The 230,686-nt window shown below is 62.2% G+C and carries 210 protein-coding genes, 2 tRNA genes, 4 pseudogenes and 1 riboswitch (2 of these 217 cut by a window edge); of the genes and pseudogenes, 112 read left to right on the top strand and 104 right to left on the bottom strand.

The features are described from left to right. The 5 genes in view from bioB to bioD are tightly spaced (at most 52 nt apart) and all read left to right on the top strand, a layout consistent with a single transcriptional unit that may run on beyond the window. Positions 1-713, top strand: partial view of a biotin synthase BioB gene (bioB, locus tag IFT44_RS12275; RefSeq protein ID WP_122480412.1) — the 3' portion only. 346 nt of this gene lie to the left of the window's left edge; only the last 713 of its 1,059 coding nucleotides appear in the window; the start codon falls outside the window, past its left edge; its stop codon occupies positions 711-713. 52 nt (positions 714-765) lie between these two features. Further along, on the top strand, positions 766-1,938 hold the full coding sequence (bioF, locus tag IFT44_RS12270; protein WP_192102854.1) for an 8-amino-7-oxononanoate synthase: 1,173 nt from the start codon (positions 766-768) through the stop codon (positions 1,936-1,938). After that, positions 1,931-2,662 carry an alpha/beta fold hydrolase gene (locus tag IFT44_RS12265; protein ID WP_192102853.1) on the top strand — a complete coding sequence of 244 codons (732 nt, stop codon included), beginning with the start codon at positions 1,931-1,933 and terminating at the stop codon, positions 2,660-2,662. The genes bioF and IFT44_RS12265 overlap by 8 nt, the downstream gene beginning before the upstream one ends. A 34-nt stretch (positions 2,663-2,696) precedes the next feature. Then, positions 2,697-3,542, top strand: a complete 846-nt coding sequence (bioC, locus tag IFT44_RS12260; RefSeq protein ID WP_192102969.1) for a malonyl-ACP O-methyltransferase BioC — start codon at positions 2,697-2,699, stop codon at positions 3,540-3,542. Beyond that, positions 3,539-4,219, top strand: coding sequence for a dethiobiotin synthase (gene bioD / locus IFT44_RS12255; protein ID WP_192102968.1), 681 nt, complete (start codon positions 3,539-3,541; stop codon positions 4,217-4,219). The genes bioC and bioD overlap by 4 nt, the downstream gene beginning before the upstream one ends. Before the next feature lie 6 nt (positions 4,220-4,225). On the opposite strand, the gene IFT44_RS12250 is transcribed toward bioD, so the two are convergent. Together IFT44_RS12250 and IFT44_RS12245 are read right to left on the bottom strand one after the other, a co-directional pair. Further along, complete coding sequence (locus IFT44_RS12250) at positions 4,226-4,612, bottom strand: PIN domain-containing protein (RefSeq protein ID WP_192102852.1); 387 nt, start codon at positions 4,610-4,612, stop codon at positions 4,226-4,228. Continuing rightward, the gene (locus IFT44_RS12245) at positions 4,609-4,848 is read right to left on the bottom strand and encodes a type II toxin-antitoxin system Phd/YefM family antitoxin (protein ID WP_122480418.1); all 240 of its coding nucleotides are present in this window, start codon (positions 4,846-4,848) and stop codon (positions 4,609-4,611) included. Before IFT44_RS12245 ends, IFT44_RS12250 begins: the two co-directional genes overlap by 4 nt. Positions 4,849-5,066: 218 nt before the next feature. Here IFT44_RS12245 and IFT44_RS12240 point away from each other — a divergent pair, with 218 nt between their 5' ends. From IFT44_RS12240 to rarD, 3 genes are all read left to right on the top strand, one after another. Further along, the gene (locus IFT44_RS12240; RefSeq protein ID WP_192102851.1) at positions 5,067-6,968 is read left to right on the top strand and encodes a PhoX family protein; all 1,902 of its coding nucleotides are present in this window, start codon (positions 5,067-5,069) and stop codon (positions 6,966-6,968) included. A gap of 75 nt (positions 6,969-7,043) precedes the next feature. After that, complete coding sequence (locus IFT44_RS12235) at positions 7,044-8,018, top strand: serine/threonine protein kinase (protein ID WP_192175962.1); 975 nt, start codon at positions 7,044-7,046, stop codon at positions 8,016-8,018. 109 nt (positions 8,019-8,127) lie between these two features. Further along, positions 8,128-9,015, top strand: a complete 888-nt coding sequence (gene rarD / locus IFT44_RS12230) for an EamA family transporter RarD (protein WP_122480420.1) — start codon at positions 8,128-8,130, stop codon at positions 9,013-9,015. 224 nt (positions 9,016-9,239) lie between these two features. Here the strand turns inward: rarD and IFT44_RS12225 are convergent, their stop codons facing one another. Next, entirely contained in the window at positions 9,240-9,686 is a 447-nt protein-coding gene (locus tag IFT44_RS12225) for a response regulator (protein ID WP_192055805.1), read from the bottom strand. A gap of 162 nt (positions 9,687-9,848) precedes the next feature. Between IFT44_RS12225 and IFT44_RS12220 the strand changes: the two genes are divergently transcribed. The 6 genes from IFT44_RS12220 (at position 9,849) to IFT44_RS12195 (ending at position 16,741) form a co-directional block, all read left to right on the top strand. After that, positions 9,849-11,792, top strand: a complete 1,944-nt coding sequence (locus IFT44_RS12220; RefSeq protein WP_192059015.1) for a putative nucleotidyltransferase substrate binding domain-containing protein — start codon at positions 9,849-9,851, stop codon at positions 11,790-11,792. Then, complete coding sequence (locus IFT44_RS12215; RefSeq protein ID WP_192175961.1) at positions 11,789-12,496, top strand: exonuclease domain-containing protein; 708 nt, start codon at positions 11,789-11,791, stop codon at positions 12,494-12,496. The genes IFT44_RS12220 and IFT44_RS12215 overlap by 4 nt, the downstream gene beginning before the upstream one ends. Positions 12,497-12,639: 143 nt before the next feature. Beyond that, complete coding sequence (locus IFT44_RS12210) at positions 12,640-13,764, top strand: PepSY-associated TM helix domain-containing protein (RefSeq protein ID WP_192137572.1); 1,125 nt, start codon at positions 12,640-12,642, stop codon at positions 13,762-13,764. Next, on the top strand, positions 13,761-13,943 hold the full coding sequence (locus tag IFT44_RS12205; RefSeq protein ID WP_192102987.1) for a hypothetical protein: 183 nt from the start codon (positions 13,761-13,763) through the stop codon (positions 13,941-13,943). Before IFT44_RS12210 ends, IFT44_RS12205 begins: the two co-directional genes overlap by 4 nt. 329 nt (positions 13,944-14,272) lie before the next feature. After that, on the top strand, positions 14,273-15,967 hold the full coding sequence (locus IFT44_RS12200) for an ATP-binding cassette domain-containing protein (RefSeq protein WP_192175960.1): 1,695 nt from the start codon (positions 14,273-14,275) through the stop codon (positions 15,965-15,967). Between the two features lie 150 nt (positions 15,968-16,117). Continuing rightward, positions 16,118-16,741 (top strand): glutathione S-transferase, encoded by a 624-nt coding sequence (locus tag IFT44_RS12195; protein ID WP_192175959.1) that lies wholly within the window; start codon positions 16,118-16,120, stop codon positions 16,739-16,741. Positions 16,742-16,878: 137 nt separating this feature from the next. On the opposite strand, the gene rloA2 is transcribed toward IFT44_RS12195, so the two are convergent. After that, positions 16,879-17,382 carry a retropepsin-like aspartic peptidase RloA2 gene (gene rloA2, locus IFT44_RS12190; protein WP_192055815.1) on the bottom strand — a complete coding sequence of 168 codons (504 nt, stop codon included), beginning with the start codon at positions 17,380-17,382 and terminating at the stop codon, positions 16,879-16,881. 143 nt (positions 17,383-17,525) lie between these two features. Here rloA2 and IFT44_RS12185 point away from each other — a divergent pair, with 143 nt between their 5' ends. Beyond that, a complete protein-coding gene (locus tag IFT44_RS12185) occupies positions 17,526-18,416 on the top strand; it encodes an acyltransferase (RefSeq protein ID WP_192102848.1) in 891 nt (296 codons plus the stop codon). Here IFT44_RS12185 and IFT44_RS12180 read toward each other — a convergent pair whose 3' ends face one another. The 9 genes from IFT44_RS12180 to IFT44_RS12140 form a co-directional block, all read right to left on the bottom strand. After that, the gene (locus IFT44_RS12180; RefSeq protein WP_122480429.1) at positions 18,417-18,989 is read right to left on the bottom strand and encodes a DUF2780 domain-containing protein; all 573 of its coding nucleotides are present in this window, start codon (positions 18,987-18,989) and stop codon (positions 18,417-18,419) included. Between the two features lie 229 nt (positions 18,990-19,218). Then, positions 19,219-20,418: a formaldehyde dehydrogenase, glutathione-independent gene (fdhA, locus tag IFT44_RS12175; RefSeq protein ID WP_122480430.1), complete on the bottom strand. Its 1,200-nt coding sequence runs from the start codon at positions 20,416-20,418 to the stop codon at positions 19,219-19,221. A 200-nt stretch (positions 20,419-20,618) separates the two neighbouring features. Then, the gene (purU, locus tag IFT44_RS12170; protein ID WP_192102846.1) at positions 20,619-21,476 is read right to left on the bottom strand and encodes a formyltetrahydrofolate deformylase; all 858 of its coding nucleotides are present in this window, start codon (positions 21,474-21,476) and stop codon (positions 20,619-20,621) included. A 142-nt stretch (positions 21,477-21,618) separates the two neighbouring features. Continuing rightward, positions 21,619-22,251, bottom strand: coding sequence for a sarcosine oxidase subunit gamma (locus IFT44_RS12165; protein ID WP_185794945.1), 633 nt, complete (start codon positions 22,249-22,251; stop codon positions 21,619-21,621). 155 nt (positions 22,252-22,406) lie between these two features. Beyond that, entirely contained in the window at positions 22,407-25,424 is a 3,018-nt protein-coding gene (locus IFT44_RS12160) for a sarcosine oxidase subunit alpha (protein ID WP_122480433.1), read from the bottom strand. Next, a complete protein-coding gene (locus IFT44_RS12155) occupies positions 25,421-25,747 on the bottom strand; it encodes a sarcosine oxidase subunit delta (RefSeq protein ID WP_122480434.1) in 327 nt (108 codons plus the stop codon). The genes IFT44_RS12160 and IFT44_RS12155 overlap by 4 nt, the downstream gene beginning before the upstream one ends. Before the next feature lie 14 nt (positions 25,748-25,761). Further along, positions 25,762-27,012 carry a sarcosine oxidase subunit beta family protein gene (locus tag IFT44_RS12150; RefSeq protein ID WP_192055818.1) on the bottom strand — a complete coding sequence of 417 codons (1,251 nt, stop codon included), beginning with the start codon at positions 27,010-27,012 and terminating at the stop codon, positions 25,762-25,764. 16 nt (positions 27,013-27,028) lie between these two features. Next, positions 27,029-28,282 (bottom strand): serine hydroxymethyltransferase, encoded by a 1,254-nt coding sequence (gene glyA, locus IFT44_RS12145; RefSeq protein ID WP_122480436.1) that lies wholly within the window; start codon positions 28,280-28,282, stop codon positions 27,029-27,031. Positions 28,283-28,443: 161 nt separating this feature from the next. After that, positions 28,444-29,154: a TraX family protein gene (locus IFT44_RS12140; protein WP_192175958.1), complete on the bottom strand. Its 711-nt coding sequence runs from the start codon at positions 29,152-29,154 to the stop codon at positions 28,444-28,446. A 211-nt stretch (positions 29,155-29,365) separates the two neighbouring features. Here IFT44_RS12140 and IFT44_RS12135 point away from each other — a divergent pair, with 211 nt between their 5' ends. Then, a complete protein-coding gene (locus IFT44_RS12135; RefSeq protein WP_122480438.1) occupies positions 29,366-30,406 on the top strand; it encodes a threonine aldolase family protein in 1,041 nt (346 codons plus the stop codon). A 177-nt stretch (positions 30,407-30,583) separates the two neighbouring features. On the opposite strand, the gene IFT44_RS12130 is transcribed toward IFT44_RS12135, so the two are convergent. From IFT44_RS12130 to IFT44_RS12085, 10 genes are all read right to left on the bottom strand, one after another. Next, on the bottom strand, positions 30,584-32,002 hold the full coding sequence (locus tag IFT44_RS12130; protein WP_043191325.1) for an FAD-dependent oxidoreductase: 1,419 nt from the start codon (positions 32,000-32,002) through the stop codon (positions 30,584-30,586). Positions 32,003-32,035: 33 nt separating this feature from the next. Continuing rightward, positions 32,036-36,484, bottom strand: a complete 4,449-nt coding sequence (gltB, locus tag IFT44_RS12125) for a glutamate synthase large subunit (protein ID WP_185794942.1) — start codon at positions 36,482-36,484, stop codon at positions 32,036-32,038. 394 nt (positions 36,485-36,878) lie between these two features. Then, complete coding sequence (locus IFT44_RS12120) at positions 36,879-38,453, bottom strand: SPOR domain-containing protein (protein WP_192175957.1); 1,575 nt, start codon at positions 38,451-38,453, stop codon at positions 36,879-36,881. 70 nt (positions 38,454-38,523) lie between these two features. Further along, positions 38,524-39,627, bottom strand: a complete 1,104-nt coding sequence (gene aroB, locus IFT44_RS12115) for a 3-dehydroquinate synthase (RefSeq protein ID WP_192175956.1) — start codon at positions 39,625-39,627, stop codon at positions 38,524-38,526. Positions 39,628-39,710: 83 nt separating this feature from the next. Then, complete coding sequence (gene aroK, locus IFT44_RS12110; protein ID WP_043191342.1) at positions 39,711-40,229, bottom strand: shikimate kinase AroK; 519 nt, start codon at positions 40,227-40,229, stop codon at positions 39,711-39,713. Positions 40,230-40,233: 4 nt separating this feature from the next. Continuing rightward, the gene (gene pilQ / locus IFT44_RS12105; protein WP_192175955.1) at positions 40,234-42,336 is read right to left on the bottom strand and encodes a type IV pilus secretin PilQ; all 2,103 of its coding nucleotides are present in this window, start codon (positions 42,334-42,336) and stop codon (positions 40,234-40,236) included. Between the two features lie 36 nt (positions 42,337-42,372). After that, entirely contained in the window at positions 42,373-42,900 is a 528-nt protein-coding gene (gene pilP / locus IFT44_RS12100; RefSeq protein WP_122480443.1) for a type 4a pilus biogenesis lipoprotein PilP, read from the bottom strand. Beyond that, positions 42,897-43,556 (bottom strand): type 4a pilus biogenesis protein PilO, encoded by a 660-nt coding sequence (gene pilO, locus IFT44_RS12095; RefSeq protein ID WP_122480444.1) that lies wholly within the window; start codon positions 43,554-43,556, stop codon positions 42,897-42,899. The genes pilP and pilO overlap by 4 nt, the downstream gene beginning before the upstream one ends. After that, on the bottom strand, positions 43,553-44,122 hold the full coding sequence (locus IFT44_RS12090) for a PilN domain-containing protein (RefSeq protein WP_122480445.1): 570 nt from the start codon (positions 44,120-44,122) through the stop codon (positions 43,553-43,555). Before IFT44_RS12090 ends, pilO begins: the two co-directional genes overlap by 4 nt. Beyond that, positions 44,123-45,187, bottom strand: coding sequence for a pilus assembly protein PilM (locus tag IFT44_RS12085; protein WP_122480446.1), 1,065 nt, complete (start codon positions 45,185-45,187; stop codon positions 44,123-44,125). It lies immediately after the preceding gene. Between the two features lie 183 nt (positions 45,188-45,370). Here IFT44_RS12085 and IFT44_RS12080 point away from each other — a divergent pair, with 183 nt between their 5' ends. After that, on the top strand, positions 45,371-47,815 hold the full coding sequence (locus IFT44_RS12080) for a penicillin-binding protein 1A (protein WP_425312023.1): 2,445 nt from the start codon (positions 45,371-45,373) through the stop codon (positions 47,813-47,815). A 205-nt stretch (positions 47,816-48,020) separates the two neighbouring features. Here IFT44_RS12080 and IFT44_RS12075 read toward each other — a convergent pair whose 3' ends face one another. The 3 genes from IFT44_RS12075 to rpmE form a co-directional block, all read right to left on the bottom strand. After that, positions 48,021-49,289 (bottom strand): malic enzyme-like NAD(P)-binding protein, encoded by a 1,269-nt coding sequence (locus IFT44_RS12075; protein ID WP_122714552.1) that lies wholly within the window; start codon positions 49,287-49,289, stop codon positions 48,021-48,023. Between the two features lie 179 nt (positions 49,290-49,468). Further along, on the bottom strand, positions 49,469-50,224 hold the full coding sequence (locus tag IFT44_RS12070; protein WP_446730948.1) for a thermonuclease family protein: 756 nt from the start codon (positions 50,222-50,224) through the stop codon (positions 49,469-49,471). Between the two features lie 50 nt (positions 50,225-50,274). Further along, entirely contained in the window at positions 50,275-50,493 is a 219-nt protein-coding gene (gene rpmE / locus IFT44_RS12065) for a 50S ribosomal protein L31 (RefSeq protein WP_043193699.1), read from the bottom strand. 303 nt (positions 50,494-50,796) lie between these two features. Here rpmE and IFT44_RS12060 point away from each other — a divergent pair, with 303 nt between their 5' ends. From IFT44_RS12060 to IFT44_RS12035, 6 genes are all read left to right on the top strand, one after another. Continuing rightward, complete coding sequence (locus IFT44_RS12060) at positions 50,797-53,016, top strand: primosomal protein N' (RefSeq protein ID WP_192058999.1); 2,220 nt, start codon at positions 50,797-50,799, stop codon at positions 53,014-53,016. Between the two features lie 181 nt (positions 53,017-53,197). After that, positions 53,198-54,934 carry an arginine--tRNA ligase gene (argS, locus tag IFT44_RS12055; protein ID WP_192175954.1) on the top strand — a complete coding sequence of 579 codons (1,737 nt, stop codon included), beginning with the start codon at positions 53,198-53,200 and terminating at the stop codon, positions 54,932-54,934. A 1-nt stretch (position 54,935) separates the two neighbouring features. Beyond that, a complete protein-coding gene (locus IFT44_RS12050) occupies positions 54,936-55,625 on the top strand; it encodes an SPOR domain-containing protein (protein ID WP_122480451.1) in 690 nt (229 codons plus the stop codon). A 204-nt stretch (positions 55,626-55,829) separates the two neighbouring features. Then, positions 55,830-56,360 carry an ATP-dependent protease subunit HslV gene (gene hslV, locus IFT44_RS12045; protein ID WP_043191380.1) on the top strand — a complete coding sequence of 177 codons (531 nt, stop codon included), beginning with the start codon at positions 55,830-55,832 and terminating at the stop codon, positions 56,358-56,360. Between the two features lie 87 nt (positions 56,361-56,447). Beyond that, positions 56,448-57,785, top strand: a complete 1,338-nt coding sequence (gene hslU, locus IFT44_RS12040) for an ATP-dependent protease ATPase subunit HslU (protein ID WP_122480452.1) — start codon at positions 56,448-56,450, stop codon at positions 57,783-57,785. Between the two features lie 153 nt (positions 57,786-57,938). Further along, positions 57,939-58,316 (top strand): gamma-butyrobetaine hydroxylase-like domain-containing protein, encoded by a 378-nt coding sequence (locus IFT44_RS12035; RefSeq protein WP_122480453.1) that lies wholly within the window; start codon positions 57,939-57,941, stop codon positions 58,314-58,316. Here IFT44_RS12035 and IFT44_RS12030 read toward each other — a convergent pair. Next, complete coding sequence (locus IFT44_RS12030) at positions 58,313-58,591, bottom strand: polyhydroxyalkanoic acid system family protein (RefSeq protein ID WP_043191383.1); 279 nt, start codon at positions 58,589-58,591, stop codon at positions 58,313-58,315. The genes IFT44_RS12035 and IFT44_RS12030 overlap by 4 nt on opposite strands. A 129-nt stretch (positions 58,592-58,720) precedes the next feature. On the opposite strand from IFT44_RS12030, the gene ubiE reads away from it, so the two are divergent. From ubiE to IFT44_RS21360, 11 genes and pseudogenes are all read left to right on the top strand, one after another. After that, positions 58,721-59,491, top strand: coding sequence for a bifunctional demethylmenaquinone methyltransferase/2-methoxy-6-polyprenyl-1,4-benzoquinol methylase UbiE (gene ubiE, locus IFT44_RS12025; RefSeq protein WP_043191385.1), 771 nt, complete (start codon positions 58,721-58,723; stop codon positions 59,489-59,491). Then, entirely contained in the window at positions 59,491-60,114 is a 624-nt protein-coding gene (locus IFT44_RS12020; protein ID WP_192175953.1) for a ubiquinone biosynthesis accessory factor UbiJ, read from the top strand. Before ubiE ends, IFT44_RS12020 begins: the two co-directional genes overlap by 1 nt. Then, a complete protein-coding gene (gene ubiB, locus IFT44_RS12015; RefSeq protein ID WP_122480456.1) occupies positions 60,111-61,718 on the top strand; it encodes a ubiquinone biosynthesis regulatory protein kinase UbiB in 1,608 nt (535 codons plus the stop codon). The genes IFT44_RS12020 and ubiB overlap by 4 nt, the downstream gene beginning before the upstream one ends. Before the next feature lie 52 nt (positions 61,719-61,770). Next, positions 61,771-62,172: a phosphoribosyl-AMP cyclohydrolase gene (gene hisI / locus IFT44_RS12010; protein WP_122480457.1), complete on the top strand. Its 402-nt coding sequence runs from the start codon at positions 61,771-61,773 to the stop codon at positions 62,170-62,172. Further along, positions 62,165-62,500, top strand: a complete 336-nt coding sequence (locus tag IFT44_RS12005) for a phosphoribosyl-ATP diphosphatase (protein WP_122480666.1) — start codon at positions 62,165-62,167, stop codon at positions 62,498-62,500. The genes hisI and IFT44_RS12005 overlap by 8 nt, the downstream gene beginning before the upstream one ends. 25 nt (positions 62,501-62,525) lie before the next feature. Continuing rightward, positions 62,526-62,786: a twin-arginine translocase TatA/TatE family subunit gene (locus IFT44_RS12000; RefSeq protein WP_122480458.1), complete on the top strand. Its 261-nt coding sequence runs from the start codon at positions 62,526-62,528 to the stop codon at positions 62,784-62,786. 3 nt (positions 62,787-62,789) lie between these two features. Next, positions 62,790-63,266 (top strand): Sec-independent protein translocase protein TatB, encoded by a 477-nt coding sequence (gene tatB / locus IFT44_RS11995; RefSeq protein WP_185794932.1) that lies wholly within the window; start codon positions 62,790-62,792, stop codon positions 63,264-63,266. Beyond that, positions 63,263-64,051, top strand: a complete 789-nt coding sequence (gene tatC, locus IFT44_RS11990) for a twin-arginine translocase subunit TatC (RefSeq protein ID WP_122480460.1) — start codon at positions 63,263-63,265, stop codon at positions 64,049-64,051. The genes tatB and tatC overlap by 4 nt, the downstream gene beginning before the upstream one ends. Further along, on the top strand, positions 64,048-64,755 hold the full coding sequence (locus tag IFT44_RS11985) for a 16S rRNA (uracil(1498)-N(3))-methyltransferase (RefSeq protein ID WP_192175952.1): 708 nt from the start codon (positions 64,048-64,050) through the stop codon (positions 64,753-64,755). The genes tatC and IFT44_RS11985 overlap by 4 nt, the downstream gene beginning before the upstream one ends. Before the next feature lie 129 nt (positions 64,756-64,884). Continuing rightward, positions 64,885-65,946, top strand: a pseudogene (locus IFT44_RS21365) (methyl-accepting chemotaxis protein); the annotation flags it as partial. Continuing rightward, a complete protein-coding gene (locus IFT44_RS21360; RefSeq protein ID WP_425312022.1) occupies positions 65,938-66,801 on the top strand; it encodes a methyl-accepting chemotaxis protein in 864 nt (287 codons plus the stop codon). The pseudogene IFT44_RS21365 and the gene IFT44_RS21360, both read left to right, overlap by 9 nt. Before the next feature lie 127 nt (positions 66,802-66,928). On the opposite strand, the gene IFT44_RS11975 is transcribed toward IFT44_RS21360, so the two are convergent. The 15 genes from IFT44_RS11975 to IFT44_RS11905 all read right to left on the bottom strand — a co-directional run bounded on the left by IFT44_RS11975 (position 66,929) and on the right by IFT44_RS11905 (position 85,515). Next, positions 66,929-67,663: an ATP-binding cassette domain-containing protein gene (locus IFT44_RS11975; protein WP_192176008.1), complete on the bottom strand. Its 735-nt coding sequence runs from the start codon at positions 67,661-67,663 to the stop codon at positions 66,929-66,931. Then, positions 67,656-68,618, bottom strand: a complete 963-nt coding sequence (locus IFT44_RS11970) for an amino acid ABC transporter permease (protein WP_185794929.1) — start codon at positions 68,616-68,618, stop codon at positions 67,656-67,658. Before IFT44_RS11970 ends, IFT44_RS11975 begins: the two co-directional genes overlap by 8 nt. Positions 68,619-68,693: 75 nt before the next feature. Next, positions 68,694-69,491, bottom strand: a complete 798-nt coding sequence (locus IFT44_RS11965) for a transporter substrate-binding domain-containing protein (protein WP_122480464.1) — start codon at positions 69,489-69,491, stop codon at positions 68,694-68,696. A gap of 350 nt (positions 69,492-69,841) precedes the next feature. Beyond that, positions 69,842-72,418: a glucans biosynthesis glucosyltransferase MdoH gene (gene mdoH / locus IFT44_RS11960; protein ID WP_192058990.1), complete on the bottom strand. Its 2,577-nt coding sequence runs from the start codon at positions 72,416-72,418 to the stop codon at positions 69,842-69,844. Then, positions 72,411-74,156 (bottom strand): glucan biosynthesis protein G, encoded by a 1,746-nt coding sequence (locus tag IFT44_RS11955; protein ID WP_342214285.1) that lies wholly within the window; start codon positions 74,154-74,156, stop codon positions 72,411-72,413. Before IFT44_RS11955 ends, mdoH begins: the two co-directional genes overlap by 8 nt. Before the next feature lie 262 nt (positions 74,157-74,418). After that, positions 74,419-74,856, bottom strand: coding sequence for a D-aminoacyl-tRNA deacylase (dtd, locus tag IFT44_RS11950; protein WP_122480466.1), 438 nt, complete (start codon positions 74,854-74,856; stop codon positions 74,419-74,421). Beyond that, the gene (pip, locus tag IFT44_RS11945) at positions 74,853-75,824 is read right to left on the bottom strand and encodes a prolyl aminopeptidase (RefSeq protein WP_122480467.1); all 972 of its coding nucleotides are present in this window, start codon (positions 75,822-75,824) and stop codon (positions 74,853-74,855) included. Before pip ends, dtd begins: the two co-directional genes overlap by 4 nt. A 104-nt stretch (positions 75,825-75,928) precedes the next feature. Next, entirely contained in the window at positions 75,929-77,074 is a 1,146-nt protein-coding gene (gene srmL / locus IFT44_RS11940) for a PheS-related mystery ligase SrmL (RefSeq protein ID WP_192102835.1), read from the bottom strand. Between the two features lie 134 nt (positions 77,075-77,208). Beyond that, on the bottom strand, positions 77,209-78,030 hold the full coding sequence (locus IFT44_RS11935; RefSeq protein ID WP_192058986.1) for a quaternary amine ABC transporter ATP-binding protein: 822 nt from the start codon (positions 78,028-78,030) through the stop codon (positions 77,209-77,211). Continuing rightward, on the bottom strand, positions 78,027-78,878 hold the full coding sequence (locus IFT44_RS11930; RefSeq protein ID WP_122480470.1) for an ABC transporter permease: 852 nt from the start codon (positions 78,876-78,878) through the stop codon (positions 78,027-78,029). The genes IFT44_RS11935 and IFT44_RS11930 overlap by 4 nt, the downstream gene beginning before the upstream one ends. Positions 78,879-78,923: 45 nt before the next feature. Further along, the gene (locus tag IFT44_RS11925; protein WP_122480471.1) at positions 78,924-79,892 is read right to left on the bottom strand and encodes an ABC transporter substrate-binding protein; all 969 of its coding nucleotides are present in this window, start codon (positions 79,890-79,892) and stop codon (positions 78,924-78,926) included. Between the two features lie 114 nt (positions 79,893-80,006). Further along, entirely contained in the window at positions 80,007-80,717 is a 711-nt protein-coding gene (gene hutC / locus IFT44_RS11920) for a histidine utilization repressor (protein ID WP_192048256.1), read from the bottom strand. Positions 80,718-80,863: 146 nt separating this feature from the next. Then, entirely contained in the window at positions 80,864-81,352 is a 489-nt protein-coding gene (locus tag IFT44_RS11915) for a lipocalin family protein (RefSeq protein ID WP_446730953.1), read from the bottom strand. A 371-nt stretch (positions 81,353-81,723) separates the two neighbouring features. Then, entirely contained in the window at positions 81,724-82,734 is a 1,011-nt protein-coding gene (locus tag IFT44_RS11910) for a class 1 fructose-bisphosphatase (protein WP_122480474.1), read from the bottom strand. Positions 82,735-83,064: 330 nt separating this feature from the next. Continuing rightward, complete coding sequence (locus tag IFT44_RS11905) at positions 83,065-85,515, bottom strand: glycogen/starch/alpha-glucan phosphorylase (RefSeq protein WP_122480475.1); 2,451 nt, start codon at positions 85,513-85,515, stop codon at positions 83,065-83,067. Between the two features lie 187 nt (positions 85,516-85,702). Between IFT44_RS11905 and IFT44_RS11900 the strand changes: the two genes are divergently transcribed. After that, complete coding sequence (locus tag IFT44_RS11900; RefSeq protein WP_122480476.1) at positions 85,703-86,113, top strand: YkgJ family cysteine cluster protein; 411 nt, start codon at positions 85,703-85,705, stop codon at positions 86,111-86,113. A gap of 181 nt (positions 86,114-86,294) precedes the next feature. Here IFT44_RS11900 and IFT44_RS11895 read toward each other — a convergent pair whose 3' ends face one another. The 3 genes from IFT44_RS11895 to thiI form a co-directional block, all read right to left on the bottom strand. Then, positions 86,295-88,292, bottom strand: a complete 1,998-nt coding sequence (locus tag IFT44_RS11895; RefSeq protein WP_192175949.1) for a methyl-accepting chemotaxis protein — start codon at positions 88,290-88,292, stop codon at positions 86,295-86,297. Positions 88,293-88,486: 194 nt separating this feature from the next. Further along, entirely contained in the window at positions 88,487-90,307 is a 1,821-nt protein-coding gene (gene typA, locus IFT44_RS11890; protein ID WP_122480478.1) for a translational GTPase TypA, read from the bottom strand. A 263-nt stretch (positions 90,308-90,570) separates the two neighbouring features. Beyond that, complete coding sequence (gene thiI / locus IFT44_RS11885) at positions 90,571-92,025, bottom strand: tRNA uracil 4-sulfurtransferase ThiI (protein WP_122480479.1); 1,455 nt, start codon at positions 92,023-92,025, stop codon at positions 90,571-90,573. A 422-nt stretch (positions 92,026-92,447) separates the two neighbouring features. Between thiI and glnA the strand changes: the two genes are divergently transcribed. The 5 genes from glnA to ntrC all read left to right on the top strand — a co-directional run bounded on the left by glnA (position 92,448) and on the right by ntrC (position 97,894). Further along, entirely contained in the window at positions 92,448-93,854 is a 1,407-nt protein-coding gene (glnA, locus tag IFT44_RS11880) for a glutamate--ammonia ligase (RefSeq protein ID WP_122480480.1), read from the top strand. Positions 93,855-93,986: 132 nt separating this feature from the next. Beyond that, complete coding sequence (locus IFT44_RS11875; RefSeq protein WP_192175948.1) at positions 93,987-94,502, top strand: DUF4124 domain-containing protein; 516 nt, start codon at positions 93,987-93,989, stop codon at positions 94,500-94,502. Continuing rightward, positions 94,502-95,098: a DUF4124 domain-containing protein gene (locus tag IFT44_RS11870; protein ID WP_192176007.1), complete on the top strand. Its 597-nt coding sequence runs from the start codon at positions 94,502-94,504 to the stop codon at positions 95,096-95,098. Before IFT44_RS11875 ends, IFT44_RS11870 begins: the two co-directional genes overlap by 1 nt. A gap of 277 nt (positions 95,099-95,375) precedes the next feature. Next, positions 95,376-96,461 carry a nitrogen regulation protein NR(II) gene (gene glnL, locus IFT44_RS11865; protein ID WP_122480483.1) on the top strand — a complete coding sequence of 362 codons (1,086 nt, stop codon included), beginning with the start codon at positions 95,376-95,378 and terminating at the stop codon, positions 96,459-96,461. Then, the gene (gene ntrC, locus IFT44_RS11860) at positions 96,458-97,894 is read left to right on the top strand and encodes a nitrogen regulation protein NR(I) (protein ID WP_122480484.1); all 1,437 of its coding nucleotides are present in this window, start codon (positions 96,458-96,460) and stop codon (positions 97,892-97,894) included. Before glnL ends, ntrC begins: the two co-directional genes overlap by 4 nt. An 856-nt stretch (positions 97,895-98,750) precedes the next feature. Here ntrC and IFT44_RS11855 read toward each other — a convergent pair. After that, positions 98,751-99,191, bottom strand: a complete 441-nt coding sequence (locus IFT44_RS11855; RefSeq protein WP_192175947.1) for a hypothetical protein — start codon at positions 99,189-99,191, stop codon at positions 98,751-98,753. On the opposite strand from IFT44_RS11855, the gene trmL reads away from it, so the two are divergent. Further along, positions 99,190-99,645 (top strand): tRNA (uridine(34)/cytosine(34)/5-carboxymethylaminomethyluridine(34)-2'-O)-methyltransferase TrmL, encoded by a 456-nt coding sequence (trmL, locus tag IFT44_RS11850; protein WP_122480486.1) that lies wholly within the window; start codon positions 99,190-99,192, stop codon positions 99,643-99,645. The two genes, IFT44_RS11855 and trmL, sit on opposite strands and share 2 nt — an antisense overlap. Before the next feature lie 102 nt (positions 99,646-99,747). On the opposite strand, the gene secB is transcribed toward trmL, so the two are convergent. Genes secB through IFT44_RS11835 form a run of 3 tightly spaced genes read right to left on the bottom strand, consistent with a single transcriptional unit; the run spans position 99,748 to position 100,948 of the window. Continuing rightward, complete coding sequence (gene secB / locus IFT44_RS11845) at positions 99,748-100,233, bottom strand: protein-export chaperone SecB (RefSeq protein WP_122480487.1); 486 nt, start codon at positions 100,231-100,233, stop codon at positions 99,748-99,750. 45 nt (positions 100,234-100,278) lie between these two features. Continuing rightward, positions 100,279-100,533 (bottom strand): glutaredoxin 3, encoded by a 255-nt coding sequence (grxC, locus tag IFT44_RS11840; RefSeq protein WP_122480488.1) that lies wholly within the window; start codon positions 100,531-100,533, stop codon positions 100,279-100,281. Between the two features lies 1 nt (position 100,534). Then, the gene (locus IFT44_RS11835; RefSeq protein WP_122480489.1) at positions 100,535-100,948 is read right to left on the bottom strand and encodes a rhodanese-like domain-containing protein; all 414 of its coding nucleotides are present in this window, start codon (positions 100,946-100,948) and stop codon (positions 100,535-100,537) included. A gap of 217 nt (positions 100,949-101,165) precedes the next feature. Here IFT44_RS11835 and gpmI point away from each other — a divergent pair, with 217 nt between their 5' ends. The 4 genes from gpmI to IFT44_RS11815 all read left to right on the top strand — a co-directional run bounded on the left by gpmI (position 101,166) and on the right by IFT44_RS11815 (position 106,142). Continuing rightward, a complete protein-coding gene (gene gpmI / locus IFT44_RS11830) occupies positions 101,166-102,701 on the top strand; it encodes a 2,3-bisphosphoglycerate-independent phosphoglycerate mutase (RefSeq protein WP_122480490.1) in 1,536 nt (511 codons plus the stop codon). Between the two features lie 3 nt (positions 102,702-102,704). Beyond that, positions 102,705-103,997: a murein hydrolase activator EnvC family protein gene (locus tag IFT44_RS11825; protein WP_122480491.1), complete on the top strand. Its 1,293-nt coding sequence runs from the start codon at positions 102,705-102,707 to the stop codon at positions 103,995-103,997. A gap of 62 nt (positions 103,998-104,059) precedes the next feature. After that, positions 104,060-105,385, top strand: coding sequence for a S41 family peptidase (locus IFT44_RS11820; RefSeq protein WP_192175946.1), 1,326 nt, complete (start codon positions 104,060-104,062; stop codon positions 105,383-105,385). A gap of 1 nt (position 105,386) precedes the next feature. Then, complete coding sequence (locus IFT44_RS11815) at positions 105,387-106,142, top strand: divergent polysaccharide deacetylase family protein (RefSeq protein ID WP_185794917.1); 756 nt, start codon at positions 105,387-105,389, stop codon at positions 106,140-106,142. Positions 106,143-106,176: 34 nt separating this feature from the next. Here IFT44_RS11815 and IFT44_RS11810 read toward each other — a convergent pair whose 3' ends face one another. From IFT44_RS11810 to IFT44_RS11780, 7 genes are all read right to left on the bottom strand, one after another. Continuing rightward, positions 106,177-106,935 carry a substrate-binding periplasmic protein gene (locus IFT44_RS11810; RefSeq protein ID WP_192175945.1) on the bottom strand — a complete coding sequence of 253 codons (759 nt, stop codon included), beginning with the start codon at positions 106,933-106,935 and terminating at the stop codon, positions 106,177-106,179. Between the two features lie 86 nt (positions 106,936-107,021). Further along, positions 107,022-107,477, bottom strand: a complete 456-nt coding sequence (locus tag IFT44_RS11805; RefSeq protein WP_122714520.1) for a chemotaxis protein CheW — start codon at positions 107,475-107,477, stop codon at positions 107,022-107,024. After that, a complete protein-coding gene (locus IFT44_RS11800) occupies positions 107,470-111,543 on the bottom strand; it encodes a hybrid sensor histidine kinase/response regulator (RefSeq protein WP_192175944.1) in 4,074 nt (1,357 codons plus the stop codon). Before IFT44_RS11800 ends, IFT44_RS11805 begins: the two co-directional genes overlap by 8 nt. Positions 111,544-111,545: 2 nt before the next feature. Then, positions 111,546-113,603 carry a methyl-accepting chemotaxis protein gene (locus tag IFT44_RS11795; protein WP_192102827.1) on the bottom strand — a complete coding sequence of 686 codons (2,058 nt, stop codon included), beginning with the start codon at positions 113,601-113,603 and terminating at the stop codon, positions 111,546-111,548. 58 nt (positions 113,604-113,661) lie between these two features. Continuing rightward, a complete protein-coding gene (locus IFT44_RS11790; protein ID WP_185794914.1) occupies positions 113,662-114,201 on the bottom strand; it encodes a chemotaxis protein CheW in 540 nt (179 codons plus the stop codon). 9 nt (positions 114,202-114,210) lie between these two features. Continuing rightward, entirely contained in the window at positions 114,211-114,576 is a 366-nt protein-coding gene (gene pilH, locus IFT44_RS11785) for a twitching motility response regulator PilH (RefSeq protein ID WP_122480669.1), read from the bottom strand. A 54-nt stretch (positions 114,577-114,630) separates the two neighbouring features. Next, a complete protein-coding gene (locus IFT44_RS11780; protein ID WP_122714517.1) occupies positions 114,631-115,020 on the bottom strand; it encodes a response regulator in 390 nt (129 codons plus the stop codon). Positions 115,021-115,212: 192 nt separating this feature from the next. On the opposite strand from IFT44_RS11780, the gene gshB reads away from it, so the two are divergent. The 7 genes from gshB (at position 115,213) to IFT44_RS11745 (ending at position 121,385) form a co-directional block, all read left to right on the top strand. Beyond that, a complete protein-coding gene (gshB, locus tag IFT44_RS11775) occupies positions 115,213-116,166 on the top strand; it encodes a glutathione synthase (RefSeq protein ID WP_192137551.1) in 954 nt (317 codons plus the stop codon). A gap of 89 nt (positions 116,167-116,255) precedes the next feature. After that, positions 116,256-117,161 carry an energy transducer TonB gene (locus IFT44_RS11770; protein ID WP_122480501.1) on the top strand — a complete coding sequence of 302 codons (906 nt, stop codon included), beginning with the start codon at positions 116,256-116,258 and terminating at the stop codon, positions 117,159-117,161. A 61-nt stretch (positions 117,162-117,222) separates the two neighbouring features. Further along, a complete protein-coding gene (locus tag IFT44_RS11765) occupies positions 117,223-117,792 on the top strand; it encodes a YqgE/AlgH family protein (protein WP_122480502.1) in 570 nt (189 codons plus the stop codon). Beyond that, complete coding sequence (gene ruvX, locus IFT44_RS11760; RefSeq protein ID WP_122480503.1) at positions 117,792-118,232, top strand: Holliday junction resolvase RuvX; 441 nt, start codon at positions 117,792-117,794, stop codon at positions 118,230-118,232. Before IFT44_RS11765 ends, ruvX begins: the two co-directional genes overlap by 1 nt. A gap of 350 nt (positions 118,233-118,582) precedes the next feature. Next, complete coding sequence (pyrR, locus tag IFT44_RS11755) at positions 118,583-119,101, top strand: bifunctional pyr operon transcriptional regulator/uracil phosphoribosyltransferase PyrR (RefSeq protein WP_122480504.1); 519 nt, start codon at positions 118,583-118,585, stop codon at positions 119,099-119,101. Between the two features lie 11 nt (positions 119,102-119,112). Beyond that, positions 119,113-120,117, top strand: coding sequence for an aspartate carbamoyltransferase catalytic subunit (locus IFT44_RS11750; RefSeq protein ID WP_122480505.1), 1,005 nt, complete (start codon positions 119,113-119,115; stop codon positions 120,115-120,117). Beyond that, the gene (locus IFT44_RS11745) at positions 120,114-121,385 is read left to right on the top strand and encodes a dihydroorotase (RefSeq protein ID WP_192175943.1); all 1,272 of its coding nucleotides are present in this window, start codon (positions 120,114-120,116) and stop codon (positions 121,383-121,385) included. Before IFT44_RS11750 ends, IFT44_RS11745 begins: the two co-directional genes overlap by 4 nt. 209 nt (positions 121,386-121,594) lie before the next feature. Here IFT44_RS11745 and IFT44_RS11740 read toward each other — a convergent pair whose 3' ends face one another. Continuing rightward, entirely contained in the window at positions 121,595-122,002 is a 408-nt protein-coding gene (locus IFT44_RS11740) for an NINE protein (RefSeq protein WP_122480507.1), read from the bottom strand. 249 nt (positions 122,003-122,251) lie between these two features. On the opposite strand from IFT44_RS11740, the gene IFT44_RS11735 reads away from it, so the two are divergent. Further along, entirely contained in the window at positions 122,252-122,887 is a 636-nt protein-coding gene (locus IFT44_RS11735; protein ID WP_122480508.1) for a C40 family peptidase, read from the top strand. 226 nt (positions 122,888-123,113) lie between these two features. Here the strand turns inward: IFT44_RS11735 and IFT44_RS11730 are convergent, their stop codons facing one another. Next, positions 123,114-124,148 (bottom strand): type IV pilus twitching motility protein PilT, encoded by a 1,035-nt coding sequence (locus IFT44_RS11730; RefSeq protein ID WP_122480509.1) that lies wholly within the window; start codon positions 124,146-124,148, stop codon positions 123,114-123,116. Between the two features lie 66 nt (positions 124,149-124,214). Here IFT44_RS11730 and IFT44_RS11725 point away from each other — a divergent pair, with 66 nt between their 5' ends. The 8 genes from IFT44_RS11725 (at position 124,215) to IFT44_RS11690 (ending at position 130,533) form a co-directional block, all read left to right on the top strand. Further along, positions 124,215-124,955 carry a YggS family pyridoxal phosphate-dependent enzyme gene (locus tag IFT44_RS11725; RefSeq protein ID WP_192175942.1) on the top strand — a complete coding sequence of 247 codons (741 nt, stop codon included), beginning with the start codon at positions 124,215-124,217 and terminating at the stop codon, positions 124,953-124,955. After that, positions 124,952-125,773, top strand: coding sequence for a pyrroline-5-carboxylate reductase (proC, locus tag IFT44_RS11720; RefSeq protein WP_185794909.1), 822 nt, complete (start codon positions 124,952-124,954; stop codon positions 125,771-125,773). The genes IFT44_RS11725 and proC overlap by 4 nt, the downstream gene beginning before the upstream one ends. Positions 125,774-125,794: 21 nt before the next feature. Then, entirely contained in the window at positions 125,795-126,385 is a 591-nt protein-coding gene (locus IFT44_RS11715) for a YggT family protein (RefSeq protein WP_122480512.1), read from the top strand. A gap of 152 nt (positions 126,386-126,537) precedes the next feature. Next, entirely contained in the window at positions 126,538-127,677 is a 1,140-nt protein-coding gene (gene metX, locus IFT44_RS11710) for a homoserine O-succinyltransferase MetX (RefSeq protein WP_122480513.1), read from the top strand. Between the two features lie 7 nt (positions 127,678-127,684). Further along, the gene (metW, locus tag IFT44_RS11705) at positions 127,685-128,305 is read left to right on the top strand and encodes a methionine biosynthesis protein MetW (protein WP_043191520.1); all 621 of its coding nucleotides are present in this window, start codon (positions 127,685-127,687) and stop codon (positions 128,303-128,305) included. Positions 128,306-128,417: 112 nt separating this feature from the next. Beyond that, a complete protein-coding gene (rdgB, locus tag IFT44_RS11700) occupies positions 128,418-129,014 on the top strand; it encodes an RdgB/HAM1 family non-canonical purine NTP pyrophosphatase (RefSeq protein WP_163007697.1) in 597 nt (198 codons plus the stop codon). Continuing rightward, positions 129,011-130,198 (top strand): radical SAM family heme chaperone HemW, encoded by a 1,188-nt coding sequence (gene hemW / locus IFT44_RS11695; protein WP_192055874.1) that lies wholly within the window; start codon positions 129,011-129,013, stop codon positions 130,196-130,198. Before rdgB ends, hemW begins: the two co-directional genes overlap by 4 nt. An 11-nt stretch (positions 130,199-130,209) precedes the next feature. Further along, entirely contained in the window at positions 130,210-130,533 is a 324-nt protein-coding gene (locus tag IFT44_RS11690; RefSeq protein ID WP_122480515.1) for a DUF3392 domain-containing protein, read from the top strand. 10 nt (positions 130,534-130,543) lie between these two features. Here IFT44_RS11690 and trmB read toward each other — a convergent pair whose 3' ends face one another. The 4 genes from trmB to IFT44_RS11670 all read right to left on the bottom strand — a co-directional run bounded on the left by trmB (position 130,544) and on the right by IFT44_RS11670 (position 132,782). Next, positions 130,544-131,266 carry a tRNA (guanosine(46)-N7)-methyltransferase TrmB gene (trmB, locus tag IFT44_RS11685; RefSeq protein ID WP_122480516.1) on the bottom strand — a complete coding sequence of 241 codons (723 nt, stop codon included), beginning with the start codon at positions 131,264-131,266 and terminating at the stop codon, positions 130,544-130,546. Positions 131,267-131,275: 9 nt separating this feature from the next. Continuing rightward, the gene (locus IFT44_RS11680) at positions 131,276-132,070 is read right to left on the bottom strand and encodes a thiazole synthase (RefSeq protein WP_122480517.1); all 795 of its coding nucleotides are present in this window, start codon (positions 132,068-132,070) and stop codon (positions 131,276-131,278) included. 54 nt (positions 132,071-132,124) lie between these two features. Next, positions 132,125-132,340: a sulfur carrier protein ThiS gene (gene thiS, locus IFT44_RS11675; protein ID WP_342030363.1), complete on the bottom strand. Its 216-nt coding sequence runs from the start codon at positions 132,338-132,340 to the stop codon at positions 132,125-132,127. A 70-nt stretch (positions 132,341-132,410) separates the two neighbouring features. Beyond that, positions 132,411-132,782 carry a DUF423 domain-containing protein gene (locus tag IFT44_RS11670; protein ID WP_122480518.1) on the bottom strand — a complete coding sequence of 124 codons (372 nt, stop codon included), beginning with the start codon at positions 132,780-132,782 and terminating at the stop codon, positions 132,411-132,413. 79 nt (positions 132,783-132,861) lie between these two features. On the opposite strand from IFT44_RS11670, the gene mtgA reads away from it, so the two are divergent. Then, positions 132,862-133,584: a monofunctional biosynthetic peptidoglycan transglycosylase gene (gene mtgA, locus IFT44_RS11665; protein WP_122480672.1), complete on the top strand. Its 723-nt coding sequence runs from the start codon at positions 132,862-132,864 to the stop codon at positions 133,582-133,584. Positions 133,585-133,688: 104 nt separating this feature from the next. Here the strand turns inward: mtgA and rpoH are convergent, their stop codons facing one another. The 4 genes from rpoH to ftsY all read right to left on the bottom strand — a co-directional run bounded on the left by rpoH (position 133,689) and on the right by ftsY (position 137,866). Next, positions 133,689-134,543, bottom strand: a complete 855-nt coding sequence (gene rpoH, locus IFT44_RS11660; RefSeq protein WP_043191535.1) for an RNA polymerase sigma factor RpoH — start codon at positions 134,541-134,543, stop codon at positions 133,689-133,691. A gap of 154 nt (positions 134,544-134,697) precedes the next feature. Beyond that, positions 134,698-135,729, bottom strand: coding sequence for a permease-like cell division protein FtsX (gene ftsX, locus IFT44_RS11655; RefSeq protein WP_122714503.1), 1,032 nt, complete (start codon positions 135,727-135,729; stop codon positions 134,698-134,700). Further along, positions 135,726-136,397 carry a cell division ATP-binding protein FtsE gene (ftsE, locus tag IFT44_RS11650; protein ID WP_122480520.1) on the bottom strand — a complete coding sequence of 224 codons (672 nt, stop codon included), beginning with the start codon at positions 136,395-136,397 and terminating at the stop codon, positions 135,726-135,728. The genes ftsX and ftsE overlap by 4 nt, the downstream gene beginning before the upstream one ends. Continuing rightward, a complete protein-coding gene (ftsY, locus tag IFT44_RS11645) occupies positions 136,394-137,866 on the bottom strand; it encodes a signal recognition particle-docking protein FtsY (protein ID WP_192175941.1) in 1,473 nt (490 codons plus the stop codon). Before ftsY ends, ftsE begins: the two co-directional genes overlap by 4 nt. A gap of 232 nt (positions 137,867-138,098) precedes the next feature. On the opposite strand from ftsY, the gene IFT44_RS11640 reads away from it, so the two are divergent. From IFT44_RS11640 to IFT44_RS11625, 4 genes are read left to right on the top strand one after another with little or no spacing between them, the layout of a single operon-like run. Continuing rightward, positions 138,099-139,454 (top strand): M16 family metallopeptidase, encoded by a 1,356-nt coding sequence (locus IFT44_RS11640; RefSeq protein ID WP_192055877.1) that lies wholly within the window; start codon positions 138,099-138,101, stop codon positions 139,452-139,454. Further along, positions 139,447-140,922: a M16 family metallopeptidase gene (locus IFT44_RS11635; RefSeq protein ID WP_192175940.1), complete on the top strand. Its 1,476-nt coding sequence runs from the start codon at positions 139,447-139,449 to the stop codon at positions 140,920-140,922. The genes IFT44_RS11640 and IFT44_RS11635 overlap by 8 nt, the downstream gene beginning before the upstream one ends. After that, positions 140,922-141,509 (top strand): 16S rRNA (guanine(966)-N(2))-methyltransferase RsmD, encoded by a 588-nt coding sequence (rsmD, locus tag IFT44_RS11630; protein ID WP_192055881.1) that lies wholly within the window; start codon positions 140,922-140,924, stop codon positions 141,507-141,509. The genes IFT44_RS11635 and rsmD overlap by 1 nt, the downstream gene beginning before the upstream one ends. Before the next feature lie 24 nt (positions 141,510-141,533). Next, on the top strand, positions 141,534-142,565 hold the full coding sequence (locus IFT44_RS11625; protein WP_192175939.1) for a hydrolase: 1,032 nt from the start codon (positions 141,534-141,536) through the stop codon (positions 142,563-142,565). Here the strand turns inward: IFT44_RS11625 and IFT44_RS11620 are convergent. Then, positions 142,528-143,382: a sulfurtransferase gene (locus IFT44_RS11620; protein WP_192175938.1), complete on the bottom strand. Its 855-nt coding sequence runs from the start codon at positions 143,380-143,382 to the stop codon at positions 142,528-142,530. The two genes, IFT44_RS11625 and IFT44_RS11620, sit on opposite strands and share 38 nt — an antisense overlap. A gap of 268 nt (positions 143,383-143,650) precedes the next feature. On the opposite strand from IFT44_RS11620, the gene coaD reads away from it, so the two are divergent. Then, positions 143,651-144,133: a pantetheine-phosphate adenylyltransferase gene (gene coaD / locus IFT44_RS11615; protein ID WP_122480527.1), complete on the top strand. Its 483-nt coding sequence runs from the start codon at positions 143,651-143,653 to the stop codon at positions 144,131-144,133. Positions 144,134-144,234: 101 nt separating this feature from the next. Continuing rightward, positions 144,235-144,486, top strand: a complete 252-nt coding sequence (locus tag IFT44_RS11610) for a YfhL family 4Fe-4S dicluster ferredoxin (protein WP_043191560.1) — start codon at positions 144,235-144,237, stop codon at positions 144,484-144,486. A gap of 34 nt (positions 144,487-144,520) precedes the next feature. Here IFT44_RS11610 and IFT44_RS11605 read toward each other — a convergent pair whose 3' ends face one another. Further along, positions 144,521-144,865 (bottom strand): multidrug transporter, encoded by a 345-nt coding sequence (locus tag IFT44_RS11605; protein ID WP_192175937.1) that lies wholly within the window; start codon positions 144,863-144,865, stop codon positions 144,521-144,523. 109 nt (positions 144,866-144,974) lie between these two features. Further along, positions 144,975-145,787, bottom strand: coding sequence for a bifunctional DNA-formamidopyrimidine glycosylase/DNA-(apurinic or apyrimidinic site) lyase (gene mutM / locus IFT44_RS11600; RefSeq protein WP_122480529.1), 813 nt, complete (start codon positions 145,785-145,787; stop codon positions 144,975-144,977). A 186-nt stretch (positions 145,788-145,973) separates the two neighbouring features. On the opposite strand from mutM, the gene IFT44_RS11595 reads away from it, so the two are divergent. The 3 genes from IFT44_RS11595 to IFT44_RS11585 all read left to right on the top strand — a co-directional run bounded on the left by IFT44_RS11595 (position 145,974) and on the right by IFT44_RS11585 (position 151,018). Next, a complete protein-coding gene (locus tag IFT44_RS11595) occupies positions 145,974-147,170 on the top strand; it encodes a class I SAM-dependent rRNA methyltransferase (RefSeq protein ID WP_122480530.1) in 1,197 nt (398 codons plus the stop codon). A gap of 408 nt (positions 147,171-147,578) precedes the next feature. Then, positions 147,579-149,420, top strand: coding sequence for a dihydroxy-acid dehydratase (gene ilvD / locus IFT44_RS11590; protein WP_122480534.1), 1,842 nt, complete (start codon positions 147,579-147,581; stop codon positions 149,418-149,420). Positions 149,421-149,626: 206 nt separating this feature from the next. After that, positions 149,627-151,018, top strand: a complete 1,392-nt coding sequence (locus IFT44_RS11585) for an L-cystine transporter (RefSeq protein ID WP_192175936.1) — start codon at positions 149,627-149,629, stop codon at positions 151,016-151,018. Between the two features lie 58 nt (positions 151,019-151,076). Here the strand turns inward: IFT44_RS11585 and IFT44_RS11580 are convergent, their stop codons facing one another. Then, the gene (locus IFT44_RS11580) at positions 151,077-151,589 is read right to left on the bottom strand and encodes a dihydrofolate reductase (RefSeq protein WP_122480536.1); all 513 of its coding nucleotides are present in this window, start codon (positions 151,587-151,589) and stop codon (positions 151,077-151,079) included. A gap of 65 nt (positions 151,590-151,654) precedes the next feature. Between IFT44_RS11580 and IFT44_RS11575 the strand changes: the two genes are divergently transcribed. Together IFT44_RS11575 and IFT44_RS11570 are read left to right on the top strand one after the other, a co-directional pair. Continuing rightward, positions 151,655-153,034, top strand: a complete 1,380-nt coding sequence (locus IFT44_RS11575; protein ID WP_192175935.1) for a DUF2868 domain-containing protein — start codon at positions 151,655-151,657, stop codon at positions 153,032-153,034. Beyond that, positions 153,027-154,385 carry a DUF3482 domain-containing protein gene (locus tag IFT44_RS11570; protein WP_122480538.1) on the top strand — a complete coding sequence of 453 codons (1,359 nt, stop codon included), beginning with the start codon at positions 153,027-153,029 and terminating at the stop codon, positions 154,383-154,385. The genes IFT44_RS11575 and IFT44_RS11570 overlap by 8 nt, the downstream gene beginning before the upstream one ends. Before the next feature lie 287 nt (positions 154,386-154,672). Here the strand turns inward: IFT44_RS11570 and IFT44_RS11565 are convergent, their stop codons facing one another. After that, complete coding sequence (locus IFT44_RS11565) at positions 154,673-156,937, bottom strand: heavy metal translocating P-type ATPase (RefSeq protein ID WP_192175934.1); 2,265 nt, start codon at positions 156,935-156,937, stop codon at positions 154,673-154,675. Positions 156,938-157,022: 85 nt separating this feature from the next. On the opposite strand from IFT44_RS11565, the gene cadR reads away from it, so the two are divergent. From cadR to IFT44_RS11530, 7 genes are all read left to right on the top strand, one after another. Then, positions 157,023-157,472, top strand: a complete 450-nt coding sequence (cadR, locus tag IFT44_RS11560; protein WP_192175933.1) for a Cd(II)/Pb(II)-responsive transcriptional regulator — start codon at positions 157,023-157,025, stop codon at positions 157,470-157,472. A gap of 294 nt (positions 157,473-157,766) precedes the next feature. Then, the gene (locus IFT44_RS11555) at positions 157,767-158,066 is read left to right on the top strand and encodes a helix-turn-helix domain-containing protein (protein ID WP_090355550.1); all 300 of its coding nucleotides are present in this window, start codon (positions 157,767-157,769) and stop codon (positions 158,064-158,066) included. Next, positions 158,063-159,328: a type II toxin-antitoxin system HipA family toxin gene (locus IFT44_RS11550; protein ID WP_192175932.1), complete on the top strand. Its 1,266-nt coding sequence runs from the start codon at positions 158,063-158,065 to the stop codon at positions 159,326-159,328. Before IFT44_RS11555 ends, IFT44_RS11550 begins: the two co-directional genes overlap by 4 nt. Before the next feature lie 96 nt (positions 159,329-159,424). Continuing rightward, on the top strand, positions 159,425-159,901 hold the full coding sequence (locus IFT44_RS11545; RefSeq protein ID WP_185794893.1) for a GNAT family N-acetyltransferase: 477 nt from the start codon (positions 159,425-159,427) through the stop codon (positions 159,899-159,901). 287 nt (positions 159,902-160,188) lie between these two features. Further along, positions 160,189-162,114, top strand: a complete 1,926-nt coding sequence (locus IFT44_RS11540; protein ID WP_192175931.1) for an IucA/IucC family protein — start codon at positions 160,189-160,191, stop codon at positions 162,112-162,114. Next, positions 162,104-163,294, top strand: a complete 1,191-nt coding sequence (locus tag IFT44_RS11535) for an MFS transporter (protein WP_122480544.1) — start codon at positions 162,104-162,106, stop codon at positions 163,292-163,294. Before IFT44_RS11540 ends, IFT44_RS11535 begins: the two co-directional genes overlap by 11 nt. 22 nt (positions 163,295-163,316) lie before the next feature. Further along, a complete protein-coding gene (locus IFT44_RS11530; protein ID WP_122480545.1) occupies positions 163,317-165,425 on the top strand; it encodes a TonB-dependent receptor in 2,109 nt (702 codons plus the stop codon). A 120-nt stretch (positions 165,426-165,545) separates the two neighbouring features. Here IFT44_RS11530 and IFT44_RS11525 read toward each other — a convergent pair whose 3' ends face one another. The 3 genes from IFT44_RS11525 to IFT44_RS11515 are packed head-to-tail and all read right to left on the bottom strand — an operon-like array spanning position 165,546 to position 168,178. Further along, positions 165,546-166,517 (bottom strand): thymidylate synthase, encoded by a 972-nt coding sequence (locus IFT44_RS11525; protein WP_185794890.1) that lies wholly within the window; start codon positions 166,515-166,517, stop codon positions 165,546-165,548. A 53-nt stretch (positions 166,518-166,570) separates the two neighbouring features. Then, positions 166,571-167,383: a prolipoprotein diacylglyceryl transferase gene (gene lgt, locus IFT44_RS11520; protein WP_192175930.1), complete on the bottom strand. Its 813-nt coding sequence runs from the start codon at positions 167,381-167,383 to the stop codon at positions 166,571-166,573. A 9-nt stretch (positions 167,384-167,392) separates the two neighbouring features. Continuing rightward, complete coding sequence (locus IFT44_RS11515; protein ID WP_122480548.1) at positions 167,393-168,178, bottom strand: sulfite exporter TauE/SafE family protein; 786 nt, start codon at positions 168,176-168,178, stop codon at positions 167,393-167,395. Positions 168,179-168,299: 121 nt separating this feature from the next. Between IFT44_RS11515 and IFT44_RS11510 the strand changes: the two genes are divergently transcribed. Further along, the gene (locus IFT44_RS11510) at positions 168,300-169,043 is read left to right on the top strand and encodes an NRDE family protein (protein ID WP_192175929.1); all 744 of its coding nucleotides are present in this window, start codon (positions 168,300-168,302) and stop codon (positions 169,041-169,043) included. An 11-nt stretch (positions 169,044-169,054) separates the two neighbouring features. On the opposite strand, the gene IFT44_RS11505 is transcribed toward IFT44_RS11510, so the two are convergent. From IFT44_RS11505 to IFT44_RS11495, 3 genes are all read right to left on the bottom strand, one after another. Next, a complete protein-coding gene (locus tag IFT44_RS11505; RefSeq protein WP_192175928.1) occupies positions 169,055-169,882 on the bottom strand; it encodes a TIGR03915 family putative DNA repair protein in 828 nt (275 codons plus the stop codon). After that, on the bottom strand, positions 169,879-171,099 hold the full coding sequence (locus IFT44_RS11500; RefSeq protein WP_122480551.1) for a putative DNA modification/repair radical SAM protein: 1,221 nt from the start codon (positions 171,097-171,099) through the stop codon (positions 169,879-169,881). Before IFT44_RS11500 ends, IFT44_RS11505 begins: the two co-directional genes overlap by 4 nt. A gap of 123 nt (positions 171,100-171,222) precedes the next feature. Then, a complete protein-coding gene (locus IFT44_RS11495) occupies positions 171,223-171,618 on the bottom strand; it encodes an acyl-CoA thioesterase (RefSeq protein ID WP_122480552.1) in 396 nt (131 codons plus the stop codon). Positions 171,619-171,814: 196 nt separating this feature from the next. Next, positions 171,815-171,922, top strand: a riboswitch (S-adenosyl-L-homocysteine riboswitch). A gap of 21 nt (positions 171,923-171,943) precedes the next feature. Here IFT44_RS11495 and ahcY point away from each other — a divergent pair. From ahcY to IFT44_RS11470, 5 genes are all read left to right on the top strand, one after another. Continuing rightward, on the top strand, positions 171,944-173,353 hold the full coding sequence (gene ahcY / locus IFT44_RS11490) for an adenosylhomocysteinase (protein WP_192058916.1): 1,410 nt from the start codon (positions 171,944-171,946) through the stop codon (positions 173,351-173,353). A 69-nt stretch (positions 173,354-173,422) separates the two neighbouring features. Then, the gene (gene metF / locus IFT44_RS11485; RefSeq protein WP_122480554.1) at positions 173,423-174,268 is read left to right on the top strand and encodes a methylenetetrahydrofolate reductase [NAD(P)H]; all 846 of its coding nucleotides are present in this window, start codon (positions 173,423-173,425) and stop codon (positions 174,266-174,268) included. Positions 174,269-174,346: 78 nt separating this feature from the next. Further along, a complete protein-coding gene (locus tag IFT44_RS11480; RefSeq protein ID WP_192137531.1) occupies positions 174,347-175,429 on the top strand; it encodes a hypothetical protein in 1,083 nt (360 codons plus the stop codon). Between the two features lie 52 nt (positions 175,430-175,481). Next, positions 175,482-176,312, top strand: a complete 831-nt coding sequence (locus IFT44_RS11475) for a substrate-binding periplasmic protein (RefSeq protein ID WP_192058915.1) — start codon at positions 175,482-175,484, stop codon at positions 176,310-176,312. A 221-nt stretch (positions 176,313-176,533) separates the two neighbouring features. Beyond that, positions 176,534-178,414: a DEAD/DEAH box helicase gene (locus IFT44_RS11470; RefSeq protein ID WP_122480557.1), complete on the top strand. Its 1,881-nt coding sequence runs from the start codon at positions 176,534-176,536 to the stop codon at positions 178,412-178,414. 63 nt (positions 178,415-178,477) lie between these two features. Here IFT44_RS11470 and IFT44_RS11465 read toward each other — a convergent pair. From IFT44_RS11465 to IFT44_RS11455, 3 genes are all read right to left on the bottom strand, one after another. Next, positions 178,478-179,071: YceI family protein (locus IFT44_RS11465; RefSeq protein ID WP_192176006.1), on the bottom strand; the 594-nt coding region annotated here is incomplete at its 3' end. 37 nt (positions 179,072-179,108) lie between these two features. Beyond that, the gene (locus tag IFT44_RS11460; protein WP_122480559.1) at positions 179,109-179,660 is read right to left on the bottom strand and encodes a cytochrome b; all 552 of its coding nucleotides are present in this window, start codon (positions 179,658-179,660) and stop codon (positions 179,109-179,111) included. A 198-nt stretch (positions 179,661-179,858) separates the two neighbouring features. After that, complete coding sequence (locus IFT44_RS11455) at positions 179,859-181,637, bottom strand: FAD-dependent oxidoreductase (RefSeq protein WP_192175927.1); 1,779 nt, start codon at positions 181,635-181,637, stop codon at positions 179,859-179,861. Positions 181,638-181,826: 189 nt separating this feature from the next. Here IFT44_RS11455 and IFT44_RS11450 point away from each other — a divergent pair, with 189 nt between their 5' ends. After that, positions 181,827-183,233, top strand: a complete 1,407-nt coding sequence (locus IFT44_RS11450) for an adenosylmethionine--8-amino-7-oxononanoate transaminase (RefSeq protein WP_185794880.1) — start codon at positions 181,827-181,829, stop codon at positions 183,231-183,233. Between the two features lie 133 nt (positions 183,234-183,366). Then, a complete protein-coding gene (locus tag IFT44_RS11445; protein ID WP_192175926.1) occupies positions 183,367-184,086 on the top strand; it encodes a 16S rRNA (uracil(1498)-N(3))-methyltransferase in 720 nt (239 codons plus the stop codon). A 3-nt stretch (positions 184,087-184,089) separates the two neighbouring features. Here the strand turns inward: IFT44_RS11445 and trhA are convergent, their stop codons facing one another. The 8 genes from trhA to IFT44_RS11405 all read right to left on the bottom strand — a co-directional run bounded on the left by trhA (position 184,090) and on the right by IFT44_RS11405 (position 190,082). Continuing rightward, the gene (gene trhA, locus IFT44_RS11440; RefSeq protein ID WP_122480563.1) at positions 184,090-184,707 is read right to left on the bottom strand and encodes a PAQR family membrane homeostasis protein TrhA; all 618 of its coding nucleotides are present in this window, start codon (positions 184,705-184,707) and stop codon (positions 184,090-184,092) included. Positions 184,708-184,806: 99 nt separating this feature from the next. Then, complete coding sequence (locus IFT44_RS11435) at positions 184,807-185,076, bottom strand: hypothetical protein (protein WP_192102804.1); 270 nt, start codon at positions 185,074-185,076, stop codon at positions 184,807-184,809. 40 nt (positions 185,077-185,116) lie between these two features. Continuing rightward, complete coding sequence (gene hisF / locus IFT44_RS11430; protein WP_043191638.1) at positions 185,117-185,887, bottom strand: imidazole glycerol phosphate synthase subunit HisF; 771 nt, start codon at positions 185,885-185,887, stop codon at positions 185,117-185,119. Positions 185,888-185,967: 80 nt separating this feature from the next. Further along, complete coding sequence (gene hisA / locus IFT44_RS11425) at positions 185,968-186,705, bottom strand: 1-(5-phosphoribosyl)-5-[(5-phosphoribosylamino)methylideneamino]imidazole-4-carboxamide isomerase (protein ID WP_122480564.1); 738 nt, start codon at positions 186,703-186,705, stop codon at positions 185,968-185,970. A gap of 42 nt (positions 186,706-186,747) precedes the next feature. Further along, positions 186,748-187,005 (bottom strand): DUF2164 domain-containing protein, encoded by a 258-nt coding sequence (locus IFT44_RS11420; protein WP_122480565.1) that lies wholly within the window; start codon positions 187,003-187,005, stop codon positions 186,748-186,750. Beyond that, complete coding sequence (gene hisH / locus IFT44_RS11415; RefSeq protein WP_122795890.1) at positions 187,005-187,643, bottom strand: imidazole glycerol phosphate synthase subunit HisH; 639 nt, start codon at positions 187,641-187,643, stop codon at positions 187,005-187,007. Before hisH ends, IFT44_RS11420 begins: the two co-directional genes overlap by 1 nt. Further along, complete coding sequence (hisB, locus tag IFT44_RS11410) at positions 187,643-188,236, bottom strand: imidazoleglycerol-phosphate dehydratase HisB (RefSeq protein WP_043191647.1); 594 nt, start codon at positions 188,234-188,236, stop codon at positions 187,643-187,645. Before hisB ends, hisH begins: the two co-directional genes overlap by 1 nt. A 187-nt stretch (positions 188,237-188,423) precedes the next feature. Then, entirely contained in the window at positions 188,424-190,082 is a 1,659-nt protein-coding gene (locus tag IFT44_RS11405) for an OFA family MFS transporter (protein WP_122480567.1), read from the bottom strand. 407 nt (positions 190,083-190,489) lie between these two features. On the opposite strand from IFT44_RS11405, the gene IFT44_RS11400 reads away from it, so the two are divergent. From IFT44_RS11400 to IFT44_RS11380, 5 genes are all read left to right on the top strand, one after another. Then, a complete protein-coding gene (locus tag IFT44_RS11400) occupies positions 190,490-192,718 on the top strand; it encodes an AsmA family protein (RefSeq protein WP_192175925.1) in 2,229 nt (742 codons plus the stop codon). Beyond that, a complete protein-coding gene (mutY, locus tag IFT44_RS11395; RefSeq protein WP_192137525.1) occupies positions 192,715-193,779 on the top strand; it encodes an A/G-specific adenine glycosylase in 1,065 nt (354 codons plus the stop codon). Before IFT44_RS11400 ends, mutY begins: the two co-directional genes overlap by 4 nt. Beyond that, the gene (locus tag IFT44_RS11390; protein WP_043191657.1) at positions 193,779-194,051 is read left to right on the top strand and encodes an oxidative damage protection protein; all 273 of its coding nucleotides are present in this window, start codon (positions 193,779-193,781) and stop codon (positions 194,049-194,051) included. The genes mutY and IFT44_RS11390 overlap by 1 nt, the downstream gene beginning before the upstream one ends. Before the next feature lie 92 nt (positions 194,052-194,143). Next, positions 194,144-194,219, top strand: a tRNA-Phe gene (locus IFT44_RS11385). 243 nt (positions 194,220-194,462) lie between these two features. Then, positions 194,463-194,684, top strand: a complete 222-nt coding sequence (locus IFT44_RS11380) for a hypothetical protein (protein ID WP_192175924.1) — start codon at positions 194,463-194,465, stop codon at positions 194,682-194,684. 103 nt (positions 194,685-194,787) lie between these two features. On the opposite strand, the gene gabP is transcribed toward IFT44_RS11380, so the two are convergent. Then, positions 194,788-196,176, bottom strand: a complete 1,389-nt coding sequence (gene gabP / locus IFT44_RS11375; RefSeq protein WP_192151884.1) for a GABA permease — start codon at positions 196,174-196,176, stop codon at positions 194,788-194,790. Positions 196,177-196,766: 590 nt separating this feature from the next. Between gabP and IFT44_RS11370 the strand changes: the two genes are divergently transcribed. From IFT44_RS11370 to IFT44_RS11340, 7 genes and pseudogenes are all read left to right on the top strand, one after another. Then, a complete protein-coding gene (locus tag IFT44_RS11370; protein WP_122714459.1) occupies positions 196,767-197,540 on the top strand; it encodes an ABC transporter ATP-binding protein in 774 nt (257 codons plus the stop codon). A 15-nt stretch (positions 197,541-197,555) separates the two neighbouring features. Then, positions 197,556-198,305 (top strand): ABC transporter substrate-binding protein, encoded by a 750-nt coding sequence (locus IFT44_RS11365; protein ID WP_185794871.1) that lies wholly within the window; start codon positions 197,556-197,558, stop codon positions 198,303-198,305. Positions 198,306-198,361: 56 nt separating this feature from the next. After that, positions 198,362-199,057, top strand: coding sequence for an ABC transporter permease (locus IFT44_RS11360; protein ID WP_122714457.1), 696 nt, complete (start codon positions 198,362-198,364; stop codon positions 199,055-199,057). After that, positions 199,054-199,743 carry an ABC transporter permease gene (locus IFT44_RS11355; RefSeq protein ID WP_192175923.1) on the top strand — a complete coding sequence of 230 codons (690 nt, stop codon included), beginning with the start codon at positions 199,054-199,056 and terminating at the stop codon, positions 199,741-199,743. The genes IFT44_RS11360 and IFT44_RS11355 overlap by 4 nt, the downstream gene beginning before the upstream one ends. Further along, complete coding sequence (locus IFT44_RS11350; RefSeq protein WP_342214283.1) at positions 199,728-200,930, top strand: methyltransferase; 1,203 nt, start codon at positions 199,728-199,730, stop codon at positions 200,928-200,930. Before IFT44_RS11355 ends, IFT44_RS11350 begins: the two co-directional genes overlap by 16 nt. 290 nt (positions 200,931-201,220) lie before the next feature. Continuing rightward, positions 201,221-201,296, top strand: a tRNA-Thr gene (locus IFT44_RS11345). A gap of 308 nt (positions 201,297-201,604) precedes the next feature. After that, a pseudogene (locus IFT44_RS11340) lies at positions 201,605-201,754 on the top strand (tyrosine-type recombinase/integrase); the annotation flags it as partial. Between the two features lie 517 nt (positions 201,755-202,271). Here the strand turns inward: IFT44_RS11340 and IFT44_RS11335 are convergent. After that, a complete protein-coding gene (locus IFT44_RS11335; protein ID WP_192175922.1) occupies positions 202,272-203,414 on the bottom strand; it encodes an IS481 family transposase in 1,143 nt (380 codons plus the stop codon). A 531-nt stretch (positions 203,415-203,945) separates the two neighbouring features. Here IFT44_RS11335 and IFT44_RS11330 point away from each other — a divergent pair. The 3 genes and pseudogenes from IFT44_RS11330 (at position 203,946) to IFT44_RS11320 (ending at position 208,523) form a co-directional block, all read left to right on the top strand. Further along, a pseudogene (locus IFT44_RS11330) lies at positions 203,946-204,967 on the top strand (integrase domain-containing protein). Continuing rightward, complete coding sequence (locus IFT44_RS11325) at positions 204,922-205,233, top strand: hypothetical protein (protein ID WP_192137632.1); 312 nt, start codon at positions 204,922-204,924, stop codon at positions 205,231-205,233. Before IFT44_RS11330 ends, IFT44_RS11325 begins: the two are co-directional and overlap by 46 nt. A gap of 143 nt (positions 205,234-205,376) precedes the next feature. After that, the gene (locus IFT44_RS11320; RefSeq protein ID WP_192137522.1) at positions 205,377-208,523 is read left to right on the top strand and encodes a phosphoribosyltransferase-like protein; all 3,147 of its coding nucleotides are present in this window, start codon (positions 205,377-205,379) and stop codon (positions 208,521-208,523) included. A gap of 286 nt (positions 208,524-208,809) precedes the next feature. On the opposite strand, the gene IFT44_RS11315 is transcribed toward IFT44_RS11320, so the two are convergent. The 10 genes from IFT44_RS11315 to IFT44_RS11270 all read right to left on the bottom strand — a co-directional run bounded on the left by IFT44_RS11315 (position 208,810) and on the right by IFT44_RS11270 (position 218,409). Then, on the bottom strand, positions 208,810-209,226 hold the full coding sequence (locus IFT44_RS11315; protein ID WP_192137521.1) for a hypothetical protein: 417 nt from the start codon (positions 209,224-209,226) through the stop codon (positions 208,810-208,812). Between the two features lie 57 nt (positions 209,227-209,283). Beyond that, a complete protein-coding gene (locus IFT44_RS11310) occupies positions 209,284-210,165 on the bottom strand; it encodes a hypothetical protein (protein WP_192175921.1) in 882 nt (293 codons plus the stop codon). Between the two features lie 1,030 nt (positions 210,166-211,195). Continuing rightward, positions 211,196-211,405, bottom strand: coding sequence for a type II toxin-antitoxin system RelE family toxin (locus IFT44_RS11305; RefSeq protein WP_342214282.1), 210 nt, complete (start codon positions 211,403-211,405; stop codon positions 211,196-211,198). Between the two features lie 87 nt (positions 211,406-211,492). Further along, positions 211,493-211,726, bottom strand: a complete 234-nt coding sequence (locus IFT44_RS11300) for a type II toxin-antitoxin system Phd/YefM family antitoxin (protein WP_192137630.1) — start codon at positions 211,724-211,726, stop codon at positions 211,493-211,495. Between the two features lie 271 nt (positions 211,727-211,997). Continuing rightward, positions 211,998-212,912 (bottom strand): alpha/beta hydrolase, encoded by a 915-nt coding sequence (locus tag IFT44_RS11295; protein WP_192137519.1) that lies wholly within the window; start codon positions 212,910-212,912, stop codon positions 211,998-212,000. Between the two features lie 184 nt (positions 212,913-213,096). Beyond that, positions 213,097-215,517: a TonB-dependent siderophore receptor gene (locus IFT44_RS11290; protein ID WP_192175920.1), complete on the bottom strand. Its 2,421-nt coding sequence runs from the start codon at positions 215,515-215,517 to the stop codon at positions 213,097-213,099. Between the two features lie 109 nt (positions 215,518-215,626). Beyond that, on the bottom strand, positions 215,627-216,589 hold the full coding sequence (locus IFT44_RS11285) for a FecR family protein (protein WP_192175919.1): 963 nt from the start codon (positions 216,587-216,589) through the stop codon (positions 215,627-215,629). Then, entirely contained in the window at positions 216,586-217,185 is a 600-nt protein-coding gene (locus tag IFT44_RS11280) for an RNA polymerase sigma factor (RefSeq protein WP_192175918.1), read from the bottom strand. The genes IFT44_RS11285 and IFT44_RS11280 overlap by 4 nt, the downstream gene beginning before the upstream one ends. Then, entirely contained in the window at positions 217,182-218,021 is an 840-nt protein-coding gene (locus tag IFT44_RS11275) for an alpha/beta hydrolase (RefSeq protein ID WP_192175917.1), read from the bottom strand. Before IFT44_RS11275 ends, IFT44_RS11280 begins: the two co-directional genes overlap by 4 nt. Positions 218,022-218,175: 154 nt before the next feature. After that, positions 218,176-218,409, bottom strand: a complete 234-nt coding sequence (locus tag IFT44_RS11270; RefSeq protein ID WP_192175916.1) for a DUF1127 domain-containing protein — start codon at positions 218,407-218,409, stop codon at positions 218,176-218,178. Positions 218,410-218,504: 95 nt separating this feature from the next. Between IFT44_RS11270 and IFT44_RS11265 the strand changes: the two genes are divergently transcribed. Beyond that, on the top strand, positions 218,505-219,359 hold the full coding sequence (locus tag IFT44_RS11265; protein ID WP_192058880.1) for a LysR substrate-binding domain-containing protein: 855 nt from the start codon (positions 218,505-218,507) through the stop codon (positions 219,357-219,359). A gap of 53 nt (positions 219,360-219,412) precedes the next feature. On the opposite strand, the gene IFT44_RS21355 is transcribed toward IFT44_RS11265, so the two are convergent. The 3 genes and pseudogenes from IFT44_RS21355 to IFT44_RS11255 form a co-directional block, all read right to left on the bottom strand. Then, positions 219,413-219,907, bottom strand: a complete 495-nt coding sequence (locus IFT44_RS21355; protein ID WP_446730952.1) for a methyl-accepting chemotaxis protein — start codon at positions 219,905-219,907, stop codon at positions 219,413-219,415. A 372-nt stretch (positions 219,908-220,279) separates the two neighbouring features. Then, positions 220,280-221,434: pseudogene (locus tag IFT44_RS21350) on the bottom strand (FIST signal transduction protein); the annotation flags it as partial. 194 nt (positions 221,435-221,628) lie between these two features. Next, positions 221,629-223,584 (bottom strand): hypothetical protein, encoded by a 1,956-nt coding sequence (locus IFT44_RS11255; RefSeq protein ID WP_192175914.1) that lies wholly within the window; start codon positions 223,582-223,584, stop codon positions 221,629-221,631. Positions 223,585-224,205: 621 nt separating this feature from the next. On the opposite strand from IFT44_RS11255, the gene IFT44_RS11250 reads away from it, so the two are divergent. After that, the gene (locus IFT44_RS11250; protein ID WP_192137512.1) at positions 224,206-225,336 is read left to right on the top strand and encodes a Fic family protein; all 1,131 of its coding nucleotides are present in this window, start codon (positions 224,206-224,208) and stop codon (positions 225,334-225,336) included. A 28-nt stretch (positions 225,337-225,364) separates the two neighbouring features. Here the strand turns inward: IFT44_RS11250 and IFT44_RS11245 are convergent, their stop codons facing one another. Next, entirely contained in the window at positions 225,365-226,144 is a 780-nt protein-coding gene (locus IFT44_RS11245) for an IclR family transcriptional regulator (protein WP_122480588.1), read from the bottom strand. Positions 226,145-226,359: 215 nt separating this feature from the next. On the opposite strand from IFT44_RS11245, the gene IFT44_RS11240 reads away from it, so the two are divergent. The 7 genes from IFT44_RS11240 to IFT44_RS11210 all read left to right on the top strand — a co-directional run. Beyond that, complete coding sequence (locus tag IFT44_RS11240) at positions 226,360-227,124, top strand: ABC transporter substrate-binding protein (protein ID WP_122480589.1); 765 nt, start codon at positions 226,360-226,362, stop codon at positions 227,122-227,124. A gap of 14 nt (positions 227,125-227,138) precedes the next feature. Further along, the gene (gene ehuD, locus IFT44_RS11235) at positions 227,139-227,807 is read left to right on the top strand and encodes an ectoine/hydroxyectoine ABC transporter permease subunit EhuD (RefSeq protein WP_122480590.1); all 669 of its coding nucleotides are present in this window, start codon (positions 227,139-227,141) and stop codon (positions 227,805-227,807) included. Continuing rightward, positions 227,804-228,556 (top strand): amino acid ABC transporter ATP-binding protein, encoded by a 753-nt coding sequence (locus tag IFT44_RS11230; protein WP_122480591.1) that lies wholly within the window; start codon positions 227,804-227,806, stop codon positions 228,554-228,556. Before ehuD ends, IFT44_RS11230 begins: the two co-directional genes overlap by 4 nt. A gap of 5 nt (positions 228,557-228,561) precedes the next feature. Beyond that, positions 228,562-229,830 carry an NAD(P)/FAD-dependent oxidoreductase gene (locus tag IFT44_RS11225; RefSeq protein WP_342214287.1) on the top strand — a complete coding sequence of 423 codons (1,269 nt, stop codon included), beginning with the start codon at positions 228,562-228,564 and terminating at the stop codon, positions 229,828-229,830. 96 nt (positions 229,831-229,926) lie between these two features. Next, complete coding sequence (locus tag IFT44_RS11220) at positions 229,927-230,202, top strand: hypothetical protein (RefSeq protein ID WP_122480593.1); 276 nt, start codon at positions 229,927-229,929, stop codon at positions 230,200-230,202. Between the two features lie 173 nt (positions 230,203-230,375). Next, the gene (locus tag IFT44_RS11215; RefSeq protein ID WP_122480594.1) at positions 230,376-230,654 is read left to right on the top strand and encodes a type II toxin-antitoxin system RelE/ParE family toxin; all 279 of its coding nucleotides are present in this window, start codon (positions 230,376-230,378) and stop codon (positions 230,652-230,654) included. Between the two features lie 13 nt (positions 230,655-230,667). Continuing rightward, on the top strand, positions 230,668-230,686 hold the 5' portion of the coding sequence (locus IFT44_RS11210) for a HigA family addiction module antitoxin (RefSeq protein WP_192137510.1). The gene runs 272 nt beyond the window's last position; only the first 19 of its 291 coding nucleotides appear in the window; the start codon lies at positions 230,668-230,670; its stop codon lies beyond the right edge, outside the window.

Below are 230,686 nucleotides of genomic sequence, written 5' to 3'. Positions count from 1 at the left end.
TGCCCTACGTGTTGCAAATGGTTGCCGGGGTCAAGGCGCTGGGCCTGGAAACCTGCATGACCCTGGGGCGCCTGGACGAAGACCAGACCAAGGCGCTGGCCCAGGCCGGCCTCGACTACTACAACCACAACCTGGACACCTCGCCGGAGTTCTACGCCAGCATCATCACCACCCGCACCTACAGCGAACGCCTGCAGACCCTGGCCCACGTGCGCGACGCCGGCATGAAGATCTGCTCCGGCGGCATCCTGGGCATGGGCGAGTCGCTGGACGACCGCGCCGGGCTGCTGATCCAGTTGGCCAACCTGCCCGAGCATCCCGAGTCGGTGCCGATCAACATGCTGGTGAAAGTGGCCGGTACACCGCTGGAAAACGCCGAGGATATCGACCCGTTCGATTTCATCCGCATGCTCGCCGTGGCGCGCATTCTCATGCCGCAGTCCCATGTGCGCCTTTCCGCCGGGCGCGAAGCGATGAACGAACAGATGCAGGCACTGGCTTTCCTGGCCGGGGCCAACTCGATCTTCTATGGCGACAAGCTGTTGACCACGGCCAACCCGCAGGCAGACAAGGACATGCAGTTGTTCGCCCGCCTGGGGATCGCTCCCGAAGCTCGTGAAGAACACGCCGACGAGGTCCATCAAGCGGCCATCGAACAGGCCCTGGTCGAGCAGAAGAGCAGCGACCTGTTCTACGACGCCGCGTCCGCCTGACCCTGCGCCGGCCCCAGCGGCCGGCGTTCACCCCCTGCCATTCGAGGCCTGCATGCCCTTCGACCTCAGCGCGCGCCTGGCCGAGCGCCACGCCGCCGACCTCTATCGTCAGCGTCCATTGCTGCAAAGCCCGCAGGGGCCATGCGTGGTGGTCGATGGCCAACCGCTGCTGGCTTTCTGCAGCAACGACTACCTGGGCCTGGCCAACCACCCCGAAGTGATCAAGGCCTGGCGCGAGGGCGCCGAGCGCTGGGGCGTGGGCGGTGGAGCATCGCATCTGGTGGTCGGTCACAGCAGCCCTCACCACGCGCTGGAAGAGGCCTTGGCCGAATTGACCGGGCGTCCGCGGGCGTTGCTGTTTTCCACCGGCTACATGGCTAACCTGGGGGCGGTCACCGCCCTGGTGGGGCAAGGCGATACCGTGCTGCAGGACCGGCTCAACCACGCCTCGCTGCTAGACGCCGGGCTGCTCAGCGGCGCGCGCTTCAGCCGTTACCTGCACAACGATGCCGCCAGCCTGGAAACGCGCCTCGACAAAGCCACCGGCAATACGCTGGTGGTGACCGATGGCGTCTTCAGCATGGACGGTGACCTTGCCGAGCTGCCGCAACTGGCCGCTTCGGCCCGCGCCAAGGGTGCCTGGCTGATGGTCGACGATGCCCACGGGTTCGGTGCGCTAGGCGCCACCGGTGGCGGTATCGTCGAACACTTCGGGTTGGGGTTGGACGATGTGCAGGTGCTGGTCGGGACCTTGGGCAAGGGCTTCGGCACTGCGGGCGCCTTCGTAGCCGGCAGCGAGGAACTGATCGAGACGCTGGTGCAGTTCGCCCGGCCCTACATCTACACCACCAGCCAGCCACCGGCGCTGGCCTGCGCCACGTTGCGCAGCCTGCAGCTGCTGCGCAGCGAGCACTGGCGGCGCGAGCACCTGGCGACCCTGATCGCGCAGTTCAGACAGGGCGCTGCCCGGTTGGGCCTGACCTTGATGGACAGCTTCACGCCCATTCAACCCATTCTCATCGGCGACGCCGGGCGAGCCCTGCATTTGTCGCGGCTGTTGCGCGAGCGCGGAGTGCTGGTGACGGCCATTCGCCCGCCAACAGTGCCTGTCGGCAGTGCGCGATTGCGGGTCACGCTTTCGGCCGCTCACAGCAGTGCCCAAGTGCAGCGACTGCTCGATGCGCTGGCTGAGTGCTACCCGTTGCTGGGAGCTGAACATGCTTGATCGCTTGATCCTGCTACCTGGCTGGGGCCTGGGCAACGGTGCTTTGGATCCCCTGGTCGCCGCCTTGCGAGGGCTCGCTGAACCCGTGCAGGCGCGGATCGAAGCCTTGCCCGAGCCCGGTTCCATCCAGCTTTCCGACTGGCTCGACGCGCTCGACGAACGCCTGCCGGACGGTGTCTGGCTGGGCGGCTGGTCGCTGGGAGGCATGCTTGCTGCCGAACTGGCGGCGCGCCGTGGCGAGCGCTGTCGTGGCTTGCTGACGCTGGCCAGCAACCCCTGTTTCGTGGCCCGCGCCGACTGGCCGGAGGCGATGCCCGCTAAGACGTTCGAAGCGTTTCTGGCCGCTTGCGAGGCGGATCCGAAAAACCTGCTGAAGCGCTTCGCGTCGCTTTGTGCGCAAGGCGCTGCTGATCCGCGCGGGCTTTCTCGGCGACTGGCGGTTGCTGAGCCGACTTCGACACAGACGTTGGTGGAGGGCCTGCATGTGCTGGCGGAGCTGGATACCCGGGCCGCGTTGCAGGCGTTTGCCGGGCCGCAACTGCACCTGTTTGCCGGGAACGATTCGCTGGTGCCTGTTGGTGCCGTAAGCGCGTTGCGGGAGCTGCTGCCAGAGGCGGAGATCGGCCTGGTCGAGCAGACCAGCCATGCGTTCATGCTGGAGGACTCGCAAAGGGTCGCCGGTGCAATTCAGGCCTTCCTGCGTGAGCGAGGTTTTGATGAATAACGGCAAGGGTGTTGCGTTTGGCGCACGTTTGGCGATGGTAGATGACGCGGCTTGCGCCGCTGCTACAGGGGCCGAGGCGGGGTCTGCGTTGCCGGACAAGCGGCGGGTGGCGGCTTCCTTTTCCAAGGCAGCGGCGAGTTACGACAGCGTCGCGCAGTTGCAACGCGACGTTGGGCACGCGCTGCTCGCACGCCTGCCGACCGGTCTGCAACCCTCGCAATGGCTCGACTTGGGCAGCGGCACGGGCTATTTCAGCCGCGCCCTGGCGCAGCGTTTTCCCGAGGTCGCCGGCGTGGCGCTGGACATTGCCGAAGGCATGCTGACCCACGCCCGCGCCCAGGGCGGCACCTCTTGGCATGTGGCCGGAGATGCCGAGCAACTGCCGTTGCGCAATGGCAGCTGTGGCCTGATCTATTCCAGCCTGGCGGTGCAATGGTGCAGCGACTTCGCCGCGGTGCTTGCCGAGGCCCACCGAACACTGCAGCCCGGTGGCGTGCTGGCATTCGCCAGCCTGTGCGCGGGCACGCTGCACGAGCTGCGCCAGAGCTGGCGCGCAGTGGATGGCCGGGTGCACGTCAACCGCTTCCGTGAGTTCGCCGACTACCAGCGCCTGTGCGCCAACAGCGGTCTGGAGGTACTGAGCCTGGATAACGTGCCCCATGTGCTGCACTACGCGGACGTGCGCGGCCTGACCCATGAACTCAAGGCGCTGGGCGCGCACAATCTCAACCCCGGCCGACCCGACGGCCTGACCGGCCGCGCGCGCATGCTTGGTCTGCTGCAAGCCTATGAAGCCTTTCGTGCACCCCAGGGGCTGCCAGCCACTTACCAGGTGGTCTACGCTGTGCTGCGCAAACCCGTCGAGCAAGGACAATTCTGATGAGCGCCTATTTCATCGCCGGTACCGACACGGACATCGGCAAGACCACGGTGGCGGCCGGCCTGCTGCACGCCGCCCGGCTCAAGGGCCTCAGTACGCTGGGTGCCAAACCCGTCGCCTCGGGCTGCGATGTCACACCCAAGGGCCTGCGCAACAGTGATGCGCTGGCCTTGATGGCGCAGAGTTCGATCAGCCTGGAATATGCGCAGGTCAATCCAGTGGCCTTCGAACCGGCGATCGCTCCACACATTGCCGCTCGCGAGGCTGGCGTGGCGCTGACGGTTGGATCGTTGCTGGCGCCCATGCGCCACGTGCTGGCCCAGCAGGCAGACTTCACCCTGATCGAAGGCGCCGGCGGCTGGCGCGTGCCGCTGTCCGACCAGGCCAACCTGTCGGACTTGGCCATTGCCCTGAAACTGCCGGTGATTCTGGTGGTGGGCGTGCGCCTGGGCGCCATCAGCCATGCGCTGCTCAGTGCGGAAGCGATCGCCCGCGACGGCCTGCAGCTGGCCGGCTGGGTGGCCAACATCATCGAACCGAAAACCTCACGCCTGGAAGATAACCTCGCCACCCTGGCCGAACGCATGCCAGCGCCCTGCCTGGGTCGCGTGCCCTACCTGAAGGACGCCAGTGCCCAAAGCGTTGCCGAGCATCTGCATCTGGAGCTTATTGGGTAGGACGATTCAAACGTGCAATGCGGGTGTGCCGTATTGGCTCAACAATGCGTCGGCCGTCAGTAACTGCATGCTCTCGAGGGTAGCCTGGGCGAATAGCAGGCGATCGAACGGATCGCGATGAATGGGCGGCAGTTTTTCCACGGCCATGCCATGGGCTGCAGTGATGGGTAGCTCGCTGTAGCCATTGAGCAATAGCTGCCGGCGCAGACGCGCCGTATCGATGACCGTGGCGCTGCGGCTCAGACCGTTCTTGATGGCCACTTCCCACAGGCTCGCTGCGCTGAAGTACACCTCGTGATCCATATTGCCGATCAACGATCGAGCACTTGCTGAAAGCATCGGGCTGTCCTTGGCAACCCAGATCAGGATATGCGTGTCGAGCAGTAACTTCACACCTTGCCCTCGAAGAGATTGGCGACCTCAATGTCCAGCTCATCAAAGTCTTCGGGTACCTCCAGGTCAAGCATGAAACCGATACGCTTTGCTTCACCCGCTAGTGGCGTGTCATAAGCCACCAGCCGGGCAACCGGCTTGCCGGCTTTGGCAATGACGACCACTTCACCGGCCGCAGCTTGATCCAGTAGCCGGGACAGATTGCTTTTGGCATCGTGAACATTGTGAATGGCCATCGGTGGCGACTCCTTTGTACAGGTGACTACAGTGTATCTTAGCCCATCTGGTTAGCTAATTCTCTTGTGCGCATTCATGCTGGCTTTGCACCGTGGTTCCCCCCCGTATTGCTGTATTCGGAAACATTTCTGCACGCACGCATCGGCACACCCCCTGCCTGCAACCTGTTCGTCATAATCCCTCCTTAAGGTACTCGCTGACCTGAAGGGAGATGATCATGAGCCTATTAGAAGAACATCAAGCCACCGACCTGGAAAAGATCACCGGCCTGAGCCGTCGTCGCTTCATCGGTGCTGGCGCATTGTGCGGTGCCGCAATGTTCATGGGCGGTAACCTGCTGACCCGCACGGCCATGGCCAGCGCCGTGAGCGCCGGTAACAGCGGCCTGCTCGGTTTCACCGGCATTGCGGCTGCCACCAGCGACACCATCAGCCTGCCGCCAGGCTATCGGGCCAGCGTGCTGATCAGCTGGGGGCAACCCCTGCAAGCCGGCGGCCCTGCGTTCGACCCCAGCGGCAACGGCAGCGCCGAAGCCCAGGAAGTGCAGTTCGGCGACAACAACGATGGCATGAGTCTGTTCCCCTTCCCCAACGACGCCAATCGCGCGTTGATGGCCATCAACAACGAATACACCAACTACCGCTACCTCTACGCCCACGGCGGCAGCCCGCAGTCGGCTGAAGAGGTGCGCAAGGCCCTGGCCTGCGAAGGCCTGTCGGTGATCGAGATCCAGCGCAAGGCCGGCCACTGGCACTTCGTCCAGGGCTCGCAGTACAACCGCCGCGTTCACGGCAACACGCCGATCCGCGTCAGCGGGCCAGCCGCAGGCGACGCTCTGCTCAAGACCGCCGCCGACAGCACCGGGCAACTGGTGCATGGCACGTTCCAGAACTGTGCCAATGGCAAGACGCCCTGGGGCACCTACCTCACGTGCGAAGAAAACTTTACCGACTGCTTCGGCAGCACCGACGCAACGCTGGCGTTCACCCCGGCGCAGAAACGCTACGGCGTGGTCGCGGCCAGCAAGGAAATCAATTGGCACCCCCACGATCCGCGCTTCGACATGGCGCGCAACCCCAACGAACTCAACCGTCATGGCTGGGTCGTGGAAGTGGACCCGTTCGACCCCACCGCCATGCCGGTCAAGCGCACCGCACTAGGTCGCTTCAAGCATGAGAACGCAGCCCTGGCCGAAACCCGCGACGGGCATGCCGTGGTGTACATGGGCGACGACGAGCGCGGCGAATTCATCTACAAATTCATCAGCCGCGATCGCATCGACCACCACAACCCCAAGGCCAATCGTGACCTGCTCGACCACGGCACACTGTACGTTGCGCGTTTCGACGACGGCGACGGCAACCCCGACCACCCCAAGGGCCGTGGCCAATGGCTGGAGCTGACCCATGGCAAGCACGGCCTGGATGCCAGCAAAGGCTTTGCCAGCCAGGCCGAGGTACTGATCCACGCGCGACTGGCTGCCACCGTCATGCAGGCCACGCGCATGGACCGTCCCGAGTGGATCGTGGTCAGCCCGAAAGATGGCCAGGTCTATTGCACCCTGACCAACAACGTCAAACGCGGTGACGACGGCCAACCGGTCGGCGGCCCCAACCCGCGCGCGAAGAACGTCTACGGTCAGATCCTGCGCTGGCGCGAAAGCGGCGACGAGCACGGCGCCATGGAATTCGAGTGGGACCTGTTCCTGGTGGCCGGCAACCCCAGCGTGCACCCTGGCCAGGCCAAGGGCGGCTCGTCCAACATCAATCCGCAGAACATGTTCAACAGCCCCGATGGCCTGGCGTTCGACGATGCCGGTCGACTGTGGGTACAGACCGATGGCGACACCAGCAACGCGGGTGACTTCGCCGGCATGGGCAACAACCAGATGCTCTGCGCGGACCCGGCCAGCGGCGAGATCCGTCGCTTCATGGTCGGCCCGGTCGGCTGCGAAGTCACCGGCGTCAGCTTCGCCCCCGATCAACGCACCCTGTTCATCGGCATCCAGCATCCGGGTGAAAACGGTGGTTCGACCTTCCCCGAGCACCTGCCCAACGGCAAGCCGCGCTCCTCGGTGATTGCCATCAGCCGCGAGGATGGCGGGGTGATCGGCGCGTAACGCGCCACCGCTGCCGCCGCGTCTGCGCTACCATGGCGAGCCGGACGCGGCAGCCTGCCGCGCGCAGGAGTACGCATGGCCCACCCTTTTGAAACACTGACCCCAGACCTGGTGCTCGACGCCGTGGAAAGCATCGGCTTTCTCAGCGATGCCCGGGTGCTGGCGCTCAACAGCTACGAGAACCGCGTCTACCAGGTGGGCATCGAAGATGGCCAACCGCTGATTGCCAAGTTCTACCGTCCCGATCGCTGGACCAACGCGGCCATCCTCGAAGAACACGCCTTCACCGCCGAGCTGGCCGATTGCGAAGTGCCCGTGGTCGCCCCCATGGTGCATGAAGGCGAAACGCTGTTCGAGCACGCCGGTTTCCGCTTCACCCTGTTTCCTCGCCGCGGCGGCCGGGCGCCGGAGCCGGGCAATCTCGATCAGCTCTATCGCCTGGGCCAGCTGCTGGGCCGCCTGCATGCCGTGGGCGCCACACGCCCGTTCGAGCACCGCGAAGCGTTGGGGGTGCAGAATTTCGGCCACGATTCGCTGCAGACCTTGCTCGAAGGCAACCATGTACCGCGCAGCCTGCTGCCCGCCTACGAGTCGGTCGCCCGAGACCTGCTCAAGCGCGTGGAAGAGGTGTACAAGGCCACACCGCACCAGAACATCCGCATGCACGGCGACTGCCACCCGGGCAACATGATGTGCCGCGACGAAGTGTTTCATATCGTCGACCTCGACGATTGCCGCATGGGCCCGGCGGTTCAGGATCTGTGGATGATGCTCGCCGGCGACCGCCAGGAATGCCTCGGCCAGTTGTCCGAGCTGATGGACGGCTACCGCGAATTCCACGACTTCGATCCGCGTGAGCTGGCGCTGATCGAACCCCTGCGGGCGCTGCGCCTGATGCACTACAGCGCCTGGCTGGCGCGGCGCTGGGAAGATCCAGCCTTTCCGCGCAGCTTTCCCTGGTTCGGCACCGAGCGGTATTGGAGTGACCAGGTGCTGGCGCTGCGCGAGCAGCTGGCCGCACTCAATGAAGAGCCGCTGAAGCTGTTCTAGCCTGAAGCTGTGCCTGAAAGCAGTGCTCGCCTTTTTGTTTCCAATGGTTTGATGTGTAACAGTTACCGACCAGCGATTCGATATCGAAACCGTGCCAGCAGGGAGCTCCATGCAAGTCGCCAATCCCCGTCGGGGGTACATCCTGGGCCTGAGCGCCTACATCTGTTGGGGGTTCATCCCTCTCTACTTCAAGACCCTTGCGCACTACCCGGCCGTGGAGATCATCGCCCAGCGGGTGCTCTGGTCGGCGCTGCTGGGGTCGTTGCTGCTGCTGGTGTGGAAACACCCCGGCTGGCTGCGCGAATTGCGCGAGAACCCCGTACGCCTGGCGATACTGGTGGGCAGCGGTTGCCTGATCGCCGCCAACTGGCTGGTCTATGTGTGGGCGGTGAACAACGGTCGACTGCTCGAGGCCAGCCTGGGCTACTACATCAACCCGCTGCTCAACGTATTGCTCGGGCTGCTGATCCTGCGTGAGCGGCTGCGCCCGCTGCAATGGATCGCCGTGGCACTGGCGGCGACGGGGGTGGCGCAGCAGGTCTGGCAGGTGGGCAGCCTGCCATGGGTCTCATTGGCACTGGCCTTGACGTTCAGTTTCTACGGACTGATTCGCAAGCGGGCACCGGTGGCGGCGTTGCCGGGGTTGGTGATCGAAACCTGGTTGCTGGTACCGCTGGCCGCGGGCTGGCTGCTTTGGCACGGCGATGCCGTCAGTATCCAACCGGCCTTCTGGACCACCAGCGACGCGCTCTGGTTGATGGCTGCAGGGCCGATCACACTGGTGCCGCTGCTGTGCTTCAATGCCGCGGCGCGTCATTTGCCGTATACCACGCTGGGCTTCTTGCAGTACATCGCGCCAACGCTTGTGTTGCTGCTGGCCGTTCAGGTGTTCGGCGAACACCTGGCTCCCGCGACCTTGATGACGTTCATCTTCATCTGGGCGGGGCTGGCTATCTACAGTGTGGATATCTGGTGGAATCGACGCAAACGCGACTGATCAGAAAACGATCAACTGGCTGCAGGCCGCGCCGAGCTTGGTGTACAGCGATCTACGCCGAGGTTATCCACAGTCTGGTCCCCGTGGATTGTGCACAACATGCCGTAAATTGGCTGTTTTTTGAACGATTGCCTGTGGGCCTTGCAGGACGCGGCCTGCAGAGGGGTCGACACAGGTTATCCACAGGCAGGCGCAGGATAACCTTGGATAACCTGGGAGAGGCTTCAGATCAAGCCGAGCTCTTCGCGCGCCAGTTTTACCAGCAGGTCCAGGTCGATCGGCTTGAGGAGAAAATCCACCACGCTCAGGTGCATGGCAGTAATCGCATCCTTCACGCTGGCATCGCCTGAAATGATGATGATCGGCAGCGCCGCACGCTCCGACTCGCGTACTTCACGGATGAGGTCCAGGCCCGACTCGGGCCCCATGCGCAGGTCGGTGATCAACAGCCCGATGCCCCTGTTGGCGCGCAACTGCAGCATTGCGCCCATGGCGCTGTCGGCCTGCAGGCACTCGATGCCATGCAGCGCCAGAATCTGCGCGAGGACATCCCGCGTGTCGTCGTCATCATCCACTACCAGCACCAGCTGCGGCGGCAGCGCCTGCACCTGGCCCAGTTCGCTGAGCGCTTCACGCTCGGCATCGCTCAACAACAATTCGTGATCGGACATACGCTTCCCGTCATCCAGAACCTATCCATCTGGCCATTGCGCTCGATCCCGCCTTTTAGACTTACGTCCAATGGGCACCTTCGCCCATGCAGTCGACCATGGCCGAACGATAAAGACAAATCTCCCATAACAACAACTTCCGATTCGACCTATCGAGCGGTAATGGCCATGAGCAAAACCGACGCCTTCACCCAGGCGGGCAAGACCGCGGTGCTGCAGAACATCCACGGCACCGTGCAGTTCCTGCAACGCTTCCCACCGTTCAACCAGATGGAAAACGCCCACCTGGCGTACCTGGTCGAGCAGTGCCAGCTGCGCTTCTATGCCGGCGGTGAAAGCATCATCAAACCGGCCGATGGCGCTGTCGAGCATTTCTATATCGTCAAGCAGGGGCAGGTGGTGGGCGAGCGGCCGCACAGTGCGCGTCGCGGCACCGAAACCACGTTCGAGATCACTGCCGGCGAGTGCTTTCCGCTGGCCGCCCTGCTCGGCGAACGGGCCACGCGCACCGAGCATCTGGCAGCCGAAGACACCTTCTGCCTGCAATTGAACAAGCCGGCCTTCATCAAGCTGTTCGCGCTGTCGACGGTGTTCCGCGACTTCGCCCTGCGCGGGGTGAGCAGCCTGCTCGACCAGGTCAACCAGCAAGTGCAGCGCCAGGCCGTGGAAACCCTGGGCACCCAGTATTCGCTGAACACCCGACTGGGGGACCTTGCCATGCGCCACCCGGTGACCTGCTCAGGCTCTCTGCCGCTGCGCGACGCCGTGCGGCTGATGCACGAGCAGCAAGTGGGCAGCATCGTCATCGTCGATGACTTGAAGGCCCCCCAGGGCATTTTCACCCTGCGCGACCTGCGCCAGGCCGTGGCCGACGCGGCCACCGATTTCGGTGCGGGCATCGAGCGCTACATGATCCCGCGGCCCTTCCATCTCAGCCCTGAAGCCAGCGCCTTCGATGCTGCCGTGGCCATGACCGAACGGCACATCGCCCATGTCTGTCTGGTGAAAGACCAGCGCCTGTGCGGCGTGGTCTCCGAGCGCGACCTGTTTTCCCTGCAGCGGGTGGATCTGGTGCACCTGGCACGCACCATTCGCCATGCCTCGCGCCTGGAACAACTGATTGCCTTGCGTGGGGAGATCAGCGCTCTGGTCGAGCGCATGCTGGCCCATGGCGCATCGTCGACGCAGATCACCCAGCTCATTACCTTACTCAACGATCACACCGTCTGCCGGGTGATCGAGCTGGTGCTGGAAGAGCGCGGTGATCCGGGCGTGCCTTTCAGTTGGCTGTGTTTCGGCAGTGAGGGCCGCCGCGAGCAGACCCTGCACACCGATCAGGACAACGGCATCGTCTTCGAAGCCCGCGACGCTGCCCACGCTGCCGAAATCCGCGGCAAGCTGCTGCCACTGGCGCACCAGATCAACCTGGCCCTGGCACAGTGTGGCTTCAGCCTGTGCTCGGGCAACGTCATGGCCAGCAACCCCGAGCTGTGCCTGTCGCGTCTGGAATGGGCACGGCGTTTCGCCGGTTTCATTCGCGAAGCGAGCCCAGAGAACCTGCTCAATTCGAGCATCTACTTCGACCTGCGCACGGTATGGGGCGATGATTCGGCGTGTGCGCAGTTGCGCCGCAGCGTGCTGGAGCAGGTGGCCGACAATCGACTGTTCCAGCGCATGCTGGCGCAGAACGCCTTGCGCCAACGCCCGCCGGTGGGGCGCTTTCGCGACTTCGTGCTCACCCGTCAAGGCAGCGACAAGGCAGCCACCCTGGACCTCAAGGTGCAAGGCCTGACGCCCTTCGTCGACGGCGCCCGCCTGCTGGCCCTGGCCAACGGCATCGACACCGGCAATACCCTGGAGCGCCTGCGCCAACTGGTGGCCAAGGAGGTCATCGACGCGCAGGACGGCGCCGCGTACGAAGAGGCGTACCATTTCATCCAGCAGACGCGCATGCAGCAGCATCAGGCCCAGGCTCGGCAGCACTTGCCCTACTCCAATCGCATCGACCCCGCCGAACTCAACCACCTGGACCGGCGCATCCTGCGCGAGTCGCTGCGCCAGGCCCAACGTCTGCAGGCCAGCCTGAGCCTGAGGTATCAACTGTGAATTTGTTCCGGTGGCGGCGGCCACGCCCCACCCCGCTGGCAGTCGAGCTGCAGCAGCGCCTGCAAGGGTTGCCAGGCCCGCAGCCTTTGGCTGACTGCAGCCTGCGCGAACAGCGCTGGGTGGTGCTGGACCTGGAAACCAGTGGCTTGAACCTGAACAAGGACCAGGTGCTGTCGATCGGCGCGGTGGTCATCGAAGACGGCGCGGTGGACTTCTCCCAGCAGTTCGAACGCACATTGCTGCGTGAGCAACCGCGGCTGGGCGCCAGTGTGTTGATCCATGGCCTGGGGCCGGAAGCGATCGCCGCCGGCCAGGCGCCGGCAGACGCCCTGCTCGATTTCATGACCTTCGTCGGCGACAGCCCGCTGCTGGCGTTCCATGCACCGTTCGACGAGCACATGCTGGGCCGCGCGCTCAAGGACAGTCTGGGCTACACGTTGCAACACCCCTTCATCGATGTCGCCGAGCTGGCGCCGATGCTCTGCCCCGATGCGCTGCTGCGCGCAGCTGGACTGGACGACTGGACCATGCATTTCGGCCTGCAGGTCGGCGAGCGCCATCACGCCAGTGCCGATGCGCTGGTCACCGCGGAATTGGCCATGCTGCTGTTCAGCCGTGCGCGCCGCCAAGGTCTGGATAGCCCCCGCGTCCTGGCCGAGAAAGTGAGCCAGTGGCGGCGCAGGCAGCAGAACCAGGTGTTCTGACCAGCGCAAAGGCGTGTATGCACCCGACCGCTACCCGACAGCGGTCGCCAGTATCGACTACAGGTGATAACGTCCTGGCACTCAACGCGCCATGACCCAGCCATCCCTGTGTGGACGGCTGGGTTCTTTTTGCAGGCCCTGAAATGAAAAGCACCACCATCCGCCGCTGGTCCTTCATCCACACCTGGACCAGCCTGATCTGCACCCTTTTCCTGCTGATGCTTGCCATCACTGGCCTGCCCCTGGTGTTCCATCACGAGATCGAACACCTGCTGGGCGATGCGCCACAGTTCCGCGAAATGCCTGCCAATACGCCGCAACTGGATCTGCAACAACTGGTGGAAGCCGCCCAGGCCCATCGTGCGGGTGAAGTGGTGCAATACTTCAGCTGGGACGAGGACGAGCCTCACGGCGTGCTGGCGATTACCGCTGCCACCGCCAACACCGAGCCCAATTCGTCGCACACCTTCATGCTCGATGCGCGTACCGGCGAAGCCGTGGAAACGCCCTCGGCCAACGGTGGCTTCATGATGGTCATGCTGCGCCTGCATGTGGACATGTATGCCGGCCTGCCCGGCAAGCTGTTGCTGGCATTCATGGGTCTGCTGTTCGTGCTGGCGATCGTTTCCGGGGTGGTGCTGTATGCGCCGTTCATGCGCAAACTCACGTTTGGCACCGTGCGCAATCAGAAATCCACCCGCACCCGCTGGCTCGACCTGCACAACCTGATCGGCGTGGTCACCTTGACCTGGGCGCTGGTGGTGGGCGTGACGGGGGTGATCAGCGCCTGCGCCGACCTGCTGATCGGTGCCTGGCGGGCAGAAACCCTCAGCGCCTTGATCGAACCCTACCGCGACGCGCCACCGCTCAAACAACTGGCGCCCGCCACCCGCCTGTTGGACATCGCCCATGGCGCTGCGCCAGGCATGACACCCGACTTCATCGCCTTCCCCGGGACGCGCTTTTCCAGCGAACATCATTACGCGGTGTTCATGCAAGGCGGTACCCACCTGACCTCGCACCTGCTGACGCCAGTGCTGATCGACGCCACCACGCTGGACGTCACTGCCGTGGTCGAACGGCCTTGGTACATGGACGCCATGGGCCTGTCGCAGCCGCTGCACTTCGGCGATTACGGCGGCATGCCGATGCAGATCCTGTGGGCGGCGCTGGATGTATTGACCATCATCGTGCTGGGCAGTGGCGTGTACCTGTGGTGGGTCCGCCGCCGCGCCGCCAAGGCCTCTGGCGCAGAGGCCACGGCGTGACGAAAAGGAAGAAGTCGATGTTCTGGCCGGTGTTCCGCATTCCGCTGTTGGTCAGCGTGCTCGGCACCACCGGATTGTTCGCCGCCCTGTTGGGGGATGGCGGGTGGGATGCCCTGGCGTGGGTGGGGTTGGGGGTTCCTGCGGTGCTGGGGGTGTGGGGATTGGTGAGGAAGGGCTGAGCTGGGAGGAAGGAAGTTACCCCTGGTTAACTAGGCGGTAATGTTTTGTTTAACTTTATCATCCGAGCAACCGAAGTTTCCAAATCCTACACATCAAACCGTTCTACATCAAACAATCGAAGATCACGCCCTACTTTGAAGCTAATTACTCTGATAGCTCACTGTTAAATATCCTACAATTTTTCAGGACGCAGCACTGTGCGTTAACGTTGTATCGAATCAAACATAATGATATCTCTATCTGCCTCGCACTACGCCCACTGGTTTGCTCGGGCTAATTGTGCATTCAGCTCGTGAACAAACCAACATTGAAATGAGGCCCCATCGGTATGAGGCGTTTCCTGGCGCATGCAGTAACGCAAAGGCCAGCCCTGTTCGGGGCTACCTTGATCACGATATTCATCCTCAAGCTTTCGTTGTTTGCGCCTCCACTCTTGCTGGGTTCCATTATTGACAACCTGTCACTCGACAACAGCGCTGAAAACCTGACGATACCTTATCTGCTCGGTGGTTATGCGTTGGTCATACTGGTGACAGCTGCGGTTGCACCCATCCAGACGTATGTCCTGACTCGACTGGTGCAGCAGACGGTCAAGGATCGATCCATCAGCTGGATGGCGGAGATATTCAGAAAAGAATTCAGCATCTTCAATAATCTGAGAATCGGCCATTTGATCAAAGCGACGGATCGAGGCATTACCGCTCATGAGCAGATACTGAATTTCTTTGTCACCGTTGGGCTGCCCCTGATCATCGAAATCCTTGTCGTCAGCGTTCTGTTTGTGCACTTTGGCGGCGCGCAACTCTTTGCAGCGCTGTTGACGGCGTCATGCATCTATTTATATGTGTGCCACAGAATCATCCAGTGGCGGACTCGACATATCAACGACGTCAACGACAGCGAAGACGAAGTCTCTGAACGTCTGTTCAGCACGCTGCGCGCCGCACGGTCGATCAAGCTGGAAGGCGCGGCAGAACAAACGCTATCCCCGCTCAACCTCGCATTCGAGCGCTACGCGCGTTGCGCTACCACCGTCGCCAGTTCTGCCGCAGCGCTGGGGTCCGCGAAAATGCTCTTCATCGGGCTCGCCACCTGTGGACTTCTGGTGTGGGGCGTTCGAAACCAGGGGATGACAAACCCGACATTGACCATCGGCGAGTTGGTTGCCCTGTGCTCGATTGCGGGTGGATTTCTCACCAACATATCGGGCATTGCCGAAGCCTATCGTTCGGCCCACCAGTTCATGGCTGACAGAGTGAAACTGCAGCAGACCCTCAGCCTTCCGCGATTCGATGGACCGGACCGATCCCTGGAACCTGGGACACCCCTCTTCTCCTCGTTGGAGTTGGCAGCATGCGAGGTGTCAGGCCGACATTTGACGCTCGACGCTTCCCTGCGATTCAAGTCCGATGAGAGCGTGGCCATCACGGGCCCCAGTGGTGCAGGCAAGTCAACACTGCTCGAGTTGCTGGCGGGTATGGATGCGGCGTATCGACAATATCTCTCTTTGAATGGTATCTGCGTCCAGCGTATCTGCGGCGCCTTGCAGCTGCGCGCGCTGCGCTACTGCCCGCAAAGTGCGGTATTTCTGCCGGGCGATCTGGAATCGGGCGTGATGTATGGCCATGCCGCTGAACCTGAACTGCTGGAGCACGCCCGAGAGTTGTCATTGGACGCACTCCTGAGCCAACTAAATCTCAACGATACCGCGTCCAACCTCTCCGGCGGACAGGCCAAGCGCCTTAGCCTGCTTCGGCTGCTCAACAGACCTGGGCGCTTCAATCTTTTTGACGAGCCAACCGCTTCACTCGATCAGGAGCTGGCCATGGCTACGTGGGACACCTTGATGCATGCATTCAAAGGTAAAGGGTTGATCTGCGTTACTCACGATATCGAAGCATTGGCGCGTTTCGACCGGGTTCTGGTTATTCAGCAGGGCAGAATCGTTGCCGATGGGCCATGGCATCTGTTGAGAAAGAAGGCAGGTCTGCTCGAAGGCATAGCGGAAGTGCCAGAACGCTGAGCGATAGCCCTGTGTACAAGTTGAGCTGTGAACCTGCATTCCTGGCCAACGCACCCAATGTCGGAGAGCGTAGGCCACGATCAAGTTGAGACGGCTTGACCCCATCTCACAGCTGATACAGGGTGTTTCCTTATCCAAGGAGAACACCTCATGCCCGCCATGACGCTCTACCACAACCCCGCCTCCCCCTTTGCTCGCAAGGTCATGGTGCTGCTGCATGAGACCGGTCAGTCGGAGCGGGTCGCGCTGAAGACGGTGGCGTTGAGCCCTGTCAGTCCGGATGCGTCAGTGAACCAGGAGAACCCGGCCGGGAAGATCCCGGCGTTGGTGCTCGAAGACGGCACCACGCTGCATGACAGTCGGGTGATCCTGGAGTATCTGGATCACCAGCATGTGGGCAACCCGCTGATCCCTCGGGAAGGGGCGTCGCGTTGGCGGCGGTTGACGGTGGCGTCATTGGCGGATGCGATGCTCGACGCGGCCGTGCTGATTCGCTACGAGAAGGCCCTGCGGCCGCCTGAGCTGCACTGGCCGTTGTGGCTGGATCATCAGGCGGAAAAGATCGAACGGGGACTGGCGTATCTGGAGGCCACGGCGGTCGCGGAGTTGAGCGCAGCGTTCGATATCGCGGCGATCGGTGTGGCCTGTGCGCTGGGGTATGTTGATTTTCGCATGCCGGAGTCTGGCTGGCGGCAGCGCTATCCGGAATTGGCAGGGTGGTATGCCGAGGTGAGTGAGCGCGAGTCGCTGCGCTCGACTGTGCCGTCGGCCTGACAGGCCGGGGTGCTCACGCGACCTCGCACCAGTCCTGTACCTCGAGTCCCTCGACAAAACGAAACGCCTTGTCACTGGCGACCAGTGTCATCCCGGTGGCAAGACTATGGGATGTGCCTCGCAAGCCACGCCCCGAATCAGCAGTCGGGCTTGTCGGCGACGAAGCGGCGGGCAGGGTTTACCGCGGCCTTGAATTCACGCAGGCCTTTGGCGCCGATCAGCAGGGGGTAGTTGAAGCTGCTGCGGTCTACCAGGTTGACCTCGATGGTGCGCTTGACGTCGCCCAGGCACAGCTCCAGGTCGACCACGGGGCGTTGCGAGACTTCGGTACCTTCACCATCGTCGTCTTCTTCGGCGCGGTTCTTGATCTTGCTCATGCGCGAGATCTTGTGCTCGTAAATCTTGTTGTCGGCATCCTTGGTGGCCAGGCGAAAGCGTACCCAGTCGTCGCCGTCGCGGGTGAACGTCTGGATGTCCTTGGCCGACAGCGACGCTGTCAGTGCGCCGGTGTCCATCTTGGCCTTGAGCGTCTGCCCGCCAATTTCGGGCAGCTTGATGTATTCATAGCGACCATACAGGGTCGGCTCTGCTGCCAGCGCGGGCAGGGCCAGTATGGACAACAGGGCGAGTACGTTCTTCACCTGGGATTCCTTCGGGGCAGTGTGCAATGCGCGCAGCATACCGAGATAAAAGTGAAACATTTGTTGACGAAACCCTCGGGCAGAATTGGTTACAGGCGCGCTTGTGCTTATCATTGCCTGCTTCATGAAGCCAGAGTAGCCCTATGCGCCGCCTTCTCACCGGCTGTCTTGCGACCGCCCTTCTGCTGCTCAATACGCTGGTGTTGATCGGCCCCTTGCTGGTGTTCGCCTTGGTCAAGCTGGTGGTGCGTGGTCGCTGGCGCGACCATGCCTCGGCGGCGGTCATGTGGATTGCCGAGACCTGGTCGGAGATCGACAAACTGATCTTCAAGGTCTGCACCCGTACCGAGTGGGATATTCGCGGAGCACGCGACTTGCGCAAGGGCACGTCCTACCTGGTGGTAAGCAATCACCAGTCGTGGATCGACATTGCCGCGTTGATCCAGGCACTCAATGGTCGCGCGCCGTTCTTCAAGTTCTTTCTGAAGAAGGAGCTGATCTGGGTACCGTTCCTGGGGCTGGCCTGGTGGGCGCTGGACTATCCGTTCATGAAGCGCTACAGCAAGGCGTTTCTGGACAAGCACCCACACCTCAAGGGCCAGGACCTGGAAATCACCAAGGCGGCGTGCGAGCTGTACAAGCGTCAGCCGGTGACCATCGTCAATTATCTGGAAGGGACTCGCTTCACCCAGGCCAAGCGCGAGCAGCAGGCCTCCCCTTTCCGCTATCTGCTCAAGCCCAAGGCAGGCGGCGTGGCCTTCGTACTGGCCGCGATGGGGCCGCAACTGGATCGCTTGCTGGACGTCACGGTGGTGTATCCGCGCGGGCGTACCCCTGGCTTCTGGAACCTGTTGTGCGGGGATGTGCGCAAGGTGATCGTGGATATCAAGTCGCGCAGCATCGATCCGGGCCTGATCGATGGCGATTATGAAAACGATGCGGTATTTCGGCTCAAGGTCCAGAACTGGGTCAACCAGCTATGGACCGAGAAAGACCAATTGATCGGCACATTGCGCACCGAATCGGGACGTTGATCAGCTGCCGGTGGCGCCCCAGATGCTGCCCAGGCTTTGCAGCAACGGGCCGCCGACACCCTGCTGGCCCAGGTACTGAAGAATGACTGGCGCGAACTGACCGACCATGCCGCTGTTCATGCCCAGCGCGCTGAAGGCGCTGTTCATGTCGCTGGTGGTTTTCACGTCGCCAAGGGCGTTGTTCAGTGCGCTGATGTTTTTCTGGTCGGACTTGCCGAGCAGGCCGCTCAGGCCTCCCAATCCACCCAAGGCGTTGTTGCCCGAAAGCTTGTCGATGCCGGGAACGGATTTGCTCAGTTGCGAATAGTCGGCGGTGCTGAGTTGATTCTTGGCCAGGCCCAGCATGGCGCCGGTGCCGCCGATGGCCTGGGTCGGAGTGATGTTCAGGGTCGAACCCAAGGTGTTCAGCAGGCCTGCGGCTTCCGGGGCTGCAGCGACGGCAGCGTTGTTGCCTTGCTTGCCGTTCTGCAGGGTGGAGGCGGCATTGACCGCGTCGTTCAGGTTGAAGGCGAAGGCGGGACTGGTGGCAACGGCCATCAGGGAAGCCAGGGCCATGGCGCGAGTGATGTTCATTGTGCAGCAACCTCGGGGACAGATAGACGGACCGTCGTCAAACGGCAGTTCGGTCCCATTATGTTCCTCGGGGGTGAAAATTGTGTAATGGCAAAGATGAAGCCACGTAGGAGCGGTCCGTGGCCGCGAAAGGCGCGCTGCGGTCGTGCAGATACACCGCGGTGGCCTCTTCGCGGCCGATGGCCGCTCCTACAGGGGAGTTGTATGCTCGTTGCAGGAGCGGGTCTGGTCAGGCGGCGCTGAACAGCTTGTGCGGGTCGATGACGAATTTCTTCGGTACGCCCGCGTCGAATTCGCCGTAGCCGCGTGGGGCCTCGTCCAGCGAGATGACTTCCACGCCGACGATATCGGCGATCTTGATGCGGTCCCACATGATGGCCTGCATCAGCTGCCGGTTGTACTTCATCACCGGAGTCTGGCCGGTATGGAAGCTGTGTGACTTGGCCCAACCCAGTCCGAAGCGAATGCTCAGGCTGCCCATCTTCGCCGCCGCGTCCACCGCGCCCGGATCTTCGGTAACGTACAGGCCGGGAATGCCGATCTTGCCTGCCACACGCACCACGCCCATCAATGAGTTGAGCACGGTAGCCGGTGCTTCTGCCTTGGCCCCGCTGTGACCGTGACCGCGTGCTTCGAAGCCTACCGCATCGACTGCGCAATCCACTTCCGGCTCGCCCAGCAAGGCGGCGATCTGCTCGTGCAACGGTGTGTCCTGGGACAGGTCGGCAATCTCGAAGCCCTGGGCCTTGGCATGCGCCAGACGTACCGGGTTGACGTCACCGATGATCACCACTGCCGCACCCAGCAGGCGCGCGGAAGCCGCGGCAGCGAGCCCGACAGGGCCTGCACCGGCCACGTAGACGGTACTGCCAGGGCCAACGCCTGCGGTCACGGCACCGTGATAGCCGGTCGGCAGAATGTCGGAGAGGCACGTCAGGTCGCGGATCTTCTCCATGGCGGCATCGCGGTCCGGCAGCTTCAGCAGGTTGAAGTCCGCATAGGGCACCAGCACGAACTCGGCCTGGCCACCGACCCAGTCGCCCATGTCGACGTAACCATAGGCGCCGCCGGGGCGCGCCGGGTTGACGGTCAGGCAGACGCCGGTGTTCTGCTCCTTGCAGGAGCGGCAGCGGCCGCAGGCGACGTTGAACGGTACCGAAACCAGATCGCCGACTTTCAGGTGTTCCACGTCGCGGCCGGCTTCGATGACTTCGCCCGTGATCTCATGGCCCAGCACCAGGCCGACCTGAGCGGTGGTACGGCCACGGACCATGTGCTGGTCGGAGCCGCAGATGTTGGTCGAGACCACGCGCAGGATCACGCCATGCTCGATGCGTTTGCCCCTGGGGTCCTGCAATTTGGGGAAATCGATATTCTGCACTTCGACTTTGCCGGAGCCCAGATACACCACTCCACGATTACCAGACATGCTTTCACCTCGCTGTTTGTTGTTTTTGAGCTTGGGTTTTGCGTGCTGCGGTCATGCGTTTGTTCGTGCGATGCCCTGACGCGGCTCGCGCCGCTGCTACAGGAATGCGCGGTCGTCCGTAGCAGCGGCGCGAGCCGCATCAATGACGGCGCGGTACATCTGACACATCACATCAGGGCCGAACGCGGCTCGCGCCGCTGCTACAGAACTACCGTGCGGTTGGCGTTGAGGAACACGCGGCGCTCGATGTGGTAGCCGATGGCTCGGGCCAGGGTCAGGCATTCGATGTCGCGGCCCTTGGCGATGAGGTCTTCGGGGTAGTGACTGTGATCGACCACCTCTACACCCTGGGTGATGATCGGACCTTCGTCCAGATCGTTGTTGATGTAGTGCGCGGTTGCCCCGACCAGTTTGACGCCTTTGTTGTAGGCCTGATGATAGGGTTTGGCGCCCTTGAAACCAGGCAGCAACGAGTGATGGATGTTGATCGCCCACCCGTCCAGACGCCGACACAGCTCTGGCGACAACACCTGCATGTAGCGGGCGAGGATCACCAGTTCGGCGCCGGCCTGCTCGATCACCTGCAACACCTTGCGCTCCTGGGAGGGTTTGTCCTTGGGGTCGAGCGGAAAATGGTAATAGGGAATGTCGTGCCAGCGCGCCAGCGGCTCGAGGTCCGGGTGGTTGGAGATCACCGCGACCACGTCCATCGGCAACTGGCCGATGCGCTGGCGGTAGAGCAAGTCGTTGAGGCAGTGATCGGCCTTGGAAACCATGATCACCACCTTGAGCCGGTATTGCGGCGCGGTCAACTCGAAGATCATGCCGAAGCTGGCTCCGCGCTCGGCGAGGCCTTCGCGAAAGGCAACTTCATCGAAGCCGTCGGGCTGACGAAACTCGACCCTGATGAAGAAGCGCGACGACAGTCGGTCATCGAACGAGTGGTGCTCGGTAACATAGCAGCCCTGCTCGAACAGGTAGCGCGTAACCGCATCCACCGTGCCCAATACGCTGGGGCAATCGGCGGTGAGGATCCAGGTGTCAGGGGCGCGGCTCATGGGTAGTCCTTGGTGTCGAGGTCGAAACAACTGTAGGAGCGGTCATCGGCCGCGAACGGCGCACGGTGATATGTCCGATGCACCGCGGCGCCTGGTTCGCGGTCGATGACCACTCCCACAGGGCTGTGCAATCCCTGCACTGTCAGGCCTGGATGCTCAGCCCATACTCGGCCGAGGCATCCTGCAACCACAGCCACCAGTAATCGGCGAAGCTGCGGCGGATCAACAGCTCCCAGGTGTCCTCTTCGGTGCGGCGGATCACCAGCTGAGACTTGGCGAACACCGTACCCACCGCCTTGCCTACCGGAAAATTGTTCGGGTGCACATCGTAGCTCGTGGACTTCATCAGCACGTCGCGCACATTCGGCCCGCTCAGTTCGATCAGCGACTGGCCGCCGCTGACGTTGACCACCGCGACATGCAGCCCGGCCAGCGCTTCGCGCAGGCGTTGCTCGGTGGCCAGTTCCTCGCCACCGGGAACGATCAGCAGCCACTCGTCCGGGCCCAGCCACTGCAGCGACGTGTCGCCGCTGCTGACCAGGCTCAAGGCGCCGGGCAATTCCAGGCCGGTTGCCTTGTGCACGGCGCCGGCAAAGATCGGGTCATGGCCGTCGCCGCGCAGGGTCAGGTGACCCAGCAGCTTTTTCTCGCGCAGGGTCACACCGGCGCCCTGGCGACCCTTGCCCACCAGGCTGGCGAGGTCGGCATGGTGGAGCGGGTCTTCGGCCTTGGCGCCCGAAGCGGGGCGTTGCTGGTATACGTTGACTGTGGTCATTTTGCTGCACCTGTCAGTGAATGCTGTTCAAGCCTGGAAGAAGGTGGTGAGCTCCCGCAGGAGCGGTCATCGGCCGCGAAGGGCTTGCTGCGGTAGGCCTGGCACGCCGCAGCGTGCCTTTCGCGGCCACTGGCCGCTCCTACAGGCGCCTTGTGCTAGATGTTCTGCCGCTCGCCCTTCGGATCGAAGAACACCGAGGAGACGATTTCGGCTTCGATCACGCTGCCATCGGCCTGCGGCGAGAACACCCGTTCGCCCATGCGCTTGAGACCGCCCTTGACCACACCCATCGCGAACGAATAACCCAGCGAGTTGCTGGCATAGCTCGACGTTACGTGGCCGACCATGCTCATGGGGATCGCCTGCTTGGGGTCGAACACCAGCTGGGCACCCTCGGGCAACCACTTGTTCGGATCGACCGGCTTGAGGCCGACCAGTTGTTTGCGCTCGTGGCGCACGGTGTCTTCGCGGTTCATGCCGCGCCAGCCGATCCACGAGAAGGGCTTGGTCCGCCCGACACACCAGCCCATGTTCAGGTCGTCGGGGGTCATTGACCCGTCGGTGTCCTGGCCGACGATGATGAAGCCCTTCTCGGCACGCAGCACGTGCATGGTTTCTGTGCCGTAGGGGGTCAGGTTGTACTGCTTGCCGGCCTCGATGATCTTCTCCAGCACGCCCATGGCGTAGTCGGCCTGGACGTTGACCTCGTACGACAGCTCGCCGGTGAAGGAGATGCGGAACACGCGCGCCGGCACACCCCCCACCTGCCCTTCTTTCCAGGTCATGAAGCCGAAAGCGTCCTTGTCCAGGTCGATGTCGGTCACTTCACTGAGCAGCTTGCGGCTGTTGGGGCCGGACAGGGTCAGGGTCGCCCAATGGTCGGTGACCGAAGTGAAGTAGACCTTCAGGTCTGGCCATTCGGTCTGCTGGTAGATTTCCAGCCATTGCAGGACCCGCGCGGCACCGCCGGTGGTGGTGGTCATCAGGAAGTGGTTGTCGGCCAGACAGGCGGTGACACCGTCGTCGAAGACCATCCCGTCTTCCTTGCACATCAGGCCGTAGCGTGCCTTGCCCACGTCCAGCTTGGTCCAGGCGTTGGTGTAGATGCGGTTGAGGAATTCGCGGGCGTCCGGGCCCTGGATGTCGATCTTGCCCAGGGTCGAGGCGTCCAGCAGACCGACGCTGTCGCGCACTGCCTTGCACTCGCGGGCGACGGCAGCATGGATGTCCTCGCCACGCTTGGGGAAGTACCAGGGGCGCTTCCATTGGCCGACGTCTTCGAACTCGGCACCGTTCTTCACATGCCAGGCATGCAGCGCGGTGAAACGCACCGGCTCGAACAGGTGGCCACAGTGACGCCCGGCCACCGCACCGAAGGTGATCGGCGTGTAATTGGGGCGGAACATGGTCGTGCCCATTTCCGGAATGGTGACGTTCAGCGAACGGGCGGCGATAGCCAGGCCGTTGACGTTGCCCAGCTTGCCCTGGTCGGTGCCGAAGCCCAGCGCGGTGTAGCGCTTGACGTGCTCGACCGACTCGAAACCCTCGCGGGTAGCCAGTTCGATGGCGGCCGCAGTGACGTCGTTCTGCAGGTCGACGAATTGCTTCGGCGCGCGCGCCGTGTCTTTGTCGTGGGGCACCTGGAACAGCGCCAGGGTCGGCTCTTCGACGCGGGTCAAGACATTGGGCAAGGTGCCTTCGACGACGCCGAAGCCTGTTTCCGAGGCCGCTCGGGCACCGCCTTCGAAACCGTCGGCCATGGCATCGGCCAAGGCATACACGCCGTTCACGCCGCCGACGCACAGGCGTTTCTGCGGTGCTTCGCCCGGCACGAAGCCGAGGATGTCCTCACGCCAGACGGGCTTGCCGCCCAGGTGCGAGGCCAGATGCACCACCGGGCTGTAACCGCCCGAGCTGCCGACCAGGTCGCAATCGAGCCATTCGCCGGGGCTGACTACCCTGTGCGCCTTGACGTCGATGGCAGCGACGCGGGCAGCGGTGACATGCTTGCTGCCGCGAGCTTCGATCACCGCGCTCGCGGTGAGGATGCGAATACCCTTGGCCCGTGCTTCCTCGACCAGCGCGCCGCGCGGGTTGTGGCGGGCATCGGCCACGGCGACCACCTTGAGGCCGGCGTCGTGCCAGTCCAGGGCTACGCGGTAGGCGTGGTCGTTGTTGGTCGACAGCACCAGTTTCTTGCCCGGTGCCACGCCGTAGCGACGTACATAGGTAGAGATGGCGCCGGCCAGCATGTTACCCGGCACGTCGTTGTTGCCGTACACCAGGGGCCGCTCGTGGGTACCGGTTGCCAGCACCACGCGCCCGGCGCGAACCCGGTGCATGCGTTGGCGGACCTGGCCCATCGGCGCACGGTCGCCAAGGTGATCGGTGAGGCGCTGGTGAATGGTCAGGAAATTATGGTCGTGGTAGCCGTTGACCGTGGCGCGGGGCAACAGCACCACTTCAGGCATGCCTGCAAGCTCGCTGATCACTGCGGCGACCCATTCGCCGGCAGGCTTGCCATCGAGGCTTTCACGGGTGTCGAGCAGCGAGCCGCCGAACTCTTCCTGCTCGTCGGCCAGGATCACCCGGGCGCCACTGCGTGCGGCGGCCAGGGCAGCGGCAAGGCCGGCAGGGCCGGCGCCGACCACCAGCACGTCGCAGGTGCGGCTCATGTAGTCGTAGGAATCCGGGTCCACTTCGGTCGGCGAACGACCCAGGCCGGCAGCCTTGCGGATGTACTTCTCGTAGGTCATCCAGAAGGACTGCGGGTACATGAAGGTCTTGTAGTAGAACCCCGGCGGCATCAGCTTGCCGCCGACCTTGCCGAGGATACCCATCATGTCGGTATTGACGTTCGGCCAGCCGTTGGTGCTGGTGGCAACCAGGCCCTGGTACAGCGCCTGCTGGGTCGCCCGCACGTTGGGGATCTGAGTGGCTTCGGTGGCGCCGATCTGCAGCACCGCGTTGGGCTCCTCGGCACCGGCTGCGACGATGCCGCGCGGACGCGAATACTTGAAGCTGCGGCCGATCACGTCGACGCCATTGGCCAGCAGGGCCGAGGCCAGGGTGTCGCCTTCATAGCCGATGTAGGTCGTGCCATTGAAGGTGAAGGTCAGCTTCTTGCTGCGCTCCAGACGTCCGCCGGTGGAGAGGCGATTGACCTGGCTCATGGCTTGTCTCCCGAGGCGATCTGCGGCGCCTCATCAATGGTCTTTTCGACGAACTGCGGCTGGCTGCCGATGCGATAGGTTTCCAGGATCTCGTAGGTCACCGTGTTGCGGGTCGCATTGAAATACTGGCGGCAACCGGCGGCATGGATCCACAGCTCGTGCTGCAGGCCGCGCGGGTTGTTGCGGAAGAACATGTACTCGCCCCATTGCGCGTCGGTGCACGCACCCGGGTCGAGCGGGCGGGCAATGTGCGCCTGGCCCGAGCAGTGGAATTCTTCTTCGCTGCGCAGCTCGCCACAGTGTGGACAGAAGATGTTGAGCATGGTGGTTTCTCCTGTCAGTGGGCGACGGCGGCGGCGCCGTGTTCGTCGATCAACGCGCCGTTGTGGAAGCGCTCGATGGAAAACGGCTTGGCCAGCGGGTGCATCTCGCCCGTGGCCAGGCTGGCCGCGAACACATGGCCCGAGCCCGGCGTGGCCTTGAAGCCACCGGTGCCCCAGCCGCAATTGAAGAACATGTTCGGCACCGGGGTCTTGGAGATGATCGGGCAGGCGTCCGGCGTGGTGTCGACGATGCCGCCCCACTGGCGGTTCATGCGCACCCGCGAGAGCACCGGGAACATCTCGACGATGGCCTGCAGGGTGTGTTCGATGATCGGGTACGAACCGCGCTGGCCGTAGCCGACCCAGCTGTCGATACCGGCACCGATCACCAGGTCGCCCTTGTCCGACTGGCTGATGTAACCATGGACGGCGTTGGACATGATCACGCTGTCGATGATGGGCTTGATCGGCTCGGACACCAGCGCCTGCAGCGGATGGGATTCGACCGGCAGGCGGAAACCGGCCAGCTTGGCCATGTGCCCGGAGTTGCCGGCGGTAACCACACCGACGCGCTTGGCACCGATGAAACCCTTGTTGGTTTCGACACCGATGCACACGCCGTTTTCCTTGCGAAAGCCGGTCACTTCGGTCTGCTGGATCAGGTCCACGCCCAGGGCATCGGCGGCGCGGGCATAGCCCCAGGCCACGGCGTCGTGACGGGCCACGCCGCCACGGCGCTGGACGGTGGCGCCGATGATCGGGTAACGGGTGTTCCTGGTGCAGTCCAGGTAGGGGATCTCTTCGGCCACCTGCTTGTTGTTCAACAGCTCGCCGTCCACGCCGTTGAGGCGGTTGGCGCTGACGCGGCGTTCGGAGTCGCGCATGTCCTGCAGGGTGTGGCACAGGTTGTACACCCCGCGCTGGGAAAACATCACGTTGTAGTTGATGTCCTGTGACAAGCCTTCCCACAGTTTCATGGCATGTTCGTACAGGTGGGCCGACTCATCCCACAGGTAGTTGGAGCGCACGATGGTGGTGTTGCGCGCGGTATTGCCGCCACCCAGCCAGCCCTTCTCGACCACGGCCACATTGGTGATGCCGTGGACCTTGGCCAGGTAATAGGCGGTCGCCAGGCCGTGCCCGCCGCCGCCGACGATGACGACGTCGTAGACCTTCTTGGGGGTCGGTGTGCGCCACATGCGCTGCCAGTTTTCGTGGTGGCTGAGCGAGTGCTTGAAAAGGCCGAAGCCAGAATAACGTTGCATGGTGTTCACTCCACTCTCAGCGGTAGACCGGGAAGTCGCTGCACAGGGCCGTCACGTGACGGGCCACGTTGGCCTCGACGTCGGCATCGCCCAAATTGTCGAGGATGTCGCAGATCCAGCCGGCCAGATCAAGGCACTGAGCCACTTTGAAACCACGGCTGGTGACCGCTGGGGTACCGATGCGCAGGCCCGAGGTCACGAACGGTGACTGCGGGTCATTCGGCACGGCGTTCTTGTTCACGGTGATGTGCGCACGGCCCAGGGCGGCGTCGGCGTCTTTGCCGGTGAGGCCCTGGCGAATCAGGCTGACCAGGAACAGGTGGTTGTCGGTACCGCCGGAAACCACGTCGAAGCCACGCTCGATGAACACGCCGGCCATGGCCTGGGCGTTGTCGATGACCTGCTGCTGGTAGGTCTTGAACTCGGGCTCCAGCGCTTCCTTGAAGCACACCGCCTTGGCAGCGATCACATGCATCAGCGGGCCGCCCTGGCCGCCGGGGAATACCGCGGCGTTGAATTTCTTTTCCAGGGCTTCGTTGGCACGGGCCAGGATCAGCCCGCCACGCGGACCGCGCAGGGTCTTGTGGGTGGTGGTGGTGACCACGTCGGCGAACGGGATCGGGTTGGGGTACAGGCCAGCGGCAACCAGCCCGGCAACGTGGGCCATGTCGACGAACAGGTAGGCTCCGACCTTGTCGGCGATTTCACGGAAGCGAGGGAAGTCGAGGGTCTTGGAGTAGGCCGAAAAGCCCGCAATGATCATCTTCGGCTGGTGCTCGACCGCCAGGCGCTCGACTTCGTCGTAGTCGATCAGGCCGGTGTCTGTGTCGATGCCGTACTGCACGGCGTTGTAGAGCTTGCCGGAGAAGCTGACCTTGGCACCGTGGGTCAGGTGACCGCCATGGGCCAGGCTCATGCCCAAGACCGTATCGCCGGCCTGCAACAGTGCCAGGTAGACCGCGGCGTTGGCCTGGGAACCCGAGTGCGGCTGGACGTTGGCATAGTCGGCACCGAACAGTTGCTTGGCGCGATCGATGGCCAGTTGCTCGACCTTGTCCACGTGCTCGCAGCCACCGTAGTAGCGCTTGCCCGGATAGCCTTCGGCGTACTTGTTGGTGAGGCCGCTGCCCTGGGCTTCCATCACGCGCTTGCTGGTGTAGTTTTCCGAGGCGATCAGTTCGATGTGGTCTTCCTGACGCTGGTCCTCGGCGTTCATGGCAGCCAGCAGGACGTCGTCATAACCTTGGATCTGATCTTGTTTGCTGAACATCGCGGTCTCCCCAGCGGCGGCGTGGCGCCTGGCATGTTGGACGAAGGCGACCGGCAACGGCTGCCCCCTTTGATTGCGATGGTAGGGCCGGCGCGATCCGACCAAATGCCTGCGCGCGCCTTGCAGAGGTTCGTTTACGACATGGCGCGATCAGGCCAGCGTCAGAGTGTCCGCAACAGCAGGCGCAGGCCCAGCAGGGCGAGGAAATGCAGGGGGTAGATGGCGTACGCCCAACGGCGCATGGGGACAACTGCCTGGTGTATCCCGACGCGCAGCACCAGCAGGCCCAGCCCTGGTGCCAGCAGACAGGCAACGATGCCGCCGATTGCCGGCCAGTAGAAGTGCCGCGCGGATTCGAACAGGTTGGCCCAGGCGTTGGCGGCCAGGCACAGCACGCCCAGGGGCAACGCCCAGTACAGCGGGCGCTGCCAGGCCAGGACAAACCCCAATGGCAGCAACACGCCCGCCAGACCGAACATCAGCTGGTGGTCGAACAACGCCGCCACGGCACCCACCGCGCAGCCAAGTGCGGCCATGGCGGGTTGTCGACGTTGCTGCCAGGCCTTGGCCACGATCAAGCCCAGAGCGAGGGTGGGCAGCACGTTGAGAGTGTCGGCCGGGTAGACGAACAGGCGGTAGGGAATTTCAGACAGAGCGGCGAAGCTCAGCAACCAGGCCAGGTAGCGGCCGCCCAGGGGAGCCTCAGGGCGGCGCGTCAGGTTGGCGGCAATCGCCAGGCAGAACCAGGGGAAAGCCAGGCGGCCCGGCACGTAGAGGAAGTCCAGCGACCAGCCGACATAGCGCAGGTGGTCGAGGACCATGCACAGCATGGCCAGCCATTTGAGCAGATCCAGTGCATGATTTCGGGTCATCCGAGAAAAAGCTCCAGTTTTTGGGTTGTCATACCGGCCTCTTCGCGGCGACAGACCGCTTCCACGCGAGCCTCACACAGCGCAGGAGCTGTCCGCATGGACGACACGTTTCCCGTAGGAGCGGCCAGTGGCCGCGAAGAGGCCCGCCTAGACGACACATCTTTCACAGTTGGTTTACAGTGCCCCCATACCTAACACCAAGGACCCGCCCATGAACGACCAAACCCAACAGTTCGCCAGCGACAATTATTCGGGCATCTGCTCCGAGGCCTGGGCGGCCATGGAGCAGGCCAACCAGGGCCATCAGCGCGCCTATGGCGACGATCAATGGACCGCACGCGCCGCCGATGAATTCCGCCGCCTGTTCGAAACCGACTGCGAAGTGTTTTTCGCCTTCAACGGCACTGCGGCCAACTCCCTGGCCCTGTCGTCGCTGTGCCAGAGCTACCACAGCGTCATCTGCTCGGAAACCGCGCACGTCGAAACCGATGAGTGCGGTGCTCCGGAATTCTTCTCCAACGGTTCCAAACTGCTGACAGCGCGCACCGAGCTGGGCAAGCTGACCCCTCAGGCCATTCGCGAAGTCGCGCTCAAGCGCCAGGACATCCACTACCCCAAGCCTCGCGTGGTCACCCTGACCCAGGCCACCGAAGTCGGCAGCGTGTACCGCCCCGAAGAACTCAAGGCCATCAGCGCCACCTGCAAGGAACTGAACCTGAACCTGCACATGGACGGCGCGCGCTTTGCCAACGCCTGTGCGTTTCTGGGCTGTACACCGGCCGAGCTGACCTGGAAAGCGGGAGTGGATGTGTTGTGCTTCGGCGGCACCAAGAACGGCATGGCCGTTGGCGAGGCCATTCTGTTCTTCAACCACCGGCTGGCCGAAGATTTCGACTATCGCTGCAAGCAGGCGGGGCAGCTGGCGTCGAAGATGCGTTTCCTGTCGGCGCCTTGGGTGGGGTTGCTGGAGAACGATGCCTGGCTCAAGCATGCCGGACACGCCAACCATTGCGCGCAACTGCTCAAAGCGTTGGTCGAGGGTATACCGGGGGTGGAGTTGATGTTTCCAGTAGAGGCCAACGGGGTGTTTCTGCAGATGCCGGAACCGGCCCTGGAAGCCCTGCGCGCCAAGGGCTGGCGCTTCTACACCTTCATCGGCAGCGGCGGCGCTCGCTTCATGTGCTCATGGGACACCGAGGAAGCCCGCGTGCGCGAGCTGGCCCGCGACATTCAGGCCGTAATGGCCGCCTGAGCACCGGGTCGTCCCGTTCGCGGCCACGGACCGCTCCTACATCTCGCTCATGCCACCGCAGTTCCACCGTAGGAGCGGTCATCGGCCGCGAAGGGTGCGCCGCGGTATGGCTGAACACCCCGCGGTGCGCTTTTCGCGGCCGATGACCGCTCCTAGCTCACCACCGCCCAGCCTGACTCAGACTTCCAGGTAATCCAGGATCCCTTCGGCGGCGTTGCGGCCTTCGAAGATGGCGGTTACCACCAGGTCCGAACCGCGGACCATGTCGCCGCCGGCGAAGATCTTCGGGTTGCTGGTCTGGTGCTTGAACTGACCTTGCTCCGGCGCCACCACGCGGCCCTGGCTGTCGGTCTGGATGCTGTGGTCCTGGAACCACGCCGCCGGGCTTGGGCGGAAACCGAAAGCGATGACCACGGCATCGGCCGGGATGATCTCCTCGGAACCCGGAATCGGCTCGGGGCTGCGACGGCCACGGGCATCGGGTTCGCCCAGACGGGTTTCGACCACCTTCACCCCTTCGACCTTGTCTTCACCGACGATGGCGATCGGCTGGCGGTTGTAGAGGAATCTGACCCCCTCTTCCTTGGCGTTCTTCACCTCTTTGCGCGAGCCCGGCATGTTCGCCTCGTCACGCCGATAGGCACAGGTCACCGCCTTGGCACCCTGGCGAATGGAGGTACGGTTGCAGTCCATGGCCGTATCGCCACCGCCCAGTACCACGACCTTCTTGCCCTTCATGTCGACGAAATCTTCCGGCGACTTTTCGAAACCCAGGTTGCGGTTGACGTTGGCGATCAGGAAATCCAGGGCATCGTGCACGCCAGGCAGGTCTTCACCGGGGAAGCCGCCCTTCATGTAGGTGTAGGTGCCCATGCCCATGAACACCGCATCGTATTCTTCCAGCAACTGCTCGACACTGATGTCCTTGCCCACCTCGGTGTTCAGGCGGAATTCGATGCCCATGCCGGTGAAGACTTCGCGTCGATTGCTCAACACGCTCTTCTCCAGCTTGAACTCGGGGATACCGAAGGTCAGCAGACCGCCGATTTCCGGGTTCTTGTCGAACACCACCGGAGTCACGCCACCGCGCACCAGCACATCGGCGCAGCCCAGACCGGCCGGGCCGGCGCCGATGATGGCGACGCGCTTGCCGGTCGGCTTGACCTTGGACATGTCCGGGCGCCAGCCCATGGCAAACGCGGTGTCGGTGATGTACTTCTCCACCGAACCGATGGTCACCGCGCCGAAGCCGTCATTGAGGGTGCAGGCACCCTCGCACAGACGATCCTGCGGGCACACCCGGCCGCACACTTCAGGCAGGGTGTTGGTCTGGTGCGACAGCTCGGCGGCGGCGAGGATGTTGCCCTCGGCCACCAGTTTCAACCAGTTGGGAATGAAGTTGTGCACCGGGCACTTCCACTCGCAGTACGGGTTGCCACAGCCCAGGCAGCGGTGGGCCTGGTCGGCCGACTGCGCGGGTTTGAAGGGCTCGTAGATCTCCACGAACTCTTTCTTGCGTTGACGCAACAGTTTCTTCTTCGGATCTTTGCGCCCGACCTCGATGAACTGGAAGTCATTACTCAGACGTTCAGCCATTGTTAAAACCTCATCAAACTGTTCAGGCGCATATCACTGCGGGTTGGCACGGGTGCTGGACAGCAGCGATTTCAGGTTGGCGGCCTTGGGCTTGACCAACCAGAAGCGACGCAGATAGTCGTCCAGGTTTTCCCAAAGGTTGCGGCCCCATTCGCTGTCGGTTTCGGCGACGTATTCGGCCAGCACGCGCTCCAGGTGAGTACGGTAGGCCTCCATGGCTTCGCCACTGATGCGCTGGATTTCCACCAGCTCGTGGTTGACCCGGTCGACGAAGCTGTTGTCCTGGTCGAGCACGTAGGCGAAACCGCCGGTCATGCCCGAGCCGAAGTTGTAGCCGGTCTTGCCGAGCACGCAGACGAAACCGCCGGTCATGTATTCGCAGCAGTGATCACCCGTGCCTTCCACGACCGTGTGGGCACCGGAGTTGCGCACCGCGAAACGCTCGCCTGCGGTACCGGCGGCGAACAGCTTGCCACCGGTGGCGCCGTACAGACAGGTATTGCCGATGATGGCACTGTCCTGGGTCTTGAACGGGCTGCCCTTGGGCGGCACGATCACCAGCTTGCCAGCGGTCATGCCCTTGCCGACGTAGTCGTTGGCATCACCCTCCAGGTACATGTTCAAGCCACCGGCATTCCAGACGCCGAAGCTCTGGCCCGCAGTGCCCTTGAAACGGAAGGTCAGCGGATTGGCGTTCATGCCCTGGTTGCCATGCAGCTTGGCGATTTCCCCGGAGATGCGCGCGCCGATGGAGCGGTCGCAGTTGCAGATGTCCATCGCGTATTCGCCACCGGTCTTGCCCTGAATCGCCGGCAAGGCCATTTCCACCATCTTCTCGGCCAGCAGGCCCTTGTCGAACGGCGGGTTGCGCTCCACCTGGCAGAACTGCGGCTTGTCGGCTGGAATATGGTCGCTGCCCAACAAAGGGGTCAGGTCCAGGTGCTGCTGCTTGGCGGTTTCACCCGGCAGCATTTCCAGCAGATCGGTGCGCCCGATCAGCTCGCCCAGGCTGCGCACGCCCAGCTTGGCCAGCCACTCGCGGGTTTCCTCGGCCACGTAGGTGAAGAAGTTGATCACCATGTCGACCGTGCCGATGTAGTGATCCTTGCGCAGCTTCTCGTTCTGCGTGGCCACGCCGGTGGCGCAGTTGTTCAGGTGGCAGATGCGCAGGTATTTGCAGCCCAGGGCAATCATTGGCGCGGTGCCGAAGCCGAAGCTCTCGGCACCCAGGATCGCCGCCTTGATCACGTCCAGGCCGGTCTTCAGGCCGCCGTCGGTCTGTACCCGCACCTTGCCGCGCAGGTCGTTGCCGCGCAGGGTCTGGTGGGTTTCGGCCAGGCCCAGTTCCCACGGTGCACCGGCATACTTGATCGAGCTCAGCGGCGATGCACCGGTGCCACCGTCGTAGCCGGAAATGGTGATCAGGTCGGCATAGGCCTTGGCCACGCCGGCGGCGATGGTGCCCACACCTGCCTCGGCCACCAGTTTGACCGACACCAGCGCGGCCGGGTTGACCTGCTTGAGGTCGAAGATCAGCTGCGACAAGTCCTCGATGGAGTAGATGTCGTGGTGCGGCGGCGGCGAGATCAGCGTCACGCCAGGCACGGCATAGCGCAGCTTGGCGATCAGGCCGTTGACCTTGCCGCCGGGCAGCTGGCCGCCCTCGCCGGGCTTGGCGCCCTGGGCCACCTTGATCTGCAGCACTTCGGCGTTGACCAGGTATTCGGGAGTGACACCGAAGCGGCCGGTTGCGATCTGCTTGATCTTCGAACTGCGCACGGTGCCGTAGCGCGAAGGGTCTTCGCCGCCTTCACCGGAGTTGGAACGCGCACCCAGGCGGTTCATTGCCTCGGCCAGCGCTTCGTGGGCTTCGGGCGACAATGCACCCAGGGAAATGCCCGCCGAGTCGAAACGCTTGAGAATCGCTTCCAGCGGTTCGATCTGGTCCATGCCCAGCGGCTCGTCGAGCGTCTTGACCTTGAGCAGGTCGCGGATCATCGACACCGGACGGTTGTCGACGATCGCGGTGTATTCCTTGAACTTGCTGTAGTCGCCCTGCTGCACGGCGGCCTGCAGGGTGTTGACCACGTCCGGGTTGTAGGCGTGGTACTCGCCGCCGTACACGAACTTCAGCAGACCGCCTTGCTGGATCGGCTTGCGCGGGCTCCAGGCCTCGGCGGCAAGGGCTTTCTGCTCGGCTTCCAGGTCGACGAAGCGCGCGCCCTTGATGCGACTCGGCACACCACGGAAGCTCAGCTCGCAGACTTCCTCGGACAGACCGATGGCCTCGAACAGCTGGGCGCCGCGGTACGACGCCACGGTGGAGATGCCCATCTTCGAGAGAATCTTGAGCAAACCCTTGGTGATGCCCTTGCGGTAGTTCTTGAACACCTCGTAGAGGTCGCCCAACACTTCACCGGTACGGATCAGGTCGCCCAGCACTTCATAGGCCAGGAACGGATAGACCGCCGAAGCGCCAAAGCCGATCAGCACGGCGAAGTGATGCGGATCGCGGGCGGTAGCGGTTTCCACGAGGATGTTGCTGTCGCAGCGCAGGCCCTTCTCGGTCAGGCGATGGTGCACCGCACCGGTGGCCAGCGACGCATGCACCGGCAGCTTGCCCGCAGCGATGTTGCGGTCACTGAGCACCAGCAAGGTACGTCCGGCGCGCACCGCTTCTTCGGCCTGATCGGCGATGTTGCGCACGGCGGCTTCAAGGCCCATGGCTTCATCGTAGTTCAGTTCGATGACCTGCCGATCGAAGCCCGGCCGATCCAGGTTCATCAGCGAGCGCCACTTGGCGGGCGAGATGACCGGCGAGCTGAGGATCACCCGCGAAGCATGCTCCGGGGATTCCTGGAAGATGTTGCGCTCGGCACCCAGGCAGATTTCCAGGGACATCACGATCGCTTCGCGCAGCGGGTCGATCGGCGGGTTGGTCACCTGCGCGAACTGCTGGCGGAAATAGTCGTAAGGCGTGCGCACGCGACGCGACAGCACGGCCATCGGCGTGTCGTCGCCCATCGAACCCACGGCTTCCTGGCCTTGTTCACCCAGTGGGCGCAACACCTGGTCGCGCTCTTCGAAGGTCACCTGGTACATCTTCATGTACTGCTTGAGCTGGTCGCTGCTGTAGAAGGCCGAACCGTGGTCGTTGTCTTCCATGGTCGACTGGATACGCAGCGCACTCTTGCGCAGCCACTGCTTGTAAGGGTGGCGCGACTTCAGGCGGTTGTCGATGTCATCGGTGTGCAGCACCTGGCCGGTTTCGGTGTCGACGGCCAGGATCTGGCCCGGGCCCACACGCCCCTTGGCGATGACGTCCTCGGGCTGGTAGTTCCACACGCCGATTTCCGAGGCCAGGGTGATGTAGCCATTCTTGGTGGTGACCCAGCGCGCCGGACGCAGGCCGTTGCGGTCGAGCAGGCACACGGCATGGCGGCCGTCGGTCATGACCACGCCGGCCGGCCCATCCCAGGGCTCCATGTGCATCGAGTTGTATTCGTAGAACGCCCGCAGGTCCGGGTCCATGGTCTCGACGTTCTGCCAGGCCGGCGGAATCAGCATGCGCACGCCACGGAACAGATCGATACCACCGGTGACCATCAGTTCGAGCATGTTGTCCATGCTCGAAGAGTCGGAACCCACGCGGTTGACCAGCGGGCCGAGCTCTTCCAAATCCGGGATCAGATCGTTGGCGAACTTGGCGCGACGGGCCAGCGCCCAGTTGCGGTTGCCGGTGATGGTGTTGATCTCGCCGTTGTGGGCGAGAAAGCGGAATGGCTGGGCCAGCGGCCATTTCGGCAGGGTATTGGTGGAGAAGCGCTGGTGGAACACGCAGATGGCGGTCTGCAGGCGCTCGTCGGACAGGTCTGGATAGAAGGCCGTGAGGTCGGCCGGCATCATCAGGCCTTTGTAGATGATGGTCTTGTGCGAAAAACTGCAGATGTAGTGATCGGTGTCGGCGGCATTGGCCACGGAGGACCGGCGGCGGGCACTGAACAACTTGATCGCGAACTGCTGGTCGCTCAGGCCTTCGCCCCCGACGAACACTTGCTGGATTTTTGGCAGGCGCTCGAGGGCCAGGCGGCCGAGCACGCTGGTGTCGATGGGCACGTCGCGCCAGCCGACCAACTGCAGGCCGGCAGCCTCGATTTCGCGGTTCATGTTTTCGCGGGCCGCTTGGGCGCGTACCGGGTCTTGATTGAAGAAGACCATGCCCACGGCATATTGCTTGGGCAGTTCGTTGCCGAAGTGCTGTTGGGCGATGGCACGCAGAAACAGGTCGGGCTTCTGGATCAGCAAGCCGCACCCGTCGCCGGTCTTGCCATCGGCGTTGATCCCACCGCGGTGGGTCATGCAGGTCAGGGCCTCGATGGCCGTTTGCAACAGGTTATGGCTGGGCTCACCCGACATATGGGCAATCAGGCCAAAACCGCAGTTATCCTTGAATTCATCCGGACGATACAGACCTGTTTTCATAGACACATTCTCACCAGGCTGCCTCTTGTTCGAGGCAATTTCTTTTCGATTCAACTAGTTACCACACGCGCCGAACGTTCGCCGGCTTTGCGGGGGCAAAAGGGAGGTCATTGTACACAGCGCTACGGGTGGTCACAAATTCAGCGACGAAATCAATAACTCATTTGTCGCAAATGTGAACGTTTCCAGCAGGCTATTGTGATAGCGACTTGAGCTGGATTCTGAATCCCGCAGCCTGACAGTGCAAGCCCGCATGCCTGCAGAGCCCGTGCTTGAGCCTTTCAGAGCAAACCAGGGGACAGGGACGGCGAAGCCTGCCTCGCAGTGCGGGGCAGGCTCGGGATTCAGATAACGCCGGAGGGTGGGGCGGCGGGGATAGGGTGCCGCCCGACAATCAGCGAGCTGTCGCGAGGTCCTGTTGGACGCTGGCGACAGTGCGTGGCCAAGGTTTACCAGCCTGGACCTTGGCTGGCAAGTTCTTGATGGCGGCAACGGCGGCATCACGGCTGGCGAAACTGCCATAGGTGATCACGTAGAGCGGTTTGCCTTGCAGGGTTTTCTTGAAGTAGCGGAACTCGCCACCCTGTTCCTTGACGTAGGCCTGCGCAGCGCCTTCGTTGCTGGTCCCCAGAATCTGCACCACATAATTGCTTGGCGACTGCCCGGCATACCAGCTGCCGCCGGCGGCAGCTTTGCCGGCCGCTGCAGGGGCCGCCGGAGCTGGCTTGGCCGCCACGGTGGGCGCAGGCGCAGGCTTGACGGCTGTGGTCGGCGCAGATTTGGTGGTTGCTGCCGGAGCTGTCTGACGCGCAGGCGCTGGGCTCGGCGCGACCGCTGCAGGCGAACCTGCAGGCACACCGGCTGGCGGTGCGATGGTGGTCACGGTAGGCGGCTGCGGCGACGTATTCACCGCGTCGCCCGTCTCTTCTCCGTCGCCCATGCCGGTGGACTCGGCCAGCGGGCCACGCATGACCGGCTGCTGTCCATTCATCGGCAACGACTGGGAGCTGCCATTGAATTCGACCGATGGATTGCCGTTGTTGGACTGAGCTGCACTTGGCTGCCCCTGCCCCATTGGCAACTGGGCCTGTTCTGTCGTGCTCGGTGCCTTGCCGTCGCGGCTGGGGATCAGCCAGGCGGCAGCCACAGCGACGACGACAACGGCGGAAATCGCCAATACGTGTTTCTTAGGCATCTTAAACCCCATAGCAGGACGCTTCACCGACGAGCGGCTAGCGATCATGGCCTCGATCAGCGCGTCACGAGCAACCTGGTTGATGGCTCCTGGCCAACCATCCGAGTTCTCGTGAATGTCGGCGATCTGATCATTGGTGAGCAACTGGATTCCCTTACCGGCACCCTCCAGACGCAGGGCCAGGTATTCGCGGGTTTCCTCGAGGCTGTACGGTTGCAGCTCGATCACGTGGAACAATTCCTGCCCGGCGCTGAACTGCTCCAGGCCCGCGATCAATGAAGGCTCGCCGAACAGGAACACATGTGGGCGCCCGTCCGCGGTGCCCGCCGCCAACGCCAGCAGGGCTTCGAGTGCGGATTCGTCGAGTTGTTCCGCGTCGTCCACCAGCAGGTAGACTTCCTGCCCGGTCAGCCCCAGCTGGACGATCTGCGCCAGCAGGGCCGGCACTTCCAGAGTATTGAGGTTGAGCGATTGGGCGACCTGGGTCAGCACGCTGGCGGCATCGCCGGCCCCGCGCGCCGACACCACGATGCTTTGCACCGACTGCTTGTTGGTACTGGCGACCAGGGCCTGGCGCAGCAGGGTCTTGCCACTGCCATGGGGGCCGGTAACCACCAGCAACAGCTGGCTATAGCGCGCCAGATGGTGCAATTGGCCCAGTACCGGCTTGCGCTGGGCCGGGAAGAATTTGAAGCCAGGCACCCTTGCGGCGAAGGGGTCATGATCCAATTGGTAGTGGCCGAGAAAGGCCTCATCGGCATGCAGACTTGTCATCGAACTCTCGTAGAACAAAGGTGGATCGTTGATGGGTTGCTGGAAACACGTCCTGCTGGAACAGGCTCCACTAGGCTTCCAGCCCGGCGACGATGGCGCGGTAATCCGCTTCCAGGGTCGCCTGAAGCACATCGTGCGGGTAGTCGGCGGTGATCACTGCTTCGCCGATGCTGCGCAGCAGCACCAGGCGCAGACTGCCATCCAGCACTTTCTTGTCGATTGCCATGTGCTCGAGGAAATCGGTCGGCGTCATTTCCGCCGGCGGCACCACCGGCAGGCCGGCGCGCTGCAGCAGACGAATGCCGCGATCCCGCTCGGCCTGGGTGATCCAGCCAAGGCGCATGGACATCTCCAGCGCCATCACCGTACCGGCCCCCACGGCCTCACCGTGAAGCCACACACCATACCCCATATGGGTCTCGATGGCGTGGCCGAAAGTATGCCCCAGGTTCAGCGTGGCGCGCACACCGGACTCGCGTTCGTCCGCACCCACCACTCGTGCCTTGGCCTCGCAGGAACGGGCAATGGCCAGCGTGAGGGCCGGCTGATCGAGCGCCCGGAGGGCATCGACGTTATCTTCCAGCCAGCCCAGGAACGGTTCGTCGCAGATGAATCCGTACTTGATCACCTCCGCCAGCCCCGCCGACAGCTCGCGCGGCGGCAAGGTGGCCAGGGTGGTGGTGTCGATCACCACCGCCTGCGGCTGATAGAACGCACCGACCATGTTCTTGCCCAGCGGATGGTTGATGCCGGTCTTGCCGCCCACCGACGAGTCGACCTGGGACAGCAGCGTGGTCGGCACCTGGATGAAATCGACACCGCGCTGGTAGCAGGCAGCAGCGAACCCGGCCATGTCACCAATGACACCGCCGCCCAAGGCAATGACCGTAACGCGCCGATCCAGCCGTGCCGTGAGCATGGCATCGAAAATGGTCTGCAGGGTTTCCCAGTTCTTGAACGCTTCGCCGTCCGGAAGCACCACGGGCACCACCGAATAGGCGCCCAGGGTCTGGGTCAGGCGATCCAGATAGAGCGGCGCCACCGTGGCGTTGGAGATGACCGCCACCTTTCGCCCGGCAATGTGCGGGGCCAGCAGCCCAGCCTGATCTAGCAGCCCTTCGCCAATGTAGATCGGATAGCTGCGTTCGCCGAGGTCAACCTTGAGTGTCTGCATGTGTCCCCACTATTGTTCTGTGAATCGAATGCCGTCAAACGGCGCCCTGCGCCGGTAGCGGATGGCCGCGCGTACGGCCGCCTTCAGCGCGGCGGCAGGCGTTGCAGGCGTTCGAGGATATCGAGGACCACCATGCGCGGTGGGCGCTCGTCGGTCTGCACCACCAGGTCGGCGATCTCGCGGTACAGCGGATCGCGGATTGCCAGCAGGGCCCGCAGCGTGGCCTCCGGGTTGGCGGTGCGCAATAGAGGCCGATTGCGATCGCGTGCCGTGCGACCGACTTGCTGTTCGACCGAGGCGTGCAGGTAGACCACGCGCCCGCCGGCGTGCAGCGCCTGGCGGTTTTCATCACGCATGACCGCGCCACCGCCGGTGGCCAGCACCAGGCCGTCGAATTCGCACAGCTCGGCCAGCATGGCCTGCTCGCGGTCGCGAAAGCCGGCCTCGCCTTCCTGATCGAAGATCCACGGGATATTCGCTCCGGTACGGGTCTCGATTTCCTTGTCGGAATCCTTGAACGGCAACCGAAGCTCTTTGGCCAGCAAACGGCCAATGGTGCTCTTGCCTGCACCCATTGGCCCAACAAGTATCAAATTTCGCACAGAATCAACGACTCACAGCAATCGCCTGGTTATTCATGATACGCGGTGTCAAGAATACCAGCAGCTCGGATTTGGCTTCCGACACGACATCCCGACGGAAAAGGCGCCCAACATACGGCACGTCGCCCAAAAAGGGCACCTTGTCCACGGTTTTACTTTGCGTGTTGGAGAAAACCCCACCGATGACGATGGTCTCGCCGTCGTTGACCAGCACCTTGGCGTTGACCTCGTTCTTGCTGATCGGCGGTACACCCAGCACCGCGTTCAGGTAGTCGGGCTCATCCTTGGTGACCTTCACTTCCATGATGATACGGCTGTCCGGGGTGATCTGCGGCGTCACCTCGAGTGACAGCGAAGCCTCCTTGAACGACACCGTGGTGGCGCCGCTGGAGCTGGCCTCCTGGTAGGGCACCTCGGTGCCCTTGAGGATCTTCGCGGTTTCCTTGTCCGAGGTCACCACCTTGGGCTGGGAGACGATCTCGCCATTGCCGGTGCTTTCCATGGCACTGAGCTCGAGGTCCAGCAGAACGTTGTTGGTCACGAAGCCCAGGCCGATGCCGGAGGTTGCATCGGCGGCCCCCAGGTCGATGAAGGGCGTGTTGCTGCCGACGTCGGCGCCGGTGTTGCCGGCTTCGTCGCCATTGTTGTCCAGCCCGTAGGCCGTCCAGTTGTTCTTGCCCCTCAGGTTGGTCGAACCGCCCCAACGCACGCCCAGCGCCTTGTTGTAGCCGACGTTGGCTTCGACGATGCGCGCCTCGATCATCACCTGACGCACCGGAATATCCAGTTGGGTAACGATACGACGCAGTTCGTCGAGGCGATCCTGGGTCTGGTAGGCAATGATGTTGTTGGTGCGCTCGTCGACAGTGATCGAGCCACGCTCGGTCTCGACGTTCTCGCCGCGGGTCACCGACTGGAACAGCTTGGCGATGTCGGCAGCCTTGGCATAGTTGACCTGCATCAACTCGCGGCGCAGCGGCGCCAGCTCCTGAATCTGCCGCTGCGACTCCAGCTCCTGGCGCTCGCGGGCGGCAATCTCGTCGGCCGGGGCCACCAGCAGCACGTTGCCGACCTTGCGTTTGTCCAGGCCCTTGGTCTTGAGCACCAGGTCCAGCGCCTGATCCCAGGGAACGTTCTGCAGGCGCAGGGTGATGCCACCCTGCACCGTGTCACTGGCCACCAGGTTGAGGTTGGTGAAATCGGCGATCAGCTGTAGCACCGAACGCACGTCGATGTCCTGGAAGTTCAGCGAGAGCTTCTCGCCGGTATAGACATTGCGCTCGACATTGCGCCGCGCGACGTCCTCGTTGGTCAGCGGCCGCACACTCATGGTCAGGCGGTTTTCGGTCTGGTACGAGGAGTAGTCGAAGCTGCCGCTGGGCTCGATGGTCACGGTCGCGCCAGTGGCGCCGACCGAGGAGTTGACGAACTGCACCGGGGTCGCGAAATCCTTCACGTCCAAACGCACGCGCAACGGATCGGGCAGCTGGGTCTTGGCGAAAGTGAGCAGGATCTTGCCGCCCTGCTCCTGGATATCGGGGCTGATGGTCGGGTCGCTGAGGTCGATGATGACATTGCCCTCACCCAGCTCGCCGCGCTGGAAATCGACGTTGCGAATGGCCCGGCCGGCGGGCACTGCCGCGCGCGCAGGCGCAGGCACGGCTGCGGGTCGCGGGGCGGGCCGGGCTGCCGTCGGAGCCGGTATCGCCGTGCCCTGCAGGGCCGCGGCACCCTCGCCCACCAACACGAACAGGTCGTTGCCCTGCACGCGAGTGCTGTAGGGCGCGAGCTTTGTCAGGTTGACGATGATCCGTGTGCGGTCGGTGGCCTCGACCACCACCACACTGCGGGCATTGCCCACGCCCAGGTCGCGACTGCGGGCGCCCAGTTGACTGGTCACACCCGGCAGGTCGAGGGCGATCCGGGCCGGTTGCTCGGTGGTATAGCCGCGTGGCGCCGTGACCGGGCCGTCGAACGAAAGCTTGAGCTCGACGCGATCACCGGGCAGGGAGGCAACGTCGAGCGTCTTCAAGTTCGCGGCCATGACGATCGGTGAAAGCATCGCTATCCCTAGCGAAATACCGAAGGCTGAGAGAATCCTGTTCATTTTCGAGTTCCACTAGACATGCTTGACCCAAGCCCTTTACGAGCGCTCTTTGAGCGGGATGGTGCGAGGCCGCTCCAACCAACCACCATCCCCATCGGGAACGATTTCAACGACATCGACCTGGGCATCGCTGATGGCGATGATCCGCCCGTCGTTGCGACCCAGGTAATCGCCTACCTTCAGGCGGTGCACGCCACCGGCGCCGCGCATCAGGGCAAAGCGCCCACCGGCATTGCCCAGGGTGCCGACCATTTCGAAATCCTCGATGTTGAAACCCTCCAGGAATTGCTTGACCCGCGTCGTGTCGGGCTTGATGAGCCGGGAGCCCTTCTGCCTGTTCACCAGTTCGATCTTGATCGGTGGCTGGAACGGACTGCGCAACGACGCAGCCTCGTAACTGAACGCCTGATAGGGCGCAAAGCGCGGTATCGGTTCGATCTTGCCCTTGGGCCTGGCCTTGACCTCGGCCATGAATGCGTCGAGGTCGGCGAAATCGCCGTTGCCACCGCAACCTGCCAGCACCAGCATGCACGCGGCCAGGCCTGCAACGAATACTGCTTTCATTTCGCTTGCCCCTGTGTCGGTGCCGCGTCCGCGCCAGGCAGGCCTTGATCGTTGTAGCGGTAGGTCTTGGCCAGGATACTCATGCGCAGCTGGCTGTTGCTGGCCTTCGGATCCACGGGTTTCACTTCGAAATCGTGCAGGGTGACGATCCGTGGCAGGCTGGCCACGCCACTGACGAAGGTGGCCAGGTCGTGGTAGGTGCCGGTCACGCTGATCTGTATCGGCAGCTCGATATAAAACTGCTGGGTCACCTCAGGCAACAATTTTATTTCTTCGAACTCCAACCCCGAACCCAGACCGGTGCGCGTGATGTCCTCGAGCAGGCCCGGCACTTCGGTGTCGCTGGGCAACTGGCGCAGCATCGCGCCGAACGACGTTTCCATTTCCTGCATCTGCTCGGTGTAGGTTTCCAGGTTCGCCGCCTGGAAGGCCTTGGTGGAGAACTGCTCCTTGAGCGCAGTTTCCTGATCGGCCTGCTGCTGCAATTGCGCTTCGAGGTCCGAGATGTGGAAGTTGTAGCCCAGGCCGAGAATGAGCGCCATCAGCAACACGCCGGCAATCACCTTGACCGCAGTCGGCCACGAACCGATGTTGTTCAGGTCAAGCTCGCTGAGCTCGACCTTGCGCAGGCTGTCCATCCAGCTCGAAGGGTTCATTTGTCGTCCCCTTCGGCCTGGACCGGAGCGGTCTGGCGCACGGTCAGCTGGAAACTGTTGGCGCCGTTGACGTCGGCACTGGTGTTGGCCTTGACTTCGTTGAGGGCGGGCGCTTCCAGCCAGGGCGAAGCGTCGAGGTTGCGCAACAGGTCGGACACGCGGTTGTTGGTCTCGGCGGCGCCGGCAATGGCAATGCTCTTGTCGGTCATTTTCACGTCGGTGAAGTACACGCCGTCGGGCAGCGTGCGCGCCATCTGGTCGAAGATGCGCCCGATGATCGGGCGGTTGCCCTGCAGGTCCTGGATGGTTTTCATGCGCTCGAGCAATTGCTTGCGCCGCGCCTTGAGCTCACTGATCGACTTGATGCGCTGATCGAGCAGGACGATCTCGGACTGCAGGTGGGCATTACGCGCCGTCTGGGTGTCGATGGCATTGCCGATGAATCGGTCCGCCAGAAAAATGACCGCGATGGCGCCGACCAGCACGCCGGCCATGGCAATCAGGAATTGTCGCTTGCGCTCTTCTCGCAGCTGCTCGCGCCACGGCAGCAGGTTGATCCTTGCCATCTAGTCGAAGCTCCTCAGCGCCAGGCCACAGGCGATCATCAAGGCCGGTGCATCGCTGGCCAGCGCACCGGCATTGACCTTGCTGCTCAGGGCCATGTCGGCGAACGGGTTGGCCACCAGGGTCGGGGTGCCCAGGCGTTGCTGGATCAGTCGATCCAGGCCGGAAATCGAAGCAGTGCCACCGGCGAGCATGATGTAGTCGACATCGTTGAACTGGCCGGCGGCAAAGAAGAACTGCAGCGAGCGCGACACCTGCTGTACCACGGCATCCTTGAACGGTTGCAGCACTTCGGCCACATAGTCGTCGGGCAGCCCGCCCTGCTTCTTGGCCAGGCCGGCTTCCTCGTTGGAAAGGCCGTAGCGGCGCTGGATTTCCTCGGTCAGCTGGCGCCCACCGAACAACTGCTCGCGGGTATAGATGATGCGGCCGTTGTGCAGCACGCTGAGGGTGGTCATGGTCGCGCCGATGTCCACCACGGCCACGGTCAGGGCCTGGTTGCCACCGGCCAGCTGCGCGGTGAGCAGGCCAAAGGCACGCTCCAGCGCATACGCCTCGACATCCACCACCTTGGCGCTCAGCCCGGCCAGGGCCAGGGCAGCCTCGCGGACCTCGACGTTTTCCTTGCGGCAGGCAGCCAGCAATACCTCGACCCGCTCGGGGTTGCGCGCCGAATAGCCCTGCACTTCGAAGTCGATGGCGACTTCTTCGAGGGGGTAGGGAATGTACTGGTCGGCCTCGACCTTGAGCTGGGTTTCCAGCTCGTCGTCCGACAGGCCGGCGTCCATCTCGATGGTCTTGGTGATCACCGCCGAACCGGCCACGGCCACCGCGACGATGCGGGTACCGGTGCGCGCCTTGACCAGCACGCGGCTCAGGGCATGCCCGACGCCTTCGAGTTCGGCAATGTTCTTCTCGACCACGGCATTGGCCGGCAACGGTTCCACGGCATACGACTCGACCCGGAAACGGTTGCCCGTGCGGCTCAGCTCGAGCAATTTGACCGACGTGGAGCTGATGTCGATGCCCAATAGCGAATGTGCTTTCTTGCTGAAGAGTCCACGCACAACCGATTCCCTATTACTATCCGCGACTTACGGACCCTTTGTCGTACGAGGCATTTAATAGCAGTCTTGACAGAAGCGCAAATGACGCTCCGGGTCGAAAAATGCTTATAATGCCCAGCGTTTTTTCCACGTACCGCGTGCTGCGCTTAACCCATTCTTTTATCTGGAAATCCAAAAGCCTTGATACGCCTGCTGAAGTTTTTCTGGTGGTCTTTCCTCGCCGTCGTCTGCGGGCTGTTGCTCGTACTCAGCGGGGCATTTCTGTATCTCAGCCCCAGCTTGCCGTCTGTCGACGCCCTGCGCAGCGTCGAGCTGCAGATCCCCCTGCGGGTCTTCAGCAGCGACGGAAAACTGATCGCCGAGTTCGGCGAGATGCGCCGCTCGCCGATCAAGTTCGCCGAGATTCCGCCACATTTCATCCAAGCCCTGTTGTCCGCAGAAGACGACAATTTCGAAAACCATTACGGCGTCGACCCCAGCAGCCTCATGCGCGCCGCCTCGCAGCTGGTGCGCAGCGGTCATATCCAGACCGGCGGCAGTACCATCACCATGCAGGTCGCCAAGAACTATTTCTTGACGTCCGAACGCAGTTTTTCACGCAAAATCACTGAAATCCTCCTTGCCTTGCAAATCGAGCGCCAACTTACCAAGGATGAGATTCTCGAGCTGTACGTGAACAAGATCTACCTGGGCAACCGGGCCTACGGGATCGAAGCCGCCGCACAGGTGTATTACGGCAAGTCGATCCGCGACGTAAGCCTGGCGCAGATGGCGATGATCGCCGGCCTGCCCAAGGCGCCTTCCCGCTTCAACCCGCTGGCCAACCCGGTACGCAGCAAGGAGCGTCGCGACTGGATCCTGGGGCGCATGTTCCGCCTGGGCAAGATCGACGAAGCCAGCTACAACGCTGCCGTCGGCGAGCCGCTCAACGCCAGCTATCACGTGCCCACGCCGGAAGTCAGCGCGCCGTGGATCGCCGAAATGGCCCGTGCCGAAATGGTCGGGCGCTACGGCAGCGAGGCCTATACACAGGGCTTCAACGTCACCACCACGGTGCCGAGCAATCTGCAGGAAGACGCCAACCACGCCATCAGCTCCGGGCTGATCGCCTACGATCAACGCCATGGCTATCGCGGTCCGGAAGCTCGCCTGCCCGGCAAGACGCCGCGCGAGTGGGCCCAGGAACTGACTCGCCAGCGTCCGCTGAACGGCCTGGAGCCTGCCATCGTCACCAAGGTCGACAAGACGGGCATCGTCGTGCTCACCCGCGACGACAAGCAGGAGTCGATTGCCTGGGACAGCATGAAATGGGCGCGCCCCTTCATGAACACCAACAGTGTCGGGCGCACGCCTGCGCAGCCGTCGGACGTTGCGCAGGTAGGCGATCTGATCCGCGTGCAGCGTCAAGACGATGACACCTTGAAGTTCAGCCAGGTACCGACGGTGCAGAGCGCGCTGGTGTCGCTGGACCCGCGCACCGGCGCCATCCGTGCCTTGGTCGGTGGTTTCTCGTTCGAACAGAGCAACTACAATCGTGCGATGCAGGCCAAGCGGCAGCCGGGCTCCAGCTTCAAGCCGTTCATCTATAGCGCGGCACTGGACAAGGGCTACACGCCCGCCAGCCTGGTCAACGACGCCCCCATCGTGTTCGTCGACGAGTCGGTGGACAAGGTCTGGCGCCCCAAGAACGACACCAATACCTTTCTGGGCCCGATCCGGCTGCGTGAAGCGCTGTACAAGTCGCGCAACCTGGTCTCGATCCGCGTGCTGCAGAGCCTGGGTGTAGACAGCACCATCGACTACATCAGCAAGTTCGGCTTCAACAAGCAGGACCTGCCCCGCAACCTGTCGCTGGCACTGGGCACCGCCACCCTGACACCAATGGAAATTGCCACGGGCTGGAGCGTGTTCGCCAATGGCGGCTACAAGGTTTCGCCGTACTTGATCGAACGTATCGACAGCCGCAACGGCGAGACCCTGTTCCGCGCCAATCCGCCGACGGTACCGGCCGACGACATCGCCGCCGCCACGCCCCAGGCGGCACCGGCCAGCGCGACCACGGTATCGGCCCCCATCGCGGTGGACGCCACCTTGACGCCAGGCGCCGCCCCGGCCCCGGTGATTGCCGAGCGGATCATCGACGGGCGCACCGCGTTCATCCTCACCAGCATGCTCGAGGACGTCATCAAGAAGGGCACCGGGCGCCGCGCCATGGCCCTGGGTCGCACCGACCTGGCCGGCAAGACGGGCACTACCAACGACTCGAAGGATGCCTGGTTCTCGGGCTACAACGCCGACTACATGACCACTGTCTGGTCGGGCTTCGACCAGCCTGAAACCCTGGGCCGGCACGAGTTTGGCGGCACCGTTTCACTGCCGATCTGGATGACCTACATGGCCGCCGCGCTCAAGGACAAGCCGGCTCATGTGCAGCCCGAGCCCGACGGCATCCTCAGCCTGCGGGTAGACCCGATCAGCGGCCGCGCGGCCGCACCGGGCACGCCGGGCGCCTACTTCGAGCTGTTCAAGAGCGAAGACACACCGCCTTCCAACAGCGAGTTCGGTGGCGGCAGCGCACCGGGCAGCCCGCTCCCGGCAGACGAATCGGCGCCGATCGACCTGTTCTGATACCAGACCGCGTCGAGCCCTTCGCGGCCACTGGCCGCTCCTACACGGTTTGTGGACATCCGTAGGAGCGGCCAGTGGCCGCGAAAGCGCCAGATCGTGCACACCTGTAGGAGCGGTCAGTGGCCGCGAAAGCGCCAGCACCGCCACCACAAAAAAAGCCCCGACTCTCGCGAGCCGGGGCTTTTTTCATGGCGCGTCCAAAGGCTTAGCCGTTGAACACGTCATCCACGCTCTGCAGCGGGTAATGCTTGGGGTACGGCAGGGTGGCCACACCGGTCTCGATCGCAGCCTTGGCCACGGCGTCGGAGATCAGGGTGATCAGCCGTGGGTCCATCGGCTTGGGAATGATGTACTCGCGACCGAATTCCAGCGAAATACCGCCGTAGGCGTCGCAGACTTCCTGGGGCACGGGCAGCTTGGCCAGTTCACGCAGGGCGTTGGCGGCGGCGATCTTCATTTCTTCGTTGATGCGCTTGGCGCGAACGTCCAGGGCACCACGGAAGATGAACGGGAAGCCCAGCACGTTGTTGACCTGGTTCGGGTAGTCGGAACGACCGGTGGCCATGATCACGTCGTCGCGGGTGGCGTGCGCCAGTTCCGGGGAGATCTCCGGATCGGGGTTGGAGCAGGCGAACACGATCGGATTGGCGGCCATCGACTTCAGGCCTTCGGCGCTCAGCAGGTTGGGGCCCGACAGACCGACGAACACATCGGCGCCCTGCAGGGCATCGGCCAGGGTGCGCTTCTCGGTGGTGTGGGCGAAGACCGCCTTGTACTGGTTCAGGTCGTCGCGGCCGGCGTGGATCACGCCCGTGCGGTCGATCATGAAGATGTTCTCGATGCGAGCGCCCATGCTGACCAGCAGCTTCATGCACGAGATAGCGGCGGCGCCAGCGCCCAGGCAGACGATCTTGGCGTCTTCCAGAGTCTTGCCGGCGATTTCCAAGGCGTTGATCATGCCGGCTGCGGTGACGATCGCGGTACCGTGCTGGTCATCGTGGAATACCGGAATGTCGCACTGCTCGATCAGCGCGCGTTCGATTTCAAAGCACTCGGGCGCCTTGATGTCTTCCAGGTTGATGCCACCGAAGGTGATCGAGATACGCTTGACCGTGTCGATGAAGGCCTGCGGGCTTTCCGAGTCGACTTCGATGTCGAAGACGTCGATGCCGGCGAAACGCTTGAACAGAACGCCCTTGCCTTCCATGACCGGCTTGGAAGCCAGCGGGCCGAGGTTGCCCAGGCCCAAAATGGCGGTGCCGTCGGAGATGACCGCTACCAGGTTACCCTTGCCGGTGTACTTGTAGGCCAGCTCGGGATCGCGACCGATTTCGCGAACGGGCTCGGCTACACCGGGGCTGTAGGCCAGCGACAGGTCGCGGGCGGTTGCAGTGGGCTTGGTGAGTTCGACGCTCAGTTTGCCTGGGCGTGGATGGGCATGGTACTCGAGAGCGGCAGTTTTCAAATCTGACATTGGGGGCGTTCCGCTTTTACGTTGGTCTGACGAGACCCGCGAGGATACGCAAGATGCCTACACCCGACAAGACTACCCGGTCACATGCGTCAAGGCCCCTGGCCTACGACTTTCGGCGGGTACCGACAGGGCCGTCGAGGGCCTGCGAGGCAGCCCATGCACAGGCGCCTCTGGCCGGTTCACGGCTGTATCTGCACCATCTGCGGGGTGCTCACCGGCAACATCCAGCGCAACTGCCCGGCAGCCCGATTGCCGCGCCGATTGCGATCCAGCACCCAGCCGCGGGCCTCGACCTTTTGGCCTTTCAGGGCATCGAGCCAGCCTTCGGGGAACAGCGCGAACACCTTGGGCGCGACGTGCAGGACCACCGAGTCGTCCAGTTCGATCCAGGCCCCGGCGCGGTTGCGTTCGACCTTGCTGACCCGCCCGCCGAGCAGGGCGAAGCCGGCACGCTCCACCTGCGCGGCGGCGATGGCCGGCGATTGACGCCACAGCCCCAGCCCGGCCATTCGTGCGGCGTGCTCGGCCTGCTGCTGGCAGGCCACCTGCTCGACATTGGGCGCCACCGCGACCTGCAGGGCCAGTCCTTCGGCCAGCAATTGCGCCTCGAAGTTCAGCCCACCGCGGCCATAGACATGGGCCAGGGTGCGCTGGTAGCGATCCTGGCTCTCGCGGCCCAACTGCAGGCCGACCAGGCCGTCGCTGTCATCGACCAGCGCCTGCAACCGGCGCCGCGCGGCCACGGCGTAGGGCTCGTCGCCGCGCCCCTGGCGACCGATCTCAGGCGCATTGATACCGATCAGGCGGACGCTGCGGCCATCCTGCAGGCGCAGGGTATCGCCGTCGATGACCTGGCGGACCTGGGCGGTGCCCAGCCCGCTCGGAGCCGGGCAGAAGGCCTCGGCCTGAGCGGCGCCAAGCCAGAAAACGCCCACAAAAAAGGCGCCCGCAAGGGGCGCCTTCTTCAACAGCGAGAGCAAACCAATCAAGCTTTCTTGGCGCCGAAGCCGCCGAAACGCTGCTTGAAACGGTCAACACGACCGCCAACGTCCAGGGTCTTCTGCTTGCCAGTGTAGAACGGGTGGCATTCGGAGCAGACGTCGAGGCTCAGTGGCTTGGCCAGAGTCGAACGGGTCTTGATGACGTTACCGCAGCTGCAGGTAGCGTCGATGGCTTCGTATACTGGATGGATATCGGCTTTCATGGTGACTTCCTCAGGCTGCGTGCCGCCACCCGACACCATTGTCGAGTACCGCACGTAATTAGGCCGCGTATATTAACAGAACAGGGCGAACACGCAAGGTGTCGCTCGCACCGGCCGTCGTCTGCTAGTCTGCGCACCTCGAACCCCGTGCGAGCGGCAACCAGCCGCGACCCGTAAATCACGTAGGAGCGGTCTCCGGCCGCGAATGGCGTACCGCGTCATTTCGGTAACACCGCGGCGCAGCCCTCGCGGCCGATGACCGCTCCTGCGACTGCAGTTGCTCCCACTCAAGAGAACTCCCGCGTGCCCGACGTCATCCTGCGCCTCGCCCTGCCCTCGCCGCTGCGACGCCTGTTCGACTACAAGGCGCCCGCCAACACTGCGCACACCGTGTTCATGCCCGGCATGCGCCTGCGGGTACCATTCGGGCGGCGGGAAATGATCGGCATCCTGATCGAAGTGGTCAGCCACAGCAACGTACCGGCCGACAAGCTCAGGCCCGCCATTGCCCTGCTCGATGCGGTAAGCCCCCTGCCACCTGCGCTGTTCAAGTTGTGCCTGTGGACTTCGCAGTACTACCAGCACGGCCTGGGGGACACCCTCAGCTGGGCGTTGCCGGTGCTGCTGCGTCAGGGCGAACCGGCCGAAGCGCGCCAGGAGCGCTTCTGGCACGCCGCCGCCGATGCACGCCTGGACGACCCGCGCATCGCCCGCGCACCCAAGCAGCGCGATGCCCTCAAGACCCTGGCCCAGCACCCCCATGGCGTCGCCCATCAGCTGTTGAGCAAGCTGCAACTGAACAAGGACAGCCTCGACCTGCTGCTGGCCAAGCAACTGGTCAGCGTGGAAGTTCGCCGCCACGGCCCCGGGCCGCGGGCCGAACACTGGCTGGCGCAACCGGAACTGCCGCTCAACGAAGAGCAACGCGCGGCTTTCGAGGCGATTCGCGCCAGCCTCGGCGGCTTCCATGCGTTTCTCCTGGCGGGCGTGACCGGCAGCGGCAAGACCGAGGTGTACCTGCAACTGATCCACGAATGCCTGGAAGCCGGCAAACAGGCGTTGGTGCTGATCCCGGAAATCAACCTCGGCCCGCAAACCCTGGCGCGCTTCGAGCAGCGCTTCAACGCACGCATCGCGCTGGTGCACTCGGCGGTCAATGACCGCGACCGCCTCGACGCCTGGCTGGCGGCACGCGATGGCGAGGCCGACATCATCATCGGCACCCGCTCGGCGCTGTTCACGCCGATGAAGAACCCTGGGCTGATCATCATCGACGAAGAACATGACGGCTCCTATAAACAGCAGGAAGGCCTGCGTTACCACGCACGCGACCTGGCGCTGGTGCGCGCCAGCCAAGAGAACATTCCCATTGTGCTGGGCTCGGCCACGCCTTCCCTGGAGAGCCTGCACAACGCCCATACCGGCCGCTACGGCCTGCTGCGCATCGACCATCGCGCCGGTGGCGCCCAGCAACCCAAGTTCATGCGCCTGGATGTAAAGAGCCGGCCGCTGGACAGCGGCATCAGCGGACCGATGCAGCAGGCCATCGGCCAGACCCTGGCCAATGGCCAACAGGTGCTGGTGTTTCTCAATCGCCGCGGCTTCGCGCCCACCCTGCTGTGCCACGACTGCGGCTGGTTATCCGAGTGCCCACGCTGCGATGCCCGTACCACGGTCCACCAACGCTCGGGCGAGTTGCGCTGCCATCATTGCGGGCATGTCGAACGCGTGCCGCGCCAGTGCCCCAAGTGCGGCACGGTAGACCTGCGTCCGGTCGGCGCAGGCACCGAGCGCGCCGAGGAACGCCTGGCGATCCTCTTTCCCGATTACCCGGTGCTGCGCGTCGACCGCGACAGCACCTCGCGCAAGGACGCGATGAACCAGCTGTTCGCAACCATCCAGAAAGGCCATCCGTGCATCCTCGTCGGCACCCAGATGCTTGCCAAGGGGCATCACTTTCCACGGGTCACCCTGGTGTCGATTCTGGATGCCGACGGCGGGCTGTTCTCCGGCGACTTCCGCGCCAGCGAGCGCATGGCACAGTTGATCGTTCAGGTGGCAGGCCGCGCCGGTCGCGCGGAGGAACCGGGCAAGGTGATCATTCAGACCCACCTGGCCGACCACCCGCTGCTGGTGCAACTGACCGAGCAGGGCTACTTCGCTTTCGCCGAGCAGGCCCTGGCCGAGCGACGAGGCGCAGGCCTGCCGCCCTTCGCGCACCTGGCACTGCTGCGTGCCGAAGCGCACAAGCCGGGCCAGGCCGAAGCCTTTCTGGATGAGGCCTGTGCGGCAGCCGAAGTGCTGGTGGCGCAACTGGCCCTGGGCGGCCTGGAGCTGCTGGGGCCGGTCCCGGCACCCATGGAACGGCGCGCCGGACGCTATCGCGCACAGTTGCTGGTCCAGGCAACGCTGCGCGCCCCGCTGCACCGCCTGCTCAATGCCTGGATGCTGCAACTGGAGCAACTGCCGAGCGGGCGACAGGTGCGTTGGTCGCTGGATGTGGACCCGGTGGATTTGTATTGAGATAGGCGCACCTGAGGCAGGGATCGGCGGCGTCCGCCGTCGCGGCTGGCGCCGCTGCTACAGGGGTGGTGGTTTGCAGGGGGGATTTGCGGGTTGGCAACCCCGGCCAACAACCGGATAATGCCCAGTTTTTCCACCCGCGCATCCAGCACCGCCGTACCTGCGGTCGACCGAGAACCCCATGAAAGACACCATTCGCCAGCTGATTCAACAAGCCCTGACCCACCTTGTCGCCGAAGGTGTGCTGCCAGAAGGTCTGACGCCGGCAATCCAGGTGGAAAACTCGCGCGACAAGAAGAACGGCGATTTCGCCAGCAACATCGCCATGATGCTGGCCAAGCCTGCCGGCATGAAGCCGCGCGACCTGGCAGAAAAGCTGATTGCCGCACTGCCGACCGACGAGCAGGTGAGCAAGGTGGAAATCGCCGGCCCCGGCTTCCTCAATTTCTTCCAGAACGGTGCGGCCCTCGCCGCGCGCCTGGACGCCGCCCTGGCCGATGCCCGCATCGGCGTGCGCAAGGCCGGCCCCGCGCAGCGTGTGGTGGTCGATCTGTCTGCACCCAACCTCGCCAAGGAAATGCACGTAGGCCACCTGCGCTCGACCATCATTGGCGACGGCGTGGCCAATGTGCTGGAGTTTCTTGGCGATACCGTGATCCGCCAGAACCATGTCGGCGACTGGGGCACGCAGTTCGGCATGTTGCTGGCCTATCTCCAGGAAAAGCCCGCCACCAGCGACGAGCTCTCCGACCTCGAGAATTTCTACCGCGCGGCCAAGCAGCGCTTCGATGAATCCGCAGAGTTCGCCGAGCGTGCCCGCGGCCTGGTGGTCAAATTGCAGGCCGGCGATGCCGAATGCCTGGCCTTGTGGAAGCGCTTCAACGAAATTTCCCTGTCGCACTGCCAAAGCACCTACGAGCGCCTGAACGTCAAACTGACGCCGGCCGACGTGATGGGCGAAAGCGCCTACAACGACGACCTCGCCAACGTGGTCGCGGACCTACGCGCCAAGGGTCTGCTGGTGGAAAGCAACGGCGCGCAGTGCGTGTTCCTCGAAGAATTCAAGACGGCCGAAGGCACGCCCCTGCCGGTGATCGTGCAGAAGGCCGGTGGCGGTTATCTGTACGCCACCACCGACCTGGCAGCGGTGCGCTATCGCAGCAACGTGCTCAAGGCCGACCGCGCGCTGTACTTCGTCGACCAGCGCCAGGCCCTGCACTTTCAGCAGGTGTTCGAGGTCGCGCGCCGTGCCGGTTTCATCACCAACGGCATGCAGCCGGAGCACATGGGTTTCGGCACCATGAACGGCGCCGACGGACGTCCGTTCAAGACCCGTGACGGTGGCACCGTGAAACTGGTCGACCTGCTCGATGAAGCCGAGCAACGCGCCTACACCCTGGTCAAGGAAAAGAACCCCGAGACCGCCGAGGCCGACCTGCGCGTGATCGCCCGAGCCGTGGGCATCGGGGCGGTGAAATATGCCGACCTGTCCAAGCACCGCACCAGCGACTACAGCTTCAACTTCGACCTGATGCTCAATTTCGAAGGCAACACCGCGCCCTACCTGCTCTACGCCTATACCCGCGTGGCCGGTGTGTTCCGCAAGCTGGGCAAGAACTTCGCGGACGTCGAAGGGCAGATCGTGCTGGAAGCCGAGCACGAGAAGGAACTGGCTGCCAAGCTGGCGCAGTTCACCGAAGTACTGAACAACGTCGGCGAGAAAGGCACGCCCCATGTGCTGTGCACTTACCTGTACGATGTGGCCGGGCTGTTCTCCAGCTTCTACGAGAACTGCCCGATTCTGGCGGCCGAACACCCCGCTCAGCAACACAGCCGCCTGCGCCTGGCGGCGCTGACCGGTCGCACCCTCAAGCAAGGATTGGCTCTGTTGGGCCTGGAAACACTGGAGCGTATGTAAGTTGGCTGCCAAGAAAAAACCCGCACCCAAACGCGGCGCCAGCCGCAATTCCGCACCTGCGAAGAAGCCCATCCCAGGCTGGCTGTGGCTGGCGATCGGCCTGAGCGTGGGGGCCTTCGTGGTGTTCCTGATGAAGCTCGAGCCGGGCAACAGCGACGTCAAGCGGGTCAAGGCCGAGCAACTGAAAGCGGAAAAGATCGCCGAGGCGAACAAGACGCCGCCCAGCCCGCAGGCCCCGGTCAAACCCAAGTACGACTTCTATACGCTGCTGCCTGAATCCGAAGTGATCGTGCCACCCGAAGCGGTGCCCGAGAAAACCCCACCGATTCCGGCCCAGGCGCCGGTAACCCCGGCCGAGGCAGCCAAGATCGACACTGCCCGGGCTCAGGCCGCGCTCAGTGGCGCGACCCCGCCGCCGGCCCCGCCGGTGATCAAGCCTGCCGCAACCACGCAGTTCTACCTGCAGGCCGGTTCGTTCCGCAAGCAGGCGGATGCCGACCGGGTGCGGGCGCAGATCATCCTGCTGGGGCAGTCGGTGAACGTGGAGTCCGGGACGGTCAAGGAAGACACCTGGTACCGGGTACTGGTGGGTCCGTTCAGCAACCGCGAGCAGCTGACCGTGGCGCAGAAACAGCTGGCCGGCAGTGGCTTTAGTAACCTGCTGTTGCAGCAAAGGCAGATCCGGCAGTAAACCGCGGCGCGCCCTTCGCGGCCGCTGACCGCTCCTGCAGACCGTAGGAGCGGTCAGCGGCCGCGAAAGCCGTGACACGGACCTCCCGATACCCGCAAGCTGTCCCACCACCACGCACAACCGAAAAAGGTTGAAATCTCCTCACCCACCCCCATATTCGTTTCCATCAGGGCATTTTCGCCCCGCTGCGTGGAGACTCTCCCCTTGACCACCATCGTTTCAGTCCGCCGTCATGGCAAAGTCGTCATGGGCGGCGACGGCCAGGTTTCTCTCGGCAATACCGTGATGAAAGGCAACGCCAAGAAAGTCCGTCGCCTGTACCACGGCCAGGTCATCGCCGGCTTTGCCGGTGCCACCGCCGACGCCTTCACGCTCTTCGAGCGTTTCGAAGGCCAGTTGGAGAAACATCAGGGCCATCTGGTCCGTGCCGCCGTGGAACTGGCCAAGGAATGGCGCACCGACCGCTCGCTCAGCCGTCTCGAGGCGATGCTGGCGGTGGCCAACAAGGACGCTTCCTTGATCATCACCGGCAACGGTGACGTGGTCGAACCCGAAGACGGCCTGATCGCCATGGGCTCCGGCGGCGCGTTCGCGCAGGCCGCGGCCAGTGCGCTGCTGAAGAAGACCGAGCTGGGCGCACGGGAAATCGTCGAGACCGCCCTGGGCATCGCTGGCGACATCTGCGTGTTCACCAATCACAACATGACCATCGAGGAGCAGGATCTCGCCGAGTGATCAGACGGTTGTGGGGCCAGGCCTGCACGCAATGCGTCGCAAGCCTTCACCCCTTCCCTGCCTGAACCTCCGAGTCCGGAACACACCATGTCCATGACCCCCCGCGAAATCGTCCACGAACTCAATCGCCACATCATCGGCCAGGACGATGCCAAGCGCGCTGTCGCCATTGCCCTGCGCAACCGCTGGCGGCGCATGCAGCTGCCCGAAGAACTGCGCGTCGAAGTGACGCCCAAGAACATCCTGATGATCGGCCCTACCGGCGTCGGCAAGACCGAAATCGCGCGGCGCCTGGCCAAGCTCGCCAATGCACCGTTCATCAAGGTCGAAGCGACCAAGTTCACCGAGGTCGGCTATGTAGGCCGCGATGTCGAATCGATCATCCGCGACCTGGCCGATGCGGCCATCAAGCTGCTGCGCGAGCAGGAAATGGTCAAGGTTCGCCACCGCGCCGAGGATGCGGCCGAAGAGCGCATTCTCGATGCGCTGTTGCCCGCCGCCCGTGCAGGCTTCAACGAAGAGCCGGTGAGCAACGATTCGAACACCCGTCAGCTGTTCCGCAAGCGCCTGCGCGAAGGCCAGCTGGACGACAAGGAAGTCGAGATCGAGGTGGCCGAGCAGATGGGTGGCGTGGACATCTCCGCGCCTCCCGGCATGGAAGAAATGACCAACCAGCTGCAGAGCCTGTTCGCCAACATGGGCAAGGGCAAGAAGAAGAGCCGCAAGCTCAAGGTCAAGGACGCGCTGAAAATGGTCCGCGACGAAGAAGCCGGCCGCCTGGTCAACGAGGAAGAGCTCAAGGCCAAGGCACTGGAAGCCGTCGAGCAGCACGGTATCGTCTTCATCGATGAAATCGACAAGGTGGCCAAGCGCGGCAATGTGGGCGGTGCCGACGTGTCCCGTGAAGGCGTGCAACGCGACCTGCTGCCGTTGATCGAAGGCTGCACGGTCAACACCAAGCTGGGCATGGTCAAGACCGACCATATCCTGTTCATTGCCTCGGGTGCGTTCCACCTGAGCAAGCCGAGCGATCTGGTTCCCGAACTGCAGGGTCGCCTGCCGATTCGCGTCGAACTCAAGGCGTTGAGCCCGCAGGACTTCGAGCGCATCCTCAGCGAGCCACATGCCTCGCTGACCGAGCAGTATCGCGAGTTGCTGAAGACCGAAGGCTTGAACATCGAGTTCGTGCCCGAAGGGATCAAGCGTTTGGCCGAGATCGCCTGGCAGGTCAACGAGAAGACCGAGAACATCGGTGCGCGCCGCCTGCACACGTTGCTCGAGCGGTTGCTGGAGGAAGTCTCGTTCAGCGCCGGCGACATGGCCGCTGCGCACAGCGAGGCGCCGATCCAGATCGATGCCGAGTACGTGAACAGCCACCTGGGTGAGCTGGCGCAGAACGAAGACCTGTCGCGCTACATTCTGTAAGACGGCCTGTCATGCGCGGTGCGGCCTTTGCGGCCGCTGACCGCGCCTACGGAACGCGGCTCGCGGGCGACGTCAATGATCGTTCCCACAGGCCGGGTTCGCAGGAGCGGTCCGTGGCCGCGAAACAGACACCGCGCGACTTCGAGACCCACCATGACCAGAATCCCCAGCGCCATCAATCTGCACAAGGCCTCCAAGACTTTGAGCCTGACCTATGGCCCCGACGAGGTGTTCCACCTGCCCGCCGAGTTCCTGCGCGTGCACTCGCCGTCCGCCGAGGTCCAGGGCCACGGCAAGCCGATCCTGCAGGTCGGCAAACTGGGGGTTGGCCTGGCCAAGGTCGAAGCTGCAGGCCAGTACGCCTTGAAACTGACCTTCGACGACGGCCACGACAGCGGCCTGTTCACCTGGGACTACCTGTACCAGTTGGCGCTGCGCCAGGAGCAGCTCTGGGCCGACTACCTGGAACAATTGCGCGCGGCCGGCAAATCCCGCGACCCCGCCGAATCCGTGGTCAGGTTGATGCTTTAAGCCGCCAGGGCCTTGTCCAGGGCCTTTTCGATCTCGCTCTGGATGGTGCCGCTCATCATCGCCAGCATCATGCCCAGCTTCAGATCGATTCGAATCGCTTCGTCGTCGATCTGCACGGTGCCCTGTGCACCGCTGCGCTTGACCGCCACCGTGTCACCTTGCCAGGTAGCCTGCACGTCATAGCGGTCGATCAGCTTCTGGACCACCACTTCAGCTTTCTGCCGCGCCGCGTCGCGGCCCAGATTGTGTTTGCGTTCGACGTTGATCTGGGTCATCGGGGATTCCAACAGGTAAGGGTTCAATGGCGCACAGTTTAACCCGGTTGCCCCGGCAATCCATCGTGCCAAGACAAAGCGCCCTTGTGCGGCTTAGAATGGTGCGTAATTTTTCCTGGTGACAGCGATATGAATGATCAGCGCAAAGGCGGCGATGCCGAACCCACCACTCACTTCGGCTACAAGCACGTACCGGAAAGCCAGAAGGCCGAAAAGGTCGCCGAGGTGTTCCACTCGGTAGCGGCCAAGTACGACTTGATGAACGACGTGCTGTCCGGCGGCATGCATCGGCTGTGGAAGCGCTTCACCATCGAGCTCTCGGGCGTGCGCGTGGGTAACCGGGTGCTCGACATCGCCGGCGGCACGGGCGATCTGGCACGCAAGTTCTCCGACCTGGTAGGGCCTACCGGCCAGGTGGTGCTCGCCGACATCAACGCCTCGATGCTCAAGGTCGGTCGCGACCGGCTGCTCGACCGCGGCGTGGCCGGCAACATCGAATTCGTCCAGGCCGATGCGGAAAAGCTGCCGTTCCCCGACAATCACTTCGATTGCGTGACCATCGCCTTCGGCCTGCGCAACGTCACCCACAAGGAAGCGGCCATCGCTTCCATGCTGCGCGTGCTCAAGCCAGGCGGGCGCCTGCTGGTGCTGGAGTTTTCCAAGCCTACCAACAAGCTGATGTCCAAGGTCTACGACGCCTATTCATTCGCGTTCATGCCGCTGGCCGGCAAGCTGATCACCAACGATTCGGAAAGCTACCGTTACCTGGCCGAATCGATCCGCATGCATCCCGATCAGGAAACCCTCAAGGCCATGATGGTGCAGGCCGGTTTCGACCGCGTCACGTACCACAACATGACCAGTGGCATCGTTGCCCTGCACCGCGGGATCAAGCCCTGATGCTGCTCGGTGGCCTGATCGCCAGTGTCGAACACGGTCTGAACCGTGTGCTGCGCCTGGACGCCACGGCGTTGCCGCGCCTGGCGCACCTGCACGGCAAGGTGATTGCCATCCAGGGCCGCCAGCCCGCGTTTACCCTGTACATACTGCCCAGTGCCAATGGCCTGATGCTGGCCCAGCAGTGGGCCACGCCGCCCGACTGCACGTTGCGCGCGCCGGCTGCCAGCCTGGTGCAGCTGGCACTGCGCAAGGACAAGACCGCGGTGCTGCACAGCCCGCAGGTCGATCTGGACGGCGACAGCGCCGCGCTGCTGGACCTGGTCAAGGTGCTGCAGGACCTTGAACTGGACTGGGAATACGAAGTCTCACGCTGGCTGGGTCCGGTGCCCACCGCCCTGTTGGCCGGGCATTTGCGCAGCCGCACGAGCTGGACCCGTCAGAGCCTGGCCACGGCGACGCAGAACCTGGGCGAATACCTGGCCGAGGAAGCGCGTACATTGGTGGGCGAGCAGGAAGCCCAGGCCCGTTTCAGTGAGCTGGATGCTTTGAAAGTCGACGTCGAACGCCTCGAGGCGCGTATTGAGCGCCTCGCCCGATCCCACAATTCCAGCGATAACGCATGAAGCTGCTTGCCGTCCGCCGTCTGTTGCGCATCCAGCGCGTCATCATTCGTTACCGCCTCGATGACCTGATGTTCGCCCTACCACTGCCGTGGTGGCTGAAAATCACCCGTTTCGCCATGCCTTGGCGCTGGCTGCCGCGCAGCCGCCAGGAACTCAACCGTGGCGCGCGCCTGCGCTTGGCCTTGCAGGACCTGGGGCCAATCTTCATCAAGTTCGGGCAGATCCTTTCCACCCGCCGCGACCTGCTGCCCGAAGACATCGCCGATGAGCTGATGCTGCTGCAGGACCGGGTGCCGCCGTTCGACCCCAAGCAGGCCATGGCCCTCATCGAGCAGCAACTGGGTGCGAAGATCACCGACGTGTTCAGTCGCTTCGACGTCGAGCCATTGGCGTCGGCCTCGGTGGCCCAGGTTCACGCCGCTCGGCTCAAGACCGGTGAAGAGGTGGTGGTCAAGGTCGTTCGCCCGGGGCTCAAGTCGGTGATCAGCCAGGATCTGGCCTGGCTGTTCCTGCTCGCCCGCCAGGCCGAGCGGCTGTCCGCCGACGCGCGCCTGCTGCACCCGGTCGACGTGGTCGCCGACTACGAACGTACCATCTACGACGAACTCGACCTGTTGCGCGAAGCGGCCAACTCCAGCCAGCTGCGGCGCAATTTCGAAGACTCCGACCTGCTCTACGTGCCTCAGGTCTACTGGGACTGGTGCCGGCCGAAGGTCTTGGTGATGGAGCGCATCTACGGCGTGCAGGTCACCGACATGGCTGCCCTGGCCGACCAGCGCACCGACATGAAGCTACTGGCCGAGCGCGGCGTCGAGATTTTCTTCACCCAGGTGTTTCGCGACAGTTTCTTTCATGCCGACATGCACCCCGGCAACATCTTCGTCAGCACCGTGGCACCGTGGAGCCCGCGCTACATCGCCATCGACTGCGGCATCGTCGGCAGCCTGACCCCCGAAGATCAGGATTACCTGGCGCGCAACCTGTTCGCCTTCTTCAAGCGCGACTACCGCCGCGTGGCGCAGCTGCACATCGATTCGGGCTGGGTACCGGCCGAGACCAAGCTCAACGAATTCGAAGCGGCGATCCGCACCGTCTGCGAGCCGATCTTCGAGAAGCCACTGAAGGACATCTCCTTCGGCCAGGTGCTCATGCGCCTGTTCCAGACCGCACGACGCTTCAACATGGAAGTCCAGCCGCAACTGGTGCTGCTGCAGAAAACCCTGCTCAACATCGAAGGCCTGGGTCGACAGCTGTACCCGGACCTCGACCTGTGGAGCACCGCCCAGCCGTTCCTGGAACGCTGGATGCGCCAGCGGGTCAGCCCGAAATCTTTGTTTCAGAATGTTCAATCGCAGGTCGAGCAATTGCCTCACCTAGCCAACATGACCCGCGATCTGCTCGAACGAATGTCTCAGCCCCATCGCAAGGATCCACCGCCGCCCTGGGAGCAACGCCACGATCGCTGGGCCCTGCGGCTGCTCGGCGGCGCCTTGCTGGTGGGTGGAACGGTCACCGCCGTCTCCGGCATAGCCCTGGACAGCGTCCAGGCATGGCCCGCCTGGTTGATGCTGGCATCGGGCTTGTACCTGGTCGTGCGCCGATAGCCAGTCGCGCCATCGGCTGGCACACTAGCCCTCTCTGTTGTCGGAGTCGCACATGAAAGACTGGCTGGACGAGATCAAATGGGACCGCGACGGCCTGGTGCCGGCGATTGCCCAGGATCACCACACCGGGCGCATCCTCATGATGGCCTGGATGAACCGCGAGGCACTGGCATTGACCGCTGCCGAAAACCGGGCGATCTACTGGTCCCGTTCGCGTGGCAAGCTGTGGCGCAAGGGTGAGGAATCCGGTCACGTGCAAAAACTGCACGAGCTGCGCCTGGACTGCGACGCCGACGTGGTCGTGCTCAGCGTCGAGCAGGTCGGTGACATCGCCTGTCACACTGGTCGCCAAAGCTGCTTCTATCGGGTCTTCGAGAACGGCCAATGGACCGTCGTCGACCCCGTCCTGAAAGATCCCGCTGCCATCTATTCCGCAGGCCATGGCCATGAATGACACTCTGGACCGCGTCGCTGCGGTGCTCGAAGAACGCAAGGGCGCCAGCGCCGACAGCTCGTATGTCGCCAGCCTGTACGCCAAGGGATTGAACAAGATTCTGGAAAAGCTCGGCGAAGAATCGATCGAGACCATCATTGCCGCCAAGGATGCCGCCCACAGCGGCGACTGCAGCGATGTCATCTACGAAACCGCCGATCTGTGGTTCCATAGCCTGGTCATGCTTGCACAACTCGGCCAACACCCACAGGCTGTACTCGATGAACTGGATCGCCGATTCGGCCTGTCCGGTCACGATGAGAAAGCCGCCCGCCTGCCGTCAGCCTGAAATGTCTTTTTGGAGGAGTTGAATCATGGGTCTGTTTGATTGGAAACACTGGATCGTCATCCTGATTGTCGTGGTACTGGTCTTCGGCACCAAGAAACTCAAGAACCTGGGCACCGACGTCGGTGAATCGATCAAGGGCTTTCGCAAAGCCATGAACGACGACGACAAACCGGGTGCCGAGCAGCCGACACAGCCGGTCCACCCGCAGGCCAGCTCGCCGCTGACTCCGCCGCATACCCTCGACGGCCAGCATCAGAAAGTCGAAGAACCCATCAGGAAAGACTGATCAATGTTCGGTATCAGCTTCAGCGAACTCATGCTCGTGGGCCTCATCGCCCTGTTGGTGCTGGGCCCTGAGCGACTGCCCGGTGCCGCGCGCACCGCAGGGTTGTGGATCGGGCGCCTGAAACGCAGCTTCAACGCGATCAAGACCGAAGTGGAACGCGAGATAGGCGCCGACGAAATCCGTCGCCAACTGCACAACGAGCACGTGCTTTCGCTCGAGGAGCAGGCGCGCAAGATCCTCGATCCGCAGCGCGCCGCGCGTCCGAGCGAGCCGCCCGCACCGCTGGCCGATCCGATTCCACCCGGCGCCCAGGCGCAACCGGTGCTTGATCGTGATGCGGTGAGCACCGACGTCACTCCTACCACGGTGCCCACTGCCACGCAGACACCGGCTGTGGTTGACCGTGACACGAGCAGCGCTCAGGCTGTTGCGATACCCGTATCCTCCAATGAACCTACACAGCCACCGCGGGCCCCATGAGCGAAATTCCGGAAAACGACCAGCCCATGCCGCTGGTCTCGCACTTGACCGAATTGCGCACGCGCCTGCTGCGTTGCGTTGCCGTGATTTTCCTGGTCTTCGCCGGGCTGTTTTCCTTCGCCCAACAGATCTACACCCTGGTGTCGGCGCCGCTGCGCGAGTACCTGCCCGAAGGGGCCACGATGATCGCCACTGATGTGGCCTCGCCGTTTCTCACGCCTTTCAAGCTGACCATGATGGTCTCGCTGTTCCTGGCCGTGCCGATCATCCTGCACCAGGTCTGGGGCTTCATCGCACCGGGCCTGTACAAGCACGAAAAACGCATTGCCATACCATTGCTGGTGTCGAGCATCTTCCTGTTCTATGCGGGGATGGCCTTCGCCTACTTTCTGGTGTTTCCACTGGTCTTCAAGTTCTTCGCCAGTGCCACGCCGGTGGGCGTGACCATGGCCACCGACATCGCCAGTTACCTCGATTTCGTCATGACGCTGTTCTTCGCTTTCGGCGTGGCGTTCGAGATTCCGGTGGCCGTGGTACTGCTGGTGTGGATCGGCGTCGTCGACGTCAAATACCTGCGCAAGATCCGCCCGTACGTGATCATCGGCTGCTTCGTGGTCGGCATGATTCTGACCCCACCGGACATTTTCTCGCAGACACTGCTGGCCGTGCCGATGTGGTTGCTGTTCGAGATCGGCATCCTGTTCGGTGCCCTGATCCGCAAGCGCGGTGATGAACCGACCGAGGACGATGACCGCAACGGCCAGCCGCCTGCGACTCAGGCATGAACCTGCTGCTGCTAGAAACGGCCGACTTCACCGCGCCGGACAAGGTAGTGCTGCGTGATCGACGCTTCACCCACATGCAGGCCGTGCACCGTGTCGAACTGGGCGACAGCCTGCGGGTGGGCAAGGTCGATGGCTTGATGGGGCGTGCCCAGGTCACAAGGTTGGAAGATCACGAGGCCGAACTTGCCGTGGTGCTCGACCAACCGCCACCGGCGAAACTGCCGCTGACACTGGTGCTTGCGCTGCCCCGCCCGAAAATGCTTCGCCGAGTGTTCCAGACCATTGCCACCATGGGGGTGGCCAAGGTGGTCCTGGTGAACAGCTATCGGGTCGAGAAAAGTTTCTGGCAAACCCCTTTTCTCGAGCCGGCTGCCATTCGCGAGCAGCTCATCCTGGGCCTGGAACAGGCACGCGATACCCAGCTCCCCGAAGTGCTGATCGAAAAGCGTTTCAAGCCCTTCGTCGAGGATCGCCTGCCTGCTCTGAGCGCCGGCACCCTGGGGCTGGTCGGGCATCCGGGCGACTACCCGCCCTGCCCGCGCCATCCGCAGCAGCCAGTGACCCTGGCCATCGGCCCGGAAGGTGGCTGGATTCCCTACGAGGTCGACCTGCTGGGCCTTGCAGGTTTGCAGCCAGTGCAGCTGGGCGAACGTATCCTGCGGGTCGAAACCGCCGTGGCGGTGCTGCTGGCGCGGCTGTTCTGACCCAACGTCGTCCAGGCTTGACGATTCCCGGTGGGTCACGTCACTTAGCCACCATCGAGTTTCGACGACACCTGCCGATGCCCCTGAACTGCCGACAATCATGCTGTCGGCCTGTCAGGGAGCTTCATCATGTCCAACACCTTTGCCCGCTACCTGGGCAATCTGAGCGTCAACCTGAAACTGGGGATTGGTTTCGGTGTGGTGCTACTGCTTACTCTTTTGATTGCCGCCACGGGCTGGTCTGGCCTGACCCGCTTGATCGAGCGCGCCGACAAGATCACCAGTATTTCCATACTCGACGACCGCATGCGTGACCTGCGCATTGCCGCTCAGTCGTTCGAACTGCAGAAAGGCAGTTCCGGTGCCGACAATGTCACCCGTCTTCTCGACCAGCTCGATACCGATCTTGTGGCCGCCCAGCACACTCTGGTGCAGCCCGAAGACATCGCGCTCGTCGAGCAGGAAATAGCCACCACCCAAGCCTATCGCCGGGAATTCACCGCATCGCTGGCGTCGATCCAGGGTCGCGAGGCAGCCCGCAGCCAACTGGGCAGCACCGCCGACCGCGCCGTGGCCGAAGTCAATCAGGCGCAGGCAGCGCTGCTGAGCCAGGGCGAGCTGACGGCCTACAGCACCCTGGTGGAAACCAGCCGGCTGATCCAGCAGGCGCGCTTTCAAGTGCGTGGCTACACCTATAGCGCCAAGGACGAAGCACGTCAGCCGGCGCTGGCGGCCATCGACCAGGCCATCGCTTCGGTCGCCGCTGCGGGGGCCAGCGTTTCCGGCGAATTCACCGGCCGCTTGCAGCAGGCCGGCGATTCCCTGCGTGCCTATCGCGCGGCGGTGGCGCAATTCAGCGAAAACCAGCAGGCCACGCTGCAGAGCATCGACAAGATGACGGCATTGGGCACCACCCTGCTCGAGCTCAGCGACCGACTGGGCGACTCGCAGACGGCCAAGCGCGATGCCGACACGGCCCAGGCCAAGGCGTGGCTGGCCACTGCAGCCGCCCTGGCCACACTGCTTGGTATCGCTGCGGCATGGGCGATCACCGCGCAGATCGTCGGCCCGTTGCGGCAGACCCTGGCGAGTGTCGAGCGCGTCGCTTCCGGCGACCTCCGGCAGTCGCCCGCCATCACCCGACGTGACGAACTGGGCCAGGTTCAACTGGCCCTGCAGCGCATGACCCTGAACCTGCGGGAACTGGTGGGTGGCATCAGCGAGGGCGTCACGCAGCTGGCCAGTGCCGCAGAGGAGCTTTCCGCGGTCACCGAGCAGACCAGCGCCGGGGTCAACGCGCAGAAAGTCGAAACCGACCAGGTGGCCACGGCCATGAATGAAATGGCGGCGACAGTGCAGGAAGTGGCGCGCAACGCCGAGGAAGCCTCGGAAGCTGCCGTGGCTGCCGATCAGCAGGCCCGTGAAGGTGATCGAGTGGTCAGCCAGGCCGTGGGCCAGATCGAGAGACTGGCAGCCGAGGTGCTGCATTCCAGCGAGGCCATGAATCAGTTGAAGCAGGAAAGCAGCAAGATCGGCGGCGTGCTCGATGTGATCAAGTCGGTGGCGCAGCAGACCAACCTGTTGGCTCTGAACGCGGCAATCGAGGCGGCCCGTGCCGGCGAAGCAGGTCGCGGTTTTGCCGTGGTGGCCGATGAAGTACGCAGCCTGGCCCAACGCACTCAGCAATCGACCGAAGAGATCCAGTCATTGATCGCTTCGCTGCAGACCGGTACCCATGAGGTTTCCAGCGCACTGGACAGCAGCCGGGCGATGACCGACAGCAGTGTGCAACTGGCCCGGCGTGCCGGTGAGTCGTTGAGCGACATTACCCGTACCGTGTCGACGATCCAGGCGATGAACCAGCAGATCGCCGCCGCGGCGGAGCAACAGAGTGTGGTGGCTGAAGAGATCAACCGCAGCGTGCTCAACGTGCGCGACGTTTCCGAGCAGACATCGGCGGCGAGCGAGGAAACGGCAGCGTCGAGCATCGAGTTGGCGCGTCTGGGCACACATCTGCAGGGGCTGGTGGGTCAGTTCAAGGTCTGACCCTGGTTGGGTGAGCCTGAGGGCCTCTTCGCGGGCAGAGACCCGCTCCCACAGGAGCCTGCAGCGATCTTGTGGGAGCGGGGCTCTGCCCGCGAAAGCGGTCTGCGGATCGGCGCAGGAACCTGGGCTACAACACCTGCCGCAAAAACGCCTGTGCCCTTGGGTCCTTGGGTGCGTCGAAGAACTCGGCCGGGGGCGCATCTTCCAGCAAACGGCCATGGTCGAAGAACAGCACACGGTCCGCCACTTCACGGGCGAAGCCCATTTCATGGGTGACGCACACCATGGTCATGCCTTCTTCGGCGAGGGTCTTCATCACTTCCAGCACCTCACCGACCATCTCCGGATCGAGCGCCGATGTCGGCTCGTCGAACAGCATGACCTTGGGGTCCATGCACAGCGCCCGGGCAATGGCCACGCGCTGCTGCTGGCCACCGGACAGCCGCGAAGGAAACGCATCGGCCTTCTCGCCGATGCCTACCTTGGCCAGCAATGCGCGTGCCTTGGCCTCTCGCTCGGCCCTGCCGCGCTTGCGCACCACTTTCTGCGCCAGGCACAGGTTTTCCAGCACGGTCATGTGCGGAAACAGGTTGAAGTGCTGGAACACCATGCCGACTTCGCGTCGGTAGGCATTGATGTTGGTTTTGGGATCGTCGAGGCGCAGGCCATCGATGCTTACCGAGCCTTCATCGAATGCCTCAAGGCCATTGAGGCAACGCAGGAAGGTGGACTTGCCCGAGCCCGAGGGGCCCAGTACCACCAGCACCTCGCCCCTGGCCACCTGCGTGCTCACCTGATCGACCGCGCGCACCACCTGGCCACGGGTATTGAACACCTTCAACAGGTCGCGTACTTCAATCACTTTGCGCAAGCCTCCGCTCGAGCCGGCTGGCGAAATACGACAGCGGCAGATTGATGACCAGGTACAGGGCTGCCACGCAGAACCAGATCTCGAACGTCGAGAACGACGTGGTGATGGCTTCGCGACCGCTCTTGGTCAGCTCGGTAATGGCAATCACCGACACCAGCGACGTGTCCTTGACCAGGCTGATGAACTGCCCGGCCAGGGGTGGCAGAACACGCTTGAAAGCCTGCGGCAGGATGACGTGACGCATCGACTGTCCGGCATCCAGGCCCAGGGAGCGGGCGGCCTCGCCCTGCCCCTTGGCAATGGACTGCACGCCCGAGCGCACGATCTCGGCCACGTAGGCACCGGTGAACAGCGCCAGCGCCGCCACCCCGGCGAATTCGCGCGAAAGGTTGAGCACGGTACCGATGAAGAAATAGAAGATGAAAATCTGCACCAGCAGCGGCGTACCCCGCACCAGCTCGACATACACCGTCGACAGATGGCGCAAGGTGGGGTTGCTCGACAACCGGCACAGCCCGGTGACCAGGCCCAGCAGCAGGCCGGCCACGCCGGACACCAGCGACAGCCACAGCGTGGTCCACAGCCCCCAGGCGATCGGTCCGGCGGTCCAGTGGCGCGTCACGCCGATCTGGTCGCCTTCGGAGACGTCATCGCCCTCTTCGAGCACGACACTGCCACTGTCCGCCAGCAACACCTGTTCGCCACCGTCTTCGTCGCGCAGGGTGACCCGTGTCTGCCCGCCCTGCCGGACGATCTGCTCGACGCTGCCATAGCCCTCGGCGCGCTGCGGCAGCTCGGCCTGATAGACGAAGTACTGCGGCACTCGATTCCAATGCCACTCATAGGAAATGCGCGAGGTGGCAGCGTACAAGCTGAAAGCCAGGCCGATGAGCACCAGCGCGGTAAGCCCGTGCCAGGGCCATTGAGCTTTGTGGTGTTTGATCACAGGGGGTTCAATCCGCTAGAAGACCGCCGCGCAGGGCAGGCCTGCGCGTCAGGGAGAGTCTGGCCAGAGGCGCAGTCATTGCATTTCGTCGAGCCAGTTCTTGCTCACGAACCACTTCTTGTGGATACGATCGTAGCTGCCGTCTTCACGGGCCTGGCGCAGGAAGTTGTTGATGAAGTTGAGGCTGTCGTAGTCGCCCTTCTTCAAGCCGAACGCCAAGGGCTCGTAAGTGAAAGGCTCGTCGAGGTAGACCAGCTTGCCATTACCGACCTTGTCCACCGCCACCACGTTGTAGGGCGAATCGTAGATGAACGCATCCGCCTTGCCGTTGACCACGTCGAGTACCGCTTCAGGCTCGTTGTCGTAGCCGTGGTACTGCGCCTTGGCGATCAACTTGCGCGCCACGAACTCGCCGGTCGTGCCGACCTTGGAGGTGATGCGGTAGTCCGGCGAGTTCAGGTCCTTGTAGGTCTTGACCTTGTCGGCCAATTCCTTGCGGATCAGCAGGGTCTGGCCGACGACGATGAACGGGTCGCTGAAGTTGATGCGCAGGTTGCGCTCCTGGGTCAGGGTCAGGCCGCTGCCGATCATGTCGAACTTGTCGGTCATCAGCGCTGGAATGATGCCATCCAGGCTGGTCGATACCAGCTCCAGCTTGACGCCCATGGACTTGGCCATGGCCTTGAGCAGGTCGACTTCGAAACCGATGATTTCGCCACGCTTGTTGGTCATTTCGAACGGCATGTAGGTCGGGTCCATGCCCACGCGCAAAGTCCCGCGCTTGACCGCTTCGTCGATAGCGCCCGCTTGCGCCGAACCCACGACCGCCATGGCCATGACGCCGAGCAGCAGCCGCGACAGATACTTGTTCATTACCAATTCCCCTAGCCAACTTCGGGCACGACCAAGCCTGAGCGCACCATTTCGGGGTGCGATCCTAACTCAAACAGGGGGTTGAACAAAGTTTGGCGATGAAATGAGTGCCAGGTGGCACTATTGGAGGGCATGGCGGAGTAACCGTGGTGCGGCCTTCGCGGCCGCTGACCGCTCCTACAAAGAACTGCAGCATGCCTGTGGGTGCCAGATGGCGCTGTTGGGGGGCATGGCAGGAATATCGAGGTGCAGCATTCGCGGGCAGAGGGCTCAGCCGCCCGCCCCGCTCCCACAGGAGTGCTTTTGCTACTTGTGGGAGCGGGCTCTGCCCGCGAATGAGGCCAACACGGTCAGGCGTTCTGCAAGCCTGCCGCTGCAGCGGTGTCCAGCGTTGGCACAGCCGGCGATTGCCGCTCCGCCTGCTTGGACTGACGCCACGCTTCCAGCCACGCAACGTTCTGGTCAGCCCAGACATGCTCGTGCAGACGCGAGATCGCTACCGGATCACTGAGCAGCGACATGCGAGTGCTGTTGTCGAGCTTCTGCGGGCCACCCTCCAGTGCCTGATGCACCCACTGCGCGCGCATGCTTTCGATCGGCGCAGCCTTGCCGTGCCGCGCCGTGCCCAGGCCGTAGGCCAAGGCATTCTGACGCGGATCGACAACGGCGCGCACGAAACCATCCTTGAGCGCGTTATCACGGTTTGCCTGGGTATAGCGATCGGTGGACAGCAGCTCCTGTGGCGTGTCGTACTCCTCGGGAATCAGGAACAACTTCTCATCGCGTGCCTGCATGCCCAGATTGGTCCGGCTGGAGATCACCGACACCGGGATCGACAGCATCAGCGAACCCACGATCGGAGTCAGCCACCACAGGAAGCTGGGGTTCAGCCAGATCACCAGGGCAGCCCAAGCCGCGCCCAGCAGCGTCTGCGAGCCATGACGCTTGATTGCCTCGCTCCAGGGCGTGGAGTCGTCGTCACGCTGCGGCGAGTTCCAGGTCGCGGCCCAACCCAGGAACGCGGCGAGCACGAAACGGGTATGGAACAGCATGCGCACCGGCGCCAGCAGCATCGAGAAGAGCATTTCCAGCAGCATCGACAAGGTGACCTTGAAACGGCCGCCGTATTCTTTCGCGCCCTTGGCCCAGATCAGGATGATGCTCAGCAGCTTGGGCAGGAACAGCAGCACGATGGTGGTGGAGAAAAGCGCCACCGCCTTGTCCGGGTGCCATTGCGGCCACAGCGGGTACAGCTGACGCGGCGCCAGGAAGTAGGTCGGCTCCATCAGCGTGTTCACCGCCAGCAGCGCGGTGGACAGCACCAGGAAGAAGAACCACAACGGTGCCGACAGGTACGACATCACGCCGGTGAGGAATACCGCCCGGTGAACCGGGTGCATGCCCTTGACCAGGAACAGCCGGAAGTTCATCAGGTTGCCGTGGCACCAGCGGCGATCGCGCTTGAGCTCGTCGAGCAGGTTGGGCGGCAGTTCTTCATAGCTGCCCGGCAGGTCATAGGCAATCCATACACCCCAGCCGGCGCGACGCATCAGTGCCGCCTCGACGAAGTCGTGGGAAAGAATCGCACCGGCGAACGCACCCTTGCCCGGCAACGGCGCCAGGGCGCAGTGCTCGATGAAGGGCTTCATGCGAATGATCGCATTGTGCCCCCAGTAGTGCGATTCGCCCAACTGCCAGAAGTGCAGGCCGGCGGTGAACAGCGGACCGTACACGCGGGTAGCGAACTGCTGCATGCGCGCGTACAGGGTGTCCATGCCCGAAGCCTTGGGCGCGGTCTGAATGATGCCCGCATCCGGGGTCGCTTCCATCAAGCGAACCAGGCTGGTCAGGCATTCGCCACTCATTACGCTGTCGGCGTCGAGTACCACCATGTAGCGGTATTCGCTGCCCCAGCGACGACAGAAGTCGTCAAGGTTGCCGCTCTTGCGTTTGACCCGACGGCGGCGGCGACGGTAGAAGATATGCCCGAAACCACCAGCTTCGCGGCACACTTCCAACCACGCCTGTTGCTCGGCAACCGCGATGTCGGGGTCATTGGTGTCGCTGAGCACGAAGAAGTCGAAGCGATCCAGATCACCAGTCGCCTTGACCGACTCGAACGTGGCGCGCAAACCGGCGAAGACGCGTGTCACATCTTCGTTGCAGATCGGCATGACCAGCGCGGTACGCGCGCCTGCCTCGATCGGCTCGTTGCCCGCGCTGGCACCGGAGATGCGGTACTTGTCGCGACCGGTAAGCAGTTCGAGGAAGCCCATCAACGCCGTCCAGAAACCCGCCGATACCCAGCAGAACAGGATACCGAAGAGGATCAGGATGCTGGTCTGCAGGAAGTACGGCAAAACCTGCGTAGCGGTCTGCATGATCGGCTGACGAACCACTTCGTCGAGGTCGACCATGCCCCAGCCCTGGTACGGCATGATGCCTTTCATGTACCAGCCGGCGACGATGGTCTGGCCCAGCATCAGCACCAGCAGGATGTAGCGACGCATCGAACCGACCCAGCGCCAGCGTGCCTTCGGCAGCACCCGCTTGTCGCTGGTGGGCTCGGGCTTGCTGGCCTTGCCGGTCAGCTTGCGCCATACCCGCACCAGCACGTTGGTGCGCCACGGCTCGGGAATCACCAGCGTGCGGTTGATCGGTGGCGTGGCCTTGAGCTGCAGGCGACCGCTGGCGTCGACGCCAAGCATCTCGGCCTCTTCCAGCTCGGCAGCCGAGTCCAGCCGCAGGCGCTGCTCGACCGAGTTCTGTGCGCCAAGCACGGCATCGTGCGACGGGCGCCCGGACAGGCGCTCGTGCAGTTCGGTGAAGGACGTGCAGTCGGCAAGTTCTGCGCGCTGTGCGTCCCCCAGGGGCAAATGAGCCAGATATTCGCCAAGCGATTCTGGCCGAGCTGGAGAATTAGTCATCGGCGGGCAACTGGTAGCTCCAGGTTTCAGTCAGGACCTGCTCGGTCTTGACCGGTTCGGTCGGTGTGACAGGAGCGGTTTCAGGCGCGGCGGGTGCCGGAGCCTGTGCAACCTCGGCAGCCTTGTCGGCCTTGCCGTGTGCCTTGTCATGCTTGGGCGCAGCCTTGTCTTCGACCGGCTCGGCTGCCTTGACAGGCTCCACCGGCAGATCCTTGACCAGCGCTGCACGCATTTCCACGGCCTTGTTCGGATCCTTCACCTTGACCCGCAGGGTCAGGCGCCAGCCTTTGGTCTGCGGGTTGTAGCGGACGTTGTTCTCGACCAGCTCGGCGTTGTCATCGACGCTGACCTGACTGCGAACGGCGGTGTCTTCAGCCAGAGCGGCCAGCACCGGACCTTCGTAGTCGATCAGGAAGGCAATGCTGCCATCGGCCTGACGGATCAGGTTGGACTGCTTCACGTCGCCGGTCGAACGCAGGGTCTGATTGACCCAGGCAACGTCGGGCGAGTGAAACTCGTCTTCGTCCGTGGTCCAGTGCAGGCGGTAGTTGTGCTCCAGCGCCTGACCGGGCTCCGGGATCTTTTCCGGGTTCCAGAAGGCCACGATGTTGTCATTGGTTTCGTCGGCGGTCGGAATTTCAACCAGGTCGACGGTACCCTTGCCCCAATCGCCCTTGGGCTCGATCCAGGCGCTCGGACGCTTGTCATAGCGGTCATCGAGGTCTTCGTAACGGGAGAACTCGCGGCCACGCTGCAGCAGACCGAAACCGCGCGGGTTCTCGACGGTGAAGCTGCTCACGGCCAGGTGCTTGGGATTGTTCAGCGGGCGCCACAGCCACTCGCCGTTGCCGGCATGGATGGACAGGCCGGTGGAGTCGTGCAACTCGTGACGGTAGTTCTGCACACGGGACGGCTGGTTCGAGCCAAACAGGAACATGCTGGTCAGCGGCGCAATGCCCAGGCGGCTGACACGGTCACGCAGGAACACCCGCGACTCGACGTCGACGGTCGTGTCCTTGCCCGGACGCAAGGTCAATTTGTAGGCACCGGTTGAGCGTGGCGAATCGAGCAGGGCGAAGATCACCAGCTGCTTGTCGCCTTCGTTCGGCCGTTCGACCCAGAACTCGCGAAACCGCGGGAACTCTTCGCCCGACGGCAATGCCGTATCCAAGGCCAGGCCGCGGGCCGACAGACCGTAGACCTGGTTTTTGCCGATGACGCGGAAGTAGCTCGCGCCCAGCATGGTCATGATTTCGTCCTGCTTGTCCGCCTTGTTGATCGGGAACAAGACGCGGAAACCGGCGTAGCCTAACTGATCGGTGGATTTGGGATCGAACTGCAGGTCGCCGAAATCGAAACGCGCTGGGTCGTACTTGATTTCGTTGACGGTGGTAGCGGTGACTTCGTTGATCTTCACCGGGGTGTCGAAGTGCATGCCCTGATGATAGAAGGACAGCTTGAACGGGGTCTTGGCGTCGGCCCATTCGGCGTTTTCGTTGCGGAAACGGATCTTCTGGTAGTCCGCAAACTTCATGTCGCGAAACTCTTTGGGCAGATTGCTGCGCGGAGTTTCGAATTTCTGACCGGCGAGCTCCTTGGCGCGTCCGGCAACATCATCCAGGCTGAAGGCCCAGAGTTGGCTGGCGCTGAACAGGCAGAACAGTGCAGACCCGGCCAGCATCGCATTGCGCAACCGAGTGCGGGGTGTTCTTGAAGCATTTAAAGGACTAACAATCACGAGCAACCCTCGCCGAAAACATATCGAAAAACCAACGGCCAGCAGTCTTGCGCCGGGTTGGCGAGCACTGTTCCGACTCCAAAAGGGCACAATGATTCCCCAAGCGGAGCCGGACACGCTTCAAACTGGACATACCGGGTAGCGAAATGTGGCCCCCTGGCGCGCGATTATCTAGTACGTCGCGTCACAACGCATCAGGGTAGCTCAAGTATTTATGCTGTGAGAAACGGACGACGACTGCAAACTCGCCAGCAATAGGCCATTAAATTTGTAACAAAAAGGTTACGGGGCCATCGTTGGTCAGGCTTACCTGCATATCGGCACCGAACTGCCCGACCTGAACCTGTGGATGCGCTTTTTTTGCAGCGTCCACGAGGTGCTCGAAAAGCGCCTGCGCCAAGGCCGGCACGGCTGCAGTGGAGAAGCCTGCGCGCAGGCCGCTGCGGGTGTCCGCCGCCAAGGTGAATTGCGACACCAGCAACAGGCCGCCGCCAACATCTTTCAGCGACAGGTTCATCTTGCCTTGCTCGTCGCTGAACACTCGATAGTTGAGCAGCTTGTGCAGGAGCTTGTCGGCGCTGGCGGCGGTGTCGTCCGGCTCGACCGCTACCAGCACCAACAGCCCCTGGTCGATGGCCCCGATGGTTTGCCCGGCCACCTCGACGCGGGCCTGGCTGACCCGCTGCAGCAGCCCCTTCACGCTTCTTCCAGGGGCAGGTCCAGCAAACGCCGCGCCATCTGCTCGGCGGCGCGCACCAGGGCGTCGGTAATGCCCGGCTCCGAAGCGGCATGACCCGCGTCGCGAATGACCTGCAGCTCGCTGTTTGGCCAGGCCTGATGCAGCGCCCAGGCGTTGTCCAGCGGGCAGATCACGTCGTAGCGGCCGTGCACGATGACTGCCGGCAGGTGGGCGATGCGCGGCATGTCGCGGATCAGCTGGTCGGGTTCGAGGAAGGCATTGTTGACGAAGTAATGGGTTTCGATGCGCGCGATCGACAGCGCACGCTGCGGCTCGGAGAAACGATCGACCACCAGCGGGTTGGGCCGCAGGGTCGCGGTGCGCCCTTCCCAGGTGGACCAGGCCTTGGCCGCATGCATCTGGGCAATCTGGTCGTTGCCGGTAAGACGCTTGTGGAAAGCCTGCAACAGGTTGCCGCGCTCATCCAGCGGTATCGGCGCGATGTAGTCCTGCCAATAGTCGGGGAACAGGCGACTGGCGCCGGCTTGGTAGAACCATTCGATTTCCTGCGGGCGGCAGAGGAAAATGCCGCGCAGGATCAAGCCGTGGACCCGCTCGGGGTGGGTCTGGGCATAGGCCAGGGCCAGCGTGGAGCCCCAGGAACCGCCGAACAGCACCCACTTGTCGATGCCAAGGTGCTCGCGAATGCGCTCCATGTCTGCCACCAGCCGCCAGGTGGTGTTGTTCTCGATGCTGGCATGAGGCGTGGAGCGGCCGCAGCCGCGCTGGTCGAAGGTCACGATGCGATAGACGTTGGGATCGAAGTAGCAACGGCTCTGCGCGTCGCACCCGGAGCCCGGGCCGCCGTGGATGAACAGCACCGGCAAGCCCTTGGGCGAGCCGCTTTCGTCGACATACAGCACGTGCGGCTCTTCCACGGCCAGATCATGCCTGGCGTAGGGTTTGATCTGCGGGTACAAGGTTTGCATCGTGCGCTCCGTTGGATGTTGGGTCTCTGCCGTTGGCCATCATAAACCCGAATGACCGCTCGGCGCATTCTCCCTATTCATTGCAGGGTTTCCACTGCAGGGTTTCACAAGCGCTCCCCTACCAGATAGGCGCCACCCGGCACGCCCTGGTGCAAAGCCGTGCGGATGTCGCGATACAAGCCGTCGGCCTGCTGCGCAGTCAGGGACTGGGCGTGGTCGCGCAGCACCACCTGCAGCACCAGGTTGTGCTGGCCACGAACGATGCCCAGGCGCTTGATGGTCAGCGCAGGCAATTCCTCGAACGGCCAGCAGCCGCGTATGTGCAGTTCCTCGATCCAGCTGGCGCGGTAGCCGGCCACCTGCAGGACCTGCTCGGTGATGTCCTCGATGCCCAACCCCGGCGCCACCGCCAGCGACAGGTCACGGCTGATCGCCGGCTGGCGGTACAGGGGCTGCCAGGCCTTGAGGTCGCCCATCTGCGCCTGCACCTGGGGATGGCCGTCGCGCAGCAGGCGGATGTCCGGAACGCCCTTGCGCAGCATGGCCAGGCGGTCCAGCCCCAGGCGCAGAACCAGACCACCATGGGCCTGGGGATCGACCTCCAGGCGCTGCAGGAACGCCGGGCAGATGCAGCCGCAGGCGAGGATGTCCACCGGTGCCTGGCGGGTCACCAGACTGACGTTGAGGCCATCGCGGGTAAAACCGCAGGCTCCGCAGCTGTGCCCCCACATTCGCCCCGGCACGGCGATGTCCAGCACATCACCGACCAGACGCAGCAGATCCTGACGATTGCCCAGTTCGGCGTCGCCCAGTACCCAGATGTCCATCTGGTGCGGCTCGGCGCAATGCCAGCGATCACGGATATCGCGACGGAAAGTGATGCCCGGTGCGGCGAGCATGATGGTTTCGCCCGGTGCCCGACGCGCCGCCGCCGCTTGCAGGCCGGTGATGATCGCGCTGCTGGTCTGGGTGCGCAGCAGCAGTTCGTCATCCACCCAGCAGCTGTGGTTGCCTACCTCATCCATCACCTGGGGATCGTCGCCGCACAGCTGGAAGTTTTCCACGGCAGAGATGATCCGCGGCCCCTTGTGCACCTCGGCCAAGGGCCAGCCTTGTCGCACCAGGCCGGCAAGCAGATCCTTGACCAGCAGGCGCACGGCATGGGGCGGCTCGCAGGCGTCGGTCAGGTCGGCAATGCGCAGCGCCTTGTGTATCGCTTCATGGCTGAGATAGTGCTTGGTGACGGGCATGCAGGCATTCCTTGTTCGAGGCGAATGCCTGCACGCTAGGCAGGGTATTGGGGGACCACAATCAGAAAAGTCTGAAAGGCCTGTTATTCAGAAACGTCTGTCGGACGTTTCTGAATAACAGGCCGTTTGGGGCTTCAGATCGCGACGCTGCGCCGCTGGACGAACCGGTCCACATAGTCGTCGGCCGGGTTGTGCAGGATTTCCCTGGCGGTGCCGGCCTGGATCAGGCGTCCGTCCTTGAGAATGGCGATCCGGTTGCCCAGGCGAAGCGCTTCGTCCAGATCGTGGGTGATGAACACGATGGTCTTGTGCAGGCGGGTCTGCAATTCCAGCAACTGGTCCTGCATTTCGGCGCGGATCAAGGGATCCAGGGCACTGAACGCCTCGTCCATGAGAATGATGTCGGTGTCGGCGGCCAGTGCCCGCGCCAGGCCCACACGCTGGCGCATGCCGCCGGAAAGCTGCTGCGGGTAGGCGTGTTCGTAGCCATTGAGGCCCACCGCTTCGACCCAGTGCTGCGCCCGTTCTTCGCACAGCGCCTTGCTCTCGCCCCGCACCTTGAGGCCATAGGCGACGTTGTCCAGCACGCTTCTGTGCGGCAACAGGCCGAAGCTCTGGAACACCATGCTGATCTTGCGACGGCGAAATTCGCGCAGCGCCGGCATGCCGTAGCGCAGGATATCCTCGCCATCCACCAGTATCTGGCCACTGGAAGGATCTACCAGCCGGTTGAAATGCCGCACCAGGGTGGACTTGCCCGAACCGGACAACCCCATGATGACGAACACCTCGCCTGCGGCGATCGACAACGACAGGTCGTCGACCCCGACCACGCAACCGGTGGCGGCCAGCACCTGCTCCTTGCTCTGCCCTTGCTGGCTCAGCGCCAGTGCCTCTTTCTCGCGCTTGCCGAACACCTTGTAGACATTGCGCACTTCGATCTTCGGCGCGTTCATCGGCCTGCCTCGTGACGGGGACGACCATAGGCCTGGGTGATGCGGTCGATCACGACCGCCAGAATGACGATTGCCAGCCCGGCCTCGAGCCCCTTGCCCACGTTCAAGGTCTGGATACCCACCAGCACGTCTTCGCCCAGGCCACGGGCACCGATCATCGAGGCAATCACCACCATCGACAGCGCCATCATGGTGGTCTGGTTGATGCCGGCCATGATGCTTGGCAGGGCCAATGGCAATTGCACACCGAACAGCTGCTGCCAGCGATTGGCACCGAAGGCATTGATCGCTTCCATGACCTCGCGATCGACCTGGCGAATGCCCAGGTCGGTCAGGCGTATCAGCGGCGGCGCCGCGTAGATCACGGTGGCGAAGATGGCCGGTACCTTGCCCAGGCCAAACAGCATCAGTACCGGGATCAGGTACACGAAGCTGGGCATGGTCTGCATGATGTCGAGCAGCGGCATCAGTACCGCGCGCAGACGGTCGCTGCGTGCGGCAAGGATGCCCAGGGGAATGGCGATCACGACGGAAATCAGCGTGGCAACCAGCATCAATGCCAGGGTCTGCATGAGCTTGTCCCACAGCCCCACCGCGCCGACCAGAAACAACAGGCCGACGATGACCGCGGTGGTCAGCCACTTGCGCGATGCATGCCAGGCGATGCCGCCGACAATTGCCAGCATCAGCCACCAGGGCGTCATGCGCAGCAGGCTTTCCAGGTTGACGATGGCCCACAGCAGGGTGTCGGATATCTGCCGGAAGACATCGCCATAGCGGGTCACCAGCGCATCGACGCCGTCATTGACCCAGTTGGCGATGGAAAAAGTGAAGCTTTCAGGAAACATGGGGCGCTCTCGATGCTGGGGGCTTTGTCGATACCAAAGACCAGGTCAAAGCGCTGCTTCGATCTTGGTGGCGGCCGCTTCGCTGACCCATGGTTTCCAGACGTCCGGGTGCTCCTTGAGGAACAGGCGCGCCAGCTTGGGCGACTCGATACGCTCGCGACTCATGCGCGCCAGATTCTGGTTGAGCAGGTCGATGGGCAGGTTGACCTTTTCGAACACGCCGAGCAATTCCGGCGCACCGTCGTGAAAGGCCTTGGACAGGCCGACCTTGATGCTGATGGTCTTGTCCACACCGGGTTTTTCCGCCAGCTTGACGACGTCGACCTGGCCCAGCAGAGGGGTCGGTGACCAGTAATAGAACAGGATCGGTTCGCCACGCTTGTAGCTCGACAGTACCGCCGCATCGAGGGCGGGCCCTGTGCCTGGGCGGAAATTGGTGTAGCTGTCCAGCAGGCCGTAGCTTTTGAGCATTTCGCTGTTTTCCAGCTCGCAGGTCCAGCCGGCCGGGCAATTGTAGAAACGACCCTTGTTCGGTTCTTCCTGATCCTTGAACACCTGGGCGTATTTGCCCAGGTCGGCGATGGCTTTGAGGTCGGGCGCTTTGGCGTCGAGGCCGCGCTTGGCGTCGCCTTCGACCACATAGCGCGGCACGTACCAACCTTCCACGGCGCCGGTGATCGGCGCGCCTACACCCACCACCTTGCCCGCCTGCTCGGCCTTGTTCCAGACCTCGCTGCGACCGACCCATTCCTCGGCGAATACCTGGATGTCGTTGCTGCCCAACGCACTTTCCATGGTGATGGAGTTGCCCGGCAGGCTGTCGGTCTTGCAGTCGTAGCCGTGTTCCAGCACGAACTGCAGCAGGTCGGTGAGCAGCATGCCGCTCTCCCAGTTCAGGCCGGCGAATTTCACCGGCTTGCCCGATTCGCACCACCCGGCGGCTTGGCTGTTACCGGCAGCGGCCAGCAAGCCCAGGGAAAGGGTCGTTGCCAGGAGGGTCTTGTTCAGTTTCATCGGGTCCTGCTCCACATGGGCCATGGGTCACGGCGGTCTATGGCTGTGACCGCGCGATGAGCCATTGTTCTGCGCGACCTGTGGCAGATTGGCGTATTTGTGTCGCCAGCAGGCCTATTTGGTGAAGCGTCCTTCCAGCCGATGACGCGAACCTGGGTGGATCAAGCGCGCCGCCGTGACCGGCGTCTTGCCCGACCAGGTGCGCCGCAGGATCAGCAGGCAGGGCTCGCCGCGCTCGATCTGCAGCAGTTCGCACTCGCTGGGGTTGGCGAGCATGGCTTCCACCAGGTGCTCGCCGGCGGTCAGCGGTGCCACACGGGTCAGGTAGGCATACGGCGTCTCTTCGACGAAGTCCTGCTGCAGGTATTGCGGGGCGATCTGGGCGTTGACGTAGCGATCCTCGATCTGCACCGGGATGTCGTTTTCGTAGTGGACGATGATCGAATGAAACACGCGTTGGCCTTCGCGCATGCTCAGGATCAGCGCACGTTCCGCGCCGGCCGCCTCTTCTTCCAGCAGTACCAGGCGGCTGCTGTGACGATGGCCGCGGGCGGCAATCTCGTCGGCGACGTTGTGCACTTCGAACAGCGCCGACTGGCTTTTCGGCTCGGCCACGAACGTCCCTACGCCCTGCATGCGCACCAACAGGCCTTCGGCCGTCAACTCGCGCAAGGCGCGGTTGATGGTCATGCGGCTGAAGCCCAACTGGTTGACCAGCTCGCTTTCCGAGGGCACCCGGTAGTGCGGTGGCCAGGTACCGTTGAGGATCTGCACCGCGATCATCTGTTTGACGCGGGCATACAAGGGCGCCGGACTTTCGCCCATCTGGGCAGCCAGCGCAGGGACAACGGGCGGAGTCGGCACAAGAATTCCTTGGATTGATTCGTGGGGCACAGCGAGTGACATTGTAACGCGACTCGCGCCTGGGCAGGACAACTCTGCACGGGCCGGGCGCGAGCGGGGTTACGCCATCACTTGCCGATATCGGCATCCGCCGCGCGCCAGATCAGGCGCGTGGTGTCATAGCCCTGCTGGCGTGCTTTCGCCAGCATGCGCTCGCGCACGGCCGTGGACACCTGCGGCGTGCGCGACAGCAGCCACAGGTACTTGCGGTTCGGGCTGCCGACCAGCGCGTGCTGGTAGCCGTCGTCCACGTCCAATACCCAGTAGTCGCCCTTGGCCAGGTCTGGGGCCATTCTGGAGAACCAGTTGTCGAACACCACCCACAGCTTGTCGGTCTTGCCGGGGACCTGCGGCGAAGCGGTGCCGTTGGCTTCCTGCCACTTGCCACTGTCGGTGCGGCAGCGGTTGAGCACGCCAATGTTGCCGTCGGCCTGCAGGGTGTAATGGGCTTCGGATTGGGCGCAGTTGCGCTGGAAGAACATGGGCAACCTGGCCACTTCGTACCAAGTGCCTTGGTAGCGCTTCAGGTCTACGCTGTCGACGGTACGTGGCGCCATGCTGGCGTCGGGGGCATTGCTGCAACCGGCGATCAACAGCGACAGGCACAAAGGCAGCAAGGCAAACGTGCGCAACGACATGGGGGGCTCTCCTTGAACGGCAGGCAGACACAGGGGATGTGCTGCTTAGAAGAGCGCAAACGGCGCGGGTTCCAATTGGCAACGGTGCGCCTACCGCGGTGGGCCAGAGGCACCCCATGCACCAGTGCCTGTCTTCAACGCGGCCCCTGTAGCAGCGGCGCAAGCCGCGTCAGGGGCACAGCGGTGATTCATCCACACCGCATGCACCGCCGACGCGGCTCGCGCCGCTGCTACAGACGAATCCGCCAACCCCTGCACCAGCGCCCGGCTTCAATGCGGTCTTGCGGCGTTTACTCGGTGTGGTAACCGGTGACGCGCTCGACTTCCTGCTTGGAACCCAGGAACACGGCAACACGCTGGTGCAGGCCCTCGGGCTTGATGTCCATGATGCGCTGGCGGCCATCGGTCGAAGCACCACCGGCCTGCTCCACCAGGAACGACATCGGGTTGGCTTCGTACATCAGGCGCAGCTTGCCTGGCTTCTCTGGCTCGCGGCTGTCGCGTGGGTACATGAACAAGCCGCCGCGGGTCAGGATACGGTGCACGTCGGCGACCATCGAGGCGATCCAGCGCATGTTGTAGTTCTTCTTCAACGGGCCTTCTTCACCGGCCAGCAGCTCGTCCACATACTTGGTCACCGGGGCTTCCCAGTGACGCTTGTTGGACATGTTGATGGCGAACTCGGCGGTGGTTTCCGGAATCTGCATGTTCTCGTGGGTCAACACGAAGCTGCCCATTTCGCGATCCAGGGTGAAACCCTTGACGCCGTTGCCCAGGGTCAGGATGAGCATGGTCTGCGGGCCATAGATGGCGTAACCGGCAGCAACCTGCTCGGTGCCTGGCTGCAGGAAGGCTTGTTCCTTGAGGCTGTCGTTCTGGCTCAGGTGCTCGGTAGGGCAGCGCAGGACCGAGAAGATGGTGCCGACCGACACGTTGACGTCGATGTTGGAGGAGCCGTCGAGGGGGTCGAATACCAGCAGGTAGGCACCCTTGGGGTACTGGCCGGGAATCTGGTAGGCGTTGTCCATTTCTTCGGACGCCATGCCGGCCAGGTGACCGCCCCATTCGTTGGCTTCGAGCAGGATGTCGTTGGACAGCACGTCCAGCTTCTTCTGCACTTCACCTTGGACGTTTTCGGTGCCCATGCTGCCAAGCACGCCACCCAGGGCGCCCTTGGACACCGCATGGCTGATCTCTTTGCACGCGCGCGCCACCACTTCGATCAGGAAGCGCAGATCGGCCGGCGTGTTGTTGCTGCGGGTCTGCTCGATCAAGTAGCGACTCAGGGTAACGCGGGACATGGACGACTCCGGAGTAGAAAAGGGGTTGGGGAAAGCCCGCACAGTTTACACGGGTGCGGTCAAACCTAGCGAGCGCTAGCCACGCCGCGGCAGCCATCAGATCGCTATCAGGGAATATAGTTCGCCGCCGAGTATGCGGCGAGCCCTTCGCGGCCGATGACCGCTCCTACCGGATGAACACAAAAATCCGTAGGAGCGGTCTGTGGCCGCGAAAAGGCTGGTGCGCTGTATTTGATACACCGCGGTGCGTTCTTCGCGGCCGATGACCGCTCCTACAGACATCCGTAGGAGCGGTCTTCGGCCGCGAAAAGAGCGCCGCCGATCCTGGCCCTACTCCAACGCCTGCCAGATATCCTGCGCATACTCGCGGATGGTTCGGTCGGAAGAGAACCAGCCCATGCGTGCCGTGTTCAATACCGCCATGCGCCACCACTTGTCGGCGTCGTGCCAAGTGTCCTCGACCTTGCGCTGGGCATCCCAATACGCGTCGAAATCGGCGCACAACAGGAAGCGGTCGTAATTGGTCAGCGAATCGACCAACCCGACATAGCGCGATGGATCGTCCGGCGAGAACACCCCGCCGCGGATGGCCTGCAGCACATCGTTCAACCGATGGGAGGCCGCGACGTCGCCATGGGCGCTGTAGCCCCCGGCATGCTTGCGTTCTTCCACCTGAGCGGCGGTCATGCCGAAGATGAACATGTTTTCCTTGCCCAGGAATTCGCACATCTCGACGTTGGCACCGTCCAACGTACCAATGGTCAAGGCGCCATTGAGGCCGAACTTCATGTTGCTGGTGCCCGATGCTTCGTAGCCGGCCGTGGAAATCTGCTCGGACAGATCCGCTGCCGGAATGATGCTTTCCGCCAGGCTGACGTTGTAGTTGGGCAGGAACACCACCTTGAGCAGGCCCCGCACGGTCGGGTCGTTGTTGACCACCCGGGCGATGTCGTTGGCCAGTTTGATGATCAGCTTGGCCTGGTGATAACTGGCCGCGGCCTTGCCGGCGAAGATCTTCACCCGCGGCACCCAGTTCGTCTCCGGCTCGGCGCGAATGGCCTGGTAGAGTGCCACGGTGTGCATCAGGTTGAGCAACTGCCGCTTGTACTCGTGGATGCGCTTGACCTGAACGTCGAACATCGCCTCCGGATTGACCGCCACCCCCACGCGCTCATGAATGATGCGCGCAAGCGCCTTTTTGCTGTTCAATCGCTGCGCAGCGAACGCCTTGCGGAACTCGGGCTGGTCGGCAAAAGGCTCGAGGTTCTTCAGCAGCATTTCCGGATTGTCGAGCAGTTCCGGCCCGAGCTTGTCGACCAGCATGGCGGTCAGCTCGCTGTTGGACTGGTACAGCCAGCGGCGGAAGGTGATGCCGTTGGTCTTGTTGTTGATCCGGTCGGGATAGAGCTTGTGCAGTTCGGAGAACACGGTGCTGCGCATCAACTGGGTGTGCAGGCCCGACACGCCGTTGACACTGTGCGAGCCGAGGAACGCCAGGTTGCCCATGCGCACGCGACGGCCGTTGTCTTCCTCGATCAGCGATACCGCGCGCAGCACATCGACGTCGTCCTGGCCTTTGGCGCGCAGCGAATCGATGTGATAGGCGTTGATCAGGTAGATGATCTGCATGTGCCGCGGCAGCATGCGTTCCATCAAGCCCACCGGCCAGGTTTCCAGCGCTTCGGGCAACAGTGTGTGGTTGGTGTAGGCCAGGGTGTTGACGGTGATTTCCCACGCCGTGTCCCAGGCCAGGCCATGTTCGTCCACCAACTGGCGCATCAGCTCCGCCACGGCGATGGAGGGGTGAGTGTCGTTGAGCTGGATGGCGGCCTTGTCGGACAGGTTGAGCAGGCTGTCGTTGCCATTGAGGTGACGACGCAACAGGTCCTGCAGAGAGGCTGCAACGAAGAAGTACTCCTGGCGCAGGCGCAACTCCTGGCCCGCCTCGGTGCTGTCGGCGGGGTACAGGACCCGCGAGATACTTTCGGCGCGTGCCACTTCGGCCACGGCGCCCAAGTGGTCGCCCGCGTTGAAGCGTTCCAGGTGCAGCTCTTCCAGTGCCCGCGCGCGCCACAGGCGCAGCGTGTTGACACTGGAGCCACGCCAGCCGACCACTGGCGTGTCGTAGGCGACCGCACGGACGGTCTCGCTGGGCCACCACACCTGCTTTTGCTGGCCTTCGCTGTCGGTGACGGTTTCCACATGGCCACCGAAGCTGATCGGGTAGATCACTTCAGGACGCTCGAACTCCCAGGGGTTGCCGAAATTCAGCCAGTTTTCCGTCTGCTCCTGCTGCCAGCCGTCGACGATAGCCTGGCGGAACAGGCCGTGTTCGTAACGGATGCCATAGCCGTGGGCAGCGACGCCCAGGGTCGACATGCTTTCCATGAAACAGGCGGCCAGGCGGCCGAGGCCACCATTGCCCAGCGCTGCATCGGGCTCGAGCAGACGGATGCGTTCCAGGTCCACGCCCAGGTCGGTCAACGCTTCACGGGCGATGTCCAGCAGCCCGAGGTTGCTCAGGCTGTCGTAGAGCAGCCGGCCGATGAGGAATTCCAGCGAAAGGTAATAGACCCGTTTCTGACCCTTGCGGTAGATCTGCCGGGTGTGATCCATCCAGTGCTCGACCATGTGGTCGCGCGCCGCCAGGGCAATGGCCTCGAACCAGTCATGGTCGAATGCGTGATCGGGGTCCTTGCCCACCGCGTAGGTGAGTTTGGCGAGTACAGCAGCGCGGAAATCGGCCACCTCGGCGTCACGGACAAGCGGTTCCTGAGACATGCAATGCGTCCTCGGGGAAATTGACGATTCTAGATGGAATACCTGAGCCTAGACGCTTCGACACACGCTGAAAGCTCAGGTTCGTAACTTTGCACGATTAGCAGGGTTTCAGGCAGATGGTTGTTCACTTTTTCACCAATGCCGGTATGATCGCGCGCCCTGATCCACGTTACCTGATGACCTGACGATGAAAAGCTCTTTGATTGCCGCCGCCGAAGTGGACCGCCTGGACACCTGGCAGAAATATTCCGCGCCGATGTGCGGCGCCTGCATCTCGACCTGCTGCACGCTGCCGGTGGAAGTGAAGATCAAGGACCTGATCCGTATCGGTGTGGTGGATGAGTTCGAGAAAGGCGACCCCCCCAAGAACGTTGCCAAGCGTTTGCAGAAGGAAGGCATCGTCGAGCGCTTCAACCAGAAGTCGGGCATTTTCACCCTGACGCGCATGAGCAACAACGATTGCCTGTACCTGGACAAGAAAAGCCGCCTGTGCACCATCTATGAAAAGCGTCCGGACACCTGCCGCAATCATCCGAAGATCGGGCCTCGCCCAGGCTTCTGTGCCTACCAGCCCAAGCCAGTATCGCGCCAAGGCTGAGTAACGTCCCTGCGACCCCTGTGGGAGCGGGCCCTGCCCGCGAAGGCCATACCACGGTCTGCCAGGCACACTGCAGCGCCCTTTCGCGGCCAATGACCGCTCCTACAGAACATCGCCACACGCCTCCCCCCTGTGGGAGCGGGCTCTGCCCGCGAAGGGAGCCCCGCCGAATTGCCGCCGGTCACCCCTGTCGGCTCAGCCCCGCCAGGCGGGTCGACAGGGCCTGCATGCCTTGGCTCAACTCGCTCAGGCTCGACGCATCGCGCGCGCCGTCTTCGCTGGCTGCGTGAATGCGCACTGCCAGTTCGTTGATCTCCTGGGTGACATGGCTCTGTTCCTGGGCGGCCACAGCGATCTGCTGGGTGCGCTGGACGATGTCGTCGAAACCGACCACCGTGCTCCCCAGCGACACGCTCAACACGTCAGCTTGCTGCGCCACGGTCCGCGTGCGGTCCTCGCCCGCGACCATGGTATTGACCGCCTTCACCGACGCCTGGCGCAGTTCGCCGATCATCTCCTGGATCTCGTCGGCCGAAGCCTGGGTCCGTCCTGCCAGGGTGCGCACCTCGTCGGCAACCACTGCAAAACCTCGCCCCTGCTCACCGGCGCGAGCGGCTTCGATCGCGGCATTGAGTGCCAGCAGGTTGGTCTGCGCGGAAATCGACTTGATCACGTCGAGCACGCCACTGACACTTTCTATGTCCTGACCCAGGCTGGTGATCGCCTGTGCCACGCTGGCGATATCACCGGTCAAGGAATTGATCGTCTGGCTGTTCTGCTGAACATGCCCCTGGCTCTGGCGCGCCGTCGACAGCGACAGCTGCGCGGTGTCGGAACACTCGGTGGTGTTGGAGGCAACCTCCTGGGCACTGGACGACATCTCGGTGATCGCCGTGGCCAGCAAGGTGTTGTCCTGACGCTGGGTTTCGGCGCGTCCGGCCATGATCACCGATAACCGAGCAACGTCATCGGACTGTTTCTGCAGGCGCAGCGCCTCATCGGCGATGGCCTTGAGCATGCTGCGCAGGTTGCCGGCGTAACGGTTGACCGCCCCGCGCAGCAGGCCGATCTCGTCCGCGCGAGCCACGTCCAGTTCGGCGCTGGCGCCACCGCCCTGCTCGCCCAGCTTGTCGATCTGTGCCGTGGTTTCGTTGATCTGACTGAACACCGCGCGCCCGGCCAGCCAGGCCAGACCGAACACCAATGCAAGGATCGGCAGCAAGGTGGTGAGGATATCCACAGTCAATTTGCTGGCAATGCCGGTCATGTGTGCCTGCGGCGTGGCCAGGCCCACCACCCAACCACTGGCCGGCACCCGCGTGAGACTGATGTAGCCCGCCCCACCCAGTTGCGCGTCCTGATCGATATGAAACGTCTGCGCTTCGCGCTGGCCGCTGCTGCGCCAATCGGCAACGCCCTTGAACCAAGGGTAGGCAGCGAGCATCGCCGCCTCGTCGGCAGGTGCCGGCTTGTCGTTGGCGGTCGGGAAATACAGGACCTTGCCCGAGGGGTCGATGGCGAACGCATAACCCCCGGTGACCTGCCCGTTGGACTTGAGGGAGTTGGCCAAGCCCGTGAGTGTCAGGTCGATGGTCGCCACACCGGCGAAACGTCCGTCACGACTGTAGGGCACCGTACAGGTGGTCATCAGGATCTTGCTGACCGGATCCTCGTAGGCATCCGACCACCCGCAGCGGCCAGGCGCGGATGCCTTGCCCTGCACGTACCAGTCGGCGGCGTGATAGTCATCGACGGCGCCGGCATTGTATTCCTCGGAATAACCCAGGCCCTGCCCACTGCGCGCCCAATAGAAACTGCGCCGCGGCACGCCTGCGCTGAACGCATTGGGCTCGGGCCACAGGCCACCGCCGGCAATGGCGGCATCGCCCTGTGAGTCGATGATCGGTGCCAATGCACCCTTCACCAGCTCGACGTCGGCCGGCAGCGTCGCGCCCAAACTCGCCAGCGCGGCGACGCGCCCCTCGACCTCGGCCAGCTGGATCGACAGCTGCCGAGCGATGGCCGTGGCCGACTGCTCGGCGCTCTTGGTGTTGGACTGGATCAGCTTGGGCTCGCCGCTGAGTACCATGACCGCGTAGATGGCCACCGTCGTGACCAGAAGGATGAACAGGATGCCCAGGCTGAAGCGGGACATGATCTTGGTAGGTAGCAGGCTCACGGGGCCCCCTTCGGAGGGAATCGATATTGCCTGCGCTATCGGCTCGGTCCGAGGAAACTCGAGAAGTGGGCGATGGAAGGTATGCAGGGTGCCAGGGCCGGCCCTTTCGCGGGCAGACCTGCCAACACACAGCCATAAAAAAACCCCCGGACGCTTTCGCGCCGGGGGCCTTTTCAATCAACCGGAACTACGGATCAGTTCTTGGCTTTCTTGGCAGCGCGGGTACGCTCGCCTTCGTCCAGGATCTTCTTGCGCAGACGGATCGACTTCGGCGTGACTTCGCACAGCTCGTCGTCCTGGATGAATTCCAGAGCCTGTTCCAGGGTGAAGCGAACAGGTGGAACCAGAGCGATGGTTTCGTCTTTGCCCGACGCACGCATGTTGTCCAGCTTCTTGCCCTTGGTAGGGTTTACGCCCATGTCGGTGTCGCGGCTGTTCAAGCCGACGATCTGACCGTTGTAGATCTCCTGGCCGTGCTCGACGAACAGCTTGCCGCGCGCCTGCAGGGTTTCCAGCGAGTAGGTCAGTGCCTTGCCGGTTTCGACCGAAACCAGTACGCCGTTCTGACGGCCGGACATGTGGCCCGACTTCATCGGAGCGTAGCGATCGAAGATCGAAGTCAGGATGCCAGCACCGTTGGTCAGGGTCAGGAACTGGTTACGGAAACCGATCAGACCGCGAGCAGGGATGTTGTATTCCAGACGAACACGGCCCTTGCCATCCGGCACCATGTTGGTCAGGTCGCCTTTACGCAGGCCCATCTCTTCCATGACCTTGCCCTGGGATTCCTCAGGGGTGTCGATGGTGACGTTTTCGAACGGTTCCTGCTTCTCGCCGTCGATGACGCGGATGATCACCTCAGGACGACCGACACCCATTTCGAAGCCTTCGCGACGCATGGTTTCGATCAGTACCGAAAGGTGCAGCTCGCCGCGGCCGGAGACCTTGAACTTGTCGGCCGAGTCGCCTTCTTCAACGCGCAGGGCAACGTTGTACAGCAGCTCTTTGTCCAGACGTTCCTTGATGTTGCGGGACGTCACGAACTTGCCTTCTTTACCGCAGAATGGCGAGTCGTTGACCTGGAAGGTCATGGAAACGGTTGGCTCGTCGACGGTCAGCGGCTTCATTGCTTCGACGTTGTCCGGCTGGCACAGGGTGTCGGAGATGAACAGCGAGTCCATGCCGCTCACGCAGACGATGTCGCCAGCGAAGGCTTCTTCAACGTCGATGCGGTGCAGGCCGTGGTGACCCATCAGCTTGAGGATACGACCGTTGCGCTTCTTGCCGTCGGCGCCGATGGCGACCACCGGGGTGTTCGGCTTGACGCTACCGCGAGCGATACGGCCAACACCGATGACGCCCAGGAAGCTGTTGTAGTCCAGTGCCGAGATCTGCATCTGGAACGGGCCGTCGCGGTCGACTTTCGGAGCCGGTACGTTGTCGACGATCGACTGGTACAGCGGGGTCATGTCTTCGGCCATGTCGGTGTGTTCCAGACCGGCAATGCCGTTCAGGGCCGAGGCGTAGACGACTTTGAAGTCCAGCTGTTCTTCGGTGGCACCGAGGTTGTCGAACAGGTCGAAGATCTGGTCCAGAACCCAGTCCGGACGCGCGCCTGGACGGTCGACCTTGTTGATGCAGACGATCGGACGCAGACCGGCTTCGAACGCCTTCTTGGTCACGAAACGGGTTTGCGGCATAGGGCCGTCCTGGGCGTCGACCAGCAGCAGCACGGAGTCGACCATCGACATCACGCGCTCTACTTCACCACCGAAGTCGGCGTGGCCCGGGGTGTCCACGATGTTGATGTGGTAGCCGTTCCAGTTGATGGCGGTGTTCTTGGCCAGGATGGTGATGCCACGCTCTTTTTCCTGGTCGTTGGAGTCCATCACGCGCTCGTCGTTGAGCTCGTTGCGCTCCAGGGTGCCGGACTGACGCAGGAGTTTGTCTACCAGGGTGGTCTTGCCATGGTCAACGTGAGCAATGATGGCGATGTTGCGTAGATTTTCGATCACTTGTGTATCTCGATCAGAGGATTCGGTTGCCGCGCATTCTACGTGGCGAATATTAAACAAAAAGCTATCCGGGCCAGACAGCGTAGGAACGTAGCGAGCGACGGCAAGGCAAGGAAGAAATAGGCGAGGAAGCACAGTTTACTGGTTGTAAATGAGCATTCCGAGCCTGTTTCTGACGCAGCATTGCCTAGCGCAGTAGTTCCTACGCTGTCTGGGGGTCGGGAGGGCGATGGCGGATACTCCCACCATTCAACCCTGGGACTCTATGTCGGACGATAAACGCGCACATTGGCATGTCCCTCACTCAACAGATGGTGAGCATGCAGTCGGCTCATGACGCCCCTGTCGCAATACAGCAAGTACTGGCGAGTGAAATCCAGTTCCTTGAAGCGGCTGTTCAGGGCATAAAAAGGCATTGCCTTGACCTCGATGCCGGCCAGTGACAGCGGCTGGTCTTCCTGGGCATCGGGGTGGCGGATATCGATGACGACTTGTCCGGACAGCGCCTCGCTGACCTCTTCGACCTCGATATCCCGGCCCAGCTGGTCGATGACTTCATCAATGGACACCAGCTTGGCGCGTTCCAGCGCTCGCTCAAGAACGGCCATGTCGAAAGACTTCTCTTCATGGACGACGCGCGGCAATTTTGCACTGGTGGTCGGGTTGACCGAAATCACGCCGCAATATTCTGGCATGTGTTTGGCAAAATCGGCAGTCCCAATTTCAACTGCTTGATCGATGATGTCTTGTTTGTGGCTCGCCAGCAGCGGGCGCAGTACCAATTTGTCGGTCGCGCTGTCGATCGCCGACAGGTTGGGCAGGGTCTGGCTGGACACCTGCGAGATGGCTTCGCCGGTGACCAGCGCGGGAATCTTCAGTTGGTCGGCCAGGCGCGTGGCGGCCCGCAGCATCATGCGCTTGAGGATCACGCCCATGTGGCTGTTGTCGACCTTACCGAGAATCTCGCCCAGCACTTCTTCGAACGGCACGCTGATGAACAGCACGCGCTGAGAGCTGCCGTACTTCTTCCAGAGGAAGTGGGCAACTTCCATCACCCCCAGTTCATGGGCGCGACCGCCCAGGTTGAAGAAGCAGAAGTGGGTCATCAGGCCACGGCGCATGATCTGGTAGGCGGCAACGGTGGAGTCGAAACCGCCCGACATCAACACTAGCGTCTGTTCCAGCGCGCCCAAGGGGTAGCCACCCATGCCGTCGTGCTGGTCATGGATGACGAACAGGCGCTGGTCGCGGATTTCCAGGCGCACCACCACGTCGGGCTTTTTCAGGTCGATGCCGGCAGCACCACACTCGCGGCGCAATTGGCTGCCGACGGTGCGTTCCACATCCATCGAGCTGAAGGCATGCTTGCCGGCACGCTTGGCGCGTACCGAAAAGATCTTTCCAGGCAGCAGCGGGCCGAAGTGCGTCTTGCACTTGGCCACGATGTCATCCATGTCGCCCAGCGGGTATTCGTCCACTTGCAGGAAATGCGCGATACCTGGCGTGCAGCTCAGGCGTTCGGTCATCTCGCGCAACACCTTGGCGTCCGTCAGCTTGGTCTGGACTTCAAGGTTGTCCCACACGCCAGTGACCATCAGCTGCGGGTCCAGGTCACGGAGCACCATGCGGATGTTCTTGGCGAGCTGGCGGATGAAGCGCTTGCGCACCGGCGGGCTCTTGATGGTGATCTCTGGAAAGACTTTTACGATAAGTTTCATGAAAACAGCGCGCGAAATGCCAGCCTGAAAAGAGGGGCGCGGATTATAGCGGAAATTGCTCAAGGTTTGACCAGTTATCGTACGAACGGGCAAACGCACCAATATCGACCACCCAAAACAGACCCGCACCAAACCAGCGCACCCCTCTTTAGCACCACCCCGTGTAGCAGCGGCGCAAGCCGCGTCTCGCGCTCATACCTATTAATGCCGGGGACGAAGCGTGACGCGGCTTGCGCCGCTGCTACAGTGGAATGGGTTCGAACCTGCGGATAGTGAGAATCAGCGTTGCGCCCATCACGGGGCACTGGCATGCAAATTGCTCCCTTGTGAGGCAGGTTGCCTTGGCCGACTATCGGGCCCGGCATCACACATATTTAGGGGCCCCCTTTCACAATCGGCCCCATTCCACCCCGGAGGACAACATGTCGAAGTCGGTTCAACTCATCAAAGATCATGACGTCAAGTGGATTGATCTGCGCTTCACTGATACCAAAGGCAAGCAGCAGCACGTCACCATGCCAGCGCGCGATGCTCTGGATGACGACTTCTTCGAAGTCGGCAAGATGTTCGACGGTTCCTCCATCGAAGGCTGGAAAGGCATCGAAGCCTCCGACATGATCCTGCTTCCGGACGACAGCACTGCCGTTCTGGACCCGTTCACCGAAGAGCCGACCCTGATCCTGGTCTGCGACATCATCGAACCGTCCACCATGCAGGGCTACGATCGCGACCCACGCGCCATCGCCCATCGCGCCGAGGAATACCTGAAGTCGACCGGTATCGGCGACACCGTGTTCGTCGGTCCGGAGCCTGAGTTCTTCATCTTCGACGAAGTGAAGTTCAAGTCCGACATTTCCGGCTCCATGTTCAAGATCTTCTCGGAACAGGCTTCCTGGATGACCGACCAGGACGTCGAAGGCGGCAACAAGGGCCACCGTCCAGGCGTCAAGGGCGGCTACTTCCCAGTGCCACCGGTCGACCATGACCACGAGATCCGTACCGCCATGTGCAACGCACTGGAAGAGATGGGTCAGGTCGTCGAAGTTCACCACCACGAAGTGGCGACTGCCGGCCAGAACGAAATCGGTGTCAAGTTCAACACCCTGGTCGCCAAGGCCGACGAAGTGCAGACCCTGAAGTACGTCGTGCACAACGTTGCCGACGCCTACGGCCGCACCGCTACCTTCATGCCCAAGCCACTGTATGGCGACAACGGCTCGGGCATGCACGTGCACATGTCGATCTCCAAGGATGGCAAGAACACCTTCGCTGGCGAAGGCTATGCCGGCCTGTCCGACACCGCGCTGTACTTCATCGGCGGCATCATCAAGCACGGCAAGGCGCTGAACGGCTTCACCAACCCGTCGACCAACTCCTACAAGCGTCTGGTCCCAGGTTTCGAAGCGCCGGTCATGCTCGCCTACTCGGCCCGCAACCGTTCGGCTTCCATCCGTATTCCTTACGTCAACAGCCCGAAAGGCCGTCGTATCGAAGCACGCTTCCCGGACCCGGCAGCCAACCCGTACCTGGCTTTCGCGGCCTTGCTGATGGCTGGCCTGGACGGCATCCAGAACAAGATCCACCCCGGCGATGCCGCCGACAAGAACCTGTACGACCTGCCGCCCGAAGAGGCCAAGGAAATCCCGCAGGTTTGCGGCAGCTTGAAGGAAGCCCTGGAAGAGCTGGACAAGGGCCGTGCGTTCCTGACCAAGGGCGGCGTGTTCAGCGATGACTTCATCGACGCCTTCATCGCCCTCAAGAGCGAAGAAGAAATCAAGGTCCGCACCTTCGTACACCCACTGGAATACGACCTGTACTACAGCGTCTGATCCCTGTGATGTGACAGAAAGGCCGCCCTCGGGTGGCCTTTTTTCGTTCTGCGCCTACCATGGCAACGCTGCACGCACCCCCTCAATTGCTCTATGCTGGCCCCCATGCAAGCGCCACTCAGAGAAGTTTCCATGCGCTCACCCCTAGCCTGCCTGTTGCTGCTGTGCGCGCTGCCCGCCGTGGCGCAGATCTACAAATACACCGACGCCGAGGGCAACACGGCCTACAGCAACCAGCCGCCCCAGGGGCGTGCCAGCCAAACGGTCGAGTTGCCGCCGCTCAACAGCGTGGAGTCGCTGCGCAAGCCCGCGCCAACCACCCTGCCGAGCACCACCGTCGCGGTGCCGCAGACCCAGTACAGCCAGCTGGAACTGACCGGGCTGCCAACCGACGAAGCGCTGCGGGCCAACAACGGCACCTTCGATGTGGGCGTGGCGATCGTGCCACGCCTGCGTTCGGGCGATCGCCTGCGCCTGGTGCTCGACGGCGAGCCCTATGGTCAGCCAAGCAACGTACCGCGCCTGCAACTGGTGAATGTCGATCGCGGCGGACATGGCCTGGCGGTACAGGTCCTCGATGCCCGCGAAGCCGTGATCCAGCAGAGCGCCACCGTCACCTTCACAGTCCAGCGGGTTCACCTGCCGTGATGCGCTGGACGCTGCTCTGGCTGGTAGTGATCGTCGCGTCGGCCCATGCCGCGGTGTACACCTACGTCGACGCCAATGGCAACCGGGTTTTCACCGACCAGCCGCGCAAGGGCGCCGAACGGGTGCCGATGCCTGCACGCGCCACGACCACCGCCCCGGCTACCGTGATGCCGCCGCGCACCAGCAAGGTGCCAGTGCCGAACAGAACCGCGGCGACGCGTTATCAGATGCTGCGCATTCTCGGGCCCCTGCCGGACACCGCCGTGCGCGAGGAAGACGGTTCACTGATCGTGACCCTGACCAGTGAGCCGGCCTTGCAGCCCAACCATCGCTACCGCCTGTTGCTCGACGGCGAAGTGGCACAGGCGCCGGGGCGCAGTCCGGTGTTCGCCCTGAGCAACGTCGACCGCGGCACCCATACCCTGGCCGCCGAGATCATCGATCAGGACGACCATGTGATCGAGCGCACGCCAGCCCAGCCGGTCCACCTGCAGCGTATCTCGCTGATCCAGAAACGCCGGGTTCACCCCTGCCGAAGTTCCGATTACGGTGTACGCCCGGAATGTCCACTCAAGGACAAGCCGGAGGACGACTGAGCAGCGGCAGCCGAAAACGATATATCCCTGCCCGCACTTTTTTGGTGCGCTATGCTGGTCATTGCCAGGCATGCCGTGCCATTTTGGGTCGCCATGGCATTTCACAGACCGAAGATCCCCTGCTGCGAAGCACTAATGGTACCCATTTGCAGGATCCGCGCTTCTTTTCGGAGCCTTGGTTTGGTTCTTGCATTTTCCCTGCACCAGCGAGTTTGTTTCGCGCGCGAACCCGGGCGCTGCCACGGGCGCCCTGTGCCAAAAGAGGTCACCTGTCCCCATGACCATCAGCGATGCCCTGCACCGACTGTTACTCGACAACCTCACCACTGCCACCATTCTGCTCAATGCCGACCTGCGCCTTGAGTACATGAACCCCGCAGCTGAGATGCTGCTGGCGATCAGTGGCCAACGCAGCCATGGTCAGTTCATCAGCGAGTTGTTCACCGAATCCACCGAAGCCCTCAACTCCCTGCGCCAGGCAGTCGAACAGGCTCACCCCTTCACCAAGCGCGAAGCGATGCTGACCGCGCTGGCCGGGCAGACGCTGACGGTCGACTACGCGGTGACGCCGATCCTCAGCAACGGCGCCACCTGGCTGCTGCTCGAAGTGCATCCGCGTGACCGTCTGCTGCGCATCACCAAGGAAGAGGCCCAGCTGTCCAAGCAGGAGACCACCAAGATGCTGGTGCGCGGCCTGGCCCACGAGATCAAGAATCCGCTGGGTGGCATCCGTGGCGCGGCTCAATTGCTGGCGCGCGAGCTGCCCGAGGAAAGCCTCAAGGACTACACCAACGTCATCATCGAGGAAGCCGACCGCCTGCGTAATCTGGTCGACCGCATGCTCGGTTCGAACAAGCTGCCTTTGCTGGCCATGACCAATATCCACGAGGTGCTGGAGCGCGTGGCCAACCTGGTCGAGGCCGAAAGCCAGGGCTGCATCACTCTGGTGCGCGACTACGACCCGAGCATTCCGGATGTATTGATCGACCGCGAGCAGATGATCCAGGCCGTGCTCAATATCGTGCGCAATGCCATGCAGGCGATCAGCGGCCAGAACGAGCTACGCCTGGGACGCATCAGCCTGCGCACCCGCGCCATGCGCCAGTTCACCATCGGCCATGTGCGGCATCGCCTGGTCAGCAAGATCGAGATCACCGACAACGGTCCGGGCATTCCTGCGCAACTGCAGGAAACCATCTTCTACCCCATGGTCAGTGGCCGTCCCGACGGCACCGGCCTGGGATTGGCCATTACCCAGAACATCATCAGTCAGCACCAGGGCCTGATCGAATGTGAAAGCCACCCCGGCCACACCACCTTTTCGATCTTCCTGCCGCTGGAACAAGGAGCCGCTTCGTCATGAGCCGTAGTGAAACTGTCTGGATCGTCGATGACGACCGTTCCATCCGCTGGGTACTGGAAAAGGCCCTGCAGCAAGAAGGCATGACCACCCAGAGCTTCGACAGCGCCGATGGTGTCATGAGCCGACTGGCACGCCAGCAGCCCGACGTGATCATCTCCGACATCCGCATGCCCGGCGCCAGTGGCCTGGACCTGCTGGCGCGCATTCGCGAACAGCATCCACGCCTGCCGGTGATCATCATGACCGCGCACTCGGACCTGGACAGCGCGGTCGCCTCCTACCAGGGCGGTGCGTTCGAGTACCTGCCCAAGCCGTTCGACGTCGACGAAGCGGTGTCATTGGTCAAGCGCGCCAACCAGCATGCCCAGGAACAGCAAGGCCTGACCGAAGTACCGGCGCTGACCCGCACACCCGAGATCATCGGCGAAGCACCGGCCATGCAGGAAGTCTTCCGCGCCATCGGCCGCCTCAGCCACTCCAACATCACCGTGTTGATCAATGGCGAGTCGGGCACCGGCAAGGAGCTGGTCGCCCACGCCCTGCATCGGCACAGCCCGCGGGCCGCGTCGCCGTTCATTGCGCTGAACATGGCGGCGATTCCCAAGGACCTGATGGAGTCGGAGCTGTTCGGCCATGAAAAAGGCGCCTTCACCGGCGCTGCCAACCTGCGCCGAGGCCGCTTCGAACAGGCCGACGGCGGCACACTGTTCCTCGACGAAATCGGCGACATGCCGGCCGACACCCAGACGCGCCTGCTGCGCGTGCTGGCCGATGGCGAGTTCTACCGCGTCGGTGGGCACATACCGGTCAAGGTCGACGTGCGCATCATTGCCGCCACCCACCAGAATCTGGAAACCCTGGTGCACGCCGGCAAGTTCCGCGAGGACTTGTTCCATCGCCTCAATGTGATTCGCATCCACATTCCGCGTCTGTCGGACCGTCGCGAAGACATCCCGACCCTGGCCCGGCACTTTCTCAGCCGCGCGGCCCAGGAACTGGCGGTCGAGCCCAAGCTGCTCAAGAGCGAGACCGAGGACTACCTGAAGAACCTGCCGTGGCCTGGCAACGTGCGTCAGCTGGAGAACACCTGCCGCTGGATCACGGTGATGGCCTCGGGCCGCGAAGTGCACACCGGCGACTTGCCGCCCGAGTTGCTGAGCCTGCCGCAGGACGCCGCGCCGGTGACCAACTGGGAGCAGGCGTTGCGCCAATGGGCCGACCAGGCGCTGGCACGCGGGCAATCGAGCCTGCTCGACAGCGCCGTGCCCAGCTTCGAGCGGATCATGATCGAGACCGCCCTGAAGCATACCGCCGGGCGTCGTCGTGACGCGGCCGTGCTGCTGGGCTGGGGTCGCAATACCCTGACGCGCAAGATCAAGGAGCTGGGCATGAAGGTCGACGGCGCCGACGAAGACGAAGTCGAAGAAGCCTGAGGTTCCGCACACCGTCACCGGCATATGCGATCCCTGTAGCAGCGGCGCCAGCCGCGTCCGACCTCACCGCGCTGGGTCTGATGCACCGCACATACCGCCGACGCGGCTTGCGCCGCTTCTACAGGGGTACGTCAGATGCCCAGCACACACCCCCACGGCATACCCGATCTCTGTAGCAGCGGCGCCAGCCGCGTCCGGCCTCACCGCGCTGGGTCTGATGCACCGCACGTACCGCCGACGCGGCTTGCGCCGCTGCTACAGGGGTACGTCAGATGCCCAGCACACACCCCCACGGCATACCCGATCTCTGTAGCAGCGGCGCAAGCCGCGTCCGGCCTCACCGCGCTGGGTCTGATGCACCGCACATACCGCCGACGCGGCTTGCGCCGCTGCTACAGGGGGTTTGAAGAAACTCTCCGCTTTTGTGCATTCGCCTTGTGCAGTGCACCCACACGATGCGCTAGCGAACATCGCTTATTGCTCGGATAAAACCTCGTCCGTTTCAATGAGCTAAAAGACTGTTATCCGATAAAAACAATTTTCCCTTACATTCCAATCAGATAGATTCCAAGACAAAACGTTTTTGGCGTTCAGAAAGCTTCTGCAACAAAACTGGCACGCACGCTGCAATGTACTAACCATTACCCAGTTTCGGGAACCTCGGTACAGGCAGGCCGGGGATTCCCTCTTTACACCGCGACTCCAGCCAAGGCTGGAATACCGCACAACTGTTTTGGGGACCTTGGTACAGGCAGGCCGGGACTCCCCTTCTTTACATCGAAACGCCCGGCTGCAAGGCCGGGTATTTCAGCCCCGCTTGGGGGGCCCCGGTACAGGCAGGCTGGGGTCCCCTCTTTTATTGCTCGCGCAGCTCGACGGTGGTTTGCCAGCGTCCATCGAGCTGCACCGCGCGCCATTGCATCTGCAACGGACGCGCTGCCACCACCGTCAACAACAACCCCTGATCACTGCGCTGAATGCGCCAGGTCACCGGCTTGCCGTCCACCAGCAACCGCCCGCTGGCCAGAGCGCCGGTGGCGTCGAACAGCATCGCCACCGTTCCTTCCACCACCTCGCCATGCACCCGCGGCTCATCGTTGAACCACAGCACCAACTGGTCGCGGTGCACTTCGATGTTGTCCAAGCGGGCAGGCTCGGGATTGGTCAGGCGACCGATCATCAGTCCGACCAGCAAGCCAATGATCGCCAGCGAGCCCAAAACCCGTGGCCACAGTTGCGAACGCTCGCTCGGATCAGGAGTAGAATGCTGCCCGTCCTTCAGTTCGGTGCCGCGCATGTTTCACGTGATCCTTTTTCAACCAGAGATTCCGCCCAATACGGGCAACATTATCAGGCTGTGCGCCAACAGCGGTTGCGCCTTGCACCTGATAGAGCCGATCGGCTTCGAGCTGGACGACAAGCGCTTGCGTCGGGCCGGCCTGGATTATCACGAATATGCCACTCTGCAGCGCCACGCCGACCTGGCCAGCTGCCTGGAAAGCCTGGGGCAGCCACGGGTGTTCGCGTTCACCACCAAGGGTTCGCGACCGTTCCATGATGCCAGCTTCCAGAAGGGCGATGCGTTCCTGTTCGGCCCGGAAAGCCGTGGGCTGCCGGCCGAGGTGCTGGACGCGCTGGACAGCCAGCACAAGTTGCGCCTGCCGATGCGCGAAGGCTGCCGCAGTTTGAATCTGTCCAATACGGTGGCAGTGGCGGTGTATGAGGCTTGGCGGCAACTGGGGTTCGAGTAAGGCTTGAGGGCCTCTTCGCGGGCAGAGGGCTCGCGAAATGGGCACCACGCACCTACGAAAAAGCGCCCCGAAAGGCGCTTTTTGTTCACTGCAAGCCAACGCTTACTGAGGCGCAGGCGCTTCGCCCGATTCCTGCATGCGCTGCAGTTCCTGGGCATAGAGCATGTCGAAGTTCACCGGAGCCAGCATCAGCGCCGGGAACGAGCCGCGGGTCACCAGGCTGTCCAGGGTCTCGCGGGCATACGGGAACAGGATGTTGGGGCAGAACGCACCCAGGGTGTGGCTCATCGAACCCTCGTCCAGGCCCTTGATCAGGAAGATACCGGCCTGTTGCACTTCGGCGATGAACGCGACTTCTTCACCGTTCTTGACCGTGACCGACAGGGTCAGCACGACCTCGTGAAAGTCCCCTTCCAGTCCTTTCTGACGAGTGTTCAGGTCCAGGGAAACGCTGGGTTCCCACTGCTGGCGGAAGATCGCCGGGCTTTTCGGCGCCTCGAACGACAGGTCACGCACGTAGATGCGCTGCAGCGAGAACTGCGGTTCGTTTTCGGCGGCAGCAGCGCCATTGTTCGCTTGGTCGGTCATCGCAGATCCTTGTGATCTTCAGAGGTGTGGGGGTAAGGGGACCGATCAGGCCCCCAGCAACGCGTCCAGCTTGCCGGCGCGCTCGAGGGCGAACAGGTCGTCGCAGCCGCCGACGTGCAACTCGCCGATCCAGATCTGGGGCACCGACGTACGGCCAGCCTTGGCGGCCATCTCGCGGCGCAGCTCGGGCTTGCCGTCGACCTTGATCTCGGTGAACGGCGCCTTCTTGCTTTCCAGCAGGTACTTGGCGCGCGAGCAGTAGGGGCAATAGTCGCTGGAGTAGACGAGGATCGGCTTCATGTCACTTCACCACAGGCAGGTTGTCGGCGCGCCAGCTCGAGACGCCACCGGCCAGCTTGGCGGCGGTGTGGCCGGCCTTGACCAGCTCGGCGCAGGCAGTGCCGGCGTGCTGGCCGATGGCATCGACCACGATCAGGGTCTTGCCCTTGTATTTTTCCAGCTCGCCGACGCGGCTGGCCAGCTTGTCCTGGGGAATGCTCAGCGCGCCGACGATGTGGCCCGCGGCGTAGTCCTTCTTGTTGCGGATATCCACGACCACGCCTTGGTCGCTGTTGACCAGCGCAGTCAGCTCGCGGGGGCTGAGGCTTTTGGCGCCCTTGCTCATTTCCAGCATGATCAGCATGACCAGCAGGACCACGAACGCGGTCACGAGCAGATAGTGATTTGTGGCGAATTCAATCAGGTGAGCGACCATCAGCAGGTTCCAGGGCGTTAAAATGTCGGCCAGTATACACAGCCGCCAAGTCCGGCCAAAGCCCGCCGGACGGAACCGCTCGGCCTGATTGCGGGTCTGTGCTTGTTGTTCTTGCACCCGCGGTGAAATAAACCGCCATGATTCGTCACGCAGGCCCGCAATGCCCTAAAATGCCGGGCTTCTCCTGAATGCTCTTCTGACATAGCGAGTGGGATCCATGACAGCCACGCCCAAACCCTTGGTCCTGATCATCCTCGATGGTTTCGGTCACAGTGAAAACCACGAGTACAACGCGGTCTATTCGGCTCGCAAGCCGGTGCTCGATGCCCTCATGGCACGCCAGCCCAATGGCTTGATCTCGGGGTCGGGCATGGATGTCGGGCTGCCCGACGGGCAGATGGGCAATTCGGAAGTCGGCCACATGAACCTGGGGGCCGGGCGTGTGGTGTACCAGGATTTCACTCGCGTGACCAAGGCCATCCGCGACGGCGAGTTCTTCACCAACCCCACGATCTGTGCAGCCGTGGACAAGGCCGTGGCCGCCGGCAAGGCGGTGCACTTCATGGGCCTGCTGTCGGACGGTGGCGTGCACAGCCACCAGGATCACCTGGTGGCCATGGCCGAACTGGCCGCCGGGCGCGGTGCGCAGAAGATCTACCTGCACGCCTTCCTCGACGGCCGCGACACCCCGCCCAAGAGCGCCCAGGCCTCGCTGGAACTGATGGATGCCACGTTCGCCCGCCTTGGCCGTGGGCGCACCGCCAGCCTGATCGGCCGCTACTTCGCCATGGATCGCGACAACCGCTGGGAGCGCGTCAGCGCGGCCTACAACCTGATCGTCGATGCTGCCTCCGAATTCCACGCGGCCACTGCCGTGCAAGGCCTGCAGGCCGCCTACGAGCGCGGCGAGAGCGACGAATTCGTCAAGGCCACCACGGTCGGCGAGCCGGTTCGCGTCGAAGATGGCGATGCCATGATCTTCATGAATTTCCGCGCCGACCGTGCGCGCGAGCTCAGCCGCGTATTCGTCGAAGACGATTTCCACGATTTCCCGCGCAATCGCCAGCCCAAACTGGCCGGCTACGTGGGCCTGACCCAGTATTCGGCAAAGATCCCGGCACCGGCGGCCTTTGCTGCCACCGGCCTGACCAACGTGCTGGGCGAATACCTGGCCAAGAACGGCAAGACCCAGCTGCGCATCGCCGAAACCGAAAAGTACGCCCACGTGACGTTCTTCTTCTCCGGTGGCCGTGAAGAAGAGTTCCCTGGCGAAGAGCGCATCCTGGTGCCCTCGCCCAAGGTGGCGACCTACGACCTGCAGCCCGAGATGAGCGCGCCGGAAGTGACCGACCGCATCGTCGAAGCCATCGAGCAGCAGCGCTATGACGTCATCGTGGTCAACTACGCCAACGGCGACATGGTCGGCCACAGCGGCATCATGGCTGCAGCGATCAAGGCGGTCGAGTGCCTGGACACGTGCGTGGGTCGCATCGCTGCGGCACTCGACAAGGTCGGCGGCGAAGCGTTGATCACCGCCGACCACGGCAACTGCGAGCAGATGGAAGACGTCTGCACCGGCCAGGCGCATACCGCGCACACCACCGAGCCGGTGCCGTTCATCTACGTCGGCCAGCGTGACGTCAAGGTACGCGCCGGCGGCGTGTTGGCCGACGTGGCGCCCACCATGCTCTGGCTCATGGGCCTGCCCAAGCCCGAAGAGATGACCGGCACCTCGATCCTGGTACAAGGCTGACCCATGCTCCGCGCCCTGATGTTCCTGACCCTGACATGCCTGCTCGGCCCGGCCTTCGCCGACGAGCGCGCGCAAACCCAGCAGCAGATCGACGCCACCCGCAAGGACATCGCCGAGCTGCAGAAAACCCTTGGCAAGTTGCAGGCGGAACGCTCCGGGGTGCAGAAAGAGCTGCGCACCACTGAAACCGAGATGGGCAAGCTGGAAAAGCAGGTGGAGGCCCTGCAGAAAGAACTAAAAAAGACTGAGGGCGAACTGGAGCGTCTGCAAGGCGAGAAAGCCAAGCTCCAGGCCGCCCGCGTCGAACAACAACGTCTCATTGCCATCCAGGCCCGCGCGGCCTATCAGAGCGGGCGCCAGGAATACCTGAAACTGCTGCTCAATCAGCAGAATCCGGAGAAGTTCGCCCGCACCCTGACTTATTACGATTATCTGAGCCAGGCGCGCCTGGAACAGCTGAAGAACTTCAACCAGACCTTGCACAAGCTGGCGGGTGTGGAAAAGGACATCAATCTGCAGCAGGCGCAGTTGCTGGTGCAGCAAGGCAATCTGGACAGCCAGCGCGAAGACCTCGACAAGGTGCGCAAGGAGCGTCAGGTCGCCCTGGCCAAGCTCAACGATCAGTACAAGCAAGGCGACCAGAAGCTGCAGACGCGTCAGCAGGACCAGGAAGACCTGGCCAAGGTGCTCAAGACCATCGAGGAAACCCTGGCACGCCAGGCTCGCGAAGCCGAGGAAGCGCGGCAGAAGGCCCTGCTGGCCGCCCAGGAGGCTGAAAAACGTCGGCAGCGCGAAGCGCAGGCGGCCGCCACCCGAGAAGCGCCAGCACCCGCACCACAGGCCCCTCGCGCACCGAGTGGCCCGCTGGTGTCGAGCAGCGGCGAAAGCTTCGGTGGTGCATTTGCTTCGGCGCGGGGAAAACTTCCATGGCCTGTCGATGGTCGACTGTTGGCACGTTTCGGGGAAACCCGCGGCGACGATGTCCGCACCAAATGGGACGGGGTCATGATCAGCGCATCGGCCGGCAGCCAGGTGCATGCGGTGCACGGTGGCCGCGTGGTGTTCGCCGACTGGTTGCGCGGCGCCGGGCTTCTGGTCATTCTCGACCATGGCAATGGCTACCTCACCCTGTACGGGCACAACCAGACCCTGCTCAAATCGGCCGGTGACGTGGTCAAGCCTGGTGATGCCATCGCCACCGTAGGTACCAGCGGCGGGCAAAGCACGCCAGCGCTGTATTTTGCAATACGCCAGCAAGGCAAGCCGACCGACCCCTCGCAATGGTGTCGAGGCTGACTGGCGCAGTCGTTCAAAAGCAGCCCTCAAAGGCGCGAACCCGTATCAGGAGTCTGTTAGACATGCCGCATCTGTCCCGCCTTACCTCGCTGGCCCTGACGATCGCCGTGGCCTGTGCTGCCCCGGCAGTGGTCGCCGCCGATCTGGCTCCCCAGCCCGCCCGGTCGGTTGGCACGGCTCCGGCCGCCGCACCGTTGCCGCTGGACGAGCTGCGGACCTTCGCCGAGGTGATGGACCGCATCAAGGCGGCCTATGTCGAGCCTGTGGATGACAAGACGCTGCTGGAGAATGCCATCAAGGGCATGCTCAGCAACCTCGACCCCCACTCTGCCTACCTGGGCCCCGAGGACTTCCAGGAGCTGCAGGAAAGCACCAGTGGCGAGTTCGGCGGCCTGGGCATCGAGGTGGGCAGCGAGAACGGCATGATCAAGGTGGTTTCGCCCATCGACGACACGCCAGCCTCCAAGGCCGGTATCGAAGCCGGCGACCTGATCGTCAAGATCAACAACCAGCCCACCCAGGGCCTGAGCATGACCGAGGCCGTCGACCTGATGCGCGGCAAGCTCGGCGAGAAAATCACCCTGACCCTGGTGCGCGACGGCGGTACGCCGTTCGACGTGACCCTGGCCCGCGCCACTATCCAAGTCAAGAGCGTCAAGGCGCAGTTGCTGGAAAACGGTTATGGCTATTTGCGCATCACCCAGTTCCAGGTGAAAACCGGCGAAGAAGTCGGCAAGGCCCTGGCAAAGCTGCGCAAGGACAACAACGGCAAGCTCAAGGGCCTGATTCTGGACCTGCGCAACAACCCCGGCGGCGTACTGCAAAGCGCCGTGGAGGTGGCCGACCACTTCCTCACCAAGGGCTTGATCGTCTACACCAAGGGCCGCATCGCCAACTCGGAACTGCGCTTCTCGGCAGACCCTGCCGATGCCAGCGAACGGGTGCCTTTGGTGGTGCTGATCAACGGCGGCAGCGCCTCGGCGGCAGAAATCGTCGCCGGCGCACTGCAGGACCACAAGCGCGGCATCCTCATGGGCACCGACAGCTTCGGCAAGGGCTCGGTGCAGACCGTGCTGCCGCTCAACAACGATCGCGCCCTGAAGATCACCACGGCGTTGTACTACACGCCCAATGGCCGCTCGATCCAGGCCCAGGGCATCATCCCGGATGTCGAGGTACGTCAGGGCAAGGTCACCCGCGATGCCGACACCGAAAGCTTCAAGGAAGCCGACCTGCAGGGTCACCTGGGCAACGGCAACGGCGGCGCCGATCGACCTTCGGGCAAGCCGGTGATCGGCGCCCGCAAGGCCCGGCCACAGGACGACGACTTCCAGATCAGCCAGGCGCTCAGCCTGCTCAAGGGCCTGAGCGTGACGCGCGGCAACTGACATGCGCCGAATCCTGTTGGTGGCCGTACTGTTGCTGACTGCCGGCCCGGTCTTCGCCGGGCCGGCGTACCTGAGCCTGATCATCGATGACCTGGGCCAGTCCCCGGCTCGCGACAGCCGCACCCTGGCTCTGCCCGGCCCAGTGACGCTGGCAATCATGCCCGACACGCCACACGCTGCGGACTTTGCCCGCCAGGCGCACAAGGCTGGCAAGACCGTGATGGTGCACATGCCCATGGATCCTGCGACCGGCCCGTTCGCCTGGCGACCCGACATGCCTGCCAGTGAGCTACTCGCTCGCCTGCAGGCCGCGCTGCGCGCCGTGCCGTATGCTGCCGGCCTGAACAACCACGAGGGCAGCCGCATGACCTCGCAGCCCGAGGCCATGGCCCTGTTGATGAACGAGCTGCAGCAGCACGGCATGTTCTTCGTCGACAGCCGCACCAGCGCCGCCACCGTGGCCGCCGCCAAAGCCCAGGGCATCGGCCTGGCCAGCCTCTCCCGGGACGTCTTCCTGGATGACACGCGCACCGTCGAGGCCATCGCTGGCCAGCTCGAAAAAGCCATTGCCTTGGCACACAAACAGGGCACGGTGGTGATCATCGGACACCCCTATCCACAGACCCTGGAAGTGCTGGAGCGCGAACTACCGCGCTTGAAGGCCAGGGGAGTGGAGTGGATACCGGTCCGGCAGATGATCGGCGAGCGCGGCAATCGCGCCACGGCCGCCCATGGCAAGGGCGGGATCTACCACTGATTCGCCATTGCCCTGTTTCATGGAGTGCCGTGTCTCATAGATAGTCGGCGAATACCCGATCGATGAAACCGTCGCGGCGCATCTCATCGAGTGATCGTTGCAGACGCTCGACCACCGCCTGCGGTGTGTCCTTGTTCAGCGCCAGAAACAGCTCGGCGCTGTTGAAGCGCAGCACGGTCTTGAGCCCGTTGATCCCTTCCAGACGTGCCAGATAGCGGCCAGCCGGATCGCCCGTGGCCCACAGGTCGATCTGGCCATCCAGCAACTTGCGTGCGTTGTCCTGGTCGCGCAGGGCGACGATCGGGCGCATGTCGCGCTCGGCAAGGCTCTGCGCAATGGCATCGCCCTTGTAGGCGCCGATCCGGTAGGGTCGGGCCTGGTCGAGGGTCTCCAGGGTGATCGGGCTGTCCGCACGGGCCAGCATGATCCAGTCATCCGGACCCAGTGGGCCAACCCATTTGAAGGCCTGTTCGCGCTCGGGCAGGCGCGCGGTGACGAACACCCCATAGCCGGCATTGCTCAGGGCCAGCTTGTAGATACGGTCCCAGGGAAACCGCAGGGTCATGCTGTAGGGGATGTCCGCCCGGCGGAACATTTCGCGCACGAGTTCCGCTGCGATGCCGCGGATGTTCTCTTCCTGGGCGAAGTTCTTGTCGTTGCTGGCCATGTTGTAGGGTGGGAAGTTTTCGGTCAGCAAGACCATCGAATAGCCTGCCGGGACCTCGGCGCACACGGGGCTGCCACTGAGCAGCGCAGCACAGAAGGCAAAGGCGAGAAAAGTGCGGTCGAGCATTACGAGGTCCCTGCAGCAAAGGCAACGCCAGAGTGCCGGTCAGGCCGACGGCTGTAAAGCCCTGCAATGATTACGTGACAAGGTGTCTACACCGCGCTGTGCAGCAGGTTTTCCAAGGCTGTGAGGTCCGGCACCCGCGCTACGGTTTCGCCGACCTGCACCGCCGCCATTTCCAGCGGCTTGAGCGGCACGTCAACGTAGCTGAGCTGGCTGTCGACCCGGCACGAGCGAGGCACGTGCTGGATCAGTACGGCAATGAAACGCGTCGAGGTTTCACCCAGTGCATTGAGCACGACGATACGGGCGCGCTCGCCGATCACCGCTTCGCCGCCGCTGGCCGCTTCGAAGCTGACCAGCGGCAGGCGCAGGTTGCGCCACTCGATCATTCCCAGGTGCCAGCGCGCGGCGCCGAGCACCGGTTCACCGGGCAGATAGTCGATCAGCTCGGCCACCGCCACGTTGGGCAGCAACAGGCTTCGATCGGCCAGGGGCAGCACCAACGCGGTGAGGCTGTCGCGGCGGCCGATCGCCCGATCAAGCATGGACCTGGCCCCAGCGTTCGATGCATTCAAGCAACTGGCTCTCCTGATAGGGCTTGCCCAGGTACTCGTTGACGCCAATGGCCATCGCCCGCTCGCGATGCTTTTGCCCCGTACGTGAGGTGATCATGATGATGGGCAGGTCCTTGAGCGTGGGATGCTGGCGGATGCGCCGGGCGACCTCGAAACCGTCCATGCGCGGCATCTCGATGTCCAGCAGGAGAATATCGGGGCTGTGTTCCTGCAACAGCGCCATGGCGTCGACCCCGTCCTTGGCGGTCAGCACCTGCATGCCGTGACGCTCGAGCAAGCGACTGGTGACCTTGCGCACGGTCACCGAGTCGTCGACTACCAGGACTTGCAGGCGCCGTACCTGCGCACCGTGCTGATAACCGGCGCGAGCCACGGCCACACCCTGACGGGCCCGCAGCTGAGCCAGCAGGTCGAGGATCAGCACCACGCTGCCATCGCCCAGGATGGTCGCGCCGCCCAGGCCCGGCACGGCCGCGAACTGGCTTCCCAGGCTTTTCACCACGATTTCGCGGGAGCCGGCCAAGGCATCGACCTGCACCGCCACCTGCTGATCGAACGCGCGCACCAGCAGCACGGGCAACGGTTGGCTCTGCGCAGTCAGCGAGGGGACGGCGAGGCCATGCAGCAGGGTGCCCAGGTAGCGCAGGTCATACACCCGCCCGGCGTAGCCGTAGCGCGGTGGGGCAGACTGGTAGGCATCGTGCAGCTCGCCGGGCATGACCCGCACGATCCCCTCGATGCTGTTCAGGGGAATCGCATACTGCTCTTCGCCACACTGCACCATCAGGGCGCGGTTGACCGACACGGTGAACGGCAGGCGAATCTGGAACCGTGCGCCCTGCCCCGGCCGCGAGTCGATACTCATGGCGCCGCCCAGCTGCTTGACCTCTTCGTGGACCACGTCCATGCCCAGGCCCCGGCCGGAGATCTGCGTCACCTTGGTGGCGGTGGAGAAGCCAGGCTGGAGGATGAACTGCAGCACGTCGTGGTCGCTGAGGTCGCTGTGCGGATCCAGCAAACCACGCTTGATGGCCTTGGCGCGCACTGCTTCCAGAGGCACCCCGGCACCGTCGTCACTCATCTCGATGACGATGTCGCCGCCTTGATGAAGCAGCGCCAGGCGAATGTGCCCCGCCGCAGGCTTGCCGGCGGCCAGGCGCTGCTCGAGCGGCTCCAGGCCATGATCGACGGCATTGCGCAGCATGTGTTCGAGCGGCGCGATCATGCGTTCCAGCACGCTGCGGTCCATCTCGCCCTGGGCCTGGCTGACTTCGAACTCGACCTCCTTGCCCAGCGCTTCGGCCACCTGGCGCACTACACGCTGCAGGCGCGGCAGCAGGCGCTCGAACGGCACCATGCGCGTGCGCATCAAGCCCTCCTGCAATTGGCTGTCGACGCGCGCCTGTTGCTGCAGCAACGTCTGTGCTTCCAGGTTGCGGCCGGCCAGGGTTTCCTTCAGATCGAGCAGGTCCGAGGCCGACTCGAACAGGGCCCTCGACAGCTGCTGCAGGTGTGAATGACGGTCCATTTCCAGTGGGTCGAAGTCTTCGTAAGCCTGACCATCGACCTGCTGACGGCTGAGGATGCGGCCTTGGGTTTCGGTATCGAGGCGGCGCAGCTGATCGCGCATGCGCTCGATGGTGGTTTCCATTTCCTGCAGCGCCGCCTGGGCGTCATTGACCTGCTGCTCGATGCGTCCGCGAAAGATTGCAGTTTCCCCCGCCAGGTTGCCCAATTCATCAAGCAGCTCGGCGCCGACCTTGATCACATCGACGGGACCGCGTTCGGCGGCCACCGGTTCGGCAACTGCGGGCTTGGCCGAAGCAGCTGGCCCGGCGGGCCCGGCTGGCTCACTGCCGGCGGCGAATTCGGCGATCGCGGCAATCAGCTTTCCGGCGGCCGGCAACGCCTGCCGCGAGCGGACCGCGTCGAGCATCTGGGCCAGGCGGTCGTGACCCTTGTGCAGCAGGCCAAACAGTTGGCTGGAAGCCTGCAGCTGGCCCTGGGAAATGCGTTCGTACACCGATTCCAGCTCGTGGGCCAGGTCGCCCAGCGGACCGATCTCCACCATCCGTGCGCCGCCCTTGAGCGTGTGCAGGTCGCGCAGCAGGTTTTCCGCTTCGAGATGGTTGCCCGGTTCGGCCTGCCAGCGCACCAGTGCCGCGCCTGCGCTCTCGACGATGTCCAATCCCTCTTCGATGAAGATACCCAGCAATTCACCGTCGGCGTCGTCCACCTGCTCAATTCCAGGCTCCGATGGAGCCGGACGCGGCGGGGGCTGGGATGCCCCCTCGTAGCCGGGTTCGCTCAGCCAGCGCCGCTGGGTCTGCTCGATGGATTCCTCGGTGAATGACCCTTCATCCTCGGCATCCGCCGCAGCGGCGTTGCCAAGCAGGGCAAGATCGATCACCGCGCCGCCTTCGCGCTGCACCACACCCATGGCGTGCGGGGCCAGGGCACCCTGCAACAGTGCCCGCAAGGCACGCACGTGGGTGGGCTGGGCCTTGACCTCTTGCCCGGCCGCCAATTGATCGAGCATGCCGATCATGGCTTCCTGGGCTTGTTCGGCCTGCTGGAAAAAATCCGTGCTGACACTCAGGCTGCTTTCTTCGACCGCGCCATACAGATCGAGCAGCGCCTCGCACAGCTCGTCGAGCGCCTGCACGTCCGTCAGTTGCGCCTGTTCGCCCAGCAGGGTCAGCTGGTCGAGCAGCCGTGGCAACTCCACACGGCTGGCCGGCGTCTGTTGCCAGCGCTGCAGCAAGCGCTCGGCATCGAGCAGGATATCCATGCCCTCGTCGAGCAACCGCTCGATCAGTTGCGGCGCCTGGACCTGCCGGGCATCGCCCAGCGTCTGTACGCCCTGCAGGCGTTCGGTGGTGTGTTCCTGTACCTGCCGGATCAGCTCGCCGGCACCGGGAATGGGCGTCAGCGGCTGCGCAGGCAATTGCAGCAGCTTCTGCCGCATCAGATAGTGGGCATCGCCCAGCAGGCCCAGCGTTCGGGCCTGGAACGGCAGCCGGTGGGCACGCAGCTCGCGGGCCATGACGTCGAAGGCCGTGGCCAGTTCGGCCAGCGGCGTGACACCGGCCACCAGCGCGCTGCCCTTGAGCGTGTGCAGGGCACGCTGCAATTCGTCGGTGACGGCGACGTCGTTGCCCTGCTCGTCCAGGGCGAGAAATCGCTCCACGGCGCTCAGGTGGCTCAAGGCCTCGCTGTGGAAGATCTCCAGCAATTGGGTATCCACGGGGTCGGGCTCCGGGCCCGTCGCGGCATGCGCCTCGCCGTGTGGGTCTGTTGGCGCAGCCGCTGCCAGGCCAGCCTCGGCCACCGCCAGCAGGCCCTCATGGGCAAGCTGCGGTGCTTCGCTGGTGCGCTGCAGGTAATGCTCGACCGCCGCGAGTGCAGCCGTCACCTGCTCCAGGGGCACAGGTACCGATGCCGTCGGCTCGTCCAACAGGTGCGCTTGAACGGCGTCATTGCAGCCTTGCAGCACCGCGGCGGCCCTGGGCAACGGCAGCATGACCAGCGCACCGCGCAGCTGGGTGAGCAGCGGCACCAAGGTGCGCAGCCGTTGCCGGTCCCAGCGGCCGTCGCTGGAATCGGCCAGTATGTCCCTGGCCTCCTGCAGGCCGAAGCGGGTTTCGCGCATCACCAGTTGGCGAATCTGCACCAGGTCGGTGCTGGACGTCTGCTGCTCGTCGCGCCCCGGCGTATCGCTGGGTCCCGCCATGCCCGCCAGCGTGGCTTCGACATAGAGCAGTGCCCCGGCGACGTCCATCAACACGGCATCGTTGGGCTCGCGGGTCCCCTGCACCAGGCTCTGGATCACCGCCAACTGGTCGATGATGACCTTGCGCGGCTGGCCGAAACCGAGCACAGCCAGGGCATCGGCAATCTGTCGCAACGATGCCGTCAGGCCGTTCAACTCCTGGGTGTACTCGCGACCACCGCGCACGAACAGGTCCAGCTGCTCCTTGACCTTGAGCAACTCCTCGCACAACGCGGGAAGTACGTATTCGTGCCGTTCAGCCATGATCACTCCGCAGTTGCATCGGCACTGGGCGCCGGCAAGGTGAAACCGGACACCGAACGGCGCATCTCGCTGGCCATCTGCGCCAGATTGCCGATGCTTTCAGCCGTTGCACTGGAGCCTGAAGAGGTCTGCTCGGTGATCTGCTGGATCACCGACATGGTGTGCGAGATCTGTCCCGCCGAACTGGTCTGCTGCTGGGCAGCGCTGGAAATCACCTGGATCAGTTCGGCCAGATCCTGCGACACGCCCTCGATCTCTTCCAGGGCGATCCCGGCGTCGTGAGCCAGGCGCGCACCGCGCACCACTTCGAACGTGGTCTGTTCCATGGAGATCACTGCCTCGTTGGTGTCGGCCTGGATCGCCCGCACCAGCGTCTCGATCTGCCGGGTAGCCGATGACGAGCGCTCGGCCAGGCGTTGCACTTCGTCCGCGACCACGGCAAAGCCACGCCCGGCCTCGCCAGCCATGGAGGCCTGGATCGCCGCGTTCAGGGCAAGGATGCTGGTCTGGTCGGCAATGTCGTCGATCAGGCTGACGATGTGGCCGATTTCCTGGGATGATTCGCCCAGCCGCTTGAGGCGCTTGGCGGTGTCCTGGATCTGCTCGCGAATGTTGTCCATGCCCTGGATGGTGTTGTTCACCACCTCGCTGCCCTTGTTGGCGATGGTCACCGAACGATCCGCAACCTTGGCCGACTCCCAGGCGTTGGTCGACACCCGGTCGATCGACTGGGCCATGTCGCTGATCGCCACCGATGCGTCACTGATCTGCTGCGCCTGATGCCCCGAGGCCCGCGCCAACTGGTGGGCGGTGGCCTGGGTGTCCTGCACGGCCGTAGCGACCTCTTCGGCGGTGAGGTTGATGGTGGCCACCAGATCGCGCAACTGGTCGATGGAATGATTGATCGAATCGGCGATGGCACCGGTGAATTCCTCGGTCACCGAGGCGGTCACGGTCAGGTCGCCATCGGCCAACCCACCGATCTCATCGAGCAGGCGCATGATCGCCGCCTGGTTGCGCTCGCTTTTCTCTGCGGTCTGGCGCAGTTGCCGTTTGGTTTCGCGCACCATCACCAGGGCGATCAGAATGATCGAAGCCAGCGCCGCCAGGCCCAGCACATAGCCACCGACGGTACCAGCGGAACGCCCGCTGGCCAGGTTCTCGAAGCCGCTGGCCAGGCGCGAGGCTTCTTCCAGAAGGCTCTGCGACTGATTGAAGATATTGCTGGCCGAGGCCCGCACCTGAAACAGTTCGGGCGAGGTTTCCAGGATCTCGTCGACACTGCCCGAGACGAACTGGAACAACTCGGCGATCTCGCGCAAGCGCGCGCGTGCCTCCGGATCTTGTACCTGGGTCACCCGGATCAGCGCATCGCCGTCGAGCATGCCGCCCAGCACCTGGCCGAAACGGTTGGCGTCGCGGCCGAAGCTTTCTGCAGCCTGGGCCGCGCTTTCGTCGCCGGACAGCACCGTGTTGACGGCGCCCAGAATGCGTTCGGCGAGCAACGACTGGCGCTGCGCCACGGCAACCTGGCTGGCTGGCGCGGCGCCGCGCAGCAGCGTGTCGACGACCTTGTCGTACTCGACCTGCAGTTGCGGCACGGTTTCGGCCAGGGTCGCGGCCACCTGATGCAGCGACAGCACCGTCTGTTCGCTGGCCAGGATCGCATCGGAATTGTGGCGCAGCTCGTCCCAGTCGCGCTGCACCAAGCGCATCTGTTCGCGCATCGCCGCGGGGGCCGCAGGCAGCCCGGTGGCGCTGTCGCCTTCCTTGAGAAAACCCCAGCGGCGCTCGAAATCGTTGCGCGCGTCGGCCAGCAACTTGAACGCTGCAGCCTTGCCCGCCGCCGCCTCGGTGGCGTTCTTGGCGATGCGCTGCGACAGCACGCGCAATTCGCCGGCATGGCCGATGTACTGCTTGTCGTAGGTGGATTGAGTGTTGAGGTAGGTGAAATTGGCGAACAGCAGAACGATGAAGATCACCAACGCCACGAACAGGCCGATGATCTGCGCGCCGGCTCGGGAGCCCAACAGAGAGTTGCCTGGCCAGCGCTTGGTCATGATGTGGGCCCGTGTAGGGCGAGTCTGCTGGGGGAAGTACGGATACGCATAGGCATGCTCAGAGTGCTACATCCAGGAAAGCGGGGGCCTGTACCAGCCGGGCCGGGCTGAACACGCACCAGGGGTGTTCACGCAGGAAGTGGCCCTGCAGGAACGGCGCGGCGGCAGCCAGCGCCATTTCGGGCAATGATGCCTGGTGGTTGGCCGAGCTGAAATGCTGCAGACCGGCGACCTCGTCCACCAGCAGGCCGACGAAGATGTCCGCTCGGTCCACCACCAGCACCCGGTGCTGTTTGCGCTGCGGCGACAGGCCATGGCCGAAGAATCCGCCCAGGTCGATGACCGGCAACAGCCGCCCGCGCAGGTTCGACACGCCCACGACCCAAGGCCTGACCCCCGGCAGCCGCGTGCTGCGTGGCTCGGGCAGCACTTCGGCAACCTCGCCCATGGGCGCGACGTACCAGTGCCCGGCCAGACGAAAACCGATGCCGCTCCAGGTCTGCAGGCGCAGTTCCTGCGAGGGCAGTTCGGCGGCCAGCAGGCGACAACGCTGGTCGATATCGAGCAGCAGGTCGAAGGCGGTGCGTGACTCCAGCATCGGCGTGGGTCAACCGGCCAGGACGGTGTTCAACGTCTGGATCAAGGTGTCCTCGTCCACCGGCTTGGTCAGGTAGCCCTTGGCCCCCTGGCGAGTGCCCCAGACCTTGTCGGTTTCCTGATCCTTGGTGGTGATCATGATCACCGGAATGTGCGCGGTCTCTTCGTCCTTGTGCAACTGGCGGGTCGCCTGGAAGCCGTTCAAGCCGGGCATGACGATGTCCATGAGGACGGCGTCGGGCTTCTCCTGGCGGGCCAGGGCCACACCATCGGCACCGTTCTGGGCCTTGAGCACTTCATGACCGTGCCGTTCCAGCATGCCGGTGAGTTTGTAGGTTTCCGTCTGCGAATCATCGACGATCAGGATTCGAGCCATGCTGTTCCCCATGCGGTAAAGGCCCTGGCACGCGCCAGGGCTGGACAACGTTCGCTACGCGGCGAAACCCGGCACATGGGTGCGGATCGCGGCGAGCAGTTCTTGCTTGCTGAAGGGCTTGGTCAAAAATTGATCCGAGCCGACACTGCGGCCGCGAGCCTTGTCGAACAGGCCATCGCGCGACGACAACATCACCACCGGAATGGCGCTGAAGGCGCTGTTGCTCTTGAGCAGCGCGCAGGTCTGGTAGCCATCCAGGCGCGGCATCATGACATCAATGAAGATGATATCGGGACGTTCGTCGACGATCTTGGCCAGGGCATCGAAGCCATCGAGTGCGGTGATCACTTGGCAGCCTGCCTGTTCGAGCAACAGTTCGGCGCTGCGACGAATCGTCTTGGAGTCGTCGATCACCATGATCTTGAAGGCTTCGGACGTTTTCATGGAGGCTCTGATGTGCGCTTGCCCCGACGGGCGCCTTCGCGGGCAATAAAGAAGTCCGAGCCTTTTTAGCACACTCTCCAACAGCGTTCCATCGGCCGCTGCCCCTTGACCTGCGGGCCATGCGGCGCCACCCTGACGCCACTTTCCAAGACCCATTCGCAAGCGGCACGTCCCGCGTACAGGAGCTACCCCATGAGCGTTCGCCTCGGCATTGTCATGGACCCGATCGCCAACATCTCCTACAAGAAGGACAGCTCGCTGGCCATGCTGCTGGCGGCCCAGGCACGCGGTTGGTCGCTGTTCCACATGGAAATCCAGGACCTGTATCAAGGCCAGGGCCAGGCCCGCGCGCGGATGCGTCCGCTCAAGGTCTTCGCCGACCCGCAGCACTGGTTCGAGTTCGAGTCGGAATTCGACGCGCCGCTGGCCGATCTCGACGTCATCCTGATGCGCAAGGACCCACCCTTCGACCTCGAATTCGTCTACAGCACCTACCTGCTCGAACAGGCCGAGGCCGCGGGCGTACTGGTGGTGAACAAGCCGCAGAGCCTGCGCGACTGCAATGAAAAGATGTTCGCCACGCTGTTCCCGCAACTGACCCCGCCCACGCTGGTCAGCCGTCGGGCCGACATCCTGCGCGAGTTCGCCACCGAACATGGCGACGTCATTCTCAAGCCGCTGGACGGCATGGGCGGCACCTCGATCTTCCGCCATCGGGTGGGCGATCCGAACCTGTCGGTCATCCTCGAAACGCTGACGGCCATGGGGACCCAGCAGATCATGGCGCAGCGCTACCTGCCGGCGATCAAGGACGGCGACAAACGCATCCTGATGATCGACGGCGAGCCGGTGCCCTACTGCCTGGCGCGTATTCCCGCCAGCGGCGAGACTCGCGGCAACCTGGCAGCCGGGGGGCGTGGCGAAGCGCGTCCGCTGAGCGACAAGGACCGCTGGATCGCCGAACAGGTCGGCCCGTCGCTGCGCGCCCGGGGCCTGTTGTTCGTCGGCCTGGACGTGATCGGCGAGCACCTCACCGAGATCAACGTCACCAGCCCGACCTGCATCCGCGAAATCGACGCGGCATTCGGCACCGACATCGGCGGCCAATTGATGGACGCCATCGATCGCAAGCTCAAGGCACGCTGACCCTACGCCCCTGCTCCGGGTTATGATGCACGCCCTTTCAGTTGCCGGGCGCGCATCGCCGCCCGGGTTGCACGCCTGCCGGATTCTTCATGACGCTGCCCGCCGACCTCCCTGCTGAACTGACCCGCATCGGCGCCCGCCCTGCGGATCGGCTGGGTTTTACCCTGTTCCTCGCCGCGCTGCTGCACGTCGCCCTGATCGTCGGCGTGGGCTTCGGCACGCAGCCGCCTACCCAGATCAGCAAGACCCTGGAAGTGACCCTGGCACCGCTCAAAAGTCAGACCGCGCCCAAGGATGCGGATTTTCTTGCCCAGGACAACCAGCAAGGCAGCGGCACCCTGGACAAGAAGGCCGTGCCCAAGACCACTGAAGTCGCGCCCTTCCAGGACAGCAAGATCAACAAGGTGACGCCACCGCCTGCGCCCAAGCCGGTCACCCAGCCCGAGCCTGCACCGCTGAAGAAGGCCATCGCCACCACGGCCCCCCGGCCAGTGAAGACCGAGGCACGACCGCCACCGGTCAAGCCCGACCCCAAGCCAAAGGCCGTTACCCCGGAATTCGACAGCTCGCAGCTGTCCAGCGAGATCGCCAGCCTGGAAGCCGAGCTGTCCCACGAGCAGCAGGCCTACGCCAAGCGTCCGCGCATCCACCGTTTGAGCGCGGCCTCGACCATGCGCGACAAGGGTGCCTGGTACAAGGATGACTGGCGCAAGAAAGTCGAACGCATCGGCAACCTCAATTACCCCGACGAGGCACGCCGCCAGCAGATCTACGGCAGCCTGCGGCTGATGGTGTCGATCAACAGCGACGGCTCGCTCTACGAGGTGTTGGTGCTCGAATCGTCCGGCCAGCCGCTGCTCGATCAGGCGGCCCAGCGCATCGTGCGCCTGGCCGCGCCGTTCGCGCCCTTCACCGGCGATCTGGCCGACGTCGACCGCCTGGAGATCATCCGTACCTGGCGCTTCGCCAAGGGCGATCGCCTGCAGAGCAATTGAGACACATGAAACTGCGCCTGCAAGCTTGTCAGGCTGGCAGGCCGACGCCACACTACAGGTCATGAAAAACCTCGAAACGAGCTACCTCAGGAACCAGTTCCTGATCGCCATGCCGCACATGGCGGACCCCAATTTTGCCCATACCTTGACCTACATCGTCGAGCACACGCCCAATGGCGCGATGGGCCTGGTGGTCAACCGCCTGCAGGACCTGAACCTGGCCGACATACTCGAGCAGTTGCGGCCGGACACCGAACCACCGGCTTCCTGCCAGCAGGTGCCCATCTACAACGGCGGGCCGGTGCAGACCGACCGCGGCTTCGTTCTGCACCCCAGCGGCCCGGTGTTCCAGGCCACGGTCGAGCTGGGCGAGGTCTCGCTGTCCACCTCCCAGGACATCCTGTTCGCCATCGCCGATGGCGCGGGTCCCGAGCAAAGCCTGATCACCTTGGGCTACGCCGGCTGGGAAGCCGGTCAGCTGGAAGCCGAACTGGCCGACAATGCCTGGCTGACCTGCCCTTTCGATGCCGACATCCTGTTCAATACCGACAGCGACCAGCGCCTCGGCGCGGCGGCGGCACGCCTGGGCATCAACCTCAGCCTGCTGACCAGCCAGGCGGGCCACGCCTGATGAGCGCACCCAGACTGCTGCTCGGCGTGGATTACGGCACCAAGCAGATCGGCTTCGCGGTCGGCCAGGTGATCACCGGCCAGGCCCGTGAACTGTGTACCCTCAAGGCCCAGAACGGCGTGCCCGACTGGACCCGCGTCGAAGCGCTGATCAAGGAATGGCAGCCGGACGCCATCGTCGTCGGCCTGCCGCTGAACATGGACGGCAGCCCCAGCGAAATGAGCGAGCGGGCAGAAAAGTTCGCCCGCCGCCTGAACGGCCGCTTCAACATCCCGGTGCACACCCACGATGAACGGCTGACCACCTTCGAGGCCAAGGGCGAGCGCATGGCCCGTGGCGGGCAGCGCGGCAGCTACCGCGACAACCCGGTCGACGCCATCGCTGCCAAGCTGCTGCTGCAAGGCTGGCTGGAGGCGAATGCGCTGGGTGGCAACAGCTGAAGATGACAGCAGCTGCACCCCACCCCCCTGTAGCAGCGGTGCAAGCCGCGTCGGGCCTCGACGCATTTTTCCAGATACACCGCACGACCGCCGACGCGGCTTGCGCCGCTGCTACAGGTGCGGCGCAAGCCGCGTCCGGCCCTGACGCATTTCTTCAGACACACCGCGCGACCGCCGACGCGGCTCGCGCCGCTGCTACAGGTGCGGTGCAAGCCGCGTCCGGCCCTGACGCATTTCTTCAGATACACCGCGCGACCGCCGACGCGGCTCGCGCCGCTGCTACAGGTGCGGTGCAAGCCGCGTCACACCGCACCCCTTCTCTTCGGACGATCTCAACCACAGGAGCACACATGAGCCTTCCCAACCCGGCCGAGCTGATCGGCGCGATGGCTGTCGACCTCAAGGCCCATCTGGCCAGGCGCTCCATTGCCGAGCCGCGCTACATCGGCATTCACAGCGGCGGTGTCTGGGTCGCTCAGGCGTTGCTGCAAGCCATGGACAGCAAGGCTGCGCTGGGCACCCTGGACGTGTCGTTCTACCGCGACGACTTCAGCCAGAACGGCCTGCACCCGCAAGTGCGCCCCTCGGCCCTGCCCTTCGAGATCGAGGGCCAGCATCTGGTGCTGATCGACGACGTGCTGATGAGTGGCCGCACCGTCCGCGCTGCCCTCAATGAACTGTTCGACTACGGCCGCCCTGCCAGCGTGACCTTGGTGTGCCTGCTCGACCTGGACGCCGGCGAGCTGCCGATTCGCCCCGACATCGTCGGTGCCACCCTGTCGCTGGCTGCCCATGAACGGGTAAAATTGCTCGGCCCGTCCCCGCTCGCCCTCGAGCGCCAGGACCTCGTTTCCGCCTCCAGCCTTTAAGAGCCCCCGCCATGACGCCTATCGACGCCAAGCGCCCGCTGCAGCTCAATGACCAGGGCCAGCTACGCCATTTTCTTTCCCTCGACGGCTTGTCCCGCGAACTACTGACCGAAGTGCTCGATACCGCCGATTCGTTCCTTGAAGTCGGCGCCCGTGCGGTCAAGAAAGTCCCGTTGCTGCGCGGCAAGACCGTGTGCAACGTGTTCTTCGAAAACTCCACGCGCACGCGCACCACCTTCGAGCTCGCCGCCCAGCGCCTCTCGGCCGACGTCATCACCCTGAACGTGTCGACCTCCTCGACCAGCAAGGGTGAAACCCTGTTCGACACCCTGCGCAACCTCGAAGCGATGGCCGCCGACATGTTCGTCGTGCGCCATGCCGACTCCGGGGCCGCGCACTTCATCGCCGAGCACGTCAGCCCGGAAGTGGCCATCATCAACGGTGGCGATGGCCGCCATGCCCACCCGACCCAGGGCATGCTCGACATGCTCACGATTCGCCGCCACAAAGGCGGCTTCGAGAACCTGTCGGTAGCGATCGTCGGCGACATCCTGCACTCGCGGGTAGCGCGCTCGAACATGATCGCCCTCAAGACCCTGGGCTGCCCGGACATCCGCGTGATCGGCCCGAAGACGCTGCTGCCCATCGGCGTCGAGCAGTATGGCGTCAAGGTGTTTACCGACCTGGAGCAGGGCCTCAAGGATGTCGATGTGGTGATCATGCTGCGCCTGCAGCGTGAACGCATGACCGGTGGCCTGCTGCCCAGCGAAGGCGAGTTCTATCGCCTCTACGGCTTGACCACTGCGCGCCTGGCCGGTGCCAAGCCCGACGCCATCGTCATGCACCCAGGGCCGATCAACCGTGGCGTCGAGATCGAATCGGCCGTCGCCGACGGACCCCATTCGGTAATTCTCAACCAGGTCACCTACGGCATCGCAGTCCGCATGGCGGTGTTGTCGATGGCCATGAGCGGGCAGACGGCCCAGCGTCAATTCGAGCAGGAGAGCGTCCAGTGAGCCTCAGTATTATCGGTGCACGGGTGATCGACCCCGCCAGTGGTCTGGACCGGATCAGCGACCTGCATATCAGCCAGGGGCGAATCGTGGCCATCGGCGATGCGCCCGCCGATTTCACCGCCAGCCAGCGCCTGGACGCCTGCGGCCTGGTGGCAGCGCCCGGCCTGGTCGACCTCAGCGTGTCGCTGCGCGAGCCCGGCTACAGCCGCAAGGGCACCATCGCCAGTGAAACCCGGGCCGCAGCTGCCGGTGGCGTCACCAGCCTGTGCTGCCCGCCGCTGACCAAGCCGATCCTCGATACCTCGGCAGTGGCCGAGCTGATCCTGGATCGCGCCCGCGAGGCCGGGCATGCCAAGGTGTTTCCGATCGGTGCCCTGAGCAAGGGCCTCGAGGGCGAGCAACTGGCGGAACTGATCGCCTTGCGCGATGCCGGCTGCATTGCCTTCGGCAATGGCCTGAACAGCTTTGGCAACCACCGGACGCTGTGTCGTGCGCTTGAGTACGCCGCAACGTTCGACCTGACGGTGATCTTCCATTCCCAGGACCGTGACCTGTCCGCCGGCGGGCTCGCCCACGACGGCCCTACGGCCAGCTTCCTTGGCCTGGCAGGCATTCCGGAAACGGCTGAAACCGTCGCCCTTGCACGTGACTTGCTGCTGGTCGAACAAAGCGGCGTGCGTGCGCATTTCAGCCAATTGACCACCGCCCGCGGCGTCGAGCTGATCGAACAGGCCCAAGGCCGCGGCCTGCCGGTCACGGCGGACGTGGCGCTGTACCAATTGATCCTGACCGACGAGGCGCTGACCGGGTTTTCCAGCCTGTATCACGTGCAACCGCCGCTGCGCTCGACAGCGGATCGGGAAGGCTTGCGTGCGGCGGTGAAGAAGGGCGTGGTGCAGGCCATTGCCAGCCATCACCAGCCCCACGACCGTGATGCCAAACTGGCCCCGTTCGGTGCGACCGAGCCGGGTATCAGCAGTGTCGAGCTGCTATTGCCGTTGGCCCTGACCCTGGTGCAGGATGGCTTGCTCGACCTGCCGACCTTGCTCGCGCGCCTGGGCCAGGGCCCGGCCGAGGCCATGCGCTTGCCGGCCGGCCGCTTGCAGGTGGGCGCAGCGGCAGATCTGGTGCTGTTCGATGAAGGCGTCTCGACGGTGGCCGGCGAGCGCTGGCTGTCCAAGGGCGCCAACTGCCCGTTCCTCGGTCACACGTTGCCGGGCGCAGTGCGTTACACCTTGGTGGATGGGCATATCAGCTTCACTGGCTGATCCCCCCCGCTCCTACAGACGACACCATCCCTGTAGGAGCGGTCAGCGGCCGCGAAGGCCTCACTGTGGTCTGCCTGATGCACCGCACCCACTTCTTCGCGGGCAGAGCCCGCTCCCACAAACGACCATCCCCGTAGGAGCGGTCAGCGGCCGCGAAGGCCTCGCTGCGGCCTCCCGGACACAGCGCAGGGGGCTGCAGCCTTTCCGACCTACCCGCGCTGCGCATTCTTCATCGACACCTGATCATTCAGCGTCCAGAAGTCATACAGCACGCCCACCAAGAACAACCCCCCAGTCAGCAGGTAGATCACCCCGGTGATCCACTTGCCCATGTACATGCGGTGCACACCGAACAAACCGAGAAAAGTCAGCAGTACCCAGGCCACGTTGTAGTTGGTCTGGCCGCTGTGAAAGCGCATGTCGGCGTGCCGGTCCATGGCCGGAATCAGGAACAGGTCGATGAGCCAGCCAATGCCGAACAGCCCCAGGGTGAAAAACCAGATCGTCCCGGTCACGGGCTTGCCGTAATAGAAGCGATGAGCACCGGTAAAGCCCAAAATCCACAACAGGTAGCCCATGACTTTGCTGTGGGTATCGTGGATCCGATAGCTGTTCATTGTTGATGTGCGCCCTCTGATATAAAAATTTTCTGAACGGTTTTGTGACTTTTTTGCCCCGTCCCGACGTATGGCATTTCTGTGACCGACATCGGCTGAACCCTTGCAGCACCTGAGTTGCGTGCCGCACAAGAGACAATCCTGCGCCCGATTGGTGCCATTTGCGACCTGCCTGCCTCGACCAGCGGATTAAAAACCACACAAAAAGCTGTTATAAAGTTGCGCGCCTACCCACATGAGCCCTGCCGAATGCGTCCATTTTTCAAGACATGGCTGACCATCTGCCTATTATTGCCCCTGGCCGCCCACGCCACCAATCGTGAGCAACGACTTCCCGCTGGCTTCAATGGCTACACCGCCCAGTCCGCTACCGAACAATCGCAACGCGCCCCACGCATCGTCGTGACCCGCCCTGCCAGCAACAACCAGGCATTGGCCAAGGTTACCGCGGTCAAGGTCGGCAGCGCCTCGTCCAAGCAGAGCAGCGATGTGCTCAGCCGTGCGGTCAACGTGCTTGGCACCCCCTATCGCTGGGGCGGCAGCAGCCCGAGCAAGGGTTTCGACTGCAGTGGCCTGGTCAAGTATGCCTTCAACGACGTGAAAGCCGTTGATCTGCCGCGTACGTCCAACGCCATGGCTGCGGGCCACGGTGTCAAGGTTGAACGCAAGGACCTCAAGCCGGGTGACCTGGTGTTTTTCAACATCAAGAGCCGCAAGGTGAATCACGTCGCCATCTACCTGGGCAACGACCGCTTCATCCATGCCCCGCGTCGTGGCAAGGCTGTGACCATCGACACCTTGAAGAAACCGTACTGGAACACCCACTACGCTGTCGCCAAGCGCGTCCTGCCCAAAGAGCCCGCGCTGCGCATCGTCCAGCGCTGATCCCTCTTTCCGCGGCGTGCCCTTCGCGGCCACGGACCGCTCCTACGGATGACCGCAATTGTCTGTAGGAGCGGTCATCGGCCGCAACGCATTCACCGCAGGGCATCAGCCCGACCGCGGTGCGCCCTTCGCGGCCACTGGCCGCTCCTACGGATGACTGCCATTCTCTGTAGGAGCGGCCAGTGGCCGCGAAACGTACGCCACGGTGCAGCGGGATATGCACCGTTCAGAAGTTGTCCGGGGACTTGGCCTTTTCGCGCGCCGAGTCGCGGCTGATGATGCCCTGGGCGAGCAGGTTCTTCAGGCACATGTCCAAGGTCTGCATGCCCAGCGATCCACCTGTCTGGATCGACGAGTACATCTGCGCGACCTTGTCTTCACGGATGAGGTTACGAATCGCCGGGGTGCCGATCATGATCTCGTGCGCAGCCACCCGCCCGCCACCAATCTTCTTCAGCAAGGTCTGGGAAATCACTGCCTGCAGCGATTCGGACAGCATTGAACGCACCATCGACTTTTCCTCTGCCGGAAACACATCGACCACCCGGTCGATGGTCTTCGCCGCCGACGTGGTGTGCAGCGTGCCGAACACCAGGTGCCCGGTCTCGGCCGCCGTCAACGCCAGCCGAATGGTTTCCAGGTCGCGCATTTCGCCCACCAGGATCACGTCTGGGTCCTCCCGCAACGCCGAGCGCAAGGCGTGGGAGAACCCCAGGGTGTCGCGGTGCACTTCACGCTGGTTGACCAGGCACTTCTTCGACTCGTGGACGAATTCGATCGGATCTTCCACGGTCAGGATGTGATGGTGCTTGTTGCTGTTGAGGTAATCGATCATCGCCGCCAGGGTAGTCGACTTGCCCGACCCGGTCGGCCCGGTGACCAGCACCAGCCCGCGCGGCACTTCGGTAATCTTGCGAAACACATCTCCCATGCCCAGGTCGTCCATGCTCAGCACCTTGGACGGAATGGTCCGAAACACTGCACCGGCACCGCGGTTCTGGTTGAACGCGTTGACCCGAAAGCGCGCCACACCGGGCACTTCGAAAGAAAAGTCGGTTTCCAGAAACTCCTCGAAGTCCTTGCGCTGCTTGTCGTTCATGATGTCGTAGATCAGCGCCTGGACCTGTTTGTCGTCCAGCGCCGGCAGGTTGATACGGCGCACGTCGCCATCCACTCGAATCATCGGCGGCAGGCCTGCGGACAGGTGCAGGTCGGATGCGCCTTGTTTCGCACTGAAGGCCAACAGCTCGGTAATGTCCATGAGACTCCCCAAATACAGACAAGCAGGTAGAATGCCGCAGACCTGAAACCCGCCGGCACGAATTCAATGTCCACGATAGCAGACAACATTTCGCAAGTGAGTGCCCGAATCGCAGCCGCTGCTCGACAGGCGCAACGCGAGCCCGGCCAAGTCGGCCTACTCGCGGTCAGCAAGACCAAGCCTGCCGCTGCCATGCGCGAGGCATTCGCCGCCGGCATCCGTGACTTCGGCGAAAACTATCTGCAGGAAGCCCTGGGCAAACAGCTGGAACTCACCGACCTGCCCTTGATCTGGCACTTCATCGGCCCCATTCAATCGAACAAGACGCGCGCAATCGCCGAACACTTCGACTGGGTACATTCCGTGGACCGCCTCAAGATCGCCCAACGGCTCAGCGAACAACGCCTAGCCGCGCTTGGCCCCCTGAACATCTGCATCCAGGTCAATGTCAGCGGCGAGGCCAGCAAGTCCGGCTGCGATCCCGACGACGTAGCCACCCTGGCCAGCGCCATCGCCGCGCTGCCCAACCTGCGCCTGCGTGGCCTCATGGCCATACCGGAGCCCACCGATGACATCGCCCTGCAGAACGCTGCCTTTGCCCGCGTGCGTGCGCTGCAGCACGATCTGCCATTGCCGCTGGACACCTTGTCCATGGGCATGAGCCACGACCTGGAGGCGGCCATCGCCCAGGGCGCCACGTGGGTGCGCATCGGCACGGCGCTGTTCGGCGCGCGCAACTACGGCCAAGACACCTCCCCGGCGCACACCGCTGTGGCCTCCTCACCTCTGAGCAAGGATCCTTCATGAGCAACACTCGTATTGCCTTCATCGGCGCCGGCAACATGGCCGCCAGCCTGATCGGCGGCCTGCGCGCGCAGGGTGTCGAAGCCAGCCACATCCGCGCCAGCGACCGCGGCGCCGAACAGCGTGACAAGGTAGCGGCCGAACATGGCATCGAGGTGTTCGCCGACAACGCCGAGGCCATCGAGGGGGTCGACGTGGTGGTGCTGGCCGTGAAGCCGCAAGGCATGAAGGACGTGTGCCAATCGCTGGCACCGAGCCTGGCACCCGGTCAGTTGGTGGTCTCGATCGCCGCGGGCATCAACTGCGCGAGCCTGCAGGCGTGGCTCGGCGAGCAACAGCCGATCGTGCGCTGCATGCCCAACACCCCCGCGCTTTTGCGCCAGGGCACCAGCGGCCTGTACGCCACCGCCGACGTCAATGCCGAACAACGCCAGCAGGCCGAAGACTTGCTGGGCGCGGTCGGCCTGGCCCTTTGGCTGGATGAAGAACAGCAGCTGGATGCGGTCACCGCCGTGTCCGGCAGCGGCCCGGCCTACTTCTTTCTGTTGATAGAAGCCATGACCGCCGCCGGGGAAAAACTCGGACTGCCGCACGAGACGGCTGCCCGGCTGACCCTGCAGACCGCCCTGGGCGCCGCGCACATGGCCGTGGCCAGCGACGTCGACGCTGCCGAACTGCGTCGTCGCGTCACCTCACCCGCCGGTACCACCGAAGCGGCCATCAAGTCATTCCAGTCCGAAGGGTTCGAAACCCTGGTGCAGAACGCCCTGAACGCCGCCGCTCGGCGTTCGGCCGAGCTGGCCGAACAGCTGGGTCAATAACCAGGTCATCAAGGAGCTTTCATGTACGGTCTCAATACCGCGGCGATCTATGTCGTGCAAACCCTGGGCAGCCTGTATCTGTTGATCATGCTGCTGCGCTTCGTGCTGCAGCTGGTGCGTGCCGACTTCTACAATCCGCTGTGCCAGTTCATCGTGCGCGCCACGCAGCCGCTGCTCAAGCCGGTGCGGCGGATCATCCCCAGCCTGTTCGGGCTGGACATGTCCTCGCTGCTGCTGGCCATCGTCATCCAGATGATCATCATGGCGCTGACCTTGCTGCTCGCCTACGGCACCACCGGCAACCCCTTGCAGTTGCTGGTGTGGTCGATCATCGGGGTGACCGCGCTGTTCCTGAAGATCTTCTTCTTCGCCATGATCATCAGCGTGATCCTTTCCTGGGTCGCGCCGCAGAGCCACAACCCGGGTGCCGAGCTGGTCAACCAGATCTGCGAGCCGGCTCTGGCGCCGTTCCGGCGCATCCTGCCCAACCTGGGTGGCCTGGACATCTCGCCAATCCTGGCCTTCATGGTACTCAAACTGCTGGACATGCTGGTCATCAACAACCTGGCCATGAGCACCGGCATGCCGCAGATCCTGCGCCTGCTGATCTGACCGTCGCATGCCGCCTGCGTGAAGGTCCCGATGGGCTTTCACGCACGCGGCAAACGCTCCCTGCCTGCGTGCCTCCAACCCCGCCAAGCGCTGCTTGCCCCTGTGCCCCGCGCTCTTTAGACTTACGCCTCATTCAAGCGTGAGCAGGGTCGATGTCCACTGTCTTTCCCGATGATTGCGTCGGTCTGGTCGTTCCACAAATTGCCCACTTCAGCGAACCCCTGGCCCTGGCCTGCGGACGCTCGCTGCCCGCCTACGACCTGATCTACGAGACCTACGGCCAGCTCAACGCCAGTGCCAGCAACGCGGTGCTGATCTGCCACGCGCTGTCGGGCCATCACCACGCCGCCGGCTACCACTCCGCCGACGACCGCAAGCCGGGTTGGTGGGACAGCTGCATCGGTCCCGGCAAGCCCATCGACACCAACCGCTTCTTCGTGGTCAGCCTGAACAATCTGGGCGGCTGCAACGGTTCCACCGGGCCCAGCAGCATCGATCCCGACACCGGCAAACCGTTCGGCGCCGATTTCCCGGTATTGACCGTCGAAGACTGGGTTCACAGCCAGGCCTGCCTGGCAGACGCCCTGGGAATCACCCAGTGGGCGGCGGTGGTTGGAGGCAGCCTGGGCGGCATGCAGGCCTTGCAGTGGACCATCACCTACCCCGAGCGCGTTCGTCACTGCCTGGCAATCGCTTCGGCGCCCAAGCTCAGCGCACAGAACATCGCCTTCAACGAGGTGGCGCGTCAGGCCATCCTGTCCGACCCCGAGTTCCATGGCGGTGATTTCCAGGCCCGCGGGGTGATACCCAAACGCGGCCTGATGCTGGCGCGCATGGTCGGGCACATCACGTACCTGTCGGATGATTCGATGGGCGAGAAATTCGGCCGTGGCCTGAAGAGCGAAAAGCTCAACTACGATTTCCACAGCGTGGAATTCCAGGTGGAAAGCTACCTGCGTTATCAGGGCGAGGAATTCTCCGGTCGCTTCGACGCCAATACCTACCTGCTGATGACCAAGGCGCTGGACTACTTCGACCCTGCCGCAGCTCACGACGATGATCTGGCCGCCACGTTCGCCCATGTGCAGGCCAAGTTCTGCGTGATGTCGTTCACCACCGACTGGCGTTTTTCGCCAGCGCGCTCGCGCGAGCTGGTCGACGCCTTGATGGCCGCGAAGAAAGACGTCTGCTACCTGGAAATCGACGCGCCACAGGGGCATGACGCTTTCCTGATCCCCATTCCACGGTATCTGCAGGCGTTCAGCAGCTACATGAACCGCATTGCACTGTGAGGCATCCATGAGAGCTGACCTAGAAATCATCCAGGACTGGATCCCTGCCGGCAGCCGCGTGCTCGACCTGGGCTGTGGCAATGGCGAGTTGCTCGCCTGGCTGCGCGACCACAAGCAGGTCACCGGCTACGGCCTGGAAATCGATGCGGACAACATCACCGAATGCGTGCGCAAGGGCATCAACGTCATCGAGCAGGACCTGGACAAAGGCCTGGGCAACTTCGCCAGCAACAGCTTCGACATCGTGGTCATGACCCAGGCGCTGCAGGCCGTGGAATACCCTGACCGCATTCTTGACGAAATGCTGCGGGTCGGCCGCCAGTGCATCATCACCTTTCCCAATTTTGGCCACTGGCGCTGTCGTTGGTACCTGGCCAGCAAGGGCCACATGCCGGTGTCCGAGTTCCTGCCCTATACCTGGTACAACACGCCGAACATCCACTTCTGCACCTTTGCCGACTTCGAGGCCCTGTGCAGCGAGCGCCGCGCGCAGGTGCTCAACCGCCTGGCGGTGGATCAACAGCACAGGCACGGGTGGGCGAGCAAGATCTGGCCCAACCTTCTGGGCGAGATCGGCATCTACCGGGTCAGCAGCCCCGGGCTGCAGGAGCATCGGGTGGCGGTGTAGACGGCTTTTCGCGGTCTGTGGGAGCGGGCTCTGCCCGCGAAGCTGACGACTGGATACATCAGACAGACTGCATGAACTGGCTCTTTGAACCCTTCGGAACCCATTCACAACCATGATCAATTTCACCCAACTCGTCCTCGCCAGCCATAACGCCGGCAAGCTCAAGGAACTTCAGGCCATGCTCGGAGGTGCGGTGCAACTTCGCTCCGTCGGCGAATTCAGCCAGGTCGAGCCCGAGGAAACCGGGCTGTCGTTCGTCGAGAACGCCATTCTCAAGGCACGCAACGCTGCGCGCCTGTCCGGCCTGCCGGCACTGGCGGACGATTCCGGCCTGGCCGTGGACTTCCTCGGCGGTGCCCCGGGCATCTATTCGGCGCGCTATGCCGATGGCCAGGGCGATGCCGCCAACAATGCCAAGCTGCTCGACGCCTTGCAGGGCGTACCCGACGAGGAGCGTGGTGCGCAGTTCGTCTGCGTCCTGGCCCTGGTGCGGCACGCCGACGACCCGCTGCCGATCCTCTGCGAAGGGCTCTGGCACGGCCGCATCCTGCATGCCGCCAGCGGTGCCCACGGATTCGGCTACGACCCGTTGTTCTGGGTGCCCGAGCGCAACTGTTCAAGCGCCGAACTCGACCCTACGCAAAAGAACCAACTGAGCCACCGCGCCCGTGCCATGGCCTTGCTGCGCCAACGCCTGAGCCTTGCATGAACGACCAACTGCTTTATCCGCCGGCACCGCGTCCCGACCAGGCGCTGGCGCAATTGCCACCCCTGGCGCTGTACATCCACATCCCCTGGTGCGTGCGCAAATGCCCGTACTGCGACTTCAATTCCCACACCGCCAGCCCGGTTCTGCCTGAAGAAGAATACGTCGACGCCCTGCTGGCCGACCTAGACCAGGACTTGCCCGCGGTCTACGGACGCCCGCTGAGTTCGATCTTCTTCGGCGGCGGCACGCCCAGCCTGTTCAGCGCGGCCGCCCTGGGCAGACTGCTGGCCGGCGTCGAGCAACGCATCGCCTTCGCGCCCGACATCGAGATCACCCTGGAGGCCAACCCCGGTACCTTCGAACAGGACAAGTTCGTCGCCTATCGCAAGCTGGGGATCAACCGCCTGTCCATCGGCATCCAGAGCTTCCAGCCGCAGAAGCTCGAGGCGCTGGGCCGCATCCACACCGGTGACGAAGCCTTGCGCGCTGCCGAAATGGCGCGCCGCGCCGGTTTCGACAACTTCAACCTGGACCTGATGCACGGCCTGCCCGATCAGTCCCTGGAAGAGGCACTGGACGATCTGCGCCAGGCCATTGCCCTGGCGCCCACGCACCTGTCCTGGTACCAGCTGACCCTGGAACCCAACACGGTGTTCTGGAACCAGCCACCCGTGCTGCCCGAGGACGATATTCTCTGGGACATCCAGGAAGCCGGTCAGGCCCTGCTGGCCGAGCATGGCTTCGGCCAGTACGAAGTGTCGGCCTATGCCAGGCCAGGCAAGGCAGCGCGGCACAACCTCAACTACTGGAGCTTCGGCGACTTCATCGGCATCGGCGCCGGTGCCCACGGCAAGCTGAGCCACCCTGATGGACGCATCGTGCGTACCTGGAAAACCCGCCTGCCCAAGGATTACCTGAACCCCGCCAAACCATTCAAGGCCGGCGAGAAGGCCTTGGCCGCAGACGAGTTGCCCTTCGAGTTCCTGATGAACGCGCTGCGCCTCACCCAGGGCGTCGACGCCGGGCTGTTCGCGCAACGCACCGGCCTGTCCCTGCAGTCACTGGCGACGGCACGCGCCAACGCCGAACAAAAGGGCCTTTTACAGGTCGAACCGACGCGTCTGGTCGCCACTGCCCGCGGGCAGTTGTTCCTCAACGACCTGCTGCAATACTTCCTGGTATAAGGATTGTCCTGATGGATTTCGTGCTCGATCTGCTCGCCACCGTGTCCCGCTGGGGCCGAGGCAACCTTTCGGAGATCTCCCTGGCCTTGGTGGGCTGTGTGCTGGTGCTGTTCGGCGCCGATGTGAAGGCGTGGGCCGAGGGCCGCCTGGGCTCGCTCTCAGGCATGCTGCGAGTGCCCCTGATCGCCTTGATGTGCGTGATCGGCAGTGGCGCGGCCTTGATCTATGCCACGCCCTGGGTGCTGAAGGGGTTGAGCCAGTTCAACAACTACAGCCTGGCGCCGGTGCTGTTGGTGGTGTTGGTGCTGCTGGGGATTGTCGCTGATCGCAAATGATGCGTGAGCCTCAATCGACCTTCTCGAACTTCAGATCCCACACCCCATGCCCCAGCCGCTCACCGCGGCGTTCGAACTTGGTCACCGGCCGCTCGGCCGGACGCGGTACGCAACCGCCATCGGCCGCCTGGTTGCGGTAACCGGGCGCAACGTTCATGACTTCCAGCATGTACTCGGCATAGGGTTCCCAATCGGTCGCCATGTGCAGCACACCACCGACTTTCAGCTTGCTGCGAACCAGTTCGGCGAACGCCGGCTGGACGATGCGCCGCTTGTGGTGGCGCGCCTTGTGCCATGGGTCCGGGAAAAACAGCAGCAGGCGATCCAGGCTGTTGTCGGCAACGCACTGCTTGAGCACTTCGATGGCATCGCAGTCGTAGACCCGCAGGTTTTTCAGGCCCTGGGTCAGGACGCCGTTGAGCAGCGCGCCAACGCCAGGCCGGTGTACTTCAACACCGATGAAATCCAGCTCCGGCGAGGCCGCTGCCATCTCGAGCAGCGAGTGGCCCATGCCGAAGCCGATCTCCAGGGTGCGCGGCGCAGTGCGGCCGAACACCTGGTCAAAGTCGGCCGGTTCATCGGTCAGTGGCAGCACGAACAGCGGCTTGCCCTGGTCCAGGCCACGCTGCTGACCTTCGGTCATGCGTCCGGCGCGCATCACGAAGCTCTTGATAGCGCGGTGCTGGCGCGGTTCGCCTTCGTTGGACGTTGGCGTTTCTTGCGAGTCAGTCATCGGGGGCTCTTACTTGATCAGGCCATCCAGCGGCGAAGAGGCGCTGGCATAGAGTTTTTTCGGCATGCGCCCGGCCAGATAGGCCATGCGCCCGGCAATGATGGCGTGCTTCATGGCCGCGCCCATCATGATCGGATCCTGCGCGTGGGCGATGGCCGAGTTCATCAGCACCGCTTCACAGCCCAGTTCCATGGCTATGGTGGCGTCGGACGCGGTACCCACGCCGGCATCGACCAGTACCGGGACCTTGGCTTCTTCCAGGATGATCTGCAGGTTGTACGGGTTGCAGATACCCAGGCCAGTGCCGATCAAGCCAGCCAGCGGCATGACTGCGATGCAGCCGATCTCGGCCAACTGGCGAGCGATGATCGGGTCATCGCTGGTGTAGACCATCACGTCGAAACCGTCCTTGACCAGCACTTCGGCGGCCTTGAGGGTTTCGATCACGTTGGGAAACAGGGTCTTCTGGTCGGCCAGCACTTCCAGCTTGACCAGGTTGTGGCCATCGAGCAGCTCGCGGGCCAGGCGACAGGTGCGCACCGCCTCCACGGCGTCGTAGCAACCGGCGGTGTTGGGCAGAATGGTGTAGCGATCCGGCGGCAGCACGTCGAGCAGGTTCGGCTCGCCGGGGTTCTGGCCGATATTGGTACGGCGCACGGCGACCGTGACGATCTGGGCGCCCGAAGCCTCGATGGCCAGGCGCGTCTGCTCGAGGTCGCGGTACTTGCCGGTGCCGACCAGAAGGCGCGACTCGAAGGTGCGACCGGCCAGGGTGAATGGCTTGTCAATGCGAGCATTGCTCATCGGAATTCCTCTGCTGAGGTAAAGATACGAACGTGGAAGGTGCCGGCGACTCGATCAGCCGCCGCCGATGGCGTGAACCACTTCGATCTGGTCACCCTCGCCCAGTACGGTGTCGCCGTGCTGGCTGCGCGGGACGATGTCCTGGTTCAGCTCGACGGCCACGCGGCGGCCGACCAGCTCGAGACGGACCAGCAGCCCGGCAACGGTTTCGCCGTCGGGAAGTTCGAAAGGGTCGCCGTTCAATTGAATGCGCATGCGGTCGGCAGCCATCATTTTTTGGGGGTCGCCATTCTAGCCCGATCGCCGAGGATTCCCAAGGCCAAGCCGACCACCCGCGCGATCAGCCCAGGCGCCAGGCGACCATACCCAGGCACAGCCAACCGGCGAGCAAGGCCAGGCCGCCGAACGGGGTCACGATACCCAGCTTGCTGACGCCGGTCAGGGTCAACAGATACAGGCTGCCCGAGAACAACACGATACCCAGACAGAACAGCGCGCCCGCCCAGCCCACCAGGCGCCCTGGCACATGGACGCTGAGCAGCGCGACCCCGAACAACGCCAATGTGTGGATAAGTTGGTAGCTGACGCCGGTCTGGAAAATGGCCAGATACTCGGCGCTCAGGCGGTTCTTCAAACCGTGGGCGGCGAAGGCGCCGAGCGCCACACCGGTAAAGCCGAAGAACGCAGCCAGCATCATGAACGTACGCAGCATCCAGGTGTGTCCTCATAAAGCCGTGTTGCACTGCAGGGTCTGTATAATGGCCCGCTCACTCGGCCAGGCCAAGCCCTTCATGCTGCAATCCTTCTTCCGCCGTCTGTGCAAGACCCTGCTCTGGTTCGTCGCCGCAAGCGTGGCCGTGGTGGTGATCTTTCGCTTCATTCCACCGCCGGGCACCATGCTCATGGCCGAACGCAAGATCGAATCCTTGATCGACGGCCAGCCGATCGACCTGCAGCGCGATTGGCAACCCTGGGCGAACATCGCCGACGATCTCAAGGTGGCGGTGATCGCCGGCGAAGATCAACGTTTCGCCGAGCATTGGGGCTTCGACATCGCCGCCATTCGTGCAGCGTTTGCGCACAACGAAGAAGGTGGCTCGCTGCGCGGTGCCAGCACTCTGAGCCAGCAGGTGGCGAAGAACGTCTTTCTATGGTCGGGCCGCAGCTGGTTGCGCAAAGGCCTGGAGGCGTGGTTCACCGGTCTGATCGAGATGTTCTGGTCCAAGCAGCGCATCCTCGAGGTGTACCTCAACAGTGCGGAATGGGATGACGGGGTGTTCGGCGCCGAGGCGGCCGCGCGGCACCATTTCGGCGTTGGCGCGGCTCAACTGTCCCGCCAGCAAGCCAGCCTGCTGGCCGCCGTGCTGCCCAACCCGCGCAACTGGAGCGCCAGCCGGCCCAGCCCTTACGTGGCTCGCCGCGCGGGCTGGATCCGCCAGCAAATGGGCCAACTCGGCGGGCATGACTATCTGCTGCGCCTCAACATGCCGCGCCCGGCGCCCTGGGCGGATTAGGCCACGTCTGTGTGAGAGTGCGGCAAGCCCTCTCCCGCAAAGACTTCCTGCCAGGCAACAAAAAGCCCCGAACCAGTCGGGGCTTTTCAATTCAACACATCACATCAAGCCGCGATCGAAACCTTCAGCTTGTTCATCGCACTCTTCTCCAACTGACGAATGCGCTCGGCCGAAACGTTGTACTTCTCGGCCAGCTCGTGCAGCGTCGCCTTTTCCTCGGCCAGCCAGCGCTGGTAGAGGATGTCACGGCTGCGATCGTCCAGCACCTGCAGGGCTTCGTGCAAGTTGGTGTTGGAGTTGTCGCTCCAATCGGCGTCTTCCAGTTGGCGCGCCGGGTCGTAGCGATGGTCTTCCAGGTAGTTCGCCGGGGACTGGAACGCACTGTCGTCGTCTGCTTCGGCAGCCGGATCGAAGGCCATGTCATGGCCGGTCAGGCGGCTTTCCATCTCGCGGACTTCACGCGGCTCCACACCGAGGCTTTCGGCCACGCGGTGCACTTCCTCGTTGTTCAGCCAGGCCAGACGCTTCTTCTGGCTGCGCAGATTGAAGAACAGCTTGCGCTGCGCCTTGGTGGTCGCCACCTTGACGATGCGCCAGTTGCGCAGAATGAACTCGTGGATTTCAGCCTTGATCCAGTGCACGGCGAACGACACCAGGCGCACACCCATTTCCGGGTTGAAACGCTTTACGGCCTTCATCAGGCCGACGTTGCCTTCCTGGATAAGGTCGGCTTGAGCCAGGCCGTAGCCCGAATAGCTACGCGCGATATGCACGACGAAACGCAGGTGAGCGAGCACCATCTGCCGAGCCGCTCCAAGATCCTGCTCATAGTAGAGACTCTCGGCCAGTTCACGCTCCTGCTCGGGTGTCAGCAAGGGAATGCTGTTCACCGTGTGCACATAGGCTTCCAGGTTCGCACCCGGCACCAGCGCATAAGCAGGTTGCAAAGAAGTGGTCATACGAAAAAACCTCCGACTCACATGACTCGTGCCCGTGGGCACTGCGAAAAATTGACCGGAAACCAGTGGACAAGTTCCCTATGACGCTTTAACGGTCAATGACAATAAAGTTAACTTGAATACACGTTCACACAGCACACATATCTGTTGCAGGCTAACGCGGCGCCAGTTCGCGCAGGTGCCGCCAGACCGCAATCCATGCACCGATATACCCTAACAATACCGCGCCTAGCAAGAGCGACAAGCCGTCGGCGACGGGAACCCCACCCAGGGCGAAGTCGCTGCCGTACAGGCCGGAAAGCCCGGTGACCGCATCGTTGAGCCAATCCAGGCCGAAGGCCAGGATGCCCCATGCAAAAATGCCTGCACCGAAGCCGTACAGCGCACCCATGTACAGGAAAGGTCGACGCACGTAGCTGTCCGTGCCCCCTACCAGTTTGATGACCTCGATTTCGATGCGCCGGTTCTCGATGTGCAGACGAATGGTGTTGCCGATCACCAGCAGCAACGCCGACACCAGCAGCAGGGTCAGGCCGAACACGAACCGGTCGCCCAGCTTGAGAATCGCCGCCAGGCGCTCCACCCATACCAGGTCCAGCTGCGCCTGCTGCACCTTGGGCAGTTCGGCGAGTTGCTGGCGCAGGGTTTCCAGGGCGGCCTTGTCGATTTCCAGCGGGGTGACCACCACTACACCGGGCAGTGGGTTCTCGGGCAGCTCCTTGAGCGCCTCGCCCAGCCCGGACTGCTGCTGAAACTCGCCCAGCGCCTGCTCGCGACTGATGAACTCGGCCTGCGCCACGCCCGACAGCCCCTTGATCTGCGTCACCAGGGCCTGGCCCTCGCGCTCGCCGGCATCGAGTTCCAGGTACAGCGAAATTTGCGCCGCGCGCTGCCACGAACCGCCCAGCCGCTCGACGTTCTTGAGCAGCAGGGACAGGCCCATGGGCAAGCTCAAGGCCACGGCCATGACCAGGCAGGTAAAGAAGCTGCCGATCGGCTGCTTGCCCAGACGGCGCAGGCTGTCGACCCAACTGGCGCGATGGCTTTCGACCCAGGCGCGCAGCAAGCTGCTGAACGGCGGCCCGTCGTCTTCGTCACGCTGGCGTTTCTTCGGCTTCTGCGGTGTGGGCTCGCCGCCCTTGGGCGCTACCCGGTCCGCGACCTTGGGACTGCGTGTCGCACTCATTGTCCTGCCTCTCCGTCACCGATCAGGCGCCCGCGCTGCAGCGTCAGCATGCGGTGGCGCATGCGCGCGATCAGCGCCAGATCGTGGCTGGCAATCAGCACGCTGGTGCCTAGCCGGTTGATGTCTTCGAAGACCCCCATGATCTCGGCCGCCAGACGCGGGTCGAGGTTGCCGGTGGGTTCATCGGCGAGCAGCAAGGCTGGCTGATGGACGATGGCCCGGGCAATGCCCACGCGCTGTTGCTGGCCCGTCGACAAGTCGCCGGGGTACAGGTCGGCCTTGTCCGCCAATGCCACGCGCTCGAGCGCCGAATCGACCTTCTTGGCGATTTCCGGCTTGCTCAAGCCGAGAATCTGCAGCGGCAAGGCGATGTTGTTGAACACCGTACGGTCGAACAGCAGTTGGTGATTCTGGAACACCACGCCGATCTGGCGGCGCAGGAACGGGATCTGCGCATTGGTGATCTGCCCCAGATCCTGGCCGGCCAGCAGCAGCTTGCCGCTGGTGGGCCGTTCCATCGCCAGCAGCAGGCGCAGCAAGGTACTTTTGCCCGCGCCCGAATGACCGGTAACGAACAGGAATTCGCCACGCCGCACCCGAAAGCTCAGTTCATGCAGACCGACATGGCCGTTGGGGTAGCGCTTGGCAACCTGTTCGAATCGAATCATGAAGGCTCCCGCTCGGCGAACAAGGCCTGGACGAAGGGTTCTGCCTCGAAGGTACGCAGGTCATCGATGCCCTCGCCCACGCCGATGTAGCGAATGGGCAGGCCGAACTGCTTGGCCAGCGCGAAGATCACGCCACCTTTGGCGGTGCCGTCGAGCTTGGTCAGGGCCAGGCCGGTCAGGGCCACGGTCTGGTTGAACTGCTTGGCCTGGTTGATCGCGTTCTGCCCGGTACCGGCATCGAGCACCAGCAGGACTTCGTGCGGCGCCTGCTCGTCGAGCTTGCCCATCACCCGACGGACCTTCTTCAGCTCTTCCATCAGGTTGTCCTTGGTGTGCAAACGACCTGCAGTGTCGGCGATCAACACATCGATACCGCGCGACTTAGCGGCCTGCACGGCGTCGAAGATCACCGAGGCGGAATCGGCACCGGTGTGCTGGGCGATGACCGGGATATTGTTGCGCTCGCCCCACACCTGCAACTGCTCGACGGCTGCGGCACGGAACGTGTCACCCGCCGCCAGCATGACCTTCTTGCCTTCGAGCTGCAGCTTCTTGGCCAGCTTGCCGATGGTGGTGGTCTTGCCGGCGCCGTTGACGCCCACTACCAGAATCACGAACGGCTGGTGCTCGGCCCTGATCACCAACGGCTGCTCGACCGGCCGCAGCAGGGCGGTCAGCTCGCTTTGCAAAGCCTTGTACAAGGCGGCGGCATCGGTCAGTTCCTTGCGTGCCACCCTGCGGGTCAGGCTCTGGATGATCACCGACGTGGCCTCGACGCCGACATCGGCGGTCAGCAGGCGGGTTTCCAGCTCTTCGAGCAGGTCGTCATCAATGATCTTGTTGCCCAGAAACAGGCTGGCCATGCCTTCGCCAAGGCTGGCGCTGGTCTTGGCCAGGCCCTGCTTGAGGCGGGCGAAGAAGCCGGTCTTGGTCTGCCCTGGAGGTTGCGCGGCAGCAACGGCAGGCGTCGGCGCTTCGACACGGGGCGCAGCGACGGGTGCCACGGGTGCGGGCAGCGGTGGCGCAGGTACCGGGGCTGGCGCGCTGGTCGCTGCCGGCGCTGGTGGCGAAACAGGAACATGAGCAGGCTCGACGGCCACAGGGGCCGGCGCTTCCGGCCGCAGAGCGATGACCGGCGGCGTTTGCGGGGCATCGTCCTCGACCAGCGCCACGGGCTCCTCGGGAACCGGGAGCACCAGGCCGTGCGGGACAGACTGCTCGACCGGTGCGGCAGCGGGCTCGGCCTGCGGCGCCAGAACCGGCTCCGGTGCGAGCGCCACTGCAGCTTCCACGGAAGCCTGCGGGATCGCCTCGGCAGCGGCGTCGGCTGCTGCAGGCAGATCCTGGGCGGCAGGGGCTGGCGGCTGTTCGGCGACAGGTGTCTGCGGCTTCTTGCGCAGCCATCCGAACAGGCCTTTCTTTTCACCGGCCGGGGCCGGGGTCTTTTTGTCGTCGTTGGAACCAAACATGGAAGACGGCTATCTCAAGGTAGCGACGCGCCAGGCGGCGAGTCGGAAAAAATTCGAAGACGCAACACAGACTGCTTTTACGCCGGCTCGTTCACGCGCAACATTTTGTCGAGTTGCCCGGGCAGGTTCATGCCTTCCAGGCATGGCCCCCAGCGAACCGGATCAGTATCCTAGCACCTCCTCGCCCGTAGACGCTAAGGCCACGCGGGCAGCTCTCAAGGTTCTGAATCCCATGAATGTCCTCGCCCGCCGCGCCGCAGGCCTGCTGCTCTGCACGCTCAGCCTGCCTTTGGCGGCTTTTGCCGCCGATACACAGCCCACGCACGAATTCACCCTGGACAACGGCCTCAAGGTCGTCGTGCGCGAGGATCACCGCGCCCCGGTGGTGGTTTCCCAGATCTGGTACAAGGTCGGCTCCAGCTACGAAACCCCAGGCCAGACCGGCCTGTCCCACGCCCTTGAACACATGATGTTCAAGGGCACCGACAAACTGGGCCCCGGCGAAGGCTCGCGCATCCTGCGCGACCTCGGCGCCGAAGAAAACGCCTTCACCAGCGACGACTACACCGCCTATTACGAAGTGCTGGCCAAGGACCGCCTGGCCGTGGCGTTCGACCTCGAAGCCGACCGCATGGCCAGCCTCAGCCTGCCCGCCGAAGAATTCGCTCGGGAAATCGAAGTCATCAAGGAAGAACGCCGCCTGCGCACGGACGACAAGCCCAGCGCCAAGGCGTACGAGATCTTCAAGGCCATGGCCTTCCCGGCCAGTGGCTACCACACGCCCACCATCGGCTGGATGGCCGACCTGGAACGCATGAAGGTCGAAGAGCTGCGCCATTGGTACCAGGCCTGGTACGTGCCCAACAACGCCACCCTGGTGGTGGTAGGCGACGTCAAGCCAGACGAGGTCAAGGCCCTGGCCCAACGTTTCTTCGGCAACATCGCCCGACGCCCCACCCCACCGGCGAAGATCCCGCTGGAACTGGCCAACCCCGGCCAGCGCCTGGCCACATTGCACGTACGCACTCAACTGCCGAGCCTGCTGTACGGCTTCAACGTCCCGGCCCTGGCCACTGCCGACAAGCCGCGCGACGTCCAGGCCCTGCGGCTGATTTCCGCACTGCTCGACGGCGGCTACAGCGCGCGCATGGCCACACGCCTCGAACGCGGCGAGGAACTGATCTCCAGCGGCGGCGCCCGGTACGATGCCTTCACCCGCGGCGACAGTCTGTTCTTCATTTCCGCGACGCCCAATGCGCAGAAGAAAAAAACCCTCGCCGATGTCGAGAAAGGCCTCTGGAAACTGCTCGACGAGCTCAAGACCACGCCGCCCTCGGCCGACGAGCTGGAGCGCGTGCGCGCTCAGGTCATCGCCGACCTGGTCTACAGCCGCGACTCCATCAGCAGCCAGGCCACCACCATCGGCATGCTCGAAACCGTGGGGTTGTCGTGGAAACTCATGGACAGCGAACTCGAAGACCTCAAGAGCGTGACGCCGCAGGACATCCAGAGCGCCGCACGCACCTATTTCACCCGCGATCGCTTGAGTATCGCCCACGTTCTGCCAGAGGAAGCCGCTCATGAGTGAGCCCACCACCCCCCGTCGTTTCCTGGTTGGCTCGACTTTTCTGGTGCTTGCCGGTTGCCTGGCCACTTTCGCCGTCCAGGCTGCGGACGCCACCGGCGCTGGCCAACCCGCGCGCGGCCTGCAATCGGTGAGCGAGCTGGGCAACACCGCACCCAGCCATCGCCGCCTCGACATTCAAAGCTGGAAAACCGCCGAAGGTGCCAAGGTCCTGTTCGTCGAGGCCCACGAGCTGCCGATGTTCGACCTGCGGCTTACCTTCGCCGCCGGCAGCAGCCAGGATCAGAACCATCCCGGCATCGCCGTGCTGACCAATGCCATGCTCAACGAAGGCGTGGCCGGCAAGGACGTCAGCGCCATCGCCCAAGGCTTCGAAGGCCTGGGCGCGGACTTTTCCAACGGTGCCTATCGCGACATGGCCGTCGCGTCACTGCGCAGCCTCAGCGATACCGACAAGCGCACCCCTGCCCTCAAGCTGTTCGCCGATGTCGTCGGCAAACCGACCTTCCCGGCAGACGCCCTGGTACGCATCAAGAACCAACTGCTCGCCAGCTTCGAATTCCAGAAGCAGAACCCTGCCAAGCTGGCCAGCAACGAGCTGTTCACGCAGCTGTATGGCAGCCATCCGTATGCACACCCCAGCGAGGGCGACGCCAAGAGCCTGCCGCGTCTGAGCATCGAGCAGCTGCGGGCCTTCCATCAACGTGCCTATGCTGCAGGCAACGCGGTGATCGCCATCGTCGGCGACCTGTCGCGCGGCGAAGCCGAGCAGATCGCCGCACAGGTATCCAGCGCCCTGCCCAAGGGCCCTGCGCTGGCCAAGCCGGCGCAACCGGTTGCGCCCGCAGCCGGTGTGACCCATATCGACTTCCCGTCCAAGCAGACGCAGATGTTCATCGCGCAGCTGGGCATCGACCGCAAGGACCCGGATTTCGCCGCGCTGTCCATGGGCAACCAGATCCTGGGCGGCGGTTCCTTCGGTACCCGCCTGATGAGCGAGGTCCGGGAAAAACGCGGGCTGACCTATGGGGTGTACTCGGGCTTCACGCCGATGCAGGTGCGCGGTCCGTTCCTGATCAACCTGCAGACCCGTGCCGAGCTCGGCGACGGCACCTTGAAGCTGGTGCAGGACATCCTGCGCGATTACCTCAAGACCGGCCCGACCCAGGGAGAATTGGACAACGCCAAACGCGAACAAGCCGGCAGCTTCCCGCTGTCCAATGCCAGCAACGCGAGCATCGTCGCGCAACTGGGCGCCACCGGCTTCTACGACATGCCGCTGACCTGGATGGAAGACTTCCTGCAGCAATCCCAGGCGCTGACCGTGGAGCAGGTGAAAGCTGCGATGAACAAACATCTGGATGCCGATAAACTGGTGATCGTCACGGCTGGCCCCAAGGTTGCGCAGCAACCGTTGCCGGCCCCTACGGACACACCCAATGAGCAACCGCTCGGCGTACCGGAGCACTGATGGCCAGCGTCAAAACCAAGCAACCCCATGGTGGCCAAGGCCACCTGCGCATCATTGGCGGCCAGTGGCGCAGCCGCAAACTGAGCTTCCCGGAAGCGCCTGGTCTGCGCCCTACCCCGGATCGGGTGCGTGAAACACTGTTCAACTGGCTGGCAGCGCACATCGAAGGTGCCAAGGTGCTGGATGCCTTCACCGGCAGCGGCGCGCTGTACCTCGAAGCGCTGTCGCGCGGCGCCAGCATGGCACTGGCACTGGATGCCAATGCCAGTGCCATTTCCAGCCTTCGGCACAATCTCGACCTGCTCGGGTGTGCCGTCGGCCAACTGCTGCAAAGCGATGCGCTCAAGTACCTGGAAACCCAGACCCCAAGCGCATTCGACCTGGTGTTCCTCGACCCCCCTTTCCACCAGAACCTGCTGCCAGCCACCTGCACACTGCTTGAAGACAAAGGCTGGCTGGCCGCGCGAGCCTGGATCTACACGGAGAGCGAGGCACCGCCCTCTGCGCTGCAGATGCCGGCAACATGGCGCCTGCACCGCGAGAAGAAAGCCGGACAGGTTTACTACTCCCTGTGGCAGCGTGGCTGACACAGGCTTGCCAAGGCAGCCACGTTGAACGCAACACACCCCAGCTTCCGCCCGGCCCTTGGGCTGGGCAACCCGCATCTACAGACGCTGTGGGGCCCTTTGTGGCGCAAGCAACCGGCACTGGCGCGCGAGCGCGAACGCCTGTGGCTGGAGGACGGCGACTTCGTCGACCTCGATTGGCACGGCCCACACGCACCCCATGCGCCACTGGTGCTGGTATTGCACGGCCTGACCGGATCATCCAACTCGCCCTACGTCGCCGGCCTGCAACGGCAGTTGGGGCTGCACGGTTGCGCAAGCGTGGCCGTCAACTGGCGCGGCTGCTCCGGCGAGCCCAACCTGTTGGCGCGCAGCTACCATTCCGGCGCCAGCGAAGACTTGCTGCACGTACTCGACCACCTGGGCAGGCAACGACCCCTGGCGCCGCTTTACGCCGTCGGTTATTCACTGGGTGGCAACATCCTGCTCAAGCACCTGGGTGAAAGCGGAGCGAACAGCCCATTGCAGGCCGCGGTGGCGGTATCGGTGCCGTTTCGCCTGGACCAGTGTGCCGACCGCATGACCCAGGGGTTTTCCAGGGTGTACCAGGCGCATTTCATGCGCGCCATGCTCGGCTACCTGACCGACAAGCGCAGCCGCTTCCAGCACGAGGGGCAGCACGAGGGACTGGCCGCGCTCGAAGCGCTGGGCTCGCTGCAGGGCATCAGGACCTTCTGGGATTTCGACGGGCAGGTCACGGCTCCGCTGCACGGCTTCAAGGATGCCCAGGACTACTATCGCCGCTCGTCGAGTCGCTACTACCTGGGCGGCGTCGCCAAACCCACGCTGATCATCCAGGCCAAGGACGATCCGTTCGTGTTTGCCCACAGCCTGCCCACCGCCGAAGAAATGTCGCCCTGCATCGAGTTCGAGCTGCATGCGCGGGGCGGACACGTCGGCTTCGTCGATGGCAGCCTGCGCCAGCCCGGCTATTACCTGGAACGGCGCATACCGCAGTGGCTGAACCAGTGGATCGAGTTCATGGCCCCTTCTGCACGGGCCGCTGCGGGTCGGTGATCCAGTCGCTCCAGGAGCCTGGATACAGCGTCGCCAACGGGTAGCCCGCCAGGGCCATGGCGAACAGGTTGTGGCAGGCGGTGACGCCCGAGCCGCAGTAGGCCACGGCCTGTTCCACAGGACGGCCCTCGAGTTGAGCATCGAACCGCTCACGTAACTGTTCCACAGGGAGAAAGCGCCCATCGGGCCCCAGGTTCTCGGTAAAGGCTGCGCACTGTGCGCCGGGAATATGCCCCGCCACAGGGTCGATGGGTTCGACCTCGCCCAGAAACCTGGGCAATGCGCGTGCGTCCAGCAAGGTCAACCCGGGCGCTTGCAGGCGCGCCTGCAGCTGGGCTGCATCGACCACACGCTCGTCGTCGGGCGCTGCAATGAAATCGCCTGGTTCGGTGGACGCCGCATCCAGACTCAAAGGCAGTCCGGCGGCGTGCCACGCCGCCAGCCCGCCGTCGAGAAGGAAGACGCCGTCGCGCTTGCCCAGCCAAGTCAGCAGCCACCACGCACGTGCCGCATAGGCACCCGGCCCGTCATCGTAGAGAACCACCCGACTGTCTGCACCGATGCCCCAACGCTGCAGCCGTTCCTGCAACTGTCCAGGCTCGGGCAGCGGATGACGCCCGGTGACGCCCCTGACCGCCGGGGCGCTGAGGTCACGGCCCAGGTCGGCGAAACAGGCACCGGCGATGTGGCCCTCGGCATAGCTGCGCTGGCCGTAATCGGCGTCTTCCAGGCTGTAGCGGCAGTCGAGCAGGACCCATCCGGGGGAATCGATATGTTCGGCGAGCGCTTGCGGGCTGATCAGTTGCGCGAGGGGCATGAAGGACTCCGGCGGGGATGAATGATGGACCTGCGCGCAGCTGGAAAAGCTCGGGCAAAATCGATCGCGGCATGAATCACTGTAGCAGTCGGCACACCCGTTCGCGCGGCGCGTCGGGGCTGGCGGCCATCGTACAACGAGCGGCCGACCACCGCGACAGCGTGCCACAGGCGATCCTGCTTGCATTGCGCCATGGATGCAGGCTTGGCCCACCTCTCCGGCTGCGATACCATCGCATTCCCCAACAGATTCCCGCCAGGACGCCGTGATGAACCGAGTGTTGTACCCAGGTACCTTCGACCCTATCACCAAGGGTCACGGTGATCTGGTCGAACGCGCCTCGCGCCTGTTCGATCACGTGATCATCGCGGTCGCCGCGAGCCCCAAGAAAAACCCCCTGTTCGCCCTCGAGCAACGGGTGGAGTTGGCCCGCGAAGTGACGCGGCACCTGCCGAACGTCGAGGTCGTGGGCTTCTCGACCCTGCTCGCGCACTTTGCCAAGGAGCAGAACGCCAACGTATTGCTGCGCGGCCTGCGGGCGGTGTCCGATTTCGAATACGAGTTCCAGCTGGCCAACATGAACCGGCAACTGGCCCCGGACGTGGAAAGCCTGTTCCTTACCCCTTCGGAACGCTATTCCTTCATTTCGTCGACGCTGGTGCGGGAAATTGCGGCCCTGGGTGGAGACATCACCAAGTTCGTCCACCCGGCCGTGGCCGAGGCGCTCACCCTGCGCTTCAGCAACAAGTAGCCGGCAAAGGTAGCGCCCGCGTGCACTACGGGCGCTAATGCGGCACAATTGCGCCCATTGGTTTTCACATGCCTGGGCCGTTGTCTCGGGCCGGAGTCTTCATGTCCCTTATCATCACCGACGATTGCATCAACTGCGACGTCTGCGAACCCGAGTGCCCGAACGCTGCCATTTCCCAGGGGGAAGAGATCTACGTGATCGATCCCAACCTGTGTACCCAGTGCGTAGGCCACTACGACGAGCCACAGTGCCAGCAGGTCTGCCCGGTGGATTGCATACCGCTGGACGAAGCGCATCCTGAATCCCAGGAACAGCTGATGGCCAAGTACAAGCAGATCACCGGCAAGCATTGATTCCAGCGCGCTGGCAGATGCGCCAGCGACAGACTCAGTCGCGGTTGCCGTAGCCGCTCTGCGTGCAGCCCAGGCAACGCACGAAGGCGGCCATGCCCGGATCGACCACCAAGGCCTTGCCGCTGGCGCCGACGTTGCCACCGGCGGCGGTGAACGGCAATGCGATCACGAACAGCCCCGCGCCCACGATAGTGGCGGCCACCAGCAGCGGCCGCGCGATCAGCAGATCGCCGATCATGGCATAGGCCGGCGGATTCTGGATCTGGTAGGTCGGGTCACCGCTGCTCGTGCTCATGCTCGAGTCGGCGGCAGTGGCCGGCACGATGTGCAGGCCGAAACTGACGATCAGCGCCAGCGACAGGGTTCGAAACAGGTTCATGGCACAATCCTTCTGCTCACGTGGGGCGACTGCGATTTGCGATGGGGTCATCAGGGCTAAAAGTAACTATATCAGTTGCCCGCCGTTGTGCAGGCCGCGCGCAGCCGGATCATGTCTGGCAGCGCGGACAATACACGCTGGCACGCTGGCCCAGCTTGACCTCGCGCAGAGTGGTACCGCAGACCTTGCACAGCTGCCCACCGCGGCCATAGGCGAACAATTCCTGCTGAAAGTAGCCCGGCTGTCCATCTCCGCCGATGAAGTCGCGCAACGTGGTACCACCGCGTTCGATCGCGTAGGCCAGGATGCGCTTGATCTCGACCGCCAGGCGCAGGTAGCGGCCGCGCGATATGCCCCCTGCCGCGCGGCGCGGGTCGATACCGGCGGCGAACAGCGCTTCGGTCGCGTAGATATTACCCACCCCGACCACCACCGCGTTGTCCATGATGAACGGCTTGACCGCCATGCTGCGGCCACGCGACAGCTGAAACAGCCGTTCGCCGTCGAACAGCTCGGTCAACGGCTCGGGCCCCAGACCCTGGAGCAATGTGTGGTTGAGCGCATCCAGGCTCCAGAGCATGGCGCCGAAACGCCGCGGATCGGTGTAGCGCAAGGCCATGCCCGATTCCAGCTCGATGTCGACATGCTCGTGCTTGAGCGCCGGCAGGCCGGCTTCGACCAAGCGCAGGTTGCCCGACATGCCCAGGTGGCTGATCAAGGTGCCGACTTCGGCGTTGATCAACAGGTACTTGGCCCGCCGCTCGACGGCCACGATCCGCTGCCCGGACAACCGCGCATCCAGATCTTCGGGTATCGGCCAGCGCAGGCGCCGGTCGCGGACGATCACGCGGCTCACGCGCTGCCCTTCCAGGTGCGGGGCAATGCCCCGGCGAGTGGTTTCTACTTCGGGTAATTCAGGCATGGGGCCCCTGATGCGAAACGCGGATCGATAGGCAACCGTGCCCCAGGCTCGACGCCCCGGACACCATGGGGATTCTAACTGTTAAGGTCCGCAGCGCCCACCGTGCGCACCGGGTCATTTGTCGAATGAGCCGTCGGCGACGGGGACGGCAGGTTATACTCCCGCTCTTTTTTCCGGAGCGACTTCATGTCCCTGCCCAGCCTTCGCCTCAAAGCCAACGCCGACCGCCGCCTGCGCGCCGGACACCTGTGGGTCTACAGCAACGAGATCGACGTGGCCGCCACTCCGCTGAACGGGTTCCAGGCGGGCGATCAGGCCATTCTCGAAGCGGCGGGTGGCAAGCCCCTGGGCGTGGTTGCAATGAGCCCGAACAACCTGATCTGCGCTCGCTTGCTGTCGCGCGACGTCAAGCTGAGCCTGGACAAGTCGCTGCTGGTGCACCGCCTCAACGTGTGTCTGTCGTTGCGCGAGCGCCTGTTCGACAAGCCGTTCTATCGCCTGGTATTCGGTGATTCAGACCTGCTGCCGGGCCTCGTGGTGGATCGCTTCGGCGACATCCTGGTGGTGCAGCTGGCTTCGGCCACCATGGAACGCTACAAGGCCGATGTCATGGCCGCATTGATCCAGGTGATCAAACCCAGCGGCATTCTGTTCAAGAACGACTCGGCCGCGCGTGATGCCGAAGGCTTGGAACGCTACGTGGAAAGCGCCTTTGGCGTGGTGCCGGAATGGGTCGCCCTGGAAGAGAACGGCGTGAAGTTCGAAGCGCCGGTGATGGAAGGCCAGAAGACCGGCTGGTTCTACGACCACCGCATGAACCGCGCGCGCCTGGCGCCGTACGTCAAGGGCAAACGCGTGCTCGACCTGTTCAGCTACATCGGCGGCTGGGGCGTGCAGGCCGGTGCCTTCGGCGCCAGCGAAGTGTTCTGCGTCGACGCTTCGGGCTTCGCCCTGGACGGCGTCGAGCGCAATGCCGCGCTCAATGGCTTCGCCGAAAAAGTCACCTGTGTGGAAGGCGATGTGTTCGAAGCCTTGAAAGAGCTGAAGGCCGCCGAAGAACGCTTCGACGTGATCGTGGCTGACCCGCCCGCGTTCATCAAGCGCAAGAAAGACCTGAAGAACGGCGAAGGCGCGTACCGCCGTCTCAACGAGCAAGCCATGCGCCTGCTCAGCAAGGACGGCATTCTGGTCAGCGCGTCGTGCTCCATGCACCTGCCCGAAGACGACCTGCAGAACATCCTGCTGACCAGCGCCCGCCACCTGGACCGCAACATCCAGCTGCTGGAACGCGGCGGCCAGGGCCCGGACCATCCGGTGCACCCAGCGATTCCGGAAACGCGGTACATCAAGAGCATTACGTGCCGGTTGTTGCCTAATAGCTGATGCAGCGACGTTTTTGACGCGGCTTGCGCCGCTGCTACAGAGAATTGTGTCTCCCGTGGGAGCGGTCATCGGCCGGGAAAAGGACGACGCGCACTGGCTGATGCACCGCGGCGCTTGGTTCGCGGCCACGGACCGCTCCTACGGAGAATCAAGAGGGCCTGGCTGCGTCAGGCCTTACTGCCGATTACTTGCCCTGCCCCACGTTCCATCCTTCCCCCATGGGTGTAGAATCGCCCTACTCATCGCCAATCATCCCCCGGCGGGTTTATGAGCTCGGCCGAACGCGTGGCGATCCCGCAGCGTTACCGGCCTCATCCGCAAGCACGGCAACACACCGCCCGAGCGTGCCGCGGACCAGGAAAAGCTCAATCCCTCATTGCAACCCGATTAGCCGCCCGGAGTCGTTCCATGCCTGACTATCGCTCGAAAACGTCCACCCACGGTCGCAACATGGCCGGTGCCCGCGCGCTGTGGCGTGCCACTGGCATGAAGGACGACGATTTCAAGAAACCGATCATTGCCATCGCCAACTCGTTCACCCAGTTCGTGCCGGGGCATGTACACCTCAAGGATCTCGGTCAGCTGGTTGCACGCGAAATCGAGCGCGCCGGCGGCGTGGCCAAGGAATTCAACACCATTGCCGTGGACGACGGCATTGCCATGGGCCACGACGGGATGCTGTATTCCCTGCCCAGCCGCGAGATCATCGCCGACTCGGTCGAGTACATGGTCAACGCCCACTGCGCCGATGCCATCGTGTGCATCTCCAACTGCGACAAGATCACTCCTGGCATGCTGATGGCCGCCTTGCGCCTGAACATTCCGGTGATCTTCGTTTCCGGCGGGCCAATGGAAGCCGGCAAGACCAAGCTGGCCAGCCACGGCCTGGACCTGGTCGACGCCATGGTGATTGCCGCCGACGATACCGCTTCGGATGAAAAGGTCGCCGAATACGAGCGCAGCGCCTGCCCGACCTGCGGTTCGTGTTCAGGCATGTTCACCGCCAACTCGATGAACTGCCTGACCGAAGCCCTGGGCCTGGCCCTGCCGGGCAACGGTTCCACCCTGGCGACCCACAGTGATCGCGAGCAGCTGTTCCTGCAGGCGGGCCGCACCATCGTCGAGCTGTGCAAGCGCTACTACGGCGAGAACGACGAGTCGGTCCTGCCGCGCAATATCGCCAACTTCAAGGCATTCGAAAACGCCATGATGCTGGACATCGCCATGGGTGGTTCGACCAACACCATCCTGCACCTGCTGGCCGCTGCCCAGGAAGCCGAGATCGAATTCGACCTGCGCGACATCGATCGCCTGTCACGTACCGTGCCGCAGCTGTGCAAGGTCGCGCCGAACATTCAGAAGTACCATATGGAAGACGTGCACCGCGCTGGCGGCATCTTCAGCATCCTCGGCTCGCTGGCCCGTGGCGGCCTGCTGCACACCGACCTGCCGACCGTGCACAGCCGCAGCATGGCCGAAGGCATCGCCAAGTGGGACATCACCCAGACCACCGACGAAGCGGTGCACCACTTCTTCAAGGCCGGCCCCGGTGGCATACCGACGCAAACTGCCTTCAGCCAGTCGACCCGCTGGGACACCCTGGACGACGACCGCGAAAACGGCTGCATCCGCAGCTTCGAACACGCCTACTCCCAGGAAGGTGGCCTGGCCGTGCTCTACGGCAACATCGCAATGGATGGCTGCGTGGTGAAGACCGCCGGCGTGGATGAGTCCATCCACGTGTTCGAGGGCAACGCCAAGATCTTCGAAAGCCAGGACAGCGCGGTGCGTGGCATCCTCGCCGACGAAGTGCAGGCCGGTGACATCGTGATCATCCGCTACGAAGGCCCCAAGGGTGGGCCGGGCATGCAGGAGATGCTGTACCCGACGTCGTACCTCAAGTCCAAGGGCTTGGGCAAAGCCTGCGCGCTGCTCACCGACGGACGTTTCTCGGGCGGCACGTCCGGTCTGTCGATCGGCCATGCATCGCCTGAAGCGGCGGCAGGTGGTGCCATTGGCCTGGTGCAGGACGGCGACAAGGTGCTGATCGACATTCCCAACCGCTCGATCAACCTGCTGGTGGACGATGCCGAACTGGCTGCCCGTCGTGCCGAGCAGGACAAGAAAGGCTGGAAGCCGGTCGAGGTGCGCCCACGCAAAGTGACCACCGCACTCAAGGCCTATGCCCTGCTGGCCACCAGCGCCGACAAGGGCGCGGTACGCAACAAGGCGATGCTCGACGGGCTGTAAGACGTCCTTCGCTGGCAGGACACTGTGGCCGGTCTTCACGCAACCTCTGGTGAAGACCGGCCTCTTGCCGTGCAGGCCCATACGCTTATTCCAAAAACGCCTAACGATCTTCCATTCCGATATTAATTACCTTTCGATTCAGGGTGTTAGCATTCGCGATTGACCAGCGTCCGTAGAGCCGCGGTCGTCAATCTTTCGGAGCTGACATGAACCTGCCCCTGCTGTTGAACCTGCTGATCTTCGCGGCATTGCTGCTGGGTCTGGCACAAACGCGTCGCACCGACTGGAGCCTGGCCAAGAAGGTCTTGCTGGGCCTTGCCTTGGGCGTTCTGTTCGGTATCGGCCTGCACACCGTCTACGGTGCCGGCCACCCTGTGCTCAAAAGCACCATCAGTTGGCTGGAACTGGTCGGCAACGGCTATGTGCAACTGTTGCAGATGATCGTCATGCCACTGATCTTCGCGTCCATCCTCAGTGCGGTGGCCCGTCTGCACAATGCCTCTTCGCTGGGCAAGATCAGCTTCCTGACCATCGGCACGCTGCTGTTCACCACCGCAATCGCAGCACTGATTGGTATCGGCCTGACCAACCTGTTCGGCCTGACCGCCGAGGGCCTGGTGGCCGGGACTCAGGAAACGGCACGTCTGGCGACGATCCAGAGCGACTACGCGGGCAAGGTGGCCGACCTCAATGTGCCGCAACTGCTGCTCTCGTTCATTCCACAGAACCCCTTCGCCGACCTGGCACGGGCCAAACCCACGTCGATCATCAGCGTGGTGATCTTTGCCGCGTTCCTGGGCATGGCGGCTTTGCAGCTGTTCAAGGACGATGCCGACAAAGGGGCGAAAGTGCTGGGTGCGATCGACGTGCTGCAGGCCTGGGTGATGCGCCTGGTGCGGCTGGTGATGAAGCTGACGCCCTACGGTGTGCTGGCCCTGATGGCCAAGGTGGTCGCCAGTTCCAACGTCCAGGACATCGTCAAGCTGGGCAGTTTCGTGGTGGTATCGTACGTCGGCCTGGCATTGATGTTCGCGGTGCACGGGCTGCTGCTGAGCCTGGCCGGGGTCAATCCGCTGCGGTTCTTCCGCAAGGTGTGGCCGGTGCTGACCTTTGCCTTCACCAGCCGCTCGAGCGCGGCGACCATTCCACTGAGCATCGAAGCGCAGACTCGTCGCTTGGGCGTACCTCAAGCGATCGCCAGCTTCGCCGCCTCCTTTGGCGCGACGATCGGCCAGAATGGCTGCGCTGGCCTGTATCCAGCCATGCTGGCGGTGATGGTCGCGCCCACGGTTGGGATCAACCCACTCGACCCGCTGTGGATCGCCACGTTGGTGGGCATCGTCACCCTGAGTTCGGCCGGTGTGGCAGGGGTGGGCGGCGGCGCGACCTTCGCTGCATTGATCGTACTGCCGGCCATGGGCTTGCCGGTCACCCTGGTGGCGCTGCTGATTTCAGTCGAGCCACTGATCGACATGGGCCGCACGGCACTGAACGTGAGCGGGTCGATGGCGGCGGGCACCATTACCAGCCAAGTGATGGGTCAGACCGACCAGGCTTTGCTGGCAGCCGATGAGCACAAGGAACTGGCTTCGGCGTAACCGCTGCTGCCTGTTCGCGGGCGCCCTCTCGAACAGGCGGCGCGAACAGGCCATCCGATCATCTGCGCGCCCATACCTCGAACGTGTAGGCCGGCTTGTCGTCGACCGCTTCGTTGGGCACGCTCGACACCCTCTGCCATCGGTTCTCGTCGAACTCGGGAAACCAGGCATCCCCTTCCGGGTGCAAGGCTACCCGCGTCAGGTACAGGCGATCCGCCTGAGCAAGGCCCAGCTCATACAGCTGCGCGCCACCAATGAGCATCACTTCCTCGGCGCCCTGTTCGCGAGCCCAGGCTTCGGCACGCTCGATGGCCGCCTGCAGCGAAGTGAACACTTCGGCACCCGGCAGTTGCAGGTCCGGCTGTCGGCTGACCACCAGGTTCAGGCGCCCCGGCAGTGGTCGGCCGAGCGAGTCCCAGGTCTTGCGACCCATGATGATGGGCTTGCCCAGGGTGGTTGCCTTGAAATATTTGAAATCCCCCGGCAGGTGCCAGGGCATGCTGTTGTCGATGCCGATCACGCGGTTCTCGGCGAGTGCCGCGATCAGGCTTAAAGGGAGAGATGTCTTCATGGCCGGCAGAATAGCAGAGCCTCCTTGGGTTATGCTCACGACGAATCGGCCGCCTGGAAAAACGCGTGAGCGCACCCACTGCATTGCATCGACTCTGGCTCAGTGAAGCCATCCGCCTGCGCGAAGAGCAGGCAGGCCCCCTGGAAGACCTGGAAGCCAACCGCCGCGCACGTCAGCATGGCGGCGACCTGGCCGCGCGCATCGAGCACCGTGCTCTACTGCTGGCCGAACGTGATGGCCAGCGTCAGGCCCTGGGCCACTGGTTGCAGGGTGCGCGACTGGCGATGCTGCTGCTGGGCGTACTGGCCGTGTTCAGCGGCGCGGGCCTGGCATTCGCGGCGCTGGGCGATGGTCTGCAGCCCGTCAACGTGTTCTGGGCGCTGGGCAGCCTGTTGGGGCTTAACCTCATTTTGCTGCTGAGCTGGCTGCTGGGGCTGGTCGCGTCCGGTGGACACGGTGCGGCGCTGGGCCGACTGTGGTTGTGGCTGAGCGAGAAACTGGCGCGTGATGCGCAAGCCGTGCATCTGGCACCGGCGCTGGTACTGCTGCTGCAGCGGCGGCGACTCAACCGCTGGGCCTTGGGCACACTGGTGCATGGGTTGTGGCTGCTGGCCTTGCTGAGTGCGCTGGCCGTGCTGCTGTTGCTGCTGGCGACCCGGCGCTATGGTTTCGTCTGGGAGACTACCATTCTGGGCGCGGACACCTTCATCAACCTGACTCGGATGTTGGGCGCCGTGCCCGCGCTGCTGGGTTTCAGTGTGCCGGACATCGACATGATCCGCGCCAGTGGCGATCAGGCGACCAACATCGAAGGCGCACGCCAGGCCTGGGCCGGTTGGCTGGTCGGCGTGCTGCTGGTGTTCGGTATCGGCCCGCGCCTGGTGCTGGCCGCGTTCTGCCAATGGCGTTGGCGCCGAGGCCGCGCGGGTTTGACCCTGGATACCAGCCTGCCCGGCTACAGCCAGTTGCGCGAACGGCTGATGCCCAGCAGCGAACGCTTGGGCGTGCGCGATGAGGCGCCAGATGCGTTGCCGCATGTCACCACTCAAGCAGCCAGCGAATCGAGCAGCGGCGCTGTATTGGTAGCACTGGAACTCGACGGCCAGCATCCGTGGCCGCCTGCCCTGGCGCCCGACATTCAGGATGCCGGCGTGCTCGACAGCCGCGAGTCGCGCCAGCGGCTGCTGGAACAGATGACCCGCTTTCCGCCCGCGCGGCTGGTGATCGCCTGCGATCCGCGGCGCTCGCCGGATCGCGGCAGCCTCGGCCTGATTGCCGAACTGGCCAGGTGCGCCAACGTTACCCGAGTGTGGTTGTTACCCGCGCCACCCGGCCAGGCCCTCGACCCACAACGCCGTGGAGATTGGCAGGCGGGGCTGGATGCACTGGGCCTGCCGGTCGATGAATCGACCCCGTTGAGCTGGCTGGAGACAGGCCATGAGTAAGCCCCTGACCCTGGCCGTGGTCGGCCATACCAACGTCGGCAAGACTTCGCTGCTGCGTACGCTTACCCGCGACGTGGGTTTTGGCGAAGTGTCACACCGGCCCAGCACCACACGACATGTGGAGGGCGCACGTCTTTCGGTGGATGGCGATGCCTTGTTGGAGCTCTACGACACCCCTGGGTTGGAAGATGCCATTGCCTTGCTGGAATTCGTGGAGCGTCTGGATCGCCCCGGCGAGCGTCTCGACGGTCCGGCGCGGGTCGAGCGGTTTCTGCAGGGCAGCGAAGCCCGTCAACGCTTCGAGCAGGAGGCCAAGGTGCTGCGCCAGTTATTGGCTTCCGATGCGGGCTTGTACGTGATCGACGCACGCGAGCCGGTGCTGGCCAAGTACCGGGATGAGCTGGAAGTGCTGGCCAGCTGCGGGAAACCGCTACTGCCAGTGCTCAATTTCGTCAGCAGCAGCCTGCAGCGCGAGGGGGATTGGCGCGAGGCCCTGGCCCGCCTTGGTTTGCATGCCTTGGTGCGCTTCGACAGCGTGGCGCCGCCCGAAGACGGTGAACGGCGTCTTTATGAAAGCCTGGCGTTGCTGCTGGAGCATTCCCGTCCGGCCCTGCAGCGGCTGATCGACGATCAACAGGCACAACGGCTGGCGCGCCAGGGCAGCGCGCGGCGGTTGATTGCCGAACTGCTGATCGACTGCGCCGCCTGTCGTCGCAGCGTTACCAGTGACGCCGCGGCGGGCGCCATCGAAGACCTCCGCCAAGCGGTGCGCACACGCGAGCAGCGCTGCGTGGAAACGTTGCTGAAACTGTATGCCTTCCGCAGCCAGGATGCCTCGGCAGGCGGCCTGCCGCTGTCGGATGGGCGCTGGGGAGACGATCTGTTCAACCCCGATACGCTCAAGCAGCTGGGGGTGAAGGTCGGCGGCGGCATTGCGGCCGGCGCAGCGGCTGGCGCGGGCGTCGACCTGCTGGTGGGCGGTTTGACCTTGGGCATGGCGGCCATCGCTGGGGCCATTGCCGGCGGCGCGCTGCAAACCGCACGGGGCTATGGCGCGCGCTTGCTGGGCAAGTTCAAGGGCGAGCGCGAACTGACCGTGGACGACAATGTGCTACGGCTGCTGGCGTTGCGCCAACAGCAATTGGTCAAAGCCCTCGATGCCCGTGGCCATGCCGCCATGGGCACCATCGAAGTGGCGGCGCCACAGGAGCAGACCTGGCGCGAAGGCAAGCTGCCCGAAGCCCTGAACAAGGCCCGCGCCTATCCGCAATGGTCCTCGCTCAACGGCCACAAGCACCTGAGCCAACGCGAGCGCGAAGAGCAGATCGAGGCGCTGGCCCAGCAGCTCTGACAACCCCGTAGGAGCGGCCAGTGGCCGCGAAAGGAACGGCGCGGTATGTCAGATGCATCGGGGTAACCCTTTCGCGGCCGATGACCGCTCCTACGCTGAGATCCGCAGTGCCACGAACCTTGTAGGAGCGGCCAGTGGCCGCGAAAAGAGCGCCGCGGTATGTCAGATGCATCGGGGGGGCCTTTCGCTGCCGATGACCGCTCCTACGGTGAGATCCGCAGTGCCACGAACCCCGTAGGAGCGGCCGGTGGCCGCGAAAAGAGCGCCGCGCAGTCACGGGTGCAACGTCACTTGCGCAGCAACCGCAGCCCGTTGAACACCACCAACAGGCTTACGCCCATGTCGGCAAACACTGCCATCCACAGCGTTGCCATACCGGCCACGGTCATCAGCAGAAACACTGCCTTGATCGCCAGGGCCAGTACGATGTTCTGCAGTAACACGGCGCGGGTCTGCCTCGACAGCCGAATGAACGCCGGTATCTTGCGCAGATCATCGTCCATCAACGCGACATCGGCGGTTTCGATCGCGGTATCGGTGCCCGCTGCCGCCATGGCGAAACCGATCTCGGCCCGCGCCAGCGCCGGCGCATCATTGATGCCGTCACCGACCATGCCAACCCGATGTCCTTGGGCGTACAGCTGTTCCACGGCCTTGAGCTTGTCGGCAGGCAACAGATCGCCAATGGCCTGATCGATACCCACTTGGGCGGCAATCGCCTTGGCAGTGTGCGGGTTGTCCCCGGTCAGCATCACGGTCTTGATGCCCAGCGCATGCAACTGGGCAATGGCCTCGCGGCTGGTCTGCTTGACGGTATCGGCCACAGCGAACAGCGCCACCGGACCCTGCGGGCCCAGCAATACCACGACCGATTTACCTTCGCGCTCCAGCTGATCGAGTTGCGCTTCCAGCGCCGGGGAGCACTGACCCAGCTCTTCCACCAAGCGATGGTTGCCCAGGTGATAGGTCTGCCCTTCCACCTGGCCCTTGATGCCTCGCCCAAGCAAGGCCTCAAAGTTGTCCAAGGCCAGGGCCGCCCCATTTGCGTCAGCAGCAATCGCTCGCGACACAGGATGGTCCGAACGTCCCGCCAACGCCTGAGCAATCGCCTGTGCCCGGCCTTCGAAGGCGGAATCGAGCAGCGCGTAATCGGTCTGCACCGGCTTGCCATGGGTCAGCGTGCCGGTTTTGTCCAGGGCCAGATAGTCCAGTTTGTGACCACCTTCCAGGTACACGCCGCCCTTGACCAGGATGCCTTTGCGCGCAGCCGCAGCCAGCGCACTGACGATGGTAACCGGGGTAGAAATGACCAGCGCGCAGGGACAGGCGACCACCAGCAGTACCAGCGCACGGTAGATCCAGTCGAACCAGGCGCCGAAACCTACCAGCGGCGGTACCACAGCGATCAGCAGAGCCAGGGCAAACACCACCGGCGTATAGATCCGTGAAAAGTTATCCACAAAGCGCTGAGTGGGTGCCCGCGCGCCCTGCGCCTGCTCGACCGCATGGATGATACGCGCCAGTGTCGACTGGCCAGCCGCGGCAGTGACCTGAAACTCCAGCGAACCCGCCTGATTGATGGTGCCGGCGAACACCTTGTCGCCAACGCCCTTCTCCACCGGCAGGCTTTCACCGGTAATGGGCGCCTGATCGATGCTGGATTGACCGGAAATCACTTCACCATCAAGACCGATGCGTTCCCCTGGACGCACACGCACGATGGCCTCCAGAGCGACGGTCTTGACGTCCTGTTCCAGCCATTGGCCATCGGCCTGGCGCACGGTGGCCGTGTCCGGCGTGAGGCGCATCAGACCGCCAATCGCATTGCGCGCACGATCCAGGGACTTGGCCTCGATCAATTCGGCCACGGTGAACAGGAACATCACCATCGCCGCTTCCGGCCACTGGCCGATCAGCACCGCACCGGTCACCGCGATGCTCATCAACGCGTTGATATTGAGGTTGCCGTTCTTCAGCGCGATCCAGCCCTTGCTGTAGGTGCCCAGGCCGCAACTGGCAATCGACACCAAGGCCAGCAATGCCACGACCCAAGTCGGCGCCGCCTGGGTGAAATGGACCACTTCGGCCGCGACCGCCGTCACGCCTGACAGCGCCAGCGGCCACCAGGGCTTGCGCGGCGTCGGCAGCGCACTGGCGGCAGGCTCGTCTCCGTTGATGGGTTCGGCATGCATGCCCAACGATTTGATGGCGCTCTCGATCGCCTGGGTATCGGGCAGCGAATGGCGCACGCCAAGCACGCGGTTGATCAGATTGAAATCCAGCTGCTGCACACCGGCCAACTTGGCCAGCTTGTTCTGGATCAATGTCTGCTCGGTCGGACAGTCCATGGCTTCGATGCGGAACTGGCTCAGCCGTGCATCCTGGCTGTCGCCGGGTGCCAGCTGGACGGTCGACGGTGCAGTCGACTTGCTCGAGCAGCAGTGGCTCGACGGTGCGGAGCTTGGCTGGTGCTCGTGCTCATGCTCGTGCTCGTGCTCGTGCTCGTGCTCGTGCTTATGATCGTGGGCATGGCCGGAGGTGGGGTGGCTCATTGGTCGCAATTCCCTGAAGTGCAGGTTGCCAAGTGAACACTCTGTAGCCACTATAGGGTCAAGCACCTTTTTGCAGGTCATCAGCATGAAAATCGGGGAACTGGCGAAAATCACCGACTGCCAGGTCGAAACCATCCGCTACTACGAACGCGAACACCTATTGCCCCTGCCGGCCCGCAGCAATGGCAACTACCGCCTCTACACCCAGGCCCATGTCGAGCGACTCACCTTCATACGCAATTGCCGCATCCTCGACATGACCTTGGATGAAATTCGCAACCTCCTGACCCTGCGCGACAGTCCTCAAGATCAATGCCAGAGCGTCAACGACCTGATCGACGAGCACATTCATCACGTCAAGGCACGCATAGACGGCCTGGTCGCGCTGCAGGAACAACTCGTGGCCCTGCGCCAGAAATGCCACGACGGCACTGCCGAAGAACACTGCGCAATCCTTCAGCGCCTGGAAATCAGCGGCGCCGTCACCGTTCCCGATGCCGAACACTCCCATGTAGGCCGCAGCCACGGGCATTGAACGACTGAACACAGCCTGTGGGAGCGGGCTCTGCCCGCGAAAAGAGCACTGCGTTTCGTCAGCCATACCGCGGCGCGGCCTTCGCGGGCAGAGCCCGCTCCCACAGGAGATTACACAACCTCGTAGGAGCGGTCTGCGGCCGCGAAACAAACGTCGCGGCTCATCGGATACACGCTCCCATTCGAATCTTGTGTGAAGTGTGAGAAGTGTGAGAAGTGTGAGAAGTGTGAGAAGTGTGAATAATATATGACTCATTAAATTTGACATGAACCATATACAGCTCATACTCAACCCATGCTAACCACACTTCTGCAACAGATCCGCAACCGCCGCCAACAACTGGGCCTTCAGATCCAGGACATGCCCTTGCGCACAGGCCTCACCCGCCAGCAATACGGAAAGATCGAAAAAGACGGCAACCCGCGCCTCAACACCCTCGACCTGATTGCCGAAGGCCTGGACGCCAGCATGGTCCTGGTACCCAAGGATCAACTCAAGCTGATCGAAAAGATCCTGGCAGGCGCACCGGTGTACTTCGAGGACGATCGCCCTGTGGATAACTATCCGGAAAATCCTTGGGACGATCTGCCATGAGTATCGAGACCGTAGCGGCCTTGAAGCTGACGCTGCATTCGCAACTAGTCGGTTATGTCACCGGCCATTCGAATGGCAAGAATGTACTTACCTTGGCGCCGGATTACATCGATGATCCACACCGCCGCACGCTGACCTTATCTCACCTCAATCCGGGCATATTCAGGCGTCAACTGGCAAACAAACACCCCTACATCACCCATCACCGGCTGCACCCGGTGTTGAGCAATCTACTTCCGGAAGGCGCGCTGCGTGGCCTGGTTGCGCAAGCCATGAAAGTGCATCCAGACAGCGAATTTCCCTTGTTGAGCTGGCTCGGTCAGGACTTGCCGGGTGCATTGGTCGCCACTCCCGTATCTGCCGAACACATACCCGCCTATGCGCTGGGCAACCACGGCAAGATCACTCCAGTATCCATCGACACACCCGACCATCGCTCGCATTTCTCGCTGGCCGGCGTACAGATGAAATTCTCCATGCACGACCGGGATGGTCGTTACATAACCGCAGACCCCACGGCGCCGGGAGACTGGATCATCAAGACGCCTCCCACCGTTCATCCATTCGTGCCGCTCAACGAATACACCTGCATGAAACTGGCACAACTGGCAGGCGTCGACATTCCTGAAATACGCCTGGTCGGCATGGACATGATCGACAGCCTGCCCGCAATCAACCTACCCGACGAGCAATGGGCCTATGGCATTCGTCGTTATGATCGGCTTGCTGGAGGTCAGCGCGTTCATTCAGAAGACTTCGCCCAGGTGCTTTACGCCTACGCACACGATAAATACCGCAGCGGCCGTTATGAACAGATCGCCAAATTGCTCTACACCCAGACCCGCCATGGCCAACGGGATGTCACGCAAATGGCTGTGCGTTTGCTGGTCAATGTGCTCCTGGCCAACGGCGACGCGCATCTGAAGAACTGGAGCCTGATCTATCCGGACACTTTCAGCGCAGAACTGTCCCCGGCTTACGACATCGTCGCGACCAAGGTATTTATTCCCGGCGAGAGCCAGTTTGCGTTGAACATGGCCGATACCAAAGCCTGGTATGACGTCTCGCTCGAACACTTCAAACGATGGGCCGAGACCTCTGGAATACCTTGGCGACCCGTGCTCGTTCATCTACGAGAAACACTGGACGCAGCACGAACGCTGTGGCCTGAGGCCCTAGCGGCCAGCGTCATGAAGCCAAACCAGCAAGCGATCCTGCGCCAGCATTGGAAACAGCTGCATGCGGATTTTCGGATCTCTTAAATGAATCAGCGAGCAAGGTTTTGAAACAATGCTGGTTTCGCTATTGCAAAGCCTGCCTATAGGTTCGTTGCACATGTCCAACAAAAAGAACCTGTCATGAATCGCACCGCAACCCCCTTTCAAATATCAGATCTGCGCACTGAACCTGGTTTTCTTGCCATCGTGGGCGAGCGGCTGTGGCAAGCCTGGTGGAAGGAAGACGGCCAAACCTTGGAAGATGTGCTGACGCTTCTGGAAGACAGCCTGCGTTCCAAGCCCATTCCCACCACTTTGGTCGCTCATGCAGGTGAGCGGTTCATGGGCACGGTATCGCTGATCGTTTCGGACATGGATGAACGAGTGCAGTATTCGCCCTGGCTGGCGGCGCTGTGGGTGGAGGCCGAGAGCCGCAATGAGGGCGTCGGGGCGGCATTACTCACAGCCGGAATGCAGAAAGCGAAAGCTGAGGGTGTCGAGCGGGTCTATCTATGTGCTGTCGAGGAAAAGTCGGCGTACTACGGGCGGCTTGGCTGGGAGCAGATCGAGACTGACGTTGGGGGGATGAATATCTTCATGAAAATGTCGAAGGAGTAAGGTCGGAAAGTCTGTAGGGCTGGCATATGCCAGACTTCGATGTTGTTACCTGACCAGAACGCTCGCCGCCCCGTCTTGAAAACCGTAAAGACCTTTGCGAAGACACGCAACTCTATCCATTCATCACCTAATCCGACGAAAAACCTGCGTTTGTGAAGGAAATGGCGCAAGGCATCCTAAAGCATAGGTTTCGGAAATGCCTTACGTGATAATAGGAATCATTACGTTTTATCGAGTTGCTTTACGCTATACGCTTTGATCTTCATTTCAAGGATGTGAGGGTGCCCATGACGTCGGCTCGAATCGGAACGCAACAAGCCGTTCTATCCCGCTGGATAAAAGCCTTAGATACGGAAGCTTTTAAACGTCGAGGTATAGGTCTCAGTGATCTAGTAAATGCGGCGCCCATCGCCTTGGAACATTCTTGCCAACGCTTGATCCAGGCGATGTTTCGGGAAAAACTTCTGGATTCTTCAGCGCTTAGTGCCTGTGCGGATGGAACCACATGCTTGGCTATCTCAGGGCGTGGTCGTATACGCTTTGACTCACTCAAGTCAGGGCCCATGGGGAGCTGGACGATAACAGGGAAGGTTTCGGTCGAAAACGTACAAGGCGTGGTAAAACCTGTCGAACTACCCTCCGATCTTCTGGAACTAATATACGATCATCTTACGGTGCATAACAGTAACTGCACCTTCGCAAGGATTGAGTCCGAAATCAACGATAGCTTTGCGAATGATATTTTGTGCATAGCATTCCAACGCCGTTGGGCATCACAACTTAGCAATATCGCCAAGCATGATGGCTATAGAAACACGCTGGACTGGCTCCACTCAAATCCTCAAAACTCGAATCCTACAGCCTTACTGGAGCAATGGGGTACCCTCGGACATCCTTGGCATCCAAATTACAAAACCAAGCTGGGTTTGGACATCTCTCAGATCATCGACTTTTCCCCAGAGTTCGAAGCTAGACTTCCGGTGATGCTGGCTGCGTTGCGCACTGACGTGTGTTACATAGAGTCAATGGATCCTGTTGAGAGCCATACAAAGTGGTGGCAACAACGTTTTCCAAAAGCGGCTGAAGAGTGGAAGCAAGCCCTTATAAAACTTAAACTAAAGCCCGATGATTACACGCCCATTCCGGTTCACCCCTGGCAAGCGACTACGGAACTCCCGAATTTATTTCCTGATGAAATTCGTCAGCATATGCTGGTGATTACCGATGTGACAGCGTTTACGGGCCATCCAACGATGTCATTCAGAACCGTAATACCAGATGGCAGGAGGAAAGCCCCATTAGTAAAACTTCCAGTCTCGCTAAGGCTGACCAGTGTGCAGAGAACAATCTCACCCCGCTCTGTACGGATGGGACCACGAGTAAGCAGACTATTACAAGAAATGCACGAAATTGAGCCGACCCTTATCCACTACCTGAAGATCATTCCAGAGCGCGTGGGCATCCAATATGAACCAGCACAATCGGATGACGATCGCGCGCGGCATATAGCAGCCATATTCAGAGACAATCCTGCAGATCTGGTTGATGACGGCGAACTGGCGATCCCGGTGGGCAGCCTATTTGCAATGGACGCGTCTGGCAGGCCGTTATTGGAACAGTGGATTGAGTTACGCTACAACTCCAATGAGCCTGACGCCGCTTTGAAATTCTACAAAGAATACATTTCAATGGCACTCCCTGGGCTTCTGGGATTCTATCTGATTTTCGGTGTCGCGTTTGAGGCACACCAACAGAACAGCTTCGTGATATTAGGCACCGGCCAACAGCCCAGCAAGCTCCTGATCCGCGACTTTGGTGACATCCGAATAGATCGTCAGGCATTCAATAAACATGCTTTGAATATTCAACTGCATGACCCTCACATGACACTGTTCGATGATTCTAACCATGTGAGAGACAAATTCATTCACACGACCCTGATGTGCCACATTGGTGAACTCTCTCTGCTCTGCGCACGGCAGTGGCGTATTCCCCATGCTGTGCTGTGGAATGCCCTGACTAAGGAAATAGAATCTGTGTTCTACCAATTCAGGTCAAAAGTAGACGCTCAACGCTGGGAAGCAGAGCGCCAGGCTATCCTTTTTGAGGACTGGCCTGCAAAAGCATTTCTGCGCATGCGGCTGGAAGAAAATTCGAAAGATATTGTTGAAAGGATACCCAATCCACTGCGCACGCACAGCAATGCACGCTGACCATAAAGCGATTTTTCTCCTCGTTGCGATCCAGGCACTGTCGATGGGTGCTTTGGAAATGAGTGGCCCTTTCTGGCCTTTGCATATAAAAGCTCTTCTAGGTCCAGCATCTCAGGAACACTTGGCATTCTTCACAATGGGAGTATATGCAGGCCCCTTGGTAGCGGCAATGCTGCTGAGCCCGCTATGGGCTCGCTACGGAGACCGGGTCGGGCACAAAGCGATGATCTTGCGCGCACTTCTTGCGCTGAGCATATTCCAAGGCGCAGTGGCATTTATCTCAGACCCGACAACTTTGGTCATAACTCGTAGCATCCAAGGCGGACTTGCAGGGTTCTTGGTAGCCGCACAGGCCTATGCTTTGTGTTGTTGTCACGAGTTTAACAAAGCCAAAACATTGGCTTTACTTCAATCAGCAACTGCAATCGGTTCTTTGGTTGGTCCAGTCGTAGGCGGATGGTTGATTGACAAATATGACTTCAAACACATTTGCAGTGTAGCTGCATACGTTTGCCTAGCCTGTGCAATAGGCGGCGCGTTCTTGACCAACCATCGCCCGCAGGCTTATAGGTACCGCCAACGAGGGCCTGTGATCAGGCTCGATAGAAAGTGGCTTGCTGGGTTGTTATCAGTCATGTTTTTTTTGCAAGCGGCTAAAGTAATCTCTCAGCCTTTCTACTCACTTTATGTACTGGAGGTACTGAATGCACCTGGGTGGCTTATTGGAATTACTTATGCCGCAAGCGCAGCAACCCTTGCAGTCTCCGCGCCATTATGGGGGAAACTGTTTGATCATCATTCACATAGCCAGACGCTCAGGCTGATCGAAGGTATCGCATGGCTCTGTGCACTTACTATGGCAATAACAATATTCGCACAAGGTTGGCTAAGTTTCTTGATAACACGTTTGGTTTGGGGCGTATGGCAAGGAGCTTTGCTGCCTGTCACTTACGCAATTATTGCTCAGACAATCGATTCAACCCAGCGTGGATTCGTGATGGCGCTTGGTAATAGTGCAGCCAAGGCAGGGTCGCTGTTGGGCATCGCCTTGGGCGCTTCAACGCTGGCATGGATGCCCCTCGCTCAAAGTTTTTGGATCGTGGCTGCAACCTATGTTGCAGCGGCCATAGCCATTCGGCTCATGCGCAAAAGGACTGGCGCGCCACGGAGTATCTCCTAGTTTCCAACTAAAAGGACTTTGTATGCCCTACACGATTAGACCTGTCTGGCTTTTGACGATACTGACTCTGTGCACGGACTCGCGCGCCAGTGAAATGGAAAAAGAGGCCTTCCTGAGTCTTGACGCCAGTGTGGTCTCAGCCACCAGAACACAGGCGAGCATCGCTTCGATTCCAGGCTCGATCCAAGTGATCGATGAGTACCAGATCAGACAACAGGCAGGCACCGGTCGCCGCCTTTCGGATGTGCTTGGTCAGCTTGTACCCAGCCTTTCGCCTTCTAGCGGTGGCATGAGCAATTTTGGCCAAACGCTTCGGGGAAGGAACATGTTGGTCTTGATTGACGGGGTTTCCCAGAATGCTACTAGAGACAATTTCCGACAGCTGAACAGTATTGCTCCCAACAGCATAGAGCGTATCGAAGTCATATCTGGAGCGACCAGTATCTACGGCGCAGGTGCGTCAGGTGGCATCATCAATATCATCACCAAACGCAACTCTGATGCCGATTTATTGCTGCACAGTAAAATCGGACTGACATCTCCCGATACCCTACATCGTGGAGGGCTCGCCTATGAATTCTTCCAGAGCGCAACTGGCCGGCACGGTCCGCTGGACTGGTATGGCTCTGGCAATCTCATTCAGCGCAACGATCAATACGATGCAAGCCACGCGCGTATACCTCAAGACACGTCGCAGGGTAGCAGCATGGACACTCAAACCTATGACCTGCAGACCCGGTGGGGACTTGCTTTGGGGGAAGACCGTAATCTGACCCTGTCTCTGCAGGACTATAAGGACCGTCAGGACACTGACTACACCAAAGACCCTCGAAACAAGACCCGTCCAGTAGCTGTGAAGGGGCTGTATCTGAAGGAACAGCCTTACACGCATAATCAAGCGATCAATCTGAACTACAGAGAGGGGGACTTTTACGGCCAGACAGTGCAACTCGAAACCTATTGGCGTAAGGCCGATGCGCGTTTTTTCCCCGACCGCAAACGCGGACACGCCGGCGTTGCCAGCACCACCAGCACGCAGAATGTATACGGCCTTCGCGCGGCAGTGGAAACCGAGCTTCCCGGCATCGGCGCCAGTAGCGGAGATCTTGTGTGGGGTGCGGACTATAGCAACGAACACGCACGTCAACGTGGCGACCACTACCTGGTGGATGGGCTGACCTATCGAAAAACTGGAATTCGTTACGAATTGGGGCCTGACTTGACTACTCAGACACGCGCGCTATTTGCCCAGTCCGCATGGTATTGGGGCGACTGGACGCTTCGAGGGGGCGTTAGACACGAGCGGATCAATAGCGAGATAGCGGACAGCATTGCCTATGGCGAGATCGTTCAAACCGGCCAGCGCGCTGTACTCCCCGGGGACACGCTTGATTACAACGCCACGCTCTACAATCTGGGTATGGTGTATCAGCTCACTGATCAACAGAACGTTTTTACGAATTTCAGTCAGGGATTCTCTTTGCCTGATATTCAGCGTTTCATGCGGGACGTCACCAGCAGCTTCGATATCCAAACTCTCAACGCCCAAGCCATAAAGGTCGATAGCTACGAGCTGGGCTGGCGAGGTGATTGGAGCAACTGGCAAGGCCGCGTAAGCGCTTATCAGAACACATCGGATGTTACGCAGTTCTACGATGCCCAAGCACGCGTACTGCGGCTGATCAACCAACGTGAACGTGTGCGAGGCTTTGAAATGAGTGTTGACCACTCACTCAACGAACAATGGAGAGCGGGCGGCACCTACGCCTGGACAAAAGGCGAGACATACCAGCGAGGTAAGTGGCTGGACCTTCCCGCTACCCGGATTGCACCGCCCAAAACCACCGCGTATGTCAGCTATCAATCAAGCACCTACGACCTGCGCGCCCAAGCCATGCGACTCAGCAGCTATGGCGCCGCTGCGCGAGACCACAACGGTCGCAGAACCAAGGGCTATCTGACGATGGATCTGATAGGCGGCGTTGCACTCCCGGTCGGCCGTCTGGAAGCAGGCGTTTACAACGCGACTAACACGAAATACCAGACGCTGCTTACCCAAGCCAATGCCACCGCGCCTTATGCAAATGCGCAAGGGCGAACGCTGAGCCTGGCCTATTCGGCCGATTGGTAGGGTTGGGACCTGACTTGTCGCGAACGCCGAAATTGCTGCGGTACGTCACGCCTCCTGCAGCCAAGTCTTGCCCGCCGCCAGACCGATTCCAGGGGGGTTCTCGCCTTCAGTGGAGACCGATCACACCGCCATCGGTGCAGTCAGTGGTGCGTGGTGTTCGTACCCTTCCAAGGTAAAGTCGCTGGGTTCGATCAGCTCCAGCCACTCCGGTTGGTACACGCCAGTCTTGGCGAACTCGGGCACGCGGTCGGAGATCACCAGCTTGGGGGCCGGCAGCGGCTCGCGCTTCATCTGCTCGTTGAGCATGTCCAAGTGGTTTTCGTACACATGGGCGTCGCCGATGAAGTAGGTGAACCAGCGTGGCGTATAGCCTGTCAGGCGACCGACCAGGGACAGCAGCGCGGCGCCTTCGGTGAGGTTGAACGGCGTGCCCAGGCCCAGGTCATTGGAGCGGATGTACAACGTCAGCGAGATCTCGCGGGTTTCCGGGTTGGGGTGGAACTGGTACAGCAAATGGCAAGGCGGCAGGGCCATCTCGTCGAGTTGAGCGCAGTTCCAGCCGTGGAACAGGATCCGCCGGCTGCCGGGGTCCTTGATGATGGTGTCGACGCATTGGCGAATCTGGTCGATGGCCTTGTACAGCACCACAAAGCCTTCCCCGTTTTCTTCGGCCTGGGCAATCTGCAGATATCCCTGGCTGGTGGCCAGTTCGATCGCCGCTGGGTTGCTCAGGGCGATGCGCTTGTAAGCCGGCCACTGGCGCCACTGCACGCCATAGATCTCGCCCAGGTCGTCTTCACCCTGGCGGAACGGGTTGGCCAGCCATTGAGCGTTCTCGTTGGCGTTCTGGTCCCAGACCTTGCAGCCAAGGGCGCGGAATTCGGCGGCATTGTTGACCCCGCGCAAAAAACCGACCATTTCGCCGATGGCCGACTTGAACGCCAGCCGCCGGGTAGTGATCGCTGGAAAGCCTTCCTGCAGGTCGAACCGCAGCATGGCACCCGGGAAACTGATGGTGCGCACGCCGGTGCGGTTGCTTTGCAAGGTGCCGTTCTTGATGACGTGGGCGACCAGTTCCAGATATTGCTTCATGACTTACCTGCATCGTTCAGGGCGCAACCGCAGTCACGCCCAGGCAAAAAGAATCAAACGGCCGGACGTGAAGCCGCCGGCACGCGGTGATAGGCCCACCAGATCAACCCCAGGCCGCCCAGGATCATCGGCAGACACAGCACTTGTCCCATGGTCAGCCAGCCCCACGCCAAGTAGCCCAGCTGCGCATCGGGCACCCGGACGAATTCGACGATGAAACGGAAGATTCCGTAGAACAGCGCGAACATGCCCGATACCGCCATGGTCGGCCGCGGTTTGCGCGAGAACAGCCAGAGAATGATGAACAGCGCGACGCCTTCCAGGGCAAACTGGTAGAGCTGCGAGGGGTGACGAGGCAACTGCGCCGGATCGCTGAAAGGCGGAAAGATCATCGCCCATGGTACGTCGGTGGCCTTGCCCCACAGCTCGGCGTTGATGAAGTTGCCGATACGCCCGGCGCCCAGCCCGATCGGCACCAGCGGCGCGATGAAGTCCATCAGTTGGAAGAACGATTTGTCGTTCTTCCTGCCGAACCACCAGGTCGCCAGCATCACGCCCAGCAGCCCGCCATGGAACGACATGCCGCCCTTCCACACCTCGAATATCAGAGTCGGGTTGGCGATGTATTGCTCCAGGTCGTAGAACAGCACGTAGCCGAGGCGGCCGCCGACGATCACCCCCATTGCGCACCAGAACACCAGGTCCGAGAGCTTTTCCTTGGTCCAGGTCGGGTCGAAACCGTTGAGCCGGCGCGAAGCCAGCAACCAGGCGCCACCAATGCCCACCAGGTACATCAAGCCGTACCAGTGGATTTTCAGCGGTCCGATGGCCAGGGCCACCGGGTCGATCTGCGGGTAAGGCAGCATTGCGATTCCTCAGCTAAGCAAAAAACTCATGCCGACGCTGAACAGCAGCGCGGCGAACAGGCGTTTGAGCACACGTGGCGATAACTTGTGCGCCAGGCGTGCCCCGTATTTGGCGAAAAACATGCTGGTGATGGCGATGCCCGCCAAGGCCGGCAGGTAGACGAATCCGAAACTATGCGCTGGCAGGCCCGGCTCGTGCCAGCCCAGCACCATGAAACTTGTCGCGCTGAACAGGGCGATCGGCAGGCCGACCGCCGAGGACGTCGCGACGGCCTGCTGCATGGACACGCTGCGCCAGGTCAGGAACGGCACGGTCAACGAGCCGCCACCGATACCAAATATGGCCGAAGCCCAACCGATCACCGTGCCGGCCACGCCCAGCCCCAGTTTGCCGGGTACCTGACGGGTGGCCTTGGGCTTGAAGTCCAGCGCCATCTGCACGGACACCAGCACGGCGAATACGCCGATGATTTTCTGCAGGTGCGGGCCCTGGATCAGCGACGCGGTGAACGCGCCGATGCCTGCGCCTACCACGATACCCAGGGTCATCCAGCCGACCACTGGCCACTGCACCGCTTTCATCCGGTGGTGGGCACGAATGGCATTGATCGAGGTGAACACGATGGTGGCCAGCGAGGTGCCCACCGCCAGGTGCGTCAGTACCGAGGCATCGAAGCCCTGCAAGGTGAAGCTGAACACCAGCACTGGCACGATGATGATACCGCCGCCCACGCCGAACAGGCCGGCCAGCACGCCAGCGCAGGCACCGAGCAGTAGATACAGCGCGAATTCCATGGTTGCCCCCGTAAACAGTTCGGCATGGTACCGGAACCGGTGCCCCACGCTCCACCTTGCAGCGATGGATAGGCGCGCCGGGGATCGGTAGAGTGAAGCCAAACTACAAGGATTTCCACGTATGTGCCTGATCGTTTTCACCTGGCAGCCCGGTGATGCCCACCCGCTGGTGCTGGCGGGCAACCGTGACGAATTCCATGCACGGCCCACGGCGCCCCTGTCCCCGTGGCGGGAACACCCTGGCGTTCACGCCGGGCGGGATCTGGAAGCCGGCGGTACCTGGCTGGGCATCGGGCCCGAGCAGCGCATCGCCGCCCTGACCAATATCCGCCGACCTGGCCAGCCGCCCGCTCGGCGCTCCAGAGGTGATCTGGTCGCAGGCTTTCTCACCGGCACAGGGTCGATCGACGAGTACCTGCAGCGTGTCATGGACCGCCTGGACGAATATGCCGGATTCAATCTGCTGCTCGGCGATGGCCAGCGCCTGTGCTACCTGCACTCGGCCGCGGGCTCCCCGCAGTATCTGTCGGCGGGCACCTATGGGTTGTCCAATGCCGGGCTCGATACGCCATGGCCCAAGCTGGTGAAGGCCCGTCAGGGGCTAGAGGCATTGGGCAGCCAGCCCCATGCGCTGCTGGACATGCTGGCCGACCCGGCCCAGGCGCCCGAGCATGCATTGCCCGACACCGGCGTGGGCCTGGCCACCGAGCGGTTGCTGTCGAGCGTATTCATTACCGGCGCCAGCTACGGAACTCGGGCCAGCACCGTGGTCATCGTCGATGCCGCAGGTCGTCGGGAAATGATCGAGCGCAGCTTCGGCCCACTGGGCAGCGCACTGGGCGAAGTGCATCTGCAATCGGTCTAGCCAGTTGTGCGCTAAACCGAACGGCCGATGCGTTTGCCCTGGCGCTTGCCGATGTCGCTGGCCTGGCCATCGCGCTGCTTACCGGTGCGGGCATCGCTGATCAGGCCAGGAATCAATGCCCCTTCAGGCAGATTCTTCCAGAAGCGGGTGGGCAGGTGGCCCTGCATGACCTTGGGGTTCAGGCGCGCAGGATTGAAGATGTGGCTGTAATAGGTCAGCCACAGTTCGCCTTGCGGGTCGTGCGCCTGCTGCGCCAGCTGTTGCCATTCCAGCGGGCATTGCCGTTCGTGGATCAACTGAGTGCCGTCGTAATAGACCCCGTCCTGGGGCGTTGCGATCAGCCAGCGACTGCGCCCCATGCGGCCGATGAAATGCTCGCTGGCGAGGGCCAGAATATCGTGGGCCGGCTCATGCCAGGCCACGTACTCGGGGCCCGGTGGCCCCTCGGCCGCCGCCGGCAGCTCGACGAAACGCAGGAAGGCATGCAGATGGTGGCTTTCGCGTCGCACCTGCTTGATGCGCCGGTGCAGTTCACTGCCCAGGCGATCACCCGCCAGCATGGCCGTGCGATCGCCGTGACTGACGCGCCAGAGCACCTCGTACAACAGGCTCCAGCGTTGCTCGCCACGGTACTGCGCGGCGCTTTCCAGAAGCTCGATGAGGGCCAGGGGAATGCGCGCCTGGAATGGCCCGATTTCCGCCGGGTAGTGCTCGTCCGTGGCGAACAGGTCCGCCACGGTGTTCCAGCCAACATGGCTCGGATCGATCTGGTGGCTGAGCAGCCAGCGCGCCTGTTGTCGCCAGGTCGCGAACAGGTCGTCACAGTCCAGGCATATCATCCCCACAGCCCCAATTGCTGAGGCTGCGGGCGATCACGCAACTGATCGCGCAGCAACAGGGTGGAAATCTCGGCCTGCTGTGGGTGGTAGTCGCTGGTGATGAAGAACGGCTTGGCCTTGGCCAGCACGCAGCGCAGGCGAGTCAGGTCTTCATAGCGGATCCGTCGCTGCCGGCGTAGCTCCACCAGGCGCTTGGTGGTACGCAGGCCAATACCGGGTATGCGCGCGATCAGCGCCGGTTCGGCACGGTTCAGGTCCAATGGGAAAACGCTTCGGTTTTCCAGGGCCCAGGCCAGTTTCGGGTCGATGTCCAGCGCCAGGTCGCCCGGACCGGACAGCAGTTCGTCCGCCTTGTAGCCATAGCTGCGCAGCAGGAAGTCGGCCTGGTAGAGGCGGTGCTCGCGCATCAGCGGCGGTGCTGCCAGCGGCACGCTCTTGGGGCTGTTGGGAATGGGGCTGAACGCCGAATAGTAGACCCGCTTCAGGCCGAAGTTGCCGTACAGCGACTCGGCGCTGTGCAGGATGGTGCTGTCATCGGTCTGGTCGGCACCGACGATCATCTGCGTGCTCTGCCCGGCCGGTGTGAAACGCGGCGCACGCGGCTCGTTGAGCACGGTCTGCTGACCGGTGTAGATGGTGCTCATGGCTTTCTTGATCGAAGCGACGTCTTTTTCCGGGGCCAGGGTCTGCAGGCTGGCATCGGTGGGCAGCTCGATGTTGACGCTCAAGCGATCGGCATAGCGACCGGCTTCGGCGATCAGCGCCGGGTCCGCTTCGGGGATGGTCTTGAGGTGGATGTAACCGCGAAACTGATGTTCCTCGCGCAGCAGGCGTGCAACGCGAATCAACTGCTCCATGGTGTAGTCGGCCGAGCGAATGATGCCGGAGCTCAGGAACAGCCCGCTGATGCAGTTGCGGCGATAGAAGTCCACCGTCAGGCGCACCACTTCTTCGGGCGTGAAGCGCGCCCGCGGCACGTCGCTGGAGCGGCGGTTGACGCAATACTGGCAATCGAACAGGCAGAAGTTGGTCAACAGGATCTTGAGCAGCGATACACAGCGGCCGTCCGGCGTGTAGCTGTGGCAGATGCCCATGCCATTGGTCGAGCCCAGCCCACCCTTGCCTTCCGAGCTGCGCTTGGGCGCACCGCTGCTGGCGCACGAGGCATCGTACTTGGCGGCGTCGGCGAGGATGCTGAGCTTATCGATCAATTGCATGAAATTTCCCGATACTGTTTTTATGTACAGTACAGAAATACCGGGCTGCCAGCAACGCCACCGGTCGGCCAGAAGCCAGGCAACACGCGGCCTGGGCCCCGACCTTCGGTAACCCGCAAGGGCTCACCCGACGGTGTCGAACTGATCCTTGATGTAGCGGATTTCGCTGCGTCCGTGAGGCGCTGGCAGGCCATCTTCGCCGAGGTTGACGAATACCAGCTTGTCCACGGTGAGGATGCTCTTGCGGGTGATCTTGTTGCGCACTTCGCAGGTCAGGGTGATGGAGGTACGCCCGAATTCGGTGGCGGTGATGCCCAGCTCGATGATGTCGCCCTGGCGCGAAGCGCTGACGAAGTTGATCTCGGAGATGTACTTGGTCACCACGCGCTGATTGCCCAACTGGACGATGGCGTAGATGGCCGCTTCCTCGTCGATCCAGCGCAGCAGGCTGCCACCGAACAAGGTGCCGTTGGGGTTGAGGTCTTCGGGCTTTACCCATTTGCGCGTATGAAAATTCATGCTGGCTCCTCTGTTCTTCACCTAAGTGGCTCGAATCATGGCAGACCGCGGCGCCCGGCTCCATTGAGCTTTGCCTATGAATACCATTATCGATCCGGCGCTGATCGTCAGAAATACTTTGGCAGCTGGGCACATCGCTATATAATCGCCACCGATTCACCCAACGGCCTTTTTCACTCCCGGCCGTTCCCGCCACCCGTCCGAGGGGCGCTGCAGCAGGTTCGACCTGTCAGGCTCGGATGGGGCGTTGTCCCTTCAGGCCTTGCCTGGGGACGCCAAACGCACACAACGGCGCCCATTCGAACCTTACGAATGGAGGCTCTTAATGAGCGCTGTACTTACGCCTGCTGGTTTTTCCGATTTCAAAGTCGCCGACATCTCCCTGGCTGCCTGGGGCCGTCGCGAAACCATCATTGCCGAGTCGGAAATGCCCGCGCTGATGGGCCTGCGCCGCAAATATGCCGGCCAGCTGCCGCTCCAGGGCGCGAAGATCCTGGGTTGCATCCACATGACCATCCAGACCGCCGTGCTGATCGAGACCCTGGTCGCCCTGGGTGCCGAAGTGCGCTGGTCCTCGTGCAACATTTTCTCCACCCAGGATCAGGCCGCTGCAGCCATCGCTGCCGCCGGTATCCCGGTGTTCGCCTGGAAAGGTGAAACCGAGGAAGAATACGAGTGGTGCATCGAGCAGACCATCCTCAAGGACGGCCAGCCATGGGATGCCAACATGATCCTGGACGACGGCGGCGACCTGACCGAAATCCTGCACAAGAAATACCCGGCCATGCTGGACAAGGTCCACGGCGTGACCGAAGAAACCACCACCGGCGTACACCGCCTGCTGGACATGCTGGCCAAGGGCGAACTGAAGATCCCGGCCATCAACGTCAACGACTCGGTGACCAAGAGCAAGAACGACAACAAGTACGGCTGCCGTCACAGCCTCAACGACGCCATCAAGCGCGGCACCGACCACCTGCTGTCGGGCAAGCAGGCGCTGGTGATCGGCTACGGTGACGTGGGCAAGGGCTCGGCCCAGTCGCTGCGTCAGGAAGGCATGATCGTCAAGGTTTCCGAAGTCGACCCGATCTGCGCCATGCAGGCCTGCATGGATGGCTACGAGCTGGTTTCGCCATTCGTCGACGGCATCAACGACGGCACCGAAGCGAGCATCGACAAGGCACTGCTGGGCAAGATCGACCTGATCGTCACCACCACCGGTAACGTCAACGTCTGCGATGCCAACATGCTCAAGGCGCTGAAGAAGCGTGCCGTGGTCTGCAACATCGGGCACTTCGACAACGAAATCGACACCGCTTTCATGCGCAAGAACTGGGCATGGGAAGAGGTGAAGCCACAGGTGCACAAGATTCACCGCACCGGTGCCGGCAGTTTCGACGCGCAGAACGACGACTACCTGATCCTGCTGGCCGAAGGCCGTCTGGTTAACCTGGGCAACGCCACCGGTCACCCAAGCCGCATCATGGACGGCTCGTTCGCCAACCAGGTGCTGGCGCAGATCTTCCTGTTCGAGCAGAAATACGCCGACTTGGACGCCAACGGCAAGGCTGCGCGCCTGACCGTCGAAGTGCTGCCGAAGAAACTCGACGAGGAAGTGGCCCTGGAAATGGTCCGCGGCTTCGGCGGCGTGGTCACCCAGCTGACCCAGCAGCAGGCCGACTACATCGGCGTCACCGTCGAAGGTCCGTTCAAGCCAGAAGCCTATCGCTACTAAGCTTCTGCACCGTTGATACGGCGGGCCAGCCAACCCTGGCCCGCTCGATGGGTTTACCGAGAAACTGCCATGTCTCAAGATCGTCCCTTAAGCTTCGAGTTCTTTCCGACCAAGACCGATGCCGGGCATGAAAAGCTGATGGGCGTTGCCCGCCAGTTGGCTGCCTACAAACCCGATTTCTTTTCCTGCACCTACGGCGCCGGCGGTTCTACCCGCGACCGTACGCTGAACACCGTTCTGCAGCTGGAAAACGAAGTCAATGTTCCCGCCGCTCCGCACCTGTCGTGCGTGGGCGACAGCAAGCAGGACCTGCGTGGTCTGCTCGACCAGTACAAAGCGGCCGGCATCAAGCGCATCGTTGCCCTGCGCGGCGACCTGCCTTCGGGCATGGGCATGTCCAGTGGCGAGCTGCGCCATGCCAACGACCTGGTCGAGTTCATTCGCGCCGAAACCGGCGACCACTTCCACATCGAAGTGGCGGCCTACCCGGAGATGCATCCGCAGGCGCGCAATTTCGAAGATGACCTGGTCAACTTCGCGCGCAAGGCCAACGCCGGCGCCAGCAGCGCAATCACTCAGTACTTCTTCAACGCCGACAGCTACTTCTACTTCGTCGAGCGTGTGCAGAAGCTGGGCGTGAACATTCCGATCGTGCCCGGCATCATGCCGATCACCAACTACAGCAAGCTGGCGCGTTTCTCCGACGCCTGCGGCGCAGAAATCCCGCGCTGGGTGCGCAAGCAGCTGGAAGCCTACGGCGATGACGTGAAAAGCATCCAGGCGTTCGGCGAGCAAGTGATCACGCAGATGTGTGAGCGTTTGTTGCAGGGCGGCGCACCGGGCCTGCACTTCTATACCCTTAACCAGGCAGAACCCAGCCTGGCCGTATGGAACAATCTGAAACTCAGCAGCTGAGTCTTCTCAGGCGGCCACAGGGCCTCGGCACATTGCCGGGGCCTTTTTTCGTCGTTCATCAGCATCAGAATCAGGTCCATGGTCACTCAAACCCGCTCTTCTCGCCCGCAACTGGTCTACCTCGTGTTCGGTGCCGACACCTATCACCGGGAAGCCATCTTCAGCATCTGCAGCGCCCTGGCGCGTCTACGTGAAACGCCCGGTCACCGCATCGATATCCAGGTGTTCACCGACGACCCCGCGCCCTACGGCGACCTGCCGGTACGCGTGCGCAATTTCGACGCGGCCACCCGCAAGGCGTGGATGCAACCGCACGGTTACCACTTCCGCATCAAGCACATGGCGCTGCTCGAAGTGCTGCGCGAATCCGAAGTCGCTCTGCTGATCGACACCGATACCTTCTTCCATCAATCGCCGCTGGCGCTGTTCGAGCGCATCGCGCCGGGGAGCCTGCTGTGCAACGCGATCGGTATCCGCTATGGCGACTGCCGGGAAAGCGTGCTGTACAGCGCATTGAGCGAAGAACTGCAGGCGCGCGGCCTGGCCGATGACCAGATGCCCCTGATCAACTCCGGGGTGATCGGCCTGCATGCCGACGATGCCTGCCTGCTCGAGCGCTCGATCGAGCTGATGGACGACCTGTACCCGCGGGCCCAGGGTGCCTACATCCTGGAGGAGTTCTGCCTGGGCATCGCCGCCTACCGGCACTACGCCCTGCGTGAATGCCCCGACCTGATCCACCACTACTGGAGCCGCAAGCAGCTGTTCCGGGCCAAGGTCATGGCGTGGCTGCGCAAGCACCAAAACGTGCCGCTCGATCCTGCTGCGCTGGACGATACCCGGCAGGTCACCGCCCAGTTGCCGCGTCCGCCCGCTGCGCAACGCCTGCTGTTCAAGGCCGTGACCCTGCTGCTGCCCGGTCATCAGCGGCAGTTTGTGCGCGAAGTGCTGTATGGCTGCTATCCCCATGCCAACGAGTTCGATCAGGCCTGCGCGCCCGTCTGGTGGGAAAAGGCTCAGGACAACGTCGAGCGGCGCATGCGCACGCCGCTGCAGCCGCGGCAACTGGAACAGTGGCTGGGGCATCCCGGCGTTCGTTTACTGCTGGGCCGCCGCCGCAGCTCCATCTATCAGCACCTGACGAGCCGGCAAAAGTCCTGAAAGCCCGGCGCAGACCTTTTCAAGCGGAGCCAGCCGTCGTAATCTCCGGCCCATGGTTGCCATCCTCCGCTCGTTGCCCTCTGCGCTTCTCCTTTGCTGGTGCCTGCAGGCCCACGGCGAAACGCTGCGCATCGTCACCGATTCATGGGCGCCCTACGCCTTCGAGGAAAACGGTAAGGCGCAGGGAATCGACTACGACATCACGGCGCTGATCTTCGAGCGCCTGGGCATTCAAGTGCAGTGGCAATTCCTGCCGTGGAAACGCTGCCTGGCCATGCTCGATCAAGGCCAGGCCGACGGCATCCTCGATATTTTCCAGACCAACGAGCGCGATGCCAGCCTGTTCTATCCCAGGGAGCCGCTGTCGGAGGTGGAATGGGTGTTCTACCAGGCCAACGATCGCCCTCACCCCGTGCAGAGCATGGCCGACCTCAAGGGGCTGACCGTGGGCATAACGGCGGGGTACGACTACGGTGACGAGTTCGCCCAGGCGCCTGGCGTGATCCGCGAGAGCGGACCCAGCCAGGAAGCCAACTTCGGCAAGCTGGCCAAGGCACGCATCGACCTGCTGATCACCGACCGCCGGGTGGGCGAATACACCGTCAAGCGTCTGGGCATGGAGCAGCGGGTCAGTCGCCTGCCCATGGAGATCGGCAGCAATCCGCAGTTTCTGGCGGTACGCCGCGGCGCCGGGATGGACCTGCTGGTGCAGCGCTTCGCCGCGGAACTGCGCCGGTTCAAACAGGAGCCAGCCTACGCGCAGTTGCTGGCACGCTATGCCGACGCGCCAATGAGTGGTAAAACGCTACCTTCCGCTGCGCCGCAGATACTGCGGCAACCGCCCGCAAGCACCGCTGGGCAGCGTGAAAGCAGCGCAATGTGATTGCTCTGTTATACTCGGCCCTTGTGCCAGGCTTACGTCCGGCCGCTCGGCCTTGCCAAGGCCTCTCGAAGCACCTGCCAGCTGGGCTTGCGCCCGCGCACCGCTTCGTGAAGCCCCCTTTGCAACCCCAGCAGGACCGGACGCGACAGTGTCATCACACACCCGTCGCGCCAGGCAAGATTATCCCTCGGGCATAAGCCCCTACTAGAACAGGATTACTCATGTCCTTTGCTTCCCTCGGTCTCTCCGAGGCTCTAGTCCGCGCCATCGAGGCAGCGGGCTACACCCAGCCCACACCGGTGCAACAGCGGGCCATTCCCGCCGTGTTGCAAGGCCGCGACCTGATGGTTGCCGCTCAGACAGGTACAGGTAAGACCGGCGGTTTCGCCCTTCCGATTCTGGAACGGCTGTTCCCAGGTGGTCACCCGGACAAATCCCAACGTCACGGCCCGCGCCAACCGCGCGTGCTGGTCCTGACCCCGACGCGCGAGCTCGCCGCCCAGGTTCACGACAGCTTCAAGACCTACGCTCGCGACCTGAAATTCGTCAGCGCCTGTATCTTCGGCGGTGTCGGCATGAACCCGCAGGTTCAGGCCATGTCCCGCGGTGTCGACGTGCTGGTGGCTTGCCCCGGTCGTCTGCTCGACCTGTGTGGCCAGGGCAGTGTCGATCTGTCCCACGTTGAAATCCTCGTGCTCGACGAAGCCGACCGCATGCTCGACATGGGCTTCGTGCACGACGTCAAGAAAGTGCTCTCGCGCCTGCCGTCCAAGCGTCAGAACCTGCTGTTCTCGGCGACGTTCTCCAAGGACATCACCGACCTCGCCGGCAAGCTGCTGCACAACCCCGAGCGCATCGAAGTCACGCCGCCCAATACCACGGTCGAGCGCATCGAGCAGCGCGTCTATCGCCTGGCCTCGAGCCACAAGCGCTCGCTGCTGGCGCACCTGATCACTCAGGGCGCATGGGAGCAGGTGCTGGTGTTCACCCGTACCAAGCACGGCGCCAACCGCCTGGCCGAGTACCTGGAGAAGCATGGCCTGAGCGCCGTGGCCATCCACGGCAACAAGAGCCAGAACGCACGCACCAAGGCCCTGGCCGACTTCAAGGCCGGCGCCGTACGCATCATGGTTGCCACCGACATCGCTGCCCGTGGCCTGGACATCGACCAGTTGCCCCACGTGGTCAACTTCGAGCTGCCCAACGTCGACGAAGACTACGTGCACCGCATTGGCCGTACTGGCCGTGCCGGTCGCAGTGGCGAAGCGATCTCGCTGGTCGCGCCGGACGAAGAGAAGCTGCTCAAGAGCATCGAGCGCATGACCAAGCAGAAGATCCCGGACGGTGATCTGATGGGGTTCGATGCCAGCACCGTGGAAGCGGAAAAACCCGAGGTGCGTGAACGCCCTCAGGCCAACAATGCCCGCGGCGCTCGCGCGCCACGCGGCGACGGCAGCAGCAATGCCGGTGGTGGACGCAAGGACAAAGGGAAGGACAAAGGCAAGGAAAAGCCCGCCGGGGCGCGTTCTGAACGCCAACCCCGTGACCAGAAGCCACGCCAGCCCCAAGCTGCGCGCCCGGCCGTAGAATCGACTGTTTCCGCCAACCGTGCGCCGGACGAATTCCTCGATGACGAAGTGGACAATTTCGGCAACCGTGCGGATTACGTCAGCCCCTATCAGGGCAAGAACCAGGGCCGCGGTCGTCGTCCGGGCGCTTCGGCTCCGGCCGGTGCTGCCGCGCCTGCAGCCGCGCCTCGCCAGGGTCGTCCTGCCGGTGGTGCGCCGCGCAGCGGTGGCGCCGCGCGTCCGGCTGGCACCGGTGACAACGCTGGTGCCAAGCGTGGCCCGCGCAGCAACGGGGGTGGCGCGCGTGACGGCCAGCCCCGTCGCGAAAGCAATCCGCGCAACCGCCGCCCGGCGCGTGACGAGCAACCACGCCAGGAACCGGTGGTAGCTGACTCGCGCAACCCGAGCCAACCGGTGATCGTGCACAAGGAATCGAAGATCGATCGTTTCCCGACTGCCGAGCAGCTGGAGCAATTGCCAAGCCGGCCACGGGGTGAAAAGCCTGCGCTGCTGACGCGTAACCGCGAAGGCTGAGCATGAGGTAGGCAGGCCCGCCGCCCTGTGGGAGCGGGCTCTGCCCGCGAAGGTTTCAGCACNCGCTTTCACGCCTTCAAACGTGAAGTACAGCTCGACGGTGTCCGACTGTGGACCCAGGTCCATCGACTTGGGCGCGAAGTCCTTGCGGTTGATCGACGTGGTGCCTTCGAAACCGGCACGGTAGCCGCCCCATGGATCCTTGCCTTCACCCAGGAAGGTGGCCTTGATCACGACTGGCTTGGTCACGCCGTGCAGGGTCAGGTCGCCGGTCACGTCGGCAGTGGTCTTGCCGTCGGCGCTTTTGCCGGTCGGCTTGACGCTGGTGGACTTGAAAGTAGCCTCGGGAAACGCGGCGACGTCCAGGAAGTCCTTGCTGCTGATGTGCTTGTCGCGTTCGGCGTGGTTGGTGAACACGCTGGCGGTCTTCAAGGTCACGTCGATCTTCGAGTCTTCAGGCTTGGCTGCATCGAAGCTGAACGAGCCATCGAAGTCCTTGAAGGTACCGGTGATGAAGCTGTAGCCCAGGTGGCTGATCTTGAAGTCGACAAAAGCGTGCTGGCCTTCCTTGTCGATCTTGTAGTCGGCGGCCATGGCCTGGCCTGCGGTGAACAAGGCAGAGCCAATGGCGAGTGCGGCAAGAGTCTTTTTCAGCATAGAAAGCATTCCTCTGGAAAATTGATAGGTACAGCGGTCAAGCTTTGCGACCCAGCATACGGATGAGGGTTGCATCACGATCGATGAAGTGGTGTTTCAATGCGGCCAGGCCATGCAATACGGCGAATATCACCAATACCCAGGCCAGGTAGAAATGCACGGTACCGGCGGTTTCCGCCTGATCGGGCAACCCACTGACCAATGCCGGAATCTCGAACAGTCCGAACACGGGAATCCCCACGCCGTCGGCCGTCGAGATCAGGTAACCGGCGCTCATCACCAAAAACAGGTCCACATAGAGAAACAGGTGGCCCAGATGAGCCGCAGTGCGGGTGAGCTTGCCTTGATTGGGCGTAGCGGGCGGCGGCGGGCTGATGAAGCGCCAGACCACGCGCAGCAACATGAAGAAGAACAGCACCAGACCGATGCTCTTGTGCAGGTCGGGGCCGGCCTTGCGCCATGGGTCGTAATAGCCCAGGCCAACCATCCACAGCCCCAGGGCGAAAAGCCCGAACACGGTCAGCGCGACGCCCCAGTGCAGAACGATGCTGACCCAGCCATAGCGAGAAGTGGAATTACGTAGCTGCATGTGCCTGGACCCTGTAAGAACTGCGCTCAAGATGACTGACTCACCTATCGAATTAAAGCGGAAAATCTCGCTTTGAAATATCGATAAAGTCGATTAAGTCAGTATTAAGCGCAGTGCTGTCGGTGACCAGGGTGCAGCAATAGCACGTTGAAGGCTCGCCGCCGCCCTGTGGGAAAGGCGACGGCGAGGGTGTGAAACCTACGGCTGTACTGCAGGCTTTTTCGCTTCTGTCTTGTTTTTCGGTTCGACCGGTTTCTTGGTTTCGACCGGTTTCTTGGCCACAGGCTTCTTCACCTCGGCTTTCTTCGTCTCCGGTTTCTTGGTGTCGACCTTTTTCACCGGTGCGGCCTTCTTCACAGGCTCGGCCTTGATCGGCGCTGGCGCGGGCACCACCACAGGCACCGGGGCGGGCGTTGGCGCTGGCGCAGGTACTGGTGCAGGTGCAGGTGCAGGTGCAGGTGCAGGTGCAGGTGCTGGCTCGACCGGCTTGGCCACCGGCGTCTCGCCCCCGCCAAACCATTTGGAGAAGAACCCAGGCTTGCTGTCCACGGCCTTCGCCGGCACGGCCACTGGCGGAACCACTTTGACCGGCTCGAAGGATTTACCCGCTGCCAGGTCCACAACCTGGCCAGCGGCGTGCTGGCCACTGCGCAGGGCACCTTCCAGCGTGCCTGGGTACAGCGAATCGGTATGCTCACCGGCGAAAGCGATGCGCTGCTGCGGCTTTTCCCAGACCTTCCAGAACTTGCTGATCTGTCCCGGCCCGTAGGCCAGGTAAGCACCACCGTAGGAAGGATCGACACTGTAGCGACGGATTTCATAGCCGGTGAAGGCACCGCGTGCCTGAGGATAGAACGCGTGCAGGCGGATCAACACCTGGTCGACCATCTGCTTGTCGCCGAAGGCCTGCAGCAGGCGAGCGTTGTCACCGGACAGGTTGATCACCACGTTGGCGCCGCCTTTCAACGCTGGCTCGATCCACAACATGCCCAGACCGGTGTTGCTGTAGATCTCGCCGGACATGCGCGCCTTGCTGTCCCACACCGGCGTCTTGAACTTGAGCAGCAACTGGTCGCGCCAACCGTAGTTGGTGCCTTTGATCGCGGCCAATTGACGATTGTCCAGCGCCGGGGTGAAGGCAATCTTGCCCAGCGCACGCAAGGGGATGGCCAGCACCACGTAACTGGCCTGGTAACCCACCGCGCCGACCTTGACGGTCACGCCGTCCTTGTCCTGACTGATGGCCGAGACCGGCGAATCGGTCTTGATGGTCTTGATCTGTTTGACGAAGGCCTGAGCCAGCACGGGGCTGCCGCCAATCAAGCGTGAAGCGCGCAGATCGCGATCGTCGATGTCTTGGTAGACGCGGCTTTGCTGGGCGAAATACAGCAGCGACAGACGCGATGGTTCGTCATAGCGCGTACGAATTTTCTGATTGATAAGCTGCCGTGCCGTGGCGGGCAGTTGCAGGCGGTCCAGCCAGTTGGACACGTTGATCTGGTCCAGAGCGAACAAGGTGCTGGTCGCGCCGGGATTTTCCGGGTCCTTGACCGAGCGGGCCAGGTCATCCAGGGTTTTCTCGTAGCGCTTGAGCGCCTCGGCAGTGGCCGGCTGCTTGGTGGCCAGGTCGGCGGCGGTGAAGTATTCGCCGTCGATCAGGTAGCCGGGGTTGCGGACGAATTCCGGCGCCGGCTGGGTGGCCAGCTTGAAGGTGTTCACATAGCCGTTGAGCACCGGCTGGATCTTGCTGCCGCCGATCCACTCGCTGGTGGCCAGGCCCGAGCGGCCGCCAAGGCTGGGGCGCGCCTCGAGCAAGGTCACCTGCCAGCCCTTTGCCTGCAGCTCGTAGGCGGCTGTAAGCCCCGCCAGACCGCCGCCGACGACGATCGCCGTCTGTGCCTTGTCATTGCCCAACGCCTGCGCGCTGAACAGCCCCACCACTATCAGCGCCCAAGCGCGCAACCAACCAGCAGACATGCAGAGAACTCCGGCAGAGCAAGCGATATGGCCGGATCATGCCCCGGCAATGGCAAAGTGCCGCGCAGCATACGCCAGCGCCATACTGCCCGCCAGCGCCGCCATCGAGCATGTTTGGGTTGTGAGCCGAGGCCTCATTGCATAGGCTTGCGCGACTGTTTGCCAAGCGTGTTGCCGCGGGAGAAAAAGATGGGACTCAACGATCAGTGGATGAAGCGCGACCTCGAGGTCTTGTGGCATCCCTGTACCCAGATGAAAGACCACGAGCGGCTGCCGCTGATCCCGATCAAGCGCGGTGAAGGCGTATGGCTTGAAGACTTCGAGGGCAAGCGTTACCTGGACGCGGTCAGCTCCTGGTGGGTCAATGTGTTCGGGCACGCCAACCCGCGCATCAATCAGCGCATCAAGGATCAGGTCGATCAGCTGGAACACGTGATCCTGGCCGGCTTCAGTCATCAGCCGGTGATCGAGCTGTCCGAGCGGCTGGTCAAGATGACGCCCGAGGGGCTGACCCGCTGCTTCTACGCCGACAATGGCTCATCGTGCATCGAAGTCGCGCTGAAGATGAGCTTTCATTACTGGGTCAACCGCGGCCAGCCGAACAAGCAGCGCTTCGTCACGCTGACCAACAGCTATCACGGCGAAACCATTGCGGCGATGTCGGTCGGTGACGTGCCGTTGTTCACCGAAACCTACAAGCCGCTGCTGCTCGACACCCTGAAAGTGCCGAGCCCGGACTGCTACCTGCGGCCCGAAGGGGTGAGTTGGGAGGCGCATTCGCGCACGCTGTTCCAGGCCATGGAGCACACCCTGGCCGAGCACCATGAAAGTATTGCTGCGGTGATCATCGAACCGTTGATCCAGGGCGCTGGCGGCATGCGCATGTATCACCCGGTGTACCTCAAGCTGTTGCGCGAGGCGTGCGACCGCTACGGCGTGCACCTGATCCACGACGAAATCGCGGTGGGCTTTGGCCGTACCGGAACGATGTTCGCCTGCGAACAGGCCGGCATCCGTCCGGATTTCCTGTGCCTGTCCAAGGCGCTGACCGGGGGCTACCTGCCGCTGGCCGCCTGTGTGACGACCGATGACGTCTACAGCGCTTTCTACGACGACTACCCGACCCTGCGCGCTTTCCTGCATTCGCACAGCTACACCGGCAATCCGCTGGCCTGTGCCGCGGCGCTGGCGACACTGGACATCTTCGAGCAGGACAACGTCATCGAGAACAACCGCGCCCTGGCCGAGCGCATGGCCAGCGCCACGGCGCACCTCGTCGATCATGCCCACGTGGCCGAAGTGCGCCAGACCGGCATGGTCCTGGCCATCGAAATGGTCCAGGACAAGGCCAGCAAGACCGCCTACCCCTGGCAGGAGCGGCGCGGATTGAAAGTATTCAACCATGCACTCGAACGTGGCGCGTTGCTGCGGCCGCTGGGCAGTGTGGTGTATTTCCTGCCGCCCTATGTGATCACGCCCGAGCAGATCGACTTCCTGGCCGAGGTGGCCAGCGAGGGGATCGATATCGCCACGCGCAGCAGCGTGAGCGTGCAGGTCGCCGAAGATTTCCACCCCGGGTTTCGCGATCCGGGTTGAGTAGGACGTCGCCTGTACCAGTGCTTTCGCGGCCACTGACCGCTCCTACAAGGGCACACCCTGCAACCGTAGGAGCGGCCAGTGGCCGCGAAGAGGCCCGAATAAACACCAAAAAATCACCAGAGACACCCCCATGCGACTGTCCCGCTTTTTCATCGACGCCCCGCTCGCCCTGGGCGAACACGAACTTCCCGAAGCCCAGGCCCACTACATCGGCCGCGTGCTGCGCATGGCCGCCGGCGACAAGGTGCAGCTGTTCGACGGCAGCGGTCAGGAATACCTCGGCACCTTGCTGGAAGTGGGCAAGAAACGCGTCAGCGTCACCCTCGACGAACAGTTTGCCGGCCAGCCCGATTCGCCGCTGGCCATCCATCTGGGTCAGGGCCTGTCCCGTGGCGAACGGATGGACTGGGCGATCCAGAAAGCTACCGAACTGGGCGTGAGTGAAATCACCCCCCTGGTGAGCGAGCGCTGCGAGGTGCGCCTCAAGGACGAGCGCGCCGACAAGCGCATGGCCCACTGGCGCCAGGTGGCGGTCAGCGCGTGCGAGCAGTGCGGCCGTTCCAGCGTGCCGGTCATTCATGCGCCGCAGGCTCTGGCCGATTGGGTCACTGCCAGCCACGCCGAGCTCAAGCTGGTGCTGCATCCCGTTGCAGAGCCGCTGCTCAGCCACACCAAGCCTGCCAGCCTGGCGTTCCTGATCGGCCCTGAAGGCGGTTTGAGCGATGCCGAAGTGGAGCAGGCCAAGGCTGGCGGCTTTCACGCTGCCCGCCTCGGCCCGCGCGTATTGCGCACCGAAACCGCGCCGGTGGTTGCCCTGGCGGTGGCGCAGCAGCTATGGGGTGATTTCTAGGGTTCAGATGACGTAGAAAAAGATCGCGATGAAGTGCAGCACGCTGCCCGCGATCACGAACAGGTGCCAGATCCCGTGGGCATGGCGCAGGCGCTTGTCCAGTGCAAAGAAGATGATGCCCACGGTGTACAGCGCGCCGCCCGCGGCCAGCCAGGCGAATCCGGCGGGGCCCAGCAGGCGCAGCAGCGGCCCGATCGCGACCAGCACGATCCAGCCCATTACCGCGTAGATCACGATAGACAGTACGCGGGCCTCGGAGCGCGGCTTGATCTCTTGCAACATGCCCAGCACCGCCAGCCCCCAGACCACACCGAACAGGCTCCAGCCCCACGGCCCGCGCAGGGTGACCAGACAGAACGGCGTGTAGCTGCCGGCGATCAGCAGGTAGATCGACAGGTGATCGAGCTTCTGCATGAGCGCTTTGCCGCGCCCGCGCACGCTGTGGTAGATCGTGGAAACGCTGTAGAGCAGGATCAGCGTGCTGCCATAGATGCACACGCTGACGATCTTCCAGGGATCACCTTGAAACGCTGCCACCAGCAGCAGCCAGACAGCACCGACCGCCGCCAGCACAGCCCCTGCCAAATGGGTCCAGGCGTTCATTCGTTCGCCATGGTACATACAAACTCCTTACCCCTGTAGCAGCGGCGCAAGCCCCGTCAAACGCCGACGCGATTAGCCGTCCCACCGCGCTGCCCGCCGATGCGGCTCGCGCCGCTGCTACAGGGTCGCGGTGATGCCGAACGCGGTTGCCGAAACGGTGACCATCATTACCCGGACGCCGGACGCGGTTGCCGTGAAGGCGATCGTCATTACCCGGACGCCGGACGCGGTTACCGCAACGGCGATCGTCATTACCCGGACGCCGGACACGGTTACCGAAACGGCAATCGTCATTACCGGGATGCCGGACGCGGTTACCGCAACGACAGATTCCTTGTAGCAGCGGCGCGAGCCGCGTCGGCGGTGCGTGCGGTGAACCTGGCGCAACGCGGTGACGCCTGACGCGGCTTGCGCCGCTGCTACAGGGTCAGCGGACCACGATGCCTTGCTTGGCCATGAACGCCTTGGCTTCAGGCACGGTGTACTCGCCGAAGTGGAAGATACTGGCGGCGAGCACCGCGCTCGCGCCGCCCTGGATAACGCCATCGGCCAGGTGCTGCAGGTTGCCCACCCCGCCGGAAGCGATCACCGGAATGCCCAACGCGTCGCTGATGGCGCGGGTCACGCCCAGGTCGAAGCCGTTCTTCATGCCGTCCTGGTCCATGCTGGTCAGCAGGATCTCACCCGCGCCCAGGCCTTCCATCTTCTGCGCCCATTGCACGGCGTCCAGGCCGGTAGGCTTGCGCCCACCGTGGGTGAAGATCTCCCAGCGTGGCTCTTCGCCGGGCCCCGAGACCTTCTTCGCATCGATGGCCACCACGATGCACTGGGAGCCGAAGCGCGAAGCTGCCTCGCCGACGAACTCAGGGTTGAACACCGCAGCCGTGTTGATCGAAACCTTGTCCGCACCGGCATTGAGCAGGTTGCGGATATCCGCCACCGTGCGCACGCCGCCGCCCACGGTCAGGGGAATGAAGACCTGGCTGGCCATGCGCTCGACGGTGTGCAGGGTGGTGTCACGGCCATCGACACTGGCGGTGATGTCCAGGAAGGTGATCTCGTCGGCGCCCTGCTCGTCGTAGCGCCGGGCGATCTCGACCGGATCGCCGGCGTCGCGGATGTTCTCGAACTTGACGCCCTTGACCACTCGGCCGTTGTCCACGTCCAGGCAGGGGATGATGCGTTTGGCCAGGGCCATGGGGAATCTCCGATTGGATGGGGAGCGAGGTGCTCGCGGACGCGGCTTGCGCCGCTGCTACAGGGGGCCGCGTCCAGCCGTTACGCGTTGTACGAATCGCAGAATGCCTGGGCCTCGGCGACGTCCAGGGTGCCTTCGTAGATGGCGCGGCCAGTGATGGCGCCGATGATGCCCGGCGCCTTGGCATCCAGCAGGGCACGGATGTCGCCCAGGTTGTGGATACCGCCGGAGGCGATCACCGGGATCTTGGTCGCGGCCGCCAGAGCAGCGGTGAAGGGCACGTTGCAGCCCTGCATCATGCCGTCCTTGGCGATGTCGGTGTAGACGATCGCCGACACGCCATCGGCCTCGAACCGCTTGGCCAGGTCGATGACCTGCACCGTGCTCACTTCGGCCCAGCCGTCGGTGGCGACGAAGCCATCCTTGGCGTCCAGGCCAACGATGACCTTGCCGGGGAATGCACGGCAGGCCTCGGCGACGAACTCGGGCTGCTTGACCGCCTTGGTGCCGATGATCACGTAGCTCACGCCGGCCTTGACGTAGTGCTCGATGGTTTCCAGCGAGCGGATGCCGCCGCCGATCTGGATCGGCAGGTGCGGGTAGCGCTTGGCAATGGCAGTGACCACATCGCCGTTCACCGGCTGGCCTTCGAAAGCACCGTTGAGATCGACCAGGTGCAGGCGACGGCAGCCGCCCTCGACCCACTTGGCGGCCATGCTCACCGGATCGTCCGAAAACACCGTGGAATCTTCCATGCGGCCCTGGCGCAGGCGCACGCAGGCACCGTCTTTAAGATCGATAGCGGGGATAATCAGCATCTGCAAAAACCTTCGAAGTCGGTGAACGGCGATGCTCAGAAGTCAGTTCTTCTCGAGCGCCCACAGGTCGCTCTCGATGCTTTCGAACCTCTCGCTGAGGTGCGCCTGCACATCGAAAATCGCCCTGTTGTAATAGTGTGGAGCCATTTCGCGGGTGAACAGCTCGAGCACCTCGAGGGCCTCGAACGAACCCAGGTCGAGATCGAAGCGGTCACGCATGAACCGCTTGATCTTCTCGGCCGCTTCGCTCTCCTGCTCCGGCGTCAGGGTAAGAATGGGCGGCTTGCTGGCCTTGCCCATTACCAGCGTCCATCCCAGGCTGCGAAATTCTGCAGCAGCTGCAGGCCATGGGTATGGCTCTTCTCGGGGTGGAACTGCACGGCGAAGCGTGACCCTTCGGCCAGTGCCGCGGCGAAGTCGCGACCGTAATGGCCGCGCCCCACCACCTGGCCCGGCTTGCCGGCCTCGATGTAATAGCTGTGCACGAAGTAGAAACGCGCCAGGTCCGGAATGTCGTGCCACAGCGGGTGATCCACCGCCTGCTGCACTTCGTTCCAGCCCATGTGCGGGACCTTCAGGTGCTCGCCACCTTCGTGCAGGTCCTTGCCGAAAAAGCGCACCTTGCCGGGAAACACGCCGATGCAGTCGACGCCGGCGTTCTCTTCGCTGTGCTCCATCAACGCCTGCATGCCGACGCAGATACCCAGGAAGGGCCGGTCTTGACTGACTTCGCGCACCAGCGCATCGAAGCCCAGGCGGCGGATTTCAGCCATGCAGTCGCGAATGGCACCGACACCGGGAAAGACCACGCGGTCGGCTTCACGAATGACATTGGCGTCACTGGTGATCAGTACCTTGCCGGCACCGACATGCTCCAGAGCCTTGGCCACGGAGTGCAGGTTGCCCATGCCGTAGTCGATTACCGCGACGGTCTGCATCAGAGCACGCCCTTGGTCGACGGCATCTGCCCGGCCATGCGTTCGTCGACCGCGACGGCCATGCGCAGCGCGCGGCCGAAAGCCTTGAACACGGTTTCGATCTGGTGATGGGTGTTGTGCCCACGCAGGTTGTCGATGTGCAGGGAGACGTTGGCGTGGTTGACGAAGCCCTGGAAGAACTCCTGGAACAGATCCACATCGAAGCCGCCGACGGTGGCGCGGGTGTAGGGCACGTGCATCTGCAGGCCGGGGCGGCCGGAGAAGTCGATGACCACGCGCGACAGCGCTTCGTCCAGCGGGACGTAGGCGTGGCCGTAGCGAAAGATGCCTTTCTTGTCGCCGATGGCCTTGGCGAATGCCTGGCCCAAGGTGATGCCGACGTCCTCCACGGTGTGGTGGTCGTCGATGTGCAGGTCGCCCTTGCACTCGATGTCCAGGTCGATCAGCCCGTGCCGGGCGATCTGGTCAAGCATGTGCTCAAGAAAAGGAACGCCGATATCGAATCGGGCCTTTCCGGTGCCATCCAGGTTGATCGAGGCTTTGATCTGGGTTTCCAGAGTGTTGCGCTCGACGAACGCGATACGTTCGGCCATCACCAGCTCCGCAAAATCGTTGGGCGAAAAAGGTGATCATTATAGGCACGCAGGCGGGAAACGGGAACAGAAGAGGGGGGAAAGGATGATCTGCGGTGGCCTTTTCGCGGCCGATGACCGCTCTTACGGAATGTCGTAGGAGCGGTCAGTGGCCGCGAACGGGCCACTGCAGATTCAAGCATCTACATCAATGAAACAGCACCGCCGTCTTCTGCAGGGTCACCCACACACCCCACGCCAACGGAATGCCCACGGCCAGCCAGGCAGCGATGGCCAGCGGCTTGGAAGCCGGATTGGCCTTCCACTCCAGCACGGTCGTGCCGTCTGCACCTTTGTCATGGCCCAGCGCCTGCTCGGCCTTGAGCTCGGCATCGGTCATGAAGTACTTGTCGGCCACCGGACGCACCAGCGCGTTGCAGATGAAACCCAGCACCAGCAAGCCGGAGAGGATGTACAACGTGGTGTCGTACACAGCTGCGCGGGGAACACCCTGCGCCAGTTGGTAGTCACGCAGGTTGGTCACCAGCACCGGACCCAGCACACCGGCCACGGCCCATGCGGTCAACAGGCGACCGTGGATGGCGCCGACCATCTGCGTGCCGAACAGGTCGGCCAGGTAGGCTGGAACCGTGGCGAAGCCGCCGCCGTACATCGACAGCACGATGCAGAAGGCTGCCACGAACAGCGCGATGCTACCCGAATGACCCAGCGTCGGTACCGAGGCGTACAGTGCCACGCCCAGGGCGAAGAACACGAAGTAGGTCACCTTGCGGCCGATGTAGTCGGAGAACGACGCCCAGAAGAAGCGTCCACCGATGTTGAACAGGCTGAGCAAGCCGGTGAAGCCCGCCGCGATGGCAGCGATCTGCGCCAGTTGCGCCGAGTCCAGCTGGTTGAACGCCAGGTCCACGCCCAGCAGCTTGCCGCCGAACACTTCCTGCAGCAGCGGCGAAGCCATGCCGAGGATGCCGATACCTGCGGAAACGTTGAGGCACAGTACCAGCCACACCAGGGCGAACTGAGGCGTCTTCCAGGCCACGTTCACGTGTACGTGGCGGTTGGTGATCATGCCCTTGGCCTTCTTTGCCGGAGCGACGTAGCCTTCAGGCTTCCAACCGGTAGGCGGTACGCGGTAGGACAATGCGCCGCCGATCATGAAGACGAAGTAGATCGCCGCCATCACCAGGAAGCTCTGCCACACGCCGACGCTGGTAGGCGAGGCGAAATGGCCCATCAGGACCGCTGCCAGCGGTGCGCCCACCATGGCGCCGCCACCGAAGCCCATGATCGCCATGCCGGTAGCCATGCCGCGCTTGTCCGGGAACCATTTGATCAGGGTCGATACCGGGGAAATGTAGCCCAGCCCCAGGCCGATACCACCGATCACGCCCGAGCCCAGCCACATCAGCCAGATCTGGTGGGTGTAGATACCCAACGCGGAAATGACCAGACCACCGCACCAGCACAGTGCCGAAACCACACCGGCCTTGCGCGGCCCGGCGTGTTCCAGCCAGCCACCCCAGATGGCTGCCGAGCAGCCCAGGAAGATGAAGAACAGTGTGTAGATCCAGCTCAGCATCGACACCGACCAATCACAGGACGATGAAAACACTTGGCTGAAGAAACTCATGTCGGGCGCGCACGCCACTGGCGCGGTGATACCGATCGCCTTGGACAATGGCAGCCAGAACACCGAAAAACCGTACGCCATGCCGATGCACAAGTGAATGGCCAACGCTGCTGGTGGAACCAGCCAGCGGTTGAAGCCAGGCTTGGCGATGATCCGCTCCTTGGACAGGAATCCTGGCTGGGCACCCACGCCGCCGCCCGAAAGACTACTGCTCATTTTGTAACCCCCGTTGATTTTTGTAGTTCAGCTGTCTGCACACAAATGCGCCCACATTCTTCACGCGCGTTGGCGATCGATTGTTTTATCGGCAGCACTTGGCAAATCGCGACATAAAGTCGCAGCGGACAATTGAAGGGGCGGAGATTACCACTAGATGTAACCAATGGAAGCAAACTGCTATCCCTTTATCGCGATGATCTGCCAGGTGGTTGGCAAAATCCCCCTGAATGGCTCGGCAGTCGCCTGATGAAGCGGTGAAACCCACGGCCCAAAGCGCTTGGGCGACCTTCACGAAGCGGCCGTCGGCGCCCAGTGAAATGGCACCGACGGACCGCCCACATCGCCAGTCGCACAACGTTATACTCTCCCGCTAACTTCCAAAATTCGGACTAAAGGACTCGCCCATGAAAGCGTTCGGCAAAATCCTCGGCCTGTGCATTCTCGGTCTGTTGTTGATTCTGGTGGCCCTGGGCTTCGCCCTCACCCACCTGTTCGACCCCAACGACTACAAGGACGAGATTCGCCAACTGGCACGGGACAAGGCTCACGTCGAGCTGACCCTCAACGGGGATATCGGCTGGAGCCTGTTCCCATGGCTGGGCCTGGAACTGCACGACGCCAGCGTGGCCACCCTCGCCAACCCCAAGGCCCCCTTCGCCGACCTGCAGATGCTCGGGCTGTCCGTGCGCGTGCTGCCGCTGCTGCGCAAGGAAGTGCAGATGAGCGACGTACGGGTCGAAGGCCTGAACCTGTCCCTGGAAAGTGATGCCAACGGCCACGGCAACTGGGAAGACATCGGCAAGCCGCTGCCCGTCACCACGGCCGACGCCACCGACCCGAATGCACCGGCAGTCACCGAGCCGGGCAAACCGCAGGCGCCCTCGCGCCCGGTCAAGCTCGACATCGACAGCCTGACCGTGAACAACGCCCGCGTGCAGTACAACGACGTGCGCACAGGCCGCATGTACACCGCCGAAAGCATCCAGCTGAGCACCGGCGCCGTCCATGAAGGCGCGGACATTCCGCTGAAACTGACCGCTTTCCTGGGCACCAACCAGCCGGTCGTGCGGGCCCGCACCGAGCTTGCCGGCGAGCTTCGCTTCGATCGCGTGCTCAAGCGCTACCAGCTCGAAGACATGCGCCTGAGCGGTGAAGCCTCGGGCGACCCGCTGCAGGGCAAGACCGTGACCTTCAGCGCGCAGGGGCAGTTGCTGCTCGACCAGTCCGCCAACGTCGCCGAATGGACCGGCCTCAAGCTGGCCGCCAATCAGCTGCGCGCGCTGGGCGAACTGCGCGTGCGCAATCTGGACAGCGACCCTAAGCTCACCGGCGGCCTGTCGATTGCCGAGTTCGACCTGCGCGCGTTCTTCGACGGCATCGGCCAACCGCTGCCGGCGATGGCACCGGGCAGCCTCGGTAAGTTCGAGCTGGTCAGCCGCCTGCAGGGCACCCGCGACAGCCTTGGTCTGGAAGACCTGACGCTGAAACTGGACGACAGCACCTTCACCGGCCGCATCGCCGTGGACGATTTTGCCCGCCAGGCCCTGCGCCTGCAGCTCAAGGGCGACACCTTCAACGCCGATCGCTACCTGCCGGCCAAGACCGAAAAGGCCACCAATGCCAGCGCGGCGCGCCAGGCCGAAGTGCAGAACAGCGAAGCGGCCGCAGTCGCCTCGGGCGAATCACCGCTGCCGGAGCCCCCGACCCGCGGCGCCTGGAGCGATGACCGCCTGCTGCCCGTGGAGCGTCTGCGCGCCCTGGACGTGCAGGCCGACCTGACCATTGGCCAACTGACCCTGAAGGGCCTGCCTGTGCACAACGCCACCCTCAAGGCGCAGGGCCAGGGCGGCATGCTGACCCTGCAGACCCTGGCCGGCGGCCTCTACAACGGCAGCTTCAACACCCAGGGCACGCTCGACGTGCGCCCGGACATGCCGCTGCTGGCGTTGCAGACACGCATCGACAAGGTGCCCGTTGAAAACTTCATCAAGACGCAGAACGCCAACTCACCGCTGCGCGGCCTGTTGAACCTCAACAGCAACCTCAGCGGTTCAGGCAACAGCCAGAAGGCCCTGGTCGAATCGCTCAACGGTACCGCCAGCTTCGTCCTCAACGACGGCGTGCTGGTCAACGCCAACCTCGAGCAGCAGATCTGCCGCGGCATCTCCGTGCTCAACCGCAAAACGCTCAACGGCGAACCGCGCGGCAAGGACACGCCGTTCAAGGAGCTCAAGGGCAGCCTGGTGTTCCGTAACGGTGTGGCCAGCAACCAGGACCTGCTCGTACGCATCCCCGGCCTGACCGTGAAGGGCAACGGCGACGTCGATCTGCGCGTGCTGGGCATGGACTACCGCATTGGTGTGGTGGTCGACGGCGAACAAGGCACCAGCGCCGACCCGGCCTGCCAGGTGGGCGAGCGCTTCGTCGGCGTCGAGCTGCCGCTGCGCTGCCGCGGCCCGCTGGAGATGGGCGCCAAGGCCTGCCGCATCGACCGTGACGGCTTGGGCCAGGTCGCCGCCAAGCTGGCCGGCGACCGTATTCGCGACAAGATCGACGAGAAGCTCGAAGAAAAACTGGGCGACAAGGTCGATCCAAAACTCAAAGACGCATTGCGAGGTCTGTTCAACCGATGAGCCCCGAGCAGTTTTCCAGCGCCGTGCTGGAATGGTACGACCGCAATGGCCGGCATGATCTGCCCTGGCAGCAGGGCATCAACCCGTACCGGGTATGGGTGTCGGAAATCATGCTGCAGCAAACCCAGGTCAGCACGGTACTGAACTACTTCGACCGCTTCATGGCCGCGCTGCCCACGGTGCAGGCGCTGGCCGAGGCGCCGGAAGACGAAGTGCTGCACCTGTGGACCGGGCTGGGCTATTACACCCGCGCGCGCAACCTGCAGAAAACCGCGAAAATCGTGATGAGCGAGCACGGCGGCGAGTTTCCCCGCAACGTCGAGAAGCTGGTCGAGCTGCCCGGTATCGGCCTGTCCACGGCCGGGGCTATCGCCAGCATCAGCATGGGCCTGCGCGCGCCGATCCTCGACGGCAACGTCAAGCGCGTGCTCGCCCGCTACACCGCGCAGGAAGGCTACCCAGGCGAGCCCAAGGTGGCCAAGGCGCTGTGGGCCACCGCCGAGCGCCTGACTCCGCAGACCCGTGTGAACCACTACACCCAGGCAATGATGGACCTGGGCGCCACGCTGTGCACCCGCAGCAAGCCCAGCTGCCTGCTGTGCCCGCTGGAAAAGAGCTGTGAAGCGCACATGCTCGGCCTGGAAATCCGCTACCCGATACCCAAGCCGCGCAAGACCATCCCGCAACGCGCAACACTGATGCCCCTGCTCGCCAACCGCGACGGCGCCATCCTGCTCTACCGAAGGCCCTCGACAGGCCTGTGGGGCGGCCTGTGGAGCCTTCCGCAGCTCGATGACCTGAGCGACCTCGATCACCTTGCCGACCAGCACGCACTGCACATGCTCGCACGCCGTCAATTGCCAGCCCTGACCCACACTTTCAGCCACTTCCAGCTGGCCATCGACCCCTGGCTGGTGCAGGTCGAACAGACCGCCCACCACGTGGCCGAGGCCGACTGGCTCTGGTATAACCTCGCCACACCGCCGCGCCTGGGCCTCGCAGCCCCGGTGAAGAAGCTGCTGCAACACGCAGCCGACGCCTTGAACGCAGGAGATCTGTAATGACCCGCACCGTACTGTGCCGTAAGTACAAAGAAGAACTGCCTGGCCTGGAACGCCCTCCCTACCCCGGCGCCAAGGGCGAAGACATCTACAACCACGTCTCCCAGCAAGCCTGGGGCGACTGGCAGAAACACCAGACGCTGCTGATCAACGAGCGCCGCCTGAACATGATGAACGCCGAAGACCGCAAATTCCTCCAGGGCGAAATGGACAAGTACCTGTCCGGCGAGGAATACGCCAAGGCCGACGGCTACGTACCACCCGCCGAATAACCCAGCAAAATCGTAAGCGACGGTAATGATTAAAATTTTTTTCGACATCACGCTTGACGACCCGTCGAAAAACCAGTTTAATGCGCCCCGTTGCCCAGATAGCTCAGTCGGTAGAGCAGGGGATTGAAAATCCCCGTGTCGGCGGTTCGATTCCGTCTCTGGGCACCACTAATACCGAGAAACCCCTGAATCGAAAGATTCAGGGGTTTTTTATTGGGCGGGATTTGGGGGCTGGGTGGCCTCCTTATACCCCTGCCATGCTCACACATGCTGTTACCTCTCGAACCTATTCACCTCTGCACCCCGGCAAGCTCATCGGCTATCTTTCAGGCTTCGCGCTTATCTCTCGATAAACACCGGGAGCCACCCAACGATCAAAGGACGGATCAAGAGCAAGCACACGGAGTCAGCATGCATGCCGATCAAAAGTCCGAACATCTCTCGCCCGCCTTGCAGTCAACCGGCGAGCAGTCAGCCATGAGCTCGAAGAAGCAGGCGTTTCTCAACCACCTTGCCTTGTGCCGGCGGAAGGTCGAGCAGTGGCCGGAATGGAAACAGGCGTTCCTCAAACCACCTGCCAAGGCGGGGACAAGTGATTCCGAAGCGAAGGAACAGGATAACTTGAGCGGCTGATGCGCCGAGCCAGGCACGCTTGCCCTGGCTTACAGGCCCGCAGAAACAACAAAGGCCGCTGTCGTCACCGACAGCGACCTTTGCGTTCAAGCGGTCGAAGCGATCAGCGACCGAGCGCCACGCGCGCGTTACCAGCCTTGCGGCGGCTGGAGACGATCAGCCCGGCGACGACCACGGCGATGGCCAAGCCACCGGTGGCGAGGATTTCCACGCGGTGGTCTTCGCGCAGGGCCATGGTGGTGAGCACCGCGACGATGAACAGGATGACCAGGTAGGTGAGGCCGGGGAACAGCCACATCTTGAAGTCGATCTTCTCTCCGGCCAACTCGCGCTTGCGGCGCATGCGCAGTTGCGACACGGCGATCACCAGGTACACCAGCAGCGCGATGGCGCCAGAGGTAGCCAGCAGGAAGTCGAACACCGCCGCTGGGGCGACGTAGTTGGCGATCACGGCCACGAACGCCGCCGCGGTGGACATCAGCACGGCCACCGACGGTGTACCGGACTTCGAGGTTTTCTGCGCGGCAGCAGGCGCGTCGCCGCGCTTGCTGAGGGAGAACAGCATGCGCGACGCGGTGTACAGCGCCGAGTTCAGGCAGCTGGTTACAGCGACCAATACCACGATATCGACGATCAACTTGGCGTTGGGGATGCCGATTAGCTCGAGAACGGTCTGGTACGAGCCCAGCTCGGCCAGGCGCGGGTCGTTCCACGGCACCAGGGCCACCACCAGGAAGATCGAAACCAGATAGAACAGGAAGATCCGCCAGATCACCGAGTTGGTGGCCTTGGAAATCTGCTGACCTGGGTTCTTCGATTCGGCGGCGGCGATGGTGACGATCTCGGTGCCCATGAACGAGAACATGGTGGTCAGCATGGCGGCGACGACGGCACCCAGCCCGTTGGGCATGAAGCCCATGGTGTCGGTGAGGTGGCTGACACCGCTGACCTGGCTGTTGGGCATGAAGCCGAACACGGCGCCCAGGCCAACGACGATGAAGGCAATGATTGCCAGCACCTTGATCAGCGCGAACCAGAATTCGAATTCACCGTAGTTCTTCACGCTGAACAGGTTGGTCACCGTCAGCACCAGGGTGATCAACAATGCGAACACCCAATGCGACACGCCAGGAATCCAGGCATGCAGGATCGAGGCGGCGGCGTTGGCTTCCAGCGGAATCACCAGCACCCAGAACCACCAGTACAACCAGCCGATGGAAAAACCGGCCCAGTGACCGATGGCACGGTCGGCGTAGGTGGAAAACGACCCAGTGTCCGGCGAGGCAACGGCCATTTCACCGAGCATGCGCATGACCAGCACCACCAGGCTGCCGGCAGCAGCATAGGCCAGTAGCACAGCAGGGCCAGCAGCGGCGATGGCGTGCCCGGAACCTACGAACAGGCCGGCACCAATGACACCGGCGATCGACAACATAGTTACATGACGCGGCTTGAGTCCCTGAGCGAGACCTGTGGAATTCTGCGTACTCATAAAACTACCTTTGCGAAGAATAGCGTTCTGTCCGGCGGTGATCGCGAGCCTTGTGCAAAGTCCGCTACACCCCGTTCCTTATCTTTTACGCAAAAATTGCGCCAAATTGTACCAAGGTATATCCTGCCGCCCTGAAACGGACCTCTCCGCCATTCGTGCCAACAGATTGAATCTGTTGAGGTTTGCTTTGCGAGCTGAGACGGATTACCGAACTACTCAGCGTGGGGCGATATGCCGCACCAAAAAACGACGTCGGTAACACCTTCGCACAAAAACAGTGCAACCTAAAGGCGCAACTTTTGCATGGTCACTGCGTGGCTCAGGTGCAACTTCGTGCGACCTGCTGCTTATCGCGTTGCCACATTCAAGCCGCATTCGCGCTTTCCTCCACTGGGCAAAACTGGCAACATCGCGCCTTTTTTATCGCGCCCTGCCCGTCCGACGTTCCTGCTGCGGTGCCTTCGCACATCGCGCCAGGCAGATCGGACACAAGCTGCAAGTCCAGCCTCGCCATCCGCGCTATGCTAGCTTTGCGCTTCGCTGTTCACTTTGGTGACGGCAGGCCGCACCCGCCTATATGAGGACCGCACATGGCTCAGGCCACGCCCGCTCTGGAAATCCGTAACCTGCACAAGCGCTACGGTGCACTGGACGTGCTCAAGGGCATATCGCTGGCCGCCAACGACGGCGCGGTGATTTCCATCCTCGGTTCGTCCGGCTCCGGCAAGTCGACCCTGCTGCGCTGCATCAACCTGCTGGAAAACCCCCATCAGGGAGAGATCCTGGTGGCCGGTGAAGCGCTCAAGCTCAAGGCCGCTCGCAACGGCGAGCTGATCGCCGCCGACAGCCGCCAGATCAACCGGCTGCGCAGCCAGATCGGTTTCGTCTTCCAGAATTTCAACCTGTGGCCGCACATGAGCGTGCTCGACAACATCATCGAGGCGCCGCGCCGCGTGCTGGGGCAAAGCCGCGCCGAAGCGATCGAAGTGGCCGAGGCGCTGCTGGCCAAGGTGGGTATCGCCGACAAGCGCCACGCCTATCCGAACGAGCTTTCCGGCGGCCAGCAACAACGTGCAGCGATTGCCCGCACCCTGGCCATGCAGCCCAAGGTTATTCTGTTCGACGAACCGACCTCGGCGCTGGATCCAGAAATGGTCCAGGAGGTGCTCGCGGTTATTCGCAACCTGGCCGAAGAAGGCCGTACCATGCTGCTGGTGACACACGAGATGGGCTTTGCCCGGCAGGTCTCCAGCGAGGTGGTGTTTCTGCATCAAGGTCTGGTGGAAGAGCAGGGTACGCCCGAGCAAGTATTCGACAACCCCTTGTCGGCGCGCTGCAGGCAGTTCATGTCCAGCAACCGCTAACGGAGCAATAACAATATGAGCATGAAGAAAATCTTCCTGGCGGTTGCCGCCACACTGCTGGTCAACGGCGCGGCCATGGCTGCCGACAAACTGCGCATGGGCGTGGAAGCGGCCTACCCACCGTTCAACAACAAGGACACCAGCGGCCAGGTCGTGGGCTTCGACGTTGACATCGGCAAGGCCCTGTGCGCCAAGATGGAAGTGGAGTGCGAAATCGTCACCTCCGACTGGGACGGCATCATTCCCGCACTGCAGTCGCAGAAGTTCGACTTCCTGGTGTCGTCGATGTCGATCACCCCCGAGCGCTCGGAAGTGGTCGACTTCACCAACCCCTACTACAGTAACAAGCTGCAGTTCATTGCCAAGAAGGGCGATGACTTCAAGACCGACGGCGACAGCCTCAAGGGCAAAGTCATCGGCGCCCAGCGCGCGACCCTGTCCGGCACCTGGCTGGAAGACAAGTACGGCATGGATGTCGACCTCAAGCTGTACGACACCTCTGAAAACGCCTTTCTCGACCTGAGCAGCGGCCGCCTCGACGCCATCCTGGCCGACAAGTACGCCAGCTACGATTGGCTCAAGAGCGACGCCGGCAAGAATTTCGAATTCAAGGGTGACGCGGTCGAGCAAAGCGACAAGATCGGCATTGCCGTGCGCAAGGGCGATGCCCTGCGCGACAAGCTGAATGCCGCGCTGCAGGAAATCATTGCCGACGGTACCTACAAGAAGATCAACGACAAGTACTTCCCTTTCAGCATCCTCTGACAGCCCGGCGGGCGTTGGCCTACACGGCCGATGCCCGCCCCTGAACAAGCCTGCCCATGAACATCGATCTCTATGGCTTCGGCCCTGCGCTTGCCGCAGGCGCGCTGATGACCGTCAAACTGGCCCTCAGCGCTCTGTGCCTGGGGCTGCTGCTGGGCCTCGCCGGTGCCCTGGCGAAAACCTCCGGCAACCGCCCCCTGCAATGGCTCGGCGGTTTCTACTCGACGCTGGTGCGCGGCATCCCCGAACTGCTGTGGGTGCTGCTGATCTACTTTGGCACCGTCAACGGCCTGCGCAGCATCGGCCTGGCGCTGGGTGTCGGCAGCCTGGAACTCAGCCCCTTCGCCGCCGGCGTCATCGCCTTGGGCCTGTGCTTCGGCGCCTACGCCACGGAGGTGTTCCGCGGCGCCATCCTGGCCATTCCCAAAGGCCACCGCGAAGCCGGCCTGGCCCTGGGCCTGAGCACGTCGCGCATCTTCATTCGCCTGGTGCTGCCGCAGATGTGGCGCATCGCCCTGCCAGGGCTGGGTAATCTGTTTCTGATTCTGATGAAGGACACCGCACTGGTATCCGTTATCAGCCTGGAAGAGATCATGCGCAACGCGCAGAACGCCGTCACCGTCAGCAAACAACCGTTCACCTTCTATATGGTTGCCGCCCTGATGTACCTGAGCCTCACCGTGGTCGCCATGGTTGCCCTGCACTTCATGGAGAAACGCGCCTCGCGCGGCTTCGCGAGGGCCTCGCAATGAACTGGGAAGTGATCATCAAGTGGCTGCCGCGCCTGATGCAAGGCGCCACCCTGACCCTCGAACTGGTGGCCATCGCGGTACTCGCCGGACTCATCCTGGCCATCCCGCTCGGCATCGCCCGCACCTCGAAGAAGTGGTACGTCAGCGGCCTGCCGTATGCCTACATCTTCTTCTTTCGGGGCACCCCGCTGCTGGTGCAGCTGTTTCTGGTGTACTACGGGCTGGCGCAGTTCGACGCGGTGCGCGAGAGCAGCCTGTGGCCGTACCTGCGCAGCCCGTTCTGGTGCGCCGCCGGGACCATGACCCTGCACACCGCCGCCTATATCGCAGAAATCCTGCGCGGCGCGCTGCAAGCCATACCCAAGGGCGAAATCGAGGCCGCTCGCGCCCTCGGCATGTCCCGCAGCAAAGCCCTGCTGCACATCATGCTGCCACGCGCCGCACGCATCGGCCTGCCGGCCTACAGCAATGAAGTGATCCTGATGCTCAAGGCCAGCTCGCTGGCCAGCACCGTCACCCTGCTGGAACTCACCGGCATGGCCCGCACGATCATCGCCCGCACCTACCTGCCGGTGGAAATCTTCTTCGCCGCTGGCATGTTCTACCTGGCCATGTCGTTCGTGCTGGTGCAGGGCTTCAAACTGCTCGAACGCTGGCTGCGCGTGGACGCGTGCCAGGGCCGCTGACCCTGCAAGGCGACCAACTGCGTGAGCGCTTTCACGCACTGGACGCCTTTCTGGCTGCCCATGCCGACCTGTGGCGGCCCAAGCCCTTCACCCAATTGACTTTGCCCTGGGAAGCGAAACATCCCGAGCTCGCCACCTGGCTGCGCGCCCGCACCCTGGCCGAAGCCGAGGCTGTGCATAACTCGTTACTGGAACTGGACGCCTCGGCGCCCTTTCCTGCCTTAGCCCAGCAGGCGCATGCGCTGGGCGCGGTAGGTCCGCTGCCGACCAATTTTTTGTCCACTGCGCGCCACCGCCTCAACGTCGATGTACCGGGCCGCAAATGGCAACAGATCGAAGCCTTCGCCGCCGCCCTGCCCTTCGCTGCGTCCACCAGCCACTGGCTGGATTGGTGCGCCGGCAAAGGCCATCTCGGCCGACGCCTGCTGCGCGACGGCCAGCAACTCACCTGCCTGGAACACGACCCGGCACTGGTGGCCAGCGGCGCCCAACTCAGCACCCATCACGCCCTGCCCGCCCAGCACCGACAGCAAGACGTCATGGCCGACGACCTGCGCCTGCCAGCCTCCAGCACACCCGTCGCCCTACACGCCTGCGGCGACCTGCACGTCAAGCTCATGCACCGCGCCACCCAGGCAGGCTGCCAACACCTGGCCTTCGCCCCCTGCTGCTATAACCGTACCCAAGGCGCTTACCGCCAACTGTGCGCCCAACCCTCCACCCTCTCCCTGACCCTCGAAGACCTCGGCCTGCCCCTGGAAGCCACCGTCACCGCCGGCGCCCGCGTGCGCCGCCAGCGCGACCAGTCCATGGCCCGCCGCCTGGCCTTCGACTTGCTGCAGCGCGAGCAACGTGGCATCGACCACTACCTGCCTTGCCCCTCCCTGCCCGCCGCCTGGCTGGACAAACCCTTCGCCGATTACTGCCACGACCTTGCAGCGCTGCAGAGCGTAACTATTGGGCATGCCGTGAATTTCGATAAGCTTGAAGCGCGCGGCTGGCAACGACTTGCCCAAGTCCGCAACCTGGAACTGCTACGCGGCCTGTTTCGCAAGCCCTTGGAACTGTGGCTGGTGCTCGACCGCGCCCTGTACCTGCAAGAGCGCCAGTACAGCGCACAGGTCGGCACCTTCTGCCCGGAAACCCTGACCCCACGCAATCTGATGATCATCGCCGAACGCCTCTGAAGCGTGCGCAACCTGTGGATAACTCTGTGGGTAGAAATGTTGCGCAGTGCATTGAGTCTGCGTTTGAACGCCAGGCTGAAGATCAGTCATTTTTCGTTCATGTCCGTTTCGCCTGCGAAAACAGTAGCTTGCGAACGATGTCATCAAACCGACCTAAACGCCGAGCGGTTGCTGGGGTTGGCACGCCAAATGTGCATAAGCACTGGCGGGTTAAGAGCTAAAGGCGAAGAAATTATGCCGCAGGGGGGTTTACTCGGCCGATCGAATAGCTATAATCAGCGCCCTCACTTGCCGGTATAGCTCAGATGGTAGAGCAACTGACTTGTAATCAGTAGGTCCCGGGTTCGATTCCTGGTGCCGGCACCATAGTTTGACGAGAAAGGCTCACCGCAAGGTGGGCCTTTTTTGTTTGTGCTTCTTGTGGGCGCCTGGCCGCTGTTCGCCTTATGCGCACAACCCCTGTAGGAGCGGCCAGTGGCCGCGAAGGCGTCGGTTCAGTTACCACCGCTCTAAGCCCCTATCAAATATCTCTGCCCACCGTCACGCAAACGCTGCGCACCTACAACTGCGACCCCAATCCTCACTAGAGCCCACCATGGTTTTACATGTTCGTGTGCTCCATCGAATTGCACTTCGCACACTTGAACGAGTTCGACCTCAAGCACGGCAGCTGGGAGAACATTGAGGAGCGCAGGCTGATCATGAACTCGCGGAGCCGTTACCTGGAGGCCAACCAGTAGGAGCATGTCACTCCCCCTGAGTTCGCGAACCAGACCGGAGCGAACGTCACTCGCCTTAAAGCAAAACATGACGCAACTGAGTAAGCGCTCGGTCTTCATATCTCGGTGATCGGCTTGTGCATGCGGATCCATCCAAACAGAGCTGCAAAGAAGCCCTGTTTGGATGGACTTCACTTAAAAAACTAAACCTCATGGAACTGTCTGCGGAAAGCCATAAATTTCCACCTGTGGACAATTTCATCCATAGCCGCAGAGCTCATATAAGTTCGAGCCTTGTCTCGAATTATCCACAGGCGTAGAAAAGATCGGGCAATGCGCTGTCGTTGACAGCAACCCAGGTAGCCAGAACCCTTAAGGCTAGACCACACCGTGGTGGTTCTCCCAAAGTGCGATTAGCGTCCGGCGGCTCGCACGGGCACAACGATGTGACGGATGCCTACTTTTACCAGTGTGCCCACGGCGGCAACTTATCCCTTTCATAGCTGCCCTGCAGCAACCTATCCGCTTGGCCATTTCCTTGCGCCAACCTGCGCCCGTCTCTTTCTTCCGTGTATGGACCAGATACAAGGGTGACAGTTGTGCCAAGACATGGTGGACGGTTTCAAGGCTTTGGCTTGCGCCCGCGCAGATCTATCTCGCAGAGCTTGTGGTGGCTGAAGTAGACGTCAAAGCACTCGTCCGCAGCCCCCTTAGGCCTTACAGCGATGGGCAGCCCTCTAAGCGCTTTCGAGACGGGAATCAACTCGCCTCGAAAACGAGCGTTACCATGAAAGTGCACTTTGACAACCGTGTCTTCTGGACCGTACTCAAGCTCTGGAAGTGTTTCCGGATCCGGCCTTGGACTCATTCGGTAGTGGGTCGCTGGCGTTGTCATCTGGAGAGCCTGGTGCGGCCTTTGGTGGTTATAGATGTTCCGCCAATCGTCGAAGGCAAGCTGGGCTTCGCTGAGTGACCGAAACGCTCTGTCTCGGAGAACTTCTGCCTTCAGTGAGCGATGAAAGCGCTCATCTTTACCGTTAGTTTGTGGATGCCACGGGCGGCTGAACGTGAGCCTTATCCCAAGACGAACCAGCCAGACTCCGAGCTGAGATAGCTCTCCTGGCACTCGGGGAGACCCCCATGCCCCGCCGTTGTCGGTATTGATCTGAACGGGCATACCATAAAGTCGAAATACATCCATCCAGCGCTCTTTGACCCTGGCATACCGTTCGTTGCCGCACGCTTGAATCGCCAAATTAAACCGTGAGTGATCATCCAACACCGTCCAGGGATGGCACTGCCCTTGAGATGTAGGGAAATATCCTTTGAAGTCCATTTGCCATAGGTCATTAGGCGCGTCGTGAACAAACCGGCGCCATGCTTTGCCAGCGTCAGAGGCTTCAGACAATATCAATTGGTATCTGTGCAGTATCGAAGTCACGGTGCTCGGTGCGACTTGGGGGCCACCGAGATCTTGTAGTCGCCGGCTAATTTTCCGACCTCCCCAAGCAGGATGCTGGACGCGCAGCTCCACGACCTGCTTTTCAACGCTCATCGCAGATTGGTTGGGGCTCGTTTTTGGGCGTCGTGAACGATCCTCCAGGCCCTCTAAACCATCTGATTTGAAGCGGGACAGCCATTTGTACGCTGTCTGAGGGCTGATTTTAAATCGTCGGCAAAGCTCTCGACGGTTGGCGCCATCTTGCAGCGCTAAAGCAACAAACTCCTCGCGTAACGTCATGATGTCTTTCTCATCCCAAGGCATGGTCATGGCTCCGGCAGTCTGTGCTGCCGGAGAGTGTCCACCATGTCTTGGCACAGCTGTCATCTATCTCTCCGGTTTATACATTCCGGAAAGAGACGGGCGCTCCTACCACTGCTGAAGCCCACCTCGTACAAGGCATTGCGGCATTTCCGCTCGTGACAATCGGCGTGACAAACACCGAAGTCACCATCAACAGCGATGCAGATGATGGTCCCGCAGCCCACGGAATGGACTGCACCTGACTGACAGTCAGGCATGCCCCGGTCATCGCACAGATGCCTTCACCCGACTCAGGATCTCGCGGCGCTGGTCTCGTCAGCCAGTGCAGCCTCCACCCGCCCACTTCTTCGGAAGTGCTTAGGAGGCCAGATCATGAGATGCCCAAGCTCCCGGTCGTAAAGAGCCGCAAGTCCCGCGTTAGTGGACAACCCTCACAGGTCGCAGGGGCCTTGATGCCTGATCACACTCAACATCCTTGGCGGAATGACATGGGGAAAGTCTTAAAGGTATGGCTTCGAGAGGAGTTTGATCATGGCACTGGTGGGTAGACGCGACGGGCGGAATTTTGGCTATGGTCGGCAACTGAGCTATGCCGGGTCGCAAGCGCTGAAAGACATGTTCGGCGGCGGACACTATGGGACCGTTAAAGCGCACAGTGATCGCTGGCAGGCGTTTGTTCGGTGGTGTCGGTCGGAGGATGGGCCAGAAATTAACGATACGCGACAAATTGATCGACAGACCCTGCTGGAATACGCCGGATATCTGCGTCAATAAGTTGAACAAGGCGCTATAGGCATCGCCACCGCGCAAAACCGATTGTCCAGCGTGAACCGGACCATGGCTGCGCTTCGAGGCGATCAGTATGTGAAGGTCGTGAGTCCGAGCAAGGCGTTGGGAATGCGGCGCATCAGTGCTAGTCAATCGGTACCGCAAAGCCAAGATCGCGAACATGTGAAACGGATCGTGGACGTACTCCGCGAACACCAAATGCAACGCGCTGCCGCCATCGTGCACTTGGTGCGAGCCGCCGGAATGCGCTTACGCGAGGCCATTTTGGCCGACCTTCCTCGACTGCAACGGGAAGCCGAGCAACTCGGGAGGATCAACATCCAGGACGGCACCAAAGGTGGACGCTTGGGAGTCTCAGCCCCTCGATGGATAACGGTGAATGAGCACATCCGCGACGCACTGGCATCTGCCCTTCAAGTTTCGCCTGACGGTAGCCGCAACCTGCTTGCACCGAACGAACGCTACCCCGATTTCTTGCAGGGATCCTCGGTCACGCACGGGACATCCTTCATAAGCACAACCTCAAAGGTTTCCATGAATTGCGGGCAGCCTATGCATGCGAACGTTACGAGCAAATCACCCATCATCCCGCGCCCATCAACGATGGCCATTGCTATCAGCTCAACCGACACCTCGATCAGCAGGCCCGAGTACAAATCAGCTATGAGCTGGGGCACGGCCGTATCCACGTGGTATCGGCGTATATTGGTGGTAGAGCATCAGCACGGCATTCGATATGGAACTCTTCCTGGCTGGCGTCCTGACCGGGTCGCATACCACCCGCCAGCGTCACCTGCGTCAGGCGAAGACTATCCAAACAGCAATCGATGAGGGCTGGCAACGCGACAATCCACGGACCTCGCAGCGAAAACATCTCGTGTGGCTCCTAAATCAGCAAGTGAACCAACGCGCCGAATCGACGCGTTATTACTATCTGCTGACCATGCATTTGCTCACTCTTCGATTAGGAAAATCTTGGCAGTTTAAATCTTTAGCGCATGTCAGCAATAGGCCCAGGCTGGGTTTATGAAATCTAGTGCAATTCAGAGCGAGCCAACCGTCCTTAGCGCTTTTCGCAGAGCGCTGAAGCATTGCCTTCATATGCATTAACGATTACACTCATGGCATATAGCTATCAACGGTCATTGCGAGAAACTTCAACAGGGAGTTCGAATGAAACAAGAAAATGGTATTGAAGAACGTTTTATAGCACTTGATGATGATTCCAATGTCGAAACTCTACACTCGCTATTCAAAACCATCTGCATTTTTCTTGAGTTAAATCCAGTCACCCCTCAAGTTTCTCTTCTTGATCAAAACAACAATAACCCCATTAAAAAACATGTAGCCTCTTATCTACTACGAGCACTTAGCGGTCATTCTAAATTATTATGGGATGACAGCTCGACAAGACACAAAGCCATTACTCTCTTTAACGATGTCTTATGCAATCAGATATACAAGATATTAAAAATAGATGAAAAAAACAGCAGCCATGAAATATTCGCAGGACTGCAGGCCATTCATGCCAATACAATCGGCGAATTTGAGAAAATAAAAGTCTCTATTGTGAGCATGGAGACCGCGATAAATGCCCGCAGAGGCTACATAAAACTTATTAGCAGCCCGCTCACGACGATATTCTCAGAAAGTCAAATATACGATCAGTCGTTAGTATCTAAAGAGCGTATAAATGAATTTTTTAATGCTATAGAGCAATATTCACAAGCTGACAGGGTTAATGCTCTTACCGCTTTTACAAGACTTGAAGAGATATATCGTAGCTATATTAGTGACATACAAAGACATGGATCAAATATTTATGTTTCCGCCATGATTGAAAACGTCCTAGAGTCTGCCTTTGTGACAGCTCAAATGGATTTTAATCATAGCGGACTGCAAAAACCTGTAATTCTTTCTCTGAAGGCGTCTGAACGAAAGTACCCTCTTCATGCAATTGGCGAATCCTTTCCAATTAAAGTTTACCTTTATAACTCCGGCCCTGGAGTGGCTTTTGACACCATAATTAACATACTAGAGTCAGATGATGGTCTTGAAGTCGAAAGTGATGAGCTTTCTCTAGGTACTGTAGATGCTGGTCGCCACGAATTTATAATAAAAGCGCACTCCGTAGCCGGAGGTACGAAAACCCCAAAAATCTTAGGCATTTTGTCATGGGCTGATTATAAAGGAAAGCGAATTGAAGTAGACTTTGAAATTGAGGTTGTTCCTCAAAACGGAACTTTAAACTGGGATGAAATAAAAAGACAACAGCCTTACAGCCTAGAGTCGGTAGATAGCGAAGCTGATCTAGTAGGACGTAAAGATCTTCTTGAGGATATTTCATCAAAACTGTCCCTTCGAAAAGGTGAGTCGTCAATTATTTATGGCCAAAAAAGAGTTGGCAAAACATCACTCGCACGAACCATTCAGCATAAATTTGAAGGAAAAGATAATCACGCCACTGTTTTTATCGAGACTGGTAGCTTGGATAAAACATCTCCAAGCAACTTTATCAACACTCTTGGCAAGAAAATAACTAAAAATTTAAGACGGGTATTTTCTGTCGAAATAGATGACAGTGGATTTGCATCTTCTCTATACCCTCTAGTCTCATACATAGAAGACATAGTGGCCGCAAACAAGAAGGCTCGAATAATAATCATTCTAGATGAATTTGACGAAATCCCGTCACAACTTTATCCATATACAGAAGAAGGTAATTCTTTTTTTCACAACTTAAGAAGTTTAAGTGGCGAAAGTGGTGAGGGCCGCGTCTCCTTGATACTTGTTGGCGGGGAGAACATGAGCGTGATTATGCAAAGCACGGACAAACTTAATAAATTTGACGCCTCAAATGTCGGTTACTTTAACAAATCCGAATACTGGGAAGACTTTAAAGAACTTGTAACCGCCCCTGTCCGAGGGATATTGGAGTACAGCGATGAAGCCATACTCAAGCTTTATGAAGTGACAGAGGGCAACCCCTTTTATACAAAATTCGTCGCTAAGACCCTTTACAAAAAAATGTGCGAGCGACGCTGCTCTTTCATATCGATTGACGAAATGGAAGATGCGATTCACGATACAATCGTTAATATGGAGGCTATCAACTTAAACCACTTCTGGAGTGATGGAATAAGAGTTGAGGACACTGAGCGCAGAGACACCATAGAAACCCAGCGACGAAGACTGTTAATAGCATTTGCTGATAAACTACGTGAAAATAGCTCGGTAGAAAAAACCTCTATTGTTAGTGACTTATCTCTTTCTGGAATTCCATCGAAAGAGATACTTGAGAGTTTTATAAGCCGAAATATTATAGTCGAGGAGGAAGGCCTGCTTAGGATAAAACCAAGGCTTTTCGAACGATGGCTTACGGAAAAAGGCGTGTACAACCTGAGAGCTTCGTTCGCGGATGAAGATGCGCAGACTGCGTTTAATGAGAAAGAAAGTGCGGCGTATATATCTGAAAGCGAAATTATTACGCTTAGCGATAAGTGGGAGCATTATCGAGGAGCTAAAATTAGCCCGTCGCATATCCGCGCATGGCTAGATCAATTTGAAAACAACATAGAGCGTCGCATGGCATTTAAATTACTTCTTAATTTAGACTTCTATGGTGAATCTAAAATTAGAGAAAAACTGAAAATTGTCCATGACATCGTCAGGCGTGAGGTCGTACACACTATCAAAGCAGGTGAGCGCGTTCGTAAGGATATTTTGGTTAGCGCATTCGGCGCCTTATCCAAGAGCGGGCCGACATATATCAGAATGTATGCTACGGAGAACGGCATTACCGCTCATAGCATAAAAGCCTACAACGAGTTACAAAAAGGTATTCTGGGTGATGAAAATATTAAGGCCCTAGTATTCATCGATGATATGGTCGCATCTGGCGGCACTGTAATTGGCCACTTAGATCAATTAAACCTCGACCTTGGTGAGATCCTGGGCGAAAGAGAAATACTAGTAGTTGTAGGCGTAATTTGCGGAACAGGCGATGGAATCGAGAACTGTCAAAATCATATTGACAATAGTAACTTTCCATTCAAAATTGTACTCCGGGTATGTGATGTTATTGATGGCGGGCATAAGGTATTCGCAGCCGAGTCAAAAATATTTGAGGACCATGAAGTTGCTAAAGCTCTTTCAATGGCGAGAAAATATGGTGCCAGGATAAATAACAGGCACCCTCTCGGATACCATGATGGTCAACTGCTGATCGTATTTAAGGATAATTGCCCAAATAATTCTCTACCTATTATTTGGGGTAGTGCGAACGATCCAAAATGGACGCCGCTTTTCAAAAGAAACTAGGGTCATATTTATGGATGCGTGCTAGCAATGCAATTTTTAATGTACGCTAAGAAATTACCACTTTTGGCGACGCACAGTATTTCTACGGCGTTAATACCTGGCGCCTGAGATATTTCAAACCCAGCGGTAAAGGCCACAGCGACGCCAGTGATTACGTAGAGACTGAGACGTCCTCGGCAAAAGGGCTTCGCCGATCATCTCCAGTTATCATTAAAGGTGCGGTATACCACTTACCATGGCCTCTGGTTACAGCCTATTGCGCCAGCTTAGGGATAGATTGAGTAAATCACGGCGCTTTAGCATGCGCAACAATCTCTTTTAGTGTTATCCGAGCGACGTAAACGCTTATCGCAAGAGAAAGTTGCCCGATTATGCTAGTAACGAATAACAGCATTCCACTGCCAGTGCTGATACCTGATTTTGCGACCCAAGGAAGTAGGGACATACATGAAAAGACTACCGCGTAAATCAAGCTGACCCATGCATGAGCTTTTAATTTCCAATAATCCGGCCACTTAACAAGAAGTTGAATCGTATCCTTATCTTCTTGCAACAACCCTCGTACCTCATTGAATACCCATACAGCCAGCGCCGTTGGTAGAAGCATTAGATACTTAAGGACTTCATCATTAAGCGCAAGCGAGCTTGCAAAATCATGGAGTTGCGGAGCTAAATACGTCCACGCCAACCACCCAAGTGCCAAGACTATTGCTTCCACACTTATTAATGCGACACGGAGGCCATAGAGATATCGCACAGGTCAATGCCTCATATTTCGTTCACTACTGACACGCTTGAAGTAACCGCGAGCGAGGGATGCAAGTATTTCAGGATCTGGCTTTTTATCAAATAAAAAGCTCTTTTGAGACTCTGAAGTTCGTATCACTACGTCGTGTCCGTTTTCGGTGCCCAATGCTTTACCAGAACCATAGCCGTCTGCAGCCATCAACATCGCAGCATCGGTGATATCTGGCTCTTCAACCGGTTCATAACTGGGGTTCTCAAGAATATGTTCTATCAGCTCAAGTAGCTGAGTTGATAACCCTTTCGGTTTAGAAGTTATTTCCCGGACCGAGACTTCATCGGCTTGGCGCCGTCTTACATATTTATCTAAACCACCCCAAAGACGACCAAACAAAGGGTTAGGTGGATGGACCTTTGCGGAGAGTTCAGTAATAATGTCTAGTGACTGAAGCTTCTCCAAGAAAGCCCGGTAGTCCGCAACTGGTTCTACTGTGCAACCTACAAAAAAATTATCATATGCAGACTCGATAATTGCCTTGAATCGCCGAGGGAATATGTCTTCTTGAATTCCATTCCAGACATGCAGAAACGCGAGACCCGAGAAATCCGGAAGATAGACAAAGGGGGCACTAGCCTCCAGAAGATAGGGGGCTTGAGCTTGACGCTGCTGTTTAGCAGGCTCATTGACTATCGTTACTTCTCCATTTCTAGAATATTTAGCGAGATTACCGAATATGTAAGGTGTGGGAGAATCACGCCTGTCGATTACATCTGTGATTGTCCATTCAAACTGACCAAGCACCACAACTGGCGCTTGAGCAATAGCATCTAACAGCTTTTCTTGATTTAACTGGCCGAGCTTGATAACTCTCGCTAAATAATAACGACCACGCCGCATACTCGCTCATCCTTAAGTATCGCCTTGAAGCGCTCTAACTATAGCTCCTGTAATCTCGATAGCGAACCAGAAAGTGCAGTAAAACACATGGTAGGTCTACCCCGATACAAAGAGCAGTGTAGCGAGCAACGCTACTATTTTGCCAGCACCATGTCCATAGCCTTGAGCCAATTTGCTCGGAGGGGTACCGGAGGCGTCAGGCCGTAGCTAAGGTAACGCAAGTAGCACACCTTTCGACGTTAGGTACCCAATAACTGAGCGTGCCCTTCGCCACTGATGATTTTTTGATCGGGTGCGATTGAGCGTCGACAGAGGAGTGCAATAAATTTCCTACCCTCTGTCCCTACCCCATTCTTTGGGGATAGCTAAATCAAGTAGATGGATAGCATCGAGACTTTGCGGACCCGGGTTCGACTCCACTGAATTCCATAACTAGCTGAATTATCGATAGTTACTCGTCGGGTTACGCCAAATTTTCCAGCGAACTCCAGACGCCCGAAAACCTAGTCCCGCAGAACATACCGTTCGTCTGGTGCCGGCACCATACAAAACAAGGGCCTGCAGCGATGCAGGCCCTTTGTTTTTGTCCAGCACATAACAACGTACGTAACAAGCATGCGATGGAGCGTGGGTAGACGCCTGAGCACCATTGCCCCGCAGCCAAGCGTGCAGCCACCAACGAGCCCCCTCCCAGCGTGGCTGATCTGTTTTCATGGTGAGCCATGGGAAACAGGTAACCGAGGTAATTTTCCGTTCGAATTCTCGGAAAGCCTTGCCACGCAAGCGTTCCAGCCCAGCTCTAATTGCACTGGTAATGCGCATGGCGCGAGATGCCCATGATCGGATGAGGTGAAAGCCAGGTTGGCAACGTCTCTGACCGCCGAGCAATACACCGATCTGCAGCTTCGGTGCCTTGAGCTTCGAGGATGGCCGGAAGCCCCCGAAATTCCCGGAGAGCACGTATCGCCCCATAATGTCCATATTGGTGGTTGATCGTGAGGCGTAAAAAACCCGCGAGGCGGGTCTTGGTTCACACCCTTCTTACTGCTGCGTCGTAGACCTCGTCATCGCGACGTGCACCTACGCACACGACCAAGATGATTTCAGTACCGTTGATGCGGTAGACGATACGTACATCGCCCGTGCGAATCCGGCGGTACCCGGCCAGTGGCCCGCGCAAGGCCTTGCCGACCTTGTCGGGCTCCCCCTCGGCAATACGCTCACGAATGACCTTCAGCACTCCCTTAGCTTCAGCAGTGCCAAACAGCTAGAGCCCTTTGTCTATCAGTGAATGAAACCGAACAGTCCAGTCCTTCATCTTCATTACCTATTTGAACCGAGCCTCCATATCCTCGAGGCTCACGGTAACGTCGTTCTCAAGGCTAGGCAGGCGGTTGATCGCAAGCAGTTCAGAACGCAGATCTTCAAGCTCGTCCTGCATGGCTTGGTAGCCGTCGATGCCCACAAGCACGGCGGCTGGCTCGTTGTCCTTGAAGATCACTAAGTGTGAGATGTCGCCGCTAGTGACGTCATTCAAGCGCGCGCTAAAGTTGCGAGCCATAGCCGTCTCAGAAACCGCCTGCTCAGCTCGATTCAGTAGTGCAGCCATGGTTAACCCCTTCTTGGTCAGAAGATTAAGACGCGTTGATATGTAGTATTCAGACCGGCTGCACCGGTGGCAGCTCAGGATTGATCGATAGAATGCGCGCCGTCGAAGTAGTTTATGTGCAAAGGGATGTATACGTTGCCACTGCTTACGAGCATCTACACATGCACAATTCGTCAGCAGCGATGAAATGAGCAAACTTGAGGCTTACTTCAAGTACCCTTCCTTACCCCACCCCCAACCTCCCCAACCACGCCTCATACCTCCCCGGCCACTCCCCACTCGCCGTCCCTCTCCTCCCCAACCCAAACCCATGCCCACCAGTCGCATACCGATGCATCTCCACAGCCACCCCACGCTGCTCACAAGCCGCAGCCATGATCAGCGTATTGTGCGGATCAACCACGGAGTCATCCTCCGCCTGCACCAAGAACTCGGGCGGTGTGCTGCCAGTTACACGGTTCTGCACAGACCACTCAGCCTCTTCTTGCGCCGATGCATCTGGCCCCACCAATACCTTGTGAGTCGAGGTATATGTATAAGGCCGCTCCAACGTAATGGGTGGATAGATCAACGCCGCCCCCTCAGCGACGGCGGAGATCGAATCGATGCTGTCTTGCGCGACATACGTCTGAGAATCGCCAAGCGTCGCGGTCATGCCCATCAGATGCCCACCCGCCGAAAAGCCCAGCAGGGTCACATGCTTTTCCCGGCTGCGAACGATGCGCAGCGCGCGTTGTGCATCTTGCAGCGCTACGATGTTGCCGGCGTTCCAGCCTTCGCTTGGCAAGCGGTAGGCCAGCACGTACGCGGTATACCCGCGCTCCGTCAGCCAATCGGCCAGGGGCCATCCCTCGATCCCAAGTTCGATTCGTTTATAGCCCCCGCCAGCAGCGACGATCACGGCTTTTCCATTGGGTTTGGCGGGCTTGAATATCTGCAGGTAAGGGCGGGTGACGTTGCTCAGAGAGCCATGGGATGTGAGGGTGTTATCTCCCGACGGTCCGCCTCCACCTGGCGGTACGCCGCTCCACAGCTCGACTGTTTCGCTGTTGGCCGGTGGGTCATTGGCCTGAGCGGCGGCCAGTTTCAACATCAGCATTGCCGTGCCGGCGCCCAGGATGAAATTGCGGCGATTCATGAAAGCTCACTCAGTCGGTGGACGAGAATTTCTTACGCACCCTAGTATCTTGTTGGGTGCTTCAGGAAAGCTACCTCACTTTCGACCGACCGCACTGAGCTCCGCATATTTTTCAAGCATTCATGATCGACGACTCACTATCAGCTCACGCTAACCTGCGCCCATCCGGCCGGAACAAGCCCTCTCAATACTTCCACGTCACCGACGCCGTCAAATTGCGCGGCGCGCCATAGTTGGTCGACCCGGACGATTGATACAGCGACAGCAAGTACTTGCGATCGGTGACGTTGTTGAGGTTCAGCGAGGTGCTCCAGTTGTCGTCGATGTCGTAGCTGGCCATCAAGTCCACCAGCGCGTAGGCCTCTTGGCGCACGTTGCTGTTGGTGTCGACCTCGGTTGCACTTTGCCACTGAAAACGTGTGCCCACCTTGACGCTGGGCATCTCGGGCAGGCGATAGGTCAGGCTGCCGCGCAGGGTGTGGGTGGGGATGTACTTGCGGGTGTCGTCGCCGTTGTCGTCTTCGATCTGCACGAAGGTGTAGCCGCCCGCTATGTCCAGGCCGGGTAGCGCTTCGCCCGACGCGCCCAGTTCGAAGCCGTGGCTTTTGACGTTAGTGCCGCGGTACAGGTACTGGCCACCGACGATTTCGCCGGTGAGCTCGGCGACGTTTTGCTGATCGGTTTTGAACGCGGCAGCGGTGAGGGTGAGTCGCTCATCGAGCACGAGGCCTTTGACACCCACTTCCAGGCTTTTGCCTTCGAGGGGAAGGATCAAGCCGCCGCTGGTGCTGCGCAGGTATTGCGGCTTGAAGATTTTCGTCCAGCTGGTGTACAGGCTCCACTGTGGGGTGAGGTCGTAGACCAGGCCGGTGTACGGGGTCACTTTGCCGTGCACCCGTGTGTCGTGGGGCGATCCGTACCCGGCGCCATCGCCGTCGGCGCTGAGCATGCGTGCGCCGGCAATCCAGTGCAGGTCATCGACAACGCTGAAGCGCGCGCCGGCGAACAGGCTCTTTTGTCGGTCGGTGAACAGCTGGGTATTGAGGTCGTCGGTGTAGTTCAGCGGCGGTTGCACGACGTTGCCGGACAGCGCGTCGGCCAGGCTCACCATTTGGTTGCCGGATGCATCTTTGTAATGCCCGACCTCGTCGTGGTGGGTGCGGCCGTAGTTGGCGCCCAGGGTCAGTTCATGTTCCCTGCCGAACAGCGCGAAGGGTCCGGACAGTTTCGCTTCGGCGGTGACTTGCTCTTCCTTGCTGGTGGTACGGTTGATATAGCCATACACCTGGTCCGCGCTGGCGGGGATGGCGTAGAACATCTTGGTGTCGGAATCCTGCTTCATTCCGGCCAGGGTCAGGGTGCTGGTCCAGCCATTGTCGAACGCGTGGGTCAGCTCGGCGAAGGCGCGCTGGGTATGCACGTCCCAGTAAGTCCAGGGCTGGCCGACGCTGGAGCTGCGGCTGCTGTAGTGAATGCGGTTGCCCTGGTAGTCGGCGATGGGCAAGGCGCCCCAGGTGCTGCCATTGGAGTAGCTGTTCTGCTGGGTGAAGCCTACCGTGAGGGTGTCGGCATCGGACAGGTCGAAAGCCAGCAGGCCGGCCGCGACGTTGACCTCATGGCCGTACTGATCGAGGTAGGAGTTGCCTTTGTCATGGGAGGTGATGAAGCGTCCGCGAACGTTTCCGCTTTCGCTGAGTGGGCCTGACACGTCAAAGCTCAAGCGACGGTTGTCCCACGAGCCCACGCTGCTGTCGACCCGCGCCTGGAACGTGTCCGTGGGGCGTTTGCGCACCAGGTTGACCGTGGCAGACGGATCGCCGGTGCCGCTCATCAAGCCGTTGGCGCCATGCAGCACGTCGACCTGCTCGAACTCGGTCATGTCCTGATCGCCGACCAATACGCCGCCGGAGAACGGCAGGCTCATGCCGTCGAACTCGAAGTTTTCAATCTTGAAACCACGCGAGGTAAAGGCGGTGCGATCGGTTTCGAACTGTTCCACAGTCACCGACGGTGCGTTACGCAGCGCATCCTTCACGCTGTTGAGCTGGAAGTCGTCCATCTGCTCGCGCGTAATCACGGTGATCGCTTGCGGGGTTTCCTTGTCGCTCAGGCCCAGGCGAGTGGTGCTGGACACGGGGTTTGCCCGGTAACCGCGGGTTGGGCTGACGTCGCCGGAGGTTTGATACTGGATCTGCGTGGGCGCGAGGAGGATTTCGCTGCTGGCCTGCGTGTTCTGCACCGGAACCAGGTAAACGGTCATGGCATCGGTTCGGGCGAAGGTGTAGCCACTGCCCTGCAACAACTTCGCCAGTGCCTCTTCCGACGAGTAGCGGCCCTCTACGGCAGTGCTGCGCAGGGCGCTGTCCAGGTTGCCGTCCAGCAGGACGTTCTGGCCGGACTGCTGACTGAACTGCAGCAAGGCCTGACGCAGGGGTTGCGCGGAAATATTGAGTGACAGCCGCTCTACGGACGTCGCCGCCGAATGGACCTGCGCGCCATGAGCCTGAAGTGCGCCGACGAGCAGTGTGCACGCCAATGCGGTGCCCAGCGCGTTGCGCTGCCAGCGGCTGTCGATGCTGGTTTCATGGTTGAGTTGCCTTGCCATTGCGGTCGTACCCCAGGAAGTGCGCGAAAATGCGAATACCAATCAGTCAGGCTAAGACGCATGAGCGCACGCGATTCCCTGAGGGTGCGTAAAAGATTTTTCTGCGGTATCAGGCGGGATAGATCAGAGTGATCAGGTCGGTGTAACGATCCACACGCACCGCCAGGGCTTTGGTGATGGCATCGAGCATCTGCTCGGGCTTGTTCAGATTGAGGATCAAACTGACCCGGCGGCTGGCGAGTTGCTTGTCCATGATGAAGATTCGGCCTTCGCGCCAGCGTTGCAACTCATCGATGACCGTGAACAAGGGCTTGTCGAAGAACACCAATCGTCCGCTGCGCCAGGCGAGTACCTGGGCCAGTTCGGCATGCTGGATGGGGCCGGTCCGGTCACGGCTGAAACGCAGCGACAGGCCCTCTGCCAGATCGATCTGCTGGTTGGCCGTTACCACACGGACCGACTTGCGGCTTACCGTCAGCAGTGTCGATGCGTCATCGCATGACAGACAGAACTCACCCTCGGCGGCCACTACCTGCCCGGATCGGCTGTTGACCGTGAACTCACCGGCGGCTGCGGGCAGCACAGTGAAGTAAGCCTCGCCGTGAAGCAGTTCCACGGCGCGCCGGGTCGGCGAAAAATCCACATTCAATGCGGTGTGGCCGGCAAGGTCGACGGTGGACCCATCGGGCAAGCTGACCGTACGCCGCTCGCCCACGGCGCTGCGGACATCGGCGAACGGCAGGCCCATATCGTTGAGCCATAGCATGGAGGCGCATGCGCTGACGGCCACGGCACTGGCGGCGATGCCCATGCCGACGAAACGCCGTCGAGACAGGTGCGCAGCGGCCGGTGCCGCGTTGAGCGAATGCAACTGCGCGGACGCGGCCCACAGGTGCTCGAGCTGGGCATAGGCCTCGGCATGTCGGGGGTCGGCATCCAGCCACGTGGCCAACTCTGCCTGTTCGGCTGCTGTGGGCGACCCGCCGTGCATCAACGCAAACCAGGCGCTCGCTCGATGGCTTATGTCATCGACGTGCGCCACAGGGGACGCTGGTGGTGGTTCGGCGCTCATTCGGACATACCGATCTTGAGCAGATCCAGGGCGCGCACCATGCGGCTGTACGCGGTTTTGGCAGGAATACCCAGGCGCTGGCCTATTTCCACATAGGTCAGGCCTTCCACGCGCACCATCAGGAACACCTCGCGACAAGGCGCGGGCATGTTCTGGATCACGACGTTCAACGTATTGAGTTGTTGATGAGCAATTGCCGCTTGTTCCAGCGTTGGCGTGGACGGCTCGAAGCTTGAGGTCGCCTGTGGATCAAGGGTTTCGCCCTTGCGATGTTCCTGACGCCGAGTGTGATCGATGAACAGATTGCGGGCGCTGGAGAACAGATAAGCGCGGAAATTCGCAATCGGCGTTCGGCCCATCTGTTCGGAGAGGCGAATGAACGTGTCCTGAGTCAGATCGGCGGCGGTCTCTTTGCAACGCAAACGACGGTCCAGGTAATCCTGAATTTCGCTGCGGTGGGCGAGGTACAGCGCCTTGAGATCTGGGCCGGACATGAAGGAACCTTGAAAGGCGGAGTGGCAGGGCAGGAAAATATCACAAAGAGAATCATTTGCGCTTGCGAAGGCGTTGTTGCCTGCGCTTTCCTGCCTGCTCAATAGCGCCTTGCTCCAATCAATTCACCCAGTACCTGATTGGGGATGCGAAAGGGTATGGAGGTGTGGTCCTCGCCAGGTTCGACCACAAAGCCGGTGCGCAGCCCGGTACCGGACAACTGCTGCAGGCGTGAATACAACGCCCTGGCATCCTGGATGCCCTGGACCGAATCGCGCTCGGCCATCACGATACTCAGGCTGGTCTGCGTCATGTCGAGTTGCCCGGCGCGGACGCGTTCGGTGAAGGCGCGTTCAGGTGCCAGCAGGAATTGGTCGCGCCACCACAGGCTAGGGCTGACCGCTACAACGTGTTGAAACAGAGTGGGCCGAGTGAACATCGCGTACACGCCCAGCATGCCGCCGAACGAGTGCCCGACCAGGCTGCGCTGGTCTTCGTCGACTTTGAAATGCTCGGACACCTTGGGCATCAGGCGCGTCTGGATAAAATCGAGAAACAGATCCTGACCGCCTTGTGGAGGTGTGTTGCGATCGGCGGGCGCAGGTGGGGTCAGGTCGAACGCGCGCCTGGCGAAGTCCAGGGGCGTGTCACTCGGATAACCGATGGCTACCAGGATGGATCCGCGCAATTTGGCCTGTGCGCGCTTGGCGGCATGAAACGCCGGAAAATAGGCATTGCCATCCAACAGATAAATCACTGGATAACCGCCGGTGTAAGGCACGTCACCCTCGGGAAGGCTGATCATGATGCGGTATTCCAGCCCGCCTTCGCTTTGCATGGTCCATTGCTCGGTACCGTCCAGCGTGACCGGCTGCGCATGAGCGGCCATCGCCGCGCCAACAAGCCAGGCGGTGAACACTGCAATTATTTTACGAATCATGATTTCAGACGGTCCTCGTTGGGCAGGCCCGCAAGCGGATGTCGTCGACCTCAAGGAAGCCGACCGGCACACCTGCGCGGTGGAGAATGCTCTCGCATGCCCATAAGACGGATGACGGCGTCGTTTGTCTTGCTCTGGCGATGGCCAAACCGATTTACTTGCAGAACGGATCGTCCCAGAACGGGCGCTCGATCTCTTTATAGATATCCGCCCGGCTCAAGCCCAGGTCCTTGAGCCCGGCGTCACTCATCTGCTCCAGTTGATGCCGTTGCCGAGTCAGTTCATACCAGCGCGTGATGCGCTTCCAGAGATTGGCTAGAGGCCCCAACGACTTATGCTGGGTGCAGCCATCGTTCGAAACACAGGCATTCATTGTTTGACCTTTCATCTGCTCATCCTCCGGGTTGATGGCTTGATTCTCGGTTCAGGCTTAACATCAATCCAACGAATGTTTTGAATGCTGTGCATCTCAGAGATTGATCAATGTCCCATTACCAGAGCATCGATTCGGAAGTCCTGCGTACTTTCGTTGCCATCGCCGATGAAGGCGGTTTCACCAAGGCCGGCGAGCGGGTTAACCGCACTCAATCGGCAGTGAGCATGCAGATGAAGCGGCTCGAGGAGGACGTGCTGTGTCGGCAATTGTTCGAACGTGATGGCCGGCAGGTGAAGCTGACGGCTGAAGGGCAGATTCTGCTGGGTTACGCGCGCCGCATTCTCAAATTGCACAGCGAAGTGTTCACCACCCTGCGCGAGCCGCACATGGTCGGCACCGTGCGCATCGGCACTCCGGACGACTACGCCATGCGCTTTCTGCCGGGGATCTTGTCCGGCTTCGCCCAGGCGTTTCCGCTGGTGCAGGTGGAGGTCCATTGCGAGAGCTCCCGGCAATTGATGCAACGCAAGGATTTGGATCTGACGATCGTCACCCGTGAGCCCGGGCGTGAAGTGGGCCAGTTGCTGCGCCAGGAGCGCTTCGTGTGGGCTGAAGCCGAAGGGTTTTTTCTCCACGAACAAACGCCCGTGCCACTGGCGATGTTCAATACCGATTGTTTTTGCCGGATATGGGCCTGCAACGCCTTGGACGCCGCGCAGAAGCCGTACCGGATCGCCTACTCCAGCCCCAGCCTCGCGGCGATAATGGCGGCGGTCGGCGTGGGCCTGGCGGTCACTGCACAGTTGCAGAGCCTGGTCACGCCAGGGATGCGGATCATTGGCGAAGCCGAAGGCATGCCCTTGTTGCCCATCGCGAGCATCATGTTGCTGCGCAACCCTGATACCCGCTCGCCGATGATGGATGCATTGGCTGAGCATATCGTCGAGGGGTTCAGGCTTTGAGTACCGGAGCAGACTCGACGTCATGACCGATCCCCAACCTGCGCAAAGCTCCCCTACCCCCGCGTCAACCCGGTCAAGGTATCCGCAATGCCCTTCGTGCGCCTCGCCGTGCCTTCCGTGGCCTGGCTCGATGCCTCCAGGGTATCCAGCATCTCCCTCAGCGCGCCCACCCCTGTGGACTGGTCTTCGATCTGCTGAGCCACTCGCTGAATTTCGCTCGACAGCAAGTCGACATCCACGCCGATATCCGCCGCATTCTTGCGGGTGATCTCCGCCAACTTGCGCACCTCGTCGGCCACTACTGCAAACCCTCTGCCCAGTTCGCCAGCGCGGGCTGCTTCGATAGCAGCGTTCAACGCAAGCAAATTGGTCTGCCCGGCAATCTGCTGGATCACCTGCACGATGGACTGGATCTGCAGGCTCGAACTGGCCAGCGCACGTGCGCCTACCACCGCTTCGTCCGCCTGCCGGGCAAGGTCTTCGACGGTGTCGCCGGCCTGGCTGGACACGGTGTTCTGGCGGTCGATGGTGGCCGCCAGGTCATCCATGGAAAGGTGCAGTTCGCCGGAGTAATGCTTGATCTGGGTGGCCATCTGCTCCTGTTGCTCGCCCGCGTCGGAGAGCACCTGACCCAGAGCCGCGAGGCCTTTGAAGACGGGAAGGATGCCGTTGTCCAGGCCGCGGGTGTCGAGGGCGCTGGTGAAGTCGTTGCGTTTGAAGGCTTCGATCTGTTTGACCACTACGTGATTCAAACCAACCATTTTCTTCAGTTGGCGACGCAGGAAGAACGCTTTGAATTCGCCGTAGTGAGCGATGAAGCGGTCCACGTATTCGTCGGTGAACGAGGCGCCTTTGGCGACGTGGAAGAAGAAGATCGCGGTCAGGGTCTGGTTGAGGTTCAGACCGAGGATTTCGCCGAAGGTCGAGAAGCCCACCACCGGCACATCGCCAAAGAGCCCGCGCATGCTGCCCAGGTCATTGGCGTTGTTGAGCCTGCGCAAGATGCAGTCGTTGAGAATGGCGGCGACCGGCTGGCCGCCCTTGCCTTGCAGGAACTGTCGGTAGTCTTTTTCCGTGGCCTGACGCAACGGCGTACGCTTGACCATGACCAGCTCTTCGCCCGGTGCGACGTCGCAGAACAGTTGGATGATCTGCTGGGCGTGGTCGATGCGGGCAATGGAGCGCACGAACAATTCACTGCCGACACGGATGGCGAACGAGTACTCGGCCAGGTTCTTTTCCAGGGAGTGGCTGTCGCATTTGAAGGCGTTGCACAGGGCCTGCACCATGCTCATGATGTTGCCGTTACTGTCGATCACCTGGTCGATGGTGCGGTCTTCGACGGAGGCGGTGAGCACGCTGAACGTCAGCCCGACCGGTTCGAAGTTCTGGCTTTTGAACACACCGAACCGGATATCCGGAGCCGTCTTCAGGAAGACGATCTGGGCGTGGTTCTGGTAGCTGCGCTTGCCGTCGTGGATCAGGGTTTTCTGGAAGTCCGATTTGCCGCCGGCGGAACCGCCGACGAACAGGCACGGGAAGCGACCGGATTCGTAGAGCGCCTCCATGAAGAACGATTCGGACGCCGACAGCCCGTCGAACACCACATAGGCCAGGGTGTCGCGGTGGTCGATGGGCGTGCTGACCTGCACGCGCTTGATGTTGTTGACCAGCTTTTCGATGCGCTCGCGCATCTCCATGCGTTTGCCGCCTTTGCGAATGTCTTCGCACTCCAGTGGCACCATGACCACTTCCGCCGAGGCAATCACGCTGCGCTCGAAGCATTGCAGGACGATGCGGTCCCAATGCTCGCCCGCGGCGCAGTACAGGCCATCGGCGCTGTTGCACAGCTCACCCGAGGTGGTGCACAGGCTGATGGTGCCATTGGGAAAGCGCTGACGGACGCTCGCCGCGACCTTGTCGATGTCCAGGTGGGGCGAGACGAAACCTGTCACCAGCACGGGATCTGCGCGCAAACCGGCCAGGGCACGGTCCAGCTCACCGGCCGTGCAACTCAGGCTCACGGCGCCCTGGCTGTTTGCGCGGGCGTTGTTGAAGCGTTTGAAAAGGTTCATCACTGGGCTCGCTAGAAGAGGGCACAGCGCACGCGGGGCGTGGCTTGCATTGGTTCTCCTATCGGCCTTGGGAAGGGGGACTTGAAGCAGGTGGTCGGGTTTATGGGGATCGAGGCTACTGTGACCTGCAGGGTTGTGTGCCTGCGTTCCAACCGCCAGACCGAACGCTTTCTTGTAAGCATTCAGAAGCATCATCAATAACCGTGAAGCTGCCGAAATGCCTGGCCCTTATGGTATTCAACCCACTCCTCCACATCGTAAGGAATGTACAGCTGGTGCCGAGCGCGGGAAATTGCGACGTACACTGCGCAAATTCGCTCATCGAATTCGTAGGCATCCTTGAACGCCCCCGTGGTAAGCAGCTCGGGGGTCAGTAGCACCTGATCGAACTCCATTCCGCCAGCGTCCTGGGCCATCATCAGCACACAACTGCTGCCGAGCTGGCCTTGCAAGCGGTTCAGCCGTGTCATGTCTGCAACGTTGAAACCCTTCTCCAGCGCGTCTTCTACCCATGAGAACGAATTGTCGTATCGATTGGCTTCGCGCACCTGGGCCCAGTCGAGCAATTCGTTAAGATCCGGGTGTGCGCCTTTGCCATGATGGTCAAGGCTGTAATATTCAGGCTTGTAGAGCGCGATGGCCGTGGACATGAAGTGCTGAAGGTCGTCCTGAGCCTTTTTGTTCAGGAAGCTGAAGCCACAGTTGGCGTCGTGAAGCTGCATGACCCATTTCATGGTGTCCCAATGCGAAGCCGTCAACACCGCACAGCTTTCAGGTGGCACGAAACCCTCGTGATAATGTTCCACTCGTACGTCCGCGTTGCGAGCCCCCTCGAAATACACTTTGCTCTTGGCCGAGTGCCGAGAGATAAGCGGGTTGACCAACTTCTCCACGTTGCGCCCCGAACGTAACGAATAGCTGATATCACTGCGACGCACTCCATGACGGCGCGGCACAGTTGCACCCTTGATCTGCTGATACTCGTCGCCAAGGGTGATCAACACTTGTTTGCCACGCTCGATGATCTGCAATAGCGACGCGGGAATGTCCTGACTTTCATCGATGAGCACATGGGTAAACCGTGCCGGTACCACGCAGTCCGCCAAGCTGGCACGTTTGATCATCAACAGCGTGGCGAAATACCCATGACCTGCCCATGCCGGGGTCGAGTCCAAGTACCGCCATAGGCGTCTGGCATACTCGAGCAACACCTTGGCATCCTCACTGGTCAATGCCTGCTGGAAATGCGGAAGATGTGCAGCGCTCAAGCTGTAGTCTCTGGAAGCGCTGTAGTTTTCCAGTACTTTGAGGCACAGGCCCAAGGTAGTCGGCCCGTCATACTGACGCAGGCCCAGGATGTTGAGTTCCAGAGCCAGTGCCTGCTTCGTCGGCAATCTGGCCGGGGCCGTTGCCGTGTTGAACCTGGAATGCTTCAGCAGTGCGTGCGCAAAGCCCTGGAAGGTGGAGCCGGCTTTTCTGTCGCGATCTCCGCCCATGTGCTTGCGCAAGACTTCAAGCTTGCTCTTCGTGCGCGCCAGTACAAGGGTGGTTTCGGGGCGCAGAAACTCCAGCAGTGCGCCCAGCAAATGGCTTTTCCCGACGCCGGCATAACCTTGCACATGCAAGTCTTCATTCAGATTGGCGCGGAAGGTGCGCAGCAGGTTGTCTTGCGCGTCGCTCAACCAGCGCTCCCGATGCCGCGGCGTAATCACATGCTCGCGGTCGGGGTTGTTCGCTCGGTAGTGTCGAATACTGAAGCTGCTATCCCACTCCCCCCCAGGCAAGAGATAATCCTGGGCGGCGACCTCTTCGTCTTCCAGCAAACGCAGTTTCAGGGGTTTGATCGCCTCAAGGCCGTAATACAGCTTGCCTTGGTCGAACAAGCGTTGTGCTTCGGATAACAGGCCGGTCGGTTCTCGAGAGGCCACGGCCCATCCGATCAACTTGGCCAATATTCTTTCGGCCCCAGCGGCGTTCAAGTCTTTTTCAGCGGCCTGTGCCAGGTTTTGAATGACGAGCACGGCAGCCAGCTCCGGACCGCTCAGAGATTCAAGCTGGGCCGCACCGTCCTCGGCGAGCAGGCGTAAACAGGTTTCCTCGGCGACAGGCAGGAAAACGGGATGGGATAAATCAACATGTTCGGCGTGCATAGACTCTCATTGCCAAGCGGTACGTTTCACGAGGGCCGTGGCTGCGCCACCCATCACTCATCATGCAAACGTCACTATACGGGTAGTCCCGTGACCGACGTGCCAACCGGTCCGGGGGGCTTTCAATGCACCTCTTTCAGGGAGGTACAGAAGTATGCCACCTTGATTTGTACCGCTGTCCGGATCTGCAGGTTGGGCAGGGATGATAATTTTTAACGGACGTTTCAAGCAGAGTCGCGCCCGCGGGTAGACACTAGACAGTCTCAAACCTGCACGACCTTTTCAACAGCCTGCATTGGACCAATACTGGCTGTGCTCTGGAGCCAATCGAGCGCCCGCCGCAGCTTTCAAACCAATAGCACAACCCTTCTAAATGGCGCGTTGAATTCGCTATCTTTACTGTGAGTAGGCGCTCGCCGCGGTCGTGTAACTCCAACACTTCAGCAATAACCCTATGGAAGGCTGTATTGCCAAGGTACTGATCGCCTATGGACTACAGCAATACATCACAAACTACGCACCTTGAAACAGTCCTTGATATCCAGCATGAGCCGAATACACTCAACATTCGGCTCACAATATGAGCCGAATAAGCTCCCCAATCGGCTCATCAAGGCGAGAATGCTCATGCCCCAGTGGATCTGGCAGCAACCTCAATGGCCGCAATTCTCCTGGCAACCCGACAAGCTGGCTGACCTGCTGCGTCAATGCACAAGCGAGCAAGGGCGGCTATTGGGCAGGCTCGGCGCCGTGGGTGATGAGAGCAGCCGACAGGGCATGCTCGATACGCTGCTGCAGAACATCATCACGTCCTCGGCAATCGAGGGTGAGGCACTCAATGCCGGTTCGGTTCGATCTTCCCTGGCTCGCCGCTTGGGTGTACACGAGCCCAAAGAGGCGCAGAGAACTTCGCGCAGCGAGGGTCTGGCGCAATTGATGGTCGATGCAACGTGCAATCACGCTCAACCTTTGAGCGTAGAGCGCTTGCTGCAGTGGCATTCGCTGCTGTTTCCAGCGGACGATTCGAGTCAGCTGCACACGCCGGTGCGTGTGGGTGAGTTGCGTGGCAATGAGCCGATGCAGGTAGTGTCGGGCCGGCTGGATCGGCCAACGGTGCACTTCGAAGCCCCATCTAGGCACGGGCTGGAACAGCAGCTTGAAACGTTCGTTGACTGGTTCAACGTGGCGTCGACCACGCTGGATCCCCTGTTGCGCGCGGGTCTCGCTCACCTGTGGTTCGTGACTCTGCACCCCTTCGACGACGGCAACGGTCGTTTGACCCGCGCGCTCACCGACCTGGCGCTTGCCCAGGGTGACCACCAAGCGGTGCGTTTCTACGCGATGTCAGCCAGCATTCTGGACAACCGGGTGGGTTACTACTCGGTTCTGGAACAAACGCAGAAATCCGACATGGACGTCACGCCGTGGCTGGTGTGGTTTCTTCAGACGTTGCTCGCAGCAATTACCGCAGCGATCAAGAACATCGATCGAGTGCTGAACAAGGCGCGCTTCTGGCAGGCGCACCGTGCGCTGCCGTTATCGAAGGAGCAGCTGAAAGTGATCAATCGCCTGCTCGATGGTGGCGCCAAGGGATTCGAAGAAGGGATCAGCGCCGCGCAGTATCAAGCGGTAGCGAAGGTCAGCAAGGCCACCGCCACACGCCATCTCGCCGATCTATTGGAAAAGGGCCTGCTGCAACGATTGCCAGGTGGGGGTAGGAGTACGCGCTATCGGATCGTCGCAGCAAGGTAAGTCTGCGTGCCACGTTTACCCTCGCTCCCTACCCCAAACTCCGCGCCGAATTGCTCAACACCTGCACACACTGCATCAACGCCGGCACCAGCTGGCTTTCGGCGTCGGCGCGGGTCCAGCGGCTGGTGGGGGCGACCACGTGGACGGCGGCCACGGGGCGGCCGTTGCCGCCGATGACGGGGGCGGCGATGGTCATGTCGCCGAGGAACAGTTCCTGGGTGTTCACCGCGTAGCCGCATTCGCGCACGGTTTGCAGCGAGGCCATGATCTCGTCCACGTCGGTGTGGGTGTGCGGGGTGTGCGCGACGCGTGCGCTGCTTTGCACCAGGGCCAGGGCCTCGGTGGGTGGCAGGGCGCTGAGGTAGGCACGACCGGAGCCGGTGCAGTACATGGGCACGCGGCTGCCGATGGGCATGTGCACGGGTACGAAGCGGGCGCTGACGAAGCGCGCGATGTAGGTCATTTCCACACCGGTGGGCTCGGTCAGGCAGGCGGTCTCGCCGGTCAGCCGAGTGAGTTCGGCGAGAAACGGGTTGCCCACCTCGATCAGCGAGTGAGCGTCCAGATAGCTGAAGCCCAGTTCCAGCACATGTGGGGTCAACTGGTAATGCCGAGTGCGCGAGTGTTTCCGAAGGTAACCCAGGCTTTCCAGGGTGAACACCATGCGCTGGGCCGAGCTTTTAGTCATGTGGGCGGCTTCGGCGATCTCTGCAAGGCTCATGCTGCGGCGCTTGGCGCTGAATGTACGCAGTACGGCCAGGCCTTTTTCCAGGGACTGGTTGAACAGGCTGTTGCGATCTTCGGACATGAGGGCCTCAAGGAAATGAGCAGTGATTGAACCCGGACGACAGCTATCAAACAGCAAATACCGGGCCTGAAAATCGTATAGCGATACGAAACCTCCGTTTAACGATTTTTCAGCTGCGTAAATTGATAGCAAAGACCTGGAATGGCACAGAGCTTGCGACCTTCCTCAGGACCGCATGGCGGTACCCACCTTCCGATTCCTTCTGGAGTGACCCGATGAACAGCCTTTCCCCTCTGTTTCGCCGTTTCGCGCTCGGTATCTGCATGACGCTCGGTGCCTCTCTGGTGCACGCTGCCGAGGCACCGATGTACAAGGTTGGTGCAACCGCCACGGGCTCGCCCTTCACCTTTCTGGACATCAAGAGCAACAGCATTCAGGGGATGATGGTCGACATCGCCAAAGCAGTCGGCGAGGCGGGCGGCTTCGGCACGCAGATGGAACAGACCAATTTCGCGGCGCTGATCCCGTCGCTGACGTCGGGCAAGCTGGACTTCATTTCGGCGGGCATGCTCAAGACCGAAGAGCGCGCCAAGGTGGTGGACTTCAGCACGCCGGTCTATTCCTACGGCGAAGGCCTGATCGTCAGTGCCGACGACAACACCGCCTACCCCGACCTCAATGCGTTGAAGGGTGAAGTGATCGGCGCCCAGGCGGGCACCGCTTTCTACGACCTGGTCAACAAAATGGGCATCTTCAAGGAAGTACGCACCTACGATTCGATTGCCGAGATGGTTCGTGACCTGTCCCTGGGTCGCATCAAGGCCGCCGTGGCCGACCAGCCGATCGTGGCCTACCAGATTCGTCAGAACACCTTCAAAGGGGTGAAGCTGGCTGCGGATTACACGCCGGCCAAAGTAGGCGATGTGTGCTTCGTGGTGCGCAAGGGTGACAGCGAAACCCTGGAGCGCCTGAACAAGGCCATCGACACCATCAAGGCCAACGGCACGCTGCAAGGCATCGTGCAGAAGTGGGGCGTGTAGGCTGAGGAGCGACCATGAAGCTTGCTGAATTCTTGCAGAACGCGCAGGACTTCCTGCCGATTCTGCTTCAGGGTGCGTGGGTGACCATCCAGATCACGGTGCTGTCGTTTCTGCTCAGCAGCGTGCTCGGGCTGGTGCTGGCGCTGCTCAAGCTGTCGCCGATCCGCGCGCTGTCGTGGGCGGCGAGCACGGTGATCAACGTGATCCGCGGGCTGCCGATCATCGTGCAGCTGTTCTATATATATTTCGTGCTGCCGGAGATGGGCATTCATCTGACCGCCTTCCAGGCCGGCGTGATCGGCATGGGCATCGCCTACTCGGCGTACCAGGCGGAAAACTTTCGGACCGGCATCATTGCCGTCGACCAGGGCCAGCGCGAAGCGTCGGAAGCGCTGGGCATGCGTTCGTTCATGATGATGCGCCGGGTGATCCTGCCGCAGGCGTTTCGTATCGCGCTGCCGCCCTACGGCAATACGTTGGTGATGATGCTCAAGGACTCCTCGCTGGTGTCGACCATCACCGTGGCCGAGATGACCCGCCAGGGCCAGCTGATTGCCTCGTCGACCTTCCAGAACATGACCGTCTACACCTTGGTGGCCTTGCTGTACCTGCTGATGAGCCTGCCGCTGGTGTACGGGTTGCGGCGCATGGAGCAGCGTCTGAGCCGGAGGAAGAAGGCATGATCAAGATCAGCCAGTTGCAGAAGAACTATGGCGACCACCGCGTGTTGCACGGGGTCGATCTCGAAGTGCAGAAAGGCGAAGTGGTGTGCCTGATCGGCCCGTCGGGTTCGGGCAAATCGACGTTGCTGCGCTGCATCAATGCGCTGGAAACCTATGAAGGTGGCTCGATCCAGGCCTTCGGTGAAACCGTGCAGCGCGGCAGCAAGACGGTGCACACCCTGCGCAGCCGCATGGGCATGGTGTTCCAGCGCTTCAATCTGTTCCCCCATCGCACGGTGCTGGAGAACGTGATGGAGGGGCCGCTGTACGTGAAGGGCGAACCGGCCGCGCAGGTGCGCAGCGAGGCGCTGGCGTTGCTCGACAAGGTCGGCCTGGCGGAAAAGGCCGATGCCTACCCGGAGCAGTTGTCCGGTGGCCAGCAGCAGCGTGTGGCCATCGCCCGCGCACTGGCAATGAAGCCTGAGGCCATGCTGTTCGATGAACCGACGTCGGCGCTGGACCCGGAGCTGGTGGGCGATGTGCTGCAGGTGATGCGCACCCTGGCCGACGAAGGCATGACCATGATCGTCGTCACTCACGAAATGGGCTTTGCCCGCGAGGTCGCCGACCGCGTGTGCTTCCTGCACGGCGGTTATCTGGTGGAGACCGGACCGGCCGACGAGGTGCTGGGCAATCCGCAGCACCCGCGCACCCAGGATTTCCTGCGCCGGGTCTTGCACCCGACCACCAGCACCCGGAGCCAGCCATGATCGATGTGCCTTCACTGTGGGCGGCGACCGCGCCGCCTGCGCGGGTCACCCCGCCATTGCGCGAGTCGGGTACGTACGATGTGGTGATCGTCGGCGCCGGGTACACCGGCCTGTCCACTGCGCTGCACTTGGCCGAGCGTGGCGTCAGCGTGTGCGTGCTGGAGGCGCGGGAGCCGGGCTGGGGCGCTTCGGGGCGCAACGGCGGGCAGGTCAACCCGACCTTGAAGCATGACCCGGACGAACTGGTGCGGCTGTACGGCGCAGCCATCGCCGAGCCGTTGATCGACACCGTGTCGCGCTCGGCCGACCTGGTGTTCGACCTGATCAAGCGCCACGGCATCGAGTGTGCAGCGGTGCGCAAGGGCTGGATGCAGGTGTCCTATTCGCACAAGGGTGTGGCTGGCCTGCACGCTCGCGCCGCGCAGTGGGAGAAACGCGGGGTGCCGGTGCAGCGCCTGGATGCTGGCGAGGTCGCTGCGCGCATGGGCAGCCAAGCGTTCGCCGGCGGTTGGCTGGATGGCCGCGCCGGCGCCATCCAGCCCCTGGCCTATGCCCGCGGGCTGGTCACTGCGGCGCAAGCGGCTGGCGCCAGTGTCCATGGGCAGAGCCCGGTGACCGGGTTGCAGCCAGTGGGGTCAGGCTGGCAGGTGCAGACGGCCAGTGGCGCCCAGATCAACGCAACCCAGGTGGTGCTCGCCACCAACGGCTACAGCGATGGCCTGTGGCCGGGCATGGCACAGAGCGTCCTGGCGGCGAACAGTTTCATCGTTGCGACCCGGCCGCTGCAGGGGGCGGCGACACAGAGCATTCTGCCCGGACAGGAGACCGTGTCCACGGCGCAGCGGCTACTGCTGTACTTTCGCAAGGACAGCCACGGACGGTTGCTGATGGGCGGCCGCGGCACCTTCAGCGATCCCGACGCACCTCAGGATTTCGGCCATCTGGAACGCTCGCTGGCGTTGCTCTTCCCGCAGCTGGGCAAGCTGGATTTCGAGTACCGCTGGGCCGGACGCATCGCCATCACCCGGGACTTCATGCCCCACGTGCACCAACCCGCGCCGGGCCTGACCCTGGCACTGGGTTGCAATGGCCGCGGCATCGCCCTGTGTACCAGCCTGGGACAACAACTGGCTGCCAGCCTGTGCGACAGCCGTGCCGAATTTGCCTACCCGGTGAGCCCTCTGCAGAAGCTGCCCATGCATGGCCTGCAACGCTTTTACATCGGCGCAGGCGTGGCCTGGTACAGCCTGCTCGACCGTTTGAACGTGAGCTGAGCGCCTGCGGCAGAGCGTCGCGCACGGGATTGGCGGTGAACCAATCGCCGTGCGCCGGTTTCAAAGGGGTTCACTCCGAACAATGGTTGCACCTCCATGCCTAAGAAACTTTCCCTCGCTCTGCTGATGATTTCCGCCCTGGGCCTGGCGGCCTGTGACAAGACCTCCGAAGACCATGTGCAGAAAGCCAACGAGCACACCGAAGCCGCCGCCCAGAAGCAAGCCGAAGGCAAGCCTGCGCAAGCCGCCGAGGAAAAAGCCGAAGCCGCCGAAGAACACGACAAGGCCCGTGAGAAGCGCGTGACCGAGGACCGCCACCAGGCGCTGTCCTCGGACGTACCGGACGAGATCAAGGCGCCCGAGAAGAAGTAAATCGCAACGCGATCGGCCCAGGCCCCGCCAGTGATGGACGGGGCTTTTTTGTACCGGGCGCTTGGCTCCAGACCACATTTGGAAACAGCCGGGTGTTCGAAGACCTCTCACAATGTCGTTACTCTGAGATGCCGATACGCAGGAAGCGTGATCGTTTACATCACGGAATAAGCATGATAAAAAGCTTTCGACACAAGGGCCTGAAGGCTTTCTTCGAAACCGGATCAACCAAGGGTATCTGCGCTGATCATGCCAAACGCCTTGCTCGCATCTTGCCGATTCTGGAGCGCGCCATTGATGCTGGCGATGTCGACATGCCTGGGTGGAGGCTACATCCACTCAAGGGTGATCTCGTGACGTATTGGTCGGTAACGGTGAGCGGCAACTGGCGGCTGATCTTTCGCTTCGAGGACGGCAACGTCGAACTGCTCGATTACCTCGACTATCACTAAGGATGACTGCGCCATGCCTATGCACAACCCTC

Origin of the sequence: Pseudomonas sp. CFBP 13710 (genome assembly GCF_014842235.1) — a bacterium.
GTDB classification, from domain to species: domain Bacteria; phylum Pseudomonadota; class Gammaproteobacteria; order Pseudomonadales; family Pseudomonadaceae; genus Aquipseudomonas; species Aquipseudomonas baltica.
This window is presented reverse-complemented; position numbering and strand designations above follow the sequence as displayed.

Bases quoted from the DNA above. Each gene is read 5' to 3' on its own strand.
- thiI (WP_122480479.1), bottom strand. From the start codon at position 92,025: ATGAAACTTATCGTAAAAGTCTTTCCAGAGATCACCATCAAGAGCCCG.
- IFT44_RS11390 (WP_043191657.1), top strand. From the start codon at position 193,779: ATGACCCGCACCGTACTGTGCCGTAAGTACAAAGAAGAACTGCCTGGC.
- IFT44_RS11580 (WP_122480536.1), bottom strand. From the start codon at position 151,589: ATGAAGACATCTCTCCCTTTAAGCCTGATCGCGGCACTCGCCGAGAAC.
- IFT44_RS12150 (WP_192055818.1), bottom strand. From the start codon at position 27,012: ATGCAACGTTATTCTGGCTTCGGCCTTTTCAAGCACTCGCTCAGCCAC.
- hisI (WP_122480457.1), top strand. From the start codon at position 61,771: ATGAAAGACTGGCTGGACGAGATCAAATGGGACCGCGACGGCCTGGTG.
- rdgB (WP_163007697.1), top strand. From the start codon at position 128,418: ATGATCAATTTCACCCAACTCGTCCTCGCCAGCCATAACGCCGGCAAG.
- IFT44_RS11805 (WP_122714520.1), bottom strand. From the start codon at position 107,477: ATGCTTGATCGGGCGATCGGCCGCCGCGACAGCCTCACCGCGTTGGTG.
- IFT44_RS11445 (WP_192175926.1), top strand. From the start codon at position 183,367: ATGCGACTGTCCCGCTTTTTCATCGACGCCCCGCTCGCCCTGGGCGAA.
- rpoH (WP_043191535.1), bottom strand. From the start codon at position 134,543: ATGACCACTTCTTTGCAACCTGCTTATGCGCTGGTGCCGGGTGCGAAC.
- IFT44_RS11810 (WP_192175945.1), bottom strand. From the start codon at position 106,935: ATGCTCGACCGCACTTTTCTCGCCTTTGCCTTCTGTGCTGCGCTGCTC.
- mdoH (WP_192058990.1), bottom strand. From the start codon at position 72,418: ATGACTAATTCTCCAGCTCGGCCAGAATCGCTTGGCGAATATCTGGCT.
- pilP (WP_122480443.1), bottom strand. From the start codon at position 42,900: ATGAAAGCAGTATTCGTTGCAGGCCTGGCCGCGTGCATGCTGGTGCTG.
- IFT44_RS11620 (WP_192175938.1), bottom strand. From the start codon at position 143,382: ATGCCCCTCGCGCAACTGATCAGCCCGCAAGCGCTCGCCGAACATATC.
- tatB (WP_185794932.1), top strand. From the start codon at position 62,790: ATGTTCGGTATCAGCTTCAGCGAACTCATGCTCGTGGGCCTCATCGCC.
- IFT44_RS11555 (WP_090355550.1), top strand. From the start codon at position 157,767: ATGCTAACCACACTTCTGCAACAGATCCGCAACCGCCGCCAACAACTG.
- IFT44_RS11215 (WP_122480594.1), top strand. From the start codon at position 230,376: ATGATAAAAAGCTTTCGACACAAGGGCCTGAAGGCTTTCTTCGAAACC.
- hisB (WP_043191647.1), bottom strand. From the start codon at position 188,236: ATGGCCGAACGTATCGCGTTCGTCGAGCGCAACACTCTGGAAACCCAG.
- ubiE (WP_043191385.1), top strand. From the start codon at position 58,721: ATGAATGATCAGCGCAAAGGCGGCGATGCCGAACCCACCACTCACTTC.
- IFT44_RS11690 (WP_122480515.1), top strand. From the start codon at position 130,210: ATGGATTTCGTGCTCGATCTGCTCGCCACCGTGTCCCGCTGGGGCCGA.
- IFT44_RS11640 (WP_192055877.1), top strand. From the start codon at position 138,099: ATGAATGTCCTCGCCCGCCGCGCCGCAGGCCTGCTGCTCTGCACGCTC.
- IFT44_RS11765 (WP_122480502.1), top strand. From the start codon at position 117,223: ATGAAAAACCTCGAAACGAGCTACCTCAGGAACCAGTTCCTGATCGCC.
- purU (WP_192102846.1), bottom strand. From the start codon at position 21,476: ATGAGCCGCGCCCCTGACACCTGGATCCTCACCGCCGATTGCCCCAGC.
- IFT44_RS11335 (WP_192175922.1), bottom strand. From the start codon at position 203,414: ATGCCTTGGGATGAGAAAGACATCATGACGTTACGCGAGGAGTTTGTT.
- IFT44_RS21360 (WP_425312022.1), top strand. From the start codon at position 65,938: ATGACCCTGAACCTGCGGGAACTGGTGGGTGGCATCAGCGAGGGCGTC.
- pip (WP_122480467.1), bottom strand. From the start codon at position 75,824: ATGCAAACCTTGTACCCGCAGATCAAACCCTACGCCAGGCATGATCTG.
- gabP (WP_192151884.1), bottom strand. From the start codon at position 196,176: ATGAGTACGCAGAATTCCACAGGTCTCGCTCAGGGACTCAAGCCGCGT.
- IFT44_RS11500 (WP_122480551.1), bottom strand. From the start codon at position 171,099: ATGCAATTGATCGATAAGCTCAGCATCCTCGCCGACGCCGCCAAGTAC.
- IFT44_RS11505 (WP_192175928.1), bottom strand. From the start codon at position 169,882: ATGATATGCCTGGACTGTGACGACCTGTTCGCGACCTGGCGACAACAG.
- IFT44_RS11515 (WP_122480548.1), bottom strand. From the start codon at position 168,178: ATGGAATTCGCGCTGTATCTACTGCTCGGTGCCTGCGCTGGCGTGCTG.
- gshB (WP_192137551.1), top strand. From the start codon at position 115,213: ATGAGCGTTCGCCTCGGCATTGTCATGGACCCGATCGCCAACATCTCC.
- coaD (WP_122480527.1), top strand. From the start codon at position 143,651: ATGAACCGAGTGTTGTACCCAGGTACCTTCGACCCTATCACCAAGGGT.
- metW (WP_043191520.1), top strand. From the start codon at position 127,685: ATGAGAGCTGACCTAGAAATCATCCAGGACTGGATCCCTGCCGGCAGC.
- IFT44_RS12225 (WP_192055805.1), bottom strand. From the start codon at position 9,686: ATGTCCGATCACGAATTGTTGTTGAGCGATGCCGAGCGTGAAGCGCTC.
- IFT44_RS11740 (WP_122480507.1), bottom strand. From the start codon at position 122,002: ATGAACAGCTATCGGATCCACGATACCCACAGCAAAGTCATGGGCTAC.
- IFT44_RS11795 (WP_192102827.1), bottom strand. From the start codon at position 113,603: ATGACCAAGCGCTGGCCAGGCAACTCTCTGTTGGGCTCCCGAGCCGGC.
- aroB (WP_192175956.1), bottom strand. From the start codon at position 39,627: ATGCAGACACTCAAGGTTGACCTCGGCGAACGCAGCTATCCGATCTAC.
- rsmD (WP_192055881.1), top strand. From the start codon at position 140,922: ATGGCCAGCGTCAAAACCAAGCAACCCCATGGTGGCCAAGGCCACCTG.
- fdhA (WP_122480430.1), bottom strand. From the start codon at position 20,418: ATGTCTGGTAATCGTGGAGTGGTGTATCTGGGCTCCGGCAAAGTCGAA.
- IFT44_RS11905 (WP_122480475.1), bottom strand. From the start codon at position 85,515: ATGTCTCAGGAACCGCTTGTCCGTGACGCCGAGGTGGCCGATTTCCGC.
- IFT44_RS11565 (WP_192175934.1), bottom strand. From the start codon at position 156,937: ATGAGCCACCCCACCTCCGGCCATGCCCACGATCATAAGCACGAGCAC.
- IFT44_RS11815 (WP_185794917.1), top strand. From the start codon at position 105,387: ATGCGCCGAATCCTGTTGGTGGCCGTACTGTTGCTGACTGCCGGCCCG.
- IFT44_RS11300 (WP_192137630.1), bottom strand. From the start codon at position 211,726: ATGGCTCGCAACTTTAGCGCGCGCTTGAATGACGTCACTAGCGGCGAC.
- IFT44_RS11915 (WP_446730953.1), bottom strand. From the start codon at position 81,352: ATGGCGCCACGTACCGTCGACAGCGTAGACCTGAAGCGCTACCAAGGC.
- IFT44_RS11935 (WP_192058986.1), bottom strand. From the start codon at position 78,030: ATGAACGCGCCGAAGATCGAAGTGCGCAATGTCTACAAGGTGTTCGGC.
- IFT44_RS11930 (WP_122480470.1), bottom strand. From the start codon at position 78,878: ATGTTTCCTGAAAGCTTCACTTTTTCCATCGCCAACTGGGTCAATGAC.
- IFT44_RS11985 (WP_192175952.1), top strand. From the start codon at position 64,048: ATGAACCTGCTGCTGCTAGAAACGGCCGACTTCACCGCGCCGGACAAG.
- IFT44_RS12195 (WP_192175959.1), top strand. From the start codon at position 16,118: ATGCCCGCCATGACGCTCTACCACAACCCCGCCTCCCCCTTTGCTCGC.
- hisF (WP_043191638.1), bottom strand. From the start codon at position 185,887: ATGGCCCTGGCCAAACGCATCATCCCCTGCCTGGACGTGGACAACGGC.
- IFT44_RS11360 (WP_122714457.1), top strand. From the start codon at position 198,362: ATGAACATCGATCTCTATGGCTTCGGCCCTGCGCTTGCCGCAGGCGCG.
- IFT44_RS11965 (WP_122480464.1), bottom strand. From the start codon at position 69,491: ATGAACAAGTATCTGTCGCGGCTGCTGCTCGGCGTCATGGCCATGGCG.
- ahcY (WP_192058916.1), top strand. From the start codon at position 171,944: ATGAGCGCTGTACTTACGCCTGCTGGTTTTTCCGATTTCAAAGTCGCC.
- pilQ (WP_192175955.1), bottom strand. From the start codon at position 42,336: ATGAACAGGATTCTCTCAGCCTTCGGTATTTCGCTAGGGATAGCGATG.
- IFT44_RS11450 (WP_185794880.1), top strand. From the start codon at position 181,827: ATGGGACTCAACGATCAGTGGATGAAGCGCGACCTCGAGGTCTTGTGG.
- IFT44_RS11750 (WP_122480505.1), top strand. From the start codon at position 119,113: ATGACGCCTATCGACGCCAAGCGCCCGCTGCAGCTCAATGACCAGGGC.
- IFT44_RS11420 (WP_122480565.1), bottom strand. From the start codon at position 187,005: ATGGGCAAGGCCAGCAAGCCGCCCATTCTTACCCTGACGCCGGAGCAG.
- IFT44_RS11380 (WP_192175924.1), top strand. From the start codon at position 194,463: ATGCATGCCGATCAAAAGTCCGAACATCTCTCGCCCGCCTTGCAGTCA.
- IFT44_RS11475 (WP_192058915.1), top strand. From the start codon at position 175,482: ATGGTTGCCATCCTCCGCTCGTTGCCCTCTGCGCTTCTCCTTTGCTGG.
- IFT44_RS11250 (WP_192137512.1), top strand. From the start codon at position 224,206: ATGCTCATGCCCCAGTGGATCTGGCAGCAACCTCAATGGCCGCAATTC.
- IFT44_RS11480 (WP_192137531.1), top strand. From the start codon at position 174,347: ATGGTCACTCAAACCCGCTCTTCTCGCCCGCAACTGGTCTACCTCGTG.
- hemW (WP_192055874.1), top strand. From the start codon at position 129,011: ATGAACGACCAACTGCTTTATCCGCCGGCACCGCGTCCCGACCAGGCG.
- IFT44_RS11320 (WP_192137522.1), top strand. From the start codon at position 205,377: ATGAAACAAGAAAATGGTATTGAAGAACGTTTTATAGCACTTGATGAT.
- IFT44_RS11570 (WP_122480538.1), top strand. From the start codon at position 153,027: ATGAGTAAGCCCCTGACCCTGGCCGTGGTCGGCCATACCAACGTCGGC.
- ehuD (WP_122480590.1), top strand. From the start codon at position 227,139: ATGAAGCTTGCTGAATTCTTGCAGAACGCGCAGGACTTCCTGCCGATT.
- trmL (WP_122480486.1), top strand. From the start codon at position 99,190: ATGTTTCACGTGATCCTTTTTCAACCAGAGATTCCGCCCAATACGGGC.
- IFT44_RS12030 (WP_043191383.1), bottom strand. From the start codon at position 58,591: ATGACCCAGATCAACGTCGAACGCAAACACAATCTGGGCCGCGACGCG.
- IFT44_RS21355 (WP_446730952.1), bottom strand. From the start codon at position 219,907: ATGGATGACCTGGCGGCCACCATCGACCGCCAGAACACCGTGTCCAGC.
- IFT44_RS11510 (WP_192175929.1), top strand. From the start codon at position 168,300: ATGTGCCTGATCGTTTTCACCTGGCAGCCCGGTGATGCCCACCCGCTG.
- IFT44_RS11585 (WP_192175936.1), top strand. From the start codon at position 149,627: ATGAACCTGCCCCTGCTGTTGAACCTGCTGATCTTCGCGGCATTGCTG.
- IFT44_RS11245 (WP_122480588.1), bottom strand. From the start codon at position 226,144: ATGTCCGAAGATCGCAACAGCCTGTTCAACCAGTCCCTGGAAAAAGGC.
- IFT44_RS12240 (WP_192102851.1), top strand. From the start codon at position 5,067: ATGAGCCTATTAGAAGAACATCAAGCCACCGACCTGGAAAAGATCACC.
- hutC (WP_192048256.1), bottom strand. From the start codon at position 80,717: ATGGGCGAAAGTCCGGCGCCCTTGTATGCCCGCGTCAAACAGATGATC.
- glnL (WP_122480483.1), top strand. From the start codon at position 95,376: ATGACCATCAGCGATGCCCTGCACCGACTGTTACTCGACAACCTCACC.
- IFT44_RS11400 (WP_192175925.1), top strand. From the start codon at position 190,490: ATGAAAGCGTTCGGCAAAATCCTCGGCCTGTGCATTCTCGGTCTGTTG.
- pilH (WP_122480669.1), bottom strand. From the start codon at position 114,576: ATGGCTCGAATCCTGATCGTCGATGATTCGCAGACGGAAACCTACAAA.
- IFT44_RS12020 (WP_192175953.1), top strand. From the start codon at position 59,491: ATGCTGCTCGGTGGCCTGATCGCCAGTGTCGAACACGGTCTGAACCGT.
- ftsE (WP_122480520.1), bottom strand. From the start codon at position 136,397: ATGATTCGATTCGAACAGGTTGCCAAGCGCTACCCCAACGGCCATGTC.
- IFT44_RS12155 (WP_122480434.1), bottom strand. From the start codon at position 25,747: ATGCTCAACATCTTCTGTCCACACTGTGGCGAGCTGCGCAGCGAAGAA.
- IFT44_RS11900 (WP_122480476.1), top strand. From the start codon at position 85,703: ATGAAAAGCTCTTTGATTGCCGCCGCCGAAGTGGACCGCCTGGACACC.
- IFT44_RS12265 (WP_192102853.1), top strand. From the start codon at position 1,931: ATGCTTGATCGCTTGATCCTGCTACCTGGCTGGGGCCTGGGCAACGGT.
- IFT44_RS11770 (WP_122480501.1), top strand. From the start codon at position 116,256: ATGACGCTGCCCGCCGACCTCCCTGCTGAACTGACCCGCATCGGCGCC.
- IFT44_RS11715 (WP_122480512.1), top strand. From the start codon at position 125,795: ATGTACGGTCTCAATACCGCGGCGATCTATGTCGTGCAAACCCTGGGC.
- ftsX (WP_122714503.1), bottom strand. From the start codon at position 135,729: ATGAGTGCGACACGCAGTCCCAAGGTCGCGGACCGGGTAGCGCCCAAG.
- ilvD (WP_122480534.1), top strand. From the start codon at position 147,579: ATGCCTGACTATCGCTCGAAAACGTCCACCCACGGTCGCAACATGGCC.
- ntrC (WP_122480484.1), top strand. From the start codon at position 96,458: ATGAGCCGTAGTGAAACTGTCTGGATCGTCGATGACGACCGTTCCATC.
- IFT44_RS11355 (WP_192175923.1), top strand. From the start codon at position 199,054: ATGAACTGGGAAGTGATCATCAAGTGGCTGCCGCGCCTGATGCAAGGC.
- IFT44_RS11310 (WP_192175921.1), bottom strand. From the start codon at position 210,165: ATGCGGCGTGGTCGTTATTATTTAGCGAGAGTTATCAAGCTCGGCCAG.
- grxC (WP_122480488.1), bottom strand. From the start codon at position 100,533: ATGAAGCCGATCCTCGTCTACTCCAGCGACTATTGCCCCTACTGCTCG.
- secB (WP_122480487.1), bottom strand. From the start codon at position 100,233: ATGACCGACCAAGCGAACAATGGCGCTGCTGCCGCCGAAAACGAACCG.
- glnA (WP_122480480.1), top strand. From the start codon at position 92,448: ATGTCGAAGTCGGTTCAACTCATCAAAGATCATGACGTCAAGTGGATT.
- ubiB (WP_122480456.1), top strand. From the start codon at position 60,111: ATGAAGCTGCTTGCCGTCCGCCGTCTGTTGCGCATCCAGCGCGTCATC.
- IFT44_RS11670 (WP_122480518.1), bottom strand. From the start codon at position 132,782: ATGCTGCGTACGTTCATGATGCTGGCTGCGTTCTTCGGCTTTACCGGT.
- mutY (WP_192137525.1), top strand. From the start codon at position 192,715: ATGAGCCCCGAGCAGTTTTCCAGCGCCGTGCTGGAATGGTACGACCGC.
- hisA (WP_122480564.1), bottom strand. From the start codon at position 186,705: ATGCTGATTATCCCCGCTATCGATCTTAAAGACGGTGCCTGCGTGCGC.
- IFT44_RS11370 (WP_122714459.1), top strand. From the start codon at position 196,767: ATGGCTCAGGCCACGCCCGCTCTGGAAATCCGTAACCTGCACAAGCGC.
- IFT44_RS12135 (WP_122480438.1), top strand. From the start codon at position 29,366: ATGAACGACCAAACCCAACAGTTCGCCAGCGACAATTATTCGGGCATC.
- IFT44_RS11875 (WP_192175948.1), top strand. From the start codon at position 93,987: ATGCGCTCACCCCTAGCCTGCCTGTTGCTGCTGTGCGCGCTGCCCGCC.
- hisH (WP_122795890.1), bottom strand. From the start codon at position 187,643: ATGCAGACCGTCGCGGTAATCGACTACGGCATGGGCAACCTGCACTCC.
- mutM (WP_122480529.1), bottom strand. From the start codon at position 145,787: ATGCCTGAATTACCCGAAGTAGAAACCACTCGCCGGGGCATTGCCCCG.
- IFT44_RS11405 (WP_122480567.1), bottom strand. From the start codon at position 190,082: ATGAGCAGTAGTCTTTCGGGCGGCGGCGTGGGTGCCCAGCCAGGATTC.
- IFT44_RS11365 (WP_185794871.1), top strand. From the start codon at position 197,556: ATGAGCATGAAGAAAATCTTCCTGGCGGTTGCCGCCACACTGCTGGTC.
- gltB (WP_185794942.1), bottom strand. From the start codon at position 36,484: ATGAAAACAGGTCTGTATCGTCCGGATGAATTCAAGGATAACTGCGGT.
- rarD (WP_122480420.1), top strand. From the start codon at position 8,128: ATGCAAGTCGCCAATCCCCGTCGGGGGTACATCCTGGGCCTGAGCGCC.
- IFT44_RS11550 (WP_192175932.1), top strand. From the start codon at position 158,063: ATGAGTATCGAGACCGTAGCGGCCTTGAAGCTGACGCTGCATTCGCAA.
- IFT44_RS11230 (WP_122480591.1), top strand. From the start codon at position 227,804: ATGATCAAGATCAGCCAGTTGCAGAAGAACTATGGCGACCACCGCGTG.
- IFT44_RS11295 (WP_192137519.1), bottom strand. From the start codon at position 212,912: ATGAATCGCCGCAATTTCATCCTGGGCGCCGGCACGGCAATGCTGATG.
- IFT44_RS12220 (WP_192059015.1), top strand. From the start codon at position 9,849: ATGGCCATGAGCAAAACCGACGCCTTCACCCAGGCGGGCAAGACCGCG.
- tatC (WP_122480460.1), top strand. From the start codon at position 63,263: ATGAGCGAAATTCCGGAAAACGACCAGCCCATGCCGCTGGTCTCGCAC.
- IFT44_RS11540 (WP_192175931.1), top strand. From the start codon at position 160,189: ATGACGTCGGCTCGAATCGGAACGCAACAAGCCGTTCTATCCCGCTGG.
- IFT44_RS12140 (WP_192175958.1), bottom strand. From the start codon at position 29,154: ATGACCCGAAATCATGCACTGGATCTGCTCAAATGGCTGGCCATGCTG.
- IFT44_RS11870 (WP_192176007.1), top strand. From the start codon at position 94,502: ATGCGCTGGACGCTGCTCTGGCTGGTAGTGATCGTCGCGTCGGCCCAT.
- IFT44_RS12235 (WP_192175962.1), top strand. From the start codon at position 7,044: ATGGCCCACCCTTTTGAAACACTGACCCCAGACCTGGTGCTCGACGCC.
- IFT44_RS11460 (WP_122480559.1), bottom strand. From the start codon at position 179,660: ATGCAGCTACGTAATTCCACTTCTCGCTATGGCTGGGTCAGCATCGTT.
- IFT44_RS12035 (WP_122480453.1), top strand. From the start codon at position 57,939: ATGACCAGAATCCCCAGCGCCATCAATCTGCACAAGGCCTCCAAGACT.
- cadR (WP_192175933.1), top strand. From the start codon at position 157,023: ATGAAAATCGGGGAACTGGCGAAAATCACCGACTGCCAGGTCGAAACC.
- argS (WP_192175954.1), top strand. From the start codon at position 53,198: ATGAAAGACACCATTCGCCAGCTGATTCAACAAGCCCTGACCCACCTT.
- IFT44_RS11595 (WP_122480530.1), top strand. From the start codon at position 145,974: ATGTCCCTGCCCAGCCTTCGCCTCAAAGCCAACGCCGACCGCCGCCTG.
- IFT44_RS11800 (WP_192175944.1), bottom strand. From the start codon at position 111,543: ATGGCTGAACGGCACGAATACGTACTTCCCGCGTTGTGCGAGGAGTTG.
- IFT44_RS11525 (WP_185794890.1), bottom strand. From the start codon at position 166,517: ATGAAGCAATATCTGGAACTGGTCGCCCACGTCATCAAGAACGGCACC.
- IFT44_RS11635 (WP_192175940.1), top strand. From the start codon at position 139,447: ATGAGTGAGCCCACCACCCCCCGTCGTTTCCTGGTTGGCTCGACTTTT.
- pilO (WP_122480444.1), bottom strand. From the start codon at position 43,556: ATGAACCCTTCGAGCTGGATGGACAGCCTGCGCAAGGTCGAGCTCAGC.
- IFT44_RS11910 (WP_122480474.1), bottom strand. From the start codon at position 82,734: ATGTCCCGCGTTACCCTGAGTCGCTACTTGATCGAGCAGACCCGCAGC.
- IFT44_RS11265 (WP_192058880.1), top strand. From the start codon at position 218,505: ATGTCCCATTACCAGAGCATCGATTCGGAAGTCCTGCGTACTTTCGTT.
- IFT44_RS11825 (WP_122480491.1), top strand. From the start codon at position 102,705: ATGCTCCGCGCCCTGATGTTCCTGACCCTGACATGCCTGCTCGGCCCG.
- gpmI (WP_122480490.1), top strand. From the start codon at position 101,166: ATGACAGCCACGCCCAAACCCTTGGTCCTGATCATCCTCGATGGTTTC.
- mtgA (WP_122480672.1), top strand. From the start codon at position 132,862: ATGCTGCAATCCTTCTTCCGCCGTCTGTGCAAGACCCTGCTCTGGTTC.
- pyrR (WP_122480504.1), top strand. From the start codon at position 118,583: ATGAGCCTTCCCAACCCGGCCGAGCTGATCGGCGCGATGGCTGTCGAC.
- IFT44_RS12165 (WP_185794945.1), bottom strand. From the start codon at position 22,251: ATGACCACAGTCAACGTATACCAGCAACGCCCCGCTTCGGGCGCCAAG.
- IFT44_RS11530 (WP_122480545.1), top strand. From the start codon at position 163,317: ATGCCCTACACGATTAGACCTGTCTGGCTTTTGACGATACTGACTCTG.
- trhA (WP_122480563.1), bottom strand. From the start codon at position 184,707: ATGTACCATGGCGAACGAATGAACGCCTGGACCCATTTGGCAGGGGCT.
- IFT44_RS12120 (WP_192175957.1), bottom strand. From the start codon at position 38,453: ATGACAAGTCTGCATGCCGATGAGGCCTTTCTCGGCCACTACCAATTG.
- srmL (WP_192102835.1), bottom strand. From the start codon at position 77,074: ATGCCCGTCACCAAGCACTATCTCAGCCATGAAGCGATACACAAGGCG.
- IFT44_RS12180 (WP_122480429.1), bottom strand. From the start codon at position 18,989: ATGAACATCACTCGCGCCATGGCCCTGGCTTCCCTGATGGCCGTTGCC.
- IFT44_RS11270 (WP_192175916.1), bottom strand. From the start codon at position 218,409: ATGAAAGGTCAAACAATGAATGCCTGTGTTTCGAACGATGGCTGCACC.
- IFT44_RS12160 (WP_122480433.1), bottom strand. From the start codon at position 25,424: ATGAGCCAGGTCAATCGCCTCTCCACCGGCGGACGTCTGGAGCGCAGC.
- hslU (WP_122480452.1), top strand. From the start codon at position 56,448: ATGTCCATGACCCCCCGCGAAATCGTCCACGAACTCAATCGCCACATC.
- IFT44_RS12245 (WP_122480418.1), bottom strand. From the start codon at position 4,848: ATGGCCATTCACAATGTTCACGATGCCAAAAGCAATCTGTCCCGGCTA.
- IFT44_RS11790 (WP_185794914.1), bottom strand. From the start codon at position 114,201: ATGCTGGAGTCACGCACCGCCTTCGACCTGCTGCTCGATATCGACCAG.
- metF (WP_122480554.1), top strand. From the start codon at position 173,423: ATGTCTCAAGATCGTCCCTTAAGCTTCGAGTTCTTTCCGACCAAGACC.
- IFT44_RS11455 (WP_192175927.1), bottom strand. From the start codon at position 181,637: ATGTCTGCTGGTTGGTTGCGCGCTTGGGCGCTGATAGTGGTGGGGCTG.
- IFT44_RS11285 (WP_192175919.1), bottom strand. From the start codon at position 216,589: ATGAGCGCCGAACCACCACCAGCGTCCCCTGTGGCGCACGTCGATGAC.
- lgt (WP_192175930.1), bottom strand. From the start codon at position 167,383: ATGCTGCCTTACCCGCAGATCGACCCGGTGGCCCTGGCCATCGGACCG.
- IFT44_RS12185 (WP_192102848.1), top strand. From the start codon at position 17,526: ATGCGCCGCCTTCTCACCGGCTGTCTTGCGACCGCCCTTCTGCTGCTC.
- proC (WP_185794909.1), top strand. From the start codon at position 124,952: ATGAGCAACACTCGTATTGCCTTCATCGGCGCCGGCAACATGGCCGCC.
- IFT44_RS11535 (WP_122480544.1), top strand. From the start codon at position 162,104: ATGCACGCTGACCATAAAGCGATTTTTCTCCTCGTTGCGATCCAGGCA.
- IFT44_RS11735 (WP_122480508.1), top strand. From the start codon at position 122,252: ATGCGTCCATTTTTCAAGACATGGCTGACCATCTGCCTATTATTGCCC.
- IFT44_RS11820 (WP_192175946.1), top strand. From the start codon at position 104,060: ATGCCGCATCTGTCCCGCCTTACCTCGCTGGCCCTGACGATCGCCGTG.
- IFT44_RS11605 (WP_192175937.1), bottom strand. From the start codon at position 144,865: ATGAACCTGTTTCGAACCCTGTCGCTGGCGCTGATCGTCAGTTTCGGC.
- IFT44_RS11255 (WP_192175914.1), bottom strand. From the start codon at position 223,584: ATGCACGCCGAACATGTTGATTTATCCCATCCCGTTTTCCTGCCTGTC.
- IFT44_RS11855 (WP_192175947.1), bottom strand. From the start codon at position 99,191: ATGCGCGGCACCGAACTGAAGGACGGGCAGCATTCTACTCCTGATCCG.
- IFT44_RS11470 (WP_122480557.1), top strand. From the start codon at position 176,534: ATGTCCTTTGCTTCCCTCGGTCTCTCCGAGGCTCTAGTCCGCGCCATC.
- IFT44_RS12210 (WP_192137572.1), top strand. From the start codon at position 12,640: ATGAAAAGCACCACCATCCGCCGCTGGTCCTTCATCCACACCTGGACC.
- IFT44_RS11545 (WP_185794893.1), top strand. From the start codon at position 159,425: ATGAATCGCACCGCAACCCCCTTTCAAATATCAGATCTGCGCACTGAA.
- IFT44_RS12090 (WP_122480445.1), bottom strand. From the start codon at position 44,122: ATGGCAAGGATCAACCTGCTGCCGTGGCGCGAGCAGCTGCGAGAAGAG.
- glyA (WP_122480436.1), bottom strand. From the start codon at position 28,282: ATGTTCAGCAAACAAGATCAGATCCAAGGTTATGACGACGTCCTGCTG.
- IFT44_RS11240 (WP_122480589.1), top strand. From the start codon at position 226,360: ATGAACAGCCTTTCCCCTCTGTTTCGCCGTTTCGCGCTCGGTATCTGC.
- IFT44_RS11610 (WP_043191560.1), top strand. From the start codon at position 144,235: ATGTCCCTTATCATCACCGACGATTGCATCAACTGCGACGTCTGCGAA.
- IFT44_RS11220 (WP_122480593.1), top strand. From the start codon at position 229,927: ATGCCTAAGAAACTTTCCCTCGCTCTGCTGATGATTTCCGCCCTGGGC.
- trmB (WP_122480516.1), bottom strand. From the start codon at position 131,266: ATGACTGACTCGCAAGAAACGCCAACGTCCAACGAAGGCGAACCGCGC.
- IFT44_RS11925 (WP_122480471.1), bottom strand. From the start codon at position 79,892: ATGAAACTGAACAAGACCCTCCTGGCAACGACCCTTTCCCTGGGCTTG.
- rpmE (WP_043193699.1), bottom strand. From the start codon at position 50,493: ATGAAAGCCGATATCCATCCAGTATACGAAGCCATCGACGCTACCTGC.
- ruvX (WP_122480503.1), top strand. From the start codon at position 117,792: ATGAGCGCACCCAGACTGCTGCTCGGCGTGGATTACGGCACCAAGCAG.
- IFT44_RS11730 (WP_122480509.1), bottom strand. From the start codon at position 124,148: ATGGACATTACCGAGCTGTTGGCCTTCAGTGCGAAACAAGGCGCATCC.
- IFT44_RS11290 (WP_192175920.1), bottom strand. From the start codon at position 215,517: ATGGCAAGGCAACTCAACCATGAAACCAGCATCGACAGCCGCTGGCAG.
- IFT44_RS12000 (WP_122480458.1), top strand. From the start codon at position 62,526: ATGGGTCTGTTTGATTGGAAACACTGGATCGTCATCCTGATTGTCGTG.
- IFT44_RS12200 (WP_192175960.1), top strand. From the start codon at position 14,273: ATGAGGCGTTTCCTGGCGCATGCAGTAACGCAAAGGCCAGCCCTGTTC.
- IFT44_RS11725 (WP_192175942.1), top strand. From the start codon at position 124,215: ATGTCCACGATAGCAGACAACATTTCGCAAGTGAGTGCCCGAATCGCA.
- ftsY (WP_192175941.1), bottom strand. From the start codon at position 137,866: ATGTTTGGTTCCAACGACGACAAAAAGACCCCGGCCCCGGCCGGTGAA.
- IFT44_RS11275 (WP_192175917.1), bottom strand. From the start codon at position 218,021: ATGATTCGTAAAATAATTGCAGTGTTCACCGCCTGGCTTGTTGGCGCG.
- IFT44_RS11780 (WP_122714517.1), bottom strand. From the start codon at position 115,020: ATGAAAACGTCCGAAGCCTTCAAGATCATGGTGATCGACGACTCCAAG.
- IFT44_RS12075 (WP_122714552.1), bottom strand. From the start codon at position 49,289: ATGTCAGATTTGAAAACTGCCGCTCTCGAGTACCATGCCCATCCACGC.
- metX (WP_122480513.1), top strand. From the start codon at position 126,538: ATGTCCACTGTCTTTCCCGATGATTGCGTCGGTCTGGTCGTTCCACAA.
- bioC (WP_192102969.1), top strand. From the start codon at position 2,697: ATGGTAGATGACGCGGCTTGCGCCGCTGCTACAGGGGCCGAGGCGGGG.
- IFT44_RS11835 (WP_122480489.1), bottom strand. From the start codon at position 100,948: ATGGTCGCTCACCTGATTGAATTCGCCACAAATCACTATCTGCTCGTG.
- bioF (WP_192102854.1), top strand. From the start codon at position 766: ATGCCCTTCGACCTCAGCGCGCGCCTGGCCGAGCGCCACGCCGCCGAC.
- IFT44_RS12005 (WP_122480666.1), top strand. From the start codon at position 62,165: ATGAATGACACTCTGGACCGCGTCGCTGCGGTGCTCGAAGAACGCAAG.
- thiS (WP_342030363.1), bottom strand. From the start codon at position 132,340: ATGGCTGCCGACCGCATGCGCATTCAATTGAACGGCGACCCTTTCGAA.
- IFT44_RS12130 (WP_043191325.1), bottom strand. From the start codon at position 32,002: ATGGCTGAACGTCTGAGTAATGACTTCCAGTTCATCGAGGTCGGGCGC.
- IFT44_RS11495 (WP_122480552.1), bottom strand. From the start codon at position 171,618: ATGAATTTTCATACGCGCAAATGGGTAAAGCCCGAAGACCTCAACCCC.
- IFT44_RS11680 (WP_122480517.1), bottom strand. From the start codon at position 132,070: ATGAGCAATGCTCGCATTGACAAGCCATTCACCCTGGCCGGTCGCACC.